At 53.1% G+C, this 230686-nt stretch carries 228 protein-coding genes, 5 pseudogenes and 1 other annotated feature (1 of these 234 cut by a window edge); of the genes and pseudogenes, 142 read left to right on the top strand and 91 right to left on the bottom strand.

What is annotated here, in order from left to right; genetic code table 11:
• From PGR09_RS08855 to PGR09_RS08825, 7 genes and pseudogenes are all read left to right on the top strand, one after another.
• Window positions 1-246: the 3' portion of a hypothetical protein gene (locus PGR09_RS08855; protein ID WP_430916050.1), read on the top strand. 1308 nt of this gene lie to the left of the window's left edge; the window shows 246 of its 1554 coding nt (coding positions 1309-1554); its start codon lies beyond the left edge, outside the window; it ends in the stop codon at window positions 244-246.
• Window positions 243-371 (top strand): hypothetical protein, encoded by a 129-nt coding sequence (locus PGR09_RS08850; RefSeq protein WP_015366119.1) that lies wholly within the window; start codon window positions 243-245, stop codon window positions 369-371. Before PGR09_RS08855 ends, PGR09_RS08850 begins: the two co-directional genes overlap by 4 nt.
• Before the next feature lie 10 nt (window positions 372-381).
• Window positions 382-4488: an RHS repeat-associated core domain-containing protein gene (locus PGR09_RS08845; protein WP_315710880.1), complete on the top strand. Its 4107-nt coding sequence runs from the start codon at window positions 382-384 to the stop codon at window positions 4486-4488.
• A 1-nt stretch (window position 4489) separates the two neighbouring features.
• A complete protein-coding gene (locus tag PGR09_RS08840; RefSeq protein WP_047045164.1) occupies window positions 4490-4957 on the top strand; it encodes a hypothetical protein in 468 nt (155 codons plus the stop codon).
• Window positions 4958-5084: 127 nt separating this feature from the next.
• A pseudogene (locus PGR09_RS08835) lies at window positions 5085-5168 on the top strand (RHS repeat-associated core domain-containing protein); the annotation flags it as partial.
• Complete coding sequence (locus PGR09_RS08830; RefSeq protein ID WP_072048046.1) at window positions 5154-5552, top strand: HNH endonuclease; 399 nt, start codon at window positions 5154-5156, stop codon at window positions 5550-5552. The pseudogene PGR09_RS08835 and the gene PGR09_RS08830, both read left to right, overlap by 15 nt.
• 16 nt (window positions 5553-5568) lie before the next feature.
• Window positions 5569-6090 (top strand): SMI1/KNR4 family protein, encoded by a 522-nt coding sequence (locus tag PGR09_RS08825; protein ID WP_063415159.1) that lies wholly within the window; start codon window positions 5569-5571, stop codon window positions 6088-6090.
• Between the two features lie 316 nt (window positions 6091-6406).
• On the opposite strand, the gene PGR09_RS08820 is transcribed toward PGR09_RS08825, so the two are convergent.
• On the bottom strand, window positions 6407-6715 hold the full coding sequence (locus tag PGR09_RS08820; protein ID WP_196796496.1) for a hypothetical protein: 309 nt from the start codon (window positions 6713-6715) through the stop codon (window positions 6407-6409).
• Here PGR09_RS08820 and PGR09_RS08815 point away from each other — a divergent pair.
• A pseudogene (locus tag PGR09_RS08815) lies at window positions 6716-6853 on the top strand (sugar-binding protein); the annotation flags it as partial.
• Between the two features lie 16 nt (window positions 6854-6869).
• On the opposite strand, the gene PGR09_RS08810 reads toward PGR09_RS08815, so the two are convergent.
• Window positions 6870-7898: a diguanylate cyclase domain-containing protein gene (locus PGR09_RS08810; protein WP_047077923.1), complete on the bottom strand. Its 1029-nt coding sequence runs from the start codon at window positions 7896-7898 to the stop codon at window positions 6870-6872.
• A gap of 215 nt (window positions 7899-8113) precedes the next feature.
• Here PGR09_RS08810 and PGR09_RS08805 point away from each other — a divergent pair, with 215 nt between their 5' ends.
• The gene (locus PGR09_RS08805) at window positions 8114-8524 is read left to right on the top strand and encodes a Spy/CpxP family protein refolding chaperone (protein WP_072251527.1); all 411 of its coding nucleotides are present in this window, start codon (window positions 8114-8116) and stop codon (window positions 8522-8524) included.
• Between the two features lie 75 nt (window positions 8525-8599).
• On the top strand, window positions 8600-9028 hold the full coding sequence (locus PGR09_RS08800) for a glycine zipper 2TM domain-containing protein (protein ID WP_047045152.1): 429 nt from the start codon (window positions 8600-8602) through the stop codon (window positions 9026-9028).
• Window positions 9029-9071: 43 nt separating this feature from the next.
• On the opposite strand, the gene PGR09_RS08795 is transcribed toward PGR09_RS08800, so the two are convergent.
• Both PGR09_RS08795 and PGR09_RS08790 read right to left on the bottom strand, forming a co-directional pair.
• On the bottom strand, window positions 9072-10856 hold the full coding sequence (locus PGR09_RS08795) for a diguanylate cyclase (protein WP_430916049.1): 1785 nt from the start codon (window positions 10854-10856) through the stop codon (window positions 9072-9074).
• Between the two features lie 74 nt (window positions 10857-10930).
• The gene (locus PGR09_RS08790) at window positions 10931-12118 is read right to left on the bottom strand and encodes an HD-GYP domain-containing protein (RefSeq protein ID WP_047045147.1); all 1188 of its coding nucleotides are present in this window, start codon (window positions 12116-12118) and stop codon (window positions 10931-10933) included.
• Window positions 12119-13042: 924 nt separating this feature from the next.
• Between PGR09_RS08790 and lpxP (PGR09_RS08785) the strand changes: the two genes are divergently transcribed.
• From lpxP (PGR09_RS08785) to PGR09_RS08775, 3 genes are all read left to right on the top strand, one after another.
• A complete protein-coding gene (gene lpxP, locus PGR09_RS08785; RefSeq protein WP_045397989.1) occupies window positions 13043-13957 on the top strand; it encodes a kdo(2)-lipid IV(A) palmitoleoyltransferase in 915 nt (304 codons plus the stop codon).
• 91 nt (window positions 13958-14048) lie between these two features.
• Window positions 14049-14687 (top strand): leucine efflux protein LeuE, encoded by a 639-nt coding sequence (gene leuE / locus PGR09_RS08780; protein ID WP_047045141.1) that lies wholly within the window; start codon window positions 14049-14051, stop codon window positions 14685-14687.
• Between the two features lie 114 nt (window positions 14688-14801).
• Window positions 14802-15065: a DUF2534 family protein gene (locus PGR09_RS08775; RefSeq protein WP_015366132.1), complete on the top strand. Its 264-nt coding sequence runs from the start codon at window positions 14802-14804 to the stop codon at window positions 15063-15065.
• 47 nt (window positions 15066-15112) lie between these two features.
• On the opposite strand, the gene PGR09_RS08770 is transcribed toward PGR09_RS08775, so the two are convergent.
• The 4 genes from PGR09_RS08770 to PGR09_RS08755 all read right to left on the bottom strand — a co-directional run bounded on the left by PGR09_RS08770 (window position 15113) and on the right by PGR09_RS08755 (window position 16610).
• Window positions 15113-15232 (bottom strand): hypothetical protein, encoded by a 120-nt coding sequence (locus PGR09_RS08770; protein ID WP_072201265.1) that lies wholly within the window; start codon window positions 15230-15232, stop codon window positions 15113-15115.
• Window positions 15233-15364: 132 nt separating this feature from the next.
• Window positions 15365-15439: a protein YoaJ gene (yoaJ, locus tag PGR09_RS08765; protein ID WP_100279139.1), complete on the bottom strand. Its 75-nt coding sequence runs from the start codon at window positions 15437-15439 to the stop codon at window positions 15365-15367.
• Window positions 15436-15540: a YoaK family small membrane protein gene (locus PGR09_RS08760; protein ID WP_045374857.1), complete on the bottom strand. Its 105-nt coding sequence runs from the start codon at window positions 15538-15540 to the stop codon at window positions 15436-15438. The genes yoaJ and PGR09_RS08760 overlap by 4 nt, the downstream gene beginning before the upstream one ends.
• Window positions 15541-15587: 47 nt before the next feature.
• Window positions 15588-16610 (bottom strand): sensor domain-containing diguanylate cyclase, encoded by a 1023-nt coding sequence (locus tag PGR09_RS08755; RefSeq protein WP_047077925.1) that lies wholly within the window; start codon window positions 16608-16610, stop codon window positions 15588-15590.
• A 292-nt stretch (window positions 16611-16902) separates the two neighbouring features.
• Between PGR09_RS08755 and PGR09_RS08750 the strand changes: the two genes are divergently transcribed.
• A complete protein-coding gene (locus PGR09_RS08750; RefSeq protein WP_045374851.1) occupies window positions 16903-17151 on the top strand; it encodes a putative hemolysin in 249 nt (82 codons plus the stop codon).
• Between the two features lie 10 nt (window positions 17152-17161).
• On the opposite strand, the gene PGR09_RS08745 is transcribed toward PGR09_RS08750, so the two are convergent.
• Window positions 17162-17509 (bottom strand): DUF488 domain-containing protein, encoded by a 348-nt coding sequence (locus PGR09_RS08745; RefSeq protein WP_047066951.1) that lies wholly within the window; start codon window positions 17507-17509, stop codon window positions 17162-17164.
• A gap of 140 nt (window positions 17510-17649) precedes the next feature.
• On the opposite strand from PGR09_RS08745, the gene PGR09_RS08740 reads away from it, so the two are divergent.
• Window positions 17650-18342 (top strand): CTP synthase C-terminal region-related (seleno)protein, encoded by a 693-nt coding sequence (locus tag PGR09_RS08740; RefSeq protein ID WP_430916048.1) that lies wholly within the window; start codon window positions 17650-17652, stop codon window positions 18340-18342.
• Window positions 18343-18375: 33 nt separating this feature from the next.
• Here the strand turns inward: PGR09_RS08740 and PGR09_RS08735 are convergent, their stop codons facing one another.
• On the bottom strand, window positions 18376-19557 hold the full coding sequence (locus tag PGR09_RS08735) for a CynX/NimT family MFS transporter (RefSeq protein WP_047077928.1): 1182 nt from the start codon (window positions 19555-19557) through the stop codon (window positions 18376-18378).
• A gap of 97 nt (window positions 19558-19654) precedes the next feature.
• On the opposite strand from PGR09_RS08735, the gene PGR09_RS08730 reads away from it, so the two are divergent.
• Entirely contained in the window at window positions 19655-20449 is a 795-nt protein-coding gene (locus tag PGR09_RS08730; protein ID WP_163351358.1) for an AraC family transcriptional regulator, read from the top strand.
• On the opposite strand, the gene PGR09_RS08725 is transcribed toward PGR09_RS08730, so the two are convergent.
• The 6 genes from PGR09_RS08725 to yeaG all read right to left on the bottom strand — a co-directional run bounded on the left by PGR09_RS08725 (window position 20433) and on the right by yeaG (window position 27465).
• A complete protein-coding gene (locus PGR09_RS08725; RefSeq protein WP_045393296.1) occupies window positions 20433-20879 on the bottom strand; it encodes a DUF441 domain-containing protein in 447 nt (148 codons plus the stop codon). The genes PGR09_RS08730 and PGR09_RS08725 overlap by 17 nt on opposite strands.
• Before the next feature lie 140 nt (window positions 20880-21019).
• The gene (locus tag PGR09_RS08720; protein ID WP_430916047.1) at window positions 21020-21520 is read right to left on the bottom strand and encodes a YbaK/prolyl-tRNA synthetase associated domain-containing protein; all 501 of its coding nucleotides are present in this window, start codon (window positions 21518-21520) and stop codon (window positions 21020-21022) included.
• A gap of 60 nt (window positions 21521-21580) precedes the next feature.
• On the bottom strand, window positions 21581-23071 hold the full coding sequence (gene dgcJ, locus PGR09_RS08715) for a diguanylate cyclase DgcJ (RefSeq protein ID WP_063415167.1): 1491 nt from the start codon (window positions 23069-23071) through the stop codon (window positions 21581-21583).
• A 205-nt stretch (window positions 23072-23276) separates the two neighbouring features.
• Window positions 23277-23492: a hypothetical protein gene (locus PGR09_RS08710; RefSeq protein WP_047077931.1), complete on the bottom strand. Its 216-nt coding sequence runs from the start codon at window positions 23490-23492 to the stop codon at window positions 23277-23279.
• 637 nt (window positions 23493-24129) lie between these two features.
• Window positions 24130-25413 carry a YeaH/YhbH family protein gene (locus PGR09_RS08705; RefSeq protein WP_015366144.1) on the bottom strand — a complete coding sequence of 428 codons (1284 nt, stop codon included), beginning with the start codon at window positions 25411-25413 and terminating at the stop codon, window positions 24130-24132.
• Window positions 25414-25530: 117 nt separating this feature from the next.
• Entirely contained in the window at window positions 25531-27465 is a 1935-nt protein-coding gene (gene yeaG, locus PGR09_RS08700; protein WP_015366145.1) for a protein kinase YeaG, read from the bottom strand.
• Between the two features lie 427 nt (window positions 27466-27892).
• Here yeaG and PGR09_RS08695 point away from each other — a divergent pair, with 427 nt between their 5' ends.
• Window positions 27893-28639: a MipA/OmpV family protein gene (locus PGR09_RS08695; RefSeq protein ID WP_047076760.1), complete on the top strand. Its 747-nt coding sequence runs from the start codon at window positions 27893-27895 to the stop codon at window positions 28637-28639.
• A gap of 332 nt (window positions 28640-28971) precedes the next feature.
• Here the strand turns inward: PGR09_RS08695 and PGR09_RS08690 are convergent, their stop codons facing one another.
• Complete coding sequence (locus PGR09_RS08690) at window positions 28972-29856, bottom strand: D-hexose-6-phosphate mutarotase (RefSeq protein ID WP_213797711.1); 885 nt, start codon at window positions 29854-29856, stop codon at window positions 28972-28974.
• Window positions 29857-29927: 71 nt separating this feature from the next.
• A complete protein-coding gene (gene gapA, locus PGR09_RS08685) occupies window positions 29928-30923 on the bottom strand; it encodes a glyceraldehyde-3-phosphate dehydrogenase (protein WP_004203784.1) in 996 nt (331 codons plus the stop codon).
• A 338-nt stretch (window positions 30924-31261) separates the two neighbouring features.
• Here gapA and msrB point away from each other — a divergent pair, with 338 nt between their 5' ends.
• Both msrB and PGR09_RS08675 read left to right on the top strand, forming a co-directional pair.
• Complete coding sequence (gene msrB, locus PGR09_RS08680; protein WP_045393286.1) at window positions 31262-31675, top strand: peptide-methionine (R)-S-oxide reductase MsrB; 414 nt, start codon at window positions 31262-31264, stop codon at window positions 31673-31675.
• Between the two features lie 41 nt (window positions 31676-31716).
• Entirely contained in the window at window positions 31717-31995 is a 279-nt protein-coding gene (locus PGR09_RS08675) for a YeaC family protein (RefSeq protein WP_015366149.1), read from the top strand.
• Window positions 31996-32074: 79 nt separating this feature from the next.
• Here the strand turns inward: PGR09_RS08675 and PGR09_RS08670 are convergent, their stop codons facing one another.
• The 4 genes from PGR09_RS08670 to sppA form a co-directional block, all read right to left on the bottom strand.
• Window positions 32075-33331: a glycoside hydrolase family 18 protein gene (locus PGR09_RS08670; RefSeq protein WP_380376201.1), complete on the bottom strand. Its 1257-nt coding sequence runs from the start codon at window positions 33329-33331 to the stop codon at window positions 32075-32077.
• Window positions 33332-33503: 172 nt separating this feature from the next.
• Window positions 33504-34145, bottom strand: a complete 642-nt coding sequence (pncA, locus tag PGR09_RS08665) for a bifunctional nicotinamidase/pyrazinamidase (protein ID WP_380376198.1) — start codon at window positions 34143-34145, stop codon at window positions 33504-33506.
• Between the two features lie 10 nt (window positions 34146-34155).
• Window positions 34156-35172, bottom strand: a complete 1017-nt coding sequence (ansA, locus tag PGR09_RS08660; RefSeq protein ID WP_045393280.1) for an asparaginase — start codon at window positions 35170-35172, stop codon at window positions 34156-34158.
• 140 nt (window positions 35173-35312) lie between these two features.
• Entirely contained in the window at window positions 35313-37166 is a 1854-nt protein-coding gene (gene sppA, locus PGR09_RS08655; RefSeq protein WP_430916046.1) for a signal peptide peptidase SppA, read from the bottom strand.
• A gap of 164 nt (window positions 37167-37330) precedes the next feature.
• On the opposite strand from sppA, the gene PGR09_RS08650 reads away from it, so the two are divergent.
• A complete protein-coding gene (locus PGR09_RS08650; protein WP_348876450.1) occupies window positions 37331-37882 on the top strand; it encodes an NAD(P)H nitroreductase in 552 nt (183 codons plus the stop codon).
• A 218-nt stretch (window positions 37883-38100) separates the two neighbouring features.
• On the opposite strand, the gene phoC is transcribed toward PGR09_RS08650, so the two are convergent.
• Window positions 38101-38847, bottom strand: a complete 747-nt coding sequence (phoC, locus tag PGR09_RS08645) for an acid phosphatase PhoC (protein ID WP_380376193.1) — start codon at window positions 38845-38847, stop codon at window positions 38101-38103.
• Window positions 38848-39073: 226 nt separating this feature from the next.
• Between phoC and selD the strand changes: the two genes are divergently transcribed.
• The 5 genes from selD (at window position 39074) to PGR09_RS08620 (ending at window position 44818) form a co-directional block, all read left to right on the top strand.
• A complete protein-coding gene (gene selD / locus PGR09_RS08640) occupies window positions 39074-40117 on the top strand; it encodes a selenide, water dikinase SelD (RefSeq protein ID WP_045360482.1) in 1044 nt (347 codons plus the stop codon).
• Window positions 40118-40121: 4 nt separating this feature from the next.
• Window positions 40122-42071 (top strand): DNA topoisomerase III, encoded by a 1950-nt coding sequence (locus tag PGR09_RS08635; RefSeq protein WP_015366158.1) that lies wholly within the window; start codon window positions 40122-40124, stop codon window positions 42069-42071.
• 139 nt (window positions 42072-42210) lie between these two features.
• The gene (locus tag PGR09_RS08630) at window positions 42211-42930 is read left to right on the top strand and encodes a PA1136 family autoinducer-binding transcriptional regulator (protein WP_064588709.1); all 720 of its coding nucleotides are present in this window, start codon (window positions 42211-42213) and stop codon (window positions 42928-42930) included.
• Between the two features lie 32 nt (window positions 42931-42962).
• Window positions 42963-43814: a glyoxalase III HchA gene (gene hchA, locus PGR09_RS08625; protein WP_430916045.1), complete on the top strand. Its 852-nt coding sequence runs from the start codon at window positions 42963-42965 to the stop codon at window positions 43812-43814.
• Between the two features lie 26 nt (window positions 43815-43840).
• Window positions 43841-44818, top strand: a complete 978-nt coding sequence (locus PGR09_RS08620; RefSeq protein ID WP_045393270.1) for an NAD(P)H-quinone oxidoreductase — start codon at window positions 43841-43843, stop codon at window positions 44816-44818.
• Between the two features lie 43 nt (window positions 44819-44861).
• On the opposite strand, the gene gdhA is transcribed toward PGR09_RS08620, so the two are convergent.
• Together gdhA and PGR09_RS08610 are read right to left on the bottom strand one after the other, a co-directional pair.
• On the bottom strand, window positions 44862-46205 hold the full coding sequence (gene gdhA / locus PGR09_RS08615; protein WP_015705776.1) for an NADP-specific glutamate dehydrogenase: 1344 nt from the start codon (window positions 46203-46205) through the stop codon (window positions 44862-44864).
• 193 nt (window positions 46206-46398) lie between these two features.
• Entirely contained in the window at window positions 46399-46797 is a 399-nt protein-coding gene (locus PGR09_RS08610; protein WP_047045100.1) for a pyrimidine (deoxy)nucleoside triphosphate diphosphatase, read from the bottom strand.
• A 100-nt stretch (window positions 46798-46897) separates the two neighbouring features.
• On the opposite strand from PGR09_RS08610, the gene PGR09_RS08605 reads away from it, so the two are divergent.
• Window positions 46898-47530 carry a CDP-alcohol phosphatidyltransferase family protein gene (locus PGR09_RS08605; protein ID WP_430916044.1) on the top strand — a complete coding sequence of 211 codons (633 nt, stop codon included), beginning with the start codon at window positions 46898-46900 and terminating at the stop codon, window positions 47528-47530.
• A gap of 5 nt (window positions 47531-47535) precedes the next feature.
• On the opposite strand, the gene PGR09_RS08600 is transcribed toward PGR09_RS08605, so the two are convergent.
• The 8 genes from PGR09_RS08600 to xthA all read right to left on the bottom strand — a co-directional run bounded on the left by PGR09_RS08600 (window position 47536) and on the right by xthA (window position 55179).
• Window positions 47536-48843 (bottom strand): rhodanese-like domain-containing protein, encoded by a 1308-nt coding sequence (locus PGR09_RS08600; protein ID WP_320482679.1) that lies wholly within the window; start codon window positions 48841-48843, stop codon window positions 47536-47538.
• A 75-nt stretch (window positions 48844-48918) separates the two neighbouring features.
• A complete protein-coding gene (locus tag PGR09_RS08595; RefSeq protein ID WP_047045092.1) occupies window positions 48919-49563 on the bottom strand; it encodes an ATP-binding cassette domain-containing protein in 645 nt (214 codons plus the stop codon).
• Window positions 49563-51095: a thiamine ABC transporter permease gene (locus tag PGR09_RS08590; protein ID WP_320482680.1), complete on the bottom strand. Its 1533-nt coding sequence runs from the start codon at window positions 51093-51095 to the stop codon at window positions 49563-49565. Before PGR09_RS08590 ends, PGR09_RS08595 begins: the two co-directional genes overlap by 1 nt.
• Window positions 51068-52246, bottom strand: a complete 1179-nt coding sequence (locus PGR09_RS08585) for an ABC transporter substrate-binding protein (RefSeq protein WP_315710844.1) — start codon at window positions 52244-52246, stop codon at window positions 51068-51070. Before PGR09_RS08585 ends, PGR09_RS08590 begins: the two co-directional genes overlap by 28 nt.
• Before the next feature lie 9 nt (window positions 52247-52255).
• Window positions 52256-52819 (bottom strand): carboxymuconolactone decarboxylase family protein, encoded by a 564-nt coding sequence (locus PGR09_RS08580; protein ID WP_015366168.1) that lies wholly within the window; start codon window positions 52817-52819, stop codon window positions 52256-52258.
• Window positions 52816-53520, bottom strand: a complete 705-nt coding sequence (locus PGR09_RS08575) for a TVP38/TMEM64 family protein (protein WP_063415179.1) — start codon at window positions 53518-53520, stop codon at window positions 52816-52818. Before PGR09_RS08575 ends, PGR09_RS08580 begins: the two co-directional genes overlap by 4 nt.
• Window positions 53513-54133, bottom strand: a complete 621-nt coding sequence (locus PGR09_RS08570) for a TVP38/TMEM64 family protein (RefSeq protein WP_161801924.1) — start codon at window positions 54131-54133, stop codon at window positions 53513-53515. Before PGR09_RS08570 ends, PGR09_RS08575 begins: the two co-directional genes overlap by 8 nt.
• A 239-nt stretch (window positions 54134-54372) precedes the next feature.
• The gene (xthA, locus tag PGR09_RS08565; RefSeq protein ID WP_315710841.1) at window positions 54373-55179 is read right to left on the bottom strand and encodes an exodeoxyribonuclease III; all 807 of its coding nucleotides are present in this window, start codon (window positions 55177-55179) and stop codon (window positions 54373-54375) included.
• Between the two features lie 446 nt (window positions 55180-55625).
• Here xthA and astC point away from each other — a divergent pair, with 446 nt between their 5' ends.
• The 4 genes from astC (at window position 55626) to astE (ending at window position 60385) form a co-directional block, all read left to right on the top strand.
• Window positions 55626-56846, top strand: a complete 1221-nt coding sequence (gene astC / locus PGR09_RS08560; protein ID WP_047045085.1) for a succinylornithine/acetylornithine transaminase — start codon at window positions 55626-55628, stop codon at window positions 56844-56846.
• Complete coding sequence (gene astA / locus PGR09_RS08555; protein ID WP_032711851.1) at window positions 56843-57877, top strand: arginine N-succinyltransferase; 1035 nt, start codon at window positions 56843-56845, stop codon at window positions 57875-57877. Before astC ends, astA begins: the two co-directional genes overlap by 4 nt.
• Window positions 57874-59349 (top strand): succinylglutamate-semialdehyde dehydrogenase, encoded by a 1476-nt coding sequence (astD, locus tag PGR09_RS08550; RefSeq protein ID WP_045393248.1) that lies wholly within the window; start codon window positions 57874-57876, stop codon window positions 59347-59349. Before astA ends, astD begins: the two co-directional genes overlap by 4 nt.
• 73 nt (window positions 59350-59422) lie before the next feature.
• Window positions 59423-60385 carry a succinylglutamate desuccinylase gene (gene astE, locus PGR09_RS08545; protein ID WP_047045078.1) on the top strand — a complete coding sequence of 321 codons (963 nt, stop codon included), beginning with the start codon at window positions 59423-59425 and terminating at the stop codon, window positions 60383-60385.
• A 9-nt stretch (window positions 60386-60394) separates the two neighbouring features.
• On the opposite strand, the gene PGR09_RS08540 is transcribed toward astE, so the two are convergent.
• Window positions 60395-60595 (bottom strand): hypothetical protein, encoded by a 201-nt coding sequence (locus PGR09_RS08540; RefSeq protein ID WP_155960284.1) that lies wholly within the window; start codon window positions 60593-60595, stop codon window positions 60395-60397.
• Between the two features lie 157 nt (window positions 60596-60752).
• On the opposite strand from PGR09_RS08540, the gene spy reads away from it, so the two are divergent.
• Complete coding sequence (spy, locus tag PGR09_RS08535) at window positions 60753-61235, top strand: ATP-independent periplasmic protein-refolding chaperone Spy (protein ID WP_045393240.1); 483 nt, start codon at window positions 60753-60755, stop codon at window positions 61233-61235.
• Window positions 61236-61327: 92 nt separating this feature from the next.
• Here spy and cho read toward each other — a convergent pair whose 3' ends face one another.
• Together cho and nadE are read right to left on the bottom strand one after the other, a co-directional pair.
• Complete coding sequence (gene cho, locus PGR09_RS08530; RefSeq protein WP_047077942.1) at window positions 61328-62191, bottom strand: excinuclease Cho; 864 nt, start codon at window positions 62189-62191, stop codon at window positions 61328-61330.
• A 101-nt stretch (window positions 62192-62292) separates the two neighbouring features.
• Complete coding sequence (gene nadE, locus PGR09_RS08525; RefSeq protein WP_045393234.1) at window positions 62293-63120, bottom strand: ammonia-dependent NAD(+) synthetase; 828 nt, start codon at window positions 63118-63120, stop codon at window positions 62293-62295.
• Window positions 63121-63415: 295 nt separating this feature from the next.
• Between nadE and osmE the strand changes: the two genes are divergently transcribed.
• The 8 genes and pseudogenes from osmE to chbG all read left to right on the top strand — a co-directional run bounded on the left by osmE (window position 63416) and on the right by chbG (window position 69327).
• On the top strand, window positions 63416-63754 hold the full coding sequence (osmE, locus tag PGR09_RS08520; RefSeq protein WP_396279605.1) for an osmotically-inducible lipoprotein OsmE: 339 nt from the start codon (window positions 63416-63418) through the stop codon (window positions 63752-63754).
• Window positions 63755-64029: 275 nt separating this feature from the next.
• Window positions 64030-64350 (top strand): PTS N,N'-diacetylchitobiose transporter subunit IIB, encoded by a 321-nt coding sequence (gene chbB / locus PGR09_RS08515; RefSeq protein ID WP_015366183.1) that lies wholly within the window; start codon window positions 64030-64032, stop codon window positions 64348-64350.
• Window positions 64351-64419: 69 nt separating this feature from the next.
• A pseudogene (locus PGR09_RS08510) lies at window positions 64420-64485 on the top strand (hypothetical protein); the annotation flags it as partial.
• 11 nt (window positions 64486-64496) lie between these two features.
• Window positions 64497-65855 (top strand): PTS N,N'-diacetylchitobiose transporter subunit IIC, encoded by a 1359-nt coding sequence (gene chbC, locus PGR09_RS08505; protein WP_015366184.1) that lies wholly within the window; start codon window positions 64497-64499, stop codon window positions 65853-65855.
• Window positions 65856-65907: 52 nt separating this feature from the next.
• Window positions 65908-66255 carry a PTS N,N'-diacetylchitobiose transporter subunit IIA gene (gene chbA / locus PGR09_RS08500; protein ID WP_015366185.1) on the top strand — a complete coding sequence of 116 codons (348 nt, stop codon included), beginning with the start codon at window positions 65908-65910 and terminating at the stop codon, window positions 66253-66255.
• A 12-nt stretch (window positions 66256-66267) separates the two neighbouring features.
• Window positions 66268-67107 carry a transcriptional regulator ChbR gene (chbR, locus tag PGR09_RS08495; RefSeq protein WP_045393229.1) on the top strand — a complete coding sequence of 280 codons (840 nt, stop codon included), beginning with the start codon at window positions 66268-66270 and terminating at the stop codon, window positions 67105-67107.
• A 102-nt stretch (window positions 67108-67209) separates the two neighbouring features.
• Window positions 67210-68556, top strand: a complete 1347-nt coding sequence (locus PGR09_RS08490; protein ID WP_045374759.1) for a 6-phospho-beta-glucosidase — start codon at window positions 67210-67212, stop codon at window positions 68554-68556.
• 12 nt (window positions 68557-68568) lie between these two features.
• Complete coding sequence (gene chbG, locus PGR09_RS08485) at window positions 68569-69327, top strand: chitin disaccharide deacetylase (RefSeq protein WP_047045065.1); 759 nt, start codon at window positions 68569-68571, stop codon at window positions 69325-69327.
• 41 nt (window positions 69328-69368) lie between these two features.
• Here the strand turns inward: chbG and katE are convergent, their stop codons facing one another.
• Window positions 69369-71627 (bottom strand): catalase HPII, encoded by a 2259-nt coding sequence (gene katE, locus PGR09_RS08480; RefSeq protein ID WP_289578395.1) that lies wholly within the window; start codon window positions 71625-71627, stop codon window positions 69369-69371.
• Window positions 71628-71799: 172 nt separating this feature from the next.
• Between katE and cedA the strand changes: the two genes are divergently transcribed.
• A complete protein-coding gene (gene cedA, locus PGR09_RS08475) occupies window positions 71800-72072 on the top strand; it encodes a cell division activator CedA (RefSeq protein ID WP_072047989.1) in 273 nt (90 codons plus the stop codon).
• Between the two features lie 59 nt (window positions 72073-72131).
• On the opposite strand, the gene PGR09_RS08470 is transcribed toward cedA, so the two are convergent.
• The 3 genes from PGR09_RS08470 to hxpB form a co-directional block, all read right to left on the bottom strand.
• Window positions 72132-73523 (bottom strand): L-cystine transporter, encoded by a 1392-nt coding sequence (locus tag PGR09_RS08470; protein ID WP_015366191.1) that lies wholly within the window; start codon window positions 73521-73523, stop codon window positions 72132-72134.
• Between the two features lie 133 nt (window positions 73524-73656).
• A complete protein-coding gene (locus PGR09_RS08465) occupies window positions 73657-74247 on the bottom strand; it encodes a metal-dependent hydrolase (RefSeq protein ID WP_289578394.1) in 591 nt (196 codons plus the stop codon).
• Window positions 74248-74374: 127 nt separating this feature from the next.
• On the bottom strand, window positions 74375-75043 hold the full coding sequence (gene hxpB, locus PGR09_RS08460) for a hexitol phosphatase HxpB (RefSeq protein ID WP_045393217.1): 669 nt from the start codon (window positions 75041-75043) through the stop codon (window positions 74375-74377).
• A gap of 151 nt (window positions 75044-75194) precedes the next feature.
• On the opposite strand from hxpB, the gene PGR09_RS08455 reads away from it, so the two are divergent.
• Entirely contained in the window at window positions 75195-75731 is a 537-nt protein-coding gene (locus PGR09_RS08455; protein WP_430916043.1) for a YniB family protein, read from the top strand.
• 33 nt (window positions 75732-75764) lie between these two features.
• Here the strand turns inward: PGR09_RS08455 and yciA are convergent, their stop codons facing one another.
• The 5 genes from yciA to PGR09_RS08430 form a co-directional block, all read right to left on the bottom strand.
• A complete protein-coding gene (yciA, locus tag PGR09_RS08450; RefSeq protein WP_015705756.1) occupies window positions 75765-76163 on the bottom strand; it encodes an acyl-CoA thioester hydrolase YciA in 399 nt (132 codons plus the stop codon).
• Between the two features lie 101 nt (window positions 76164-76264).
• Window positions 76265-78448: a TonB-dependent siderophore receptor gene (locus PGR09_RS08445; protein ID WP_430916042.1), complete on the bottom strand. Its 2184-nt coding sequence runs from the start codon at window positions 78446-78448 to the stop codon at window positions 76265-76267.
• Between the two features lie 286 nt (window positions 78449-78734).
• Window positions 78735-79274 (bottom strand): septation protein A, encoded by a 540-nt coding sequence (locus tag PGR09_RS08440; protein ID WP_015366196.1) that lies wholly within the window; start codon window positions 79272-79274, stop codon window positions 78735-78737.
• 51 nt (window positions 79275-79325) lie between these two features.
• Complete coding sequence (locus PGR09_RS08435; RefSeq protein ID WP_015366197.1) at window positions 79326-80069, bottom strand: YciC family protein; 744 nt, start codon at window positions 80067-80069, stop codon at window positions 79326-79328.
• Between the two features lie 27 nt (window positions 80070-80096).
• Window positions 80097-80510 (bottom strand): YkgJ family cysteine cluster protein, encoded by a 414-nt coding sequence (locus PGR09_RS08430; protein ID WP_015366198.1) that lies wholly within the window; start codon window positions 80508-80510, stop codon window positions 80097-80099.
• A 269-nt stretch (window positions 80511-80779) separates the two neighbouring features.
• Between PGR09_RS08430 and ompW the strand changes: the two genes are divergently transcribed.
• Window positions 80780-81418 (top strand): outer membrane protein OmpW, encoded by a 639-nt coding sequence (ompW, locus tag PGR09_RS08425; protein ID WP_015705753.1) that lies wholly within the window; start codon window positions 80780-80782, stop codon window positions 81416-81418.
• Window positions 81419-81460: 42 nt separating this feature from the next.
• Here the strand turns inward: ompW and PGR09_RS08420 are convergent, their stop codons facing one another.
• Window positions 81461-82396: a LysR family transcriptional regulator gene (locus PGR09_RS08420; protein WP_045393208.1), complete on the bottom strand. Its 936-nt coding sequence runs from the start codon at window positions 82394-82396 to the stop codon at window positions 81461-81463.
• A 138-nt stretch (window positions 82397-82534) separates the two neighbouring features.
• On the opposite strand from PGR09_RS08420, the gene PGR09_RS08415 reads away from it, so the two are divergent.
• Genes PGR09_RS08415 through PGR09_RS08405 form a run of 3 tightly spaced genes read left to right on the top strand, consistent with a single transcriptional unit; the run spans window position 82535 to window position 84332 of the window.
• A complete protein-coding gene (locus PGR09_RS08415; protein ID WP_047077948.1) occupies window positions 82535-82798 on the top strand; it encodes a hypothetical protein in 264 nt (87 codons plus the stop codon).
• Window positions 82799-82835: 37 nt separating this feature from the next.
• Window positions 82836-83186 carry a DUF3302 domain-containing protein gene (locus tag PGR09_RS08410; RefSeq protein WP_045393202.1) on the top strand — a complete coding sequence of 117 codons (351 nt, stop codon included), beginning with the start codon at window positions 82836-82838 and terminating at the stop codon, window positions 83184-83186.
• Window positions 83187-83195: 9 nt separating this feature from the next.
• On the top strand, window positions 83196-84332 hold the full coding sequence (locus PGR09_RS08405) for an HlyD family secretion protein (protein ID WP_045393199.1): 1137 nt from the start codon (window positions 83196-83198) through the stop codon (window positions 84330-84332).
• A 174-nt stretch (window positions 84333-84506) separates the two neighbouring features.
• On the opposite strand, the gene PGR09_RS08400 is transcribed toward PGR09_RS08405, so the two are convergent.
• Window positions 84507-85454: a quinone oxidoreductase family protein gene (locus PGR09_RS08400; RefSeq protein WP_348876442.1), complete on the bottom strand. Its 948-nt coding sequence runs from the start codon at window positions 85452-85454 to the stop codon at window positions 84507-84509.
• 75 nt (window positions 85455-85529) lie between these two features.
• Between PGR09_RS08400 and PGR09_RS08395 the strand changes: the two genes are divergently transcribed.
• Window positions 85530-85985 (top strand): MarR family winged helix-turn-helix transcriptional regulator, encoded by a 456-nt coding sequence (locus PGR09_RS08395; protein WP_348876440.1) that lies wholly within the window; start codon window positions 85530-85532, stop codon window positions 85983-85985.
• A gap of 30 nt (window positions 85986-86015) precedes the next feature.
• Here the strand turns inward: PGR09_RS08395 and trpA are convergent, their stop codons facing one another.
• The 5 genes from trpA to PGR09_RS08370 are packed head-to-tail and all read right to left on the bottom strand — an operon-like array spanning window position 86016 to window position 92552.
• Entirely contained in the window at window positions 86016-86825 is an 810-nt protein-coding gene (gene trpA, locus PGR09_RS08390) for a tryptophan synthase subunit alpha (protein ID WP_045374732.1), read from the bottom strand.
• Complete coding sequence (trpB, locus tag PGR09_RS08385) at window positions 86825-88018, bottom strand: tryptophan synthase subunit beta (protein WP_045393190.1); 1194 nt, start codon at window positions 88016-88018, stop codon at window positions 86825-86827. Before trpB ends, trpA begins: the two co-directional genes overlap by 1 nt.
• A gap of 14 nt (window positions 88019-88032) precedes the next feature.
• Window positions 88033-89391: a bifunctional indole-3-glycerol-phosphate synthase TrpC/phosphoribosylanthranilate isomerase TrpF gene (gene trpCF / locus PGR09_RS08380; protein ID WP_045393187.1), complete on the bottom strand. Its 1359-nt coding sequence runs from the start codon at window positions 89389-89391 to the stop codon at window positions 88033-88035.
• Between the two features lie 3 nt (window positions 89392-89394).
• Window positions 89395-90990, bottom strand: coding sequence for a bifunctional anthranilate synthase glutamate amidotransferase component TrpG/anthranilate phosphoribosyltransferase TrpD (gene trpD / locus PGR09_RS08375; RefSeq protein ID WP_047045032.1), 1596 nt, complete (start codon window positions 90988-90990; stop codon window positions 89395-89397).
• On the bottom strand, window positions 90990-92552 hold the full coding sequence (locus tag PGR09_RS08370) for an anthranilate synthase component 1 (protein ID WP_047045030.1): 1563 nt from the start codon (window positions 92550-92552) through the stop codon (window positions 90990-90992). Before PGR09_RS08370 ends, trpD begins: the two co-directional genes overlap by 1 nt.
• A gap of 35 nt (window positions 92553-92587) precedes the next feature.
• Window positions 92588-92683: a sequence feature (Trp leader region), on the bottom strand.
• 159 nt (window positions 92684-92842) lie between these two features.
• Here PGR09_RS08370 and rnm point away from each other — a divergent pair.
• From rnm to PGR09_RS08325, 9 genes are all read left to right on the top strand, one after another.
• Window positions 92843-93724 carry an RNase RNM gene (gene rnm, locus PGR09_RS08365; protein WP_047066979.1) on the top strand — a complete coding sequence of 294 codons (882 nt, stop codon included), beginning with the start codon at window positions 92843-92845 and terminating at the stop codon, window positions 93722-93724.
• On the top strand, window positions 93721-94341 hold the full coding sequence (locus PGR09_RS08360) for an L-threonylcarbamoyladenylate synthase (RefSeq protein ID WP_020078571.1): 621 nt from the start codon (window positions 93721-93723) through the stop codon (window positions 94339-94341). The genes rnm and PGR09_RS08360 overlap by 4 nt, the downstream gene beginning before the upstream one ends.
• 149 nt (window positions 94342-94490) lie before the next feature.
• Window positions 94491-95918 carry a diguanylate cyclase gene (locus tag PGR09_RS08355; protein WP_430916041.1) on the top strand — a complete coding sequence of 476 codons (1428 nt, stop codon included), beginning with the start codon at window positions 94491-94493 and terminating at the stop codon, window positions 95916-95918.
• A 672-nt stretch (window positions 95919-96590) separates the two neighbouring features.
• Window positions 96591-98465, top strand: a complete 1875-nt coding sequence (locus PGR09_RS08350) for an EAL domain-containing protein (protein ID WP_430916040.1) — start codon at window positions 96591-96593, stop codon at window positions 98463-98465.
• Window positions 98466-98492: 27 nt separating this feature from the next.
• The gene (locus tag PGR09_RS08345) at window positions 98493-101075 is read left to right on the top strand and encodes an EAL domain-containing protein (RefSeq protein ID WP_430916039.1); all 2583 of its coding nucleotides are present in this window, start codon (window positions 98493-98495) and stop codon (window positions 101073-101075) included.
• A gap of 207 nt (window positions 101076-101282) precedes the next feature.
• The gene (gene rluB / locus PGR09_RS08340; protein ID WP_045393170.1) at window positions 101283-102185 is read left to right on the top strand and encodes a 23S rRNA pseudouridine(2605) synthase RluB; all 903 of its coding nucleotides are present in this window, start codon (window positions 101283-101285) and stop codon (window positions 102183-102185) included.
• A gap of 178 nt (window positions 102186-102363) precedes the next feature.
• Complete coding sequence (locus PGR09_RS08335; protein ID WP_045393167.1) at window positions 102364-103725, top strand: MFS transporter; 1362 nt, start codon at window positions 102364-102366, stop codon at window positions 103723-103725.
• An 18-nt stretch (window positions 103726-103743) separates the two neighbouring features.
• Window positions 103744-106095: a beta-glucosidase family protein gene (locus tag PGR09_RS08330; RefSeq protein WP_430916038.1), complete on the top strand. Its 2352-nt coding sequence runs from the start codon at window positions 103744-103746 to the stop codon at window positions 106093-106095.
• 22 nt (window positions 106096-106117) lie between these two features.
• Complete coding sequence (locus PGR09_RS08325) at window positions 106118-107092, top strand: helix-turn-helix transcriptional regulator (protein WP_213797725.1); 975 nt, start codon at window positions 106118-106120, stop codon at window positions 107090-107092.
• On the opposite strand, the gene cobO is transcribed toward PGR09_RS08325, so the two are convergent.
• Complete coding sequence (gene cobO / locus PGR09_RS08320; protein ID WP_045393160.1) at window positions 107064-107654, bottom strand: cob(I)yrinic acid a,c-diamide adenosyltransferase; 591 nt, start codon at window positions 107652-107654, stop codon at window positions 107064-107066. The two genes, PGR09_RS08325 and cobO, sit on opposite strands and share 29 nt — an antisense overlap.
• On the bottom strand, window positions 107651-108412 hold the full coding sequence (locus PGR09_RS08315; RefSeq protein ID WP_015366220.1) for a YciK family oxidoreductase: 762 nt from the start codon (window positions 108410-108412) through the stop codon (window positions 107651-107653). The genes cobO and PGR09_RS08315 overlap by 4 nt, the downstream gene beginning before the upstream one ends.
• A 251-nt stretch (window positions 108413-108663) precedes the next feature.
• On the opposite strand from PGR09_RS08315, the gene sohB reads away from it, so the two are divergent.
• Entirely contained in the window at window positions 108664-109710 is a 1047-nt protein-coding gene (gene sohB / locus PGR09_RS08310; protein ID WP_047045013.1) for a protease SohB, read from the top strand.
• Window positions 109711-109792: 82 nt separating this feature from the next.
• On the opposite strand, the gene PGR09_RS08305 is transcribed toward sohB, so the two are convergent.
• Complete coding sequence (locus PGR09_RS08305) at window positions 109793-110044, bottom strand: YciN family protein (protein ID WP_015366222.1); 252 nt, start codon at window positions 110042-110044, stop codon at window positions 109793-109795.
• Window positions 110045-110454: 410 nt separating this feature from the next.
• Between PGR09_RS08305 and topA the strand changes: the two genes are divergently transcribed.
• The 4 genes from topA (at window position 110455) to acnA (ending at window position 117796) form a co-directional block, all read left to right on the top strand.
• Window positions 110455-113052: a type I DNA topoisomerase gene (gene topA, locus PGR09_RS08300; protein ID WP_430916037.1), complete on the top strand. Its 2598-nt coding sequence runs from the start codon at window positions 110455-110457 to the stop codon at window positions 113050-113052.
• Between the two features lie 312 nt (window positions 113053-113364).
• Window positions 113365-114339, top strand: a complete 975-nt coding sequence (gene cysB, locus PGR09_RS08295) for an HTH-type transcriptional regulator CysB (protein ID WP_015705738.1) — start codon at window positions 113365-113367, stop codon at window positions 114337-114339.
• 245 nt (window positions 114340-114584) lie between these two features.
• Window positions 114585-114743, top strand: a complete 159-nt coding sequence (locus tag PGR09_RS08290) for a YmiA family putative membrane protein (protein ID WP_072056445.1) — start codon at window positions 114585-114587, stop codon at window positions 114741-114743.
• 380 nt (window positions 114744-115123) lie between these two features.
• Window positions 115124-117796 (top strand): aconitate hydratase AcnA, encoded by a 2673-nt coding sequence (gene acnA / locus PGR09_RS08285; RefSeq protein WP_430916036.1) that lies wholly within the window; start codon window positions 115124-115126, stop codon window positions 117794-117796.
• 46 nt (window positions 117797-117842) lie between these two features.
• On the opposite strand, the gene ribA is transcribed toward acnA, so the two are convergent.
• On the bottom strand, window positions 117843-118433 hold the full coding sequence (gene ribA / locus PGR09_RS08280) for a GTP cyclohydrolase II (RefSeq protein ID WP_015366227.1): 591 nt from the start codon (window positions 118431-118433) through the stop codon (window positions 117843-117845).
• Between the two features lie 163 nt (window positions 118434-118596).
• On the opposite strand from ribA, the gene pgpB reads away from it, so the two are divergent.
• From pgpB to yciH, 5 genes are all read left to right on the top strand, one after another.
• Complete coding sequence (gene pgpB, locus PGR09_RS08275) at window positions 118597-119355, top strand: phosphatidylglycerophosphatase B (protein WP_045393152.1); 759 nt, start codon at window positions 118597-118599, stop codon at window positions 119353-119355.
• Window positions 119356-119497: 142 nt separating this feature from the next.
• The gene (locus tag PGR09_RS08270; RefSeq protein WP_045374686.1) at window positions 119498-119806 is read left to right on the top strand and encodes a LapA family protein; all 309 of its coding nucleotides are present in this window, start codon (window positions 119498-119500) and stop codon (window positions 119804-119806) included.
• 6 nt (window positions 119807-119812) lie between these two features.
• A complete protein-coding gene (gene lapB, locus PGR09_RS08265) occupies window positions 119813-120982 on the top strand; it encodes a lipopolysaccharide assembly protein LapB (RefSeq protein WP_045374683.1) in 1170 nt (389 codons plus the stop codon).
• A gap of 194 nt (window positions 120983-121176) precedes the next feature.
• Complete coding sequence (gene pyrF, locus PGR09_RS08260) at window positions 121177-121914, top strand: orotidine-5'-phosphate decarboxylase (RefSeq protein ID WP_045393148.1); 738 nt, start codon at window positions 121177-121179, stop codon at window positions 121912-121914.
• Window positions 121914-122240, top strand: coding sequence for a stress response translation initiation inhibitor YciH (gene yciH / locus PGR09_RS08255; protein WP_045393146.1), 327 nt, complete (start codon window positions 121914-121916; stop codon window positions 122238-122240). Before pyrF ends, yciH begins: the two co-directional genes overlap by 1 nt.
• A gap of 113 nt (window positions 122241-122353) precedes the next feature.
• Here the strand turns inward: yciH and osmB are convergent, their stop codons facing one another.
• The 7 genes from osmB to PGR09_RS08220 all read right to left on the bottom strand — a co-directional run bounded on the left by osmB (window position 122354) and on the right by PGR09_RS08220 (window position 128935).
• Window positions 122354-122572, bottom strand: a complete 219-nt coding sequence (gene osmB, locus PGR09_RS08250) for an osmotically-inducible lipoprotein OsmB (RefSeq protein WP_032688354.1) — start codon at window positions 122570-122572, stop codon at window positions 122354-122356.
• A 267-nt stretch (window positions 122573-122839) separates the two neighbouring features.
• The gene (locus PGR09_RS08245; protein WP_430916035.1) at window positions 122840-123589 is read right to left on the bottom strand and encodes a DNA-binding transcriptional regulator YciT; all 750 of its coding nucleotides are present in this window, start codon (window positions 123587-123589) and stop codon (window positions 122840-122842) included.
• A gap of 70 nt (window positions 123590-123659) precedes the next feature.
• Window positions 123660-123842 carry a hypothetical protein gene (locus PGR09_RS08240; protein WP_045393142.1) on the bottom strand — a complete coding sequence of 61 codons (183 nt, stop codon included), beginning with the start codon at window positions 123840-123842 and terminating at the stop codon, window positions 123660-123662.
• 149 nt (window positions 123843-123991) lie between these two features.
• Window positions 123992-125926, bottom strand: a complete 1935-nt coding sequence (locus PGR09_RS08235; RefSeq protein WP_430916034.1) for an exoribonuclease II — start codon at window positions 125924-125926, stop codon at window positions 123992-123994.
• Window positions 125927-126007: 81 nt separating this feature from the next.
• Window positions 126008-127168 carry a CMD domain-containing protein gene (locus PGR09_RS08230; RefSeq protein ID WP_213797728.1) on the bottom strand — a complete coding sequence of 387 codons (1161 nt, stop codon included), beginning with the start codon at window positions 127166-127168 and terminating at the stop codon, window positions 126008-126010.
• A 193-nt stretch (window positions 127169-127361) separates the two neighbouring features.
• The gene (gene fabI / locus PGR09_RS08225; protein ID WP_045393136.1) at window positions 127362-128150 is read right to left on the bottom strand and encodes an enoyl-ACP reductase FabI; all 789 of its coding nucleotides are present in this window, start codon (window positions 128148-128150) and stop codon (window positions 127362-127364) included.
• A gap of 242 nt (window positions 128151-128392) precedes the next feature.
• Window positions 128393-128935, bottom strand: coding sequence for a HutD/Ves family protein (locus PGR09_RS08220; protein WP_430916033.1), 543 nt, complete (start codon window positions 128933-128935; stop codon window positions 128393-128395).
• A gap of 199 nt (window positions 128936-129134) precedes the next feature.
• Here PGR09_RS08220 and PGR09_RS08215 point away from each other — a divergent pair, with 199 nt between their 5' ends.
• Window positions 129135-130574 carry a purine-cytosine permease family protein gene (locus tag PGR09_RS08215; protein WP_430916032.1) on the top strand — a complete coding sequence of 480 codons (1440 nt, stop codon included), beginning with the start codon at window positions 129135-129137 and terminating at the stop codon, window positions 130572-130574.
• Between the two features lie 42 nt (window positions 130575-130616).
• Here the strand turns inward: PGR09_RS08215 and sapF are convergent, their stop codons facing one another.
• From sapF to sapC, 3 genes are read right to left on the bottom strand one after another with little or no spacing between them, the layout of a single operon-like run.
• The gene (sapF, locus tag PGR09_RS08210) at window positions 130617-131426 is read right to left on the bottom strand and encodes a peptide ABC transporter ATP-binding protein SapF (RefSeq protein WP_015366242.1); all 810 of its coding nucleotides are present in this window, start codon (window positions 131424-131426) and stop codon (window positions 130617-130619) included.
• Between the two features lies 1 nt (window position 131427).
• Window positions 131428-132420 carry a putrescine export ABC transporter ATP-binding protein SapD gene (gene sapD / locus PGR09_RS08205; RefSeq protein ID WP_015366243.1) on the bottom strand — a complete coding sequence of 331 codons (993 nt, stop codon included), beginning with the start codon at window positions 132418-132420 and terminating at the stop codon, window positions 131428-131430.
• Window positions 132420-133310, bottom strand: a complete 891-nt coding sequence (gene sapC, locus PGR09_RS08200) for a putrescine export ABC transporter permease SapC (RefSeq protein ID WP_020078584.1) — start codon at window positions 133308-133310, stop codon at window positions 132420-132422. Before sapC ends, sapD begins: the two co-directional genes overlap by 1 nt.
• Before the next feature lie 146 nt (window positions 133311-133456).
• Between sapC and PGR09_RS08195 the strand changes: the two genes are divergently transcribed.
• Window positions 133457-134674 carry a tyrosine-type recombinase/integrase gene (locus PGR09_RS08195; protein ID WP_205460801.1) on the top strand — a complete coding sequence of 406 codons (1218 nt, stop codon included), beginning with the start codon at window positions 133457-133459 and terminating at the stop codon, window positions 134672-134674.
• A gap of 220 nt (window positions 134675-134894) precedes the next feature.
• Here the strand turns inward: PGR09_RS08195 and PGR09_RS08190 are convergent, their stop codons facing one another.
• The 6 genes and pseudogenes from PGR09_RS08190 to PGR09_RS08165 all read right to left on the bottom strand — a co-directional run bounded on the left by PGR09_RS08190 (window position 134895) and on the right by PGR09_RS08165 (window position 140584).
• Window positions 134895-135134: a DUF4060 family protein gene (locus PGR09_RS08190; protein ID WP_430916031.1), complete on the bottom strand. Its 240-nt coding sequence runs from the start codon at window positions 135132-135134 to the stop codon at window positions 134895-134897.
• A 40-nt stretch (window positions 135135-135174) separates the two neighbouring features.
• Window positions 135175-136331: pseudogene (locus PGR09_RS08185) on the bottom strand (RecT family recombinase).
• Window positions 136294-139281 carry a RecE family exodeoxyribonuclease gene (locus PGR09_RS08180; RefSeq protein WP_430916030.1) on the bottom strand — a complete coding sequence of 996 codons (2988 nt, stop codon included), beginning with the start codon at window positions 139279-139281 and terminating at the stop codon, window positions 136294-136296. Before PGR09_RS08180 ends, PGR09_RS08185 begins: the two are co-directional and overlap by 38 nt.
• Before the next feature lie 139 nt (window positions 139282-139420).
• Window positions 139421-139579, bottom strand: coding sequence for a YdaE family protein (locus PGR09_RS08175; protein WP_045419483.1), 159 nt, complete (start codon window positions 139577-139579; stop codon window positions 139421-139423).
• 8 nt (window positions 139580-139587) lie between these two features.
• Window positions 139588-139779 (bottom strand): DUF1482 family protein, encoded by a 192-nt coding sequence (locus PGR09_RS08170; RefSeq protein WP_047052302.1) that lies wholly within the window; start codon window positions 139777-139779, stop codon window positions 139588-139590.
• 391 nt (window positions 139780-140170) lie between these two features.
• The gene (locus PGR09_RS08165) at window positions 140171-140584 is read right to left on the bottom strand and encodes a helix-turn-helix domain-containing protein (RefSeq protein ID WP_032705521.1); all 414 of its coding nucleotides are present in this window, start codon (window positions 140582-140584) and stop codon (window positions 140171-140173) included.
• Between the two features lie 110 nt (window positions 140585-140694).
• Between PGR09_RS08165 and PGR09_RS08160 the strand changes: the two genes are divergently transcribed.
• The 50 genes from PGR09_RS08160 to PGR09_RS07915 all read left to right on the top strand — a co-directional run bounded on the left by PGR09_RS08160 (window position 140695) and on the right by PGR09_RS07915 (window position 178598).
• Window positions 140695-140925: a helix-turn-helix domain-containing protein gene (locus PGR09_RS08160; RefSeq protein WP_023341332.1), complete on the top strand. Its 231-nt coding sequence runs from the start codon at window positions 140695-140697 to the stop codon at window positions 140923-140925.
• Window positions 140926-140927: 2 nt separating this feature from the next.
• Entirely contained in the window at window positions 140928-141464 is a 537-nt protein-coding gene (locus PGR09_RS08155; protein ID WP_113373668.1) for a toxin YdaT domain-containing protein, read from the top strand.
• Window positions 141465-141812: 348 nt separating this feature from the next.
• On the top strand, window positions 141813-142733 hold the full coding sequence (locus PGR09_RS08150; protein ID WP_113373669.1) for a replication protein: 921 nt from the start codon (window positions 141813-141815) through the stop codon (window positions 142731-142733).
• A complete protein-coding gene (locus tag PGR09_RS08145; protein ID WP_113373670.1) occupies window positions 142730-143473 on the top strand; it encodes a replication protein P in 744 nt (247 codons plus the stop codon). The genes PGR09_RS08150 and PGR09_RS08145 overlap by 4 nt, the downstream gene beginning before the upstream one ends.
• On the top strand, window positions 143466-143834 hold the full coding sequence (locus PGR09_RS08140; RefSeq protein WP_113373671.1) for a DUF977 family protein: 369 nt from the start codon (window positions 143466-143468) through the stop codon (window positions 143832-143834). Before PGR09_RS08145 ends, PGR09_RS08140 begins: the two co-directional genes overlap by 8 nt.
• Window positions 143831-144034, top strand: a complete 204-nt coding sequence (locus PGR09_RS08135) for a hypothetical protein (protein ID WP_049056606.1) — start codon at window positions 143831-143833, stop codon at window positions 144032-144034. The genes PGR09_RS08140 and PGR09_RS08135 overlap by 4 nt, the downstream gene beginning before the upstream one ends.
• A complete protein-coding gene (locus tag PGR09_RS08130) occupies window positions 144027-144281 on the top strand; it encodes a hypothetical protein (protein WP_113373672.1) in 255 nt (84 codons plus the stop codon). The genes PGR09_RS08135 and PGR09_RS08130 overlap by 8 nt, the downstream gene beginning before the upstream one ends.
• Window positions 144278-144949 (top strand): hypothetical protein, encoded by a 672-nt coding sequence (locus tag PGR09_RS08125; protein WP_113373673.1) that lies wholly within the window; start codon window positions 144278-144280, stop codon window positions 144947-144949. The genes PGR09_RS08130 and PGR09_RS08125 overlap by 4 nt, the downstream gene beginning before the upstream one ends.
• Window positions 144950-145177: 228 nt before the next feature.
• Window positions 145178-145900, top strand: a complete 723-nt coding sequence (locus tag PGR09_RS08120; protein ID WP_430916029.1) for an ead/Ea22-like family protein — start codon at window positions 145178-145180, stop codon at window positions 145898-145900.
• 319 nt (window positions 145901-146219) lie between these two features.
• The gene (locus PGR09_RS08115) at window positions 146220-146477 is read left to right on the top strand and encodes a hypothetical protein (protein ID WP_113373675.1); all 258 of its coding nucleotides are present in this window, start codon (window positions 146220-146222) and stop codon (window positions 146475-146477) included.
• Window positions 146474-148426 (top strand): DNA cytosine methyltransferase, encoded by a 1953-nt coding sequence (locus PGR09_RS08110; RefSeq protein ID WP_228291791.1) that lies wholly within the window; start codon window positions 146474-146476, stop codon window positions 148424-148426. The genes PGR09_RS08115 and PGR09_RS08110 overlap by 4 nt, the downstream gene beginning before the upstream one ends.
• A 250-nt stretch (window positions 148427-148676) precedes the next feature.
• On the top strand, window positions 148677-148970 hold the full coding sequence (locus PGR09_RS08105) for a hypothetical protein (protein WP_113373676.1): 294 nt from the start codon (window positions 148677-148679) through the stop codon (window positions 148968-148970).
• 420 nt (window positions 148971-149390) lie between these two features.
• Complete coding sequence (locus PGR09_RS08100; RefSeq protein ID WP_113373677.1) at window positions 149391-149624, top strand: DinI-like family protein; 234 nt, start codon at window positions 149391-149393, stop codon at window positions 149622-149624.
• A gap of 412 nt (window positions 149625-150036) precedes the next feature.
• Window positions 150037-150633, top strand: coding sequence for a DUF1367 family protein (locus PGR09_RS08095; protein ID WP_395218190.1), 597 nt, complete (start codon window positions 150037-150039; stop codon window positions 150631-150633).
• A 4-nt stretch (window positions 150634-150637) separates the two neighbouring features.
• Entirely contained in the window at window positions 150638-150838 is a 201-nt protein-coding gene (locus PGR09_RS08090; protein ID WP_049056602.1) for a hypothetical protein, read from the top strand.
• 2 nt (window positions 150839-150840) lie between these two features.
• Window positions 150841-151422, top strand: a complete 582-nt coding sequence (locus PGR09_RS08085) for a recombination protein NinG (RefSeq protein ID WP_430916028.1) — start codon at window positions 150841-150843, stop codon at window positions 151420-151422.
• Window positions 151419-151559, top strand: a complete 141-nt coding sequence (locus PGR09_RS08080) for a YlcG family protein (protein WP_049056600.1) — start codon at window positions 151419-151421, stop codon at window positions 151557-151559. Before PGR09_RS08085 ends, PGR09_RS08080 begins: the two co-directional genes overlap by 4 nt.
• On the top strand, window positions 151556-152377 hold the full coding sequence (locus PGR09_RS08075; RefSeq protein WP_430916027.1) for an antitermination protein: 822 nt from the start codon (window positions 151556-151558) through the stop codon (window positions 152375-152377). The genes PGR09_RS08080 and PGR09_RS08075 overlap by 4 nt, the downstream gene beginning before the upstream one ends.
• A gap of 157 nt (window positions 152378-152534) precedes the next feature.
• A complete protein-coding gene (locus PGR09_RS08070; protein ID WP_047053468.1) occupies window positions 152535-152957 on the top strand; it encodes a hypothetical protein in 423 nt (140 codons plus the stop codon).
• A 180-nt stretch (window positions 152958-153137) separates the two neighbouring features.
• The gene (locus tag PGR09_RS08065; RefSeq protein ID WP_058675830.1) at window positions 153138-153437 is read left to right on the top strand and encodes a phage holin family protein; all 300 of its coding nucleotides are present in this window, start codon (window positions 153138-153140) and stop codon (window positions 153435-153437) included.
• Window positions 153434-153976, top strand: a complete 543-nt coding sequence (locus PGR09_RS08060; protein ID WP_058675829.1) for a glycoside hydrolase family 108 protein — start codon at window positions 153434-153436, stop codon at window positions 153974-153976. The genes PGR09_RS08065 and PGR09_RS08060 overlap by 4 nt, the downstream gene beginning before the upstream one ends.
• The gene (locus PGR09_RS08055) at window positions 153973-154320 is read left to right on the top strand and encodes a hypothetical protein (RefSeq protein ID WP_047077968.1); all 348 of its coding nucleotides are present in this window, start codon (window positions 153973-153975) and stop codon (window positions 154318-154320) included. The genes PGR09_RS08060 and PGR09_RS08055 overlap by 4 nt, the downstream gene beginning before the upstream one ends.
• Window positions 154317-154592, top strand: coding sequence for a hypothetical protein (locus PGR09_RS08050; RefSeq protein WP_047053462.1), 276 nt, complete (start codon window positions 154317-154319; stop codon window positions 154590-154592). Before PGR09_RS08055 ends, PGR09_RS08050 begins: the two co-directional genes overlap by 4 nt.
• Entirely contained in the window at window positions 154543-154737 is a 195-nt protein-coding gene (locus tag PGR09_RS08045) for a hypothetical protein (protein WP_047053461.1), read from the top strand. Before PGR09_RS08050 ends, PGR09_RS08045 begins: the two co-directional genes overlap by 50 nt.
• A 156-nt stretch (window positions 154738-154893) precedes the next feature.
• Window positions 154894-155091 carry a hypothetical protein gene (locus PGR09_RS08040; protein ID WP_162750169.1) on the top strand — a complete coding sequence of 66 codons (198 nt, stop codon included), beginning with the start codon at window positions 154894-154896 and terminating at the stop codon, window positions 155089-155091.
• Window positions 155092-155536: 445 nt separating this feature from the next.
• On the top strand, window positions 155537-155782 hold the full coding sequence (locus PGR09_RS08035; RefSeq protein ID WP_113373681.1) for a DUF2560 family protein: 246 nt from the start codon (window positions 155537-155539) through the stop codon (window positions 155780-155782).
• A gap of 200 nt (window positions 155783-155982) precedes the next feature.
• The gene (locus PGR09_RS08030) at window positions 155983-156975 is read left to right on the top strand and encodes a terminase small subunit (RefSeq protein ID WP_430916026.1); all 993 of its coding nucleotides are present in this window, start codon (window positions 155983-155985) and stop codon (window positions 156973-156975) included.
• On the top strand, window positions 156953-158257 hold the full coding sequence (locus PGR09_RS08025) for a terminase large subunit domain-containing protein (RefSeq protein ID WP_430916025.1): 1305 nt from the start codon (window positions 156953-156955) through the stop codon (window positions 158255-158257). The genes PGR09_RS08030 and PGR09_RS08025 overlap by 23 nt, the downstream gene beginning before the upstream one ends.
• A 4-nt stretch (window positions 158258-158261) precedes the next feature.
• Complete coding sequence (locus PGR09_RS08020) at window positions 158262-159686, top strand: DUF4055 domain-containing protein (protein ID WP_045419392.1); 1425 nt, start codon at window positions 158262-158264, stop codon at window positions 159684-159686.
• The gene (locus PGR09_RS08015) at window positions 159670-160782 is read left to right on the top strand and encodes a phage minor head protein (RefSeq protein ID WP_045419389.1); all 1113 of its coding nucleotides are present in this window, start codon (window positions 159670-159672) and stop codon (window positions 160780-160782) included. The genes PGR09_RS08020 and PGR09_RS08015 overlap by 17 nt, the downstream gene beginning before the upstream one ends.
• Before the next feature lie 105 nt (window positions 160783-160887).
• Window positions 160888-161652, top strand: a complete 765-nt coding sequence (locus PGR09_RS08010; RefSeq protein WP_045419387.1) for a DUF6651 domain-containing protein — start codon at window positions 160888-160890, stop codon at window positions 161650-161652.
• 87 nt (window positions 161653-161739) lie between these two features.
• Entirely contained in the window at window positions 161740-162876 is a 1137-nt protein-coding gene (locus PGR09_RS08005) for a P22 phage major capsid protein family protein (RefSeq protein ID WP_045419385.1), read from the top strand.
• A gap of 39 nt (window positions 162877-162915) precedes the next feature.
• A complete protein-coding gene (locus tag PGR09_RS08000; protein WP_205460629.1) occupies window positions 162916-163128 on the top strand; it encodes a hypothetical protein in 213 nt (70 codons plus the stop codon).
• A 3-nt stretch (window positions 163129-163131) separates the two neighbouring features.
• On the top strand, window positions 163132-163542 hold the full coding sequence (locus tag PGR09_RS07995) for a protein singed (RefSeq protein WP_205460628.1): 411 nt from the start codon (window positions 163132-163134) through the stop codon (window positions 163540-163542).
• Window position 163543: 1 nt separating this feature from the next.
• Window positions 163544-163777, top strand: coding sequence for a hypothetical protein (locus PGR09_RS07990; protein ID WP_047053445.1), 234 nt, complete (start codon window positions 163544-163546; stop codon window positions 163775-163777).
• The gene (locus PGR09_RS07985; protein ID WP_045419377.1) at window positions 163764-164147 is read left to right on the top strand and encodes a hypothetical protein; all 384 of its coding nucleotides are present in this window, start codon (window positions 163764-163766) and stop codon (window positions 164145-164147) included. The genes PGR09_RS07990 and PGR09_RS07985 overlap by 14 nt, the downstream gene beginning before the upstream one ends.
• A gap of 1 nt (window position 164148) precedes the next feature.
• Window positions 164149-164700, top strand: coding sequence for a hypothetical protein (locus PGR09_RS07980; RefSeq protein ID WP_045419374.1), 552 nt, complete (start codon window positions 164149-164151; stop codon window positions 164698-164700).
• On the top strand, window positions 164697-165089 hold the full coding sequence (locus tag PGR09_RS07975; protein WP_430916024.1) for a phage tail terminator-like protein: 393 nt from the start codon (window positions 164697-164699) through the stop codon (window positions 165087-165089). Before PGR09_RS07980 ends, PGR09_RS07975 begins: the two co-directional genes overlap by 4 nt.
• 23 nt (window positions 165090-165112) lie before the next feature.
• A complete protein-coding gene (locus PGR09_RS07970; protein ID WP_205460627.1) occupies window positions 165113-166285 on the top strand; it encodes a phage tail tube protein in 1173 nt (390 codons plus the stop codon).
• Window positions 166286-166339: 54 nt separating this feature from the next.
• Window positions 166340-166822, top strand: coding sequence for a hypothetical protein (locus tag PGR09_RS07965; RefSeq protein ID WP_113373694.1), 483 nt, complete (start codon window positions 166340-166342; stop codon window positions 166820-166822).
• A 167-nt stretch (window positions 166823-166989) separates the two neighbouring features.
• The gene (locus PGR09_RS07960) at window positions 166990-167157 is read left to right on the top strand and encodes a hypothetical protein (protein ID WP_074165318.1); all 168 of its coding nucleotides are present in this window, start codon (window positions 166990-166992) and stop codon (window positions 167155-167157) included.
• Between the two features lie 66 nt (window positions 167158-167223).
• Window positions 167224-167907, top strand: coding sequence for a hypothetical protein (locus PGR09_RS07955; RefSeq protein WP_047041417.1), 684 nt, complete (start codon window positions 167224-167226; stop codon window positions 167905-167907).
• Between the two features lie 359 nt (window positions 167908-168266).
• Window positions 168267-171200 carry a phage tail tape measure protein gene (locus tag PGR09_RS07950; RefSeq protein ID WP_224108413.1) on the top strand — a complete coding sequence of 978 codons (2934 nt, stop codon included), beginning with the start codon at window positions 168267-168269 and terminating at the stop codon, window positions 171198-171200.
• 1 nt (window position 171201) lies between these two features.
• Window positions 171202-171675, top strand: coding sequence for a hypothetical protein (locus PGR09_RS07945; RefSeq protein ID WP_224108414.1), 474 nt, complete (start codon window positions 171202-171204; stop codon window positions 171673-171675).
• Window positions 171662-172144: a DUF1833 family protein gene (locus PGR09_RS07940; RefSeq protein WP_430916023.1), complete on the top strand. Its 483-nt coding sequence runs from the start codon at window positions 171662-171664 to the stop codon at window positions 172142-172144. Before PGR09_RS07945 ends, PGR09_RS07940 begins: the two co-directional genes overlap by 14 nt.
• 9 nt (window positions 172145-172153) lie before the next feature.
• Complete coding sequence (locus tag PGR09_RS07935; protein WP_224108416.1) at window positions 172154-172534, top strand: nitrite transporter; 381 nt, start codon at window positions 172154-172156, stop codon at window positions 172532-172534.
• Window positions 172531-175578 (top strand): host specificity factor TipJ family phage tail protein, encoded by a 3048-nt coding sequence (locus PGR09_RS07930; RefSeq protein ID WP_430916022.1) that lies wholly within the window; start codon window positions 172531-172533, stop codon window positions 175576-175578. Before PGR09_RS07935 ends, PGR09_RS07930 begins: the two co-directional genes overlap by 4 nt.
• A 76-nt stretch (window positions 175579-175654) precedes the next feature.
• Complete coding sequence (locus tag PGR09_RS07925; RefSeq protein WP_430916021.1) at window positions 175655-177421, top strand: SGNH/GDSL hydrolase family protein; 1767 nt, start codon at window positions 175655-175657, stop codon at window positions 177419-177421.
• Entirely contained in the window at window positions 177418-178116 is a 699-nt protein-coding gene (locus PGR09_RS07920) for a LamG domain-containing protein (protein ID WP_224108421.1), read from the top strand. Before PGR09_RS07925 ends, PGR09_RS07920 begins: the two co-directional genes overlap by 4 nt.
• 251 nt (window positions 178117-178367) lie before the next feature.
• Window positions 178368-178598 carry a hypothetical protein gene (locus tag PGR09_RS07915; protein ID WP_430916020.1) on the top strand — a complete coding sequence of 77 codons (231 nt, stop codon included), beginning with the start codon at window positions 178368-178370 and terminating at the stop codon, window positions 178596-178598.
• A 523-nt stretch (window positions 178599-179121) separates the two neighbouring features.
• Here PGR09_RS07915 and PGR09_RS07910 read toward each other — a convergent pair.
• Both PGR09_RS07910 and PGR09_RS07905 read right to left on the bottom strand, forming a co-directional pair.
• Complete coding sequence (locus PGR09_RS07910; protein WP_224108419.1) at window positions 179122-180018, bottom strand: hypothetical protein; 897 nt, start codon at window positions 180016-180018, stop codon at window positions 179122-179124.
• A complete protein-coding gene (locus PGR09_RS07905; protein WP_430916019.1) occupies window positions 180018-182309 on the bottom strand; it encodes a hypothetical protein in 2292 nt (763 codons plus the stop codon). Before PGR09_RS07905 ends, PGR09_RS07910 begins: the two co-directional genes overlap by 1 nt.
• A gap of 91 nt (window positions 182310-182400) precedes the next feature.
• Here PGR09_RS07905 and PGR09_RS07900 point away from each other — a divergent pair, with 91 nt between their 5' ends.
• Entirely contained in the window at window positions 182401-182973 is a 573-nt protein-coding gene (locus PGR09_RS07900; RefSeq protein WP_224108436.1) for a recombinase family protein, read from the top strand.
• Window positions 182974-183404: 431 nt separating this feature from the next.
• Here the strand turns inward: PGR09_RS07900 and lpxP (PGR09_RS07895) are convergent, their stop codons facing one another.
• From lpxP (PGR09_RS07895) to PGR09_RS07885, 3 genes are all read right to left on the bottom strand, one after another.
• Window positions 183405-184313 (bottom strand): kdo(2)-lipid IV(A) palmitoleoyltransferase, encoded by a 909-nt coding sequence (gene lpxP / locus PGR09_RS07895; protein WP_047053427.1) that lies wholly within the window; start codon window positions 184311-184313, stop codon window positions 183405-183407.
• A gap of 200 nt (window positions 184314-184513) precedes the next feature.
• Window positions 184514-184786, bottom strand: coding sequence for a hypothetical protein (locus tag PGR09_RS07890; RefSeq protein ID WP_023279061.1), 273 nt, complete (start codon window positions 184784-184786; stop codon window positions 184514-184516).
• Window positions 184787-184865: 79 nt separating this feature from the next.
• Window positions 184866-185042, bottom strand: a complete 177-nt coding sequence (locus tag PGR09_RS07885; protein ID WP_430916018.1) for a YnfU family zinc-binding protein — start codon at window positions 185040-185042, stop codon at window positions 184866-184868.
• Window positions 185043-185195: 153 nt separating this feature from the next.
• Here PGR09_RS07885 and PGR09_RS07880 point away from each other — a divergent pair, with 153 nt between their 5' ends.
• Complete coding sequence (locus tag PGR09_RS07880; protein WP_004132711.1) at window positions 185196-185429, top strand: hypothetical protein; 234 nt, start codon at window positions 185196-185198, stop codon at window positions 185427-185429.
• Between the two features lie 19 nt (window positions 185430-185448).
• On the opposite strand, the gene PGR09_RS07875 is transcribed toward PGR09_RS07880, so the two are convergent.
• The 3 genes from PGR09_RS07875 to cspF all read right to left on the bottom strand — a co-directional run bounded on the left by PGR09_RS07875 (window position 185449) and on the right by cspF (window position 194646).
• Complete coding sequence (locus PGR09_RS07875) at window positions 185449-194031, bottom strand: GH36-type glycosyl hydrolase domain-containing protein (protein ID WP_430916017.1); 8583 nt, start codon at window positions 194029-194031, stop codon at window positions 185449-185451.
• Window positions 194032-194187: 156 nt separating this feature from the next.
• Window positions 194188-194352, bottom strand: a complete 165-nt coding sequence (locus tag PGR09_RS07870) for a YnfU family zinc-binding protein (protein WP_213191361.1) — start codon at window positions 194350-194352, stop codon at window positions 194188-194190.
• Window positions 194353-194433: 81 nt separating this feature from the next.
• Window positions 194434-194646: a cold shock-like protein CspF gene (cspF, locus tag PGR09_RS07865; protein ID WP_071787615.1), complete on the bottom strand. Its 213-nt coding sequence runs from the start codon at window positions 194644-194646 to the stop codon at window positions 194434-194436.
• Window positions 194647-194925: 279 nt separating this feature from the next.
• Here cspF and PGR09_RS07860 point away from each other — a divergent pair, with 279 nt between their 5' ends.
• Window positions 194926-195144 (top strand): cold shock domain-containing protein, encoded by a 219-nt coding sequence (locus PGR09_RS07860; protein ID WP_023279058.1) that lies wholly within the window; start codon window positions 194926-194928, stop codon window positions 195142-195144.
• A 404-nt stretch (window positions 195145-195548) separates the two neighbouring features.
• Window positions 195549-195776 (top strand): hypothetical protein, encoded by a 228-nt coding sequence (locus PGR09_RS07855; RefSeq protein ID WP_072051401.1) that lies wholly within the window; start codon window positions 195549-195551, stop codon window positions 195774-195776.
• A 433-nt stretch (window positions 195777-196209) separates the two neighbouring features.
• On the opposite strand, the pseudogene PGR09_RS07850 reads toward PGR09_RS07855, so the two are convergent.
• From PGR09_RS07850 to PGR09_RS07830, 5 genes and pseudogenes are all read right to left on the bottom strand, one after another.
• Window positions 196210-196867: pseudogene (locus PGR09_RS07850) on the bottom strand (SOS response-associated peptidase).
• Window positions 196868-197068: 201 nt separating this feature from the next.
• Window positions 197069-198034: a putrescine export ABC transporter permease SapB gene (sapB, locus tag PGR09_RS07845; RefSeq protein WP_430916016.1), complete on the bottom strand. Its 966-nt coding sequence runs from the start codon at window positions 198032-198034 to the stop codon at window positions 197069-197071.
• Window positions 198031-199683, bottom strand: coding sequence for an ABC transporter substrate-binding protein SapA (gene sapA / locus PGR09_RS07840; RefSeq protein ID WP_045393130.1), 1653 nt, complete (start codon window positions 199681-199683; stop codon window positions 198031-198033). The genes sapB and sapA overlap by 4 nt, the downstream gene beginning before the upstream one ends.
• Window positions 199684-199921: 238 nt before the next feature.
• Window positions 199922-200206 carry a hypothetical protein gene (locus PGR09_RS07835; RefSeq protein ID WP_047046407.1) on the bottom strand — a complete coding sequence of 95 codons (285 nt, stop codon included), beginning with the start codon at window positions 200204-200206 and terminating at the stop codon, window positions 199922-199924.
• 124 nt (window positions 200207-200330) lie between these two features.
• On the bottom strand, window positions 200331-202628 hold the full coding sequence (locus tag PGR09_RS07830; RefSeq protein ID WP_213797730.1) for a helix-turn-helix domain-containing protein: 2298 nt from the start codon (window positions 202626-202628) through the stop codon (window positions 200331-200333).
• A gap of 171 nt (window positions 202629-202799) precedes the next feature.
• Between PGR09_RS07830 and PGR09_RS07825 the strand changes: the two genes are divergently transcribed.
• Entirely contained in the window at window positions 202800-203969 is a 1170-nt protein-coding gene (locus tag PGR09_RS07825) for a M20 aminoacylase family protein (protein ID WP_045393123.1), read from the top strand.
• Window positions 203970-203994: 25 nt separating this feature from the next.
• A complete protein-coding gene (locus tag PGR09_RS07820; RefSeq protein ID WP_047047306.1) occupies window positions 203995-205386 on the top strand; it encodes an MFS transporter in 1392 nt (463 codons plus the stop codon).
• Here PGR09_RS07820 and pspF read toward each other — a convergent pair.
• Window positions 205377-206363: a phage shock protein operon transcriptional activator gene (gene pspF, locus PGR09_RS07815; protein WP_213797731.1), complete on the bottom strand. Its 987-nt coding sequence runs from the start codon at window positions 206361-206363 to the stop codon at window positions 205377-205379. The genes PGR09_RS07820 and pspF overlap by 10 nt on opposite strands.
• Before the next feature lie 152 nt (window positions 206364-206515).
• On the opposite strand from pspF, the gene pspA reads away from it, so the two are divergent.
• The 8 genes from pspA (at window position 206516) to PGR09_RS07775 (ending at window position 214363) form a co-directional block, all read left to right on the top strand.
• Entirely contained in the window at window positions 206516-207184 is a 669-nt protein-coding gene (pspA, locus tag PGR09_RS07810) for a phage shock protein PspA (RefSeq protein WP_015366272.1), read from the top strand.
• 55 nt (window positions 207185-207239) lie between these two features.
• Window positions 207240-207464 carry an envelope stress response membrane protein PspB gene (gene pspB / locus PGR09_RS07805; protein WP_045393114.1) on the top strand — a complete coding sequence of 75 codons (225 nt, stop codon included), beginning with the start codon at window positions 207240-207242 and terminating at the stop codon, window positions 207462-207464.
• Complete coding sequence (gene pspC, locus PGR09_RS07800; RefSeq protein ID WP_015366274.1) at window positions 207464-207823, top strand: envelope stress response membrane protein PspC; 360 nt, start codon at window positions 207464-207466, stop codon at window positions 207821-207823. The genes pspB and pspC overlap by 1 nt, the downstream gene beginning before the upstream one ends.
• Window positions 207824-207854: 31 nt before the next feature.
• Window positions 207855-208073 carry a phage shock protein PspD gene (gene pspD, locus PGR09_RS07795; protein WP_015366275.1) on the top strand — a complete coding sequence of 73 codons (219 nt, stop codon included), beginning with the start codon at window positions 207855-207857 and terminating at the stop codon, window positions 208071-208073.
• 105 nt (window positions 208074-208178) lie between these two features.
• Entirely contained in the window at window positions 208179-209576 is a 1398-nt protein-coding gene (locus PGR09_RS07790) for a YcjX family protein (RefSeq protein ID WP_430916015.1), read from the top strand.
• Window positions 209573-210634, top strand: a complete 1062-nt coding sequence (locus PGR09_RS07785; RefSeq protein ID WP_213797732.1) for a TIGR01620 family protein — start codon at window positions 209573-209575, stop codon at window positions 210632-210634. The genes PGR09_RS07790 and PGR09_RS07785 overlap by 4 nt, the downstream gene beginning before the upstream one ends.
• 1014 nt (window positions 210635-211648) lie before the next feature.
• Entirely contained in the window at window positions 211649-213190 is a 1542-nt protein-coding gene (gene tyrR / locus PGR09_RS07780; RefSeq protein ID WP_063416260.1) for a transcriptional regulator TyrR, read from the top strand.
• Window positions 213191-213325: 135 nt separating this feature from the next.
• Window positions 213326-214363 carry an AbrB family transcriptional regulator gene (locus tag PGR09_RS07775; protein ID WP_045393096.1) on the top strand — a complete coding sequence of 346 codons (1038 nt, stop codon included), beginning with the start codon at window positions 213326-213328 and terminating at the stop codon, window positions 214361-214363.
• Window positions 214364-214391: 28 nt separating this feature from the next.
• Here PGR09_RS07775 and tpx read toward each other — a convergent pair whose 3' ends face one another.
• A complete protein-coding gene (gene tpx / locus PGR09_RS07770) occupies window positions 214392-214898 on the bottom strand; it encodes a thiol peroxidase (protein ID WP_015366280.1) in 507 nt (168 codons plus the stop codon).
• A 102-nt stretch (window positions 214899-215000) separates the two neighbouring features.
• On the opposite strand from tpx, the gene ycjG reads away from it, so the two are divergent.
• Window positions 215001-215966, top strand: a complete 966-nt coding sequence (gene ycjG / locus PGR09_RS07765) for an L-Ala-D/L-Glu epimerase (RefSeq protein ID WP_045393093.1) — start codon at window positions 215001-215003, stop codon at window positions 215964-215966.
• Here ycjG and mpaA read toward each other — a convergent pair.
• Window positions 215957-216670: a murein tripeptide amidase MpaA gene (gene mpaA, locus PGR09_RS07760; RefSeq protein WP_430916014.1), complete on the bottom strand. Its 714-nt coding sequence runs from the start codon at window positions 216668-216670 to the stop codon at window positions 215957-215959. The two genes, ycjG and mpaA, sit on opposite strands and share 10 nt — an antisense overlap.
• Window positions 216671-216858: 188 nt before the next feature.
• Here mpaA and PGR09_RS07755 point away from each other — a divergent pair, with 188 nt between their 5' ends.
• Window positions 216859-218475, top strand: a complete 1617-nt coding sequence (locus tag PGR09_RS07755; RefSeq protein WP_063416258.1) for a peptide ABC transporter substrate-binding protein — start codon at window positions 216859-216861, stop codon at window positions 218473-218475.
• A 179-nt stretch (window positions 218476-218654) separates the two neighbouring features.
• On the opposite strand, the gene PGR09_RS07750 is transcribed toward PGR09_RS07755, so the two are convergent.
• The gene (locus PGR09_RS07750; RefSeq protein ID WP_072251429.1) at window positions 218655-219707 is read right to left on the bottom strand and encodes a LacI family DNA-binding transcriptional regulator; all 1053 of its coding nucleotides are present in this window, start codon (window positions 219705-219707) and stop codon (window positions 218655-218657) included.
• 222 nt (window positions 219708-219929) lie between these two features.
• Between PGR09_RS07750 and PGR09_RS07745 the strand changes: the two genes are divergently transcribed.
• The 8 genes from PGR09_RS07745 to PGR09_RS07710 all read left to right on the top strand — a co-directional run bounded on the left by PGR09_RS07745 (window position 219930) and on the right by PGR09_RS07710 (window position 226207).
• A complete protein-coding gene (locus PGR09_RS07745; protein WP_045393081.1) occupies window positions 219930-220370 on the top strand; it encodes a PTS sugar transporter subunit IIA in 441 nt (146 codons plus the stop codon).
• 10 nt (window positions 220371-220380) lie between these two features.
• Entirely contained in the window at window positions 220381-220647 is a 267-nt protein-coding gene (locus PGR09_RS07740; RefSeq protein WP_045393078.1) for a PTS sugar transporter subunit IIB, read from the top strand.
• 31 nt (window positions 220648-220678) lie between these two features.
• Window positions 220679-221941, top strand: a complete 1263-nt coding sequence (locus PGR09_RS07735) for a PTS ascorbate transporter subunit IIC (protein WP_015366288.1) — start codon at window positions 220679-220681, stop codon at window positions 221939-221941.
• A gap of 21 nt (window positions 221942-221962) precedes the next feature.
• The gene (alsE, locus tag PGR09_RS07730; RefSeq protein ID WP_032711805.1) at window positions 221963-222640 is read left to right on the top strand and encodes a D-allulose 6-phosphate 3-epimerase; all 678 of its coding nucleotides are present in this window, start codon (window positions 221963-221965) and stop codon (window positions 222638-222640) included.
• A gap of 279 nt (window positions 222641-222919) precedes the next feature.
• Complete coding sequence (locus PGR09_RS07725) at window positions 222920-223384, top strand: PTS sugar transporter subunit IIA (RefSeq protein ID WP_047078483.1); 465 nt, start codon at window positions 222920-222922, stop codon at window positions 223382-223384.
• Window positions 223385-223436: 52 nt separating this feature from the next.
• Window positions 223437-223748 (top strand): PTS fructose transporter subunit IIB, encoded by a 312-nt coding sequence (locus PGR09_RS07720; RefSeq protein WP_001028229.1) that lies wholly within the window; start codon window positions 223437-223439, stop codon window positions 223746-223748.
• A gap of 43 nt (window positions 223749-223791) precedes the next feature.
• Complete coding sequence (locus PGR09_RS07715) at window positions 223792-224898, top strand: PTS fructose transporter subunit IIC (protein ID WP_430916013.1); 1107 nt, start codon at window positions 223792-223794, stop codon at window positions 224896-224898.
• Window positions 224899-225340: 442 nt separating this feature from the next.
• On the top strand, window positions 225341-226207 hold the full coding sequence (locus tag PGR09_RS07710) for an aldo/keto reductase (protein ID WP_047047287.1): 867 nt from the start codon (window positions 225341-225343) through the stop codon (window positions 226205-226207).
• 125 nt (window positions 226208-226332) lie between these two features.
• On the opposite strand, the gene PGR09_RS07705 is transcribed toward PGR09_RS07710, so the two are convergent.
• Both PGR09_RS07705 and PGR09_RS07700 read right to left on the bottom strand, forming a co-directional pair.
• Window positions 226333-228012 (bottom strand): glycoside hydrolase family 43 protein, encoded by a 1680-nt coding sequence (locus PGR09_RS07705; protein ID WP_320482709.1) that lies wholly within the window; start codon window positions 228010-228012, stop codon window positions 226333-226335.
• Window positions 228013-228047: 35 nt separating this feature from the next.
• Window positions 228048-229487: an MFS transporter gene (locus PGR09_RS07700; RefSeq protein ID WP_161801886.1), complete on the bottom strand. Its 1440-nt coding sequence runs from the start codon at window positions 229485-229487 to the stop codon at window positions 228048-228050.
• Between the two features lie 594 nt (window positions 229488-230081).
• Between PGR09_RS07700 and PGR09_RS07695 the strand changes: the two genes are divergently transcribed.
• Window positions 230082-230686, top strand: a 605-nt coding sequence (locus PGR09_RS07695) for a carbohydrate porin (RefSeq protein ID WP_430916012.1), incomplete at its 3' end; no start/stop codon positions are given.

Genomic DNA, 230686 nt, shown 5'->3' with positions numbered 1-230686 from the left:
TTACAGCTACAGCTGGAAGCCGCGTTCGCGCTGATCCGCGAAGCGCGGGAAAAACTGATCCGCGGCGGCGATGACAGCTTTCGCCGCGTGATCCGTCTGGCGCGGGAGACGCTGCATCCGCACTGGAACGGCCTGCCGGAGATCGCCCACCCCTTTGATGCCCCGCCGGGTGAATGGCAAAGCCTGCCTGCCTGGGGAAATACCGATGCATCATCCACTGAAACTGCAGGGAGCAACCCGCTATGAAGACCCGGATTATTATTATTGTTGCCGTGACGCTGCTGGCAATCCTGTTTTTAAGCCTCTCGGACGGCGGTTTCGCCACCGAAGTGCGCACCTTCCTGCGCGCGCTGCTGCGCGCCATGTTCTGAGGCGCGTCTGATGCACTCCGGCGCTCACTTCGACCCGCAGCTTGGCCTGGATATCCATACTTATCCCTGGCCGCTGCCGACGCCGCATATCGGCATCGTTTTCGACGTGTTTGATTATCTGCCGCTGCTGGGCACTACCGTACACGTCAACGGCATCAAACGCGCCAGCGCGGGGACCGGCGGTATTGCGGTGCATATTCCGGTCGGCGGAGTGTGGGTACCGCCGCTGCGCGCGCCCGGCGGCCCGCAGATGGAAGACGAGCTGTTTATGGGCAGTAAAACCGTCGCCGTCGACGGTGAGCCGTTTTCCCGTATCGGCATGCCGGTGCTGAGCTGTAACATCCTCGGAATGGTGCCGCCGTTCCGCCTGAAGCGGCTGAGCAAACCAAAGCCGCTCTCGCTAACGCTGCCGCTGACGTTTAACCTCGCGATTCCCAACAATGTGATTGTCGGCGGGCCGCCAACCATCAACCTGATGGCGCTGCTGATGCGCGCCGGGTTAAGCGGGTTGGGCAAGGGGTTGAAGAAAGTTAAAAAAACGCCGCAGTGGCGACTGTTTATGCGGCGGTTTAAAAAGCTGCGCCAGAAGCTGTTTCGCAACATGGATCCCGGCGTCCTGAAATGCCGGGTGCTACGCGCCGAACCGGTTGATATCCGCGACGGTAGCGTGAGCCTGGAGCATGAGGATTTTTTGTTACCCGGCCGCCTGCCGCTGGCGTGGACGCGAAGCTACTCGTCGGCGGATCTCGATGAAGAAGGGCTGTGCGGTTACGGCTGGTCAACTCCGGCTGACACCCGCCTTGAAATACTGGCCGATGAAGGCGTCGCGGTGTTGACCCAGCCTGAAGGGATGACGCTGTTTGCGGCGCTGCCGCAGTCCGACGGCCGCGAGCAGGCTATTGTTGGCCTGCCGGACGGCAGCCGCCTGTGGCGGGAAACCCGTAATGGCGAATGCTTCTGGCATGTTGAGCAGGAAGGGAGCGCGCGGCTGCAATTTCGCGGTAAGCGCGGGCCGCTGGCGATTTACCGGCTGGCGGACCGTAACGGTAACGGCTGGCAGTTCGACTGGCAGGGGCGCGAACTTGAGCGCATCCGCGAGTTCAGCACGCGCGGCATGAGCGGCAGGGAGATCCTCGTCACCTGGCAGGATGGCCGCCTGCGGGCGCTACGCCTGCGCAACGCGCTGGATGACGAGATCACGCCGCTGACCCGCTATGAATACGATAGCGATAATCAGTTGAGCGCGGAGATCGATGCGCTTTCGCATCCGCGGCGCTTCTACTATCAACAGCGCCATATGACCAGCCATGTCGACCGTAACGGCCAGGGCTTCCACTACCAGTTCAATGACGAGTGGCGGGTGGTTCACGCCTGGGGCGACGGCGGCGTATGGGATTACCATTTCGCCTGGCACGACTTGCTCAACGAAGTGGAAATCACCGATTCCAACGGCCATGTAACGTCTGTCAGCTTTGATGATAACGGCCTGCCGGTTTCAGAGATCGATCCGATCGGCGGCAATACCGTCTTCCACTACGATGATTTTGGCCGTACCGTCGAACTCATTGAGCCGGACGGCAGCGCGCGTCGCTGGGAGTATGATGAACAGGGGCGAATGATCGCCGAACATCTGCCGGACGGTAGCCAGATTCAGGCGGCCTACAATGAAGACGGCGATGTGCTGACGTTGATTGATGAGAAAGGCGCGTGTTGGCGTTCGGACTATGACGAACGCGGCAACCTGCTGGCGGGAACGGACCCTACCGGCGTCACCACGCGCTATCAGTATGATGAGTACGGACAACTGAGCGCGGCGGACGTGCCGGGTTCCGGGCAGAGTCGTTATCACTATGATCGGTTTGGTTTTTTGCAGGCGCTGAGCCAGGCCGGCGCGGGAACCACTCAACTGCGGCATTCCGCGCGCGGCACGCTGCTGGAGCGTATTGACGCCAGTGGCGGTAGCAGCCGTTTCCACTGGGACAGCAAGGATAGGCTGGTGGCGATGGTCAATCCGCAGGGCGGCGAAATTCGCGTCGCTTACGACCGGGAAGATTCACCGCTTCACTTCACCGATGAAGCCGGCCAGATAACCCGTTTTCGTTATAACCGCACCGGAATGCTGGCCGCCTGCGAGACGCCGGATGGCGCGACGCTTGCCTATCAGTACGACCTGGAAGATCGCCTGCTGGCGGTGATCAACCAGAACGGTCAGCGCTGGCAGCTGACCCGCGACGCGCTGGGGCGCATCGCCGCGGAGACCGATTACTGGGGACAGGTGACCCGTTATGGCTGGGATAAAGGCAACCGGCTGATCGGCCGTGAGGATCCGCTGGGGCGGCTGGTGCGCTACGGTTACGACCGCGGTGGGCGGCTAAGCGAGCGGCGCAGCGGCGATACCCTGCAGGCGAAGTATCATTACGATCCCTGCGGGCGGATGGTGCTGTGTGAGAATCCGTGGCGGCGGCTGGCGTGGCGCTATGATGACGCCGGGCGGGTGCTGCTGGAGGAGCAGGACGGTTTTCAGCTGCATTATGGCTATAACGAGCGCGGCCTGCTGGTCTCCCGGCGCAGCGACAGCGGTCATCAGGTGCGTTACGCCATGGATGAGTATGACCGGTTGAGCCAGATCCAGCTGAATGACGATGCGCCGATCGTGCTGGGTTACGATGAGGCCGGGCGGCGGGTCAGCGAGCAGCTGTCGGCTGAAGTGACGCGTCATTTCACCTACGACCGGCTCGGCCAGCTGACGTCGCAGCAGGTGTTGCAGAATGATTTACCGCTGTTCACCAGCGGCTTCAGCTGGGATAGGCTGGGTAACCTGACCCGGCGCGATGACAGCCTGTGGGGCAGCGATCGTTACGCTTACGATCCGGTGGGGCGCTTGACGGCCCATACCGCGCCGGACGGTACGCTGCGGCAGTTTGTGCAGGATGCGGCAGGCAGCCACCTGCAGACGCAGACCCGGGCGGTGAATGAGAGCGCCGGAGGCTGGTTCCGCGAGGGGCAGCAGCGCGGGGTGCGTTATGTATTCGATCGCGCGGGCGAGCTGCGACAGCGGCGCGATGTCCGGCATAACGGCGAGAAAGAGGATTTTAGCTGGGACGATAACCGCCAGCTGGTGGCGGTGCGCAAGGGCGAGCGGCTGGTGCGCTACGGTTACGACGGGCTGGGGCGCCGGGTGTTCAAGCAGACGGCGGAAGAGACGCGCTGGTTCTACTGGCAGGGCGACGCGCTGGCGGGGGAAACGGTCACTATCACCCGCGAACCGCTGGCGGCACAGAACATTTTTGATACCGGCAGCCGGCTGCAGCGGCAGAAAGCGCAGGCCGCGCTGTTCAGCAGTATGCGCGAGTACGTGTACTATCCGGGAAGTTTTCAGCCGCTGGCGCTGCTGACGCAGGAAGCGGGCAGGAAGGAGAGCTGGCACTATCATTGTGACCCGAACGGCGCGCCGGTCCGCCTGACGTCATTACAGGGCGAGATAGTGTGGTCAGAGAAGACGGGCGTATGGGGAGAAAAAGGGGAGATCTACGCCGATCGTATCAGCAACCCGCTGCGTTTCCAGGGACAGTATTTTGACGCTGAAACGGGGCTGCACTATAATCGACATCGTTACTATGATCCTGAAATTGCGGGATTTATTAGTCAGGATCCGATTGGATTAGCCGGTGGGCTGAATGTTTATCAGTATGCGCCGAACCCATTAAGCTGGATCGATCCGCTGGGACTAAAATGTGGCTTCGCGGAAAAGGACAATATAACCCAAAGGTGGGTAAATAAATTAACAGGTAAAACTCCGGCTGAAATAGACTCCCTTTTAACATCTAAAGGTTGGACGAAGATCTATCCACAAGCTGGTAGGCCTGAGGCTATTCAACATATACAATATGTGAAAACGACAAAATCTGGTACAACATATAAATTAGATTATCATCCTGGTGGTAACGCAAAACAACAAAATATTCATGGAAATGATTACTGGAAGGTTTATAGGACTAATAGTGAAGGTGAGGATATCGTATATGGACGTATAGGTCATGGTGGTTTTGAAAATTATGATCTAATAAAGGACTCTCCTGTTTATGTCGACGGTGTATTAGTAAATGGTGGGATGTAAAATGTTTGATTTTTCTGCAGAAATAAAATCATTTCATTCGTTAGGCGATGTGCTGTTAAATACAAATATATCTGTCTATCTTGCTGAAATGTATGCTGACCATTGTGTTGAGTACAAAGAGTATCTTCTACCTGATGCGAGTAAGAGATTTGCCTATGTATTGGATGATACTTTAACTATATCAACCGAACCTGATGGAAATATATTTTCTATTGGATGCAATCAAAATTACAAAGGGTTATACAAAAACTTATTATATGCCGGTCAAGAATTTGGTGAGATAAAAAAACTCACTTATCGGCAAAGAATATTTAATGGTTCCATTATTATAGACGAGGATTTTGGCATTCAATTTATATTACCCTCACCATTTGATGAGATAGCTGACAGTATAGATAACATTCCGTCCGACTTGAAATTGAATGAAATATATATAGGGGATTTTTCATTTTGGAATCCATGTAAATAACAAAGCAAAGCCGGGTAATAAATTAACTCTTCCCGGCCTTTATAGCAACGCTGCGCTTTGGGAACTCTATCTTAGAGCTTAGATTGGTGCGGGTTGACGGTACGATTGGCCCAGGGGATAGGATTGTTCGTCTGATCCGATTGGATTAGCCGGTGGGCTGAATGTTTATCAGTATGCGCCGAACCCGCTGGGATGGGTGGATCCGTGGGGGCTGACTGGAAAACCGTTAAACTCACCTGATATAAGCAAGTGGCTTAATAAAGGGGGAACGGTTTGGCAAGAAGTTGAAAGCAAAGTTTGGGTATACCAAGATAGTGCTGGCAATGTTGTTCGCTATCCAGAAGGGTTTCCAGATTTTACACCATATGAAAGGCAGAGTGTTAATGTTCCAGACTTAAGGGGAGATCATAGTAAGTCACCTGGAGGAGATTTTGGTAAAGCAGATGCATTAGCGCCAAAAGGCCAGGCGAATTATGATCTTAATACGTGGCATCATCATCAAAATGGCATCACAATGCAGGAAGTTCCCAAAAATATTCATCGCCGGTTCACCCATAGAGGCGGTGTATCTAAAATAAAAAGCAACTGTCAATAATATCAGGAGTTATAGAATGCCTATTTTGACTGGATTAAGTATTGATAAACAAGATATTAGTTATCTGGAGGGACATTTCTCTGTTGCTTTTCCTGATGATTACAAAGATTTTTTAAAAAAATACAATGGATATAGAATCGTGGCACCTGACTATTGCGACCTACCATTCGACAAAGTTGATAATGATTTTATTTCATTCGATGTGCTTCTTGGTTATAAGACTAGTAATAGTAATTTTGATATAGTTGAAATTAATGAAGAGTTACTAGATGAAATATCGTTTATTGATGGTGCACTAATAATTGGCATGGATCCAAGTGACAATGGCTATGTCCTGATAACTAAAAATAATTTGGCCGGAGTTTATTACTGGGACCGGACTTGCCTACATGCTGAGGATAATAAACAAAGCTATGATATTAGTGATGATGATGATTTAAATCATCTTTATCTTATAAATAAAACCTTTTCAGATTTTTTTGGAAGTATAATTAATCTAACAGTCAATAAAGGAATGAAGTTGTCTACGGGATTGTAATGATACTCTTAATTTAAGGATGTACTTCTTTAATACCCTGTATGGTTAATTATCATGCAGGGTTCAATAATAAATTGGATTGCACATCTATAATGTCAAGTATTAAAAAGTAAGAAATGGAATCATAGGATTTAGGGAGCCTTGCTTCCTGATAGATATAAACATTTTGGAAATTTTAATGGTTCAGAAGAAAAATATCAGTATTTCCAGTAAAGGAGTATTGCTCTATGAAAGAACTCGAAAATACAAAAATTGAATCCTAAGTTAACTCCTTTGTTGAACAAGGAAATGAGTTACATAATGACAAAAAATATGCTCAGGCTTTAGAGCAATGTGAAAAGCCTGGAATATTTTGCCTGAACCAAAACCAGAATGGCAAGTTGCTAACTGGATTACCGCAAATATATTCAGCGCTTATTTTGACCTTGGTGATTACAATGAGGCAAAAAAAGGGGCGAAATGACGTTGCAAACGAGAGTAAGAAATATTTCTTTAAATGATAAAAATCCTCGCTACTGTGTGGGTTTTGCAATGCGAAAGCCCTTTGAGCAAATGGTATAATGCCGGGAAAAAGGATTCCAGCCGGCGGTACAGGCATTTTTTTGATTCCGGCAGCCGGCAGCATGCGCCGGTCCGCCTGACGTCATTGCAGGGCGAGATAGTGTGGTCTGAGAAGACGGGCGTATGGGGAGAAAAAGGGGAGGTCTACGCCGAACGTATCAGCAACCCGCTGCGTTTTCAGGGCCAGTATTTTGACGCTGAACGGCTGAATACCTTACTTACCTCTCTCGCGGCATCCCCTTCTTACTACTGTACATCGCTTTATCCGCACTGTTCAGCAATGTATCGGCATCCGCGGCATCGTGAGGGAAAAGCGCAATGCCGATGCTGCCGGAAATCGTAATAACATACTCGTGGATCAAAAATGACTGAGTCAGCGCATTGCTGATTTTTTCCGCCGTTTGTCGGGGGAGCGGATCGTTTACCTTTAATCCGGGGAGCAGGGCGATAAACTCGTCGCCGCCGAGGCGGGCTACCGTATCACCTTCTCGTAAAACGCTTTGTAGACGGAATGCTACCAGCCGCAGCAGTTCGTCACCCACGGCGTGGCCGTAAACATCATTCACCGGCTTAAAGCGGTCGAGATCGATAAAGAGCAGCGCCACCTCTGTCTCATTGGCGATAGCCTGAGTAATCGCCAGCTCCAGGCGATTAACCAACAGCCTGCGGTTTGGCAATCCGGTCAGCGCGTCGAAGTTGGCGTGCAGCCAGACCACCTGCTCCCGCTGTTTGCGGTCGGTGATATCGCGAATAAACGCGGAGAAAATCTGCTTGCCTGATTGTTGATGTGGCCAGATTGACAGCTCGATAGGAAACTTGCCTTTAGTGCGATGCAGGGCGGTAATTTCGATGGTGCGATTAAGGATATTCGACGGCTGAGCCGCCTGAAAGCGCATTAAACCACGTGCGTGCTGCTCGCGAAACTCTTCCGGCACGATCATCTCGCCCAGGTTGTTGCCGATAGCTTCCCCTGCGGACCAGCCGAACATTCTTTCCGCGGCCTGGTTCCAGTTAATCACTACGCCCGCATGATTGATGGTAATCACCGCATCCTGTGCGGTCTCAACCAGTTGTCGATGGTTCTCCTCGCTTTCTGCCAGCGCTCGCTGCATCGACTCAATCTCGCTGATACTCTCTTGCAGCTCACGATGCATTTCCGCAAGCGAAAGCGAGAAAAAGCGAATACGCTCTTCTACTGACATATTTTTCATTTCGGCGTAGAGATCGCTGGCGCTACGTGGTGGCATAAGGCGTTCCTGATGAATCGAAGAGAATATTCAACCAATATAACAATAAGTGTAGTTAAAAAAAGATCAGCTGCTGACATCTCCGCTATTTTATCTATTAAATAAAATCTATTGTAAATTTGTCCAGATTTAAATTTAACGCTTAGTTACAGATGGATCATATTCCGGAGGTAATAATCCGCACTCTTTATAAAGCGTATTAAGGACAATTTATCGTGAATACTTTCTTGCGTAACACCCTGGCCGCCGTGTTGATGACTGCGGGTCTTTCCGTTGCCGCTCAGGCCGCGACGACAACCGAAGTACCGCCGTTATCCCAGGACCCGGTGGTGCAACATCTCAAGCTGAGCAACGATCAGGTCAGCAAAATTCAGGCCCTGCGTCAGGAGCTGGAAACAAACCTCAAAAATATCAAAATTGGTGGTTACCAGGATGGGGCTCTGGTTGATGTGATTCAATCCGGCAAATGGGATGATGCGAAAGTAAAACAGCAGTTAGCCGCTTTTGCGCAATTGGATCAGCAAACGCGTTATTACCGAGTGAAATATTACTTCGGTATTAATCAGGTACTGACGGCTGAACAGCGCGAGCAGGTAAAAAAAGATCTGCAGCAGGCACTAAACTAAACAATGTACGCATGTTGCGCCCTTTGGCGGAACATGCGTAATGACTTTCCGCAATGAAAAGACAAGGGTGTCATCATGAAGAAGTTTCTCTTTATTGCGCTGGGAATGACCGCGTTGTTTAGCCAGGCTGGGGTCGCCGGGACTAAAACGTTGGTTGATTATGGCGTCGTACAGGAAAGCCATATTATTAGCAACCCGCATCAGCGCCAGCCACTTCGTACGCTGGCTGCGGGAACGCTGGGCGGCGTTGTCGGCCATCAATTCGGTAATGGTAAAGGGCAGACGGCGATGACCGCCGCAGGCGCCCTGGCCGGAGCTGGCGCTTCACGCTATCACCAGGATCGGCAGCAGGGCGCTCAGCAGGTTGAACTGCTAATCAAAACCAATAGTGGCCAGGTGATACAGGTGCTACAGGGTTACGACGGTCGGCTTATCTTCAACAAGGGAGATAAGGTGCGTATCCTGACGTCGGGAAATGATACCCGGGTGGATAAATCGGTGTAATGCGCCAAGCGGGAGCCAATATACTCCCGGTTGGCGTGACACGTTATGCTGATTTCAGCATATCAAAGCGGATAATCCGCGAACGTCCCAGCTCTTTCGCCCGATACAGCGCGGCATCTGCAGCACGTAGCAGGCTGTCGCTTTGCGCGTGTTGCGGATAGCTGGCGATACCGATAGAGACATTCACCTGGCCTATGTCCGTCAGCCCGCAGCGTAAAGTCATATTTCTCACGTTGTTGTAGATTTCAGTCGCGCAGGCTTCCGCTCTGGCCTCATCGCTGCCGGAAAGCAGCACCAAAAACTCTTCGCCGCCATAGCGGAATGCCATGCCAATATCGCGAACCACGCGCTGGATGATCGCTGCGACGTTTTTAATCACCAGATCGCCCGCTTCATGGCCGTAATTATCGTTAACCGCCTTAAAGTGATCGATATCAATCATCAGGCAGCTCAGCGGACTGTTGTTGCGCACCGCCAGATTCATCTGCGTATGCAGCGCTTCCTCAAGATGGTGGCGGTTTCGCAACCCGGTCAGAGAATCAAACAACGCTTTTTCCAGCAGCGCGTTGCGCAGACGCTGATTGGACAGCGCCAGGCCCAGCGCTTCCGCCATGAGTTCGAGATAGGCGCGGGAAGGGGCTGTCTCACTGGTGACATTACGAAAAGAGAGCAGGCCAATGGCTTCACCCTGGGCGATCAGTGGGACGCACAATGATTGCTCGTTACATTCTTGCGGCAGATGATAGCAGGCGATGTCCGGCTCGCCGTTAACCGGCGGATGGCTCAGACCGCGGCGTACTGCCCAGCAGTTATCAGGATAAAAGACTGCGGGCTCGTCAGGTGGCGAAAGCCACTGCGCGACGCAGCGCATTTGCCAGGGATCGGTATCCAGAATATACAGTCGGCCAGGAACGTCCGGCGCGATGTTGGGCGCGAAAAGTTCAGCGACCTTCACCACATCCTCGAATGACTCACATCCCTGCAAGCGTTGAGTCATTCGCGCCAGCAGTTCACGAACCGCCCAGTCGGCATCGCGTTGTTGTTCAAGGCGCTGGCGGGCAAGGCCATTTTCGCGAAAGATGCGGATTGCCTGCGCCATATCGCCGATTTCATCGATCTGTTTGAAGTGCGGTGGTTCGACGGCATAATCCTGTGATGCCAGACGTTGTACCACATCGCTGAGTCGTACCACTGGGGTGAGTACCCGGCGTTTGAGAATAAAACCGAGAACAAATAAAAACATTAAGGCGGTCAGGCCGACCATCGCTTCCGAAAGCGTCCGCCAGAGGCGCGATTTTTCAGTAGCTTGCTGCATGGCGTTGTTCGTTCGGCCTTCCAGCAGCAGGCGGAAATGATCGATCTGCGTTTGCACCCGATCCAACTCCTGCTCATAAGGCTTGCCGTAAACCTGCAAAATTGCCTCTTTCTCTTCGCCGCGAGCGACGCGATCGATGGCGGCCTGCTGTTCATCTTGTAATTCATCGACAATACGCAGGCCGTCGCGCAACAGCGCCAACTCCTGCTGGCTGGCGCCAATGTCTTTTAGTTTAAGCAACCGATCTTCAATTGATTTGAGAGCTTGGATCTGCTGACGATACTGTTGCAGGGTCTCTGGTTGTTTTTCGATGACGTACAGTCGCGTGAGGTCCGAAAGCTCCCACGCGTCGCTTTCTATCTCATCGGCAAGACGAACGAACGCATCCCGTTGTTGTACTGCCTGGCGTTCAGCGCGATCGGCGCCGGAAGCCATTAGCATCGCCATACCGGATGCAATGGTCAGGCCTACGGTGATCCCGTAGGCCCAGTTAGTCATGGTGGCGATTCTCACCGAATATTTCCTTGCAGGCAGATGAATGAGGCATTCGTCTTTTTATTATAGAACCCCGCAGCCAACCGGAAGATTCATAGGCGCGGTATGCGGGTGACGAGGTGGTGTAACTCCTCGGCATGCTGGCGCAAAACAAGATACACATCGTTATCCAGAGCGCCATTTATAACATCAGTTTCGATAAGATGTAACGCCTCTTGATACGGCATACCGAGCCGATAAGGGCGATCCTCAACGAGCGCGGTAAAGATATCCGCAACGGCGATAATTCTGTCTGGAAGGTGCAAATAACGATGATTCAAATGAAGTGGATAGCCGCTGCCATCGAGTTTTTCATGGTGATTAGCGGCCCAATCGATGATTTCCGCCAGATCGGTGAAATCTCGTAATATTTCACCGGTCATATAGCTGTGTTCGCGAATCAATTCGGCTTCGTCATCGCTAAGTTCAGCCTGTTTTTCGAGGATCGCCAGTGGAATATATATTTTGCCGATATCATGCAAATAGCCGGCAATTTCAATTTTACGGCACACCAGCGGCGGTAAATTCATATAGACGGCGAGGGCATAAGAAATTTCGCCAACCATGATGCTGTGGCTGGCGGTGAAACTACTGTAGGTATCAACAATTTTCGCGATCAGCAAACAAATATCTTTCAGACCATCGATGTCAATATATACGTCGTTAATCGGCCCCACAATTTCCAGCAACCGCTGAATATGCTCTGCTTGCATATGGCGCCAGAAGGTAGGGTGTTGCGCTAGTTCACGCAGAGTATCGCAAAGTGGTGGATCGATATCGCGATAGTCATCGACAAAGCGGGCGACGAGCGCCTTTTGTTGGTCCGGGGCAACGACGCCTTGCGTAGGAAGGAGACGCTCAAAGCAGTCCGCAAAATAGACGATATGCTGCTCCAGAGTGCCTTTGCGGGTTGGATCAAAGTGGTGATCGCCAATAATAGGGCGAATAAGGGTAAAAGTGTCCAGGCCGGCAAGCATCTGTACGCCGCGGATTTGGTGTGGGTCATAAAGGTTATCTATCGCATTCAGTGAGTCAATGCGCCGCTTATCACCCAGTACGCCGATATCATGCAGCAGCGCGGCCAGAAAGATGGTTTTTTGCTGCAGTGCTGGAAGCTCCAACGCCAGCGATAATTTGTAGCTTATCAGCGCCGTGCGCAGTAAATGCAGGTCCAACCTTGGGTTGATGGCGTTAATGACGCGCGTGACCAGCATTAAAGCCGACTTTAAGGCAATACGCATTTTTCTCTCCGTCCATGTAAACCGCTGTTGCCGTTAATCCTGTGGCATCCGAAAGCATGCTCAAATGCCTCCCGGACGCTGCATGAGTGAAGAGATGTATATCTGAGGCTTCATCCACGCTCCGTAAACAATTCATTTTAGCTCACATAGTCGCTTTCATTCTGCTAATCACTTGATGAATCCTTTCACAGTTTGATTCATATCTAGTTGCGATGAGGAGTGATTGCTTTTACATCACCTTTCAGGAGGCGATAGGCGCGGACTGACAAACCCAAATCAGCGATAATGTGTTGTCAGTCTCAATTTTGCGAGATGGCATCGGCAATGCGGTTTAATTGCCACGAGTGCAGCAAAGAGTAACAACCAGGGAATAGTTGAGAGTCCTGCGAACGCGACTATTAGTTAATTGCAATGTTATACTTTTGTCAGTATTTATCAGTAAGCATAAATAATCCTGTTCTTATTTATATTTATTAATAGCTAACATTTTTAATCGGCTAGCACGGTCGCAAATATTATTATCCACAGTGATTGTTTGCACTGACTATATTTGATGTATGTATGTTTTTGCCCGTGCGCGTTCAGGGCCTAATGTGCCGGAAGGCGGCGTCAACAGCGGCCTGCGTGATGTCATGCCTGTAAAATCGCCAGATAGCAGTTTAAGTCCATTCCTATATCAGAAAAAATCATTAGCGCGAAAATGATTATCAGCGTGAATATGAATGAACGGACTTCATTTTCGCTTTACAATTTGTAACATCTGTGAATCTATTATGTATTTTGGCATTAAGTGTAATTTTTTCTTGCTGCCGTGAATTTACCAGGATTACTATTGTCTGACTTGCTGTATCGCCTAATGACGGATGAAGGGACTCGTTTTTTCCTTAAGCGTTACCCTATATTTTAATGTTTACAGGAAAAACCATGTCTTGCGCCTTTAAAAAACATCTATTGCTTCCCCGCTATTGGGTGACCTGGTTTGGCCTGGCCATTCTTTGGTTAATCGTCCAACTCCCTTATCCCGTGTTACATACGCTCGGTACTAGCGCAGGGCGGTTATCACGTCGTTTTCTGAAACGTCGGGAACACATTGCCCGGCGTAACATTGAGCTGTGCTTTCCGGAGATGTCATGCGCTGCCCGCGAAAAGCTGCTGGAAGAGAACTTTATGTCTCTCGGCATGGGGCTTATCGAAACGGGTATGGCGTGGTTCTGGAGCGATGAACGCGTTAAAAAATGGTTTGACGTCGACGGTATCGCCAATCTGAACAATGCGCTCAGCGCCGATAAAGGCGTGATGGTTGTTGGCATTCACTTTATGTCACTGGAGCTGGGTGGCCGCGCAATGGGCTTGTGTCGTCCGATGATGGCGACGTATCGCCCGCACAATAGCCCGCTTATGGAGTGGGTGCAGACTCGCGCTCGTCTGCGCTCGAATAAAGCGATGATCGACCGTCGTAATCTCTCCGGTCTGGTACATGCGCTGAAATCCGGTGAGGCGGTGTGGTTTGCGCCGGATCAGGATTACGGCCCGAAGGGCAGCGTATTTGCGCCGTTCTTCTCGGTTCCACAGGCGGCGACGACTAATGGTACCTGGGTGCTGTCGCGCCTCTCCGGTTCAAAAATGCTGAGTATCAGTATGGTGCGCAAGCTGGATCGTAAAGGCTACAGCCTGCATATCAGTGAAGTCATGAATGATTATCCCGGCGAAGATAAACAGATTGCCGCCAGTTATATCAACAAGGTCATTGAACGCGAAATTCTGCGTGCGCCGGAGCAATACCTGTGGGTGCATCGCCGGTTCAAAACCCGCCCGCTTGGTGAAACTTCGGTATATTAGTACCACAGTTGCGCTCCACGCTTTCAAAATGACCGCAGTTGCGTTAACGTGAGCCGGATCATACTTTTTGTTGAAAGCGAAGGAGTGCAGCGTGTTCGCTGAGTTTGGTGTTTTGAATTATCTGACCTACCTGGTCGGGGCTATTTTTATCATTCTCGTACCAGGTCCCAATACTTTTTTTGTACTGAAAACCGGTATCGCGCACGGCGTTAAGAAAGGATACCTTGCCGCCGCTGGCGTATTTATCGGCGATGCGGTTCTGATGTTCCTGGCTTTTGCTGGCGTTGCGACGCTTATCAAAACGACCCCGGTGCTGTTTAATATTGTGCGCTATCTCGGCGCGATTTATCTGCTTTGGTTGGGCGCCAAAATGCTCTACTCGGTATTTAAACAGCGCGAGGGGCATGATGCCGCCGATGCTGAGCCGGGGAGCGCGATCCTCAAACGCTCGTTAACCCTGAGCCTGACCAACCCAAAAGCGATCCTTTTTTATGTCTCTTTTTTCGTCCAGTTCATTGACGTTAATGCGACATCGCCGGGCGTCGCGTTCTTTATCCTGGCGCTAACGCTGGAGATCATTAGTTTTATCTACATGAGCTTCCTTATCCTGTCTGGTTCGTTTGTGACGCGCTATGTGAAAACCAAAAAGAAACTGGCGAAATTGGGCAACAGCTTGATCGGTCTGGTCTTTGTCGGCTTTGCCGCACGCCTGGCGACGCTGCAGTCCTGATCCCGGAAACTATCTGCCAGCGATAATCGCTGTGTTGTAACAAAAACCCTTCAATTTTTATTGCATTGGTGTTACATATACAGCCGATTATCGCTCACAGAGAAGGGAACCCGGATGATTCTGCAAAAAATCCTCAGTAATAAAAACGGCAAGAAGTTTCTGTTGTCGATGGCGACGGTATTTGCTATTGCGCTTGCCGTCGTGGGCCGCGCAACGTTCGGTGGCGTGGTGAGCGAGTACAACATGCCGTACTCGGAGTGGACAACTTCAATGTTCTTCCTGCAAGGCGCGATGGTGATGGTTTACAGTACCGTGTTCACCGTGTTATTTGCTATCCCGCTGGGCTTTCTGTTTTTAGGTTCTGATCGTCAGGACTAAATGCAACAAGGCGAACTCTTGTTCGCCTTTTTGAATGATCCTATCTGTCACCAGCCACGGTCATGATGATGGTGGTGGTGTCGATGATGATAACCATCATCTACGATACATCCCGATAACAGCGTGCACAGCGCAATAATCAACGGTAACACCATCGGTTTTTTCATTACTCACTTCTCCAGTTAATGCCCGCTTTAGCAAATAAATACAGCGAAGCGGCTGATGAAGTGAGTGTATCGTCTTAACTTATTGAGTAGATAAGACAACTCTGCAATACCGGGCGGAGGGGAGAAATGAGATTACCACCAGCCCAATTCGGTACCGGCAACCACCACGATGGCGACGATAATCATAATAATGGTCGTCTTTTTCATGATGCCCCCCCTGGCGCCGCATAGCCGCCAACAAAAAACCAGCCCAGAAAGACCACGGCGACGATGAAAATCACCACCGGAAAAAGAATACCCAATTTCATGCTCAGTTCCTGTCTATTAACGTTATGTTATCTATCATACTGGAAAGTTATGCTTTTTGGTCAATATCGAACCGAGTCAGCATGCGGCGTGCGTTTTTGTCGTGGTACATAGCCTCATCCGCCGCGCGTAGCGCCTGCTCAACATCCATATTTCGCGGATCGACTTCGATCACCCCAAAGCTGGCGCCAGGATATTCTATACCGTGTCCGGCCAGGCGGTAACGTCCGGTAAGCTGCTGGCGTAAGTGGGCAATAAACGCCTCCTGCGCGGATGATTCAAGCGCCGGGCCGATGATTAAAAACTCATCGCCGCCGAGGCGGCCAACGGTATCTTCGTCACGCACGCTGGCACTTAATCGTTCGCCTATCTGGATGAGAAAACTGTCGCCGCAGGGGTGGCCCAGTTTATCGTTAATCGCTTTAAAATCATCGAGGTCGATGAAGATAAGCAGAAGTCTGCGTTGTTGGGCGCCAGCAGCGATAAACAGCGTCTTAAGATGTTTAAACAATGCGCGACGATTAGCTAAACCTGTCAACTCATCGGTGTAGGAGTGCATCTCCAGTGCCGCATTCGCGCTGCGCAGTTGCTGAACCAGCGTCTCTTTCTCCACGTAATGAGAGATCAGGCTGGCGAACAGGATCATGACCTGCTCGCCTTCCAGGTTAAAGGGCTGCTTGACGCGGCTGGTGGCGCACAACGTGCCATATAAGGAACCATCGGCAAGATGGACCGGGATACTGAAGAACGTAGCGATACCGAGCTCCTGCGCGGCAATACAGGAGCGCCAACGTTGGCCAACGTCGTTGCAAAATATACAGTTATCATCGATCGCGCGTTTGCAAAGCGACTCGTCCCAGGGAACGGAGAACCCTTCGGGGATCTGCATTTCGCTGCTGTTGTGGGCATACATGACGAGCTGGCGCTGGGCTTCGAAGTCAATGCGGGTGAGATAAGTTGACTCCATGCGGGTCACCAGCTCCAGCATTTCCAGCAATTGTCGCACCAACGTTTCGAGCGTTCGTTCGGTAGCAAGCGTCTGTGAGACGCGGGCAAGAATGAAGTCTGACATGAATGAAACGGCCCCCGGACGTTAGCGCAGTACTGCGAGCTTGCGCAGCGAACAGCTAATAACAAACATATTTATAACGAATGTATCACATTTGGCAGGGGGATATCTGCTATCGCGACGGTAAAAAAAAGCCCCATCGGGGGCGATGGGGCAAAACTCATTGATTATGGAATGATCTGTTCTCTGGTCAATTCGAGAACGAGCGCTACTCTAAAGGGCAAAAGTGTAGTTAAAATGGAGAAACCGTGGAGATTCAGGGCGAAAGGTCGCTTTGAATAAAACAGGAGCAATTATGAAGTGGATAGTAATGATGTTGCCGCTGGCGTTAGCGGGCTGCGCTCAGTCACAACAGCCTGATGCGCCGCCGCCGCCAAACTCGATCGGGATGGCCAATCCGGCCGCCGTCTATTGCGACCAGAAGGGCGGTAAGCAGGTTCCGGTCCAGACACCTCAGGGCGTGCGCACCGACTGTAAACTTCCCAGTGGCGAAACGCTCGATGAATGGGAACTGTGGCGGCGCGATCATCCGGCGAAAAAATAATTCGCCGCCGCTAAATTAAGCTCTTTAGCCACTCCGCCAGCACCAGCGCATGGTTTTGTTGCGTATCTTTTGCCGCATAGAGCAGGGTTAATGGTTGCTGGTTGGCCAATTTGGCGAGCCGTAGCCCTTCATCGCGATGGTTTTCCAGTTCTTCGCGGTACTGCTGGCGGAAGTGAGGGAAGTCAATCGCTTCTCCATGCAGAGCCTTGCGTAAATCGCTGGAAGGCGTCAGGGTTTTACACCACTCGTCATAATGCAAATCCTCTTTTTTTATCCCCCGTGGCCACAGGCGATCGACCAGCACGCGGTAACCGTCGCTGGCCTCTGTAGGGTCATAAACGCGTTTACATTGAATCATCATTATTCTCCCGTCGTTATGTCAATCTGGCGGCAAGCCCTTGCAGCACACCGATAAATAACCATTGTGTTCCGCGAATGATAACGCTAATCTGAGGTTCCTTGTGTTGCCCGATAATCCACAGACATAAGGATCCTGCTATGAACACCCCTTTGCGCATTGCCCTTGTTGGCGATTACAACCCTGACGTGATTGCCCATAAGGCGATTCCGCTGGCTATCGATGACGCTGCCGCGGTTCTGGAACAACCGGTGAGTTATGACTGGATAGCCACCAGCGAGATTACCAGCGCTGACCGGCTCACCGATTATGACGCTATCTGGGTGGTTCCCGCCAGCCCGTATAAAAACGCCGAAGGCGCATTTATCGCCATTCGTTACGCCCGTGAAAATGGTATTCCGTTCCTCGGCACCTGCGGCGGTTTCCAGCACGCGATTATCGAATACGCCCGTAATGTAATGGGATGGCAGGATGCGGCGCACGCCGAAACCGATAGCGAAGGGCGAATGGTCATTGCGCCGTTAAGCTGTTCGCTGGTGGAGAAATCAGACGCTATCGAGCTGCACGCGAACACGCTGATTGCTCGCGCTTATGGCCGGGACAGCATTGAAGAGGGATATCATTGTAACTACGGCATTGCCGAAAGCTTTGCCCATGAGCTGGAGCAGGGCGCGCTGCGGGTGACCGGTTGGGATGAGAACGGCGAGATCCGCGCCGTGGAGTTAACCACCCATCCGTTCTTCGTCGCCACGTTGTTCCAGCACGAGCGCAACGCGCTGGAAGGGCGTCCGGCGCCGCTGGTACAGGCTTTCCTGCACGCAACCCGACAATAAAAAATCGGCAGCCCCGGCTGCCGACCCTTGTTATTAATGAATTTCCCGCGCCCTTCCGGCAAGGGCGCCGAACAGCGCCATGACCACTGCGATGAGTGCGACGATGATTAACGGTATATGCCAATCGCCGTAAGCATCATGGATTTTACCGATGAGCGGCGGCCCGCAGGCGGCCAGCAGATAACCGATAGTCTGCGCCATGCCGGAGAGCGCCGCGGCCTGATGCGCTGAGCTGGCGCGCAGGCCAATAAACGTCAGGCCAAGGATCATGGTAGCGCCGGATCCGAAACCAAAAATCAATGTCCAGATCACCGCCTGACCGGGCAGTAACCACAGACCGAGCGTGCTGAACACGCACATTAAGGCGACCAGAACGGCGATGCCACGCTGATCTTTCAGGCGATGGAGTACTAGCGGGATGGCCAGGCCAGGCGCAGCGGTCGCCAGCTGCAACAGACCATGCAGAGAGCCAGCCTGCGCTTCGCTGTAGCCCATACTCTGCAGGATTGCGGGCAGCCAACCGACGATCACGTAATAGACCAGTGAATTAATGCCGAGGAACAGCGTTACCTGCCAGGCCAGCGCCGAACGCCAGATCCCCCGATTGTGCGCGGCGCCCGAACCGGTCATCGGCGTGGAAGCCTGGCGGCGGGCCTGCGGCAGCCAGAGAAAGAGCGCAAATAGGGGGAAAATCATCAGCAGCAGCAGCGCGCCGCGCCAGCCAAAACCCACTAGCGCCAGCGGCACCACCATTGCGGAACCTGCCGCCGCCGCCGCGCCCATGGTAATGGAGTAGGCGCCGGTCATACGGGCGACATGGCCGGAAAAATCACGCTTAATTAACCCAGGCAGCAGCACGTTACCCAGCGCGATTCCGCAGCCAATGAGCGCTGTACCGAGATATAGCCAGGCTGTTGAGGGGAGGGAACGTAATCCGATCCCGAGGCAAATAATCACCATCGCCAGCAGCAGGCTACGCTCAATGCCGAAACGGCGGGCGACGCCGGCCGCCAGCGGAGAGACCAGTCCGAAGGCCAGCAAAGGTAGTGTAGTGAGCAGCCCGGTTTGCGCCGTCGTCAGTTGGTATTCAGCGCGTATCGCATCCAGCAGTGGGGCGATACCGGTGAAAGTTACCCGTAGCGTGGCGGCGATAAATAAAATGCCGACAATCAGCAGCAGCTTGCTGCCGTCGGCAGAGGAAGAAACAGGACTCATAACGTTCTCAGACTAATAAACAGGGTCGTAACAATAGCCTGTTTAACCGCTGTTTGAATCAAGCTAAAATGACAGATTATCGCTAATATCGGACAATTTGATGATTGGACTGGGTTTAGACGGCTATGAACCAGACAGCGGCCATGAAGCGGCGCTGGCGTTTCGCATCCAGGTGGTGGACGACGAGCAGTTTATTCCGCGCCATCAGCACCGCAAAGGTCAACTGATCCTCGCGCTGCACGGCGCTTTAACCTGCGAAGTGGATAACGCTATGTGGATGGTGCCGCCGCTGTATGCGGTGTGGGTACCGGGTCAGCTTCCACACAGCAATCGTGCAACGCCAGGGGCGCAGGTGTGCTTTTTGTTCATCGAACCGGGGGCGGCGCCGATGCCTGAGCATTGCTGCACGTTAAAAATCTCACCCCTGGTGCGAGAGTTGATTATGACCCTTGCCGAACGCGGCAGGGAGGCGCTTGACGCGCCGCCTACGCAGCGCCTGGTGCAGGTATTATTTGATGAGCTACCGCAACAACCGCAGGAGCACCTGCAGTTGCCGGTTTCAGGACATCCGAAGATCCGCCGGATGGCCGACACCATGGCCCGCGATCCGGCGCACTGGCAGACGCTGTCGCAGTGGGCGGCGGCGTTCGCCATGAGCGAACGCAACCTGGCGCGGCTGGTGGTGCGGGAGACCGGGCTTAGCTTTCGCCGCTGGCGGCATCAGCTGCAGTTGATTCTGGCGCTGCAGATGCTGGTGCGCGGACAGACGGTACAGCAAACCGCCCAGACGCTTGGTTATGATTCAACAACCGCCTTTATCACCATGTTTAAAAAAGGATTAGGGCAAACGCCTGGCCGCTACCACGCCAGTTTATCTAAGCCTTTCCGATAAAAAGTGAAATAATGCCGGCGGCGATAAGCGGCCCGACCGGGACGCCGCGAAACAGCGCCACGCCCAACACGGTACCCACCAGCAGCCCGGCGACCAGTTGAGGCTGCGAACCCATGAGAGCGACTCCGCGTCCGCCAAGCCACGAGACGAACACGCCCACGGCAATCGCCAGCAGTGATTTCCAGTTCACAAAAGAGTGGATAAGCGTCGAGGGCGGTAACGTTCCGCTGGCGATGGGAGCCATCACGCCGATGGTCAGAATGATGATACCAATGGTCAGCCCCTGCTTTTCAATCCAGGGGAAGAAAACATTAAGCGGCGTCACCCGCACGATGATGAGCACCAGTATTGAGATAGCGACAGTGGTGTTATGGCTGATGAAGCCGAGCGCCGCCAGCCCCAGCAAAATAAACAGGGTTGTATCGAACATGCCAGAGATCCTTGCCAAAATAAAAAAAGAAAACCTGCTTACTCTACGCATAATCGCGTGAATAAACAGGCTTTTAATTTATTTGCTGCAAATAAGGCTACCAGCGCCGCCCGTGAACCTTGTCGCATACCGGCGATGCGTTAAATGACGCGACGGAACGCTACCAGCTCAGGACGGGCGATACGCAGATAATCGTCGGTATTCATAATGATCGATTTTTCCAGCAGGCCGGCATTAAAGGCTATCTCTGTAAAACGTTCGAACAGCAACGGGTCGGCGACCAGTTTTAGCTTAGGGTGGAAGCTAAACGGCGGAATGGCGCCGAATACGCAGGCGGTAAGGGCATCGACTTCTGCCGGGCTGGCGAGTGACGCTTTACTGCCGCCAATATGCTGCGCCAGGCGGGATAAATCGGCCTGCTGATCGGCGGCAAGGATAGCCAGCACGTGCTGGTTTATCCCATTACCTTTCACTTTACAGACCAGCGCTTTGGCGCCCTGTCCCAGCGCGGTACCGCGGATTGCAGATACGGCTTCACATTTACCAACGGCTTCATGTTCCATAACCCGGTAGCGAGCCTGTTGCCGATCAAGGAGGCTACATAACCGCTGGTGTATGTCTGCGGTCTCTGGCGATTGCATGTTGCGATAGTTCCTCTACAGAAAAGGCAAAGCTTAACCCCGCGCGATGGCAATGAAAACTTATCTGCGAAGGTCGGGGCTTTTTTTCTGCTTTTTGTTCATATACAGGCGCGCATCGGCAGCTTTCATTGCGTCGCTGAGTGATTGTTCTGGCGCGAGATGTTCCCCGCCCCAGGAAAAATCGACGCGCTGTTGATGGTCATGAATCGCCAGATATTGCCGGATCTTCGCCGGGATATTTTCCGCTTCATCGTGCGGATAATCGATCAGAATTAGAAAAAACTCATCGCCTCCTAAGCGCACGCCATAATCGCTGCTACGAATGGAAGCGGAAATAGCCCGTGCCAGAAGAATAATCGCTTCGTCGCCGGCGTTATGCCCCCAGGTATCGTTGATCTTTTTCAGTCCATCGCAGTCAAGCGCCACCGTTACCACATTAACCCCTTGCGCGGTAAGCCGTTGCAGGCGCGACTCCAGCATCGGAGTAAGGATCTTACGATTATAAAGGCCGGTCATGGTATCGCTGATATTCTCTTTCGATACCGAGTTATAAAGGCGGAAATGAACCCGCACCAGATGCAGTAACGCGGCGGTAGAGAGTAAATAAAACAGGAAGAGTTTCCACGAACTGAGCAGAAAATACATAATATCAAGAGATAAGCTTATCCGTAAGTTTTCTGCCACCTGATGGGTGTAATGGGCGTAATTCAACAGATGTGTTTTACTATGATGTACCTCAATGAGGGCGCCGGTATCGGAATCCTTCAAGGTAATATCCAGATAGCGCCACACTAAAGGCCGGTCGCTGGTATATAACAACGCCTCAATCTCTTGCGCGGTCACATCGACCATCACTACGCCTTTTAGCTTATCCTTGAAATACACCGGCGTTAAAAACGATAAAATATTCTTTCCCGTCATCGCATCAACATACACGGTTGAGATGAGCGAGCGACCCTGTTCTAAACCATCGAGGCTGGCCTGGCTAATACCCAGTTTACTGTCCTGAAGAAAATTCCAGTTCTGTATCGGATTGCTTTTAATTCTGACGGGTGCATAAAAATAGATATATTTATTTACCAGATCTATGTAATAGCGAAAGCGTTTTTCTGATTTGAGCGTCGCAGGAACCTCTGGCTGCCAGCTATCATTCCTGGCAACCGCGCGATCGAATGCCTGGAGCGCAGGAATATCGCCACGCCACTTGCCGCAGTCGGCATGCGCGGCGCTTAGCGTGCCATGCAGTTGGGGATAGGTATATCCGGCGATATTCAAACCACTGACATCCCCGTTGTGTTGTACGCTATTGCAGACCTGCTCTAGCTCCGTTTGATTTGGGGGAGTATCCAGTTTGCGCAGAAATTGAGAGATGATGAGTTGATTCTGATACTTATCATAGAGAAAGGTCGATTCTCCTTTTTCTATGATGTATCGCATATAGCCTGACATATCGCGATGGGTAGCGATTAATTCGTATACAAGAAATGAAGACGTCAACACCACAACGCCTGCGGAAATAACATGTCGCAGTAATTTATTCTGTAATTTCATGATGTTTGGATTCGTCTTACCCGTTTAGCTGATTTTATCATAGTGGATAAACAGGCTACCAGAGCGTGGGTGAACGAACGGCTGGTCAGATTAACTATGCTGACAGATAGTGTAGGTGTGGAGAACGAGGCAGGGCAGACTAACTAAAATGCGGCACTCTTCATGACGCGTGTCTGAAGAGTGCGCAGGACTGGCCAAAGGCCACTCATGAGGCGGCGGAGGCAAACATTTTGCTTCCGGCGACTTGTGACATGACAGGCTGATAAACATCGATAGATTCGATATTGTCAAAAGTCACCATGTCGGATTTGCAAAAAATGCATTTCGCGCCGAAGGGGTTTTTTTCGCTCACATCAAAATGTGAGGTTCTGTACTGTGACCCATGGCAGCACGGGCATCGGAAATGAATATTGTTAATCATAATTTTATCCTTTTATATTATTATGTTTTTTTACATTTTGTCACTGACCCACAGATGAATATGTAAATTTCTGATGGGCTGAACTGCAAAACGAAAATATCGTTTGCGTTACTACTAAAAATAGCATGCCTGACAAATTATGTTATCAATTTATGCCATTTTGTGTTGATTTGAATGAGATGCTTCTTATTTATCTACTCAGGTCAAGGCCGTCATCGTTATCGTAAATCAGAAGTTCGCATCAAATTCAGCCAGCGTTTAACCGTCTTACTAAGCCATTACTCTTATTAGTCATCTTCTATCCAGTTTTTAATGTATCAAAGCATACAGGATTTGATTTGCAGAAGAATCTTAATACTATTGGAGAGACTCAGGAAAGGTGGTATCAGCGATAGCGCCTGGAGGTGTGAGTAACTGCTTGGGTAATATCTTTCTGTCTTTCAAATCGACGTAACCATTAACGCATAGTAGAAAAAATAGTGCAACCTTTATTTTAGCCGTCCGGAGGCCCGATGCGTAAAGGATTAATTCGGCAATTATCAAAATGTAAATGTACGGAGCCAGAATCTGCCTGGCAATGTGTTTTCGTGACAGATAAATCAGCCAGAATGGGTATTTATCTGGCTGATTTATGAGACTAAGTATTACTGGTGGCGCCTTGTTTATGGAACAGCTCGCGGAAGACCGGGTAAATATCTTCCTGATCGCGAATATGCTGCATTGCAAAATTCTCAAACGTCGCCTGCAGATGCTCATACTCGCGCCACAGCGTCTGGTGGGCGCGGCGGGTGATTTCGATATAGCTGTAGTAACGAACCACCGGCAATATTTTCTTCGCCAGCAGTTCATGACACAGCGGCGAGTCGTCCGCCCAGTTATCGCCATCCGACGCCTGCGCGGCGTAAATATTCCACTGCGCTGGGTCATAGCGGGCTTTAACAACCTCATCCATCAGCTTTAAGGCGCTTGAAACGATCGTGCCGCCGGTCTCCTGGGAATAGAAAAACTCATGTTCATCCACCTCTTTCGCCTGGGTGTGGTGGCGAATATAGACCACCTCAACGTTTTTATAGGTCCGGCTGAGGAACAAATACAGCAGAATGTAAAAACGTTTCGCCATGTCTTTTGTGGACTGGTCCATTGAACCAGAAACATCCATCAGGCAGAACATCACCGCCTGGCTTGAAGGCTCCGGTCGTTTCTCATAGTTTTTATAGCGTAAATCAAAGGTGTCGATAAACGGCACGCGCTCAATTTTAGCCCGCAGTTCAGCAATCTCTTTACGTAGCCGCTCCTCTTCCAGCAACTGCGCTGGTTCGCTTTTGGCAATGGTATCGAGATCGTCTTCCAGCGCCCGCAGTTCGCGCCGTTTACCGGCGGTCATCGCGGTTCGCCGCGCCAGCGAATTCTGTAGCGAGCGCACCACGCTGATATTGGCCGGCACGCCGTTGGCGGTAAAACCCGCACGATGGGTTTTGAACTCGTTCAACTGGCGTTGCTGGTTTTTCTTCAGGTTGGGAAGGGCCAGATCTTCAAACAGCAGGTCAAGATATTCATCTTTGGAAATCTGAAAGACGAATTCATCCTGGCCCTCGCCATCGGCGCTGGCTTGCCCCTGACCACCGCCGCCTCCGCCGCCGCCGCCCTGAGGGCGTTCAATGCGGTCATTCTGCACAAAGTGATCGTTGCCGGGATGGACGCGATTACGTAGCCCGCCGCGCCCCTGATGAAACATCGGCTCGTTAATATCGTCCGTCGGAATAGAGACAGACTCACCGCTGTCGATATCGGTCACCGAACGTTTATTGATGGCTTCGGAGATCGACTGCTTTATCTGCGCCTTGTAACGGCGCAGAAAGCGCTGACGATTGACAGCGCTTTTGTTCTTCCCGTTCAGGCGTCGGTCTATGAACCAGGTCATATGCCCTCCTGTACTGCATTTGCCAACTGTACCCTGATGTTGATTAGGGTAGATGTCTTTCATTATACGAGCCGTGGTGCTGAAACCCGGCAGCCGCGGCTACCGGGTTTGTCGCTATCAGGACGATTTACGTACCCGCAGGTACCATTCGCACAGCAGGCGCACCTGTTTACGGGTATAGCCTTTTTCCATCATGCGATCGACAAAGTCGTCGTGTTTTTTCTGCTCGTCGGTAGACGTTTTGGCATTGAACGAAATGACCGGCAACAGCTCCTCGGTATTGGAGAACATTTTCTTCTCAATAACCGTGCGCAGTTTTTCATAGCTGGTCCAGTTCGGATTACGTCCGCTGTTATTCGCTCTGGCGCGCAGCACGAAGTTGACGATTTCATTACGGAAATCTTTCGGGTTGCTGATCCCCGCAGGCTTCTCGATTTTCTCCAGTTCCGAATTCAGCGATTCACGGTCGAACAATTGCCCGGTATCCGGATCGCGGTACTCCTGATCCTGAATCCAGAAATCCGCATAAGTGACATATCTGTCAAAAATGTTCTGTCCATATTCGGAATAAGACTCAAGATACGCCGTCTGGATCTCTTTGCCGATAAACTCGGCGTATTTCGGGATCAGATAGCCTTTGAGGAATTCCAGATAACGTTCGGCCTGCTCTTGCGGGAACTGTTCGCGTTCGATTTGCTGTTCCAGGACGTAGAACAGATGGACCGGGTTGGCCGCCACTTCGGCATGATCGAAGTTAAACACCCTTGAGAGAATTTTAAAGGCAAAACGGGTAGAGAGACCGTTCATCCCTTCGTCGACGCCGGCGTAATCACGATACTCCTGGTAGGATTTCGCTTTCGGGTCGGTATCTTTCAGGCTTTCGCCGTCATAGACGCGCATCTTCGAGTAGATGCTCGAGTTTTCCGGCTCTTTCAGGCGCGACAGAATAGAGAAGCGCGACAGCGTTTCAAGCGTTCCTGGGGCGCATGGCGCATGGGTCAGCTCACTGTTATTCAACAGTTTTTCATAAATACGGATCTCTTCCGAGATGCGCAGGCAATAAGGCACTTTGACGATATAGACACGGTCAAGGAACGCCTCGTTGTTTTTGTTATTACGGAAGGTTACCCACTCGGATTCGTTGGAGTGCGCGAGGATAATGCCGTTGAACGGCAGGGCGGAGATCCCCTCGGTACCGTTATAGTTGCCTTCCTGGGTCGCCGTCAGCAGTGGGTGCAGTACCTTAATCGGCGCTTTAAACATCTCGACGAATTCCATGATCCCCTGGTTGGCGCGGCACAGCGCGCCGGAGTAACCATAGGCATCCGGGTCGTTTTGCGCATAGTGTTCCAGTTTACGGATATCCACTTTCCCCACCAGCGCCGAAATATCCTGGTTATTTTCATCACCGGGTTCCGTTTTGGCGATGGCAATCTGTTCGAGGATTGACGGCCACACTTTCACGACGCGGAATTTAGTGATATCGCCGCCGAACTCGTGCAGGCGTTTCGCCGCCCAAGGCGACATGATTGTCCCGAGATAACGGTTAGGAATACCGTATTCTTTGTTGAGGATCTGCGCGTCCTCCTGCGGGTTAAACAGGCACAGCGGATGATCGTTGACCGGGCTGCGTTCGCCGTTGGCGCTCAGTACATAGATTGGCACTCGCTGCATCAGCGATTTCAGTCGTTCCGCCAGCGAGGACTTACCACCGCCGACCGGCCCCAGCAGATACAGAATCTGTTTTTTCTCTTCCAGACCCTGCGCAGCATGTTTCAGATAGGAAACAATCTGCTCGATGGCATCTTCCATACCATAAAACTCTTCAAACGCCGGATAGCGTGCAACAACCCGGTTTGAAAAGAGGCGGGACAGCCGCGGCTCCAGGGCCGTATCGACCATGACTGGTTCACCAATGGCCGTCAATAGCCGCTCAGCCGCGTTGGCATAAGCACTGCGATCTTGCCGGCAGATGGTAAGAAACTCCTGCAGTGTGAACTCTTCGTCCTTGGCAGCTTCATAGCGCTGGCGATAGTGATCGAATATATTCATGGCATGCCGTCCTTTCGTTTTTTAGCACAGGTTGAGAGCCGTTCATATGAATAGTAGGGGCCCCCGGAAGGAGCAGGCTGAACGACATCCTTCACTTCTCAGCAACCCTCGTGCCAGGTTACAGAAGCGATTTGGATAACGTGCTCTGCGACTACACCTTCTAAATTTAAGCGTAGATGCATTTAGAAAACTTGCATGCCGCTAAAACTCAATTTCAATGACATATCAATAACTCATCCGGAAACCAGGCTATTTTTCGCATATCTTGCCAAAGCCGTTCATCAATGCGTCATGAAGTTGCAAGAGGGCGGTCATCAAGCAGTGGGAAATTGTTCGGTTTAGTGTAAGAGCAAGTAAAGCATTTGAGGCATGACCTCTACGACGTTAAACTGCACGCGCTAATTATTTGACAACAGGAATATGGATCGTGACTAAAATCAAACTTCTGGCACTGGGTGTGTTCATCGCGACGTCAGCTAGCGCAGCGCACGCTGACGGGAAGTTAACGCTGGGGGCCGGCGTGGGCGTCGTCGAGCATCCTTATAAACAATATGATGCAGATGTTTACCCGGTACCTGTCATTAGTTATGAAAGTGATAATTTCTGGTTCCACGGTTTGGGTGGTGGTTACTACCTGTGGAATGATACCAACGACAAACTGTCCGTGACCGCTTACTGGTCGCCGATGTATTTCAAGCCGGGCGACAGCGACAATTCGCAGATGCGCAAGCTGGACCGCCGCAAATCCACCATGATGGCGGGTTTGAGCTACGTTCATAACACTCAGTACGGATTCCTGCGTACGACGCTTGCCGGTGATACGCTGGACAACAGCAACGGTATCACCTGGGATCTGGCCTGGCTGTACCGTTATACCAACGGCAACCTGACCCTGACGCCGGGTATTGGCGTGGAGTGGAACAGCGACAATCAAAACGAATACTACTACGGCGTCTCGAAGCATGAGTCTAATCGCAGCGGCATGCGCAGCTACGATCCTGACAGCAGCTGGAACCCGTATCTGGAGCTGGCGGCGAACTATCGTTTCCTCGGCGACTGGAGCGTTTACGGTATCGCCCGCTACACTCGTTTGTCTGACGAAATCACCGATAGCCCGATGGTGGACAAATCCTGGAGCGGCCTGATTTCGACCGGGATTACCTACACCTTCTAACAGCGCACTACGACAGACTTTTTTGTGCATCAAAACAGGGCGTTATGCCCTGTTTTGCTATACGGTGGCGCGAAAGTGGCGAACTCCCACGACAATTCGCGTTTATGCCGGGTGGCGGCTACGCCTTATCCGGCCTACGGTCCGTGCCATTGTGAGCTTAAATCTCTATCTCGTACCTATGGTTACTGACACTGCCGGTGTTGGTGGCGACTGGCCGCCCCCTGTCGCCCCATTAAAGTAGGCCTGATAAGCGAAGCGCCATCAGGCGCACATAGGCTACCCGCTCACGCCCGACGGTTATCGGGCGTTTTCGTACAGGGTTTGCGCGTTGATTAACGCTTCACGACGCGAATGGTCTGCGCCAGGCGGGTGGGTTTCTCTTCGCTGGCTTTCTGCGGCACGGTCACGCAGCAGGTTTCGACGCAAACGAAAGTTTTGTAGCCATCATCCGGCATATCGCCCATGCTGACGGAAAGCGCCGGGCCCGGGTTCCAGGCAACGACGTTACCGTGGTGGCGATGGACCACATCGATGTTGCGCTTCAGGACATCATCATGAATCACGCTGCAGGCTTCGGCGTTCAGATAAACGCGGTCGGTACGGTCAGGGAAGGTCTGGATGCCGTCTTTCAGCACGCCTTCTTCGGCATTCAGCACTTTATCAACATAGCGATCGCCAAGGCCGCTAACTTTCACCGCCGCGATATCGCCAACGTTGAAGTAGGTGTGCAGGGCAGAAGTGGTTTCAAACTCGCCGTGGGCTTCCAGTTCGATCTCGCAGGTCTTACCCAGCTTGAAGCGCGCATACAGCGTGAAGTCGTGCGGCCAGTATTTGCGGGTTTCGTCACTGCTCTGGAGCTCGAAGGTCAGCATCACGCCGTTTTCATCTTCGTCCTGGCATTTTAGCGCCCACGGCAGGTTACGTGCGAAACCGTGCGACGGCAGCCCCTGTTGCGCTGATGGGCCGAACCACGGCCAGCAGATGGGTACGCCACCGCGCAGGGCGACGCCGCTTTTAAATGGGGTATTGTTGCTCAACCACAAAACTTCTTCTTCACCGGCCGGTTGCCAGGAGAGCAGGTGAGCGCCCTGTAGGGCGACGGAAGCTTTTACCTGCGGGTGGTCAACGACGATAAGTTCAAGATCGTCCAGCTGGCGGCGGGATAAAGCAGGAGAAAGTTGTTCAATCACCGGGAGAGCAAAAATTTTATTAATCATTACGCCATCCTCTTTCAGGCAAAAAAAAGAGCGACCGAAGCCGCTCTTATTAATTACTTGTTCATCTCAACTTATTTGGAGATGTGAGCAATCAGGTCCAGAACTTTGTTGGAGTAACCAGTTTCGTTGTCGTACCAGGAAACCAGTTTCACGAAGTTGTCGTTCAGTGCGATACCAGCTTTAGCATCGAACACGGAAGTGCAAACTTCGCCGTTGAAATCGGTAGATACAACGTCGTCTTCGGTGTAACCCAGAACGCCTTTCATTGCGCCTTCAGAAGCCGCTTTGATTGCTTTCTTGATTTCTTCGTAGGACGCTGCTTTTTCCAGACGAACGGTCAGGTCAACAACGGATACGTTCGGAGTCGGAACGCGGAACGCCATACCGGTCAGTTTGCCGTTCAGTTCTGGCAGTACTTTACCTACAGCTTTAGCAGCGCCGGTAGAGGACGGGATGATGTTCTGAGCTGCGCCGCGGCCGCCGCGCCAGTCTTTGTGAGACGGGCCATCAACGGTTTTCTGAGTTGCGGTGGTAGCGTGAACGGTGGTCATCAGGCCTTCAACGATACCGAAGTTGTCGTTGATAACTTTAGCCAGCGGAGCCAGGCAGTTAGTGGTGCAGGATGCGTTAGAAACGATGTCCTGGCCTGCGTAAGTGTCGAAGTTAGCGCCGCGAACGAACATCGGAGTGTTGTCTTTGGACGGGCCAGTCAGAACGACTTTTTTCGCGCCAGCGGTGATGTGTTTACGAGCGGTTTCGTCGGTCAGGAAGATACCGGTTGCTTCAGCAACAACGTCAACACCAACTTCGTCCCATTTCAGGTTAGCCGGGTCACGTTCAGCGGTAACACGGATTTTTTTACCGTTAACGACCAGATGACCGTCTTTCACTTCAACGGTGCCGTCGAAACGACCGTGAGTGGAGTCATACTTCAGCATGTAAGCCATGTACTCTGCGTCTAACAGGTCGTTGATTGCAACGATCTCGATGTCAGAACGTTTCTGAGCAGCACGGAAAACAATGCGACCGATACGGCCAAAACCGTTGATACCTACTTTGATAGTCATATATTCCACCAGCTATTTGTTAGTGAATAAAAGGTTGCCTGTAAAATTACAAAAACCTTACGCAGCGTCAAGCGGAATCGTGTCAATCATTGCGACAAATCAATCCTGAGCAGACCTTTGCGCGATTGATTTGCCTCACTCTCCCTTTGAGCCCAATTCCATATGGGGACTGCGTCCGGAATTTTAAAGGTCATATAAGATAAAAATGTGATTAGTATCACAATTATCTGGCTGCCTGATGGCATCGGATAAGTTTAGAACAAAAGTACAGGTTTCATTGTTAATGTTTTGTTAGAATCAACGGGTAAAGTTGCCCTTTCAAAGCGAGAAGTAATCACATGGCTAATAAACCATCTCCTGACGAGCTCAAACAAGAATTGAGCGAGATGCAGTTTTATGTGACGCAGAATCACGGTACCGAACCGCCGTTTACCGGTCGGTTGCTGCATAACAAAAAAGACGGCATCTACCACTGCCTGGTCTGCGATGCGCCGCTGTTTCACTCACAATCCAAGTATGACTCCGGCTGTGGCTGGCCGAGCTTCTATGAGCCGGTGAGCGACGACGCGATTCGTTATCTCAATGATTACTCCCACGGTATGCAGCGTACGGAAATTCGCTGTGGCAATTGCGATGCACACCTGGGGCATGTCTTCCCGGATGGCCCGCAGCCGACCGGCGAGCGTTTTTGCGTCAATTCGGCCTCATTAAGCTTCACCGATGACCAAAACGGCGAGCGAACCAAAGGCTAAGAAACGATTCAGCAAATTATTCCAAGTCGGATGAGCAGAAGATGGATATCGAGCAAATTATTGCCAGTATGACGCCGGAACTGTACCAACGTTTAGCCACCGCGGTGGAGTTAGGAAAATGGCCGGACGGCGTTGCGCTGACCCCGGAACAAAAAGAAAACAGCATGCAGCTGGTGATGTTGTGGCAGGCGCGCAACAACACGGATGCGCAGCATATGACCATCGACACCAACGGTCAGATGGTGATGAAGAGCAAACAGCAATTGAAAGAGGATTTCGGAATCGTGCCGAAGCCGATTGCGACGTTCAAACCGCAGTAATCTGCTGCACTGAGCGCCCGGTTTAATCGGGCGGCTCTTTAAGTCACCCCGGTCGCGTCGTGCTTCCGGGGCTCGCGCTTTACTGCGTCTTGATACCTAGCGACTCGGCCAGCTGTCGGGCAAGCTGGTTTTTATCATCTGCGCCATATTCCCAGAACATGCCGCCCGCTAACCCTTTGCTCTTGATGTAATCGGCTTTGATCGCCACCGAACGAGGGTTCTCGTAGGACAGGGCGAATAGCGCTTTGCCATCGGCTGATTTTACCGATAACCACGGCACCTTCGCTTCGTCATCCCAATGTTCAGTAAAGCGTTTCTGCGGATCGTTTAGTAGTTTGGCGACAATATCGTTGTATTTCACATAGGTATCTTTGCTCAGGTCATAACCCAGCGATTTAAACAACTCGATTTGCTGCGCCCCGAAGTAAGGTTGGGTGGCCGGGTTTTTCTGCGCATCCGGCTTACTCCAGTCGATGCCTGGCTCGACGGCACGTTTCGGTACCCGGCCATAGAAACCAATACCGAGATTCATTTGACTGGGTTTGAGACCAGCAGCCAGATAGTTATTAACCACAAAATCGGCGCTGTATTTATCCGCTGCGGCCGCCGTCGGCCAGTGGCGGGAGTCATACAGATTGGAGTTGAAATATTGCGTGCCGTAGGCCATGTCGTAGGTCATCAGATTGATGTAATCCAGCTGCGGGGCGACCGCTTTCACGTCGACCCAGCTTTTTGGACTTTCAACATTAGCGCCCACGGCGATGGTCACCAGTTTCTTAGTGCCAACGGCGGCACGCAGTTCTTTAAGCAACGCGGTAAAGTTATCGCGATCCGCCGGTTGGCTAGCCACTAATCCCCAGGCGCCGTTAACCGGAAATTCCCAGTCAAGATCGATGCCATCAAGGCCATACTGGTTAATGACCTGCTGAACCGAACGAATAAACACCGCCCGGCTTTCCGGCGTGGCTGCCGCGCCGGAAAATCCACGCGCGCCCCAGCCGCCGACGGAGAGCAGGACTTTTAGATCCGGGTTTTGCTGACGTAGCGCCGGCAGTTTTTGTAAATCCGCCTGTACTTTCGGCGACAGCCAGATTTGATGGAGATGGTCAGGATCTTTCAGCGCGTCGTTGGTCTCGTCTTTTTCATCGTTGTAGATAAGGCCGAACGAGTAGTTAAGATGGGTTATTTGTCGGACATCAAGCTTGTCGATATCGCCGCCGGGGCCTGCGGTGACGTCGCCGCCGCCGTTAAAGTAGCCGACCGACATGTAAGATTGCGCGGAAACGACAGAGGCGCAGAGCAGGGGTAATGCTGCCAGCAAGGGCAAAAGTTTCATCGGAGTTCCTCTTTGACAATAATAAAAACGCACACGCCACGGAAATGGCGTGGCGAAAAAACAGCCTGCCCACAGTATCAGCCCTTATCCGGGGAAACTGCGAGACAGCTCAATTTATCGAGGTCAACGAGGCGGTAAATACCGCCCGGCGTGAGGTACGCCGGGCGCGACGTCAGGGCTGAGTTTCCAGCCAGTCATCGAGGGTGTAGAGCGTGGCTCCGGCGGCGGCCATGTCCATAAAGGCAACGGCGCTGTCCTGCGCCTGCAGGTTGACACCGCGACAGCCGTCGGTGATAACGTTAACGGTGTAGCCCAAATCCAGCGCATCGAGCACGGTAAATTTAACGCAGTAATCCGTCGCGAGGCCGAGAATGTTCAGCTCCGTCACGCCGTGCGCGCGTAGCCAGCCATCCAGCTCGGTTTTCTGCCGGTGACCGTTGTCGAAAAACGCGCTGTAGCTGTCGATTGCCGGGTTTTGCCCTTTATGAAACACGGCGTTGATGGCCTGCTGTTTCAGTAACGGGTGCAGCGCGGCGCCATCGCTATGCTGCACGCAGTGATCGGGCCAGAAAGTCTGCGGCAGGCCATCAAGCTCGCCCTGGGCATAGGGCTCTGCCTGATGCTGGCTGGCAAAGCTGCCGTGGTTGGCCGGATGCCAGTCCTGGCTTGCGATGATGGCGTCGCCGCGCGCCAGGCTCCAGTCGATCAGCTGATTTGCGATATCAATGGTGCTATCGCCTTCGGGGACGGCTAGCGCGCCGCCGGCGCAGAAATCGTTTTGCAGGTCGACCAATAGCAGTGCGCGGTGGCTCATAGCATGCTCCTTATTCATCGGGGGTCAGCTCGCCGCGCAGGTTTTGCTGCATGGCGTTTCGAATGGCCGCACCATCAAGGTTCTGACTGAGCAGATAGTGTAGCTTGGTCAGCGTCGCTTCCACGGTCATATCAAAACCGCTAATGACACCGGCCTGCGCCAGTGCGTTGCCGGTGGCGTAGCCGCCCATATTCACCTTACCCGACATGCATTGCGTCAGGTTCACCACCACAATGCCGCGCTGGCTGGCTTCCGCCAGGACCTGAATAAACTCGCCGTTCTGCGGCGCATTGCCTACCCCATAGGAGCGCAGGATCAGCGCTTTCACCGGCTGACGCAGGAAATTACGCACCACATCGGCAGAAATCCCCGGATAGATGGTGACCACGCCGATCGGCTGCGGCGTAATCGGGTGAACGATCAGCTCGCCATTTCCGTGCGGCGCCGGCGGGGTGCCGAGACGGCGGATATGGATACCGGCTTCCAGCAGCGGCGCGAGGTTTGGCGAAGCAAAGGCATCAAAACCGTCTGCGTGGGCCTTAGTCGTGCGGTTGCCGCGATACAAACGATTATTGAAGAACAGCGAAACTTCGTTGATGGGATAGTTGGCGGCGACGTACAGCGCATTGAGCAAATTGATTTGCCCATCGGAACGCAGCTCGGCTAGCGGGATTTGTGACCCTGTCACAATCACCGGCTTACCTAAGTTCTCCAGCATGAACGACAGCGCCGAAGCGGTGAAGGCCATGGTATCGGTGCCGTGCAGGATAACAAAGCCATCGTATTGGTCGTAGTGGTCGCGAATATCGTCAGCGATATGCTGCCAGTCTTCCGGCGTCATATCAGACGAATCCATCAACGGCGCATATTCATGAATAGTGAAGTCCGGCATCTCCGGGCGGTGGAACTCGGGCATCAGCGCCAGCTGGCGCTGCAGGTGGCCGGAAACGGGGATATAACCGTGATCGGAGCGCTGCATACCGATGGTCCCACCGGTGTAGGCAACGTAAATCGATTTCTTTTGCATAGCATCGCTTAGGTTGGATGTGAACAGGCGCAGTATAAAGTGGCAGGCAAAAAAATAAAGCGCTAACCCTGGGAGTTGCAGAGAAGCGCTTGAATTTAATGTCGTTGAAACGCTGCCCCACGGCGGGGGCAGACGGGGGATTAACGAATATTGGCGCAGGTCAGACAGAAGGCATAGCGATTCTGCGGATCGTTAAATGCCGCCAGTTTATCGCTTTCCGTTTTCACAACGTCCGCGGCTGCCGCAACCGGCGCAGGCAGGTATGCCTGGATGGCGGCCGGCAGAGCCGCGCGCACTGAACCGGTCAGGCTATCCATCACCATCGCGAAGAACGTTGGTTCTTCCTGGTACCAGGTGATATGCCACTGTTTCAGTTTCGCCAGCTCCGCGGCTTTCGCCACCGCGTCGTCGAAATCGCCGAGGCTATCCACCAGACCGTTGGCCTTGGCGTCTTCACCGGTCCAGACGTGGCCTTGCGCGATTTGGTCAATCTTCTCCGGCGTGCTCTTACGCGCGTTAGCCACCAGGGTGATAAAGCGCTTATAGCCGTTTTCGATGCTCAGCTGTATTAACTGCTGCACTTCCGGCGGCAGCGATTTGGTGGTTGAGACATCGGCCAACGGCGAGGTGGCGACGCCATCGGTATGGACGCCAATTGAAGCGAGCGTATTTTCCACCGTGTTAATCACGCCAAAGATACCGATGGAGCCGGTAAGGGTGCTCGGGTTCGCCACGATGTAATCCGCAGGGGTGGAGATCCAGTAACCGCCGGATGCCGCCATGCCGCCCATTGAGACCACCACCGGTTTACCCGCCGCTTTCGCCGCCGCCAGTTCTTCGCGGATGACCTCCGAGGCGCTGACGCTGCCGCCAGGACTGTTGACGCGCAGAACGATCGCTTTGACTTTCGGATCCAGGCGCGCGTCGCGGATTTGCGCCGCGGTGGTGTCGCCGCCGACGTTACCCGGCGTTTCTTCACCATCCATGATGGCGCCGTTCGCAAAGATAACCGCTACCGCTGAACCCTGTTCAGCAGGCGCTTTGACGTTGTAATCGTAGTAGCTGATGGCGCGATAGTTGTTATCCGCTTTGCTCCAGCCAAACTGCTTAGTCAGCGCCTTTTCCACTTCCGTCGAGGTGGCCAGCTCGTCGACCAGCTTGTTATCCAGCGCGTATTTCGCGGTATCGCCATCGACTTTACGCAGGCCGTCGATCACGCCCTGAGCGCCGGGGAACAGCTGCTGCGCGGTGATCTGGCGGTTAGCGGCAATAGTGTTGAGATAGTTCTGCCACAGTTCGCCGATCCAACGGCTGTCCGCTTCACGCGCAGCCGGCGACATGTCGTCGCGAATAAACGGCTCGACGGCGGATTTGTAGGTACCGACGCGGAAAACGTGGGTCGAGACTTTCAGTTTATCCAGCAGCGATTTGTAGTACAGACCGTTGGTGGCAAAGCCGTGCAGGTCGACTTCACCCTGCGGCGAGAGCCAAATTTTATTGGCGAAGCTCGCCAGGTAGTATTGCCCCTGGGTGTAGCTGCTGCCGACGGCATATACCGGTTTACCGCTGTCGCGGAACTCGCGTAGCGCTTTACCGATGTACTGCATCGAAGGCTGATCGCCGCCGACGAAGTTTTTCAGATCCAGTACGATACCGGTGATATTACGGTCGTCTTTCGCCTGGCGAATCGTCTGTACGATATCGAACAGTGAGTTCTCCTGCAGACGATCGGAACTGGCGCCGAACAGCTGGCGACCGATGACTCCCAGTTTGCTGCTGGCGGAAGGCTTATCAACTACCACGCCGGTGATGTTCATCAGCAGCGCGCCGCGTGCGGTATGTTCCGCGGTGCTGCTGCTAAACTGCGCCCAGATGCCGATGCAAATCAGCACCAGTGCCAGGAACACCAGGTTCAGCGCGAATTGGCGAATGAAATTGAGTATTCGCCATGTCCATTTAAAAAATCCGGCAAGAAATCGCCAAAGGGTTCGCATGTATTCTCCCTAATATTTTGATGATGGGTCAGCCGCAGGGGCTGCCGCGTCTGGCTATCCTAAAGAGAGTGCCGACGCTTGTCAGCAGGAATCACCCATCGGGCTGTAACAAAATCCATGCGCATGTTAATTTTATGCAAAATGACATCACAGGAGTTACACAGATGGATGCTCTCGAACTACTGGTAAATCGCCGCAGCGCGTCGCGCCTGACCGACCCGGCTCCGGCTGGCGAACAGCTGGAAAATATCCTTCATGCGGGGATGCGCGCGCCGGATCACGGTACGTTACAGCCGTGGCGGTTCTTTATTATTGCCGATGATGGTCGCGAACGCTTTAGTCAACTGCTGGAAAAAGGGGCGATGGCCGCCGGGCAGGATGAAAAAGCCATTGAAAAAGCACGCAATGCGCCGTTTCGCGCACCGTTGATTATCGCGGTGGTCGCGCGCTGCGAAGAGCATCCGAAGGTGCCGCAGTGGGAACAGGAGATGTCCGCCGGATGCGCGGTGATGGCGATGCAAATGGCCGCAGTGGCGCAGGGCTTTAACGGTATCTGGCGTAGCGGCGCGTTAACCGAGAGTCCGGTTGTCCGCGAAGGCTTTGGCTGCCGCGAGCGGGACAAAATTGTCGGTTTCCTTTACCTCGGCACGCCGCAGTTAAAAGCAGCAACCACGTTTGCGCGACCGGATACCGCGCCGTTCGTCACGCGCTTCTGAGTCAACGCTTGTTACGCCGGGTGGCGGCTGGCGCCTTACCCGGCCTACGGGGCGTGCGGCCTGCCTTTAATTTATTCACCATGCTGGCTGAAACTACTTATGCTGGCTATCTCAAAATCCCCGGTGGCGCTGCCGCTTACCGGGGCTACAGCGCTTTGCGATTTGGTAGCCCGGAGAAGGCGCAGCGCGCCGCCTCCGGGAATGCAAAGGCGATGACGTTACTTCTGCGTTTTGGCGAATTCATCTTTGGCTTTCTGCAACTGCTGCTGGAAAGCCGGATTGGTATGCAGGGTCGCCACTACCGCCGAGCCGACAATACGCGCCGCATCGACGTCGCTCTGCCAATGATAGCCGCAGATAACCCGGCTTTCGCCCAGCTCATAGCCGCGCTTGAGAATTTCGTTTTGTCGTTGCGGGTTGATCTCCGCCAGTACCAGCGCGGTTGCCCAACCGATTGAGGTGTGACCGGAAGGATAAGAGCCGTTTTTCGACAGCTTGTCCTGCTCGGTGGTGTTACAGGTTGAGACGCCGTAGAACGCAAACGGGCGAATGCGCATATATTTTTCTTTCGCGCTGCGGGTGGCCAGATCGCCGGCATCCTCAATCATATTCGTCAGCAGCTTATGCAGCTGCGGCGCGTCTTTTTCGGTGATGGGCGAACCAAAGGCGCTGGAGAAGGCATTCGCCACGCCGCCGGCGCTAAGGTTGGCATCTTCAGCCGCCAGTTTACCGCGTTCGGTATTGCGCAGCAGTCGTCCTTTCTCATACATCGCCTGATCGTTTAAAAATGCGATACTGCCAACTTCCGGCGGCGGCGGCAGCAGCGCCAGGCTATCGATGGCCTGGGCATTTTTCAGATAATAGAGATCGGGTTTGGTTGTCGCATCGTTGCCGGCAGGGACCAGTGCGAAAGCGTTAACGGAAAACAGGCTGGCGAAGCAGAGGGCGAGAACGCGCTTTTTCATCTACATTTCCTTACGGTGTTATATGTCCAGAACAATGGTTTTGTTTTTAGTCACATTTTTGTCATCTGTAAGTAAAAGTTAAAATCACATTGAAAAAATTGTTCGGTATCGCAAAAACGCATATTTGTCTGCTTAATGAGCAACCACTCGCGATTTCGGACTGTCGCACTTATCACCTTGCCGTTTGGACGCTACCATAGCGGGATTGCAATGACAGGAGATGTCCATGAGCGAGCAAGCTATTCGTTTAACGCAATACAGCCACGGAGCCGGTTGCGGTTGTAAAATTTCCCCCAAAGTGCTGGAAACCATTCTGCATAGCGAGCAGGCGAAGTTTGTCGACCCGAACCTGCTTGTCGGCAACGAAACCAGCGATGATGCGGCGGTCTACGATTTGGGTAACGGGACGTCGATCATCAGCACCACCGATTTTTTCATGCCGATCGTCGATAATCCTTTTGATTTTGGCCGTATTGCGGCGACTAACGCCATCAGCGACATTTTCGCCATGGGCGGCAAACCGATTATGGCGATTGCGATACTTGGCTGGCCAATCAACACGCTGGCGCCGGAGATTGCTCGCGAAGTGGTTGAAGGCGGGCGTTTTGCCTGCCAGCAGGCCGGAATTGCGCTGGCGGGCGGTCACTCCATCGATGCGCCGGAACCGATTTTCGGGCTCGCGGTGACCGGCGTGGTACCAACCGAACGTATCAAGAAAAATAGCACCGCGCAGGCGGGTTGTAAGCTGTATCTGACCAAACCACTGGGCATTGGCGTGCTGACTACCGCCGAGAAGAAATCGCTGCTGAAGCCGGAACATCAGGGGCTGGCGACGGAGACCATGTGCCAGATGAACCTTGCCGGCGCCGCATTTGCCAATATCGAAGGGGTAAAAGCGATGACGGACGTCACCGGTTTCGGTCTGCTGGGGCATCTCAGCGAAGTCTGCCGCGGCGCGGGCGTTCAGGCGCAGCTAAATTACGCCGATATCCCGAAACTACCGGGCGTTGAAGCCTATATCGCCGCCGGAGCGGTGCCGGGCGGCACCGGGCGCAACTTTGCCAGCTACGGTCATTTGATGGGCGAGATGCCGGCGGAATGGCGCGATCTGCTGTGCGATCCGCAAACTTCCGGCGGCCTGCTGCTGGCGGTAACGCCGGAAGCTGAAGCCGAAGTCCAGGCCGCTGCCGCGGAATTTGGCATTAAGCTTGCCGCCATTGGCGAGCTGGTAACCGCCCGTGGCGGGCGTCCAATGATCGAGATCCGTTGATTAGATGCGGTTGTTTATTGCAGAAAAACCGAGTCTCGGTCGCGCTATCGCCGATGTGTTGCCAAAACCGCATCGCAAAGGCGATGGTTTTATTGAGTGCGGCAATGGGCAGGTGGTCACCTGGTGTATCGGCCACCTGCTGGAGCAGGCGCAGCCGGATGTTTACGACGGCCGCTATGCGCGCTGGAATCTGCTCGACCTGCCCATCGTTCCGGAAAAGTGGCAACTACAACCAAAACCGTCGGTCACGAAACAGCTGAACGTTATCAAACGCTTGCTTGGCGAGGCGCAGGAAGTGGTTCATGCGGGTGACCCGGATAGAGAAGGGCAACTGCTGGTCGATGAAGTGCTGGACTACCTGCAACTGGCGCCGGAAAAGCGCCAGCAGGTGCAGCGTTGCCTGATTAACGACCTTAACCCACAGGCGGTTGAACGGGCGATTAACCGCCTGCGCGCGAATAGCGAGTTTGTCCCGCTGTGCGTGTCGGCGCTGGCCCGCGCTCGCGCCGACTGGCTGTATGGCATCAACATGACCCGCGCCTACACCATTCTCGGGCGTAATGCCGGCTATCAGGGAGTGTTGTCGGTTGGCCGCGTACAGACGCCGGTATTGGGGCTGGTAGTCCGTCGCGATGAAGAGATTGAAAACTTCGTCGCCAAAGATTTCTTTGACGTCAAAGCGCATATTGTCACGCCGCAAGACGAGCGGTTTATCGCCACCTGGGTGCCAAGCGAAGCCTGCGAACCCTATCAGGATGAAGAGGGGCGTTTACTGCATCGTCCGCTGGCCGAGCATGTCGTTAAACGCATAGAAGGGCAGCCGGCAATCGTAACCGGCTATAACGATAAACGCGATTCCGAACCGGCGCCGCTGCCGTTTTCGCTGTCGGCGTTGCAGATTGAGGCGGCGAAACGCTTCGGCTTCAGCGCGCAGAATGTGCTGGATATCTGCCAGAAGCTGTATGAGACCCATAAGCTAATTACCTATCCGCGTTCGGATAGCCGCTATCTGCCGGAAGAACACTTTGCTGGCCGCCATGCGGTACTGAACGCGATTAGCGTCCATGCGCCGGATCTACTACCGCAGCCGGTGATGGATCCGGAGATCCGCAACCGCTGCTGGGATGATAAAAAGGTCGATGCGCACCACGCGATTATCCCGACCGCGCGCAGCAGTCAGGTTAAACTCAACGATAACGAAGAGAAGGTGTACAACCTGATCGCTCGTCAGTATCTGATGCAGTTCTGCCCGGATGCGGTATTCCGCAAGTGCCAGATTGACCTTGATATTGCTAACGGCAAATTTGTCGCTAAGGCGCGCTTCCTCGCCGAAGCGGGCTGGCGCGCGCTGCTTGGCAACAAAGAGCGCGACGAAGAGAACGACGGTACGCCGCTGCCAGTGGTCGCCAAAGGCGATGAGCTATTGTGCGAAAAAGGTGAAGTGGTGGAGCGACAGACCCAGCCGCCGCGCCACTTTACCGACGCGACGCTACTGTCGGCGATGACCGGTATTGCTCGCTTTGTGCAGGATAAAGAACTGAAAAAGATCCTCCGCGCGACCGACGGTCTGGGGACGGAAGCGACCCGTGCAGGGATTATCGAGCTGCTGTTTAAGCGCGGTTTTCTGAATAAAAAGGGGCGCTATATCCACTCATCGGACGCCGGTCGGGCGCTAATCCATTCCCTGCCGGAAATGGCCGCACGCCCGGATATGACCGCCCATTGGGAGTCGGTGTTGACGCAAATCAGCGAAAAACAGTGCCGCTATCAGGACTTTATGCAGCCGTTGGTAGGGACGCTTTTCCAGCTTATCGATCAGGCGCGGAGCACGCCGGTGCGCCAGTTCCGCGGGCTGGTTGCGCCAGGCGGAGCGAAAAAATCGTTTAGTAAAGGGAAGGGTAAGCCGAAAGGCAAAAAGCCGGCGGCGGATATCGCGCCGGAAAGTCCGCAATAATGTCTCCGCCCCTCGCCACGGAGGGGCTTAGCTAAAACGCCCTTCCGCCTGAGGGCGCTTAACCCGGTTGAGGGTTTTCCCGCATATCATTTCCGCCTCCCTGCTCTAAAATAGGGTCATTGATGTTAAAGAAGGGATGATGATGGCAAACGATCCAATGGACAGTATCCTCAAAATCAGATCGGTCAGCACCATGGCTGAACTGCAACGACACGTCAGAAACGTGATGTCCGCTTTTGGCTATGACCGGATCGTACTATTTTCTATTTCCCCACTACGTACTCCCTATATTGAACGCATTTACTGGATTGAAGGGCACTGGTTTGACGATGAGATAGATGAACAAACCTACCTGCAGCGCTGTCCGGTCAACCAGCATTTCATCCATACCTCCCGGCCATTTTTGTGGCGAAAAACTGGTAGTGACACGGCCAGCAGTGAGTATCAAATTGTCGACGTTCCCTTGAAAGGCGCGCTTCATGGCATGCAGATCCCCATTTTCGGCCGCACGGGGATTGAAGGGGCGCTGAGCCTTGGCGGCATGGCCATCGACGCTTCTCCACGAGCCGAAATGCTGCTGATGTTACTGGGCATAGAGGCATTTCATTGCGCGCGGAGATTGTTGAGCTCTGTTGAGGAAGGTAACGCAACCGTACTGACCCGGAGAGAAATCGAAGTACTCACTCTGGTAGCCAAAGGGCTTAGGCAGGGAGACATTGCCGCCGTGCTGGGGATCTCTGAACGTACGGTGGAGAATCATTTGCGCCATGCGCGCGGTCGCCTGAGAGTGGTGACCACGGCGCAGGCCGTCCAGGTGGCGATGCTGAACGGTGAAATATCGCCGCCTCACAGTGAATAATCGCTATATCCGCAGATGAAAAGGAAAAGATGATGAGCGAACAAATCAGTAAACAACCGCAAGTGGACCATGCTGAAGAGAATGCTTTTTTTCCTTCGGCCTATTCTCTCAGCCAGTTTACCAGCCCGGTGTCTGACCTCAGCGGCGCTGATTACACGCGGCGCTATAATGGACGGCGGAAAGTGCTGGTTATCGCCGCCGATGAACGTTATCTGCCTACCGATAACGGCGCGCTCTTTTCGACCGGTAATCATCCGGTAGAGACGCTGCTGCCGATGTACCATCTGCACGCCGCAGGTTTCGATTTTGATATTGCGACGCTCTCCGGGCAAATGGTCAAGTTTGAATACTGGGCGATGCCGCGCGAAGACCAAAAGATTATGCCGTTCTTCGAGCGTTATCTTCCGCAGTTCCGCCAGCCCCTGGCCCTTTCTGACGTCGTAGCGCAGCTGGATGCTGATAGCGATTATGCGGCGGTATTTATTCCCGGCGGCCACGGTGCGCTTATCGGCCTGCCGGAGAGCGAAGCCATCGCCGAAACGCTGCGCTGGGCGCTACGACACGATCGGTTTGTGATTTCGCTCTGTCACGGCCCGGCGGCGTTCCTCGCGTTACGACAGGGGGAGAATCCGTTAAACGGTTATGCTATTTGCGCGTTTCCGGATGCCGCCGATAAACAAACGCCTGATATCGGCTATATGCCCGGTCACCTGACCTGGTATTTTGGCGAAGCGTTAAAAGCAATGGGGCTTGAGATCGTAAACAGCGATATTAAAGGTCGTGTACATCAGGACCGTAAATTGCTGACCGGGGACAGCCCTTTTGCGGCGAATGCGCTCGGTCAGTTGGCGGCAAAAGCGTTGCTCGACGAATATGCAAAGTAACATCAATCTGATGATGAGGGGGAGCAGTGAAGTATATCTCAATTAGTCAACCGGGCGGCCCGGAGGTTCTTCAGATTGGTGAAGGCGACATCCCCTCGGTCGGTGATAACGACGTCCTGATCCAGGTTAAAGCCGCTGGCGTCAATCGGCCGGATATCTTACAGCGACAGGGCGTTTATCCGATGCCGGAAGGGGTAACGCCGATACCCGGACTGGAAGTCGCTGGGGTGGTCGCGGCGGTAGGATCGCAGGTGACGGATTTTCATCCCGGCGATAAGGTTTGCGCCCTGACCAACGGCGGCGGCTATGCGGAGTATTGCGCGGTACCGGCGGGGCAAACGTTGCCAATACCGCCTGGGCTGAGTTTTAGCGAAGCGGCGGCGATACCTGAAACTTTCTTCACCGTGTGGGCGAACCTGTTTCAGATGGGCCGGGCGCAACCTCATGAAAGCGTCCTGATTCACGGCGGGGCCAGCGGCATCGGGACGACGGCGATCCTGTTGTGTCATGAGTTAGGTATGAAAGTCTATACCACCGTCGGGCAGGAAGAAAAAGTGGCGGCGCTGCGTCCTTATGCCACGGCCATCAATTATAAAACCGATGATTTCGCAGAGAAAATCACTCAGCTGACCGATGGTAAAGGCGTCGACGTTATTCTCGATATCGTGGGTGGACCCTATTTTAATCGTAACCTGGAACTGCTGAAACGAGACGGGCGGCTGGTTATTATCGGCTTTATGGGCGGGCGAATCGCCCATGATGTTGATATTCAAACCTTGATGCTCAAGCGCGCGACCGTGACCGGTTCAACGATGCGCGGCCGAAGCGCAGAAGAAAAAAGGCAGATCGCTCAGGCGCTGAAGGACCACGTCTGGCCGCTGCTGTCGCAGGGTAAATGTAAGCCGCTGATTTACGCTAGCTATCCGATGGCTGAAATCGCGCAGGCGCATGCCTGCCTCGATAGCGGTAATCATCTGGGGAAAGTGGTGATTACCATGGAGTAGAGTTGATATCCCCGACGCCGGGCGTCGGGGATAAAGACACAGATTAAATCACACCCTGCGCCAGCATGGCGTCAGCGACCTTGACGAAGCCGGCGATATTGGCGCCGCGAACGTAGTTGGTCTGTTTCTCTTCACCGCCGTACTCGACGCAGGCGTGGTGAATATCCAACATAATGTGATGCAGACGCGCATCCACTTTCTCCGCTTTCCAGCCCATACGCGCGGCGTTTTGCGCCATTTCAAGGCCGGATGTGGCAACGCCGCCGGCGTTGGCTGCTTTGCCCGGCGCGAACAGCACGCCAGCGTCGAGGAACAGATCGGTGGCGGCAATGGTGGTGGGCATGTTGGCGCCTTCGGCAACCGCTTTAACGCCATTGGCGATCAGCATTTGCGCGGCATCGACATCCAGTTCGTTCTGGGTCGCGCACGGCAGCGCGATATCTACCGGCACTGACCACGGCTGCTGGCCTTCGAGGTAGGTCAGACCGAATTCGCGCGCGTAGTCGGCGACGCGGCCGTGGCTACGCTCTTTAATATCGATCAGACGGGCCAGTTTCTCTTTAGTGAAGCCGGCTTCGTCTACCACCGTACCGTTGGAGTCGGAGGCGGTAATGACGCGCGCGCCGAATTCCATGGCTTTCTCAATGGCGAACTGCGCCACGTTGCCGGAGCCGGATACCGCGACGCGCATCCCTTCGAAGCCCAGACCGTGGCGCTTAAGCATCGCTTCCGTAAAGTAAACCAGACCGTAACCGGTGGCCTCCGGGCGGATGAGACTGCCGCCGAAGGAGAGACCCTTGCCGGTGAAGACGCAGGCGCTGTTGTTGGAAAGTTTGCGCATCATGCCGGCCATAAAGCCGACTTCGCGGCCGCCAACGCCGATATCGCCCGCCGGAACGTCGGTATCCGGGCCGAGGTGACGATACAGTTCCGTCATCAAAGCCTGGCAGAAGCGCATCACTTCGCCGTCGCTTTTACCTTTCGGGTCGAAATCGCTGCCGCCTTTACCGCCGCCCATCGGCAGCGTGGTGAGGGCGTTTTTGAAGGTCTGTTCGAAGCCCAGGAACTTAAGGATCGACAGGTTGACCGACGGATGGAAGCGCATACCACCTTTGTACGGGCCAATCGCGGAGTTGAACTGCACGCGCCAGGCGCGGTTAACCTGAACCTGATTGCGATCGTCAACCCAGACGACGCGGAACTGGATGACGCGCTCCGGTTCGACCAGGCGTTCCAGCAAATTGAGCTGACGATAGCGCGGATTCTGTTCAAGGAACGGCCACAGAGTGGTCATCACTTCGCGGACGGCCTGAGCGAATTCAGTTTGATGCGGGTCGCGCTGTTGAACGCGGGCGAGAAAACTTTCCAGAGTACACGCCTGATCCATAGATGTAATTTCCCCTTACGGTTGTGGTTGCTTGTTATTTTTTATACCCGGCCTTGAAAAAGCCGATTTTCCGACTATAACACCGGAAATAGTTAGGCTGACAAGGAAAAATTGAGCGCGGAGAAAAATTTATAATCCGACGAGGGTCATAACTAAAAACGATGACCCAGGCCGGAGATGAGGGGGAAAGATGCTAGCCTGCTTGTTGGTTTATAAAGGCATTCAGCAGAGGAATATCCGCTGGCGCCAGATCAAATTCTAATGCTTGCGACGGCGTACACCAGCGCAGTTCGCTATGGTAACGGGCGACCGGTTCACCGCTAAACTCGCCTACCCACCAGGCATGCAGGTGGATCAAACGTCCGGAAACTTCCCGCTGATGGCTGGCGATATAGCGGGTTGGCCTCGCGACGATAGCCAGCTCCTCTTCCAGCTCGCGCGCTAACGCCTGCGGCTGGCTTTCTCCGGGTTCGATTTTGCCGCCGGCGAACTCCCACAGCCCCGGCTGATCGGCATGCGGCGGGCGCTGCGCCAGGAGAATTTTGCCGTCGCGTTCGATAATCGCGGCGACAACATCAATGATTTTTTGCATAGTTGTCCTGAATCATTCAAATACCGGCCTTGCTTATAATGGCGTATTATCTCCGTCTTTCCCCTGTACCGACAACCTTTTAGCCTGATGGAGCGTCACCGTGCTTGATAGCCGCCTGCACCCCCGATTGAAGCCCGTACTGAATGCCATCGCCCGCGTGCTCGATCGCCCAGGGATCTCCCCTGACGGCCTGACGCTTTTCGGTTTTGCTATCGGCGTGCTGGCCCTGCCGTTTCTGGCGCTCGGCTGGCACGGCGCCGCGCTGGCGGCCATTTTGCTCAACCGGTTGCTGGATGGCCTGGATGGCGCGCTGGCGCGGCGGCGCGGCCTCAGCGATGCGGGCGGGTTTTTGGATATTTCGCTCGATTTTTTGTTTTACGCGCTGGTGCCGTTCGGTTTTATTGTCGCCGACCCGGCGCAAAATGCGCTGGCGGGCGGCTGGCTGCTGTTTGCGTTTATCGGCACCGGCAGCAGCTTCCTGGCGTTTGCGACCCTTGCGGCAAAGCATCAAATTGCCAATCCGGGCTATGCGCATAAATCATTTTATTATCTTGGCGGGTTGACGGAAGGAACGGAGACGATCCTGCTATTTGTACTGTGTTGCCTGTTTCCGGCGCACTTCACCTGGCTGGCGTGGTGCTTCGGCGCGTTATGCTGGCTGACGACCTTCACCCGTATCTGGAGCGGCTACCTGACGCTGAGGGAGGCGCAAAGCCAGAACCTCCCTCAGTAGTCAGATTATTTGCTGCTGTCCGGGCCGCGTTCGCCGGTGGCTACCGGATTTTGCGGATTACCGCTCCATTCATACCAGCCGCCGTCGTAAACGGAGACGTTTTTCCAGCCCATCGCTCTGGCGTACATGAAAGTCTCTGAGGCGCGCCAGCCTGTGCCACAGTAAAACGAGACCTGCTGGTTGGGCAGAATGTTCCACTGTTTCCACATCGCCGCGATATCGTCGGCGCTGCGCATCGTGCCGTCCGGATTATGGAAGTCTTCCATATGGGTGGAATCGCTGCCGGCATGGCCCCAGCGCGCGCCGGCAATATCGCCCTTCGGCTTGATGTAGCTGTAGCCGCTGGTGGTGCCGATAAATTCCGGCCACGAGCGGACGCTGACCAGCGAAGCATCCTGGCGGTGTAGTAACCCACGCGCCTGTTCGGTATTGAGCATTAACTGCGGCTGACCGGGGATCGGCGCGCCGAAATCCGTCACCGCTTTTTCTGCGGCTGGCATACCGCGTTCGACCGGCAGATTCGCGTCGGACCAGCTTTTCCAACCGCCGTCGAGCAAGCGTACATCTTTCACCCCGGCATACAGCATGATCTGCGCGACGCGCGCGGCGGCGTAGACGTCGCGGCCGTACAGAATCACCGTGGTGTCATGGCGAATACCGTGTTTAGCCAGCATCGCTTTTAGCTGTTCATCGGACACTTTGTTCCACAGCGGCTCGCTTTCCACTTCATTGGTATCGATATAACCGGCGCCGGGAATGTGATTCAGCAGATAAAATTTCGGCGCGCCCCAGGCCACTTCAAACAGTTTCCAGTCGCCTTGCGGGGCGGCGGTAACGGTTTTACCTTGCTGTAAATCGTGGATCCACTGCGGATACACCAGCTGCTCAAAGTGCGGCAGCTTCTGCAGGCGCTCGCTCTGACTGAAGGCGTCGCTAAGCGTGCTGAGCTTCGTGAATCCGGCTTCTTTCAGGCGCGCCGCAACTCTGGCGTTATCCTCGGCGCCGCCATATAACGCGATTGGCGTATCGGCCTGCAGCTGGTGCTGAGTAGCCCATGCGCGCAGTTGTTCGTCGCTCATTGCGCCAAGCCAGGTAGCGGAGAGGTTTAGCGCCTGAGGTTCATGGCCCTGTGGACCGTTGGCGCTTTGCGGCCAACCGTTATAGAAAGCGCTGAGGCGGGTGTCTATCGCCACGCCGTGCCGCTGTTGCAGCGTTGAAAAGTCCAGCGTTGGCATGGTATCAGCGGCGAAAGAAGAGGAAGCAGCAAGCCCCATGAGCAGGGCGAGTGCGGTCAATTGAGAAACACGTTTCATCGAAATGCCCGACGGTAGAAAGAGGAGGGCTCATTCTCTGCTCCTGATAAGGGAATTTCTTTGCGATAACGCAGGTTAGACGGAATTTGCCTGCCAGGCGGCGATATTAATATAGCGTCCGCCCGGCGGGAGATCCTGGCTGTCGTGAGTCACCAGCACCGCCGGGATTGCCAGCCGGTCAATTTCCGCAAATACCCACTGGCGAAAATCGGCGCGGCGTTCTGCGTCCAGGCGATTAAAAGGCTCATCCAGCAGCAGCGCTTGCGGCCTCGCCAGCAGGGCGCGCAGCAGGCTGACGCGCGCGCGCTGTCCGCCGGAGAGCGTGGCCGGATCGCGCGAGGCGAAGCCCGGCATACCGGCGCGCGCCAGCGCGTGCTCGACTTCGGCCCGCCGCGCCGCGCCGCGGATCTCCGCAGGCAGGGCGAGCTGTAAATTGTGCCCCACGCTGAAGTGGTCAAACAGTAGCGCATCCTGAAACAGGATGCCAATGCGCCGCGCTTCGGTGGCGAGCCCGTCGCAGCGGCGTTCGTTGAGCCATAATTCACCTTCAGCGCGAAAGGTGTCGGCAAGCGCGCCGATCATCCAGGCAAAAAGGGTTGATTTACCGCTGCCGGAAGGGCCCATCAGGGTCAACACTTCGCCGGGAGCGACAGAAAAATTGACTCCACACAACAGCGGTTGGCGGTGGAGGGTTAATGTCAGGTCGTTAACGGTTAGCATTAGCGTAATCCCCGGCGACGACGGCCCATAAACCAGGCCATCAGCGCAGTAACCATAAAGCAGATCGCCGGTAGCAGCAATTGCCACAGCGCTTGTGCGGCAAGCCGCGTGCTGTCGCCGCCGCTGCTCAGCGCTACCGCTTCGCTGGTCAACGTCGGCGTCCGTCCGCCGCCGAGCCACACGGTCGGCAGATACTGCGCGATACTCACCGAAAACCCGACCGCCAGCGCGGTGAGCAGCGGTCGCGCCATTGACGGCAGTTTGACCCACCAAAACAGGCGGCCGCGCCGCCAGCCAAGCGTACGGGCAATTAATAACAACCGTGGATCAAGATTGCGCCACGCCGGGGAGAGGATAAACAGCATCCATGGCACGACCCATAACAGATGCCCCCATAATACCGTCATCAATTGACCGTCGAGCCAGCCCACGAGTGCTAATTGATATTGACCATCGGCAAGCGGCAGCGTCGGGATGATTAATGGCAGCCAGAGTCCGTTATATCTGGCGGGACCGAACTCCAGCCACAGCAGACACAGCGCGGCTCCCAGTATCGCTGCGCCCAATGCCAGCCAGAGGCTGTTACCGATCGCCTCAGCCGTTGGCTGCGTCCATTGCGAAATGCCAGCCAATAACAATGCGCAAACCAGACCGCAGGCGGGTACCACCTGCGCCAGAATACGTCCGGTCGCAGCGTTGGCGGGGGCGGCGCGCTTGCCGCATAGTGCGGGAATAGTTTGCCGCCAACGGCGCCAGCCTATCGATGCTATGGCCGCGAAGATTAACGTGAACGCCAACAACAGCAGGCTGGCCAACGCGCCTTTCGCCTGTTGCAACGGATCGCCCTGATTAAGCCACTGCCACGCCAGTACCGCCAGCGTTGGCGGATTTCCCGGACCGATCACTAAAGCGACATCCACCGCCGACAGACTCCAGGCAACGGTGGCCAGCAGAACAAGGCTCATCGATGGCAGCAGCGCCGGCACAATAATCCACTGCAGACATTGCCAGCGGTTGTAGCCGAGGGTTTTCATGACTACGGTGTGGGCCGCCAGCTGTTTTTCACCCAGTACGCCATACGCCACCCACAGTAAAAAGGCGCTCTCTTTGACCGCCATCGTCAGGCCCAGACCGATACCGTAGCGATCGGCCGGTGGGCTCAACGCGGGAAACAGACGATACAGCCAGCCGCCTTCGGCAAATAGCAGCAGGGCGGCCGTGGCGAAAGCGACATGGGGTACCGCCAGCAGCAGCGGTAATCTTCTCGCAAGGCGCTGCCAGCCGGCGGCTGGCCATAACGCGCCAATCACCGTCAGGGTGATGAACAGCGCGCCGCCCACCGCCAGCAGCGTAGAAGCTAGCGTCGCCGCCAGCGCCTGCGGCAACTGCGGATCGCTTAATAGCGCCCGCCAGGCCGCGGCGTCGACGGCAGGTACCGCCATCAGCGCGGCGGCGGGAAGCAGAGGGAGATAGACAAGCGCTATCGCTCCCCACGTCAGCGCAATTAGTGGGTACCGTAGCGGCGCAACCATTCCTGCTCCAGCGCGTCAACCCAGGCGGCGTGCGGTTCAGCCAGCATCGGCGGCGTCGCTTTCGGTTGCACGGCGTACAATGCGGCGCGCTGGGCGTCGTTGAGTTTTTCGGGATCGAGTACGCTGGGATCGCCCCAGATTTGCGGATCGGCTTTGCGTAGCTGAGCCTGCGGCGATAGCAGGAAGTTGGCAACCACATGTGCGCCTGCCGTAGCGCGGGCGTTGGCGGGGATAGCGACAAAATGCACGTTGCCGAGCATCCCTTGTTTAAAACCGAAGCTATAACTGTCTTGCGGAAGTTCGCCGCTGGCGGCTTTTTGCTGCGCATGCAGCGGATTGAAAGTGAGTGATAGTTGTAGCGTGCCTTGCGACAGCATCGCGTCCATCCGCGCCGGTGACAGCGGAAAATCGCGACCCTGGCGCCAGAGCAGCGGGTGTAGCCTGGCGAGATAGTCCCATAGCGGCGCGGTCACCGCGGCGAAACTGGCCGCCTGCGGCGGCTGGCGCAGGGCATCCGGTCGATCGGTTAGCGAGATCAGCAACTGCTCAAGGAAAGCGGTGCCGGTAAAATCCGGCGGCCGCGGATAGGTGACGCTGCCTGGATGCGCTGTGGCGAACGCCAGTAGCGCCTGTGCGCTGTCCAGGGGGGCAGACAGCTGCGAGCGGCGAGCGATAAAGGTCAGCTGCGCGCCACCCCACGGGGACTCCGCGCCATCGGTGGCGAGGGAGAAATCTTCCCGAACCGGTTTTCGCGTATCGACGTAGCGCCAGTTAGGCAGCTTTTCAGCCCAGCCGCTGCGCAGTAAATTCGCCTGCTTCAACGTGCGGAAATTCTCGCCATTAACCCACAATAAATCGATTGAACCGCCGCGGGAACGACCGGCACGCGCCTCGGTCTGAATACGCTTAACCGCATCGGCGGCATCGGCGATATGTACAATACGCAGATCGACGGCGTAATCACGTTTAACCTCGGCGCTGACCCAGTCGAGGTAGCGGTTAACCGCCGGATCGCCGCCCCAGGCGTTGAACCACACCGTCTGGCCACGCGCCTGCTGGCTGATGCTCTGCCAGCTCTCGTCGGCGTTGGCGAGAGTCGGGGCCAGCAGCAGCGCGGCAAGCCAAATTAAACAATAACGCAGACTGCGCATATTGACTCCTTAGGGATGAGTGTCGGAAACATCGGGCTTCGGGATTTGGCACAGGCCCTGCGCCGGAATCGCCAGCGCGGAATTAAAGCGCGCGGATAAATTTTGCAGGCCGATCAGCGCGGTTAGCTCGGTTAACGCCTGAGCATCGAACTGCTGCGCCAGCCGGGCGCGCAGCGCGTCATCGACGGCGGGCGGCGTCATGCTCGCCGCTTCGGCATATTCCAGCGCCAACCGTTCGCTATCGCTGAATAATCCGCTATTGCGCCAGTCGTTAACCGCCAATAGTTTTTCGCTGCCGCCGGCGCGCTGCGCCAGTTTCATGCTGGTGATATCAATGCAAAATTCACAGTGACACAGTTGGGCGATACGGGCGCTCACCAACGAGCGTAGCAGCGGATCGAGCGGCGAGCGCCGGCGCTCCAGATATCCGACAAACATCGAAACCAGATAAAACGCCAGCGGGATGCGACCCCACCAGCGGATAGGGCTGAGCACCGCGCCATAATGGCGACGGTGTAGCCATGCCTGCGGGCGCAGGATCAATGGAATCGACGTTAACGGCGGTAGATTCATGGCGATTTCCTATTGTGATGCGCAACGTATTGCGCCCTGGCTATCGCGACTACGATAGCCAAAGCGAACAAAATAGATAAGCCGCTGAGCAGCCAGAACCGCCCCCCCGTCAGCAGGCTTCCGGCCCACGAGTAGACGATAGTCGCCGGTAATTGGCCGACGCCGGTGGCAAACATAAAATGGCGAAAGCGGATTGAGGTTAGCCCAGCGGCATAGCTCACCGGATCGAAAGGGACGAAGGGCAGCAGGCGGCAAACCAGGATGGTGTGCTTGCCGTAACGACTAAAAAAGCCATCTACGCTCTGTAATACCGCCTTGCCGGTCAGTTTTTCTACCACTTCACGGCCCAGTACGCGGGCAATAAAAAAGCACAGCGCCGCGCCAGCCATCGCGCTGACCCATGACAATACGCCGCCCCACAGTGCGCCGAACAGCGAAGCGTTGGCAAAAGTTATCAAAAACGCCGGCAGCGGCGCGACAATTGCCTGCAGGATCATCAGACCGAAAGAGACCAGGGCTGCCAGCGGACCATAAGCGTCAATAAAACGCTCCAGCGCCTGCTGATCGAGGGTGGCAAACGCGCTAAGGCTATGTTGCAGAAAGGAGCGTACGCCCGGTATTAACCACCAGCCGACGAGTGCTGCCAGCGCCAGCAGGACGATAGCGCCGCGTGAGAGCCACAGCCGTTTTCTGTTATCCATTTTCATCGCCTACCGCGGATGTTGCGACACTAATGCGTTTATAGCGGCCATAACGCCTGGCGGCCTGAGTTAATACAAATAGCGCCAGGCCGGCGATGCTGAGTTTGCCAATAAAGGCCGGGGTGATGCCATCGCGGGCCAGTTCGCTGGCCATAAAAGTATAAATAAACAATCCCGGCAGGGTGGCGATGGTGGAGATAAACGTAAAGGACCAGAAGGGGATCGCCGTCAGTCCATAGGCATAGTTCTGCAGATTATAAGGGAACAGCGGCACCAGCCTGGTGAAAATCAGAAAATCGCAGCCGCTGCGGGCAATACCGCGCTCGAACGCCTGAAAAACGGCATGGTGACCACAATAGCGCTGCAGCGCTTCGCGCCCCAGCCAGCGGGCCAGCAGGAACGACAGCGATGAGGCGACAGTCGCGGCGATAAGCGACAGTAACGTGCCCAACCAGGGGCCGAATATCATACCGCCGACGATGACCAACGCGCTGCCGGGCATCAGGCACAAGGTGGCGATGATAAACAGCAGGATATAAAGCGCATAACCTGCGCTACCGCTGTGCAGAATAAGTAATTGAAGATCGTGAAGGTGGCTGAACAGTCTCGTCAGCCCGGCGTGATGAACAAGCCATGCCAGCAGGGCAAACAGGAGTACGGCAAACAGCAGTTTATAGCGTGCCTGGTAACGGCTTCTTTTGCATGAGGGGTCTCCTGTCTTCGTTTTGCCCGGCAGGAAACGCCGGGTGCGCGCGACAGTATAGTAAATTGCCGTGAGCGACAATGTATACCGTTCACTTTATTGATTTTGCTCAGGATAGCGGGGCTCCGCGCCGGAGCCCCGGAGAAGAATTATGATTTAAAGGTTGCCCATACCGGCGCATGATCGGAGGGTTTTTCCATGCCGCGGATGTCGTAATCGATGCCGGTTTCGACGCAGCGCTGGGCCAGCGGCGAGCTTGCCAGAAGAAGGTCGATACGCAGACCGCGGTTGTCATCAAAACCTTTAGAGCGGTAATCGAACCATGAGAAGCGCTCATTATTATCCGGGTTGGCGTGACGCCAGGTATCGACCAGGCCCCAGCCCAGCAGACGATCCATCCATTCACGCTCTTCTGGCAGGAACGAACATTTACCCGTGCGCAGCCAGCGCTTGCGGTTCTCTTCGCCGATGCCGATATCAAGGTCGGTAGGGCTAATATTCATATCGCCCATGATAAGCACCGGATTTTCTTTGTTCAGCTCGGTATCGAGGTAGTTCTGCAGATTCTGATAAAACGCCGCCTTTGCCGGGAACTTGGTCTCGTGGTCGCGGCTTTCACCCTGCGGGAAATAGCCGTTAATTACCGTGACATTGCCAAACGGTGAGGGGATTTCCGCCATGATGATGCGACGCTGCGCATCTTCGCCGTCGCCCGGGAAGCCGCGACGCACGGCTATCGGAGTCTCTTTGGTCAGCAGCGCCACGCCGTAATGGCCTTTTTGCCCATGGTAAAAGACGTTGTAGCCCAGCTTCGCCACCTCTTCGAGAGGAAACATATCGTCGTGAACTTTGGTTTCCTGGAGACCGATAACATCGGGCTGATGTTTATCGACGATGGCGGCCAGTTGATGGGGGCGGGCACGCAGGCCGTTGATATTAAAAGAGATGAATTTCATAGTCGCTGCCACTGTGCAAGGTGAATAGTGCAAGGATGTTAGCAGAATTTCATCATAGTGGCTGCCGGCAGGTGGTTAATTCTACCGATTACTGCGGTTGGCGAGCGAATCGCACAAATTATGCACCGTTTTGGCGCATGTCGCGCCAAAAAAGCGCAGATATCTACGATAAATTTCGTAGAGGATCACAATTACAGAATTATATCTTATCGCTGCATAACTTATCGTCTTTTTCCACTATCCAGCGCCGTTTACCTGATAATTATTCACTAGATATGCATTTTTGTTGAATAATTAGTGCCTGTAACTCGTTGATATCACGTGATTGAGCTCAATTTATGCATTTTTGCCTCTGGCTGGCACGATGCGTGCAATCTACATTTACAGCGTAATAACTCATAAATTTTAACATTGTTCTTACTTTTAATTTACCGGAAGAGGTCGATATGTCTCAGTCAATTACGCGTAGCAATTTTGATCAATGGATGATGCCGGTATATGCGCCGGCGGCTTTTATTCCGGTACGCGGCGAAGGTTCACGGTTATGGGATCAGCAGGGGAAAGAGTATATCGATTTTGCCGGCGGTATCGCGGTGAATGCGCTGGGACACGCTAACCCACAGCTAGTAAAAGCGCTGACCGAGCAGGCGGGAAAATTCTGGCATACCGGTAACGGTTACACCAATGAACCGGCGCTGCGCCTTGCCAAACAGCTGATCGACGCCACCTTTGCCGACCGCGTTTTCTTCTGTAACTCCGGCGCCGAAGCCAACGAAGCGGCGCTGAAACTGGCGCGTAAATACGCCCACGATCATTACGGCAGCCACAAAAGCGGCATTGTCGCCTTCAAAAACGCTTTCCACGGGCGCACGTTGTTCACCGTCTCCGCCGGCGGTCAGCCTTCCTATTCGCAGGATTTTGCGCCGCTGCCGCCGCAGATCCAGCATGCTACCTATAACGACCTCGACTCGGCGCGCGCGCTGATTAATGACGACACCTGCGCGGTAATCGTCGAGCCGATGCAGGGCGAGGGCGGCGTGGTGCCGGCGAAAGCGGAATTTTTGCGCGGCCTGCGCGAATTGTGTGACCAGCACAACGCGCTGCTGATTTTTGATGAGGTACAAACCGGCGTCGGGCGTACCGGCGAATTGTATGCCTATATGCACTACGGGGTGACGCCGGATGTCCTGTCGACGGCGAAAGCGCTGGGCGGCGGCTTCCCAATCGGCGCGCTGTTGGCGACGGAGAAATGCGCCAGCGTGATGACCGTCGGCACTCATGGTACGACCTACGGCGGTAACCCACTCGCCACTGCTGTTGCCGGGGAACTGCTGTCTATCGTCAATACCCCGACGCTTTTGAACGGCGTTAAACAGCGTCATCAGTGGTTTAGCGAACGCCTGAGCGCGATTAACGCCAGATACGGCCTGTTCAAGGAAATTCGCGGACTGGGGCTGCTGATTGGCTGCGTACTGAACGACGAATATGCCGGAAAAGCAAAAGCCATTAGTACCCAGGCGGCGGAAGACGGGCTGATGGTATTGATAGCCGGGGCAAACGTCGTTCGCTTCGCCCCGGCCCTTAACGTGAGCGAGGAAGAGGTTAACACCGGTCTCGATCGCTTTGAGCTGGCCTGCCGTCACTTCCTTGCGGGAGTTTCATCATGATGGTGATCCGACCGGTTGAAAAAGCCGATTTGCCGGGGCTGATGGCCCTGGCGGGAGAAACCGGCGGCGGCCTGACGTCGCTGCCGGCGGACGAACCCACTCTGGCTGCCCGCATTGAACGCTCCCAGCGGACCTGGCGCGGCGAACTGCCGAAAAGCGAACAGGGCTATGTCTTTGTGCTGGAAGATAGCGTCAGCGGCGCGGTTGTTGGGATCTGCGCGATTGAAGTCGCCGTTGGCCTCAACGATCCCTGGTACAACTATCGGGTCGGCACCCAGGTACATGCTTCAAAAGAGCTCAATGTTTATCACGCGCTGCCGACGCTGTTCCTTAGCAACGATCACACCGGCTGTAGCGAACTCTGCACGCTGTTTCTCGATCCGGCATGGCGTAAAGAGGGCAACGGCTACCTGTTGTCGAAATCGCGACTGCTGTTTATGGCCGGTTTCCGCGACCACTTTAATGACAAAGTGGTCGCCGAGATGCGCGGCGTGATTGATGAGCATGGTTATTCGCCGTTCTGGGAAAGCCTTGGCAAGCGCTTCTTCGCGATAGAATTTTCCCGCGCCGACTATCTCTCCGGCACCGGTAAAAAAGCGTTTATCGCCGCATTAATGCCAAAACATCCGTTATATATCGACTTTCTCTCCGATGAAGCGCGGGCGGTCATCGGCCAGGTTCATCCGCAAACGGCGCCTGCGCGTGCGGTACTGGAAAAAGAAGGCTTCCGTTTTAACAACTACATCGACATTTTTGACGGCGGCCCGACGCTGGAGTGCGAAATTGACCGGGTGCGGGCGATACGCAAAAGCCGCCTGCTGACGGTGGAGGAAGGGCAACCTGCGCCGGGAGAGTGGCCGCAGTGTCTGGTCACCAACGAGCAGTATCAGCAGTTCCGCGCCATCCTGGTCCATGCCGACCCGGATAGCGAAACGTTGCTGCTGAGCGCGCGTGAGCTGGATACGCTGAAATGCCACCCAGGCGACCGCGTACGGATGGTCCGCCTGATCCCCGAGGAGAAAGCATCATGAGTTTATGGATTAACGGCGAATGGCAAAACGGGCGCGGCCCGCAGCGCAGTAAATATAACCCGGTCAACCAGGCGCTGCTGTGGCAGGGGAATGACGCCGACGCCGGGCAGGTCGCGCAGGCGGTTAGCGCCGCGCGTCAGGCTTTTCCCGCCTGGGCCCGCCTGCCATTTAGCGCGCGTCAGGCGATCGTCGAGAAGTTTGCGGCGCTGCTGGAAGCGAACAAAAGCCAGCTGACGGCGATTATTGCCGCCGAGACCGGTAAACCACGCTGGGAGGCGGCCACGGAAATTACCGCTATGATAAATAAGGTGGCGATCTCGGTGCGCGCCTATCATAGCCGCACCGGCGAGAGCGAGACGGCGATGGCCGACGGCGCCGCCACCCTGCGCCACCGTCCCCACGGGGTACTGGCAGTATTCGGGCCTTATAATTTCCCGGGCCATTTACCCAACGGACATATTGTACCGGCGCTACTAGCTGGTAATACCATCGTCTTTAAACCCAGCGAGCTTACGCCGCAAAGCGGCGAAGCGGTGGTTAAGCTGTGGGCGGAGGCGGGCTTACCCGCTGGAGTCGTGAATCTACTGCAGGGCGGCCGGGAGACCGGCGAGGCGCTGAGCGGGCAGGCGGATATCGACGGTCTCTTGTTCACCGGCAGTTCCGCGACCGGCTTCCAACTGCACCGTCAACTGGCCGGGCAGCCGCAAAAAATCCTCGCCCTCGAAATGGGCGGTAACAACCCGCTGATTGTTGACGAACCGCAGGATATTGACGCTGCGGTCCACCTGACAATTCAGTCGGCGTTTATCACCGCCGGGCAGCGCTGCACCTGCGCGCGCCGTCTGTTGGTGAAGCGCGGCGCGACGGGCGATGCGTTTTTACAGCGTTTAGTGACGGTGTCACAACGTCTTATTCCCGACGAGTGGGATGCGGAGCCGCAGCCGTTCCTGGGCGGACTGGTATCGCCGCAGGCCGCGCAAAAGGTGCATCAGGCCTGGCTTGGGCACGTGGCGAGCGGCGGACAGACGTTACTGGAGCCGCGCCTGCTGCGCGACGGTACCTCGCTGCTGACGCCGGGGATCATCGACATGAGCAACGTGCAGCAGGTGGCGGATGAAGAAGTTTTTGGCCCGCTGTTATGCGTGTGGCGCTATGACAATTTCGAGCAAGCGATCGCGATGGCTAACGCCACCCGGTTTGGTCTCTCCTGCGGGTTGATTTCCGCCGAGCGCGATAAGTTCGAGCGCCTGTTGCTGGAGGCCCGCGCCGGGATCGTCAACTGGAACAAGCCGCTCACCGGCGCTGCCAGTACCGCGCCGTTTGGCGGAACCGGCGCCTCGGGAAATCATCGTCCAGGCGCCTGGTACGCCGCCGATTATTGCGCCTGGCCGATGGCCAGCCTGGAATCCGCCGAACTGACGCTACCGGAGACGCTCAGTCCGGGGCTGGATTTTTCATCGCAGGCAAGTTGATGAAAGTTCGCGGGGCCGGGATGCTCGGCCCTGCGAGTTTTCCTCGATCCGTTTCAGTAATAAAGGAGGCGTCGTGGACGACTTTCTGGCACTAACTCTGGCGGGGCGCTGGCCGCATCATTTTCATGGCGAAACCGCCCATTTTCGTTGGCACTGGATCGATTGCGGCATCCTGCTGCTGACCCCGCATGCGCGCTGCGAACGTTCACTGGTACTCTCCTGCGGTATTCACGGCAATGAAACCGCGCCGGTGGAGATAGTCAACGCTTTGCTTCAGCAGTTGTTTAGCGGCGAACTCCCGCTGCGCTGGCGTGTGTTGGTGATATTCGGCAACCCGCCGGCGCTGCGGCAAAATAAACGCTATCTCGATAGCGATATGAACCGCATGTTCGGCGAACGCTGGCGCAAGTTCGCGCCCAGTGGTGAAACGGTGCGGGCGCGGCAGTTGGAAAGCGCTGTGACGCGTTTTTTTAGCGATAGCCATGGCGTGCGCTGGCACCTGGATATGCATACCGCTATTCGCGGCTCGCTGCATCCGCGCTTTGGCGTGTTGCCGGCACGCGAGGAGCCGTGGGGCGAAGATTTTCTCAGCTGGCTTGGCGCGGCCGGGCTGGAGGCGCTGGTGTTCCATCAACAACCGGCGGGAACCTTTACCCACTTTAGCTGCGAACGTTTTGCCGCGCTGGCCTGTACGCTGGAGTTGGGCAAAGCGCTGCCTTTTGGCGACAACGATTTAACCCAGTTCTCAGCGACGCAGCGGGCGTTAAGCAGGCTGTTGGTGGGCGATTTGGCGGTGGAAGAAACGACTGCCCCGCTGCGCTACCGGGTGGTGCAGCAGATCACGCGCCACAGCGACCAGTTCCAGTTGCATATGTCGGGGGAGACGCTCAATTTTACACCGTTCAGCGCCGGGACGCTGTTGGCTGAGGATGGCGAAACGCGCTATGTCGTCGAAAAGGCGCAGGAGTACGTGCTGTTTCCCAACCCCGGCGTGGCGCCAGGGCTACGGGCTGGGCTGATGCTGGAACGGTTGTAATTTCCTTTCTTAACTATTCACAGCCGTTGTTGTTCGCGGTTGTGAATATCGAGTGAAATATGGCTGCGCACCGATCTTATTTATTTGTGCCATTGGCATTGTTTGCGGATTATTCCTGGTTAAATGCTTTGTTTTTAATCTCCACTGTTTTATAATCTTCATAGTTTCTTTATAAAACAGCCTGTTATTTATTTTTTGTTGCATATCCATCCTCATTTTCCTTATTTTCTCCACAATTGGTGAGAAAATGTTTTTTACACTTTCATTGTTTTACGCTTGCACTGACTAATTGACGATAAAGCGCGTAAAGTTAATCTCGTCAACACGGCAATGCGCCGTCAGAATAACTGATAGTAAGGACATAACCATGAAGAAGATTACTGCTCTGTTTGTTGCCTCTACTCTGGCTCTGGGTGCTGCTAACCTGGCTCACGCGGCCGATACCACCGCTACCACCCAAACCGATAGCAAACCGATGATGCACCATAAAGGTATGCCGGGTCATCACGATATGATGTTCAAAGACCTGAACCTGACCGATGCGCAAAAACAGCAGGTTCGTGACATCATGAAAAGCCAACGCCAGAACATGAAACGTCCGTCACTTGACGAACGTCGCGCCATGCACGATCTGATCGCCAGCGATACTTTCGACAAAGCGAAAGCCAGCGCGCAGATCGACAAAATGGAAGCGCAGCATAAAGAGATGATGCTTTCCCGCATGGAAACCCAGAACAAGATTTACAACATCCTGACGCCGGAACAGAAAAAACAGTTCAATGCGAATTTTGAGAAGCATCTGACAGAACGTAAAGCGCCGGAAGGTAAAATGCCTGTACCTGCTGAGTAACTCAGCGCGAAGAATGAAGACCGCCGGTCTTGCCCAATCATTGCCAGTAAGGCTTTGGGCAGGGCCGGCGGTTTTTTACGTTTACGATATCATTAGCCAAGCGGGTGCAGCTGATACTCACCGCTGAGCAAAGGCTTACAAAGGATCTTGTAGCCATCGTGATCGAAACCGGCTGGCAGTGCGGTGAGTTCAGCAGCTTGCGCCAGCGAATCCACCGCGCCCAGCCACAGCCAGTTATGAATGATGTGGTACTGGACCATATCCGGACCGCGCTCCTCCAGCGCCACCGGACCCGCCCACGGCCAGCACACCAGCTGAAGCTTACTCATCTGCGCCAGCAGCCGCTGGTTATGATCTTCGACGCGCTCTCTACCGCAGCAGGCGCCGGCGCAGCGCCCCAGCGCGGAACGAAAACAGGCGCGCCCGCGACTCAGCGGTTCCAGCCCCAGAATGCCGTAACACAGACGGTGCTCATCGGCGATGGTTTGCAGCGCCTGTAATGCCGCGCGGCGGTTAGCGAACAGGCCGTACAGGTGCTGCTGATGGGAGAAATCGACTTCTCGCGCATACACAACTTGCGGTTTACCCGCCTCCAGCAGCCAGGAGCAGAGCTGCTTATTACGCCGCAGTCGTTTATTAAACAGCGGCTGCTGTTCTTTAATTAACCGCGCTTCAAGTAACAGCGCGCCTAATTCCCCGGCGGTCCGCTGCCAGCTGATGCGCCGCGCCTGGCGCAGCATGGAGGCTTCATCAGCGGTACGCAAATGCGACAGCACCCGGCTGCGGATATTCACGCTCTTACCGATATAAAGCGGCAGCGTCTCGCTTTCCCCATGGAACTGATACACCCCTGGCAGCTTTGGCAAGGCCTCAAGCCATGGACGTAAGTGTTCGGGGTACTCATAGATTGCCGCCGCTTCAAATTCCAGACGCGGGGCAGATTGTTTTCTGGCCACAACAACTCCTGATACTGTTTATGTATCCAGTATAGCAGGCGAGTTTTACGGCGAAAAGAACAAAAAATAACCCCGGCGCTGGCCGGGGTGCAGGGGAGTAGTTACTTCTTCCAGAAATCGTCGAAGACGGTAATCGGCGGGCGGCGCTTATGCTCGGTTTTCAGATACCAGCCTTCGATGGTTTTGGCGATGTTCTCGTCTAGGGTTTTACCCTCCAGATAGTCATCAATGTTTTCGTAGGTCACGCCCAGCGCGACTTCATCCGGCAGAGAAGGGCGGTCATCTTCGAGGTCGGCGGTCGGCTGCTTCATATAAAGGTGCTCAGGACAGCCCAACTGCGCCAGTAGCTGTTTGCCCTGACGTTTATTGAGACGGAAGATAGGATTAATGTCGGTACCGCCATCGCCGTATTTGGTAAAGAAGCCGGTGATCGCTTCTGCGGCATGATCTGTTCCCACGACCACGCCTTTGGTCATGCCGGCGATACTGTATTGGGCTTTCATTCGCTCACGGGCTTTCTCGTTGCCGCGAACAAAATCGCTCAGCTCAATACCCGCTTCTCGCAACGCCTGCTCGCTGGCCAGCACCGCGCCTTTAATATTGACGGTCAGCACGCGGTCGGGCTGGATAAATTCGATGGCATCCTGGCAATCCTGCTCATCGGCCTGGACGCCATAAGGCAGGCGCACGGCGATAAATTGCAGGCTGCGATCGCCGCTTTCGGCACGCAGCTCATCGATCGCCATCTGGCATAGTTTGCCGGTAAGGGTCGAATCCTGGCCGCCGCTAATGCCGAGCACCAGTGATTTAATGAACGGGTAGGTCTGCAGATAGGATTTCAGGAAATCCACGCTGCGGCGAATTTCGCCTTCGACATCAATCTGCGGCTTCGCGCCCAGCGCCTGAATAATTTGTTGTTGAAGCGTCATTACGCCCTCCGGAAAGTGAGCCTGTATGGCAACCAGCATGGTCTAAAACTACCTCTTTGCTGCTGAAACGACAAGGCTGGTACCGCTGACTGACGGAAAAGAAGGCAACCAATGGCATAGCATTTAATTATGGTGCGGAAGGTAGTTGGAAGTAGAGTGCGCTGCGCCGCTGTTTTTTTGCACATATCTGGTTACCAGAAAAGTTCTGAATTTACATGAATTCGACGTTTGGCTTGAAAAATAACGCTTTTTATTCCAGGCTTAAAACACGCCGATTACATAATGAGGACGGAATATGAACAAAAAATTAGCAGGATTGATGGGCGCAGCGGCAGTATTAACCATGCTGGCGGGGTGTACGGCCTATGACCGCACCAAAGACCAGTTCACACAGCCAGTTGTTAAGGATGTCAAAAAAGGCATGACCCGCAGCCAGGTTATGCAGATTGCCGGTAAACCGTCGTCTGAAGTCACCATGATCCACGCACGCGGAACTTGCCAGACTTATATCCTGGGTCAACGGGATGGTAAAATTGAAACCTACTTCGTCGCGCTGGACGACACCGGTCACGTGATGAACTCCGGCTACCAGACCTGCGCCGAGTACGACACCGATCCGCGTAACAGCAAATAACTACGCGTCACAAGCTGAGAGCTACGAAAGCCCGACCATTGGTCGGGCTTTTTTATGGCGGCTAATGCTTATTTAATTGCGCGAATTATTTGGGGGAAATGTGAGGGTAGTCAAAACGCGAGGTCAATGAGAGACAATTCTGTTCAACAGGGAATTATCCTGCCGCCAAATGTTGCCGTATACTCAATGCATAAACAAAACTAACCGAAAGTTACCAGTCTTACCGGCTCTCAGCCATTGCTGAGGCCCTGGTCCTACAAATTGAGGAAGCGTTCATGGAAAAGAAACATATCTATCTGTTCTGCTCGGCTGGCATGTCCACTTCATTGCTGGTCTCCAAAATGCGTGCCCAGGCAGAAAAATATGAAGTCCCGGTAATTATTGAAGCGTATCCTGAAACGCTGGCCGGTGAAAAAGGGCCGGAAGCTGATGTCGTATTATTAGGGCCACAAATTGCGTATATGCTGCCGGAAATCCAACGTTTGCTGCCCAACAAGCCGGTAGAGGTCATTGACTCCATTCTGTACGGTAAAGTTGATGGCTTAGGTGTATTGAAAGCGGCCGTCGCGGCCATTAAGAAAGCTGCTGCACAATAATTTTAATTTTAAACTCGCGATATTCTGGCGTCTGGTAGTTAATTAATACTAGCCGCCACTATATTCAACAGTTTATTTTCCCGTCAAAGAGTAATTTCATACATCATCGCCGTAATATTTTATTGCGGCTTTTAAGGGTATTGACTATGAGTAAAGTGATCGATTCGCTTGAAAAGGTACTCCTTCCTTTTGCTGTTAAAATAGGAAAGCAACCGCACATTAATGCGATTAAAAACGGCTTTATTAAATTAATGCCGCTGACCCTCGCCGGGGCCATGTTCGTATTAATCAACAACGTTTTTCTGAGCTTTGGTGAAGGTTCTTTCTTTTATTCAATGGGGATTCGCCTGGATGCCTCCACCATTGAAACCTTAAACGGCTTTAAAGCCATCGGCGGTAATGTCTATAACGGTACGTTGGGTATTATGTCGCTGATGGCGCCGTTCTTTATCGGCGCCGCGCTGGCCGAAGAGCGTAAAGTCGACCCCATGGCTGCCGGTCTGCTGGCGGTCGCCGCCTTTATGACCGTCACGCCTTATAGCGTAGGTGAAGCCTACGCCGTTGGCGCCAACTGGCTCGGCGGGCAGAACATTATCTCCGGGATGATTATCGGCCTGGTGGTGGCGGAACTGTTCACCTTTGTCATTCGTCGCAACTGGGTCATTAAACTGCCGGATAGCGTGCCGTCATCGGTATCGCGTTCCTTCTCGGCGCTGATCCCGGGCTTCCTGATTTTGTCGGTCTTCGGCATTATTTCGTGGATTCTGTCAAACTACGGCAGCAACTTCCATCAGATCATCATGGACTCCATCTCCACGCCGCTGGCGGCGATGGGCAGCGTCGTTGGCTGGGCGTACGTAATCTTTAACTCCCTGCTGTGGTTCTTCGGGGTGCACGGTTCGCTGGCGCTGACCGCGCTGGATAACGGCATTATGACGCCGTGGGCGCTGGAAAACATCGCGCTGTATAACCAGTATGGTTCTGTCGACGCGGCCATCGAAGCCGGCAAACAGTTCCACTTCTGGGCGAAGCCGATGCTCGACTCCTACATCCTGCTGGGTGGTTCCGGTGCGACGCTGGGTCTGATTATCGCCATCTTCATCGCTTCTCGCCGCGCCGATCATCGTCAGGTCGCTAAGCTGGCGCTGCCGTCAGGCATCTTCCAGATTAACGAACCGATTCTGTTCGGTCTGCCGATCATCATGAACCCGGTCATGTTCATCCCGTTCGTTCTGGTCCAACCGATTCTGGCCGCGATTACGCTGGCCGCTTATAGTCTGGGCATTATCCCACCGGTGACCAACCTGGCCCCGTGGACGATGCCAACCGGTTTGGGCGCTTTCTTTAACAGTAACGGTAGCGTTGCTGCCCTGCTGGTCGCGCTCTTCAACCTTTGTGTCGCTACTGCCGTGTACCTGCCGTTCGTCATCCTGTCGAACAAAGCGCAGAGCACCATCGAGCAGGAAGAAAGCGAAGAAGATATTGCTAACGCACTGAAATTCTGATGTCTAGCGGTACGGGCTCTTCCCGTACCGCCTGAGAAACGAGGGAAATATTATGTTTGATCTGGATAACATCGACGCGGTAGAAACCCCGGAAAATGACCTCGAAGAGGTGGTGATGGGGCTGATTATCAACTCCGGACAGGCGCGTAGCCTGGCCTATGCGGCGCTGAAGCAGGCGAAGCAGGGGGATTTTGCCGCCGCGAAATCGATGATGGAGCAATCGCGGATGGCGCTGAGCGAAGCGCATCGCGTCCAGACCCAGCTTATTGAAAGCGATGAAGGCGAGGGCAAGATGAAGGTGAGTCTGGTGCTGGTTCATGCGCAGGATCATCTGATGACCTCAATGCTGGCCCGTGAACTGGTGGCCGAATTGATCGAGCTGCACGAGAAGGTACAATAGGCTATCCGAACGATGAGGCAGCCGAAGATGATGACCACCGAGATCAGTACCGCCAGGGAACAACAGCTCTTCAACGGGAAAAACTTTCATGTGGTCATCTATAACAAAACGGAGAGTGTGAGCGGGCTTCACCAGCATGATTACTACGAGTTCACTATCGTTTTAACCGGGCGCTATTATCAGGAAATTAATGGCAAGCGGGTGTTGCTGGAGCGCGGGGACTTTGTCTTTATCCCAATGGGGTCGCACCATCAGAGCTTTTACGAGTTTGGTGCGACGCGCATTCTTAACGTTGGCATCAGCAGACGCTTCTTTGAGAAACATTATCTGCCGCTGCTGCCGTTCGGTCTGGTCGCCTCTCAGGTCTATGCGGTGCAAAGCGCCTTTCTCAGTTATATCGAGTCGGTTATTGCTTCACTGAATTTTCGCGAGACTGAATTTGACGAGTTTATTGAACTGGTCTCGTTTTACACCATTAACCGCTTACGTCATTATCGTGAAGAGCCCGTTGAAGATGTGATTCCTCACTGGCTGAAAAATACCGTAGAGGATATGCACGATAAAAACAAATTTGGCGAAAGCGCGCTGGAAAATATGGTGCAATTGTCCGGGAAAACGCAAGAATATTTAACCCGGGCGACCCAGCGCTATTATGGTAAGACGCCGATGCAGATCATTAATGATATCCGCATCAATTTCGCGAAAAAACAGCTGGAAATTACCAACTATTCGGTCACTGATATTGCGTATGAATCAGGATATAGCAGCCCAAGTCTGTTTATTAAAACATTCAAAAAGCTGACTTCCTTTACGCCAAGCAGTTATCGCAAACAGCTGACCAATATTAATTAACTCGCAGCGGAATTTACCGCGCGGTTTATTCATTCAAGTTAACTGTCCGCATTTATGCGGAGAGCGGTCTACGTCTACGCGTAGCGCCTAAGGGAGAAAGATATGAGCCAGAAATTAAAAGTCGTGACTATCGGCGGCGGCAGCAGCTATACCCCGGAATTACTGGAAGGTTTCCTCAAACGCTATCATGAGCTGCCGGTAACGGAACTGTGGCTGGTGGACGTGGAAGAAGGGCAGGAGAAGCTCGATATCATCCATGCGCTGTGCCAGCGGATGGTAGAAAAAGCCGGCGTGCCGATGAAAGTCTACAAAACGCTGGATCGCCGCGCGGCGCTGGAAGGGGCGGATTTCGTCACCACGCAGCTACGCGTTGGCCAGCTGAAAGCGCGTGAAAAAGATGAACGTATCCCGTTAAGCCATGGCTATCTTGGCCAGGAAACCAACGGTGCGGGCGGTCTGTTTAAAGGCCTGCGTACCATCCCGGTGATTTTCGATATTGTCAAAGATGTGCAGGAAATTTGCCCCGATGCGTGGATCATTAACTTTACCAACCCGGCGGGTATGGTCACCGAGGCGGTATATCGCCACACCAATTTCAAACGCTTTATCGGCGTGTGCAACATTCCAATCGGTATGAAGATGTTTATTACCGATGTGCTGCAGCTGAGCCCGAGCGATGAACTGAATATCGATCTGTTCGGCCTTAACCACCTGGTGTTCGTTCGCGATGTGCTGGTCAATGGCGTGTCGCGCTTCGATGAACTGCTGGACGGCGTGGCTTCTGGCCGCCTGACCGCGAACTCGGTGAAAAACATCTTCGACCTGCCGTTTAGCGAAGGGTTGATTCGCTCACTGCGCCTGATCCCCTGCTCGTATCTGCTTTATTACTTCAAGCCGAAAGAGATGCTGGCGATTGAGATGGGCGAGTACTACAAAGGCGGCGCGCGCGCTCAGGTCGTACAGAAGGTTGAAAAACAGCTGTTCGAACTGTACAAAAATCCGGATCTGAACATTAAGCCGAAGGAGCTTGAGCAGCGAGGCGGCGCTTACTACTCTGATGCCGCCTGCGAGGTGATTAACGCCATTTACAATGATAAGCAGGCCGAGCACTATGTGAATATTCCGCACCATGGCCACGTTGATAATATTCCGGCCGACTGGGCGGTAGAAATGACCTGTACGCTGGGCCGCGATGGCGCGAAACCCACGCCGCGAATCACGCATTTTGATGAAAAAGTGCTGGGGCTGATTTATACCATCAAAGGCTTTGAAGTGGCGGCCAGCCAGGCGGCAATAAGCGGCGAGCTCAATGATGTGCTGCTGGCGCTCAATTTAAGCCCGCTGATTCATTCGGATCGCGATGCCGAGCAGCTGGCGCGGGAGATGATCCTCGCCCATGAGAAGTGGCTGCCGAACTTTGCAGCCACTATCGAAAAACTGAAACAGTAACGGGAGCGGCCGATGGAACGCGTATTGATCGTTAACGCCGATGATTATGGCCTGAGCAAAGGGCAGAACTACGGTATTATCGAAGCCTGCAGGAACGGACTGGTGACGTCGACCACGGCGTTGGTCAACGGCGCGGCTATCGGCCACGCCGCCCAATTGAGTCGCAGCCTGCCCGAGCTGGCGGTGGGGATGCACTTTGTGTTGACGCTGGGCGAGCCATTATCGGCGATGCCGGGGTTAACCCGCGACGGGCGGTTGGGCAAATGGATTTGGCAGATGGCGGAAGAAGACAGCCTGCCGCTGGATGAGATCGCCCACGAACTGGAGTGTCAGTATCGGCGTTTTATCGAACTGTTTGGTTGCGAACCGACCCATATCGACAGCCACCACCACGTGCATATGATCGCGCAGATCTACCCCATCGTCGCCGCTTTTGCGCGCGAAAAGGGCGTTGCTTTGCGTATCGACCGCCAGGTGGCGGCGCTGAATGGCCTCGATCAGGATGCGGCTCGCAGTAGCGATGGCTTCAGCAGCGAATTTTACGGTGAAGCGGTTTCACAAGCGCTGTTCCTGCAGACGCTGGATGCCTCACTTGAACGGCAGGAAAACTCGCTGGAAGTGATGTGTCATCCGGCATTTGTCGATAACACCATTATGGGCAGCGCTTACTGCTATCCGCGGCTGACCGAACTGGACGTGCTGACGTCCGGCGAACTGAAGTACGCTATTGCGGAACGCGGCTACCGGCTCGGAAACTATCGCGACGTATAAAGAGAGGAAAGCCCGGCAGCCATGAACTGCCGGGCTTTTTGTTACGCGGGTATGGCCGCAACTTTACTGCTTCTTGACCAGACGCGATGCGCGGCCAGTAGCGTCAGCAGTTTATCGACGCTAAGCGTATTAATCGCGTCGCATTCGATAACCCCTTCTTCACCCGCAGCGGGCACCTGTAGCAGCGAACTAAACTGCCGCGCATCGCCCGCCAGTAAAATAGGCTTCAGATGCTTATAAGCTTCCAGCAGATAGTAGCGGGCATCTCCGTTATCGCTGATGCTGCTCAGATCGCCGCCGGGAACGATAACCGCATCAACCGTCAACGATGGCGAGCCGGCGAAGGTTCCGGCGATCGGTAGCTGCGATCCATCATCGGCGCTGACTTCGCCCATACGCGAATAGAGCAGTTTGCTGTGGACGCCTCTGGCCTGCAGCGCTTGCAACAGGTTGAGTACATCCTGCGCGCAGGTCTTCTCGTTGAGTAATACCGCGACAATTCGTCCTTTTACGTCGCCATCGCCATCAGCGTAAAGACTGAGGGTTGGATCTTTCTCCACGCCGTTAACCGGCGCTGGCGGGGCAATATTCCTCTGCTCATCGCTGAGTTCGATACCGAGATTGTTGGCTACCGCTTCCGCCAGCCCGATATCAATATGCGCCAGATGATCGACCACCCGCTCGCGGATCCAGACTCTGACCACTTTGCTCAGCTCAAAACTAAAGCCGCCGATAATGTGCTGCTGCTCAATCGGCGTCTGGCTGAGCCAGAACAGGCGAGGCTGGGCGTAGTACTCGCCGAAGGAGGGGCTACGGTTACGGATTTTCTCGCCATCAACGCGTTCCGCCAGTGATTCAAAGCCGCCGCGTTTCGGCGCCGGCGGCGTTTCGCGAGGCCAGTTATCGTTGATAGAGTTAGGCTCATAATTTGCTGGATTAGTATCAATCTCCATTCGGTGCATGCCGTCACGCTGGAAATTATGATACGGGCAGGTAGGGCGGTTAATCGGAATTTCGTGGAAATTTGGCCCGCCGAGGCGGCTAATTTGCGTATCGGTATAGGAGAAGAGTCGCCCTTGCAGCAGCGGGTCGTTACTAAAATCGATACCCGGCACGATATGACCCGGATGGAATGCCGCCTGTTCGTTCTCAGCGAAGAAGTTGTCGGGGTTACGGTTAAGCACCATTTTGCCGACTCGTTGCACGGGCACCAGCGCTTCCGGAATGAGTTTGGTCGGATCCAGCAGATCGAAGTCGAAATCGAACTCGTTTTCCTCTGGAATTAACTGCAGGCCGAGCTCAAACTCCGGATAATCGCCAGCCTCGATGGCTTCCCATAGGTCGCGGCGATGAAAATCCGGGTCGCGGCCGGTCAATTTCTGCGCCTCATCCCACACCAGGGATGCTTTACCGGCCACCGGCTTCCAGTGGAAGCGTACGAAGGTGGCTTTGCCTTCGGCGTTGATGAAACGGAAAGTATGTATGCCGAAACCTTCCATCGTGCGATAGCTGCGCGGCAAGCCGCGGTCGGACATGGCCCACATCACGTTATGCAATGTTTCCGGCTGCAGCGAAACATAGTCCCAGAAGGTGTCATGGGCGCTTTGTCCCTGCGGAATTGCCCAGTGCGGTTCGGGTTTCACCGCATGGACAAAGTCGGGAAATTTAATCGCATCCTGGATAAAGAAAATCGGCGTGTTGTTGCCCACCAGGTCGAAAATGCCCTCTTCGGTATAGAATTTGGTGGCAAAGCCGCGGATATCACGCACGGTATCGGCCGAGCCCGCGCCGCCCTGAACGGTGGAGAAGCGGACAAAAACAGGGGTGATTTTTTCCGGCGCGGACAGAAAATCGGCTTTGGTAATCTCTTTCAGGCTTTTGTAAGGCTGGAAATAGCCGTGCGCGGCGGAACCGCGAGCATGAACGATACGCTCGGGAATGCGTTCATGGTCAAAGTGGGTAATTTTCTCACGCAGGATAAAATCTTCCAGCAACGTTGGTCCGCGGTTGCCGGCGCGTAACGAGTTTTGATCGTCGGCGATGCGTACCCCCTGATTGGTGGTCAGCGGGAAGTTTTCGCCGCCTTTACGCTGCGGCTCAAGCGTATCTAATTTTATGCTGTGAGTATCCGGCGCTTTCAGGCTGCCGGGCGACGTCGGTTCCTCCCCGGGCGCGGTTGGCTGGGGAGTAGGGCGCCATTCGCGGTCTTCGGGCGCCAGCGAATCAAGGCCCGGTTTTGCTTCATCGCTATCGTGTACCGGTGCCTGTCGGCTGTGTGGGTCGTGGTGTTTTTCTGACATCTGCTCGTCTCCTGCTTTCATTGCTAAAAGTGGTCGTTGCTAAACCAAAACCCTTCTAACTATAGAACATTGTTCTGGGTTCGCCGGGCAGAAACGAATAGAGTTATCCTAAAATGCGCATTAGCGGAGGAGGGGCGACGAAAAGGGGGGCGATCGGCTATGATAGGGGTTTATGTTCCCGCTTTGCTTAGTGAATCCATCTGTTATGAAAACATTGCGCCAACAAAATCGCCCTGTCATTAGCTACGTGCCGCGCGTCGAGCCTGCGCCGCCGGATCATGCCGTTAAAATGGACCATTTTCGCGATGTCTGGATATTGCGGGGCAAATATGTCGCCTTTGTACTGATGGGCGAGCGTTTCCGCCGTTCACCGGCGTTCACCGTGCCGGAATCGGCGCAGCGTTGGGCTAATCAGATACGCCAGGAAGGTGAAATAGAGGCCTGACCTCGCGGGTAAAATAAAAAAGCCGCTGAAATTCAGCGGCTTTTTTGTGGCTGTTAACGTTAGCGATGCGCCAGTTCGGCGTCTTCTTCGCTATCGAGGATGGCTTTATCCGTCTGGCGCAGCCACTGGCTAGTCAGCGTGCCGGCGGTCATTGAACCGTTAACGTTAAGGGCGGTACGGCCCATATCAATCAGCGGCTCGACGGAAATCAGCAGCGCGACCAGCGTGACCGGCAGACCCATCGCCGGCAGCACGATCAAGGCTGCGAAGGTCGCGCCGCCGCCAACGCCGGCTACGCCCGCGGAGCTTACGGTGACGATACCCACGAGGGTGGCAATCCACATTGGATCCAGCGGGTTGATGCCAACGGTTGGCGCTACCATTACCGCCAGCATCGCCGGATAGATACCGGCGCAGCCGTTCTGACCAATCGTCGCGCCAAATGAGGCGGAGAAGCTGGCAATAGATTCCGGCACGCCCAGACGGCGCGTCTGCGCTTCCACGTTCAGCGGAATAGACGCCGCGCTTGAACGGCTGGTGAAGGCGAAGGTAATCACCGGCCAGACTTTACGGAAATATTTCAGCGGACTGACGCCATTGACGGCTAACAGCAGACCGTGTACCACAAACATGATCCCCAGCGCGATGTAAGAGGCCACCACGAAACCGCCGAGCTTGATGATGTCATGCAGGTTGGAACCGGCAACCACTTTGGTCATCAGCGCCAGTACGCCGTACGGGGTCAACTGCATCACCAGACGCACCAGCTTCATCACCCAGCCCTGCAGCGTGTCGATGGCGGTCAGGACGCGTTGGCCTTTCTCCACATCGTCTTTCAGCAGTTTCAGCGCCGCGACGCCAAGGAACGCCGAGAAGATAACGATGCTGATGATAGAAGTCGGGTTAGCGCCGGTCAGATCGGCAAACGGGTTTTTCGGCACAAACGACAGGATCAGCTGCGGAACGCTCAGATCTGATACTTTACCGACATAGTTGCTCTGGATGGCGTTCAGACGAGCGGTTTCCGCGCTGCCCTGCACCAGGCCTTCAGCGGTGAGGCCAAACAGGTTGGTCACCAGCACGCCGACCAGCGCGGCGATTAGGGTGGTGAACAGCAGCGTACCGATGCTCAGGAAACTGATTTTCCCCAGCTGTGATGCATTGTGCAGGCGCGCCACCGCGCTCAAAATGGAGGCGAAGACCAGCGGCATAACGATCATCTGCAGCAGTTGCACGTAGCCGTTACCGACGATATTGAACCACTGAATAGAATCTTTCAGAACCTGACTGTCGGAGCCGTAAACCAGCTGCAGGCCAAGACCAAAGATAACGCCGATAACGAGACCGACCAGTACTTTTTTAGCGAGGCTCCACTGTTTGTGGCGGGTTTGAGCCAGCGCAAACAGTAAAACCGCGAACACGACAACGTTCGCTATTAATGGAAAATTCATCCCCGTTCTCCTGATATCTTGTTACCTGGGTTGGTCTGAAACCAACTCTTATGGCGCCAAGAGTAGCAGAAGGCCTTATTGCTTTCTTATACTCAAATGGAATGGGTTATAACCAAAAAATTATTTAGCGTATTTATCGTTCAGCCTGATGGTTAATAAAACGATTAAAGGTTAATTGCAGCGAATTAATCATATTTGATGACCAGCGCACGGCGCTATTTTCGGCCATGCTTTGCGGCATCCAGACGGCGTAAATGAACAGCGCCATGCACAGCGCGCGCTCGAGCTGATTGCCTTTGCGCGGCGCGAGGATCGGCAGACGGAACCGCCAGCGACAAGGCCACAGCAGCGGTACGCCGGCCGGGGTGAGCATATCGGCGAGTATATGGCTGAGGTAGCCAAGCACTAAACCCTGCAGCGCATCGGCCGGGATTATCCAGCTCTCCGGCACTTTTAGATAGAACAGCGCCAGCGCGCCGAATACCGCCAGCAGGCTGTGGGTAAAGCCCCGGTGGCCAAAGGCGCGGGCTACCGGTTTTGAGACCCAGCTTAAACGCTGCCCGAGGAAAGATTTAGGATGGTCGATATCGGGCAGCAGGCAGGTCAGCACGGCGGAAGGAACGATATGCCACCAGTCCCCCTGCGCCAGCACGGGGGTTAATTCTGCATTTTTTGCAAATACCGCACAGGCGATAGAAAAGAAGAGGTGGCCTTCCGCCGTCATGATAAAAACCCTAAACTGTCAATTCATACAGTATAGGGTTTTTATACAGTATACGGAAGAGGTGACGGTGTAACTCTTTGTCACGAGGTTGACATATTTTGACGACATTAATGCCAGCGCAAGTCGTTTAGCCGCGCAGGTCTGCTACCGTCAGCTGCTGCAGAGACGCCAGTTTCACATCGGCCAGTACGAAGCGCGGATCGCGGCTGTTTTCTGCTTCCGGAACCACAATCGAGCGCATCCGCGCCGCTTTGCTGGCAATCATGCCGTTAACAGAATCCTCCAGCGCCACGCAGGACATTGGCGCGACGCCAAGCTTTGCGGCGCAATCAAGATAGACCTGGGGATGCGGTTTGCTGTAAGGCAGATGTTCGGCTGAGGCCAGCGCGTCGAACTGGTCGCGAAGTTCAAACATTTCCAGCACTTTTTCCAGCATATGCAGCGGCGACGCGGAGGCGAGGCCGATTTTTAGTCCTTCGGCCTTACACAACGCCACGGCTTCACGCACGCCGGGCAGTAGTGGCCGTGACTCCTCGACCAGCTGAATGGCCCGGCGGATAATGCTGGCGGTTACCTCCGCGCGGTCCGGGCCGCGCCAGGGCTGTTGCGCAAACCATAAATCGACCACCAGGTCGATGCGCAGCCCCAGCAGGTCAGGTAATTCATCACGGCGGCTAATATCCACTCCGAGGCTTTCCAGTACCTCCAGCTCTGCGCGGTCCCATAGCGGCTCTGAATCGATAAGCAGGCCATCCATATCGAAAATAGCGGCAAGAATCTGACGCTTTGCTGACATAAGTTCCTCTCCATTGGCGTAAGTAGATAACGAAATTGTCCATATGGTATATCATACCGCGCTGAAGCAGGCGAAATTCGCTGCGGAAGATAGACTTATACCTGACTCTATGTCGGCATGGAGAGTCTGGCGTTTTAAACAAGGGGAACTCATGACGTATCAACAAGCTGGACGCATTGCGGTCATTAAACGCATTTTGGGATGGGTCATCTTCATTCCAGTCGTGCTGTCTACGCTGATTTCCGTACTGAAGTTTATGTACGAGCATAGCGAAAAGAAACCGGGTATTGATGCGGTGATGATGGATTTCGCCCACCTGATGATTGAGATGGTGCGTTTCAATACGCCGTTCCTGAATTTCTTCTGGTACAACTCGCCGCTGCCGGAGTTCAAACATGCGTTGAACATCGGTTTCTGGATTATCTACGCGCTGGTGTTTGTCGGTATGGCGTTGCAGGCTTCCGGCGCGCGGATGGCCCGCCAGGCGAAGTTTCTACGCGAAGGGGTGGAAGATCAGTTGATTCTGGAACAGGCTAAAGGAGCGGAAGGCCTGTCTCGCGAACAGCTTGCCGAACGTATTGTCGTTCCGCGTCATACTATTCTGAAGCAGTATTTCACGCTTTACGTGCTGCCGATTGTGGTGATTGTGATCGGTTATATTTTCTTCTCGCTGCTTGGCTTTCTTTAAGCAGAAGATCTGCCCGGCAAGCCGGGCAATGTCTTACTCGGCAGGCAGCGCTCGCGGCTTGCCTTCATTGTCTACCGCCACATAAATAAACAGGGCTTCCGTCGCCTTATAACGCTGGCCCAGCGGTTCCGTCGATACTTTTTTCACCCATACCTCAATATTAATAGTGATTGAGGTGTTGCCGCGCTTTACGCAGCGGGCATAGCAGCACACAACATCGCCAACGGCGACCGGGCGTAAAAAAGTCATACCATCAACACGGACAGTCACAACGCGGCCGCGGGCAATCTCTTTGGCCATAATCGCGCCGCCGATATCCATCTGCGACATCAGCCAGCCGCCAAAAATATCGCCGTTCGCGTTGGTATCCGCCGGCATGGCCAGGGTGCGTAAAACCAATTCGCCCTTCGGGGCGAGATCTGTTGTTGTCATTCTATACTCTGTACTAGTCAAAGAAGATCAGGCGCGATGCTACTATGAAAACGGCGCAGAGAGAATAGGGGAATACGCCCGTCGGTACGGGCGTCGGCAGATTAGAAACTTAGGGTAACGCCAGCGTAATAGGCGCGCCCCGGCTCGTTGTAAGTTGAAGCACCGGAGTTCTCGCGATAAATCTGCTTATCAAACAGGTTGCTGATGCCGGCGTTCAGGCGAATATCTTTCATCAACTGATAGTTGCCGCCGATCCCTACTATTGAATAAGCGCCGACTTCATTGGTGGCGAGAACCCCGGTCTCGTTGCGAATTTCCGCGTACTGACGCGGCTTTTGACGGCCATACATTGTCCAGTTTATGTTAGCCGACAGTTTGCTGTTTACCTGCCAGTCAAGCATGGTATTGATAGTATATTTCGGGATCACCGACAGCGGATTGCCGGTATCTTTACTTTCCGATTTAATCATCCAGGTCGCGTTGGTGCGCCAGTTCAGGGTGTCGGCAATCAATGGGATCAGCACGGTCCCTTCCAGTCCTTCTACTACGGCTTTGCCGCCGTTCTGCCACTGTAGAATGTTGTTGCCGCTGGAAGTGTAGCCAAGTACCTCGGTGCCGGAGACGATTTTGTTTTTGTAATCATTACGGAACCAGGTGATCCCGGCGTTATAGCCTCCGGCGTTGAATTCCAGCCCAAGCTCTTTATTGATGCTGATTTCCGGATCCAGATCCGGGTTGCCGAGCAGATAGCAACTGCCTGTTGCAATGGCGTTCGGGCATCCGTTGCCGCGGGTGGAGAGCAGATAGCCTTCGCTGGATTGATATAAATTGGGTGCTTTAAATACCCGTGCAATACCGGCTTTGACTTTAAACCACTCACCTAATGCCTGCGCCAGGTTGAGGCTTGGGCTCCAGTTACTGCCGAACTGGTTGTGGTAATCGAAACGCAGGCCGGGAATGATGTTAGTTCCCGGCGTGGCCTCGATATTATCTTCCAGGTAGATCCCGGTTAACGTGGCGCTGTTTTTGCTACTACGATCGGCGGCATTGCCGCTGGTGCCGGCGATGGTTTCACCGCTCACGTCAGTGGCCTGCATCGACGCCGGATCGTTGAGTTCGTCGCGGTTCCACTCCATGCCAAGCGTCAACGTCTGATCCGCCAACCAGTAGAACGGAATGTTTAACTCGCCTGTGGAGCGCCATGATTCCAGACGGCTGGTGGCGTATTCATCGCTATTGATCATCCCCTCGACGCGGCCGGTTGATCCTTCCTGCAGGCGGGTATTATTGGTTTTTTCATAATAAACGCCGGCTTTTGACTGTCCCCAATCCCAAATTCCGTTATAGGTTAGCCCCCACGACTGGCGATACAGGCGGTTGGTCTCATGGCCGTAGAGTGAATCAACCAGGCCATTGGGGCTAAGGTTGCCGTTACTGTACTGGGTATCGCCGGCATAAATATTGCCCTGGCGGCTGTAGGCATAGTTGAAATCGAGGATCTGTTGTGGGGTCATTTTCCACGACAGCAGGGCGTTAATATCTTTATTACGCACGCCTTCGCGACCGGCGGCGTATGAGTCATTCTGCGCATGGTTGATATCCCAGGCGTCAGCATCGGTTTTATTGATGTTGCCGTACAAACGCATGGTGAGGGCATCGCCTGCCAGCGGCCCGCTGAGGTTAAAGTTGGCCCGGTTGGTGGCGCCTTCTTTGTTATTCTCCGGTTGATTGGTGAAGAACGACAGTGAGCCGTGCCAGTCGTTGGTTGGTCGTTTGGTAATGATATTCACCACGCCGCCGGCCGCGCCGGACCCATAGCGGGCCGCAGCGGGTCCGCGCAGGACTTCAATTCGTTCAACCATTTCAGCGGGTACCCAATTACTATCACCGCGGGTATCGCGTTCACCGCGCCAGCTGTAACGTACCGAATTTCGTGAGGTAACCGGTACGCCATCGATCAAAATCAGCGTGTTTTCGGGGCCCATCCCGCGAATGTCGATTTGACGGTTGTTACCGCGGCTACCGCTGGCGCTGTTGCCGGTCAGATTCACGCCGGGCATCTTACGGATGATTTCTGACAGGTCATTCACCGGCGGCTCTTTGGCAATATCGTCGGCAGTGATAATCGAAACGCCGGGCTGTTGTTTTAACGCTTCTTCGGCGGTGCTGTAGACCACCATGGTTTCAGTATCCTGTTCGGCTTCTTCGGCCAAACTCTCCGCTGAAAAGAAGCTGGCGATAATGAAGGTAAGGGGAGCGAGGGGGAATGCGGTGTTCGTTCTCATTGTAAATATCCGTATCAAAATAAAACAAGAACGTGAATATTAATAATAATCATTATCATTACAATCAGGCGAGACGAAACTTCATCAAATCCTCACAATTGGCGCAATTTTTCCTGTTTGATGAAGAAAGCGTGAAGGCGAGCCGTTGGGGAATGGCGTAATAAGAGGTGGCTTACCCACTCTTTCGGAAGTTAAATTTGAACTGAACGGGATAGGAGGTAGAGAAAAGAAATGAAAAGCACAAGGGAGACGGTACGCGCCGGCCAGCGCGTACCGTTGAGAGGCATTAGTGCTTATCGTCCTGCGGCATGTGGCGGTAGATATAGACGCCGCTCAACAGGGTGAAGACCAGGGTCAATGCCGTTAAACCGAAGACTTTGAAGTTGACCCAGATATTCTGCGGCAGCCAGAACGCGATGTAGATATTGGCCAGCCCGCAGAGAATAAAGAACAGCGCCCAGGCCAGATTCAGCCGTGACCACACCTGCTGCGGCAGCGTCAGCTCTTTGCCAAGCATGCGTTGGATCAGCGGTTTTTTCATTACCCACTGGCTGAACAGCAGGGCGCCAGCAAACAGGGCGTAGATGACGGTCACTTTCCACTTAATGAATTCATCGTTGTGGAAGAAGATAGTCAGACCGCCGAAGACGGCGACCAGCACAAAAGTGATCAGCGCCATCTTTTCAACTTTACGATAGCGCACCCAGCTATAAATGAGGACCACCGCGGTGGCGACGATCAGCGCGGTGGTTGCGGCGTAGATATCGTAAATCTTATAAAAAGCGAAGAAGACTACGAGCGGTAAAAAATCGAGAAACTGCTTCATACATCAATTCCGTCGTTCAGGAAGGGCCGGAATACCCGGCCCAGATTAAAGTTAGTTGCGAATAAGCATATACAAGCGGAACAAATAGATCAGCAACAGCGCAGAGAACAGATTGCTGATGGTATTAATGACCACGGCGGCGACGTTTGGCGACAGCGTTGCGAAGCTTGAAGCAAGCAGCAGCAGCGCCGTTTTTGCCAGCAGCCAGCCGAGTACCGCTGGCGCCACCAGACGCATATTAGCCCACGCCAGACGCATACTGCCGCGCATTGCGCTAAAGATGCCGATTTTATCCTGCACCAGCATCACCGGCGCGAACGCCAGGACAATCGCCAGCAGCACGCCCGGCACCAGCACCAGCATCATCCCCATCTGTACCACGAAGGTGGTGAACAGGATAAGCAGCAACAGCTTCGGCAGAACCGGCGCCGCGGCGCCGATCGCCCGCAGCGCGCTGACGCGATGCCCGGCGGAGATCAGCTGGATCAGCAACAGTACGCCGCCGACGAGGATGGCATTCCCCACCAGCCCCGAGAAGGTTGAGGCTGCCGACGCGCGCAGCAAGATCTGCTGCTGTTCCGGCGTCATGTTCTGCACCAGCTCAAACAAGCCGGCGCTGCCCGCCAGGTTATCGCCCTCGCTGAGGATCGATAACTGCTCGTCACTGGGCGAAAAGGCATGGCCAATGACTACCGTGATGAACGCGCATAACAACGCAATCAGCAGAATAGTAACGAACTGATTACGAAAAAAATTCCCCGTGTCACGGTAGACGGACTTCGCCGTGATAGACATGCATTCTCCTTGAGTCTTGCAGGTGTTTTAACTAGCCGGGGATTGTACCGCAAAACGTGGTTGGGTAGCAGTCTCTGCCGCTGTCACGGTAAGTATATCTTTGTAAAGAGTTCCCAGCGGCGGCAGGCCGTAGCGGGCACGGGCGCGATCGCACGCTTCGTTGAGTTCGCCGCCTTCGCCTGACATAGCAAACTCGCGGCAGGGGGAAGGCCGCTGATGATAGATGGTGCAGTGTACCGATTCGCCGATTTCGCCGCTTAAGGCTGTGCAGCGGCTTTGTCTCTGATTGGTGCCGCTCATGCAGCGCAGAAAAGGGGTAAGGGGTTCGGTGAGCTGCGTAGGTACCACGCCGCCGGCGTCGTCGGCTTCAGCCCAATAGAAGGAGACTCGAAAATACGCACAACAGGCACCGCACGTCATGCACGGGTTGATTTCACTCATAATTACACCTGAAAAAAACGCATCAACACAAATTGTCGGCAATTAAATTAGCTATCCGCACGATCGGCGACAAGAGGGGGACGCAAAAATTTTTCTCACGGGTAAAAATTGATGTAAGGACAAATCAGAACGTTACTGAGTGCTGCAAAAATTAATCTGGATCAATAAATGTTAAATCTAATGGCCTGGTGTGATCTAAAACAGATCAAAACTAACTCATTGTAGGTATATTTGCTGCCGCTGATAAAAACCATAATGGGGACATGGATATGAAGAAAATTGCAGCGGCGGCATTGATCTTAGGTACGCTTTCTGGTGGTAGCGCCTGGGCGCATGAAGCGGGGGAGTTTTTTATTCGCGCGGGTTCGGCGACGGTTCGCCCGACTGAGGGTTCTGACAACGTACTGGGTAGTCTCGGCGGTTTTAACGTCAGTAATAACACCCAGTTAGGTTTAACCTTTACCTATATGGCGACCGACAATATCGGTATCGAACTGCTGGCGGCAACGCCGTTCCGCCACAAGGTCGGTACCGGGCCGACCGGCACCATCGCTACCGTACACCAGTTGCCGCCGACGCTGATGGCGCAGTGGTACTTTGGCGATGCGCAAAGCAAAGTGCGCCCGTATGTCGGCGCCGGTATTAACTATACAACCTTCTTTAACAATGATTTCAACGATACCGGTAAGGACGCCGGGCTTTCCGACCTGAGCCTGAAGGATTCATGGGGCGCGGCAGGACAGGTTGGCCTGGATTATCTGATTGACCGCAATTGGCTGCTGAACATGTCAGTGTGGTACATGGATATCGACACCGACGTGAAATTTAAAGCTAACGGAGAGAATCAGACCGTCAGTACCCGTCTGGACCCGTGGGTGTTTATGTTCTCCGCGGGCTATCGATTCTAATGCTTTAAAAAAACTGGCCGCTTGCGGCCAGTTTTATCCTCTTCAGACCAGCCGATGAGCGTGCAGTTTGGCGCTTTCCATAATGCTATCCATTATCACCTGCACGCGATGCGGCAACACGCCTCGTTGACGATAAATCAACCACGCCTGCATATTCACGCCGCGTTCTCGTGGCAGACAGGGCTGTAGCGTACCCGCTTCTAATTCCGCCGCGACGGAGTAAAAAGGGGCATATACGATGCCCAGCCCCTGTTTGGCAAGCTCAATGGCCGGCAAAATGTTATCGCATACGCTGGAACCGTTGACCTCTACCTGAATACTCTCACCCGCGGCGTTATAGCAATGCCAACTGTTGCGGATCCCGCCCAACGTACGCAAAGTGATGCAGCGGTGCTGCGCAAGCTCATCAACATCGTGCAGAGGCGACTGCGTAATATAATCCGCGCAGGCAAACAGCCCCATGCGAAAGCGGGTGAGAGGCCTTGCGATCAGGCTTTCGTCCTGGGGCTGGAAAAAGCTAATCAGCAGATCGCAATCGCTATCGAAAAGCGTCCCGTGTTTCTGTTCGCGCTCGTCGGGATTGCGGGTGAGAAGGTTTACGGTTAATTCCGGCGCTGAGCGCAGCACCGGCGGCAAAAGATATCGGGCAAGGAAAGCCTGAATGCCGATTGGCGCGCCGAGCGTCACCATACCGTTGAGGCTGCGTTTCCAGGTACCGGACATATCAAGCAGGTCATTATGCTTATCCAGCAGAATGTCCGCCCGGCGCAGGAACTGCTCGCCAAACTCGCTCAGGATTAATGCCCGTGGGTGGCGGATAAAGATTTCCAGCCCCAGGCGCCGTTCCAGCGCATTCAGCGCCCGCGACACGTTCGACTGCGGCATATCCAGTAGCTGGGCGGCTTTGCTAACGCTTGCCGTTTCGGCAATCACGCGGACGATGCGGAGTTCGTCTATGCGCAGGTCTTTTTCTTTCACGAGGTCGCTTCTTTTGGTTTTGCTATATCAAAAATGATATACATCTTTGCTGTCATTGTCATATGACTTCTGGTTGGGAGCTGGGTATCATTTGCGTGGATTATTTGTTACAGCCGAAAAATACAGAGAAATAATTCGATGAAAATAACAAGAATGGCTGCGTTATCTGCAATGTTGCTGCTGGCTGCGTGCGCTTCCAGCGTAACCGAAAAAGAAAAATATATTGAATATGACGATATTATCAAGGGACTATCGGTTTCGGGGGAAGAGATATTATACCGGAAAGATAAAAGTACTGATTTTTACCGTTACCAATATTTGGTCTATCAGTCGGAAAATGATTATTCTCGGCACAGCCCCACGATTGCAGTGAGTGGCATTGCTAATTATAAAACAGCGTAGTTAGTACGGTTTACCTTTTTTATTACCAGGTGTTATTATGTTCCTTAACTACTTCGCCTTAGGCGTGTTAATTGCCGTGTTTTTGATTTTATTTTACGGCATTATTATTATTCATGATATTCCCTATTTATTAGCCAAAAAACGTCAGCATCCTCATCAGGATGCGATCCATGTGGCCGGCTGGGTGAGCCTGTTTACCCTGCATGCGATTTGGCCGCTGTTATGGATCTGGGCAACGCTGTATCGCCCCGAGCGCGGGTGGGGAATGGCGCATAAAGTCGAAGATAGCGCCGAAATGCATCAGCGAATCAGGCAACTTGAAAGCGAGCTAAAGCGTCTGCAGGAGCAACAGATAACTGTAACGACAAACTCGTCAAATAACCGCTAAGGCTAATATATGGATTTACTCATTATTCTTTGCTATGTGGCGTTGGCCTATGGCGTATTTAAAATTTTCCGTATCCCGGTAAATAAATGGACGGTACCGACGGCGGTCCTTGGTGGAGTGTTTATTGTCGGCGCGCTAATTCTGACTATGAATTATAATCACCCGTACACCGACCGGGCGCAAAAAATAGCTCTGTCGATCCCGATTGTGCCGCAGGTGTCGGGGGCCATCGTAGAAGTTACCGATAAAACGAATGTGTTATTACGCAAAGGCGAGGTACTGTTTCGTCTTGATGATAGCCGCTATCGCGCGCGACTGAATAAACTGGAGGCGGATCTCAGTGCCGCCGAAGCGGATATCAGAACCCGGAAAGCGGCATTAAGTGAATCCGCCGCTAACGTCCAGCGGATGACGGCGGAATATGAACGTGCCCGTCAGGATTATCAACGCTATGCGAAAGGCGCGGCCATGCCGGTTAACCCTTTTTCTGAGCAGGACGTGAATCACGCCGAGCAGCAATATCAGGCGCAATCCGCGGCCCTGCGGGCGGCTAAGGCACAGTATCAACAGGAGTTAGAAAGACTTTCTGCGCGTTTCAATGGCGAGGATGCGCAAATCGCCAGCCTGAAATCGCAGATTGCCGAGGCGCGTTATGACCTTGAACAGACGGTATTCCGCGCGCCCAGCGATGGTTATGTTACCCAGGTGCTGGCGCGACCGGGAACCACGGCAGTTCGTCTGCCGTTCAAACCGGTGATGATTTTTATTCCGCAGCAGAAACGGCAGGTGGTGGCGGTATTTCGCCAGAACGCTATCCTGCGCCTGGAGCAGGGGGACGAGGCAGAGGTGGTATTCAATGGTCTACCGGGGCAGGTGTATGCCGGCAAGGTCACAAAAGTATTGCCAACTATTCCCGACGGCAGCTACCAGGCCAGCGGCGCGTTACAGGGTTTAAGCGCCACGCCCGGTCGGGAAGGGGTTTATGTGATGATTGACCTCGCGGCGAGCCGCGATCTCGCCCATCTCCCTGATGGCGTCAGTGCCCAGGCGGCGGTGTATACCGACCATTTTGCCCACGTGTCGGTGATGCGTAAGGTGCTGTTACGGATGACCAGCTGGTTGCATTATCTGTATCTCGACCACTAAAAGCTGAAGTTGAGCGAAAAAAAGCCCGCGATAAACGCGGGCAAAAATACTGGAAGCAATGTGAGCAATGTCGTACCGAATACCTGAGTTGTTCACTCAACTATTCGGTAATGAGAAAGATAATATTTCTCATTTGAGATATCAACCCCAGATTTTGTGCGGAGGCGAATTTTTTTAATCAAGGGTGAAAACCGTACGTTTCTGGCTGTTATCACGCGGCCAGGCCGCAGCGACATCGCGGAGCGGCAGCGGCGTGGTGGCGATGGTAAACTGACCGGGAACCGCAGCCTGCAGCATCTCCCCGGTTGCCGCCAGCAGTTGCGGCATGGTCAGGCTGCCGATGCCGCTGCCCATAAGCTGTAGCGGCGCGGCGCGCAGCACGGCGCCATTTAACGCGATATCCGCCCCGGCAAGGGAACCCACCTGCACATAACGCACCGGCTTATCGCCGGGGGTATATTTCGCCAGCATGGGCAGCAGCAACTCTGCGCTGCGTCCCCACAAATAATCCACGATCGCATCAACTTGCCCGGCGCTGGCGGCGGCGAATTGTGCGCTAAGCGTCTGCTCATCGGCGGTTAAATCAATACACTCATCGGCTGCGAGGGCGGCCAGCGCTTGCGCATTGCGCCCGGTGGCAATGATTTTTTTCGCACCGAGGTAGCGGGCAATCTGCACCGCCAGCTGCCCGGCGCTGCCGGTGGCGCCGTTAATCAGTACCGTTTCGCCGGCCTGAAACTGCGCCCGCTTTACAAGCGCAGCCCAGGCAGACATGCCCGGATTGGCCATGGCCGCGGCGCTGATATCGTCAAGTTCATCCGGCAGCGGCAGGCAATTCTGCATTGCGACCGGCGCGCGTTGCGCCATACTGCCGAACGGGGCGCTGGGGAAAGCAAAATAGACGCGCTGGCCGTCATGGGTCATACCGACGCCATCGATACCGACGACAAACGGCAGAGTGCCGTCAAAACTATAATGATGTCCTGATGCCCGGCCCTTTACCACGTGGCTAATGGCGGCGGCGCGAACGTCGATCAGCGTGTGTCCGACGGCGGGCTGCGGTTCGCTAAAATCGGCCCATACCGGGCCTTCGCTTAGATCAAATACCACGGCGGCTTTCATAACATTATCTCCTGATGATAATTATGTGTAATATGCACATATTCTTCAGGAGCAATATACGCGGTTAACTAATATATGCAAGATGCACATAATAATTACGACATCACCGACTTTCACGGCGCGCTGCTGGATATCATTAGCGTGATGAATCAACCTTTGCGCGATGAGCAGATATTGCAGGCGGCAAGGGTGCAGCTTGAACAGATACTATTTCCGCTACTGGTGGCGGTAGGGCGCTATGGCCCGGTGGGGGTAGTTGAGCTGGCGGATCATTTAGGCCGCGATTACACCACCGTCAGTCGTCAGGTGAAAAAGCTGGAGGCTCAGGGGCTTGCCTGCAAGCAGGCCAATGCCAAAGACCGGCGGATTAGCGAGGTGACGCTCAGCGAAAAGGGGCAGCGGATGATTGACGCTATTGCCGTTGCGCGGCGGCAGTTAATGAATCAGGTGCTGGCTGGATGGTCAGAAGACGAGGTGCTGGCGCTGTTTCGCTTAACGCGAAAATACGCCAACAGCCTGCAGCGGAAATAGCCGCCCGGCGTGAGGCCGGGCGACAAAGGGTCAGGCGGTTTTGGTTGCCGCTTTCAGGCTCTGCACGAAGGTTTTTAGCTCTTCGAGCATTTTTTGCGGCTGTTCAAGGTTGCGCTCGATAATCTTGACGATGGCCGAGCCGGATATTGCCCCGGCGGCACCGGCGTCAATAGCGGCCGAAACCTGCTCCGGCGCCGAGATACCAAAGCCCTGCAGCGGCGGCGCGGCGTTATATTCCGCCAATTTTTCAATCAGATGATGCAGCGGCAGCGCGGCGCGGTTTTCCGCGCCTGTCACGCCAGCGCGCGATAGCAGGTAGGTATAGCCGCGGCCATAGGAGGCAATCTGGCGCAGTAAATCGTCATCGGCATTTGGCGGGCAGATGAAAATCGGCGCAATGTTATGGCGCAGCGCTGCCTGACGGAACGGGGCGGACTCTTCGACCGGCACGTCGGCGACCAGCACGGAATCCACGCCGACACGCGCGCATTCGGCGTAGAACTCATCAATCCCCGGGCTGAACACCAGGTTCGCGTACATCAACAGGCCGATTGGAATGGTCGGATGCTTGTGGCGGATCGCCGCCAGCATCTCGAAGCACTGCGCCGGGGTAACACCGGCGGCAAAAGCGCGCAATGTGGCGCCCTGAATCGTCGGGCCGTCGGCCAGCGGGTCGGAGAAGGGGATCCCCAATTCCAGCGCATCGGCGCCGGCTTCAATCAGCGCATCGATGATTTTCAGCGACTGTTCCGGCCCCGGATCGCCGAGGGTGACGAAGGGAACAAAGGCGCCTTCCTGGCGGTTTTTTAACTGTGCAAATAGCGTCTCGTAACGTTCCATCAGATTTCCCCTCGCGCTTTCAAAATGTCGTGTACGGTGAAGATGTCTTTATCGCCGCGGCCGGACAGGTTAACCACCAGCAGCTGCTCTTTATCCGGATTCTCGCGCATCATCTTCAGCGCGTGCGCCAGAGCGTGCGACGACTCCAGCGCCGGAATAATGCCTTCATGGCGGGAGAGCGCTTTAAAGGCATCCAGCGCTTCGTTGTCGGTAATTGACACATACTCAGCGCGCCCGGTGCTATTAAGGAACGCATGCTGAGGCCCCACTGACGGGAAATCCAGCCCGGCGGAGATAGAATAAGATTCTTCAATCTGCCCGTCGGAGGTTTGCATCATCGGCGACTTCATGCCGAAATAAATGCCGACGCGACCATGCTTCAGCGGCGCGCCGTGCTCGCCGGTTTCGATACCGTGGCCGGCAGGCTCGACGCCAATCAGGCCAACGCCGGATTCATCAATGAAATCAGCGAACATGCCGATGGCGTTAGAACCACCGCCAACGCAGGCGATCACCGCGTCCGGCAGGCGTCCTTCTTTCTCGAGGATCTGCGCTTTGGTTTCTTCGCCGATCATGCGCTGGAATTCACGCACGATAGTCGGGAATGGGTGCGGGCCAGCGGCGGTGCCGAGCATGTAGTGCGCCTTCTCGTAGCTGCCGGACCAGTCGCGCAGCGCTTCGTTACAGGCATCTTTCAGGGTGGCGGAACCGCTGTGCACTGGAATGACTTCCGCACCCATCAGGCGCATGCGGAACACGTTCGGCGACTGCCGCTCGACGTCTTTGGCGCCCATATAGATGCGGCATTTCAGACCGAGCAGGGCGCTGGCCAGCGCCGAGGCGACGCCGTGTTGGCCGGCGCCGGTTTCGGCGATAATTTCCGTTTTACCCATACGTTTGGCCAGTAGCGCCTGGCCCAGCACCTGGTTGGTTTTGTGCGCGCCGCCGTGGAGCAGATCTTCACGCTTGAGGTACAGCGTGGTGCGGGTGCCTTCGGTCAGATTGCGGCATTTGGTCAACGCCGTCGGGCGGCCCGCGTAGTTTTTCAGCAGGTCGGTGAATTCGGCCTGAAACTCAGGATCTTTTTGCGCGCTGACGAAAGCTTCTTCCAGCTGGCGCAGGGCGGGCATCAGGATCTGCGGAACGTACATACCGCCGAATTCGCCGAAATACGGGTTCAGTAAAGTGCTCATTATTGCATTGCTCCTTAATATGCGCGCAGCGTCTGGAAAACGGCAGCCACGAGGCTTGCCTCTTTTATTCCCGGCTGCGACTCTACGCCTGAGTTGAAATCGAGTCCGGCACAGCCGCTTTTCGCGGCTTCTACGCAGTTATCGGCGCTGAGGCCGCCTGCCAGCATCACGTTACGCAGGTCCTGGCCCTGCAGCAGCGACCAGTCGAAGCGTTGACCGCTACCGCCCTGACCGTTGTCAAAGACATATCTGTCCACATGATTGAGGTTACGCGGCGGCAGCGTTTCGCCGACGCTCAGCGCCTTCCAGATTTGGATCTGCTCCGGCAGCGCCGCGCGCAGGGCATCAATCCAGGCCTGGTCTTCGCTCCCATGAAGCTGGACCGCGGCGAGTTTCAAGTTGGTCGCACGGGTGACGACCTCTTCAATGGCTGCATCGCGGAATACGCCAACGTAGCTGAGCGGCGCGGCGGCCATTACCGCCTGTGCCTGCTGGTCGTCAACGGCGCGCGGCGAACTGGCGACGAAAATCAAGCCGCCGTAGATAGCGCCCGCCTCCCAGGCGACTTGCGCATCCTGCGGACGAGTCAGGCCGCAGACCTTGTTCTCACCTAACAGCACGCGCTTCACCGCAGCGCTGAGGTCCGGTTGCTCCATTAGCGCCGAGCCAATCAGGAAGCCGTTGGCGAAGTGGCTCAGTTCGCGGACTTCGCCGTAGGTATGGATTCCGGATTCGCTGATCACGGTGACATCCGGGCCGAGACGCGGCGCCAGTTGACGCGTGCGGTTCAGATCAATCGACATATCGCGCAGATCGCGGTTGTTAATGCCGACGACTTTGGCCTTCAGCGCAATCGCGCGCTCCAGCTCCTCTTCGTTGCTGACCTCGGTCAGAACGCCCATATTGAGGCTGTGGGCGACAGCGGCGAGCTGCCGATATTGGTCATCATCGAGCACCGAGAGCATCAGCAGGCAGGCATCGGCCTGGTAGTAACGCGCGAGGTAAATCTGGTAAGGATCGATGGTGAAGTCTTTACACAGAATCGGCTGCGGCGCGACCTTGCTGACGATCGGCAGAAAATCAAAGCTGCCCTGAAAATATTTCTCATCGCACAGTACTGAAATTGCCGAAGCGTAGTGCTTATAAACCCCGGCGATGGTCGCCGGGTCGAAATCTTCCCGAATCAGTCCCTTCGACGGCGACGCCTTTTTGCACTCAAGAATAAAGGCGGTGCGGGCGCCGGCCAGCGCATCGTAAAAATGGCGTTCGGACGGCACGATATCATTCTGAAAACTGGCTAACGGTTGTTGTTGTTTGCGGGCTTCTACCCAAATCGCTTTGTCGGCAACGATTTTTGCTAAAACGGTCTGCATTATTTACCCTCTTGCCGCTAATGCGGTCACTCTGTCATAGGCCGCTCCGCTGTGCAGCACATCCAGTACCTGCCGGGCGTTGGCTTTCAGGTCTTCATGCCCGTGTAAACGCATCAACATGGCGACGTTGGCGGCGACGGCGGCTTCGTGAGCGGCTTCACCTTTACCTTGTAGCAAGCGCGTGAGAATGTCACGGTTTTCTTCCGGCGTGCCGCCGGCCAGTTGCTCTTGATGATAAGGCGTCAGGCCGAAGTCGGCGGCGGTCAGCTGATAGCTCTGAATTTCGCCGTTATTGAGTTCGGCGACCACGGTCGGCGCATGCAACGAGACTTCGTCCATACCGCCGCTGTGTACCACGGCGGCGCGTTGATAGCCGAGTACGCGTAAGGTTTCGGCAATCGGCAACACCAGTTCCGGGCTATAGACGCCAATCAACGCCAGCGGCGGGTGCGCAGGGTTAATAAGCGGCCCCAATACATTAAACAGGGTGCGCGTTTTCAACTGCTGGCGGACCGGCATCGCATGGCGGAATCCGGTGTGGTATTTCGGCGCGAACAGGAAGCAGACGCCCAGTTCATCCAGCGCGGCGCGCGATTTATCGGCATTCATATCCAGATTAATACCAAACGCGGCCAGCAGGTCGGACGAACCGGATTTACTGGAGACGCTGCGGTTGCCGTGTTTCGCCACCTTTAAACCGCAGGCGGCGGCGACAAAGGCGCTGGCGGTTGAGATATTGATGCTGTTGCTGCCATCGCCGCCGGTGCCGACAATATCGGCAAACTGATAATCCGGACGCGGGAAGGGCGCGGCGTTTTCCAGCAGCGCGGTGGCAGCGCCGGCAATTTCCTGTGGTTGCTCGCCGCGCACTTTCATGCTTACCAGCGCCGCGGCCAGCTGTTCCGGCTTCACTTCGCCGCGCACGACGGCGGAAAACAGCACGTGGCTCTCCTGCTGGCTCAGCGTCTGTGCCTGGTACAATTTTTCCAGAATCGGTTGTACGACATTGGTCTGTTCCAGTTTCTGCAGCGCCCATGCCAGCGTTTGCTCCAGCAGCAGCGCCCCCTGGGTAGTCAGAATCGACTCCGGATGGAACTGGAAGCCGCAGACGCGATCGGCGTCGTGGCGAACCGCCATCACCATACCGTTGAAATTGGCGTTAATGGTGAGCCCGGCCGGAATATTGCTGCCGACCAGTGAATGGTAGCGGGCCACCGGCAGCGGGTTGGCAAGACCAGCGAACATCGCCTGGCCGTCATGCTCAATGCTGGAGGCTTTACCGTGAAGGATTTCTCCCGCCTGGCCGACATAGCCGCCGTAGGCTTCCACGATGGCCTGGTGGCCGAGGCAGATACCGATAATCGGTAACTTGCCGCGCAGGCGGGTCAGCAGCTCCGGCATGCAGCCGGCTTCGCTTGGGGTTCCCGGCCCCGGAGAGAGCATCAGCACCGGGTTATCCATGGTGCCGATACGTTCAATCAGCGATTGCGCCGGAACGGTATTGCGATAAATAACCACGTTGTGGCCATTAGCCCGCAGCTGGTCGGCGAGGTTATAGGTAAAGGAGTCGATATTATCGAGCAGCAGGATGTCGGCCATTAGAAAGTCTCCTTCGCGTGATGGGCCTGAGCAATGGCGCGCAGCACGGCGCGAGCTTTATTACGGGTTTCATCCGCCTCGGATTGCGGAACGGAATCGAGCACGATACCGGCGCCCGCCTGCACGGTGGCGATACCATCTTCAACGTAGGCTGAGCGGATCACGATGCAGGTATCGAGGTCGCCATGGGCGGTAAAGTAGCCGACCGCGCCGCCATAACTACCGCGCCGCTTGCCTTCTGCGGCGGCGATTAGCTGCATGGCGCGAACTTTCGGCGCGCCGCTAAGAGTGCCCATATTCATGCAGGCGCGGTAGGCGTGCAGGACGTCCAGGTCGCGGCGCAGTTCACCAACCACGCGGGAAACCAGATGCATCACAAAGGAGTAGCGATCGACTTTAGTCAAATCCGCCACGTAGCGGCTACCCGGCGTACAGATGCGGGCCAGGTCGTTACGGGCCAGGTCAACCAGCATCAGATGTTCGGAAAGCTCTTTGTGGTCGGTACGCATCTCCAGCTCAATACGGCTATCGAGATCGCGATCCAGCGAACCGTCGGCGCGGCGGCCGCGCGGACGGGTGCCGGCAATGGGGTAGATCTCAATCTGGCGGCTGACGGCGTCGTATTTCAGCGAGCTTTCCGGCGAGGCGCCGAACAGGGTGAAATCGTTATCCTGCATAAAGAACATATACGGGCTGGGATTGCTCTTTTTCAGCACATCGTACGAGGCCAGCGGCGACGGGCAGGGGAGGGAGAAACGGCGCGACGGCACGACCTGGAAAATTTCGCCCGCGCGAATGGCGCGCTGCATTTTGCGCACCACGGCGCCGTACTCTTCATCGCTCTGATCGACGTCGCAACGCATCTCGGCGACGGTAGTGACCGGCAGCGGCGCAGGCGGTTCATTTAACTGCTGGCGAAGCTGGGCGATACGTTGCAGAAGACGCTGTTTCTCATTCTCCAGCGGCGTGAACAGGCTCGCCTGAATGCGGGTGTTTTTGGTCTGATGATCGATGACCAGCAGCGTTTCCGCCAGGTAGAAACAGTAATCCGGGCAGGCGGTATCGGCGTCGAGCGGCGGTAAATCCTCGAAACCGGCCACCAGGTCGTAAGCGAACAGGCCGCCGAAGAACATCGCTTCGCGCTCGGCCTGCGGGACGCTGACCAAATCTTGTAGCAGACGAAACGCATCGAACACCGATAACGAACACAGGCGAGCGTCTTCATCCAGCAGGGCGCTAACCGGTGGGAAGGTGAGTACCCGGCTGTTCGGCTGGCGCAGATTCTCAATGCCGGACGGCAATGCGTTATCCAGCAGTTCAAGCAGCGCGGCGCCGTTCGCCGACAGCGCCTGGACCGTGACGGTATTGCCAAGCGCGGTAATGCGCAGGGCGCTATCGACCAGCAGCAGGCTTTTTAAGTCGTCTTTACTATCGATGTCGGCCGATTCCAGCAGCAGGGTTGCCGGGCGCGCGCCGCATAATTGATGGAATAACGCCGTCGGGTTTTCGCGATAGATGGCGTCGCTGGTGAGAAGCTCGAGCGCTGGTTTTGATGTTTGCATTATCATTCTCGCCTGTTCTGTTCATTATTTTGTTCAAAAAAAAGCCCGCTCAGTGGCGGGCCAGGTATCTGTTTGCTGAGTGCAAAACGCGATTACGCCGCCCGATTCCAGGAACGACGCCACCAGCTATGAAGAGTAATAATTTGCGTTTTCATCAGAGATACCCGTTTTGTGAACTTGCGTACTAGTTAACTGGTTCATGAAAATAAAGTCAACCCTTGTTTGCAGATTTTCTTTCTCAGTCGTTATCATAATGCGCTTATTTCAGTTCAGGTCCACCAGGAGCCATCTTGAGCGACACTAATTACGCGGTCATTTATGACCTGCACAGCCATACCGTTGCCTCCGATGGGCGATTGACTCCAGAAGAGTTGGTACACCGCGCGCATGAGATGCGGGTGGGTACGCTGGCTATCACCGATCACGATAGCGTGGCGGCCATACCGGCGGCACGTGCCGAAATTGCGCGGGCTGGACTGCCGCTCACGCTTATCACCGGGGTAGAAATTTCCACCCTATGGGAAAATCACGAAATTCATATCGTGGGACTGAATATTGATATCGACCATCCGGCGATGACGCAACTCCTTTGCGAACAGAAAGAGCGGCGCAACCAGCGCGGGCGGATGATTGCCGAACGGTTGGAGAAAGCGCGTATCCCCGGCGCCTGGGAAGGGGCGTTAAAGCTCGCCGATGGCGGCGCGGTCACCCGCGGCCATTTCGCGCGCTTTTTGGTTGAAGCGGGTTTCGCCGGCAATATCGCCGACGTATTCAAAAAATATCTCGCCCGCGGGAAAACCGGATACGTTCCGCCGCAGTGGTGTACAATAAAACAAGCGATTGATGTCATTCATCATTCTGGCGGCAAAGCGGTGATCGCCCATCCAGGGCGCTACGATCTTTCCGCCAAATGGTTGAAACGGCTGTTGGCCCATTTTAGCGAGCAGGGCGGCGACGCGATGGAGGTCGCCCAATGTCAGCAGGCGCCGCATGAGCGCGCGCAGCTGGCGAGCTACGCGAAACAGTTTGGTTTGATGGCGTCGCAGGGTTCAGATTTCCACCAGCCCTGCCCGTGGATTGAACTGGGGCGTAAACTTTGGCTACCCGCTGGCGTGGAAGGGATCTGGCGCAGTTGGGAAGTGGCCGCTGAACAAATTGAGAGGGAAGTATGAGCCAGTTTTTCTATATCCATCCCGATAATCCGCAGGCGCGGTTGATTAATCAGGCGGTGGAAATCGTGCGTAAGGGCGGGGTTATCGTTTATCCAACGGACTCTGGCTATGCCCTGGGTTGCAAAATCGAAGATAAAGGGGCGATGGAGCGGATCTGCCGTATCCGTCAGTTGCCGGATGGCCACAATTTCACCCTGATGTGCCGCGATCTCTCCGAGTTGTCGACCTACGCGTTTGTCGATAACGTGGCGTTTCGTCTAATCAAAAACAACACGCCGGGCAACTACACGTTCATTCTTAAGGGAACGAAAGAGGTGCCGCGACGCCTGTTGCAAGAAAAGCGTAAAACCATTGGTATGCGCGTGCCGGCGAACCCTATCGCCCAGATGCTGCTTGAAACGCTTGGCGAGCCGATGCTTTCGACATCATTAATGCTGCCAGGTAATGAATTCACGGAGTCCGATCCGGAAGAGATTAAAGACCGTCTGGAGAAGGTGGTCGATCTGATTATTCACGGCGGTTATCTCGGCCAGCAGCCGACGACGGTTATCGACCTGACCGAAGACGCTCCGGTGGTGCTGCGTGAAGGCGTCGGTGATATCAAACCCTTCCTGTGATGCTTCTCGCGGGCGGCGTTACACGCGCCGCCCGCGGCTTAAATTTAATTTAAAACACCTTTCATATTGAGTCATTTCTTCCCTGGTATATTATTAGCACGCTTACGATATCACTCATTGATATCGCTTCCAGAAAGAAACTCAACATTATGCATAAGCTGACTATTCAACCCTCTGATGTTATTAAGAGGGAGAAAGTGCTATTCAATTTTTTCATGCTTTCAAGCATTACCGTTACTTTATATCTGGTGGGAAAAGCTATACGCCATAGCGATATTGCTTTGTTCTGGCCACTGAATGCGGTCATTGTCGGATTATTTATCAGGAATAAGGCGTTGCGTTATAAAAAATACGCCGCAGTTGTTTTAGCCGCAATGCTATTATCAAGCTTTGCTACGGGTGAGCGAGGAGTCTATAGCATTCTGGTGGATTTCTCCGATGTGCTATTTATGTTAATAATGTACTGGCTGATAATCAGAGAAGAGAAGGCAGATGAAGATAATTTAAAAATAACCATCTTTCGAATTTACAGCTATTGTTTTATCTCCGCGTTAATATGTTCAGCCCTGGGGAGTTATATTTATTCCTGCGGTATTCACGCTGAATTCTGGCAAATCTATCCTGTTTGGTTTAGCGAGGAGTTTACCACTAGTGTGCTCATTCTACCTTTTACGCTGTTGTGTCAGAAAAAAGAGTTTTTTAGCGCATTGAATTTGCGGCGGTTAGTACCGGTTGGCATGTTAATGGCCTCGCTGCTGGTCTCTATTCTCAGCGGAGTGACGGGAAGTATGGGAACGCTGGCGATGATTCTTCCGGCGTTAATTTGGTGCGCGCTAAACTATTCATTATCAACAACCTGCTTGCTGACTTTGTGCTCCGGTATGGTGGAAATGATGCTGATCGATCGGCACGCTATTGAATCGAACATGACGTCGTTTCTGCCTATGATTATCTCCACGCGCCTTGGCATCGCATCTATTGCCATTAGTCCGGTTATCGTCGCGGTCAGCGTGGAGGCGGTCAACAAGATGGTGAAACAGCTATCGCGACAGGTTCGCTACGATTACCTGACCCGGGTTCATTCTCGTTTTGGTCTTTATGAACATCTGCGTGAACTGGAAGTAACGGACAATGAGACGTCGCTAAACGTGCTGGTGCTTGATATTGACCATTTTAAAAAAATTAACGACACCTGGGGCCATGATTGTGGCGATAATGTTTTGATGACTTTCGCCCGGCGGGTAAAAAACACTGTAGCCGATCGAGGGGTGATTGCCCGACTGGGCGGTGAAGAGTTTGCCGTGGTGATGACGGGCAAACCGGGTGAAGATGGCTATCGTTTAGCTGAAGATATTCGTCAGGCGATTGAAGAGATGAATATTGCCTGGCAAAGTGCGAATTTATCGCTAACCGTCAGTATTGGTCTTAGCTACGGGCAGGTGATGCGCTGGAATATTGTTGACAGCTTTGATCGGTTATTATCTGAGGCAGATAGCTATCTTTATCAGTCTAAAAAAACGGGGCGCAATCGTATCAGCGCCTCTCCTCTAATAAATAACAATGTTACCGGCTCATAGTCGAGATTTAAGCTGGTGAAACTCAATAATAATGACCTTTTACTTGTGATTGAATACAGTTAATTTATGCTCAAACTGACCCCAAATACTTATCCCATCACCCTGGTGAAAAGCGTGCTGGTTGTTTCACTGCTGGCGTTAATGCTGATTATTGTCAGCCTAACCGGCCTGTTTAACTATCAGTCGCGTCAGGTCAGTACCGCCATTGATAAAAAAATCATCGGAACTCAGTATGCGTTGATTCAGCATAAACTTGAGGATGCCGTTGACCGCCCGCGACAAATAACGAATCTATTTTTACAATATATTCAGGGGGAAGGTAACAATATCGATAAGGATGCTTTGGTTCCTGAAATGGTGTATTTGACCGCGAGCGCGTTTAAAACCATGCCTGCCTTTCAAAGCCTGTCGTGGTTTGCAGAAAATGGCGCCTGTATTGCTGTCATTCGCGACAATCACAGTAATCAAATTTATTTGCAGCGAACCCAGCGCGATAATCATCACTCCCTGGTAAAATACAGCGGTTTAAGCCCGCAGACCAATATTGTCAAAGTTAATAACGCCTTTAATGTCGCTGATTTTCCGCAGTTTCGCCGCGCACGCCAGCAAACGAGCGGTTTCTGGCAACGCTCCCTCTCTACCGGCAGCATCATCATGAGCTGGAACCAGCCGGTGTACGACAAGCAAGGTCGCTTTGTCGGGGCGATCGCCAGTGGCGCCACACCCGCAGATATGACCGCTTATTTACAGAGTCTCCTGCCGGACAAAAGCTATGCTCTCCTGCTTATTGATGACAACAATCGTATTGTCGCGCGTACCGGTAGCCAACAGATCTGGCAGCAGGATCGCCAACTGATAGAAAAACTGACTTCCGCGCCACCGTCGCCAACGTCATTTTCCTTACGTGCTGGGGAGAAGACTTTGCTGGCGACCGCCTTTAGCGTGCAGGACAGCCAACATCTGTTGAACTGGAAGGCGGTTCTTATCGCCCCGCAGCATGCGGAAATGGCTGAAATGAATAAGCAGCGTCTACTTTTGACCTTCACCACGACGCTGTTTATTTTTATTTTGATGTTGGTTCTACTGATGATTATTTCGCATTTTACCGGCGCCTTAAAGGATGTTGCAGATAAAGTGCGTCTCGGATTGATGCCGTGGAAGAAACAAACTAAACGAGTATTTCCGGAAATAGCGTCACTGGATACGGCCTTGAGCAATCTTTGTTCAATTATTCCTGATACGTTTGAATTGAAACGCCGGAAACTGGAAGAGGATAGCGAAACCGGCTTTTTAACCCGTAGTGGTCTACTGAATTGTGAATCTCTTTACTATCACCGCAATATGTTGGCGATGATTCACGTCAACAATTACAACTCGGTAAAGCATGTACTTGGTACCGCCCAGGCGCGGCAGTTTATTCATCAGTTTGCTTTACGCATTCGCAAAATGTTGCCTGCAGGGGCGCTATGTTGCCGCGACCGCGAAGACTTGTTCATCATTGCTTTTGACGGCATTTATGCCGAAAAAGATGTCGCCTGGTATAGTGCGCTAATTGCTTCCGTTTTTCGTATGTCTACTTCTGATATGCCGGGTGAATCGCATATATTTACAGGCCATATTGGCATGTTGATTGAGTCGCTCACGCCAGAGAATATCAGCGAATGTCTGATGAATGTTAGCCTGGCTTTACAGCATGCTCAAATGCAGCGTAGCGGCATGAGTAAACTTTTCACCGTCGCTATGCGTGAAGAGGAAGTCAATAATCTGCGTCTGCATCAGGCGTTATGCGATGATCTCCGTTCAGAAGGTTTTCATTTGGTTATGCAGCCGATCGTCGCATTTGAATCGCAGCGCCCTTGTAAAGAAGGTGAATGCCTGGTTCGCTGGCAATCCAATGTGCTTGGCTTCGTGCCGCCCGATAAATTCATTTCCCTCGCCGAGAACACCGGCATGATTGTGCCGTTAGGGAAATGGATAATTGAAACCGCCTGTCGTGAACTTGCCGCGTTTATCGCGCGCGGCGCGCCACGGGATTTTAAACTTCACGTCAATATCTCGCCAATTCAGCTTCAGCAACCTGATTTTGCTCAGCATCTGCTGGAATCAATTCACGCTTGCGATTTGATGAACAGTAATATTTGCCTTGAAATCACCGAAAGCGTCTTGCTACAAGACACGTGGCGAATTGTCGAGATACTGGCTTATTTACGCCGCCTTGGCGTTTGCGTCGCGATTGATGATTTTGGCTCCGGTTACTCCAGCCTTTCATATCTGCATTCACTGCCGTTTGATTGTTTGAAGATCGACCGTGGGTTTGTCAGCAATGTGCTTGACGACAAAAAAAATGAAGCGGTTATCGCCTCGGTGTTAATGCTGGCTCGAAGCTTTTCCGTGCCTCTGGTGGCCGAAGGCGTTGAAACGTGCGAAATGGCGGAAAAACTGCAGGAGATGGGCTGTGATTTGGCGCAGGGGTATTATTATTCCCGGCCGAAAACGTTTGATAGCTTTGAATTTACTAATGGTTTATTTGTTGTTGACCCCGAATGATGTGCTCGATAAACGGCGATAATAACGATGCAGATATTAAAAAAACAGCTTTCGGTCAACAGCTACCCGTTCACCTTAACGCAGGCCATCATATTTACCTTAGTTACGACAATTATCGTCGTGCTGCTGACGACATATGCTTTTCTCTACTACGAAGGTTATGCTTTTTTTGATGAGGTGAGTGCTGATATTCTGCGCGCGAAAAGAGTCAATATCGAGGAAGTTATCCACGATTATATTGATGTTCCCGTACAAGCGAATGCGATACTGGTCCATGCCATTGGGCGCCAATCCAGTGCGGCGATCCCGGTTCGCAGTTTGATTGGGGAAATGGTCAATACCACCAATAACGTATTCAGCAACAAACATTATCTCAATCTGGTTGAATTTGGCGCGGTGAACGGCGATTTCCTTCAGGCGGCACATGGTAAAGTCGCGTCGAATGATTATCTTGCGGTAAAAGATGCGCGAACAGCTCATCATCTGACGGTGTATAGTCATCTCACTGTGAATTCATTGGTAAAAGCGGTGCTACCGGATTATCAAATAACGCAGCGCGAATGGTATGCGGCGGTTGCTAAAGACCAGTGTTCTCACTGGACAAAACCTTTTCGCGATTATGAGTATGATAATGAAATTGGCGTCGCGTTTAGCTCGCCGGCATTCAATCGCACAGGGCAGTTTGTTGGCGTCGTCGCCAGCGAATTGCACCTCAACGAACTAAATAAAAGTCTGGAAAAATTTAAACCCCATCCTGAAAGTATCCTGCTGATTGTTAATGAAAAAGATGAACTAATCTCTTCATCCGTTCCCTCATTAACGCGGAGTATGTTGGCGGGGGAAAAACACTCGCAACTGAATTTGCAAACGCTGGAAAATACTCCTTTACCGGTTATTGTAGCCGCTAGTCGTACCTTAAAAGCGCATGACCACACGGGATTACAGTTTTTCAGTTCCGGCAATGAAGAATATTATGTTGATGCTTTTCCTGTTACCGACCGTGACGGCATACTGCACTGGACGGGGATTGTAATTAGTCCGGCGAGAATGATTACGCGCACCATAGTCAAATATATAGCCATTACCATGGGCGTGCTGTTTATCATTTTTGCTTTTGGCCTGTTGGTGGTTTTCTGCGGCCTGGCGAGGGTAGTCAAACCATTGCGGGATATTGTCCGTAAAGCGGATCAGCTTGCGACGCACCGCTGGACGCCGCCAGATAATAAGCGTCATTTCCCGGAAATCGCCTCTCTGGAAACCACTTTTATGGCGCTGTCACATAAACTGGCGGAAAGCTTCGACGTCCAGCGGCGCGAAATAGAAGAGGACAAAACCACCGGCTTATTCACGCGGACAGGGCTACTGCGGCAGACATCGCTATATCAGCGAAGAAACTTACTTGCGCTATTGCATATCAGTAACATGAACGCGATTATCAATTCATTAAGTACCGAATATGGTGAGAGATTTATTAGCGATTTTATTTTTCGTCTGCGTAATTTACTGCCGACGAATACGCTAATCGCTCGTGATAAAGTGGATCAGCTTATCGTGGTTTTTCCGGGGCATCACCAGCCAAAGGAGCGGCAGCAATATAGTGAACTACTTTCCTCACTATTTATCGATGTCGAATACGACTCCCATCTTGCGGCAAGCAAATATGTTTACACCGGAAATATTGGTGTGGTTACGGCTGATATTAGCGTTGAGAATATTGAGCAAACGTTGCGTGAGGCGTGGATTGCCCTACGTCATGCGCAGAAACAGGGGAATGGCGTCGCGACGTTTTTCAGCGGTGAGATGCATGAGGCCGAGCTTTATAATATCCAACTTCATGAGCATCTTCATGATGCCATCCAGCATCATGAATTTCGTCTGGTACTGCAGCCAATTGTGGATTTGCAGGATCAAACCATTTTTCGTGAAGGAGAGTGTCTGCTTCGCTGGCCGTCCGCAGTGGGTGGGGAGATCTCGCCTGAGCGTTTCATCCCACTGGCGGAAGAGAGTGGGATGATTATTCCACTGGGGCGGTGGATTATCGAGGAGGCTTGTCGGGAACTCGCCGGGATGATAAATCGCGGGGCGTCACCGCATTTCCTCCTGCACATAAATGTATCGGCGATTCAACTTCTGCAACAGGATTTTGCCTGGCATTTAATGGATGCTATCTATCGTAATGGCCTGGTCACGGGCAATATTTGCCTTGAGATAACCGAACGGCTATTGATGAATGATGCTACGCGAATGAGCAGAATGATTGCTTATTTACGCCGCCATGGTATTGCCGTAGCGCTGGATGATTTTGGCGTCAATTTATCCAGCCTGTCTTATTTACACTCGCTGTCATTTGATAGCATCAAAATTGACCGCCGGCTGATTTGCCAATTTGCCGATGAGGATAAAGCAGAATCGATGATTGCATCGTTGATTGTGCTGGCTCAGGGTTTTAAGGTGCCCGTTGTTGTTGAGGGTATTGAAGATGAGGCGATAAAAAACCAGTTACGCGACCTCGGCTGCCAGAAAGCGCAAGGTTATCTATTTGCTCATCCGGCGCCATTTGCCCACTTTCCCATCCAGGCAAGTTCGCTGACGGCGGATGATGAGCAATAGACGGAGAAATGTATCGCAGTGAAGCATTCATTTTGAAGTTAGTGTAGTATGTTCGCCCACGCAGGCGCGCGCGCTGTTTTACAGCGCTGACGAATGGCGCCTTAAATTGTGTAAAGTGTTTATATAACAACAGGTTGGTGTTTTTAATGACCTGTTGTCGCCAAAGCATATCAGACGCCTGGGAAGGCGACACCTAAAGGAAGCTCTATGAGCGAGAAATTACAGAAAGTGCTGGCTCGTGCTGGCCATGGCTCCCGCCGTGAAATTGAAACTATCATCGAAGCTGGCCGCGTCAGCGTGGATGGTAAGGTCGCAACCCTCGGCGATCGCGTAGAAATCGTACCTGGTTTGAAAATTCGTATCGACGGTCATCTTATTTCGGTAAAAGAATCTGCCGAGCAGATTTGCCGGGTATTGGCCTATTACAAACCAGAAGGCGAACTCTGCACCCGTAACGACCCGGAAGGGCGCCCGACGGTATTTGACCGTCTGCCAAAACTGCGCGGCGCGCGCTGGATCGCGGTAGGTCGCCTTGATGTGAACACCTGCGGCCTGCTGCTGTTTACCACCGATGGTGAACTGGCGAACCGTTTGATGCACCCAAGCCGCGAAGTCGAGCGTGAGTACGCCGTTCGCGTTTTCGGCCAGGTTGATGAAGACAAACTGCGCCAGCTGGCGCGTGGGGTACAGTTAGAAGATGGCCCTGCAGCATTTAAAACGATTAAGTTCACCGGCGGTGAAGGGATCAACCAATGGTATAACGTCACTCTGACCGAAGGCCGCAACCGCGAAGTGCGTCGCCTGTGGGAAGCGGTCGGCGTTCAGGTTAGCCGTCTTATCCGCGTACGCTACGGCGATATTCTGCTGCCGAAAGGCCTGCCGCGCGGCGGCTGGACGGAACTGGATTTGGCTCAGACCAACTATCTGCGTGAACTGGTGGAGCTGCCGGCTGAAACCGAAAGCAAAGTGGCGGTGGAGAAAGATCGCCGTCGCATGAAAGCGAATCAGATTCGCCGTGCCGTCAAGCGTCATAGCCAGACCAGCGGCAATCCGCGTCAGGGTAATAACGGTAACCGCCGTTCCAGCACCCGCAACAAGACTAACGGCTAATGCTGTCCGTTCCGGCGGTCTCCCGCCGGAACGCTCCTCCTTTATCCCTTCGCTTGTGACATTTTTCACACTTTTGCATAAAGACAAGAAACAGGAATTACGCAGACAAATAACGCAAAGTGATGTTATTAGCGTCGCCATATACTGTCGGCACTGATTACAAAACAGGTAGCCCGCAATGAGTACAACAACAAAGTTATCGGCAAGCTATGTGGTCATCGGCGTAAAAGAAAAGATAGGCTATGGCTTAGGTGATTTCGCCTCTAATTTATCGTTCGGTTTTGTCTCTTTATTCCTACTGTTTTTTTATACGAATATTTATGGCATCAGCGCGGTACAAGCGAGCCTGATCTTTGTGATTGCCCGGGTGATTGACGCAATATTTAATATCCTGATTGGCTTTGCAATTGATAAGACGCAGAGTAAATATGGCAAACTGCGTCCCTGGCTATTATATGGTGCGATACCGTTAGGTTTTTTAACCGTGCTGTGTTTTGTGCCGTTTGGCGGGGAGGCTAAATTTTATTTCGCGCTTGCTTCTTATACCATTTATTGTCTGGCCTATACGGCGGTTAACACGCCTTATTCGGCATTGACCAACCGCCTGACGCAGCATGAAGCCTCGCGCTCGTCGCTGTCGGTATACCGCTTTGTGTTGGCGATTGTCGGCTATCTGATTGTTTCCACGACCGCCGACTGGCTGATTTCGCCTTTTAACGACAAACAAATGGGCTATGTCTTTGCCGTTTCCTGTTTTGCGCTGTTAGCGACTTTTATGTTTCTTGCCTGTTTTGCCATGACCACGGAGCGAGTTGGCGAAGAGGATAAAATGAATGCGCCGACGCTTCGGGAAATGTTCCGTGCGGTATTAGGTAATGCGCCACTAATTCATCTGTCATTATTTACCGTGTTTTTCTATATCGCTTATACCGTATGGATGGCGATCGCCATTTACTTTATTAAATACATCATCGGCAGCGAAGGTTTCACCGCTACTTTCTTCATGGTTCAGTCAGGCGCTTATATCATTGGTACCATTGTTTCCGAGAAAGTGATTGCGCTAATGGGGAAAAAGAAAATGGCGCTACTGGCATTGTTAATTGGCGTGCTGGGAGTGCTGATGCAATATTTTATCGCCGGTAATAATCTGTGGCTGATAATGATTGGCGTGTGCCTTTACAGCATTACGCTAGGCATGGGCTTTGTCGCCATGTGGTCGATGATTGCCGACACCGTCGAATATGCTGAATGGCATCACGGCGTACGCTCTGAAGGCGCAATCTACGGTTTCTTTAACTTCATCACCAAAATTGCGATGGCGATTGGCGGCGGTTGCGCGGGCTGGATGCTGGATCTCTATCACTATGATGCGGGTAATGTGACCAGCGATGCAATTAATGGCATCAATATTCTGATGACGCTTTTCCCCGGCGCGATGTTCGCCATCAGCGCCATCTTCGTGGCCTGCTATTCGTTGGATGAAAAAACCTATCGCGATATTGTGCAAAAAATCAGCCTGCGTAAGCAAAATGCGCTTTAACCTCAAGGAGTCAGAGAGATGAATAACGATTTTAGTACCCTTATCGCCGCCATGACGGCAGAGGAAAAAGTGGCGCTGCTGACCGGCAGCGGCCTGTGGCGCACGGCTTCGTTGCCGCAGCATGGTATCCCCGATATCGTGATGACCGATGGTACCTACGGCGTGCGCTATAGCAGCGCGCAAATAGATGGTAATGAAAAGTGGAGCATGGATGACTTCATCTCGGTGATTACTCAAACCGCCGACCAGGCCAGCGCCGATGAGCCTGTCGCGAAGGGCGGCAGTGAAGCGTTGTTCAGCGCCTCGCTGCCGGCCACCTGTTTTCCGAATGGCTCCAGTCTGGCCTGTAGCTGGGATATTGAACTGGTACGGGAGATGGGGGAAGCGCTGGGTCGCGAATGCCAACAGATGGGGGTGGGCATTCTATTGGGGCCGGGAATTAACATTCGGCGCACCCCGCTGGCTGGACGCGGCTATGAATACTACTCTGAAGACCCGATCGTCAGCGGTGATATCGCCGCGGCGCTAATTAACGGCTTACAGGCCGAAGGCGTCGGCGCCAGCCTTAAACATTTTGCCGCCAATAACTCCGAGTATCGGCGTACCGAAATGGATTCGATTATTGAGGAGAGAGCGCTGCGTGAAATCTATCTCGCCGGATTTCAACGAGCGATTGCCAAATCCCGGCCGTGGACGGTGATGTCTTCTTATAACCGTCTTAATGGCGTCCAAACATCGCAGGATCCGTTCTTACTGACCCAGGTATTGCGTGATGAATGGGGATATGACGGTCTGGTGATGTCCGACTGGTACGGTATTAAAGACCGTCCGGCATCGCTGCTTGCCGGCAACGACCTGGCGATGCCGGAAACCCGCCGGGACAAACAAACCCTGCTGGCGGCCATCACCTGCGGCGAGGTACCGATGTCGGTGGTTGACCGGGCTTGTTTGCGGATGCTGGAGCTGGTCGATAAAGTACAACGACATCGCCGGCCGCGAATGCGCGCTGACTTTGCCGCACACCATGCGTTATCGCAGCGTTTAGCGGCAGAATCCATCGTATTGCTGAAAAATGAAGACAACCTGCTGCCGCTGAAACCACATAAAACCCCGCGCATCGCGGTGATCGGTAAGCCCGCACAGGAGCCGGTTATTCAGGGCTCAGGTTGTGCCACCACGGTTCCGTATTTGCTCGACCGTCCGCTGGATGAGATTTTCGATCTTGCCGGGGACGACTTTAAGGTTACGTGGTCGCCGGGCGCGCCAGACGACAACCAAAGCGACAAGCAGGTTCTGGCGCAGGCGCGCGATGTTGCCGGGGCCGCCGATGTGGCAGTGGTTTTTGTCAGCACGGCGGTTGGCGAAGATGGCGAAAATGGCGATCGCCAGGATCTGAATATTCTCCCCGCGCACGAACAGCTGATCCGCGAGGTCGCTGCGGTACAGCCGAACGTGGTGGTGGTGTTGGCCAACAGCGATGCGGTGGTGATGCCATGGCTTGGCGAATGCCGGGCGCTGCTGGAAACTTTCTTCGCCGGACAGGGGATGGGGCGCGCCGTTGCTGAAATTCTCTTCGGTAAGCGCAACCCCTGCGGTAAGCTGACCGTCACGGTGCCAAATACGCTCGAAGAGACGCCCGCCTGGCTGCAGTATCCTGGGGAAAACCTGCGCCATCATTATGGCGAAGGGCTATTTGTCGGCTATCGCTATTACGATAAGCGCAGTCTTACGCCTCTTTTCCCGTTTGGCTTTGGCCTGAGCTATACCCAATTCAGCTATGCCAATCTTTCGCTTTCCACAGCGCGGCTTGCCGAAGGCGACACCCTGTATGTAGCGTTTGATTTAACGAATACCGGCGATTATGAGGGCAAAGAGATTGTACAACTGTACGTTGCGGCCCCGAAGGGGGAGCTTATCCGTGAGGTTCGCGCGCTGAAAGCCTTTTGTAAAGTGTCGTTGCTGGCGGGAGAAACGCGTCGGGTCGAGCTCGCGCTGCCTGTCGCTGATTTAGCCTGCTATCATCCGGGGCTGGCGGATTGGCTGGTGACCCCTGGGCAGTGGCAAATCTACGTGGGCGCTTCGTCACGCGATCTTCCATTAACGGCAAGCGTTGAGATTGATTGCCCTGCGCGCTACGTACCGCTGCGCGACGACAATTCTCTCCAGCAGCTTATTCAACAGCCGGAAGCCTTTGCCCGCGTGGTGACGCTGATATCGGCGAAAAGCGGTGTAGCGCCAGACCTGGTACGGGAAAAGCTTATCCGCCTGGCCCCGGATCTGTTCTGTGGTTTGCTGATTGCATTGACTGAATTCCTGGCGCTGGATATCGATCGTGATGAACTCAATGCCGTGCTGGCGGGTCATCAATAAACAAAAGTTCAGGAGGTAATCCGTGTTCCCGTTTTCAGTGACGCATCCTCGTCAGGTAACGCAAAGCGGGCAGCCGGCGACCAATAGCGGCTACGAGCTGATCGCCTTCGACGCCGAGAAACTCAACGTCTTTGCCGCCGAGGTACGCTACTGCGAACCTCACTGGCACCCGGCGCCGGAGCTAATCACCGTCCTTCATGGCGGTTTTACGCTGGCCGTCGGTCAGCGGGAGTGGCTATTGCGCGAGGGCGATATGCTGTATATCAACGCGGAGGAAGTGCATTCACTCAGCGCGGAGATGGCCGGTAGCCAGCTGGTCACCGTGCAATTTTCGCCAGGTCTGTTTGATGAAATGCATCCCTCTCCGCGGCTGGAGTGGTGTACCGCCGGACGTATTGCGCAGAACGCGGATTGGCAGGTGCGCCAGCGGCTAACGGCGCTGCTGCAACAGCTCGTCGATAACCGTACGCCATTCCAGCGCATCGCGGCAATTTATTTACTGCTTGATGCGCTGGTGACGGCAGGGGAGCCGCAGGAGCGCGAAGAGAGCTCGCTACGCGAAGAGTCGATGATTAAAAAAGGCATTGATTATATTAATCTGCATTACGATCGGCCACTGACGTTGAGCGAAGTGGCCGAGCACAGCGGCATGAGCTATTCGTGGTTTTCCCGGCTGTTTAAGCGGGTGAGTCGTTACAACTTTAAAGAGTATCTGACTCTGGTACGGCTGAATAAGGCCCGTAATCTGCTGCGGGATACGCGTACGCCGATCACCGAAATCAGCCATAGCTGCGGTTTTCAGGAGCACAAATACCTGATCGCCGCCTTTAACAAATACTGCGGACTGACGCCGACCGAGTACCGTAAACGCTTTGTTTCGCGGCAAAACGTCCTCGACCAGCAGCTGGCGCTCGGCGAGGACTGTGTATGCCTGCCATTAAACGGCCAACTGCTGGCGCGGCTGGCGGTTAGTAATCAATCCCCATCTGCGCTTTAACCCCCGCGTCAAAGGCATGCTTTATCGGGCGTAGCTCGCTGACGGTATCGGCTAACTCGATAATTTCGCGATGGCAGCCGCGCCCGGTAATCATCACCGTTTGATGCGCAGGGCGGTTTCTCAGCGCCGTCAGCACCTCTTCCAGCGGCAGATAGTCATAGGCCACCATGTAGGTAAGTTCATCCAGTAGTACCAGATCCAGGCTGTCGTCGGCCAGCATGCGCCGCCCGTGCTGCCAGACATCGAGGCAGGCAGCGGTATCGCTTTCGCGATTTTGCGTATCCCAGGTAAATCCAGTGGCCATTACCTGAAACTCGACGCCGTGCGGCTCCAGTAAATTACGCTCGCCGTTAGGCCAGGTTCCTTTGATGAATTGCACCACGCCGGCTTTTTTGCCGTGTCCAACCGCGCGGGTGACGGTACCGAAGGCGGCGGTAGTTTTGCCTTTACCGTTTCCGGTAAATACCATGATCAGCCCGCGTTCTTGCTGGGCGGCGGCGACCCGCGCATCGACTTTGTCTTTTACCCGCTGCTGGCGCTCGCGGTAACGTTGATCGCTCATTGGGATATCCCTGGTTTACGCCCTGGCTGGGCATCAAAGGTCATACCGGTTTTACGTCGGCTATCGTCGCCCATCAGCCATAAATAGACCGGCATGATATCGGCAGGGGTTTTCAGCTTTTGCGGATCTTCGGTCGGGAAAGCGCTGGCGCGCATTTTGGTGCGCGTCCCGCCAGGATTAATACAATTTACCCGCAGATGACGGCTTTGGTACTCTTCGGCCAGTACCTGCATCATCCCTTCGGTGGCGAATTTCGAGGCCGCGTAAGCGCCCCAGTTGGCGCGGCCCTGGCGGCCAACGCTGGAAGAGGTAAACACCAGCGAACCGGAATCAGACTTGAGTAATAAAGGAAGAAGCGCCTGGGTGAGCATAAAAGTGCCATTAACGTTCACCTGCATCACCTGCTGCCATACCTCAGGATCCTGCTGGTCCATCGGACATACGTCGCCAAGCAGGCCCGCGTTGTGCAATACGCCGTCGAGACGCGGGTAGTGAATGGCGATTTTCTGCGCCAGTTGCTGGCACTCCTGCGGCGTGCAGGTCAACAGGTCGAGAGTGAACCAGCGTGCCGCAATACCGCCAGCCTGTTCAATTTCTTGCGCGACGCCGCGCAGCTTTTCTTCATTGCGGCCGACCAGTACCACGCTTGCGCTGTAGCGCGCATAGGTAAGGGCGGCTTCACGGCCGATGCCGTCGCTGGCGCCGGTGACCAGAATGATACGGTCTTTAAGTAGGTGATACTGCGGTTGATAGTGCACGGCGACTCCTCTGCTGGCCTGCTTATGGCCACATCTTATTCGGTATCTTACTTTTGCGCTTTATGCCTCAAACGATTGATGATTGCAATCAGTCAAAGGGAAACTCTTCGCAGAATTAATATCTTGCAACGATTTCATTGCGACAAAAAAAACGGGAATGCGCCTCGCAGCGCACGGAAAGCGCAGAGACTTGATGATAAAGGCTGATGTACACTGTGCGTCAACGTCAGTGCTTTACACAAGGTGAAAACGTGGAATTACTTGCTCAATACGGCTTATTTTTAGCCAAGGCTGCGACTATCGTCGTTGCCATTGCGGTTATCGCCGCCATTATCGTTAATCTGACACAGCGTAAGAAGCAGCGCGGCGAGCTGCGGGTGACGAATCTTAGCGAGCAATATAAGGAGATGAAAGAAGAGCTGGCGGTGGCGCTGCTAGATGGCCCGCAGCAAAAACTCTGGCATAAAGCGCAGAAGAAAAAGCATAAGCAGGAAGCCAAAGAGGCCAAAGCGCGGGCAAAATTGGGCGCCGCGGAGCCCAGCGGCAAGGCGCGTATCTGGGTGCTGGATTTTAAAGGCAGCATGGATGCCCACGAGGTAAGCGGCCTGCGCGAAGAAATTACGGCGGTGCTGGCTTCGGCGAAGGCGCGCGACCAGGTGGTGGTGCGTCTGGAAAGCCCCGGCGGGGTGGTTCACGGCTATGGCCTGGCTGCATCGCAGCTGCAGCGCTTACGTGATAAACAGATCCCACTGACGGTTGCGGTCGATAAGGTCGCTGCCAGCGGCGGCTATATGATGGCCTGCGTGGCGAACAAAATCGTCTGCGCGCCGTTTGCTATCCTTGGCTCGATTGGCGTAGTGGCGCAGATCCCCAACATCAATCGCTTCCTGAAAAACAAAGACATCGATATTGAACTCCATACCGCCGGGCAATATAAACGCACGTTAACCATGTTGGGTGAAAACACCGAGGAAGGCCGGCAGAAATTCCGCGAAGATCTCAATGAAACCCATCAGCTTTTTAAAGATTTCGTACATCAGATGCGCCCGTCGCTGGATATCGAAAAGGTAGCGACCGGCGAGCACTGGTACGGCGTGCAGGCGCTGGAAAAAGGGCTGGCGGATGCGGTACAGACCAGCGATGAACTCCTGTTGAGCATGATGGATAACCATGAAGTCATTAGCGTGCGTTATCAGCAGCGTAAGAAGTTGCTCGATCGCGTTACCGGTAGCGCGGCAGAAAGCGCGGACCGTCTATTACTTCGCTGGTGGCAGCGTGGGCAAAAGCCCTTAATGTAAGATAAAACAACGCGAGGCTGATACCTCGCGTTGCTGTTTCTGGCTGGCTTAAGCCGAGAGCCGGCCCATCAATGACTGGCTATTAATCAACCAGGTGATACTTATCTGACAACTCATGAGCGAGATACTTGAACATGTTAAATACCGCGGTGCTCTTCGCTGTCGGCAAACCTTGCTCATCAAGATAAAACTCGCCGCTGAACACCAAAACCCCGTTACGCTGAACGACGTTGGTGGCTTCAATTCCGGCTAACGTATCTTCATGATCGCGAATGAGTTGATTGGCAATTTCAAGTAACGCCTGGCGTTCGATGGGTTGGGTTGTACCTTGCATAACGGACTCCTGTAGTTCTTCGCCGGTAGTCTACGCCGCGAGAGGGCAACGGGCAAATTTTCCATTGATTGTGCAGGGGTAATTGCAACTGGCTAAGAAACATCACTTTACTGGCGGAGTTGGCTTTTGCATGCTAATAAAGTTGCGTAACGAATTTTATCAGGTACAGTGTGACGCTTTCAGCGATCTGGCAACAGATTTGCTTGACATTCGGCCAAAAATTCTTCGTGCTATGCAACCTGGCTCGCTAAAGCCAGCAAACTCAGCTATCTGGTTTTATGGATGTGAAACTGGGCGTGCAGAGGGTTGATATCCATCGACGTGGCCGCAACATATCAGGCACGTCGCTAGTGGATGGTGAATCAATGTGCGATGTATTCCTGGATGAATTAAATTAGGTAAAGGTGAATATGGGTAAAGCTCTCGTTATCGTTGAGTCCCCGGCAAAAGCCAAAACGATCAATAAGTATCTGGGTAATGACTACGTGGTGAAATCCAGCGTCGGTCATATCCGCGATTTGCCGACCAGTGGCTCAGCTTCCAAAAAGAGCGCCGACTCTACCTCCACCAAAGGGGCTAAAAAGCCTAAAAAGGATGAACGTGGCGCTCTGGTCAACCGCATGGGTGTAGACCCATGGCACGACTGGAATGCGCATTATGAAGTACTTCCGGGTAAAGAAAAGGTAGTTTCAGAACTCAAACAGTTGGCGGAAAAAGCCGACCACATCTATCTCGCAACCGACCTTGACCGCGAAGGGGAAGCCATTGCCTGGCACCTGCGGGAAGTTATCGGTGGTGATGAGCAACGGTACAGCCGCGTGGTGTTCAACGAAATCACCAAAAACGCGATTCGTCAGGCCTTTGAGAAGCCGGGCGAGCTGAATATCGATCGTGTTAATGCCCAGCAGGCGCGCCGCTTTATGGACCGCGTGGTGGGGTATATGGTTTCTCCACTGCTGTGGAAAAAAATTGCCCGCGGTCTGTCCGCTGGCCGCGTGCAGTCTGTCGCAGTCCGCCTGGTCGTTGAGCGCGAACGCGAAATTAAAGCCTTCGTTCCGGAAGAGTTCTGGGAGATCGACGCCAGTACTACCACGCCGGGCGGCGACGCGTTACCGTTGCAGGTGACTCACAAGAATGACAAGCCGTTCCGTCCGGTTAACCGTGACGAAACCATGGCGGCCGTCGCGCTGCTGGAAAAAGCGCGATATAGCGTGCTGGAGCGCGAAGATAAGCCGACCAGCAGCAAGCCGGGCGCGCCGTTTATCACCTCCACGCTGCAGCAGGCCGCCAGTACCCGTCTTGGCTTCGGCGTGAAGAAAACCATGATGATGGCCCAGCGTCTGTATGAGGCCGGCCATATTACCTACATGCGTACCGACTCTACCAATCTGAGTCAGGATGCGCTGAATATGGTACGCGGCTATATCGGCGATAACTTCGGCAAAAAATACCTGCCTGAAAGCGCGAATCAGTACGCCAGCAAAGAAAACTCGCAGGAAGCGCACGAAGCGATTCGTCCTTCTGACGTGAATGTGATGGCGGAATCGCTGAAAGACATGGAAGCCGATGCGCAGAAGTTATATCAACTGATTTGGCGTCAGTTCGTCGCCTGTCAGATGACGCCGGCAAAATACGACTCAACCACCCTGACGGTACAGGCTGGCGAGTTCAAACTAAAAGCCCGCGGTCGTACGCTGCGCTTTGACGGCTGGACGAAAGTGATGCCAGCGCTGCGTAAAGGCGATGAAGACCGGACGTTACCGGTGGTCAATCAGGGCGACAGCCTCAGCCTGGTGGAACTGACACCTGCGCAGCACTTCACCAAACCGCCTGCGCGTTTCAGCGAAGCCTCGCTGGTAAAAGAGCTGGAAAAACGCGGCATCGGTCGTCCGTCCACTTATGCGTCGATCATTTCGACTATCCAGGACCGCGGCTATGTACGCGCCGAGAACCGCCGCTTTTACGCTGAAAAAATGGGTGAAATCGTCACCGACCGTCTGGAAGAAAACTTCCGCGATCTGATGAACTACGATTTTACCGCACAGATGGAAGATCGCCTCGATCAGGTGGCCAATCATCAGGCCGAGTGGAAACAGGTACTGGATAACTTCTTTGGCGATTTCACTTCCCAGCTACAAACGGCTGAGAAGGATCCTGAAGAAGGCGGTATGCAGCCGAACCCAATGGTGCTGACCAGCATCGACTGTCCGACCTGCGGGCGTAAAATGGGCATTCGTACCGCCAGTACCGGGGTATTCCTCGGTTGCTCTGGCTACGCTTTGTCGCCGAAAGAGCGTTGCAAAACCACCATTAACCTGGTACCGGAAAACGAAGTTCTCAACGTGCTGGAAGGCGATGATGCCGAAACCAACGCGCTGCGCGCTAAACGTCGCTGTCAGAAATGCGGCACCGCGATGGACAGCTACCTTATCGATCCGAAGCGTAAACTGCATGTCTGCGGTAACAACCCGACCTGCGACGGCTACGAGATTGAAGAGGGCGAGTTCCGTATCAAAGGCTATGACGGCCCTATCGTGGAGTGTGAGAAATGTGGTTCCGAAATGCACCTCAAAATGGGGCGTTTTGGTAAGTACATGGCTTGCACCAATGACGAATGTAAAAATACGCGTAAGATCCTGCGTAATGGCGAAGTGGCTCCGCCGAAGGAAGATCCGGTGCCTTTACCGGAACTGCCCTGCGAGAAGTCCGACGCTTATTTCGTCCTGCGCGATGGCGCGGCGGGCGTTTTCCTGGCGGCAAACACCTTCCCGAAATCACGTGAAACACGTGCGCCGTTAGTGGAAGAGTTGTACCGCTTCCGCGATCGTCTGCCTGAAAAGCTGCGTTATCTGGCCGATGCGCCGCAGCAGGATCCTGAGGGCAATAAAACGCTGGTACGCTTTAGTCGTAAGACCAAGCAACAGTACGTCTCCTCCGAGAAAGAGGGTAAAGCGACCGGCTGGTCCGCCTTCTTTATCGACGGTAAATGGACTGAAGTGAAAAAGTAACCTTCTGAATGGGCCGCGATGCGGCCCATTCTTTCTTCGATTTTCCTCGCACTACCGCCTCGTCATTGTCGCTTTATAACCGACTTATTATTTTTTGTTACCATCTATACACTGTAGATATAAATGATATAGTGGTTATAGCGAATCACTTTTTTATTATTAAATCGTCTTATACACCATCGGTCTCAGCACGCGTAGTGGCGCAGGTTCGGCGTGCCGCAGGGCATCTCTGGCATTTTGCCGCCGGCAGGCAGCAGTCTGAACGTAATGGGTATTAAGCGGATTCATTTGACGCGTTTACGGATATCAGCCATGAAACTACAGCAACTCCGCTACATCGTTGAGGTTGTTAACCATAACCTGAATGTCTCCTCTACCGCCGAAGGCTTGTATACTTCACAGCCAGGCATCAGCAAGCAGGTACGCATGCTGGAAGATGAGTTGGGAATTCAGATATTTGCCCGCAGCGGTAAGCATTTAACTCAGGTCACTCCAGCCGGTCAGGAAATTATTCGCATCGCGCGTGAAGTGTTATCTAAAGTTGAGGCCATTAAATCCGTGGCAGGCGAGCACACCTGGCCGGATAAGGGCTCGTTGTACGTTGCCACCACCCATACGCAGGCGCGTTACGCGCTCCCTGGAGTGATTAAAGGCTTTATTGAGCGTTATCCTCGGGTCTCTTTGCATATGCATCAGGGGTCGCCGACGCAGATTGCAGAAGCGGTTTCGAAGGGTAATGCCGACTTTGCCATTGCTACCGAAGCGCTGCATCTGTACGACGATTTGGTGATGCTGCCGTGCTATCACTGGAACCGTTCAATTGTGGTGACGCCGGACCACCCGCTCGCTTCGAAAGGTTCGGTGACCATTGAAGAGCTGGCGCAGTATCCGCTGGTAACTTATACCTTCGGCTTCACCGGACGTTCTGAGTTGGATACCGCGTTTAATCGCGCCGGGCTGACTCCGCGTATCGTCTTCACGGCGACTGATGCCGATGTTATCAAAACCTATGTGCGCTTAGGGCTTGGCGTTGGAGTTATTGCCAGCATGGCGGTCGATCCCGTGTCCGATCCAGACCTGGTAAAACTCGATGCCAATGGTATTTTCAGCCACAGCACCACCAAGATAGGCTTCCGCCGAAGCACCTTCCTCAGAAGTTATATGTATGATTTTATTCAACGTTTTGCGCCGCATTTGACGCGAGATGTGGTCGATACGGCCGTGGCGCTACGTTCGAATGAGGATATAGAGGCCATGTTCAAAGATATTAAACTGCCGGAAAAATAATCGAATTGATAAATGGCATTTCCTCCGGGGTGTGCCATTTTCTATTATGGACCTTATCAGAACTTATAAACCTCGTTGTAATCACATTTCTACGGATTTTCACTTCGTTATTTCTCCAATATACCCGCTGCGATCAAAATAACGGTTAAAAGCCTTTTACCTGTTCCTGAATTAGCTGGATCTACTTTATATATCTTATTAAGATTTATCTGTACCTGATGATTTTAGCAATTGGTGGTGATGAAATGATAAACAATATCGATTATGCAAAGCTCGCGATGTCGTATGAACGTCACAAAGCGGAAATCGATCCAACGCTGCGCAGTCAGGTCTGGGGCTCACTACTGATGGGGCTTAGCGCTTTCTGGTGCATCGTTGCATTATTCATCTGGATTATTAGCTAAAGCAGTTTATCAGAGAAGGTTATATTTCACTTTTGTGACAAAAGGAGGTTGGTAAAATTAGCACCCGGAATTGTGGAACACGGTGGAAGAAATTATTTTCCGACTTATCAGCTTTAAATGTTAATCCATCCTGAGCTAATCATTGTCTATCCGTGATTAGCTCTTTTTCTTTTCCCGTTCAGTGAATAGGTTCGGAACTTACTCAACCTCATCAAATATCTCCGTGCTGTAACACTGTTATCTTCAAAATTTCTGAACTGTATGGTTTTGTCAATTTTAGCAATTTGAGTTGTTATCAAAGTGTTATGTCAAGTTTGTGTTATCTTTAATAAAGACCCTGAGGAGTTCAGGGCATGCATCCCTGTGATAAAGGAGGAGCTATGTCGTCAACACTACGAGCAGCCAGTAAGGATACGCTACAGGTCAAAGACAAAACCTACCATTACTACAGCCTGGCGCTGGCCGCTAAACAACTGGGCGATCTCACCCGACTGCCCAAATCCCTCAAAGTTCTGCTTGAAAACCTCCTGCGCTGGCAGGATGGCGAGTCGGTGACGGAACAAGATATTCAGGCGCTGGCCGGCTGGCTGCAGAAAGCGCATGCCGACCGCGAAATAGCCTATCGTCCGGCGCGCGTATTGATGCAGGATTTTACCGGCGTACCGGCGGTGGTCGATTTAGCCGCCATGCGTGAAGCGGTAAAACGGCTGGGCGGCGATACGGCAAAGGTGAATCCGCTCTCGCCGGTTGACCTGGTGATTGACCACTCGGTAACGGTGGACCGTTTTGGTAATGAAAACGCCTTTGAAGATAACGTGCGCCTTGAAATGGAGCGAAACCACGAACGTTATGCTTTCCTGCGCTGGGGGCAGCAGGCCTTCAGCCGCTTTAGCGTTGTGCCGCCGGGAACCGGGATCTGCCACCAGGTGAACCTTGAATATCTCGGCCGTGCCGTGTGGAGCGAACTACAGGATGGCGAATGGGTGGCTTACCCGGATACGCTGGTGGGTACCGATTCGCACACCACCATGATTAACGGTCTGGGCGTATTAGGGTGGGGCGTCGGCGGGATTGAAGCGGAAGCGGCGATGCTTGGGCAGCCGGTATCCATGCTTATACCTGATGTCGTCGGTTTCAAGCTGACCGGTAAACTGCGTGAGGGGATCACCGCGACTGACCTGGTGCTGACAGTGACCCAGATGCTGCGCAAACATGGTGTGGTTGGCAAGTTCGTAGAATTCTACGGCGACGGTCTCGACTCGTTACCGCTGGCCGACCGGGCCACCATTGCGAATATGTCGCCAGAATATGGCGCGACCTGCGGCTTCTTCCCGATCGATGCGGTAACCCTCAGCTATATGCGCCTGAGCGGGCGCAGCGAAGAGCAGGTGGCATTGGTTGAAGCTTATGCCAAAGCGCAGGGGATGTGGCGCCAGACGGGGGATGAGCCGGTATTCACCAGCACCCTGGCGCTGGATATGGGTACGGTTGAGGCCAGCCTCGCCGGGCCGAAACGGCCGCAGGACCGCGTCGCGTTGGGCGATGTGCCGAAAGCGTTTGCCGCCAGCAACGAACTGGAAGTGAATCAAACGCAAAAATCGCGTCAGCCGGTTGATTATACTCTCAATGAGCAACGCTATTCGCTGCCGGAAGGCGCGGTGGCGATTGCGGCAATCACCTCATGTACCAATACTTCCAACCCGAGCGTGTTAATGGCCGCCGGCCTGCTGGCGAAGAACGCCGTTGAGCGCGGCCTGAAACCGCAGCCGTGGGTGAAAGCCTCGCTGGCGCCGGGTTCGAAAGTGGTTTCTGATTATCTGGCGCATGCGGGGTTGACGCCTTATCTCGATGAATTGGGCTTTAACCTCGTAGGGTATGGTTGTACAACCTGTATCGGTAACTCCGGGCCGTTGCCGGAACCTATCGAAGAGGCAATTAAAAAGGGTGACCTGACCGTGGGGGCGGTGCTCTCCGGTAACCGCAACTTCGAAGGTCGTATCCATCCGCTGGTGAAAACCAACTGGCTGGCGTCGCCACCGCTGGTCGTGGCCTATGCGCTGGCTGGCAATATGAACATTGACCTGACCCGTGAACCGCTTGGGGTTGGTAAAGACGGTAAGCCGGTGTTCCTGAAAGATATCTGGCCGAGCGGCGAGGAGATTGCTCGCGCGGTGCAGCAGGTTTCCACCGAGATGTTCCGTAAAGAATATGCCGAAGTCTTCGAAGGTACCGAGGAGTGGAAAGCTATTCAGGTAGACCGTTCCGATACCTATCGCTGGCAGGATGACTCTACCTATATTCGCCTGTCGCCATTCTTTGATGAGATGGGCGTTGAGCCGAAACCGGTAGAAGATATTCACGGCGCGCGGCTCTTGGCGATGTTAGGCGATTCGGTGACTACCGACCATATCTCTCCGGCAGGAAGTATCAAGGCAGACAGCCCTGCAGGACGCTATTTGCAGGAGCACGGCGTGGCGCGCGCCGATTTCAACTCTTATGGTTCACGACGTGGCAACCATGAGGTGATGATGCGCGGTACCTTTGCCAATATTCGTATCCGTAACGAAATGGTGCCGGGCGTGGAAGGGGGGATGACGCGTCATTTACCAGACACGCAGCCTGTTGCCATCTACGATGCGGCTATGCTGTATAAAGCCGAGGGCACGCCTCTGGCGGTGATTGCCGGTAAAGAATATGGTTCAGGTTCCAGTCGCGACTGGGCGGCAAAAGGGCCGCGTCTGTTGGGCGTGCGGGTAGTGATTGCCGAGTCCTTCGAGCGTATTCACCGCTCCAACCTTATTGGCATGGGGATATTACCGTTGGAGTTTCCGCAAGGCGTGACGCGTAAAACGCTACAGCTGACCGGCGAAGAGCGGATCGATATCAGTAACCTGCAGGCGCTGCATCCTGCGGCAACGGTTCCAGTCACCATCACCCGCGCCGATGGACAGCAGGAGGTCATTCAGTGTCGCTGTCGTATCGATACCGCGACTGAACTTACCTACTATCAGAATGACGGCATTCTGCATTATGTGATTCGTAATATGCTGTAAAAGAAAGGGCCAGCGAATGCTGGCCCTGATTCATTCTGGAGCTGACTTATTTATTCAGCAGATGCCCCATCTTGGCCGCTTTGGTATCCAGGTAGTGTTCGTTTTTCGGGTTACGGCCGACGATGAGCGGAACGCGTTCGACGATATTGATTCCCGCCTCGGTCAGAATTTCGACTTTCTTCGGGTTGTTGGTCAACAGTCGAACCTGCTCAACGCCGAGCAGTTTGAACATATCGGCGCACAGCGTAAAATCGCGCTCATCGGCGGCAAAGCCTAGCTGGTGGTTGGCTTCGACGGTATCGTAACCTTGATCCTGAAGCGCGTAGGCGCGAATTTTATTCAGCAAACCGATATTTCGGCCTTCCTGACGATGATAAAGCAGGATCCCGCGCCCCTCTTCAGCGATGTGCGACAGCGCCGCTTCCAGCTGAAAACCGCAATCACAACGCAGACTAAAAAGGGCATCGCCCGTCAGACATTCTGAGTGTACGCGAGCCAGTACCGGGGCTTGCCCCGAAATATCGCCATACACCAGCGCGACATGATCCTGCCCGGTTGCCAGTTCTTCAAAGCCCACCATCAGGAAATCGCCCCAGGGGGTTGGCAGTTTGGCTTCTGCCACACGTTTAAGCTGCATGTGATTCTCCAGATTCTGACAGCACCTGAATGTGCTTTCTGTTTACTACTATTTTGCCACAACGCCGCGACGTTCTCCTAATTACCAACGACCGCCTGCGCGGAAAGCGCACAAACGATCTACTTTCCGTTATGATATTCAGAAGGAAAGAGAAGGAGATATGATGCTGTTGATTGCCAAAAGGACCGCCATCGGGGCGGCGCTATTGCTTGTTATGCCCGTTATAGTCTGGCTCTCCGGCTGGCAGTGGCAGCCGGGTCAAGCCCCGGCCATGTTGAAAATGTGGTACTGGGTGACTGAAACCGTCACCCAGCCGTGGGGAATAATTACTCATGTAGCGCTATTTGGCTGGTTTTTGTGGTGTTTACGGTTTCGTCTGCGCGAAGCGCTGGTGCTGTTTCTCATTCTCGGCGCCGCCATCCTGGCAGGTCAGGGGCTTAAATCCTGGATCAAAGAACGGGTGCAGGAACCACGGCCATTTGTGATTTGGTTAGAAAGAACCCAACAGGTACCGGTGGCGCAATTCTATGAGTTAAAACGTAAAGAACGCGCTAAACTGGTGCATGAGCAATTGGCTGAACAACAGACAATACCGGGATTCTTGCGTAAACACTGGCAAAAAGAGACCGGTTTTGCCTTTCCGTCCGGCCATACCATGTTTGCCGCCAGTTGGGCGCTGCTGGGGGTAGGACTGTTGTGGCCACGTCGGCGCTGGGTGACTATCGGCCTGCTGTTGGGATGGGCTACTGCGGTCATGGGCAGCCGTCTGGCGTTAGGCATGCACTGGCCGCAGGATCTTATCGTGGCGACCAGCCTTTCCTGGCTGCTGGTTACCGCGGCGACCTGGCTCACGCAGCGTTTTTGCGGCCCGTTAACCCCGCCTGTCGAAGAGGCGACGGATATCAAAAAACGCGCAACCTGACGCCGTTTATGTTGAATTTCGCGACACCTGGCCGCATATCATGACGGGTGTCATGCTTTTCCATTTCACCACTGCGGTGAAAATGATACTTTATAGGGCTTGAACGCGTTTTACTCGCGCAACCCACAGAACGGGAAGTCATGTGAAATATTTACTTATTTTCTTACTGGTGTTAGCTATCTTCGTCATTTCTGTGACGCTGGGTGCGCAAAACGACCAACTGGTCACGTTCAACTATTTGCTCGCGCAGGGTGAATTCCGCATCTCCACGTTGCTGGCGGTGTTATTCGCTGCCGGGTTTGCGATTGGCTGGCTGATTTGCGGCCTGTTCTGGCTGCGGGTTCGTGTATCGCTGGCGCGCGCCGAACGTAAAATTAAACGCCTGGAGCAGCAGATCGCGCCAGTGACCGTAGCGCCTGCTGATGCCGGCGTCCCTGCGGTCAAGGAATAACCTTCTATGCTGGAGTTGTTGTTTCTGCTTCTTCCCGTTGCCGCTGCCTATGGATGGTATATGGGGCGCAGGAGCGCACAACAGTCCAAACAGGACGATGCTAGTCGCCTGTCGCGTGATTACGTGGCCGGGGTCAACTTCCTGCTGAGCAATCAGCAGGACAAAGCCGTAGATCTGTTCCTCGATATGTTAAAAGAGGATACCGGCACCGTTGAAGCCCACTTGACCCTTGGCAACCTGTTTCGTTCGCGTGGTGAAGTCGACCGCGCCATCCGCATTCACCAAAGCCTGATGGAGAGCGCCTCTCTCACCTACGATCAGCGCCTGCTTGCCGTCCAACAGCTGGGGCGCGATTACATGGCCGCCGGCCTGTACGATCGCGCGGAAGATATGTTCAAGCAGCTGGTGGATGAAACCGACTTCCGCCTGGGCGCGCTACAGCAACTGCTACAAATCTACCAGCTAACCAGCGATTGGCAGTCCGCGATTGAAGTCGCCGAAAGGCTGGTAAAATTGGGCAAAGAGAAACATCGCAGCGATATCGCCAACTTCTGGTGTGAGCTGGCGCTGCAGCAGATGGCCAGTAACGATCTCGATAAAGCAATGACGCTGCTGAAAAAAGGCGCGTCAGCGGACCGTAACAGCGCCCGCGTCTCGATTATGATGGGGCGCGTGTGGATGGAAAAAGGCGACTACGCGAAAGCGGTAGAAAGCCTGGAACGGGTGATTGGCCAGGATAAAGAACTGGTTGGTGAAACCCTGGAAATGCTGCAAACCTGTTATCAGCAGTTGGGTAAGCATGAGGAGTGGGAAGCGTTCCTGCGCCGCTGTGTCGAAGAGAACACCGGGGCGACCGCGGAGCTTATGCTGGCGCAAATTATCGAGCAGCAGGAAGGCGCCGAGGCCGCACAGAGCTATGTGACTCGCCAGTTGGAACGCCACCCGACGATGCGCGTGTTCCATAAACTGATGGACTACCATCTTAATGAGGCGGAAGAAGGGCGCGCGAAGGCGAGCCTGGGGGTTCTGCGCAACATGGTTGGCGAGCAGGTGCGGAGCAAACCGCGTTACCGCTGCCAGAAGTGCGGTTTTACTTCCCACACCCTGTACTGGCACTGCCCGTCCTGCCGTTCGTGGGCGACTATCAAGCCGATTCGCGGCCTTGATGGCCAGTAACATCTAAAAAAAACCTGCCTTTAGTTACAACATACTTATCTGTATTTTACCGTATCCGCTTCTGTTGCCACGTGCCCGCTTTTGTCTGTAGCCGGGCAAAACCAGCCTGTCATTTTCCCTACTTCGCAGGTAGAATGCTGCCCGTTTACCTTTTTTGCGCCGTGCAGGCGCCCATCAACAATTAAGGTCCGGTCATGACGTCTACTGCTAGCTCTTCTCCTCGCGTTATCACATCTTCTCCCGTGGTTGTTGCGCTTGATTATGATAACCGCGATAAGGCGTTAGCCTTTGTTGATCGAATCGATCCGCGCGATTGCCGGTTGAAGGTAGGTAAGGAGATGTTCACGCTGCTGGGCCCGCAGTTTGTTCGCGACCTGCATCAGCGCGGCTTTGAAGTATTCCTCGACCTGAAGTTCCACGATATCCCGAACACCACCGCACGCGCGGTCGCCGCCGCCGCAGAGCTTGGCGTATGGATGGTAAACGTCCACGCTTCCGGCGGCGCGCGTATGATGACTGCCGCCCGCGAGGCGCTGCTGCCGTTTGGGAAAGAGGCGCCGTTACTGATAGCGGTCACCGTACTGACCAGCATGGAGGCCAGCGATTTACAGGATCTCGGTATTACGCTTTCTCCAGCCGATCATGCTGCTAAACTGGCGGCGCTAACCAAACGCTGTGGTCTCGACGGCGTCGTCTGCTCAGCGCAGGAAGCCGTCCGCTTTAAACAAGAGTTAGGACAAGAATTTAAGTTAGTTACCCCAGGGATCCGCCCCACAGGCAGTGATGCTGGCGACCAACGCCGGATTATGACTCCGGAACAGGCGCAGCAGGCAGGGGTTGATTATATGGTAATCGGCCGACCGGTTACCCAATCCGCCGATCCGGCTGCAACGCTTGCGGCTATCAACGCGTCGCTGAAATTGGAGGCGTAATGAGCGATTCTAACAGCCGCCTGGTTTACTCTACCGAGAGCGGACGTATCGAAGAGCCGAAAGCGGCGCCGCAAAGAGCGAAGGGCGATGGTATTGTGCGCATTCAACGCCAGACCAGTGGGCGCAAAGGGAAGGGCGTCTGCCTGATTACCGGTATCGATCTCGATGATGACGCGCTGGCGAAGTTGGCCGCTGAGCTGAAAAAGAAATGCGGCTGCGGCGGTTCACTCAAGGACGGAGTGATTGAAATTCAGGGTGATAAACGCGACTTGCTGAAATCACTGCTGGAAGCCAAAGGGATGAAAGTGAAATTAGCGGGTGGCTAAGATAATTTCTGCGAAATAAACAACAAGGCCACGGTATTTACCGTGGCCTTAATTATTTGTAGATGCGTGAGTCAGTAACTACGAAATTATTATTAATTTAATACGCGGGGTGGTTATTTACCAACCTGGTGGCCAATGATGCCGCCAACCGCTGCGCCGCCCAGGGTGCCCAGGGTGCTGCCGTCAGTTAATACCGCGCCGCCCAGTGCGCCGGCGCCTGCGCCGATTGCGGTGTTACGGTCGCGTTTAGACCAGTTAGAGCAAGCGCTCAGGGACATTACTACAGTAACCGCCAGTACGGCCGCAGCCATTTTTTTGCTCATCGAAGTCATCATTTTATTCTCCTGAATAATCTATTCATGGATACAACTTCCTTTTAAGCATAGCAACTGACTATGACTTAAGGGTTATTCCATGAAACTTAAGTTGCGCAGGTGTTGCTCTAATCACGCAGGTGATAGTCACTTCCTGTTATATCGCTAATAATAATTCTACTTATTTTAAAATTTAACGTCAGGTAAAAAATCTTAATTGCAGGTCAGAATACTCTCAGACACAGAGGGGCTGCCAACGCCATTCCAGGGCGCTGGCGGAAGCGATCAGGCGGGGTTGACAATATCGAGGGTTAAACCGCTTGCGCAGAGCTGCTGGCGAATAGTTTCGCTCAGGTTATTGTCGGTGATGACGCGATTGAAACGGGCAATCGGGCCCAGTGGATAAGGATGCACGACGCTGAATTTCGAACTGTCGCTGAGCACAATAGCTTCGCACTGTTTTTCCAGCACTGCGTTAACCACATCGGCGCGCATCATGTCGCGGCCGGTAAAACCAGTTTCACTCTGCCAGCCGTCAACGCCGATAAATGCCTTGCTGAAGTGCACCTGCTGGATGCATTGACGGGTTAACGGGCCAACCATGCTTTCACTGCGTTTCTGATAAATGCCGCCCAGCAGAATGACCTCACCCGGCGTTTCCTTGAGTAAATGCGCGATATAGCTGCTAACGGTGATGATCGTGATATCGCCGCGTTCCGCCAGCGTGCGGGCCAGCAGGGCGTTTGAACTGCCATTTTCGATGAACACCGTCTCTCCGCCTGCCACCAGCGACGCAGCGCGCGCGGCGAGTTCACGCTTAATGGCAAAGTTGGTCATCATGCGGGTTTCGACGTCTTCGCTATCAAGCGGTACGGCAAAGCCGTGGGTGCGGCGCAGATAGCTTTGCTTTTCCAGCGAATTCAGATCCTGGCGAATAGTGACTTCGGAGACACCGGTCATCCTGGCCAGATCGGTAACGCTCATGCGGCCTTTATCGATGACCATTTGTAAAATACTTTGTTGTCGGGCGTTCATAGCTACATCACAGTTAGAGGTCTATACGGCGCCCAGCAGGCCTTCGGGCGTGCTGGGGGACAGGAATGAATCAGATTTCCCACGGCGCTTTCGTTTGCCCTGAGTCCTTCTCTGGCTCGTCGTGAGACAACGCCTGCAGCTCGGCTTTGAGGATCTCCAGGTTATGGATAGCCGAGTGATAATCTCCGGCAACCAGAATATCCAGCACGGTATCGATACGTTGGGCGAGCAGGCGGGCATTCAGATCAGACATAGCATTATCCTGGTTACAAAAATGAATGAAATCAATGATGCAAAAAACGACTGCAAAAGAGAAGCGAAAAAAACGCACATCCTTACGCAGCTGGCGATATTCACTCAAAACGAGAAATGTATGGCCCCTGGGCAGGGGCCATAAAAGCGTTACGCCGCCGGACGGGCGATGACGCTGCGGGTTTCCATACGGACTTCAGCGATAGTCACGTCGATAACATCGGTGACTTTATAAACGACTTCACCTTTAATCTGTACGGTTCCGTTCTCCTGGCTGCAAACCAGTTCATCGCGTACCGCGTGCAGGAAAGGTGCCGGGATAAAGGCGACAGCGCCGTTATCAACCAGGCGTACGCGCATGCCGCCGCGGCTGACATCAATGATTTCTGCCGCATAACGGGTATCGGTTCCGGCTTTATCGTTGAGGAAGCGAGCGTACAGCCAATCTGCGACGTCGCGTTCCGCCATACGGTTCAGACGACGACGTTCCGCCATCTGCACGGTGACATCATCCTGCGGGCGGCCAATGGTCTCGCCTTTAATGATGGCCTTTAACAGACGGTGGTTGATCATATCGCCGTATTTACGGATTGGCGAAGTCCAGGTCGCGTAAGCTTCCAGCCCAAGGCCGAAGTGTGGGCCCGGCTCGGTGCTAATCTCAGCGAACGACTGGAAGCGGCGGATGCGGCTATCAAGGAAACCTGAAGGCTGGGCATCCAGTTCGCGGCGTAGTTTACAGAAACCTTCGAGCGTCAGGACTTCCTGCGGATCAACGTGTACATCGTGCGTTTTTAGCAGCGCGGCCAGTTGCTCGGTGTTAGCCGGGTCGAAACCGGTATGCACGTTATATACGCCGAAGCCGAGGTTATCGCGCAGCACGCGTGCCGCGCAGATATTAGCGGCAATCATTGACTCTTCAACAATGCGGTTGGCGATGCGGCGAGGTTCGGCAACGATATCCAGTACTTCACCTTTCTCACCCAACACGAAGCGATAATCAGGGCGGTCTTTGAACACCAGGGCGTGGGTTTGACGCCATTCGCTGCGGCGTTGGCAGTCTTCCTGCAGCAGTTTGATTTGCTGCGCGATAGCGTCATCGGCAGGTTGCCAGGCGCCGATATTTTCCAGCCAGTTGGAGACGTCGTCATAAGCCAGTTTGGCTTTTGATTCGATGGTCGCGGCGAAGAATTCGATATTATCTTCAATGGCGCCGTCGGCTGCCAGGGTCATGCGGCAGGCGAGCACCGGGCGCACTTCGTTGGCGCGCAGCGAGCACAAATCATCAGACAGTTCGCGCGGCAGCATCGGGATATTAAAGCCCGGCAGATAGTTGGTGAAGGCGCGGATTTTCGCCGCGTTGTCCAGTTTGCTGCCCTCGGCAATCCACGCCGTCGGATCGGCGATAGCGACGGTCAACTGCAGTTTACCGTCGTCGGCGCGCTCGACATATAGCGCATCGTCCATATCTTCGGTGCTGGCGCTGTCGATGGTCACGAACGTAAGCGCCGTCAGATCGCGACGTTCCAGTCCTTCATCGAGCATCTCGGTAGCAACGCCATTCGGCGCTTCTTTTTCCAGGTTATGACGCGCGAGCGTCACCCACCATGGCACGAAATGATCGTCGCTGAAGGTGATGAATTGCGTTAATTCAGCATAGAATCCGCGGTCGCCTTTCAGCGGATGGCGACGCATTTCAGCCACCGCCCAGTCACCCTGTTTGAAGTCGTGTTCAACGCCACGCGTGGCGCGGCAAGGGATGGCGTCTTTCAGCAGCGGATGATCAGGAACAATAGACAGGCGATCGTCTTTTTTCTGCACTTTACCGACAAAACGGGTCAGGAAAGGCTCAACCAGCTCTTCCGGCTCGGCGCTTTCACGTTCTTTTTCCGTATGGACCACGGCGATAATACGATCGCCATGCATCACTTTTTTCATTTGCGGCGGCGGAATGAAGTAGCTTTTCTGCGAGTCGACTTCGAGGAAGCCAAAACCTTTTTCCGTACCTTTAACGACCCCTTCAACGCGCGGAGTCTGGGAATGCAATTGCTGTTTAAGCTGCGCTAGCAGCGGGTTGTCCTGAAACATAATTAGGTTTTTTCGTGGCTAAAAGAGCGGCTGACATTTTTACGCGAATATGCCTGCCTCAGCAAGCGCTGTTTCAGCATTTTACGTCGCTTGACGTACCTCGCCGAGGGCGATTTTAAGCCGGTTCAGCCAGCCGCAGAGGCCGCACCACGCCAGCAGATTGATAGCCTCAACGCGGGAAAGCCCATATTCAGTGAGGGGAGTTAGCTGTGCGGCGCTAAAACGGTCCGGCGCACGGGTCAATAGCTGCGCCGCCTGCAGGAAAACGTGTTCCAAAGAATGGCTTTGCGCCCAGCGCTGAATCGTTCGTTCATCGCCGCGCAATGCTTGCAACAATCCGTTATCAGCTGTCCAGCGTGCTGCCCAGGCGTTAAAACAGCTGACGCTACCGTTGATTCGCGCCGCCAGCAACGCCGCCATTGTGCTTAAGGGCTGCGCAGAGTTATCCAGTTCAGTTAGCAGTTGATGCAGCAGCGCTAACGCCCCTTCATCCGTTGCCAGAATAGGGGCGAGAGGCTGTAGGCCGGGATGACGGTGCCATGCGGCGAGCCTTGCTTGCCTATCGTCATTGGCGTAACGCAGGTCGGCATCATCGATATCCGCAGACCACTCTCCTGTCACGTCCGTGAAGCGTTCTGACGGGGCATCTTCCTGCTGCGGCATACCCGGAAGCCAGCGTACCGGTTGTCCGAGCGCGGCCTGAAAGGCAGCTACCGCGCGGGCCTGAAAGCCCACGAAACCAATAATCTGGTTAATTAACACAATATCGCGGCTGGTCAGTCCGACCTCATCAAGCTGGCGGCGGGAGACCTCGTTGATAACCGAAGGGGAACTGGCTAACTGGCGTGCGTACTGGGTAATCTGCGCCAGTCGGCGATTACTCTCTCGTGAGGAGTCAGGGCCCGGCAACGGCGCCAGACGCGCGGCATAGTGGTTACATAAGCGCTGTACGCCGTAGACCTGAGCGACGGTCAGGGCGGTGCTGAGACGGTCGTAGGCGCTGAAGGTTTGTAATCGGGTTACCGTGACGCTGTCCGGGAAAAGTACCTTTGCCAATTGACGCGCGGGCGCCAGCCAGCCTTCATGTGGGTGGCTGACATCGGCTGCAAGCGACAGATCGAGCAAAAAACGGTCATCAACGTCAGCGGCTTCTGGCACCAGAGGAAGAACCTCGACCGGGCTGTTGGTTGACTGGGTCTCGTGATACCAGTGGTTTTTGCCATACACGCGGCGTTGCTCCATGGGCGTTCCTTGTTCGGTAGGTGGCGAACCGCCGTTTCGCGGTACCTCTATGCACAACTATCCTGGCGTAACCCTGAAGCAGGAGAAAATATTGATACGTACTAATAAATAGCAGATTGGAATAACAGAGGAAAAGCGTAGGTAGAGAGGGGGAGGAGAGATCCTCCTCACCGGGGTGAGGAGGATAAGGAACTTATTTCAGTTCCAGTTCGTTCATCGCAGCGATGTTAAAGCCGCCGTCAACGTGAACGACTTCGCCGGAGATACCCGCAGACAGGTTAGAGCACAGGAAAGCTGCGCTGTTGCCGACGTCTTCGATGGTGACGGTGCGACGGATCGGGGTAACCGCTTCGCAATGCGCCAGCATTTTACGGAAATCTTTGATACCGGATGCCGCCAGAGTACGGATCGGACCAGCGGAGATGGCGTTAACACGAATACCTTCCGGACCCATCGCGTTCGCCATATAGCGGACGTTGGCTTCCAGAGACGCTTTCGCCAGACCCATAACGTTATAGTTCGGGATCGCGCGCTCAGCGCCCAGATAGGAGAGGGTCAGCAGCGCGGAGTTCGGGTTCAGCATCGCGCGGCAGGCTTTCGCCATCGCCACGAAGCTGTAGGCGCTGATGTCGTGGGCGATTTTGAAACCTTCGCGAGTTACGACATTGACATAGTCGCCATCTAACTGGTCAGCCGGCGCATAACCGATAGAGTGCACGAAACCATCAAATTTCGGCCATACTTTCTCAAGCTCAGTGAACAGCGCGGTGATGCTTTCGTCTTCAGCCACATCGCACGGCAGCACAATGTTGGAACCCAGCGCAGCAGCAAACTCTTCTACGCGGCCTTTCAGTTTTTCGTTCTGATAGGTGAATGCCAGTTCAGCCCCTTCACGGTGCATTGCTTGCGCAATACCGTAGGCGATGGACAGTTTACTGGCCACGCCAGTGATCAGAATGCGCTTACCGGAAAGAAAACCCATAGCTTTAATCCTTATCGTTATTGCTTATTTTTACTCTAACAATCAAAAGGTTAACGTTGTTATTTCAAAATAACTCAAATTTAGCCGGGAATTATATCCCACTGAAGACCCCTTGTGTCACGATTTTTTGTGTCGCCTGTCGCAAGGCAGCGCGTAATGATAAATGCGCTCGCTCCAGTATATCACCGGATAATCACTGTGTTTTAGCGACAGATCCCAACGCGTTGCCGAAATTTCTGCGGTTAACGGCGCACGATCGTGGTGAGTAAAAGCAGGGCGTCCGTCGTTAGCGGCGCGAGTTCGCCCGGCGCTTGTTGGCGCCAGAAAATACCCGATTGCGCTTCATATTGCCGTTCACCAAGTTGCCAGCGCCCCTGTAATACCCACGCGACGCCTTCGTCGCCGGGGGTCTGTACATCGTCCACGACGCGTACCTCGGCGGCGGCGCGACTGCGCTGGGTCATGATATTAAAGTCGAGACCGCGCTCGCGGATCCCTTCGCTACGCAGCGGCCACTCGCCGGCAAAAGCCCAGGGTTGCCACAACGCTAAACGGTGATCGATAGCTTCACCTTTCAGGCGGAGCGGTTGCCCGGTCAGCAGGGTAATGACCCGATCGACGCCGGGAAAGCAGGAAAACGGACCATCATTTTGCAGAGTGGCAATGCTGGCTCGCCATAAAAAAGGGGCATCAGGTGAAGGCACACAGACTATCTCACGGGTCTCGCCTGCGCCATTTTTCCAGGGTGTGACGGGCAGAGTGGATAGTTGGACGGGAACGATCATGAGCGGTACACCTCGGTTAAGCGCTGCCTGCGCAGGCGTTAATCAACGTTATTGTTATGGTTTTGTTACTTTTTGCAATACAAAGAATTTACATATTCATCACAAAAATAGGATGCGTGCGGTGCGGGCAGTTGTCAATGCTTGTATATACAGGATCGGTCAGATGGGGAGTGAGTGAAATAATAATAGCGAGGTACCTATGTCTTCTTTTTCGTCTACAGACGGGCAATCAAAAAATAATGAGGCAGGATTAAAGGAAACGCGGTCGATTGATTACATCCCCGAGCGCGAAAGGCATGGGCATCCCTTTAGCCAGTTTACCCTATGGTTTGGCGGCAACCTGCAAATTACCGCTATTGTCACCGGCGCTTTAGCCGTAGTGCTGGGTGGTGACGTGGTGTGGTCGCTGATAGGTCTTCTTCTTGGACAGGTGCTGGGGGCGGCGGTGATGTCGCTGCATGCGCTGCAGGGACCACGGCTGGGTTTGCCGCAGATGATAATAAGCCGCGCCCAGTTTGGCGTCTTTGGCGCGGTAGTGCCGTTGGTACTGGTCTGCATTATGTATGTCGGTTTCTCCGCGAGCGGTACCGTACTGGCGGGGCAGGCGATGGCAAAACTGTTGAGTATCAGCAATGTAGCTGGAATGCTGCTATTCAGTGCAATTATTATTGTTATTGCGGTGCTGGGTTATAAGGTGATTCATAAGCTGGGTAAACTGGCGAGCATTATCGGCATTATCGGCATTCTGGCCTTCGTCTATATGTTCGTTACCCTGCTGATGTCGGCGGATCTCACGGCCCTGGCGCAAAATAACCATTTCTCCCTGCCGATGTTCCTGCTGGCGGTGTCTCTATCCTCGTCGTGGCAAATCGCTTTCTGCCCGTATGTGTCCGACTATTCGCGCTACCTGCCACGCAATGTATCGGCAACGAAAACGTTCTGCTCGGTGTTTTTCGGAACCATATTGGGAACCCAGACATCCATGACGCTGGGTGTGTTTACCGCCGCGATTGCCGGCAGCGCATTCCCCGGTCATGAAGTGAGTTATCTGGTGGGATTAGGTAAAAGCCAGGTGATGGCGATGGTTATCTATTTTGCTATCTGCTTTGGCAAAATCACCTTCACGACGCTCAACGCTTACGGCAGTTTTATGTCTCTGACTACCATTGTTTCCGGTTTTCGTCGTCAGACCGCGTTGTCGCAGCAATGCCGGGTTGCTTTCGTCGTCATGATGGTGGCGGCTTCATGTATTATCGCGCTGCTCAGCGAACCGGCTTTCTTAAAGCACTTTACCCATTTCCTGTTATTCCTGCTGGCCTTTTTCGTTCCCTGGAGCGCCATCAGCCTGACGGATTACTACATTATCTCTAAAGGCGCGGTCGATATTCCGGCGCTTAGCGACCCGCATCAGCGCTATGGTTTCTGGAATTGGTATGCCATTACCATTTATATCATTGGCGTGCTGATTCAACTGCCGTTTATTGAGAACCCGCTGTTCCATGGTTCGCTGACGTGGATATTCGCCGGCAATGATGTGTCATGGATTATCGGCTGGGTAGGTACCGGATGGTTGTATTTTGCGCAGCGCCGCTTCGACCGCCGTCCATTACCGGCGCAGAGCGTGTTCCCGCAGTCATAAACAGCAGGGCGGCTATTGTGCCGCCCCTGAAGGAGTTTAACGTTATTTGCCATCTTTTCGCCAGGCGTCGGCAGTTAGCGCCTCGCCGAAATGGCCAGCGATCAGCCGTTTGGTCAGTTCATGGAGCGGCGAGGCCAACACATCGGCGGTGCTTCCGCGTTCAACCACTTCGCCCTCATGCATCACCAGCACCTGATCGCTGATATGCTTCATCATCCCCAGATGCTGGGTCACGTAGATGTAGGATATTCCCTGTTTCTCCTGCAGCTCCAGCATCAGGTTGATTAGCTGCGAACGCATCGACATATCCAACGAGGCCAGCGCCTCATCGCAGATAATGACTTTCGGGCGCAGGATCAAGGCGCGAGCAAGCCCCAGGCGCTGCTTTTGCCCCGGCGCCAGCATATGCGGATAGTAGCTGACGTGGTCCGGTAGCAGGCCCACCATGCGCATGGTTTCGATAATCTGCTTTTCCCGGGCTTCCGGTTCGAGATCGGTATTGAGACGCAGCGGGAAATCGAGGATCTGCGAAATACGCTGACGCGGGTTGAGCGAGGTCGAGGGATCCTGAAAAATCATACGAATACGCTGGCTACGGAATGAGTAATCGCCAAACTCCAGCGGATGGTCGTCAATCAACAGTTCGCCGGTGGTCGGCTCGACCATGCCGGCCAGCATTTTGGCCAGCGTGGATTTCCCGGAGCCGTTTTCACCAATAATTGCCAGCGTCTGCCGCTCGCGCAGGGTAAAGCTGAGCGGCTTCACCGCCTCTACCGTCTGGCGATGGAACCAGCCGGTGCGGTAGCGAAAGGTCTTACTCAGATTGCGAACTTCCAGCAATGTTTCGACCATTTCACTCTTTCTCCATGTTCAGCGGGAAATGACAGGCGTACAGATGATTACGCGCGCCGGTCAAACGCGGCGTGACGATACACTCGCGTTGCGCATAGGGACAGCGCGGCCCCAGCCGACAACCGATGGGCAGCTGTTCCAGCAGCGGAATGGCGCCGGGCAGGGTATTCAGCCGGCTTTTATGCGGCATAGAGCTGCCGAAGTCCGGGATCGCGCGAATCAGCGCCTGCGTGTAGGGGTGATGAGGGATGGTCACCAGCTCTTCGCTCGGGGCGGTTTCCACCGTCTGCCCGCAATACATGACGTTAATTTTATCCGCCCATTTGCTGAGCATCTGCATATCGTGACTGATCAGCAAAATAGTGGTGTTGTTATTCTGGTTGAGCCGGGTCAGCAGGCGAATAATCTGCGCCTGAGTCGTCGGTTCCATGGCGTTAGTGGGTTCATCAGCAATCAGCAGCCGCGGCTGGTTGGCAAGCGCGATGGCGATCATGACCTTCTGACACTCGCCGTCGGTCAGCTCGTAGGGGAAGCTGCGCATAATATCTTTGTGATCTTTAATCCCCACCCGGTGCAGCAGTTCGATAGCGCGGCGCTTGCGCCAGCCAAAGCGTTGCCACCAGTGGCCTTTAAAGGTCCAGCCGGGGATATTTTGCATCAACTGCAGACCGATACGCTCGGAAGGGTCGAGGCAGGATTGCGGCTCCTGGAAAATCATTGATACGTTGTGGCCAATCAGTTTGCGGCGCTCGCGGTTAGAGAGGCGCAGCAGATCGATATCATCAAAACGCATACGGTCGGCGGTGACCCGCCAGTTATCTTTGGTGACGCCGCAAATTGCCTTGGCGATTAAGCTTTTGCCGGAACCTGATTCCCCCACCAGACCACGGACTTCACCTTCAGCCAGCGTCAGGCTGACCCGGTCGACGGCCTTTACCCAACCCTCGTTGGTTTTAAACTCAATGGTAAGATTACGAATATCCAGTAACGGCATTATTGAACCCCGGCAATAATTGCGCGGCGAATACCGTCGCCCAGCAGATTGATGAGCAGTACGCTTATCATGATGGCCGCGCCCGGCAGCATAACCGTCCAGGGAGCGACGTAAATCAGTTCCAGCGCATCGCCGAGCATGGCGCCCCATTCCGGAGACGGTAGCTGGGCGCCGAGGTCGAGAAAACCGAGTGCGGCAATGTCGAGGATCGCCATTGACAGCGCGCGGGTAATTTCGGTGACCAGCCCGGCGGTAATATTAGGCAGAACCGCAAACCAGAGAATATTGAGCGTGGAAGCGCCGTCGAGGCGAGCAGCGATAACATACTCTTTTTCCAGTTCATCGTGCACCATGCTATAGACCGAACGCACCATGCGTGGCAGCAGCGCCAGCCAGACGGCGAACATTGCATGGCTCAGATGCGGCCCGGCGAAAGCGACGACGATAATCGCCAATAGCAGCGAGGGGATCGACAGCAGGGTGTCGAGGATGTGGTTCATTATCGCTGAACGCAAACCATGGGTGGAGCCGGCAATGACGCCAAGCACCAGGCCGAACAGCGCGGCGCCGAGCGTGACCACAAAGGCGCCGCCAACGGTCGGTGCCGCGCCGCTGAGCAAGCGGCTCAGAACGTCGCGGCCGAGATCGTCGGTACCGAGGAAGAACGACACTTCGCCGTAGCGCGACCACGAGGGCGGCAGCAGCTGGTAGCCGAGGAACTGCTGATCGATGCCATAAGGCGCGAACCAGCCGCCGAATACGCACAGCAGCACCAGCGCGCCGCAGCCGTATAAACCAATCATCGCGGTGGTATCGCCGTAGAATTTACGCCATACGGTGCGCAATGCGCCGGGCGGGCGCTTTTCAAGATAGACGCTATCGTAGGGCATATGAATCCGTTTTAAGTTTGTTAGTCATGCTTTATTTCTTTTCAAGAATCCCGCTATTATCAACGCCTTGCCAGTATGTAACGCTTTATTTTTGTGTGTTCTTCATAGATTTGAAGGTTATCAATTTACGCATAATGTGTACACTGATGTGTATATCTTCTTCCGGAGTGTACACATTGCTTACCGACACAAAATTAAGAAAAGCTCTTGGCAAAAAAAGAGACCAAATCGAGGTCATTTCAGACGCACATGGTCTGAATGTCAGGTTGTCTACATCCGGCAGTATAACATTCTTTTACCGCTACAGATGGAACGGGAAAGCCGCTCAACTAACGATTGGTGATTATCCAACCACCTCATTAGCTCATGCGCGAGAACGTAGGCAGCAGTTCAGGGCTTGGCTAGCGGAAGGGCTTGATCCTAGACGGCAAGTAGTACTTGAGAAACAGAAAAAAGTAGAAGCGCTTACAGTGAAAGAAGCATTCGATTACTGGGAGAAGTACTACTGCATCCCGGAAGGTCTGGTAAAAATCAAAGTTAACCGCCGCGACTTCAATAATCATATAGCCCCAGTGCTAGGAAATATGATTGTAGATCAGACAACTAAAGCTCACTGGCTAAATCTTTTTGACGGTATGGGGCGAAGAGTGGTTACAGGGCAAATGCTGGGTTTGATGCAGCGCACATTTCGTTTCTGTTCCAACCGTGGGGTAATTAACGTGAACCCTATTGAAAGCCTTAGACGATCAGATGTAGGGCTCACAGCAGCTGTAAAAGATCGCAGGTTAAGTGATGATGAAATCATTACAGTTTGGAATGCCCTGCCTGAGATGAAATATAGGCAGCAATTGATGATGAAGTTTCTCATTATGACTGGGTGTCGAAGTACAGAGATCAGAACAGCGAAATGGGAATGGTTTGATTTCAAGGAACAAACATGGACTATCCCGGCAAGTGACTATAAAACTGGGAAGTCGGTGAGAAGGGCGCTTCCTGAGGCTGTAATACAGATGATGGTAGCTGAAAAAGAAACATCAGTTTCAAAACATGTTGTGACGTTGTCACGATACAGGGGGCCAGAAGATGACAGGCCGCCACTTCAACCAAACGTGGCTCTGTTCTCTGCGCAGATTATTGCAAAAACAGGGATGAAACCTTGGTCGCTTCATGATCTGAGAAGAACAGTGGCGACGCGCCTTTCTGAATTAGGTGCGCCACCACATGTTGTGGAAAAGCTACTAGGGCATCATATGTCTGGAGTCATGGCGCGGTATAACCTCCACGATTATTTGGATGATCAACGTCATTGGCTTGCTGTTTGGCAGCGTCATCTTGAGAAGTTGATTGGCCAGCCTCTGGTTTGATACTCATGTTGTCTTCCCAGGCAAGAAGGTCTGACAAACGCCATCTTTTAGGGCTGCCATTTATTTTTGGCTTCGGAAACGGCTGAGAAAAGTATGATGGCATCCGGGATGGTGTGCTCCAGAAATACAGTGTGCTGCGCGAAATTTTGTATCTGGACAGAATGTCACTGGTTACCAATATTTCATCTTGGAAATGAGATGCGTTATTCATAAAAGCCCCTTAGTTACATTGTCCAGGAAGATGCTGCAGCCTACGGGCGCAGTTCATGGCCGTCGCCACATAACTGCATTTTCTGTTTACAACTTCTACAGTGATCTTTGAGCCTTGAACCACCTCCGTATAAGTCCTCTTCGTTTTCTGTCGCCCGTAGGAGCCATAAAGCTCAACGTGTTTCGCCAGTGCCGCATCGCACGCCTGGCGGCCCAGAGGAGAGTGTCTGCTTCGGTTAATCAATCGCATATACATTCCTTTATCGGGAGAGTTGCCCCTCCCAATCTGGTTAGCCAACGTATTCCGGTTTCATGTCGTCCAGTGTGATGCGGAACTGGTCATACAGTTCATCACCGAGGTGTCGGCGCGATGAGGTCAGGGTATTTTCTGCCTTCGCGAATAATGCTTCGGCTTCCGGATCTCCCGGGTTAGGAAGTGAATTTATGACAGCCTCAACTTTGTTTCTTGCATCAACCATGAAGTAGCGCTGCACCGCTTTACCTTTCAGTTCGGTGAAGAGAACAGTACCCAGCACAGCTTTCTCTTTATCCAGATCAGCTCTGATGGCTTTTGCCGCATCAACAGATTCGGCGCGTTCTATGCGATCACGGAAATCATCAGCAAGTGAATCAATGCTGATGCCTGTTCCCTGTTCGCTGGTGGTGTCTGAGCCGCTGGTAATCTCGGCTACTGACATTCTTTGCACCTGAGCCGGATTGATTTCTCGTTCTGTTCGTTGCTCAACTTCATCCGGGCTATAAACACCCAGAATCACTTCAGGGCAGTACAGGCGAGCCCAGTATTTCACGCCCAGATAAGCGATCTGCTGCTTCGGGTTAGAAACCCACAATGGGGAATTACGAGTTACAACACCCGAGAGATAAAGCGGCTCACCCCAGGTGATTTCTGACTCACCGCGAAGGATCGCGCCGACCTGAACAAACAGCCCGATTTCGTCTTCATCAGTCCAGCCTCGCACCCGTTCGGTAACGTTGTATCTCCCATTTTTACCGTGTTTTTCCCTGGTAATTTCCTGAGTCCTTGTGCAACGCTCCCAGTCCCCGCCGTAGCGGTAATGAAATCGACCGTTGATAGCACTGGAACTGGCTATTACCGCGTTGACGAGCTGGGCTTCATATCCGAGCACGCCGTTTACCAGATGCGTTTTTTGCGCGACTGCATAGGGATTCATGCCCCACTGCATAGCCTGCATAACGATGGCCATACAATCGGCAGGCTTACCTGCAAGGTGAGCTGGCACTGTCACTTGCGAATCAGCCATAAGGTTTGCGAAAGCAGTTAACTGACCGAGAGCCTGAACGTTAAAGATCGCGTTGCTAGCTGAAATGGTGTTTGGTGCCTGCTGTTCAGCTGTAACAATGTTGGTGTTTTCCATGACTGTTCCCCCTTATGCCTGTAGGCGCAGCGCTTCGAGACGGCGCACATCAAAATCGTTAAGTTCTTCGGTGTAGTCTTCGGTGATTGGCGCCGGCCATTCGCCAGTATCAAAACCGTTCGCGATGGCTCGCATTGCTTTGCGGTATTCCAGCATGCCGAGTTCCAGTAGTTCTTCGGATGCCTCGATAATGGCGATCCAGTGGTAGTTCTCGTCTTTGTTGACGAAAATCCAGAAGAACTGATCCAGAGCCGCGGTTTCGCAGTACATAGCCGCGCTGAGGTGGTAATCGCGCTCAATGATTTCCCTGTGCAACTTCGCGCGCAGGCCTTCCTGCTTGATGTTCCACATGCTGATGGTCTTCAGGTCCGCACCAATGCGCAGGCCGCTCATGTCTATCTCAAGGTCAGGGCGCACGCGAACTTCCAGCCCGGTTTCCTCATCAATACCGAAATAGCTCACCTCAACGGCTCGGCTCGGGTGCTGGAGCAACTTACCGGCAGTAGGGTGATTCAACAGTGCTTTCTGAATATCCAGTGCAGTGCTCATCTGCTGGCGGGTAACCAGTATTTTTCCTTCCGGGTTTTCGCGCCATGCATCCAGTAGTTCGTCGGCAAACACTGCATCCGGTTTAACCGATTTCACGGCCTGAATCAGATCCGCTTTAGTGCCTGATACTTTCAGAGACTGCGCCTTCTGGGCCTCCTGAGCGACCATGTCAGGATTGATAATCGCCATTTGTTCTAATAGGGCATCACGGCTGCCGCTGGTTTTTACCTGGGCGGGCAGGGTGGCGTTATATTCTTTGATGCAAGCCTTCATTGCGGCCGCGGTTTGCTTCTGACCGTCTTCGATGCGCTGGAACTCAGCAGGCAATGACATATAGCTCTGCCCGGTTTCTTCAACTGATGCCCCTAACGCAATTGGAGCGGGCAGTGTGGCGTTGTGCGCCTCCAGCAGCGCCTTGATGTCGTCAGCACTCAACAGCGGCGGAAGCCCGGCGTTGTACTCGTCGATAAACGCGCGGATCGTCGCAGTCGTGGTGAAGGCACCTTCAGGAATTTCCGGTTCGATACTGAATTCTTTTTCCAGCTGCTCTGGTTGCAGCGCCAGCGCATGCACCAGATTGCCCATATCCAGAACTGGGGAACGAGCCTTCTGGATGGTTTTGGATACGTGGCGCGCCTCGAAATACATCAGCGATACCCGTGCATCTTTAACCATCGTGGAACTGACACCGTTCGCCGCGTGGTAAACATCGTTCGGAACACCTTCATATCGACCGGGCTCGAAGAATTCAGGCCATTTTGTTGCTTCCGGCTCTGGCTCATGCTCTTCTTCTGCAGTTGCTGATTGCTGGTCCTTCAATACTGCCGCGGTAAGGTCAGGGCAGCGCTCAGCAAGAATGTCGCGCATGTTCACGGCATCTGCTTGCGGAGCAGTTGCATCAGTGCCTTCGCTTGCTGATACCGCATTATCATTTTCGTCTTTGACTGGCTGAGCCGTTTCCATCTGCACATCGCTGGTGGTTTCCCAGGAATTAGCTGGATGTAATTTTTCTTCTGCAGCGCGCTGGCGCGCCTGGTCCACGATAGAAAGTGCTGGTGATGATGCTGGCTGGCTATCCATCAGACCATCAATCGAAAAAACACCATTGCCCATGTTTGAAACTTCAGGCTGTTTGGGTTTGGTCAGGTCTTCCGTTACCCAGTTCGGTGCATCTGGATCGCTTACCCCTTCGATATATTCACCGCGCTCATCTGCGAGAATCTTATCCACGGCTGACCGTTCAGCGACGGCGGCAGATGACACATGCCCGGCTTTCTCAAGCGTTTCAGCAGAAGGCGCGTCATGCTTATGCTCTGTCAGGTTCGCATTGATATAGGTCTGCAGACTTACCGGGAAATGATGAATATCGCTGGTGGCGCCACGAATGAGGGCAAAAATGGCAGCGCGTGAATAATCCAGGATGCCTGCGGTTTTACGCAGCGCAGCAGACCATTCTTTGAACGGGCTTTCTTTTTTCTGGACGATTTCTTTAGCCCGGCGATGAATGGATGCCGGGAAATTGTAGATATCGAAATCCATCGGCATTGTGGCCAGCGCAATCTCAACATCAAGCGTATCAAGGGTATGGGTGTAGTCAGGGTTGCGATCGGTTTTATTACCGCTGCCAGCATTCGTGCCGGTGTCCGTTTTCTGAACGGAAGAAATGTAATTTCCGGCAGACCATTCGCGAACGAGTTTGCCGCGGTCAATGTGCGGAGTTTCAAACCACAGTTTTGCAAACTGGATACGCTTGCCCAGTTCGTGGCGCTTACCTTCAGGAAATACAGCTTTGTTGGCGCTGGTAAATTTCCACAGGGTAGGCATGTCGGCATCCTTTAACCCCTGGACGTTCTCAGCGGCGAGAATCAGATCCTGCACTGCGGAGTTATCGGTATCCATTTCCAGAACGGCGAGCTCTTTACGGTGCGGAATACTGATTTGATAGACGTGGTTATCATTCGCCATGTACTGCGCCAGCAGCTTAATGCGGAACGGCTGCTCAGCGATATTGAACAGGGCGTTTTTATCGTTTTCGTATTCAGCATTACCGAACGACTCCACGGTATCGACATCACCGGCATCGTCACCACTATTGTCATCAACCAACTCGCCAGTGACAGGCTCAGAGGATACTTCAGCATCATCGGTGTGATGAACGTCTGCAGGTTCCTGTCCTGGCTTCAGTGCCCAGGTGCGACCATCGTCGGCGAGCTGGTAGCGTTCACACCATGAGTAATCGAGAACACCTTCAGCCGGAAGATCGTTAAATACCGGGAAATCGGTACGGATTGGCTTTTGATAGTCTTTGCCGCGGCCTGTTTCGATCTCAGCATCTTCCAGGTCGACGTCCAGCTGCAGCAGCGCGCGGGATTCGGTTTTTGCAGACCGCCAGATTACAGCATCGGCTTTACCCGATTTTTGAGTCGCTTTTATCAGATAAAAATATTCCATGTGATAGCCTCAATTTTGGATGTAGAATCCCTCGGGCCATTGATAGCGCCCATTCAGGGTGTTCATTGGTTTTTGGTAATTTCCGGTGGAACTTTGGTCGGTGTCACCGGACGTACAGCCCGCTTCGGCGGGTTTTACGTTAGGCCTCGTTGGCCATCTGGTCGTATTGACCGCACTTCGTAGAGCAATAGGTTCTTTCCCGTGGCGCCAGTTGCGAACCGTGAATGATGAGGATGGTCATTTTTACTTCCTTGCCTTCCTCAATCGGCTTGCGGCAATAAGCGCATTTCTTCTGCATAACTCCCCCTACATCTGCGCCGTAAATGCGGCTGGGTTTTCTGCTAATACTCCCTTAAGCGGGTAACAGTTTTCTTCAATTCCCTGCTCAACAGCTGCTTTCTTACAATCCGACTCGCTGTCATACACACCGAGAAGAACGTCCTGATTTCCGCCAGTCAGCATGCCGACAGTGAGAACCAGTGCGAACATCGTGTTCATGAAGGGTCACCTTTTTGTGCGAGCATGTAACACACCCGACGAATGAATGCTGACAGAGGGCTTAACCGAATAGCCTGCTGACGAGCGGGTTTACGTGCAAAATCGACCATTGATATAACTCCCACAGTGCGCTGATTAGCGCCGTCCAGATGAAGAGCCCGATAACTGCCGAAATGATCAGGGCTCTGATGCCTTGCTTACTCATTTCAACCTCTGCCTTGTCGCCGGCCAGCGGAACATTTACCACCTGACAGCAATGCGTTTGCTGTCGATGTGATTAATCATGCAACATTAAGTTTCGGTTGTAAAGTGAGCGCGAAAGTATTTATTTCGTTTGAGGGCAAAAAAAATGACACCGCATGGGTGCCATTGGTTGGACGAGTTTATGTATTTATTTTTTCTGATTGTTTATGAGGTCGTAAACATCGTTCTTAAGCAATTCGATATCGTGAAGTACACCCTTAGTGTGAAGGATAAGACGCAACTTCTCTGACTCAGGAAGCTGGTTAAAGAGCGAGAGTATCATTAGCTCCTTTTCATCCAGCTCACGATTTGATGAAAACGTCTGACCAGATTCATCTTCATTTTCATCTGAGGGTAGAAAGAACCAGTGCTCTGGTTTTCCTGTTGCTGCAGCAAGCCGCTTTAACCTCTCACCGCTCGCAACACTTTTCCCTTTAGCCCAATTTTGCACAGCAGTGTGCGAGAGCATGACCTTCTTGGCTAGATCGGATTTATTCCAGCCATTTTCAGTCATGACTTGTTGAATTCTTTTGGCAAAAACTGGGTAAGTAATCTCATTCATAAGTGCATTTTACAACCTAAGGTTTCACTCAGCACTAAAACAATATCTTTCGTTTGTTGAAACATAAACTTTCGTCATGTATGCTTCATCCATCAAACCAAGGAGAGCACATGAACAAAGAGACACAACAAAAAATCAGTAAGGCAGCATCTCGTGCCTGTATCGGAAAACACTTTGGCATCAGCGGTCAGGCTGTCGGCAAGTGGATTTACGAGAATGGCGTGCCTCAAAAACGCATCGTTCCACTATGCCGTTTTCTTAACTGGGAAGTAACACCTCATGAAATTGATCCTGAGGCGTACCCAAACCCCACCGACGGTCTGCCGAAACAGGAAGGCTGACCATGCAAATACTCTCCTTTCAACAAAATACCGGATTCAAGACCGGCACTTTGATAAAGCGAAATCAGCTGAGAGAGTCAGATCACGACGCTATTCGCTCCGCCGTTCGCGCCTGGGCTGCAGCTGAAGGGCAGGATGTTGTGTCGGCACACATCATCGATGAGTGGCGACAGCAGGGCGGCGAGGAGATCGCGTTTCCTGATGATATCAGCCGTGCCCGCCAGAAGCTTTTTCGCTACCTGGACAACCCGGCCGAGTCTGAGCGCTATCGCGAGTATGTTCGCCTTCTTACACCGGCGATCATGGCCGTTCTTCCGCTGGAATACCGCCACCGCCTATTGCCCGAAGAGAGTTTTATGTCCCGACTGGCTCGTCTGGAGAAAGAAACCAGCGAAGCGAAGGTTGCCGTTGCTATGGGGGCACCACGCCATCAGAAGCTGAAAGAGCTGAGTGAGGGCATTGTCGAGATGTTCCGGGTTGACCCAGAGCTAACGGGGCCGCTAATGGCAATCGTCACCTCAATGCTCGGCACGTTGTAGCTGGAGGTTTACGTGAACCATATCGAATTCATTGAGAAAAACGTCCGCGAAGAGCTTATCCGGCAGGGATTTACCCAGTCAGTGGCTCAGGGGGGCATTTCAGGCTGTCGATATGTACAAGCGCATGTCACAGGCCAGTCGTAAGGGAGGCATTTTTGATGATGTTATGCGCCACGCCAGGCTGTGGGCTGAGAAGCAAACCAGCGCTGCAGAAAAGCGAGAAGCAAAGAAATCAATCCGTAAGGGGAATAGCCAGGTTGGGTTGTTCTGAGTGGGTGAAGACTGTTGTGCGCCAACACAGCCAGTCTTCGGGATGTGAAAAAAGGGCTCTTAGTTCACGGAGTGAGTATGTCAAATACCGCTGAAGTTATCAATTTTCCGATTAAAACCGAGCGTTCGGGAGGTCAAATGGCCGACCTGGCTAACGGGTATACCAAGATCGCAAACGAGATACAGAAGCTCAAGCCACGTCTGCGGATGTCTGGTCGTGAGTGGCAGTGTCTTGAGGCTGTTATCTGGCTTACCTATGGATGGAACAAGAAGCAGGACCGAGTAACAAACACGGTGATTGCTGAGCTTACAGACCTCGGAGAGTCGCATATTTCCGACACAATCAAATCTCTCGCGGAGCGGAAAATTATCTTCGCTCATAAGCAGGGAGTGATGAAAATTGTCGGTATAAATACTGAGCTATCTGAGTGGATTTTAGACAAACCGAAAACGGGAAAACTCTTCCCGGAAACGGGAAAAGTGTTACCGAAAACGGGAAAACCTTTCCCGGAAACGGGAGACACCCAATACAAGAACAAGAACAATAGTAAAAGATCTTCTTCGTCTCGGAATTCTAAAGAATCCCGAAACGAGGAAACTTTGAAGTTTCTCTCTCGTCATCCAGAAGCGGTCGATGGGATTTATACCCCTGCGGGAAAATCCTGGGGAACAGCTGACGACCTCAAAGCCGCGCGATGGATTTTCGATAAAGCCCTCACCGTGAATGCCTCACTCTCAGACCCGAACTGGGTTGAATGGGCAAACACCATCCGTCTGATGCGCATGCAGGACAAGCGCAGCCATTACGAAATCTGCGAATTGTTCAAGTGGGCCAACGAAGACAGCTTCTGGCAGAACAACATTCTGAGCCCCACCAGCCTGCGAAAACAGTGGGATAAGCTCACGACTAAACGCCAGCGCAACCCAAACCCACAACACGCGAAATCCTGTGCAGCTGCGCTGGACAATACCGACTGGATCAAGGGGGTACTTGAATGAAATCTCTCGCAGAAAGCATGCATAACTTTGACCGGAAGAACTTCCAGCGTATCGCCGCCGGCATGCCTGAAATGCAGGATGCGCATAGCTTTGCACATCAGGCGACAAAAACGGCTGAGATATTCAACGAGCTGTTTCGCCAGCTGCTCGCCGTATTCCCGGCACTGGCCAGCAAGTCTGCTGAAGACCTCAACGAGATGCGCCGGCAATGGCTTCTGGCATTCAAAGAGAACGGGATCACCACCATGGAGCAGATTAACGCCGGAATGCGTGTTGCCCGCAAGCAGGAAAAACCGTTCATGCCGTCGCCGGGACAGTTCGTCGCCTGGTGCCGTTCTGAACAGGCTGTTTCTGCTGGACTGCCAGATGCGAATGAACTGGTTGATATGGTCTACCAGTATTGCCGTACTCGCGGACAGTACCCCGATGCAGAGTCATATCCTTGGCCTGAGCACAAAGTCATCCCGGCCACGCTGAAGCACAAAGCCTGCTACTGGATGGTCACGGGACTGTACTCCGATATGCGCGCAAATGGCCTCAGCGATTCAGAACTGCGTCGTAAAGCATCGGATGAACTGTTGCGTATGGTTCGTCGCTTGAACGCCGGAGAAACGATTCCAGAACCGGTTAAGCAGATCCCAAAACTCGGCGGACGTCCGCTAAGCAACGAGCAGGGGTTAAACAAAATTGCTGAGATTCGCGCGAAGTTCGGTTTGGGAAGAGGGCGGAATCATGGCTAGAGCATTTTCAACTGCTGAGCGCCGGGAGTATGTCCGCGCAGTGATTCGTATCACGAAACATCAGGGGCGCCTGACCACCAGCGATGCAATGAAAAAACTGGGGTTAAGCCGCGATACCGTCCTGAAATATTTCCGCGAGGCGGAAGCCACTGGAGAAGTAGTTCGTCATGGCCGATCCGGTTTATTCCGCGACCAGCGCGCCGTTATCGATTTTGACATGAAACGATTTGGTCTGGTGCCGAAAGCAGCTGTTGGGATGAATTACAGCTTGCTGGGGAGTCCTGTATTCCAACGGGTCCTGGATGTTCAGGAAGCCATTTATGCCAGCAGGCCATGCCCTTCGTACCGGGAGGGCATATGACAATTGTGAAAACTCATACCGGGATCGTAATAACCAAAGACGGTCCGAAACGGAAAAAGCTGCATGCAACGGAAAGGATGTGGGTAGTCAGCAAGAACGAGTTTTACCACAAAGAGACCGGACGACGTCATTTTGCTGAAAATACGCGCCGCCGGCTGTTGTTGGAAACGATTGAGGCGATAGGTGGTTCACATGACTGAGCACGTCGAAAAATACACAAACAAGGCCATAGAAATCATTGCCGACTATATCCAGCGCACTAACAAGAAAAACGAGCAGTTGCAGGAAGCGAAGGTGCGCCTGGATAAGAAAATCGCTCTTTTTGCGGACGATGAGAACTGCAACGCAAACAGGCTGATGGCCGTATTTTTACCAGCAATGACCAGCCATACCCGAGATGGCTTTTTCGAAGAGATAGCAGCGGCGTTAGAAGGGGCGCAGGCATGAATAACGAAAACGAACTCACAGCAGCACTGTTAACTATCGAGAAATGCCGCGAGTTGACCAACTGCCCGGCTGACGTCGACCTGCAGGACTGGGTGAAGCATCTGGCGGCGGAGAGTCTGGTGCTAAAGGCTGGAGCATCGTATTTCTCTTACGGCTCTGAACACAATTTCGAATGGCACAAAACTGCTAAGGAAGCGGTCGAGTCGGCTGAGGCTGCAATTGACGACTACCGAGGGGATGCTTGCGATGGATGGAGTGAAGAGGTCGATAGCATCTGCTGGGGAATCATCATGCAATCATCCACGAAGGTTGGCGAACGCCCACGCAATGAAGATGACCGTTGCGATCCCGCAATCGATACAGTTTGCGACTATGCGCTTTTGCCGAATATCGAAACCCCCGCCACCGATCGCATCGTAGCCGGGATTAAGGCTGATGGTCGTGCAGAAGGTATCAACTTTGCTGTAAGCCGTCTTGCTGCTGCTTTCAATCACGGACACGTTGATAAACCAATGGCTGAGGTTGGCGACGTAGTGCGCATGATACTCACCGCAAAAGAGGATTTGGCGAATGACCCAGCGCTTCCGGCTGATGGTCTGTCTGGTGAGTATGCAGAAAAATCCCTGGCTGAATGGGAAGCCGCACTGCGCGAGGGGGCCGACAAATGAGCATTAGAACAGAACATGGGTACGGGCCATTAACGGTAACTGTCGGCTGGCTTGATAACTGCCCAAAATGCAACAACGACAAAGCCAGTGTGACTGGATGGTCTGTGTCTCCGGATACTCTTTGGGCTGGCGACGAAGCCGTATGCACGAAATGCGGACACAAAGGCGAAATTGATGCAGACGGTGAAAACGCTTGGGTTGAATGGGATGGCGTGAAGGAGACCAGCCATGACTGATATCAACAGGCTGTTAGCCAGCCTCAAGCGCCGCTCAGCCCATGCAAAAGAGTTCGGTCACGACGTCCTGTTCGTAAAGCTCGAAGACCTCGACGCGCTGGTAGAGGCGCTGGAGAAGGCGCAGCAGCACATTGCGCGCCATGAGCAAATTCTCCTGAATCAGGATGAGTCTCTGTCTATTCGTCGCGGTGAACTGGAGGCGGCGCAGCAGGAGCGGGACAACTGGCGTACCAGCTTTGATAACGAGCGGTTCCGCGCTGATAAGCTCAAAGCGCATATCGACGATATTGAACCTGTTCGTGCAGCAGCCGAGAACTTAGTCCGCTGCAAAGGTCGCTATCACAGCGAGCAGAACTTTCGCGCACTGGCTGCGCTGTTTGGCGTGACATCTCCAGACCTGCCGCCGCTTGAGCATGAGAACGTCCATTATGCCGACGCTGCAGAAATGGAGATTGCAGCACTGCGCCAGCGCATCGCCGAGCTGGAAGAAGCAGAGCAACAACTCTGTGCCGCTAACGTGACGCTTGATGCTCGCGAGGAATTGGCTGAGCGCCAGTTAGCAAAGATGGAGTCCCGCGCCGCCACCGTTAAGCTGCTGAAAGACCATGTTGACGAGGCCGACCTCTTTGGCTGGGGAGTTGTTGTTGTTCCACTGGAAGCTCTCAAAGAAGCCTGTGCTGATGCTGGCGTCAAAGTGGAGGTAATGGGTGGATAAATCATCACGCCTGTGGGAGCGTTTCGAAGATGCTGCCCACGATAACGGTCAGCAGATGACCAGTATTGCTAATGATGCAATTACAGCACTGGAGGCCGCAGAGAGCCGCATTGTCGAACTTGAGCGTAAACAGGAAACTCTTCGCCCGGTCGGCGTAATGAGCGAGAAAGCATTTCACCGTCTTGAAAACAGAGAATCCCGCTTTATTGCACTCTGGCCTCGCCCCGAGATCTATTTACCGCGTAAGCGCCCTGATGATGGCGTCATTGTTTATGCACGAACCGTGGCCCCCCTCAATCAACAAAAGGGAGGGATGAGTATGGACCCTTCACTGGAATACGCCTGCAAGCGCGTGCAGGAACTGGAAAGCCTGCTGCTGGTGGATATACCGGAAACAGTATGGCCAGCGGAAGTCGGCATGGTCTTCGCTCAGATTGAAAACGCCGGGACACTCCCGCTACACCACCAGCGTCGACTGCAGCACCATATCAACCGCATGTGGCTGGAAAGAATGCCGATACCCTCAATTATTGCCGCGGCAGGTTCACTGGCCAGCGCTATGGAGAAATACGCGTGAGAGAAATCATCGTTGATAACTTTGCTGGTGGCGGCGGCGCCTCGACAGGCATCGAGCTGGCGATTGGGCGTAGTGTGGACATCGCGATAAACCACGACCCGAACGCGGTAGCGATGCATACCACCAATCACCCGGACACGCTGCACTATTGCGAGTCTGTTTATTCAGTTCGCCCGAAAGTTGCGACTGCCGGCCGCCGCGTTGGTTTGGCATGGTTCTCGCCGGACTGCCGCCACTTTTCCAAAGCGAAAGGGGCTAAACCAGTTGAAAAAGCAATTCGTGGGCTGGCGTGGATCGTTATCCGCTGGGCGCTGGATGTTGGCCCGCGGGTAATGATGCTGGAGAACGTGGAAGAGTTTAAAACTTGGGGACCGCTGCTGGCGGCAGAAATGCGTCCGGATCCAGAGCGCGTCGGCGAAACATTCCGGGCATTTGTTGGCATGCTGACAACGGGTATCCCGGTGAACCATCCGGCGCTGGCAGAATGCTGCGAGTTTCTGGAGTTATCGCCGGATAGCGACCAGGCAAAGCGTTTGACTGGCGGGTTGGGCTATGACGTCGATTATCGCGAACTGCGCGCCTGCGACTACGGCGCGCCAACTATCCGAAAACGTTTCTTCATGGTTATGCGCCGGGACGGGCAGCCGATAGTCTGGCCGGCAGCTACTCACGGGGATCCGAAATCGCCGTCGGTGATTTCTGGCAAACTCGCACCATGGCGCACAGCTGCAGAATGCATCGACTGGTCAATCCCGGCGCCGTCGATTTTTGGCCGCAAAAAGCCGCTGGCGGAAAATACGCTCCGACGCATTGCCCGGGGCATCCAGCGATTTGTTATCGACAGTGCCGAGCCGTTCATCGTCAAGTGCAACCACACTACGACAAAAGGGCAATACGATTGTTTTCGTGGTCAAGAGTTAGGCGCGCCACTTCAGACCATAACAAAAAAACTCGGCTACGCGCTCGCCGTCCCGACGTTAGCACCGTTTATGGCTGGGAATGGCGGCAGCGAATATCAGGCGAAACCACGTCCGCTCGATAAACCCGCTCACACCATCCTGAAAGAGTCCCGTGCCTGCGTCGTCGCTCCGGTTATTGCCCGGCAGTTTGGCGCCAGCATCGGCCACCGGGCGGACGTGCCGAACGCGACTATCACGGCGGGCGGTGGAGGAAAATCGCAGTTGGTGACGCCGACGCTGATTCAGATGGGATATGGCGAGCGCCCAGGTCAGGAGCCGCGCGTGCTGCAACTGGACAAGCCGCTGGGTACTGTTACCGCCGGCGGAAACAAATTCGCGACGGTGAGCGCGTTCCTGGCGAAGCACTACGGCGGAAATTACACCGGGCCCGGTGTTGGGTTGGATGAACCGACACATGCAGTGACGACAGTTGACCATCATGCGGTAGTTGCGGCGCATCTTATGGTGAACAATACCGGGCATCCTGGCGGTTCCGTGGAATCTCCTGCGCATACGGTTACGACTGGCAATCACCACGCTGTTGTAGCCTCCCACCTGGTCAAATTGCGCGGTACCTGCCGTGACGGACAACTTACTGATGCGCCGATGCCGACTATTACCGCTGGTGGTCAGCACGTCGGGGAAGTTGAGACCACGCTCGCTGTTGAGCATTACGACGAGCAGCGCGCGCAGCAGGTGCTGGCGTTCCTGCAGGAATACTGCGGGGAGGATAGCACCGGACTGGTGGAAATCGCCGGGGTGACATATCGCATTGTCGACATTGGAATGCGCATGCTACAGCCGCATGAGCTTTACCGGGCGCAGGGCTTCCCGGAGTGGTACATCATTGACCAGGATTACCACGGCGTGAAATACGCAAAGGACAAACAGATCGCACGCTGCGGTAACGCTGTCCCGCCGCCTTTTGCTGAGGCATTGGTGAGGGCTAATTTACCTGAATTATGTCAAAAGAAGGACGTAGCCGCCTGATGTATTATAAAGCTGAGAATGCGACTGTGTTTGAAATTTGTCGTATGAAATTATTGAATTAAATTCACGTGGTGCGCTTATTAATATGTGTTTTAGTTTAAATGATTTGGAAAATTCTCAATTTGAAAATAGTTGAATCTTTACTTCATTAAAGCTGCTATTGTCTCCTGTAAAATGGAACCATCAAGTACCGGAGCCTTCTCTTACTTGATTTTTAAGTCTTTTACATAGGGATGACTGAGGATTTATCATGGCAAATGATTCACGAGGAAATGAGGTGGTTTTCAACCGCGCATATCTAAACTTGTGCTCTAAGAATAAGAATTTAAGTACATTGGTTATAGCCAGAGAGTTTAAGGATGATAATATTGTCGGGTGTTTTTCTTTTGGCCTTAAAAAACTAATCGATATTGAGTCAAAGTGTTTGTTTTTGCGCTATAAGTACCCATGGCCAGATTTTGAAATTGAACTGGTTAAAAATAAAGGCGGTGATTACGAGTTCATGCTTATTCATAATGATTTTCTTAAAGGTAGTGAGGTTTAAGTTAGTTATAACGATTTTTTTAATCAAATCGGATTTAATTTAATTGTTTATGTTAGACATTTTTTACCTTGAGCTTGTCTAAGGATAACATTCGAAGAGTGTCGCACGATTGCCCGACTACTTTAATCGAACAGTTTTGATGTCACTGCTCGATTAAATTTGGCCATTACGTAATCATATAAGGTCTCGTCAATATGACTTGTTTTACCACTCATGAGTTGGGCGATTTTTGTTTACTGTGACCTAAGACTCTGTCTCTCTTTAGAGAACATGACTAAAAAAACCCATAGATTCAACCCGCTACGGTGGGTTTTGTTTTCCCATGACTGATAAAAATTAACGTTTTGTGCTCTTAAGATATTGCTCATTCAGTGAGTTAGGTGTACTGTGTATTTATACAGTATTTAGGTAGGTGATACTATGAAAATCGAAGTAACCATCGACAAAACCAAAAAATTGCCTAACGGTGCTGAGCCAGCGTTAGAGGCCGAATTCCTACGGCGATTAAATCAAAAATATGATGACCGCAAATTATCTATTCGTCGCGCTGGTGCTGATGGACTCAGTGTTTTCGGCGGCATAGATGGCGATAAAGAAACCATTGCAGAAATTCTCCAAGAGACCTGGGAAAGCGCCGACGACTGGTTTTATTAGTAATTTTTTATTGGTGGCGGCCTTTATCCCAGAGCATCGCGTTTGCGTTACCCTTGATGCTGCTGCCCGTTTTCATGAGTGCGTCAGTATGTCGCTCAGGGGGTAATGTGACTGATGGTATCGAACCAATGCGAAGAGGGGCCTTTTGGGCCACCGTCACAGATGAGTCCGGAAAAGTGGTGTGCTCATTTCGATTGGGTCAGAATGACAGACATCTGCTGTCTAATCTTGATGGTGAGATCGCCGCAAGAAAAATAGCAAAAGATGAGCACCTTTGGTCAAGAGCATCCCTGACTGAAATAATCCAGGAAATGAGCTCAAAAAATTGACGACCATTAACTAGCTAATTCATACTTGCTGCGCTGGCCTGAACAACCAGCCACCTGACAGTAATGCGCCTTCGGAGTATATGATGGCGCAACTTCATTTAGTTAAACAGTCTCAAGGAATCTTGATCCCTGCAACGCAGGAGACCAGCGATTTCCTGCAATCAAAATGCAAGCTCGGCGCTGTTCTTGAGGCCGACTATAAGCTTGTCCGCAATCCGGCGTTTCATCGCCGCTATTTTGCTTTACTCAATCTTGGCTTTGAATACTGGGAACCTACCGGCGGAGCGATCTCGTCTAACGAGCGCAGGCTTATCACAGGTTACGCCAAATACCTGGCGGCATATGGCGGGAGTGAATCGGCATTGCTTGATGCCGCCGAGCAATACCTCGAACGTATAGCCGAAAAGCGCGCCGGCAGTATCAGCCTCTGCAAATCTTTCGATGCCTACCGGGCGTGGGTCATTGTCGAAGCTGGCCACTATGACGCCATACAGCTGCCGGACGGCACGCTGAAAAAACACCCTCGCAGCATTTCTTTCGCCAGCATGGACGAATGCGAATTTCAGGAATTGTACAAAGCATCGCTTGATGTTCTCTGGCGGTGGATCCTCTCCCGTTCATTCAACAGCCCGCTGGAAGTCGAGAACGCCGCAAATCAGCTTTTAAGCTTTGCGGGGTGAATCGATGAAATATTCATGGTTTCACCATCACGACTGCACGACCGAGCAGGCCGATGAACTGATAGATAATTACCGCAAACGCGGGGTAAAGGTCGAACGTAGTTTAAACCAGGACTTTACGACCTGGACCGTCAGCGCTCAGCTGGTGGAAGACAAGAATCCACCGCGCCCTGATTCCCGCTGGCGCAACCGGATGTGGGGTTGAATATGGTAAAGAGACCCCAACGACGCTGCAAAATCTGCCGGGCGAAATTCACTCCAGCTTTCGAGAACCACCGCTGGTGCTCTCCTGAGCATGGCGCTGAATTTGCCATGCAGGAATTGGAGAAGAAGCGCGAAAAACAGGCGCATGCGAAAGCGAAGAAAGAGCGCGCCGAATGGCGTAAACGCAAAGCCTCGGTGAAGCCCCTCAGGCACTGGGAAGATATGACCCAGCGTGTCGTTAACGACTATATCCGCGAACGAGACTACGACTTGCCATGCATCAGCTGCGGCACTTTTGACACGGTTCAGTGGGAGGCTGGTCATTACCGTTCCCGCGGTAAAGCATCGCACCTGCGTTACAACGAGGACAACATTCACAAGCAGTGCCATCACTGCAACGTGCAGATGTCAGGAAACCAGCAGCAGTACCGCATTGGCCTGGTAGAGAAAATCGGCGCTGAGCGCGTCGAGGCGCTGGAAAACAACAACACCCCTCACCGATACACCATCGAAGAACTGGAAGGCATCAGACGCCATTACAGCGCGCTACGCCGTGCGCTAATAAAACAACGGGAGGCCGCATGAGCCGTGACGGTATCGAACGTATCCGCGAACGCTGGCAAAAGCTCCGCCTCTGCCGGCACCGCGGAACAGTAATGACCGATTATCGAATTTTGAAAAACTTTGTCCGCATTTATCAGTATCTGGGAGAAATAGCATGAACCTCGAAAATACAGTGAAATACCACTTCGCGAAGTCCACTATGATTAGCGATTCTCCACGAGCGACGACATCAGACTCATTAACCGGCACTGACATTATGGCTGCAATGGGCATGACACAGGAACGTGCTGCTATGGGGTATAGCGCTTTTCTGGGCAAGATGGGCATTAGCAACAATGATCGAGAACGAGCTATCGGTCTATTAGCTGAATATGCGCTGACAAAATGCGATAAAGTTACCGCGCTGCGCAAGCTCGCGACGAACGTAAAACCTCAGGTTATTCAGATCCTCGCAACGTTCGCCTTTGAGGACTATTCGCGAAGCGCTTCCAGCAAAAAAAAATGTGACTGCTGCTGCGGTTCCGGATTCATCGACGTAGAGGTCTTCACCAACAAAGTATCGTATCCGGACGGCAAACCGCCGAAGTGGGTCAAAGTTACAAAGGGGATCTATCCATCATACTGGGAGGAGGTGAAGTCGGTCCGGGAGCAGGTCCGGGTGCTTTGCCAAAAGTGCAAGGGAAAAGGGACTGTTAGCGCTGCCTGTAACGACTGCCACGGTCGGGGGAAGGTAGTGAACCAGGATGAGACGGAGAAGCAGGGAGTGCCTGTCATGGGCAACTGCAAGCGCTGTGGTGGTCGTGGGTATGAGCGAATCCTCTCCACTGCTGTGCACAGTGCCATTTGCCAGGTAACGGATGCCATCACCCTGGATACATGGAAGAAGACGGTTAAACCATTTTTTGACGAACTGATCACTAAATTCGATATAGAAGAGGCATGGGCGGAGGGACAGCTCAAACAAATAACGCGCTGAGATATTTACTTTTCCCGAATTCGTGTTAATTTGTTCTAACGATGGGCATTGTCTGTTCACCGTTGATCAACCCGCCAGCGAGCGGGTTTTTTTATGGACATAAATTACCATTGCCATTCGCATGTGTATAATTCCCTGCTTTGCATCAGGCGATATTATGAGAAAGATTATTTTCCCAGCATTGTTTTTAGTGGCTTCCGCGCATGCCACTAACCAGCCAACGATGATGGTTTTCAAATGCTCTCCAGAACATTCTAAAAACAACACTATTGTTACTTGGCAAGATGTGAAGAAACAAGATGGCTGGCATCGTTATGCTAGCTGGAAAGATAAGGAGGGAGAGCATTATGGCATTGAGCTGTATTTCAATGGTTCATCGCCTAATAAGGATGGACAGATTGAGGATATATATGTGTTTGGCAATATGGATAGCCAGAAAAAAATATCAGGACCCGCAATCTCTATGATTCTCAATAAAAAGGCAAAGTTGCTAACTTACAGTATTACGAACGACTTGGTAGGGTCGGACGTGCACAACCCTCTGGAGAAAGGGACGTGCACCTTAAGCGATAAAGGTTAAATCTACTATCGAGCCACATCAGTATAACAACTTCATTAAAGCTGCCTTTTGGCGGCTTTTTTTATATCAGGCTCACGGGAATCATCTGCGACGAGCTTGGTTGATAAATCAGCCCAACGGTCCTGACCCTTTCAAACACACACAGCACCCCGTTTTTTCGGAGGTGATATGGCTAAACGTATGCAAGATAAAGAAAGCATTGCCGGAGTCTCATGGCTGATTGTCCTTGCTCTGTCATGCTGGGGCGGTCTTGTCCGATACCTGATTGACGTTAAGCAAAACAAAGCTACCTGGAGCTGGATTAACGCTCTCGCGCAAATCGTGGTTTCAGGATTCACCGGTGTCATCGGTGGGCTTGTCAGCATAGAAGGCGGCCTAAGTATTTACATGATTCTGGCCACTGCCGGTATCAGTGGGACTATGGGTTCTGTAGCGCTCACGTATTTCTGGGAGCGAATCACCGGAGTGAGAGCACAATGACAGCAGACAAGATTATCGAGGGTATCCTCGGCAAAGAGGGTGGTTATGTCGATCACCCCTCTGATAAAGGCGGCCCTACTCGCTGGGGTATCACGCAGAACACAGCGCGTGCATACGGTTACAAAGGCGATATGAAAGAGCTCCCTCGGGAAACTGCGAAAGAAATCTATATGCAGCAGTATTGGCTGGAGCCCAAATTTGACAAGATCGCCGAATTGTCACCATCAATCGCAGAAGAGTTATGCGATACCGGCGTCAACATGGGGCCGCGTGTTTCCACAACGTTCCTTCAGCGTTGGCTGACGGCACTGAACCAACGCGGCAAACTATATCCCGACCTGAAACCGGATGGCGTCATTGGGAACATCACGATCGCCGCGCTGCGCAGTTACCTAGCCGTACGGGGTAGCGCAGGGGTCACGGTGATACAGAAAGGGTTGAACTGCAGTCAGGGCGCACGGTATCTCGAACTTGCGGAAGCGCGGGAAGCCAATGAAGAATTTCTCTTCGGGTGGGTGAAGGAGAGAGTAAACCTATGAAGCTAATTATCTTCTTTCTGCTTGCGCTGGTGGTTGTTTTAACGTTGTTGCTGTTAAGAAAGTATACCCGGATTGAGTTTGTGGGACATGCTCGCCTGTTACTTAGAACTTGGTCTGTTCGTCTGGGGACTGCTGGCGCGCTGGTCGGTGTATGGGCGCAGTCATTCCCGGATGCCGCGCTTCATGCTTGGGCAATGCTGCCGCCGGATATCAAAAACATCCTTCCGCCAAATATCGTTGCACTAATTAGCCCTGCGCTGGTAGTGCTGGCGGTGCTCTCACAATATGTACGGCAGCCGGCATTGAAAGATAAGGCCGACAAACAGAAGGAGCCGAAGCAATGAGTTTTGAAATTATTGCTGAGCTGGTGGTCCTTATCCTGGGTGCTATCGCTGGTGCATTCGGTATTGGCCATGCTCGCGGTACCAGCAAGGCAGAAGCCAAATCAGCACAAACGCGTACTGAAGAGAAAGCCGCTGCTAGCGTCGCCGCGTCTGAACGGAAAGAGGAAGCCACAAGAGAGGCCTGCAATGTACAGCAGACAGTTAGCCATATGCCTGATGACGATGTTGATCGGGAGCTGCGCGAAAAGTTTACCCGCCCCGGTGGTGGTTGATACGGCCTGCAACTGGGTACGAATCATCTACCTGACCGACCACGATATCAATGTGCTGGATAAGCAGACCAAGCGCGACATTCTGGCGCACAACAAATCAGTGCTGGCCAATTGCTCGCAAATTACAGAGAAGGGTGCTAAGTAATACAGGGAAGGTCTAACTTATTGATATATATACTGCCACATTAGTAAAAATCTGAAAGCGAGACAATAGAGCGGTAAACAATGAAAAGTTTGTATCTAATTCATGGGCGCTAATGCACTATTGATTTTTAAATTCCTTCAATCTAAGAAGCTGCCCATGACGAAAAATTCACTTCCTAAACTTCCCCACGATTATCGTTACGGAGACGAACACTCAATCCAGCCTCATTCTGATGGGGAATATTTTGCGCCACAGGGGGGTGTTATCAAGTCTGTTGATCTTTCTAACGGAGTGGTTATCTATGTTCCTATCCAGCGCTACATTGAGCATTTAAATATATGGGTCACTGTCTAAGGAACCCTCGAGTAATTTGTTAGCAACCCACTTGGTTGGAGCGAATTGATCATTGGTATCAAAAGAACAGCATATACATCTTTTGTTCTGGTTCAATGTTCTGGATAGTAGTGAATAATTAATATAAAGGGCTTTTTCAGTAATTAAATGATATCGATAGCCAAAATGAAGCTATCATCTCGTAACTACTGCCAGCTAACACCGAAATGGCAGAGGTCAGTTATTAAGCAGAAAAGTCTCACCCGGGTGGCTCCTTAGAGATTTTAGTTTTCTAACTGGTATTAACCAAAGGTCGCATCTTTATGCGGCCTTTTTTATTGTGCGCAACAAGTATCCTGTAGGTAACCGCTCTGCTTGTATACGTGGCAAGGATAAATGCGAATGCATCACAGAGGCCATTCTCAGAGTGACCTCGATAATGCCCCACATCGCACAGAGGTAAGACATGTCAGAGATCACCGCATCCGAACAAATCCGCCTAGATATCATCAAGAAAGTTAACTACGACACTGCCGCGGCTAAGCTGGCCATTGATTGGGTTGGCGATAGCTATCTCAAAGCAGAGCTCTTTGCAGACTCTTTCGATCGTGTTTACACGGAAAGTGAGATTGTCTCGAAAACCCGAAAGGCGATTCAGGAAGCAACCGAAGAGCTGGCACTGTTTGATACAGTCACGGAGCAGTCCAGTTAAGTCGTTACAGCAGGTATTCTATGAGTGCATGTGATAATGACGATTTGTGGTGTACTTGTTAATCGTCAAAGAAGCAGGAGATAGAACGCAACTATCACGATGGCTACCCTACAGAGAGAGGCACACCCGAGCCAATATGTACACCACAACCCACACAGGCCACAGGCGTTCGCTGGTGGCTTTTTTTATTGGAGTAATCCATGGCAAAGCCGGACTGGGGCGAGCTTCAGCAACGGTTCCTGTCCGATCATGCCGCAACCGGCGTATCACCGAAGGATTGGTGTGAAGCGCAGGGACTGAATTACGCTACTGCCCGCCGATATATCAAGAAACCCACTGCCCAAACTGCGCAAAAACCTGCGCAGAAGAAATTGCGCACTGCGCAAAAGGAAAAGTGCGCAGAAGAGCTGGTGGATAGCAAACTGAGTCCAAAGGTAAAGCGCTTCATTGCCGAATACCTCAAGGACAATAACGCCACTGCCGCCGCAGAGCGAGCGGGTTATAGCGACCCAAACTATGGCCGTCAGCTTCTAACGAATCCTAACGTTACGCAGGCCATTGCGCAGCAGCAGAAAGCATCCATTGCGCGCACGCTGGGAAGTGCTGATGAAGTGCTTGAGCAGATGTGGCGGCTGGCAACTTTCGACGCCAACCAGCTTTCTCAGTATCGCCGCGGTAGCTGCCGTTACTGCTGGGGCTTCGGTCATCAGTATCAGTGGCGCGATGCCGTAGAGTACGAAGAGAAGCGCCTCGAAGCACTTGAGCGTAAACGTCGGGAACCTTTGGATGATGGGGGATACGGCTACGACCACACTAGCGCACCTAACCCGGAATGTCCTCGCTGCAATGGGGATGGTATCGGCCAGCCTTTCTTCGCTGATACGCGCAAGCTGGCGCCTGATGCAGCGCTTGCCTATTCCGGCGTGAAGCTCGGAAAGAACGGTGTGGAGATATCCGCTATCAGCCGCGAGCGAATGTTCGAGGCGGTGATGAAGCGTCTCGGCCTGGCTGATAGTGAATTCGCCCAGCGCCTGCAGCAGATAGAAATTGAGCGCCGGCAGCTGAAGATCGACAAACTTCGCAAAGAACTGGCCGCTGACCCGGAAGATGACGAACCAACGCCAGTTGCGATCAATATCAACGTAGTCGATGCGCGAGTGAGGGAAGAGGATGGCGATAGCACCGACGCTTAACGTTCCTCAGGCCAAATTCCTTGCGATGCAGTACAAGTTTAAGGCCTATGTCGCCGGCTTTGGTTCTGGCAAAACATGGGTCGGTTGCGGCGGCATCTGCAAAGGAATGTGGGAACACCCAAAAATCAACCAGGGTTACTTTGCCCCTACGTATCCGCAGATCCGTGACATCTTTTATCCCACCGTTGAGGAAGTAGCCAATGACTGGGGGCTGAATGTCAAAATCAACGAGGGGAACAAAGAGGTTCACTTCTACGCCGGGCGCCAGTATCGCGGAACCACGATCTGCCGCTCGATGGAGAAACCACAAACCATCGTTGGTTTTAAAATTGGTAACGCGCTGATTGATGAGCTGGACGTGATGCCCGCGCAAAAGGCGCAATTAGCCTGGCGAAAAATCATCGCGCGTATGCGTTACAAGGTGCCCGGCCTGCGTAACGGAATAGACGTCACCACGACGCCGGAAGGGTTTAAATTCGTTTATCAGCAGTTCGCAAAGGCTGTGCGTGATAAATCCTCTCTCTCAACGCTGTACGGACTGGTTCAGGCCTCGACGTTCGACAACGAAAAGAACTTGCCGGCGGACTACATCCCGTCATTGATGGAGTCATACCCGCCGGAACTGATAAAGGCTTATCTGCGTGGCCAGTTCACCAACCTGACCAGCGGGACGATTTACCATCAGTTCGATCGTAAGCTGAATAACTGCCGGGAAGAGGAGCAGCCCGGCGAGCCTCTGTATATTGGTATGGACTTTAACGTCGGGAAGATGGCCGGGATTGTTCACGTGTTACGTCTGGGGCTTCCGTTTGCGGTGAATGAAATCGTGAAGGCTTACGATACCCCTGACATGATTCGCATCATCAAAGAACGGTTCTGGCTGTACGACGGCAAAGATTATCGCAAGGTGCGTGAAATCTATATCTATCCGGATGCTTCCGGTGATTCTCGTAAATCCAGCAATGCCAGCGCCACTGATATCGCCCAGCTTAAGCAGGCTGGCTTCAATGTGGTTGTTAATGCATCAAACCCACCAGTGAAAGACCGCATCAACTCGATGAATGCCATGTTCTGCAATGGCAACGGCGAACGTCGCTACAAGGTGAACGTACAGCGCTGCCCGGTGTACGCAGAATCGCTCGAACAACAGGTCTGGGCCGAGAACGGTGAGCCGGATAAAACGGCGGATAACGATCACCCTAACGATGCCGGCGGGTATTTCATTGTGAAGCAATTCCCGATCATCAAACCAACCGGAAAAGTCACCCAACTGCGGATGTAAAAACATGCCTGATATTTCAACGCCCAACCTCGACTATAACGATATGGTTGAGGCATGGGATATTAATGATGCGCTGATGGGCGGCACGCTGGAAATGCGCCGGCAGGGCAAGAAGTATCTCCCGAAATGGCCGAACGAAGATCCTGAAAGCTATAAGGAGCGTTTAGCTTCGGCAACGTTACTACCTGCCTATGAAGAGGCCATTAAACAAAACATCGGGCGAGTGTTTGCTGAGCCGACGGTATTGAGTGAGGACTCTCCTGAACAAATACGAGAGTTGTCGCCAGATATTGATATGGAAGGAAACCGGCTCGATGTCTGGGCACAGCAATTTTTCAGCATCGGATTCCAGTATGGTCTGGTACATGCGCTGGTGGACTTCCCGAAAATTGACCCGGAGGCAGTAAAAACTAAAGCCGACGAAAAAGCCGCGGGATCCCGCCCGTATGCCACGATGTTAAATCCTCGCCAGGTCATCGGCTGGAAATCGAAAGTGGTTAAAGGGAAAGTGGTGCTGACCGATCTGCGTATCAGAGAGGTCATCATTATTGATGGCGATGATTACGGGCAAACGAAAGTTGAGCAAATACGCCATATCATGCCGGGTAAGGTTGAAATTTATCGCCGAAATAAAGGTGAAAATGGTGAAAGCCAGTGGCAGATTCACGACGAGTGGGAAACCAGTCGCGATGATATTCCCCTGGTGACGCTTTACACGAAGCGAACAGGCTTTATGCGCGGTTCACCGCCACTGCTTAATCTCGCTTTACTGAATATCAAGCACTGGCAGAGTCAGAGTGAACAGGACAACATCCTGCATGTCGCTCGTGTGCCGTTGCTGGTGGCTTACGGTCTGGCTGATGGCGAAACGTTGACGATAGGTTCTTCCTCTGCGACTCGTTTCGATGACCGCCAGCGGCAGGGACTGGAATATGTCGAGCATACCGGGGCTGCGATTGAAGCCGGTAAGATTTCCCTTGAGGATCTGGAAAACCAGATGCGTCAGGCCGGCGCAAAATTGCTGCGCGCGGAAAACACATCGACTAAATCCTTAGACCAGACTCACGAAGAGCGGATGCAGGAGAATTCACCTCTCTACACCATGGCAAGCTCGCTTGAGGATGCGCTCGATAATATCCTGCAGATTATGGCGGAATGGCTGGGCGAGAAAGAAGGCGGCAATGTCGATGTACGCACCGAACTGGACGTTTCAGCCCAGACGTTTGATGCCGCAGCTGCAACGGCTGTTCAGTCGCTCCGTCAGGGGGGGGATATACGTCAGGTTGATGCTGTTCGCGTTTTGCAGGCCCTCAAATTTATCGATCCGGACGCGAAGCCCGAAGAGGTAATCGACGAGTTGCGGAATCAGCAGGTCACGCTTGCCGGCGGGCTGAGTAACCAGGGGGGGGCAAATGGCAACGGCGAATGACAAGCTTCAGGATGAATCGATAGCGCATGCGATATGGGTAGCGCGTTACAGCACCAGCGTTGCAAACAGAATGATAAAAATCCTGAATGACAGCGATGCGGAACTGACAGCCAGATTGCTGGTGGCGATGGATAGCCTGGATGCTGAAAGCTTTACCGTGTCGCGACTGGAAGCGCTGCTCGTTAGTGTCAGAGCTCTCAATCGCGAGGCTGTGCAGTCAATGTACGCGGGACTATCTGATGAGCTGCAGCAACTCGCTCAGTACGAAGCAGGCTTTCAGCTGAGCCTGTTCCAGTTTGCGATCCCCGATGATGTTCTATCGCTTCATCCACTGGTGGGCATTTCACCGGATGCCGTTTATGCAACTGCGATGGCACAGCCGTTTCAGGGGCGCCTGCTTTCGGAGTGGGCAGATAACCTTGAAGCTGACAGGATGGCAAGAATATCCAATACAGTGCGGCAGGGTTTTCTCCTGGGCGATACGCATGAGCAAATCGTCAGAAAGGTCCGTGGTCATGCTAACCGTGGCTATCAGGATGGCGCGCTGCAGATGAGCCGCTCCAATGCCGGCAGTATTGTAAAAACGGCTGTGGGGCATCTTGCTTCGACGGCCAGGAAAAGCTTTGCAGATGCGAACGATGACATTTTGAAGGGTAAACAGTGGTTATCCACTTTGGATAACCGTACATCAAAAGACTGTCGGATTCGCGACCGCCTCAAGTACACACTGGATAACAAGCCGATCGGCCATAAGGTGCCGTATCTGCAGGGACCCGGGAAAATCCATTTCTGCTGTCGCAGCGTCGAAACCTACATCCTGAAATCGTCTGATGAGCTGGGTATTGCTGTAGGGCAAATATCCGATAGCTCACGTGCCAGCATGGACGGGCAGGTGCCTTCGGATACCGATTATCAGGGCTGGTTCTCGCGCCAGTCGTTCACTCGCCAGTCCCAGATCGTTGGCGTAACTCGGGCCCGACTGATTCGTGACGGCGGCATGTCGCCCGATGACTTCTACAACGACAAGGGCGAATGGCTGACTCTGGAGCAACTGCGTAACCTGGATGCTCAGGCGTTCAGCAACGCCAGACTTTAAAGCTTTTTAAGTCTTCAATCAGGCTGCCTCCGGGCGGCCTTTTTTATTGCCGTGATCCGGATGGTGAGCGGTGCAACGGTCGGATGACCCCGAAAAGGTAACCACATGAAACTGAAAACAGTCGAAGTTAACGGCAAAAGTTATGCAGAAGTCGATGCGAGCGGTTTACCCGTCTATGTCCACGATGACGGCCAGGAAGTTGGTTTTGATGCTGTGCAGGCCGTTGGGAAAATCTCCTCTCTGAATGGCGAGGCGAAATCTCATCGTGAAGCCAAAGAAGCAGCTGAAGCCAGTCTGGCTAAGTTTGCCAAAATCGGTGATCCGGCGAAAGCACTCGAAGCGCTGGAGATGATGACTAAAATAGACCAGAAAAAACTGATCGACGCGGGTGCCGTTGATCAAGTTAAAGCGGATATCACCAAATCCTTCCAGTCCCAGCTTGATGAAGCTACTCAGCGTGCGACGACCCTTGAAGGCCAGCTTTATAAGGAAATGATCGGCAGCCGGTTCTCTGGCTCGAAATTCATCGCAGATAAAGTGGCAATCCCAGCAGATATGCTTCAGGCGCGTTTCGGTCAGTCCTTCAAAGTCGAGGATGGTAAAGTCGTTGCCTATGACGGTTCAGGCAACAAAATTTATTCACGCTCAAAGCCGGGCGAACTGGCGGCCTTCGATGAGGCGCTGGAATTCCTGGTGGAGCAATACCCTCAGAAAGACCACATTCTGAAGGCCAGCGGCAACCAGGGCGGCGGCTCTCGCCAGTCTCAGCATTCACTCGGGCAGAAAACGATGAAACGCGATGCGTTTACCAGTTTGAGCCCGACAGATCAGCAATCAACTCTCAAAGACGGTATCACCATCGTCGATTAATTCTTTGCCAGCCGCCGGATGGCAGCTGGTGCCGGAGCTGGATAGCTCAACCAACCCTATATTTTAATCTCCAAGGAATCCAAACACATGGCTAATACGCTTACCGGGTTGATCCCGACTATCTTTACGGCTCTGGATACCGTATCCCGCGAACAGGTCGGTTTTATCCCGGCTGTATCGCGCAATGCGAAAGCTGATGCGGCGGCGAAGGATCAGACTGTTACTGCGCCAGTTGCTCCACCGGCAACCACAGTTGATATTACGCCGGGGGCTACTGCACCAAATGATGGCGACCAGACGATCGGTACCGTTGATGTCAAAATCACCAAATCCAAAATGGCCCCGGTCAAATGGAACGGCGAAGAGCAGTTGGCCCTTGGTCCGGCCGGTACTTACAACACCATCCTGGCGGATCAGTTCAAGCAAGCGTTCCGTGCGCTGGCAAATGAGATGGACTCGGATCTCGCGGCTTTGTATTTCGCTTCCTCCCGCGCTGTCGGTACGGCTGGTACTACTCCATTCGGGATTGCTGGCGATCTGTCGGATGCGGCAAATGCGCGCCAGGTATTGTCCGATAACGGCTCCCCGACTACCGATTTGCAGATGGTCCTTGGTTCCTCTGCGATTGCTAACCTCCGTGGTAAACAGTCAGTTCTGTTCAAGGTGAACGAGTCTGGTACCGATGCGCTGCTGCGTGAGGGTATCGTGGGGCGACTGGAAGGATTCAACATCCATGAATCCGCGCATGTTAAGAAACGCGCGGCATCGGCTGCCACTGATTATCTGGTAAATGGTGCAAAATCGGAGGGTGATATCCTGATCGCGATTGATACCGGCACGGGTTCTTTCACGGCAGGTGATATTGTGACGTTTGATGGTGATAGCAACAAATACCTCGTTGCTGCAGCTACTGCTACCACTATTACCCTGGCAGCACCGGGCTTGCGTCAGGCGCTGGCGGATAACTCCGCGATTACTACCGTAGGTGGATATACCGCAAACATGGCATTCGACCGTAACGCGTTCCTGCTGGCTGCGCGTACCCCGGCAATGCCGCAGGGCGGTGATACTGCGGATGACGTCATGAACGTTACTGACCCGGTGTCAGGCATCACTTATCAGGTGGCGCTGTACCGTCAATACCGTCAGGTGCGCTACGAAGTTGGCCTGTCTTGGGGCGTAGCGGCAGTGAAAACTGAGCACTCGGTTCTGCTGTTGGGTTAATTATCGGGGGCTTCGGCCCCTTTTTTTAGTGGAGGGCTTATGGCCGGATTAGCCAAAGAGCAGCGTGCTGAACGTGCTGCAGCAAAACTTGCGACCGTGCAGGTTGACGCCAATACTCCTGCACAGCAGGAACTGCAGCTGGTGGCGATGATTACCGATTTCCCGGCATTCCCCGGCGCTCCTAATACAGCCAACGTTCACCCTGATGAAGTGGAGAACTGGAAGGCGCACGGCTGGAAAGAAATGGAGTGATGCATGATCACTTTCGTCACCGTTGAAAATGTCAATTCGATACTCGGTGCCACCTGGGCGGATGAAAGCAAAAAAGCCAAATCTGTGCTGATGGCTAATACCTGGATGAATGGACTTAACCTGAAAATGCCGTGCGATAAGGCAACTCACGAAACCATCATTCCTGACGATGTAAAACAGGCTGGCGCCTATGCGGCGCTGGCGGCGGCAAATGGCGGGCTGTATCAGCAGAAAACTGACTCGGGGGTATTGCTGAGTAAGGCCGTTGACGCTGACGACGTTTCTGTTTCCAAAACCTTCTCAGAACTTGATACCAACAGCTCTGCATTGCTTGATTCTGACCTGCAGCTGGCTCTGGCCATGCTTAAGCCATACGGTGTTAATCAGTCGCAGGTGCGGCTGGTGAGGGGGTAACATGCAAAATCCGGATGTGCATTATGCCGGTGACGGGTTCGGTCCTCGCGATGTGTTTGTGAATGGAAACCCGATCAGACATGTCGTTTACGCAAACCCGGCAAAGGGCGTTGTTGAGTTTGCTCCGCTCCCGCTGCGGGTTAAGCGCAGCGGCGCAATTTATACCCGAAAACTCCACGGTACGGTGATCGTTAAACCTCAGCAGCGTAGTGGTGGGTGCAATGGGAATTCGTGACGAACTGCAAACCGAAGTCGCTGCGGCATTCGATACCGACCTGAAGGATGCTGTTAAGGATTTCACTGGAACATACACCGTACGAGGTGACTGGGACCCGGTTACGGAAACCGGCACTGAAACGCAGGTGACTTACTCGGGGCGCGGAGTGCTGGCGCGCTATAAACTCCGCCGCATCGATGGTGTTAACATCCTTCATGGTGATGTGAAACTCACAGCCCTCGTTAATGAGGTCACCGACAAGCCAGAGGTTGAGCACATCATCACGGCACCTGACCCGATCACTGGCGTACTCCAGCGCTACGAGGTCATTACCGCTTCTGCAGACTCTGCTGGTGCTGCGTACTCCATTCAACTGCGGAGGGCGTGATATGGCTAAGGGCTGGAACATTGACCCGGCGGCATTCGCCGGGCTGGTGGAGGACGACGTCAGGTTACGGCAAAGAACCATCGCCATTCAGCTGCTGAATGAAATCGTCCAGCGATCGCCTGTAGGTAACCCGGAGTTATGGGCTATCAACGCCACTGCGGTGCAGTACAACAAAGCGGTAGGTGAGTGGAACGAATCTCTTTATGCCGATCCTGCCAACCTGACAAAGACAGGCCGTCTCAGAAAGAAAGCACGTGTTAACGATGGCATGGATATCCGGCGTCCGGCTGAGTATCGCGCAGGAACTTTCCGGGCGTCACACTTTGTCAGTATTGGAGAACCAGATCATTCAATACCATCAGAGCCTGACCCGCGGGGAACGATGACATTCCTCAACGGGAAAAATATCATCAATCAGGCGCCGGCCTACTCGGTGATTTACATTCAGTCAAACCTCCCTTACTCCGTACCGCTGGAGAATGGCCACTCTACGCAAGCGCCGACAGGCGTCTATGCCGTCTCCTTTAATGGTGTGATTCAGGCCTACAAATGACCCTCACAGAAATAAGAAACGTTGTCATCAGACGAATGACGACGCAGACCGCTATTGCCCAGGATGCGATGGACTACCCAAACGGTCCTGTATTCGATCCCAGCGGTCGAAAAATCTGGGCTCGTCTTACTGACATACCCGGGCAAGCAGGTGCTAACGAAATTGGAGCGGGGCCGACTGTCCACCGAACAGGGGTTCTCATCATCCAGCTTTTCGTCCCCGTTGGTTCAGGCACTCTGCAGCTGACTCAGGCCGCCGACAAATTAACGCAGCTCTTCGAGTTTCAGGACGACGGAGCACTGAGTTACTTCGCCGTATCCGCCATCCCGGCAGGTGAAACCGATGGCTGGTCTCAGCTCAATCTTCAAATCCCTTATCGCGCTCTGTAGCGCACAATCAACAGGAGGCTCCTGTGAGTTCAGGCGCAAAAGTAGTAACCGCGTTTATTCGCGAAACCACACCGGGAGAGACACCCTCTGCTGGTGTCTGGAACCTGTTACGCCGTTCGTCGTTCGGGCTGATGCCAACGCAGAACACCAACGATAACGATGAAATCGGCGGTGACCGTATGGCGCAGGGCGTTTCCCGTGGCACGATTGATGTCGGCGGTGATGTCGGCACCAAATTTCGCTGGAATCAGCATGATGATTTTCTGGCGAGCTGTTTCGGAGCGGATTGGCTCGATAATGTGCTGACGATGGGCAACAACCGCATTACTTTTTCAGTTTCTTCATACGCTGATGATGTAGGGATCGCACAGATTGCCCGCGGTTGCCAGGTTGCCACTTTCCAGATTGAAATCCCGAATGATGGCGACATCACTGCGACCATTACCTTCGCCGGGCTTGACTGGGAAACCAAAGCCGACGATACCAGCTATTTCACTAATCCGGTGGATGGTGCAGGCGCGCTGCGCTATTCGTTTAAGGAAGTGACAGGCCTGAGTCTGAACGGGGTGGCGGGTGGTGCCGGCTTCTGTGTGGATACGTTTAATTTCCAGTTTGATAACAATATGCAGACTCAGCGTTGTATCGGTACCGGCTCAGCATTTGCTGGCGCAAACATTCCGACGACCTTTACACCGTCAGGCCAGATCACGCTGTCATGGTCCAAGGCGGCCTGGGAGATTTATAAAAAAACCTTCACCGGCGAAACGGTGCCGTTTACCTTCACGCTGGAGAACGCCGAAGGCGCTTATACCTTCAGTTTCCCTGAAGTGCAGATTTCTGGCGACTGGCCGGACGCCGGGAATACTGACATCGTACAGGTTCAACTCGATATCACGGCCGCCAATACGCCGCCAACCATTACCCGCGCGCCAAAAGTACCGGCGACGGCAATCAGTGTTGCGCCAGCCACTTCAAACGGCGCAGTCGGCTCTACGGTGACATTAACCGCCACGCTTACGCCTGCTGATTCAACAGATATCGTCCAGTGGACGTCATCTGCTCCTGCGATTGCCAGCGTAGTTTCTACCGGGCAAAAAACGGCGAAAGTGACCCGCAATGCTGCCGGGAACGCCACGATCACCGGGAAGGCTCGCACCTTTACGGCAACCTCTGAAATCACTGTCACCGCACCTTAATTTCCCTGACCCGTTCCGCAGAACATCGCGGTTCGGGCTTTTTATGGAGTCTGTATGCTGATTATTTCGTCTCGACTTGATCTGAGTGGCGAGCGTTGGTTTTTCCCTTTTAAAAAGCCTGATGGCCGTAAAAAGAAATTCACACCTGAAGAAGAAGCACTGTTTAAACTCCGCCTGCTGGTGGCCAGCAGCGAGAATCCACAATACCGCTCACGCAATGCGCTGGTGCGGCGCCATATCGACAAAATGGACGCGAGCTATCAGGTCGGTACCGACGCGTTCGATCTCGCCAGCGTGGGTGAAATTGACTCAATTGATGATCTGCTCATCGATAACTGCGCGCGCTTTCTTTTGAAAGACTGGGAGGGAGTAGGTGAGCTGGTGGATGGTATTGAGACGGCGGTTGCGTATACGCCTGAACTTGGCGTCGCGTTACTGAAGCAGAATCCCTCGTTGTATTGGCTGATTCTGGCAGAGGCTGCGAACATAGCTCAGGGTAAGGAGCAGCAGACTCAGGAAACCGTAAAAAAGCCCTAGAGGCGCAGGCGTGGCTAAAGGAGTTCGGGGGCGAAAGGGGAGATAAGGCTAAATGGCGCCGGGAGCAACTGAACCTTCCGCCGATTCCTGAGCCAGAAATTGATGCAGTAACAGGGGAGATCCTCAATGCCTATGCCATGATATCGCGCAGCAGGAAATATGCTGGCATGGCCGGAGTACCGCTCCCATTATCCCTGAATGATATTGAGCTATATCTGGCATCGCGCACCATCCTGATTGACCGCACCGAGTTTGACGCCGCTATCCTGGCGCTCGACGATGCGTGGCGTGACGAGTGGGCAGCGGAGCAGAAAAGACAGGCAAAAGTGAAGTAGTCATATCATTGTCTGTCAGTATTCATGTGTTAGGATGTTTCCGATTGCAATCAAAGGAAACATGGCATGAGAAAGATACTGGCAGTAGCATTGGGGGCAGTGATTTTAACAGGATGCACAACGCCGGCGCGTAATTATGTGCCTCAAACAAGGCAAATTAGTATCCCGCCGCTTAATACTATAACAACGACCTATGTCGGTGAGGACATGGTTAGACAGGGAATTGACGCAAGCATTGATGCAATTCATTTCAATCAAGCTGTGGTTATCGGTTCAATCGGTGTCTATACGATCCCGGCAGGGGATTACGTTAAGATTGGAGAGGATTCAAAATCAGAATTTTTCTCCAATGTAGAAAGAACTTCAGGTGCAGTAGTTCCCAACCGTTTCATGGTTAACGATCCAACGCAAAGCATACAACTCATGAAGAACGGCGAAATTTGTATTGTTACGATCTATGGTGGAACTAAGTGTGATACAGGCAAGCCATTTACGAAAGTAAAATTCCAGACCGAGCAACAATCCTCTTTCCAGCAAACCCTAATCTACAATGGAAAGGTAGGTAACAAAATTAATATTGGCTATAGAGAGTTCCAAGGGGGCATGGCTCGAGCCGCCTTCTCTAATGAGGTCGAGTACGATCTTTCTGAGTCCAAAACGATACGTTATAAAGGAGCTGTGCTGGATATTATGGAAGCAAATAATCAGTCAATTACCTTTAAGCTCACGAGAAACTTTAATACAAATTAGTAACTCTGAATCATGATTTGGGCTTTTTTCTATGGGGTAGGGGCGTGAATAAGGTTTTTCTGGTTGTGCTTGGAATTTTGACATTGCTTGGATGCGGTAATTCGCCTGAAGCTAAAGAAAAAACGAGCAAAAGGGATGGGATTGACTACTGATGCTCAACTTACAAGGAAAAATCAAACGCCGATGATGAATAATGCTTCATAGGTAGAGCTTGTGTAAAAATGGAAGGTGATTTTAGAGCTAAATATGGAGTTAACCCATAAGAATAAAGCCCGCCATCCGGCGGGTTTCTGCTTTCTGGAACCAACAAAACCAAACCTCGCTCCCGCGGGGTTTTTTTATTGCCCGGAGTAAGGTAAATGACTGAACAAACATCTCGCCTGGCCATTATCATTGATAGCTCCGGGGCAGAAAAACAAGCTGATAATCTCGCAACTGCACTGGTAAAAATGACTCAGGCCGGAGACCGTGCTACTTCGAGCGCTGGCAAGGTTACTAAAGCTACGGATGAAGAAAAGCTGGCTCTTTCTGAACTTCTCGATCGTATTGACCCGGTGAATGCAGCTCTGAATAAGTTGGACAAACAACAACAGGATTTGGCGAAATTCAAATCCAAAGGGATGGTAGATACAGATACATTTGAACTTTATTCAAAGCGAATCGAAGAGACTCGTAACAAATTAACCGGCTTTCGTGACGACTTGAGAAAAACCGGGCAGTCCGCCGCCCAGACAGCTTTTGCAATGCGCATGATCCCCGCTCAGATGACGGATATCGTAGTCGGACTTTCTACAGGCCAATCCCCTTTTATGGTGCTTATGCAGCAGGGTGGGCAGTTAAAAGATATGTTTGGCGGTATTGGGCCAGCTATTAAGGGAGTTGGTACCTATGTTATGGGGTTGGTTAACCCTTTTACGATTACTGCCGCAGCTGTTGGTGTTCTTGGTCTTGCTTACTATAAAGGCGCTCAAGAGCAGGACGAGTTTTATAAATCCCTCGTATTAACTGGTAATCAGGTAGGGAAAACATCCGGACAACTTGCTGATATGGCTGCTCGCGCAGGAGCTGTTGCTGATTCAACTACCGGGAAAGCCGCTTCAACGCTAAATCAGTTAGTTGCATCGGGAAAAGTCGCTGGCGATTCACTGGAGCGTGTCACTACTGCAGTCATTAAAATCAGTGATGCGACAGGAATAGCCACTGAAAAGCTTGTGAGTGACTTCAACGATATTGCATCTAATCCGGTTACGGCCATTACTAAGCTAAACGACCAATACCATTTTTTAACTCTGGCAACCTACAATCAGATTAAGGCCTTGCAGGATGAAGGGAATCAGCAAGAGGCGGCACGCGTAGCGACTGATGCGTACGCCAATACCATGCAGCAGCGTGCGAATGAAATACATCAGAATCTAGGCCTTCTTGAAAGCGCATGGGACTCGTTGGGGAAAACAGCCAAAGGTGCATGGGATGCGATGCTCAACATTGGGCGCGTGCAGACCTTACAAGACAAGCTAAGTACCTTAAATGAAAACATTGCCGAGGCCCAGAAAGGTCAGGCGGAAGGCGGGTTTTGGAACGGGTTAAATGCTCGGTTTAGTAACCTTCCGGAGATGCTCAAACAACGGGATTCTATTCAGTCGCAAATTACAGCGGAAGATACGCTAAATGACATTTTGTCAGATCATGACAAAGCAGAACAAAAGCGCATTAAAACACAGCAGGAAGCGGATCGAGTTAATCTGCAATACTTGAGCAATGCTGATAAGCGTAACAAAGCTATTAAGCTGCAGAGTGAGTTCTTGAAGGCTGGAGCTATAACTGCAGACCAGTACGCTAAAAATGTGTCTCGTATTAACGAGATGTACAAAGATGCAAAAGCACCAAAGATCCCGAAAACACCTCAAGGTAAGGCCTACACTGAGGATGCCGCGACCCGACTTCTTGACCAGATACACCAACAGACTGCCGCCATGCAGTCCCAACTGGATGCCAGCGATAAGCTAAGTAGCGCAACCCAGGCGCGGGTTAAGTTCGAACAGCAGATCGCTGACCTTAAGTCTAAAACACAGCTAACCGCCGACCAGAAGTCGATTCTTTCCCGTTCTGACGAAATATTGCAGGCTTATAAGCAGCAGGAGGCTTTGCAGAGTTCAGTTAAGACACTGGATGACTACAGGGAAATGCAGGAGCAAATTGCACCAAAGGAATTGCGCCAAAATGAAACGCTGCAAAAACGTCTAGAAATTCTTCAAAAGATGGTTGAGCTGAAGAAACTGACGCCGGAGGCTGCAGGGAAGCAGGCGAGCGACCTGATTGGTAAATCAGTGCTGCCTGATTCCGTTATATCAGGCGTGAACAAGGCCGGTGGTACGCTGACGTCTGGAGCAACCAATAGCGACCTGTCAGGGCAGGGATTGAACATGATAGGGCTGCAAATCGATCCGCAGCTTGAGATTATCGAAAAGCTGAAACAAGCCCAGATTGATTATGCTACCTGGCTGAACCAACAACAGCAGGCGATCACACAAAATACTTTACTGAATGAGCAGCAGAAGCAGCAGCAACTGCTGGCACTCCAGCAGCAAGGACAACAGAACCAACTGGCACTAAGCACCGCAGTTAATGCCGCACAGATGCAATCAGCGCAAAACTCTTTCTCTGGTATCACCGATGCAATGGGGACCATGTTTGGTGAGCAATCCGTGATGTATAAAGCGGCATTTGTTACGCAGAAAGCTTTTGCACTTGCTCAGGCAGCTGTTCAATTGCCAATGGCAATGGCCCAGGCGCTTTCAAGCCAGCCATTTCCATACAACTTAGCAGCGATGGCTACTGTTGCAGGCCTCATGGCTACCATAACGTCCAGCATCTCCAGTGCTGCACTAACAGGCATGGCTCACAATGGCATTGATTCTGTTCCGTCCACGGGGACATGGTTGCTGGAAAAAGGAGAACGGGTCATGACAGCAGATACATCGGCAAGGCTGGACTCAACACTTGAGAACCTGCGTAAAAATGGACTGGACGCCACCCTCAGTAAGCCTGGGTTTGGGACTGGCGTTCAGAACGTTAGCAGCGACAACAGCCGGCGAACCACTGTTCATGCGCCGATTACCCAAGAGTTTAACCTGCAAGGGGTCACGCCTGAGCAACTTAATTCTACGCTCATCCAGAATAACAGACAGCTTTCCAGGCAGTTGAAAGGGGAGCTTACGAAGGAGGTCATGATGCCGCAGGGCGATTTTGGCCGCGCTTTAAAAAGTCGCTACGTGAGGGGGTATAAGGAATAACATGGCAGATATCCTCTACCCACACGACTATCTCCCAATGCCACTGCAGGAAGGCTATGGGTTCCAGCCAGTCAGTCCTTTGAAACGAACTCAACTCACTACTGGCCGCGCGCGACAACGCAGGGCGTATACCTCGACTCCTACGGAAGCGACTGTATCCTGGTTTATGGAGAGTGATGTTCAGGGGCTCACGTTTGAATCGTGGTACCGCGATGCACTCTCTGATGGTGTAGCCTGGTTCATGATGAAGTTGCAAACCCCCGCAGGCATAAAATTCTACAAATGTCGTTTTACGGATATCTATCAGGGGCCAGTGCTGGTGGCTCCTATCTACTGGCGGTATTCGGCGACGCTGGAGTTATGGGAACGTCCACTATTGCCTCCGCCATGGGGCAACTACCCCGAGTGGATTGCAGGTAGTTCACTGCTTGATATCGCATTAAACAGGGAGTGGCCAAAGCATGACGGTGCTTAACCGGCTTTATGCCAGTAGCGGATCGGAGGTCATTATTGAAACGCTACAAATCAATATCGGTTCGACGGTGCATTATTTCTGCAAGGGCTACGACGATATTACAGCTACGACCGAAAATGGCGCTGTTATAACCTTTTCAGCCGCAGCTATCGATATCGCCATCCCGGCCAGAAACAGTGACGGTACACAGGATTTGCAGTTCGCTATCAGCAACATAAAGGGGGAGGCGAGTACGGCGATTCGCGATGCCCTGGCAGCGAGACAAGATGGCTCTATGACCTACAGGCAATATGTCTCAACAGATTTGAATGCCCCGGCTTCTGTGCCGTATGCGCTCGCTATCAAGTCGGGCTCATGGACGGCGCTGCAGGCACAAATTACCGCTGGCTATATGAACGTTCTCGATACGGCCTGGCCACGCTATCGCTACACACTTAATGATTTTCCTGCTCTTCGCTACATGAATTGAGGTTTCTCCATGTTCAATCCTGATAAATACCTTTCGGTCACCTGGCTGAAGGGCGGTCGCTCTTTTCCCAAACTCGACTGTTTTGGCATTGTAAATGAGATACGCCGTGACCTTGGCCTACCTGAATGGCCTGACTTTGCTGGTGTGACCAAAGACGGCGGCGGCCTTGATAAAGAGGCCAGAAAACTGATGTTAAAGCTTGAGCGTTGTGAGCCATGCGTCGGCGCTGGCGTGGCGTGTTATTCGGGAACCATGGTGACCCATGTGGGGATTGTTGTTGAGCTGAATGGGTTGCTGCAGGTGGCGGAATGTAACCCCGGATCGAACGTTTCGTTTATGCCGGTCTGGAAATTTAAACGGCGATTTATCAAGGTGGAATTCTGGCGATGACGATCCGTATTTATCCCTCCCGACTCCCCGGCGAACCGCTGGAAACCCATCAGCACGCGCGAACGGCCCTGCATGAATGGATGAAGACCAACGTAGAGCATTACTCTCTTGAGCAACAGCATCCAGTTACGGTTGAAATTAATGGCTCTCCAGTTCCACCAGAGGAATGGCCTTATCACCCATTAACGCCGGATAGTGATGTCAGAATATATCCAACTCCCTACGGCACTGGCGCTGAAATAGCTGCCTGGGCGGCGATATCTGTCGCTGTAGCGTCTGCTGCCTATTCCGTATATATGATGTCCACAATGGATAAAGGCGGCGGATATTCATCCTCAAATGGGCTAGGGCTCGATTTAAACCCGGCAAAAGCGAACACGGCAAAACTTGGCGATCCTATCCGGGAGTTGTTCGGACGTGCGCGGGTTTATCCGGATTATGTTGTTCAGCCGGTCAGTCGTTTTAACCCTGATGATCCAACCAGAATGACGGTTGAAATGATGATTTGTGTGAGCCGAGGGAATGTTGCTTTTACAAACGGTGATATCAGGATCGGCTCAACGCCTGTTTCGGCTCTTGGCGGTTTATTTTCTTATACGCTTTATCCGCCAGGAGCTAATGTTGCTGGTGATAGTCGCAGCGAAAACTGGTTTAACTCCACCGAGGTGGGCGGAACGACCAGCGGCAGTGGCCTTGATATGGCGCAGACGGCGCCGGACTCATCCGATATTACCGCCGACAGCATGACCGTTTCAGGATCGTCGGTTTCATTCACCGGGCTGAGTGATGGTGATGATGATAATTCACTGCCTGAGTCCTGGGTGGAGGGGGCGCTGGTGACTATCATCGCGCCGACCAATTACCTGATCTCTTCTTCATCGGGTTACAGCGTTCTGTTCAGTGACACGCTGACTGAGATTAATCCCTATGCCGGCATGCCCGTTACGCTGGAAATTAACGGGGCGGAATATAATCTCTTTATCGCTACGTTCACGCCCAAACAGGATGCTGTTCCAGGTGTGGGGGGATCGGCTGCTTCATTGCGCGGCAGTGCAGCCCCAACAACCTATGATTTTTCGGCTAACAGCCAGACGTTTAACCTGACCTGGCAGGCGACAACTTATACCGTTTCGCTTATTGCCAACTACGGCAATATGTCTGGCCTGCTGGCGGCAATCAATGAAGCGATCGCCGGGTCTAACCTGGTCGCGCAGGATGATGGCGGGGTTGTTCGCATCGTTGAGAAGTCCAGTCCGTGGCTGGGCGGCAGTATTACCGCCTCATCACTCCCGGCTTCTGTATTCGGGGATAACCCGACGTTTACAGATGGAACCGCATCCAGCGGCGGCAGCCCGGCGATCACCGCCAATGTCACCCTTGCGTATGGCAGCGGCACCGGCGCGGCATTCTCCGGCGTTCCTGAAGGAACTCAACGATTATCACTTGCGCACCGCGGTAATGAATACCGTATCGCCTCAGCAGACGGTACGACCGCAACGGTTCAGTGCATGGTGAATGGCGCCATTGATGCAACCTGGCCTGGCTTTTCACCCAGGACAATGATCGATTACCAGGCGACAGGGATTAACGACAGCAATACGTGGATGGGGCCATTCCTGGCTTGTCCTGATAATGAGGTGGTTGATGCCTTTGAGGTCAATGTTTCTTTCCCTAGTGGGTTATGTGGATTTGATAACAAAGGGAAAAAACGCGTCCGTCATACCGGGGTGGATATTCAGTACCGGACATATGGAAGTGGCGGCGGCTGGCAGACTGCATCATTCCAGTATGAAAACAAAAACGTTAATGCCCTGGGTTATACGCACAGAATCACGCTAAGCACTCCTGCGCTGGTTGAAGTCAGGATGCGCCGCCAGAACGAGCAGGGCAGCAATAATGCGCGTGATTCGATGTACTGGCAGTCGTTGCGTGGCCGTTTGCTTAACCGTCCTGCCTCTTACGCCGGCGTTACGCTAATGGGTGTGACGGTCGAGACCGGGGGCAAACTGGCGGCGCAGTCTGATCGGCGCGTAAACGTTGTGGCCACGCGTATTTATGATACCGGCGCTCCGCGGCGAATCTCCAGCGCGCTGTTTCATGTCGGTAATTCTCTTGGCCTGGCGATGGATACCGAAGCCATTAATACCCTTGAGGCAACCTACTGGACCCCGAAAAATGAGTATTTCGACTTCGCGACAGGCGATAGTGTCTCCGCGCTGGAAATGCTGCAGAAGATCACAACGGCGGGGAAATCTTACTTCCTGCTGAGTGACGGGCTCGCATCTGTAGGCAGGGAAGGGATTAAGAACTGGTCCGGCATTATCAGCCCGCATGAAATGACCGAAGAGTTACAGACCACCTTCTCGGCGCCGTCCGCCGATGATTACGATGGTGTGGATGTCACTTATATCAATGGCACGACGTGGTCAGAAGAAACGGTGCAATGCCGGACTCCGGATAACCCCACACCGAGGAAAATTGAGAGTTATACCCTCGATGGGGTGCTTGACCCGAACCGTGCCTATCAAATCGGCATGCGCCGCCTGATGAAATACCTCTATCAGCGGCTGGGCCATAACACGACAACAGAACTGGATGCGCTGATATATCAATATGGCGATCGCATTCTGCTGACGGATGACATTCCGGGAAATAAAACGGTAAGTAACCTGGTTATGGATATGGCCACATCTGGCGGACAGACAGTATTTACCGTCTCCGAGCCGCTGGACTGGTCCTTTGAAAACCCGCGCGCAATTCTGCGTTACCAGGATGGTTCTGCCTCCGGGCTGCAGGTGGCCACCTTTGTCGGGGATTATCAGTTGTCCGTTCCGTGGCAGGCTGCTTTTGATGAAATTATTCTGAACGATCCGAGCATTGAGCCACCGCGGCTGGTGTTCTGCAGCTCAACGCGAAGTGTCTACGATGCCATTTTTGAGGAGATAGCCCCGCAGGCCGACGGAACCTGCCAGGTAACAACAAGACAATACAGCGACGTTTTCTACCAGTACGACGACGCCATCTACCCCGGCAACGTCTCTTAAAACCAAAAATTTCCCCGATTAACTTTCTTTCGCTCAAACCCTCGTTTGGGCGAAGCCTCTTTTTGGAGCAAAAAACATGGCCTTTAATCCGCCGCTGGGGGATACCTCTCCCGCTGTGTTGCTCGATAACGCCACGCGCCTGGATAAACTGGTCAACGGACAGCCGACGACCGTCCCCGACCGCGCCGGTGATCCGCTTTATTCGTGGCGGGGTATCCATCAGAACCTGATCCCACTGAGCCGCCAGTACATGACGATTGAGGCTGCGCAGGCTGATATTGCAAACATTATGCAGGGAAGCACAACGTTCATACGTAGCCAGGATAATGATTATCTGGCCTATGAAGTCATGAACGTTAACGGCATCCTGCAACCGACAGGGCGGAAACAGGCCTCTCAGGAATTCATTGAGATGGTCCATAACTTTGCGCGCGCGACCGATATGCGAACGCACGGAATAAACACTGTCAGTCGTAAAAAAAGGCCACTGGATATTCTGACCCGGCAAGGCCGGCGGCTATTCTCAATCAATGAAAATGGTGAGAAAGAGTTACCAGGTAAATCCTTTGCTGATTATCTGAATGTCTTGCGATCTCTTCTCATCGGAACCTCATCAATTCGTCGGGCCAGAGCAGGCTATTTATTTAATCTGGTGATTGGAGGATTCAGGGTTCTAGCTGTTCGCGACGACGGCAACGCCACGCTTGAGTATCGAGGAATCCCGCTGGAAACCCACCAGGGGCTTTTGCAAAACACGTTCGGCGGGTTCGGGGATTCATTAACGGCGAATGGGCTGGACGGTAATGCTTATAACGCCAGGTCATGGCAGATATGGGCTTCATTGTTCAGCAACGGTCAGCTGCAGTATGTTGGCCAGTGGGCTACCGGCGGCTATACCACTGCCGATATGATCCGCGTCCACTTACAGCCAGCCATTGAAGCAAAGCCCAGATTCATTACCTTTCTTGGTGGTCGTAACGATGTCATTCAGAAAGATAGTGCCGGGAACTTTAAATTCACCATTGCAACGGTCACCAGCAATATTCGGTACATCCTCACCCAGTTCCGCAAGAATGGCATTATCCCGGTGGTGTGTAGCATGGCAGCCCAGAACAACAGCGATCCGGCGCTGAAAGCCAGAGAAAACGCGATAAACGCTTTTACCCGCGCGTATGCAATTGAGCAGGGATTTCCGTTCGTTGATATGAGGTCAGTCACTGTTGATCCTGAAACCGACGGCTGGAAGGCGGGCTATAACGGCAAACTTCAGGATGGCTCACCTGATCCATCACACCCTGCGCCACTCGGTGCTTTTCATATGGGTAAAGCACTGGCGGAAGCGCTGGCACCTTTCATGATGCCAGTTTATCCGCAGATGGCCATCTCCAACCCGGTCACGTCAGGAGGACCGAATGCCATTATCAACCCACTCTTTCTCGATACCGTGAATGGTCTGCCGTCAGGATGGGTTATTGAAAGCGGAACCGTGTCATTAACCACTGATCCTGATGTCGTTGGTAATGTTCTGGTGGTGACTGGCGCCGGGAATAGCAGCGCGCGCGTATCACAGACTATCCCGGTTACCCCCGGTGAACGCAGGAAATTCAGTTTCAGAGTGAAATTTGATGTGGATGAAAACGCGGCAACCGCCTGCTTTCTCGAAGCCAATGGAGCCAATATTGCCGGAATTCGCCCCTGGAACCAGTCGACGGACGGATTCAGGACGTTCAGTTATGACGTGGTGATCCCGGAGGGGATGACCGAAATGAAATTGACCATTGTCGCGAATGGAGCCACTACCAGCGTGGGCCAGATGGGATTATTAAAACTGGAGGAAGTATGATTCTTGTATGTGATGGCGTGGTAAATGCCGACGATCTGGAACTGGCCGAACCTGAAATGATTCTCAACGAGAGCGCCAGTATTGCGACTTACGGTATGCAGGACCAGTATGATTCAAGCGGCAACGGGTATGATCTGGTTACCGGCAATGAGTTTACTGAGCTGGGGATGCGTACCGTCGCAGACAGTGCGCACGGTGCTAATACGGGGATCATTGAATCCGATGAAATGACGTTTGCGCTGTGTATCAATATGAATCAGCCCACCGTGTCGGGCCGTCTGTTCTCCAACTTATTTCCCGGTATCGCCCCGTTTGGTGGTCTGCAGCTGCGAATTGAAGCCGCGGGCACGCTCATTTTACAGGTGGCTACGGGGAATAGTGTTGAGTCAACTGTTCAGGTGAGCCACGGTGGCGCCGTAGGTGGATGGACCCGCTTTACCGTTGCGGTATCAAATACAGAAGCGTCTATCACCCGGGCAAGTGGAGAAAAACGTTCTTCTGCTATCACAGTTAGAAAGAAATCGACACTTCCGCTGATCCTGAATGGTGCCCAGAGCCCGGAACAGAACATGGGGCTTCCAGGCATAATGGGGATATTCGCTGTCTACAATCGTGTGTTGACCGATGCTGAGCAGACAGAAGTGCGTGACAAACTGAAAAGTATCATGGCGATGCGAGGCGTGGTGGTGAACTGAATTATTAAAAAACTTCGCTAAAGACTACTTTATTTGGCAGGGATGCTAAATAAAAACAGTCTAAAAAACTTAATTTTATGTGAGTGGTAGTGTTTTTGGATTGTAAACCCATTATTTTAAAATAATTATGCTGAGCGTAATGGTCTTAAATGGCAGCGAACTTGGTATTACATTGCAAATAATTTAAATTGAGCTAAAAACACCTCATCAGTTATAAAGCAAAAAGTATTTCCCCCAAGGAATTTATGGTTATGGATGTAAATTTTAAGGCTATCGGTATCTCTCATTTCGACAGAGAGGAATACAACCGGAATGCAATCCGCGCACTTGGCGAATGTCTTGTGTTGCTGATATCAAGCGGGAAGACAATTAATAAAGATAACATATTGAAAACTATAATTTCTGAAATGGATAAACAACCCGACGACGCTCACAAAGCCTACCGTCTTGCCCTTGAGGTTGTTGGATTACATGGCCGATAGACAATATCATCATAATGCTGGAGATATAGTGTTAAAAATTAGCAATAAACAACTCTGACCAGATATATTTTTATCGCGAAGAAATTATCTTTTGATGTATACAGTTATTGTGCAAAGCTGCACACAGCAATAATGTCATGAAGTTCTTTCCCCCGGGGTGTGCCTGCCTGGGGGGATTTTTTATGAACCAATTGAGCATTATTGCATGGTCATTTCGCACCTCGCCATGTAACAGTATGCAAGAGGTATCGGGTGGATTTTACCTACTGAGCGCAGGCCCAGATATAAAATGGAAACAAACAATTGTACGCCATATACTGCCGCCCCCACTGGTCCCAGTGGATGTTATCTCTGCGCGTTTCCACGTAACTTCCCGTCAACACATCCCGCGTGATATTAGTGCCATCACTACTCCTGGCATGAACATTTGCAATTACCCACCCGGTAACTCCTATATATGGCTACCGGATGGGTTTCATCTTGAGTACATCCACAAATATAAAATGAAAGCGAATTTCTTTCTTTACATTCCAATTCTAGAGGTCAGTACCCCATCAGCTTCAGAAGCCGTATGCAGTTGAAGTACATCTCTGAACGTTCCTTCACATCCGACACTTCCGCTTCCTACGATACCTATAACAAGCTGGAACTGACGTCCTCTCAGGTCCGCAAGCGATCCCGTGACGGAACTGGCAGTCATGGAAAGTTTACCTCTCTCGTAACCTTCAACTTTGCCGGCAGCAACTTTAAATAACCCGGCGGCGGGTACGTAATCCTCATAGTGATTTGAATTAACCAGTACAGCACCGCCATTTCCTGCAGGCCAGCCTGAATCACGGGTACCAAAACGCCAGGATTCTGCAGTCGTTTCATTGTTGATTATCATTGTCCGCATATAAGCCATTGCCAGACCATTTACAGCATAACCAAGCGTTAAACCATTGCCGTCCGTTCTGTTGGTATCGCTCATACATCCAGCGATAAGGTAGCTTGATGATTTTTGTACCGTGATTTGCCCGCGGCTCAGTAGCCTGTTCCCACCGGCAGAGGAGATACGAACGTTAACCGAGCGTGATGTCGGGTCGTATAACATCTGTTCAGGCGGTACGCCATTAGCAGCCGCAAGAAGATCGCCATTTTCCCCGGTCAGGTTATAGATTGTCTGCACATTTCCACTTCCATCGGTTTTGATACCAAAAGCGGGAGTGACAGAAACGGCTGTTCGCTCATACATGCCATTCAGTAATAAAAAGCGAAAACGTTCAAGACAGCCAGCCTCGTCAGGAATATGACCACCGTCAGCAGTTATGCGTGTTTTATAGTTTTGAAAAAGAACTACGGGATCAAGAATTGAGGAAGAAAGGTCAAGAGCGGCTCGCGCGCCGGAATAGACTTTACCTGTATTAATTGCAGCAACCATTATATTTCTCCAGTGAGGGGAAGACGATCCAGACATAACCAGTTATACAGAGGGAAAGGTGCGCCATTGAGCGTCACCCAACGTGACACGGTCTGTGAAGAATCCCTGAAACAGGTCAGCGGATACAGATTTCCATTGGTATGTGGTGTGGTATTAGTAAATCCGATTAACAGGACGTCATCAGGTGCGGGAGGCTGGTTCAGTTCAACGCGAATTGTGTTCCCATTGATAACAGAAACAGCCTGTACCGTGGCTGAGTTTTTCTCCAGGCTTATCCCGTAGTTCGGACAGTTGGCAATAAAATCTGTATCGATGATCAGTGGCGGAAAGGGAACATCACAGGCAAGCTCTAAAAGGTTTCCTGTTAATGTAATATCCCTGACTTTACATCCCGTCCATGTTCCTTTCTTTTCGGTATCGTACAGATGCCAGTAGATTGCCTGCGCGGTATATTCACCCTGTAACACCTTGCCTTTTGCATTGATGTGGCTGAGTGACCCGTCGCTATATAGCCAGTTAAGCGGGTATTTTGGCCCGCACATGATTGCCGTATCCGGATTCTGACGGACATAAGTCAGCTGATCCACCGCGGGGATAGAGTAAGGCTGAACGATTACCGGGTCACCCTGGGCATTACCGACTTCATCCACTGGCTGTGACCTTGTATAAAATCGGCTTCCCACCTGACCGATGATGACAGCGAAATCAGTCGTCTGTCCGGAAATAGCCTTGAAATCAGACTGGAGACCGGAGAAATAGGTGTTTGCTTTGGTAAGGTAATCACCAGGTAAAAGATTGTCGCCATTATCGGAGTCTGTTTCACCGTGCTCAAACGTCAGAAACCGGAATGTATACGGCTTACCAACACCATCAGCGGCATCTTTACCCATCTGCACAAATTTCTGTCCGTTCTGATATGGGATTGTCCCTTTGCTGATTTGTTTAAATGAACGACCACCTGCTGCAAAAGGCGCATGTATAAATATGGTATTTCCTACCCCCTTATCCATCAGGACATCGTACATAGGTAAAATATTACCCTGCCGGTATGATGGATAATTCATATCGTTCAATGTGGATACGTCATCCTCATTCACCGCCTGTATATTTTTACCTTCAGGCCGTCCGTTCATCCCGGCCAATAACCGCCCGCGATAAATGGGATTACGATTAACAATATTCTGTCCGACATGATCCGCTTCCATGTTCAGAGACTGTCCACTTGAACCGCCCCCCTGAATTTCAGGTGCATCAAGCGGCATTTCACGTATTGACGGTACATACATCACCCCGGAACCAGATACTGCCTCTCCGCCAGGTAGATAACTGAAAACGAAACCGGAAGGCGTCAGTTTTTGCGTAGTCAGTACGGGACGTTCTGACCAGACCACCTCACCGCGCCATGCTGCTGCAGGTACACCGCCAACGGTTTTAATGGTCGCCAGTGATTCGCCAAGATTGTCCTGTAACGGGCCATCGATACCGGGAATATGGACCCCGCCATCATCATCTATTGCAAAAATGGCGGTTTTTAAATCGGCTGCAAAAACGACATGCTGGAAGCCAATAATGGTGCGGGAAAAGTTAGTGGAACATAGCGCGTTAAGCCTGTCCTGAAGAACATCATCAGTGCCGACAATACGTACATCACCATTGTCATTAATAGTCAGAAGACCATCAACGCCGTTTTGAGCCACAATGACATGTTGTAATCCCTGATAAAGATTTGCCAGTTGTTTGGGGATTAGCTGCTCTACATAATCCTGCAATGATGATTTAAGACCTGCCAGCCATAGCCCGAAATCGTTATCCAGTGCAAGCGCTGTTGCCGATGGCCCCTGCAACCCGGTTAAAATCCATTGCCACTCATCTGAGCTGTATTGTGACAGCATTGCTGTTTTTAGCTGAAGAGAAGCGATTTGTGCAGAAAGCTCTGCGGTAAATTGATCGATACCTGCAACGAATGCCTGTGAAGGCATCCTACGCCCGGTGGCATAAAGCATCCCGGCATTGTTGATCACCTCGACAGCCAGTGCGCTATCATCCGGGCTGCGGTAATACGTGGTCGAGCCTTCGGGTATATTTGCAATATCCGCCTGAGCATCAGCCAGCGTCATATACTGCTTGCTCAGCGGAATAAGGTTCTGGTGGATACCCCGCCATGAATAAAGCGGATCACCGGCGCGGTCGGGAACGGTCGTCGGCTGTCCGTTGACCAGCTTATCCAGGCGCGTGGCGTTATCGAGCAACACAGCGGGAGAGGTATCCCCCAGCGGCGGATTAAAGGCCATGTTTTTTGCTCCAAAAAGAGGCTTCGCCCAAACGAGGGTTTGAGCGAAAGCCCTGAGCTTTTTACAATCAGCTATTTCAAAGGGTTATATGATGCTGATTGGTTACGCCAGGGTGTCTACCGGGGATCAGAACCTCGATTTACAGAAAAACGCACTGATTCGAGCAGAATGTGAGCTGGTTTTTGAAGATATGGCCAGCGGGAAAAATGCCCGGCGACCTGGTTTAAAGCGTGCGTTACGCAGGCTCAAACCGGGTGATGTGCTGGTGGTCTGGAAACTGGATCGGCTCGGGCGCAGCGTGCGCGACCTGATCACACTGGTATCGGAGCTGCAGGCGCGCGGAGTGAATTTCCGCAGCCTGACTGACTCGATCGACACGTCGACGCCTGCCGGCCGTTTCTTCTTTCATGTCATGAGTGCGTTGGCTGAAATGGAGCGAGAATTGATCGTCGAGCGCACACGCGCAGGTTTAGCTGCGGCGAGGGAGCAGGGAAGAGTTGGCGGACGTCGCCGGATAATGACTAGCGACGCTGTGGAGCATTGTCGTCGAATGCTCGCAAACGGAGCTACCCGACAGCAGGCCGCAGATGTGATTGGGGTTGGGGTAAAGACGATTTACAAATATTTCCCTGTAGCTGGCGTAGGGAATTTTGAGAATCAGTAATCGTCAGGGATGTTGGAGATACCGCCCCACACGATAATCAGGCCAAGTATAGTCATGGCAAATAAGGTTACAGATACGCCTGAGATGATTAAAAATGTCATATAGTTCCTTGAGGTGTGTGTTGTCATTCATTAGACAGCAGGAACTGTAGAAGGTTGTGAGCTTTACAAATTTCTGGCAATCGTTTTTTGGTTAAGTAAACGGCCAATGGCTATATGTAAGAGTTAGTTGGGAACCACCAAGTACTTACTCGGGAACCTCTTGGTAAAGAATTGCAGGGATAATCGGAGATAGTTTGAAGACTACTAAGATATTTCCCCGGAAAACATTGCCTCATCCTTATAAACTTAAGGATTTCAACGTGGTAAAGCCTGCTGCTATTACAAAGTAGTCAGCAAGATAGATTCATGGTACATGACAAGTAGAATGGTTCATTTATATAAAGAGGCTTCTCCTTCAGGACGCGTTTTGAATCTGCGATGCATCCACAGGTATTGCTCAGGGGCTCGGAGAATTTCATGCTCGATGATCTTATTCATATAACCCGCTGCGGCGACCTTGTCTTCCCCTGGATAGCCTGACAACGGATTGCTGATATACATGCGATAACCTTTTTTATCGCTACGTCGAATCATGCTAAGTGTGATCAGTTGTGCACCTGCGAGTTTTGACAGAGCATATGTTCCGTTCGTTGAGGCTGCTTTTTTTACCGAGAAAAAAGGTGCAAAAACGCTTCCCTTAGGCCCATAATCCTGATCTGGTGCAAACCACACGGCTTCACCAGCTTTCAATGCATGAACAAAACCAGATAAATTACGCCTATTAATCATCGCCTTATTTGAACGCATACGACCTTTTGTCTGTACCCATTCCATTAATAGATTATTGTGTGGGCGATACGTAGCCATCATAGGATGGCATAAACCCATTACTCTTCCACACAACTCAAGGGACATAAAATGAATCCCGACAACCATTACCCCTCTGGTCGCACCGGTCAGGTTTTCAAGCCCTTCGACATCAAACCATTTTTTGACTCTCGCATCACTCCAGAACCAGGCCATTCCTGTTTCCATCAGTCCCAGTCCGAGAGAAACAAAGTTTTTCTTGACCATCTGGTTTCGGGCAAACGGTGTCATTCCTGGAAAGCAGAGTTCGATATTTCTAATCGCAATTCCTTCCCGACGTTTCAGAAAGGGTCTGGATATTTTTCCAAGACCAGAGCCCAGAATATGTAAAACCGGGTAAGGAAGCTGAACGAGAAGCCACAGCAGACCCAAACCAGTCCAGGTAAGCCAGTAGCGGGGATGGAGTAAATTATAAGTAAAAGTCTGTGACATAAATTTCCTTAATGCTAATGGAGTTATAACGCAAAAGGGAAATGCTGAGAAAATTCGTCTTTAGCGATACTCATTCTTTTAGACAGTTTGAATTCGTATAAATTCAGAAGAAACAATTTCAATTACTGGCAACAGTTTTTGAATAGTCAGGGATACATTGTAAATCAGCAAAGTTATGCTGTTATAACTTCATGGGTTTTTCATTGATATTCAAGAAATTGTCTTCTGGATTCATCATCATCAAGGTACTCAAAAGAAAGAAGGCGAATTTTGGTAAGTTTATAAAACCACTCACAATCGTTTCGTTGAATAATTTCGCCTGGTTTGAAACATATCCCGGATGCCACCCGGATAATGGCATATTTACCATTACTAAACCTGACCCGGTGAATACAGAAAGGTTGGCCAGCCTGCCCGTGACAGCTGTTCGACAGGATACGTCCTTCAATAAAAACAGATTTTTTAGATTTCATTATCATACCCTCGACAACTGCAGTACAGGAGGAACGTTGTCATTTTCCGACATCACTGACGTTAAGTGGCAGAAGCTGATCAGCCGCCGATACACCAGCATTCTGAAGGTCTGAACAACAGTCCGCAGGCAGGGCACTCAAGAACCGCATCTTTTCTTAGCTTACCTGCTTTCTGATCAGCTCTGTGTGCGCATACCGGGCAGGCAACATGAACCGGTCTTTCTTTAAAATATCTGAGCCTTTTTGTATAAGACATAAATGATTCTCTGAGGAATACAGTAATTATTATACGCTTTGATATAAAAATAACTGGCATAAGTTATGTTAAGTTGTGTCTGAATCAGGATGTAAGATATTGAAAATTGAACGTCTGATTTATGATACACTATCCTTCCGTGAGAAATTTATGATGAAATCAGAAGACACCCTTGACTGGTATCCGGCACAACTACCGCCTGTGAAAATTATTCTTGGTGAAGCCGTGCTGGCTGTGGGTAAACAGGGCAGACCGATTAATACCCGCACCTTGCTGGAATACCTTCAGGTCATGCAGGACAAACAAAAAAGGCGGGATGACAAAATCGCCATGCAGACTGCGATTGATGTTCTCAGGGATAATCAGCGCATTAACGGCAGACGTTAATGCACCTCCGGGATCAGTGTCAGTTCTGAATGATCTCAACCGTATGGTTTTGTCCATCATCCTTCAGCGGTATTCTGTCATCAGGGAGGAGAACACCATCCAGCGTCACGGAATATTCTGCATCGCCGCGTGAGACACTAATCTGATAGTGGCTTTCACCATACTGATAAGCAATAGAAAAAGACGGCCACGCATCCGGTAATAGGGCATGAACACTAAAGTCAGTGCCGGTGCGTTTTATCCCCAGTAATTCCTCGGTAAGTAAACGCCAGGCCCAGCCTGCAGAACCGGTGTACCAGCTCCAGCCTGCACGACCAGTATGGGGAGCTACGCTGTAGACATCAGCACTCATGACATAAGGTTCAGCTTTATAAATCCCGACAGAGCCCGCATTGAGAGTATGATTTACAGGGTTGAGCATTGACCAGAGTTGCCAGGCACGTTTGGCATTCCCCATCCGGGCAAATGCCATCACGGCCCAGATGGCGCCATGAGTATACTGCCCTCCGTTTTCCCGCACACCGGGCAGGTACCCCTGTATGTAGCCCGGATTTGGACCGTGTCCGTCGAAAGGAGGCGTTAACAGTTTGATCAGCCCGCCTTTGTTATCCACAAGGTGCTTATCCAGCGCCTGCAGGGCCTTTGCGCACCGTCCCGGGCTTGCGGCGCCGGACAATACAGACCAGCTCTGAGCAATCGCATCAATCCGGCAGTCCTGTGAGGTTTTCGATCCCAGGGGAGTACCATCGTCAAAATACCCGCGCCGGTACCATTCCCCATCCCAGGCGTGGGCTTCGAGATTGCTTTGCAGGCGCAGAGCCTGTGAATGGCACATCGCGGCGACGCTTTCATCCAGCCTGCGCTCCGCCAGCGCTGCAAACCGCTGCAAAATGTCGTACAGGAAGAAGCCCAGCCAGACGCTTTCACCTTTGCCTTCGATACCCACCCGGTTCATCCCGTCATTCCAGTCACCAGCCCCCATCAGCGGCAGGCCATGCTCCCCGAAGCGAAGTCCATAGTGAATAGCTTTGACGCAGTGTAACCAGAGTGTCTCTTCGGTGCCGCTGATGACCGGCGTGTCATAGACAGACTCTTCACCAGGCTGAAGCGAGCGTCCCTCCAGATAAGGAATGCGTATTTCCAGTGCATCCATATCCCCCGTCGTTTCAACATAGTGGCAAACAGCAAGCGGCAGCCAAAGATAGTCATCGGAACAGCGGGTACGCACACCGTTGCCGTGTGGCGGGTGCCACCAGTGCTGCACATCCCCCTCGATAAACTGCCGTGATGCACAGAGTATTATCTGTTCACGCATCCGGTCCGGAGCAGCGTGGCTCAGAGCCAGCGTATCCTGCAGCTGATCGCGAAAACCAAATGCACCGCCAGACTGATAGTAGCCACTCCGGGCCATAAGACGGCAGGCGACTGTCTGATACAACAGCCAGCCATTAACCAGTAAATTTACGGACGTGTCGGGGGTGTTAACTACGATTTTATCGAGAACATTGTGCCAGTGATTATGAATCCGGTTCAGCTCCTGGCGGACCGTATCCTCGTTCATGTAGCGGGCCAGCGTCTCCTGAGCACAAACATCATTCTCCTCTGCGCCGAGGATAAAAATAAACGTCCTCTGGTCCCCGTCAATTAATGTAACCGCCGATTGCACCGCTCCGCAGGGATCCAGACCGGCCCCCGTCTTACCAGAAAGCTTTTGCAGTTTCATAGCCGAAGGGGCGTGAAGGGAACCATTACGGCCAATAAACTCCCGGCGGTCCCCTGTCAGAGAACAGTCATTACCGCTGACGGCAAAAAATGTAGTTCGGCCGCCACCATTATCACCATAAAAGTTATTCGCAAGTATCCCGCAGCCGCCGGGCGTTCTGGCCACATGTGTCACAATGTGAGGGGCTGAGCGCGTTCGTGTTTCTCCGAGCGTCCACTCTACATAGCCTGTGACGGAAAGTTGACGTGTCCGTCCCGAAGAGTTACTGAGCGTCAGGAGCACCAGTTTAACCGGATCTTCTTCAGCAACCAGGACCGTCAACTCGCTGTCTATACCACTCTCACGATGGGCAAAAACGCTGTAGCCAAAACCATGGCGGGTCAGGTAATCACCGTGTCCGCGAACAGGTAAAGCCGTCGGCGACCAGCACTCCCCGCTCTCTTCATCGCGCAGGTAAAATGCCTCGCCGCTGCGATCGCTCACCGGATCGTTCTCCCACGGCGTCAACCGGTATTCATGGGCATTCTCATACCAGGTATAGGCCTGCCCTGCCTCTGAGATCACACTGCCAAAACGAGAATTTGCCAGTATGTTCGACCAGGGAGCCGGTGTAAGCGCATTTTCCCGAAGGACGATCTGATACTCCCGCCCATCCTGAGAAAATCCACCGTACCCATTGAAATGGCATAACTGACTGGTATCAGGGCTCCAGTCCGTATGTTGATTACGCTCGCGCACAGCACGCGGAATGAATGCCCTTGCCGGCGATTTCAGGGTATGAATACGCTGGTTAAGCTGCTCATTAATCCCCCCTGCGCGGTCATCAAGATAAAGACAGGCCACGCTCATCAAAAGCAACTTATCCTCAGCGGAGAGATGCTCACCGTTGCGGACAAAAAGCCCGCCCTTTTTATCCAGCAGACTGGCTTCAGACCCGGCATAAATTAACTCCATAATCTGATTTTGTAATCCCTGCTGGTAGCCGCCGGGGCTGTTATTCAGGATAACTAAATCAACATCCAGCCCTTTCTGTCTCCAGTAACGGTGTGCCTGAATCAGTGTGGTCACTGAGGTGATACCTTCCTCGCTGGTTATACTCAGCAGCACTATCGGCAGATCCCCTGAAATTGCCCAGCCCCACAGTCCGGACTGGCCACGCCGGTTGCGGCCGATCGCCTGGCCTTCGGCGCGCAGCTCCTGGACAGGGTAAAGCACAGCGCTGGCGAGACTATTGAACAACGTGGCATCATCTTCACTGGCGTTCATCTGGCGCAATACCACCAGACTGTGAGACCAGGCCAGTTCAAAGACGCGATCGGCGATAGGGTAATCGCGATATTTCTCCAGCAACGCCAGGCTCTGCTGACGGGTCTCGCTGATGCCATAAATGATATCAATCGTAACCGGCTGCCCCGGCTGCAGAATAATGGCGTTGCGAATTGCCAGTATCGGATCCAGCACCGAGCCCGACGTGTTGCCTAGCATCCCTCCCGTCTCTATTGCCTGTGCATTCGCAGGGTTTCTGCCACGTCCAATAAACCTTGCCCTGTCCGTTTCAAACGACACGTTATGTCGGTTATCGCCGTGCACCACCATCATGTGAAACAGGCAAGGGCCCGGTTCATCCGGTGAGCGCGGGCGTCGGTGGCAAAGAATAGCGTCACGCTCAGGAGCCAGCTCAGTCTGAATAAACAAATTGCTGAATGCCGGGTGTGCCAGATCGCTGGCATCAGGTGCCAGTACCACTTCAGCATAGGTCGTCAGCTCCAGAGAGCGAGGCTTGCGACCACGATGAATCAGTGTGAGCCGTCGCAATTCAACATCATCCTCCGGAGAGATCACCACCTGAGTTTTGACGCTGAGTCCCCCTAAGCTGCGTCTGAATTCTGCCCCCGCATCGGTGAACAACACTTCCTCGTCTTGTCCGCTGGTGTAGCCTGTTGGTTGCCAGGTATTGCTCCACACATCTCCCGTCTGGGTATCGCGGATGTAGCAGAAAGCTCCCCAGTTATCACGGGTGGTATCACTGCGCCAGCGCGTTAGTGCAATATCATTCCAGCGACTGTAACCGCCGCCGCCCGCGGTCAACATCAGATGATAATGGCCGTTGGACAGGAGTTGAATATCCGGGGCGGGGGTATCCACGCTATAGAAAATACGGGGTTCATAGCGAACGGGTTTGACCATGCCCTCATGAGATTCAAAATGACGGCGCGGACTGTACAGATCGACCGCATCCGGCACGCGCTCCTGTAACAGCAGACTCGCTGACCGGAATACCGTACTGGACATAAAGCGTTCAGTCATGGGGGCATCAAGCAGCACATGAGCCAGCGCCTGAAATGCCATACCCTGGTGATGCGCCATCCAGGACTGTACCACCGCATAGAGCTGACCGGTTGCAAGACGTGAGGGGGTATAGTCCAGCGCTTCATAAAAACCGTATTCTCCGCATGCACCATTTTTTTGCAGCCTGAACAGGTTCTCACAAGCTTTCTGCGGGGAAACCATCAGCGCCAGCAGCGTGGCGTAAGGAGCGACAACCATGTCATCGGCAAGTCCCCTGCGTAGACCGAGCCCCGGTACGCCAAATGCCTGATACTGATAATTATGCTGAACATCAAAAGCATGATAGCCAGACTCTGAAACACCCCATGGTACCCCGCGTTCTTTCCCCCAGTGAATCTGGCGCATAACCGCCGACTGACTCATTTCATCGAGCAGGCTGCCGGGCCAGGTGGGCATCACCAGATTCGGCATCAGATATTCAAACATGGATCCGCTCCATGACATCAGGGCCGTTTCATTATCAATCGTGGTAAACAATCGACCCAGTGCGTACCAGCTTTTAAGAGGTAGCTGATTAGTCGCAATGGCAAGAAAACTGGTCAGGCGGATTTCAGACGGCAGGAGATCGTAGTGGCTCTTGTCAGGCGTATTCGTGTCACAGTTATAACCGACGCTGAGCAGACTGGTTGCTTCACTGTACAGAAAGGCGAAATCCATCCGGGCATGCTCATCCAGCCGCTGTTCCAGCTCGGTGATAATATTGAGTCGCATTCGGGCCTGCTCCGCCACTGACGCCGGAGGCGTTTCTGTACCGGTTAATGTCGGACGGGCAAGCTCGCTCAGCGTCGGCAGCGTCTGCTCATTCCAGGATACAGGTAACCAGCCAAGCAACAGAGACCACTCATGGCAAAGCTGAACCAGTTGATGCTCCAGATGTCCTGCCCAGCGCATCTGAAGAGGTGACCCCTGATGGCATAACATGGTCAGATGGTTGCACTGGGTGCGCATGTTTTTCAGTTCGCTGATAAACGCCTGCGGAGAGAGCGACACCGCATTCAGGCAATGCTTGCGCAGCAGTCTCAGGCTGTCAGGTGGGTTCTTACCCCACTGTTTTTCCAGAATATCCAGCGTATCGTTCAGTCCTGCCAGTATCTGTTGGCTGCTTAAAACAGGCTGATGACGCATGGCGGACAGCCCTGCACGCAGCGTCAACAAATGCCCGGCCATGTTGCCGCTGTCGACGCTGGAGATATAGCGTGGACTGAGGGGGGCCAGCGTACGGGTGTCATACCAGTTGTACAGATGGCCCCGGTAGTGCTCCATTTTATCCAGCGTGTCGAGTGTGAGCGACACGCGCCGGAGCACCTCTCCGCCGGGCAGGTAGCCAAAGTCCCATGCCGTCAGGTTAGCCATTAGTGAAAGACCAATATTGGTAGGAGAAGTTCGGTGTGCCACCGTCGGTTGTGGTATTTCCTGATAATTATCAGGCGGAAGCCAGTTCTCTTTTTCTGTGGCAAAGGTTTCAAAAAATGCCCAGATTTCACGGCTTGTCTGGCGTAACAGCTGTTTTTGTTCCTGACCTGGCGAAAAAACCTTACGCACGGGCTGACGACTCAGCCAGCTCATCAGCAACGGCGCCACACACCATACCAAACCGATCGGTAACACAATCCCCAGCAGCTGGGGGGCCAATTTTCCGGTCAGAATTATCAGCGTCACGCCACCGGCAACATTCAGCCACATCGCCTGATAAAAACGTGCAACAGTGGATCTGGCCTGATTGCTGTCCTGGCTGTGGCTGACCCACTGGCTGAGGTGACGCCTGCTTATCCCCAGTCGCCATAGCGTCACGGCGATCGCTTTCAGCGAATATCCGGCTTCGTGTGGCAGTATCGCAAAATTAAGACCGATACCTGACAGACGCTTCAGCGCGCCCGCCATTACAAGTAACAGATGCGGCTTCAGGCGACGGCGCAGAGGTTTATTGAGAAGGTCATGGGTGATGCAGAGGAGGGCTGGCAACAGCCAAATCAGTGACAGTATGCACAGCCAGTAAACCGGATTGGGAACCCAAAGCAGGGTGAAGTAGAGCAATACCACTAAAGAGGGGGCGACCAGGCTGCGACGCAGATTGTCGAGTAATTTCCAGTAAGAAAGCGCGGTCAGTGGATTCCGGGTACGGGTTCCATCGGCTTTTCTGACGTGTGGTTTCAGCCAGTTAAGCAGTTGCCAGTCACCCCGGATCCAGCGTGAACGGCGTGCAACGTCCGACAGATAATTATTAGGGTACTGTTCGTAGAGTAACACCTCACTCAGCAGACCCGAGCGCGCATAGCACCCTTCGAGGAGATCATGGCTGAGAACCAGATTTTCCGGGCAGGTATTGGCAGTGGCCTGCATAAAAATGTCAACATCGTAAATCCCTTTGCCCACGAACGACCCTTCCCCAAAGAGATCCTGATAGATATCCGAAGACATCATAGAATAGGGGTTATTACCCGGTATGCTGCTGCGCAGGGCGGCGTAACGCCCCTGACCGTTACGTGGTATCTCCTCAGCAAGACCGGGTTGTAAAATACCAAATCCTTTGACCACCCTCTGGCGTACCGGATCATACTCTGGCGTATTCAACGGATGGGCCATCGCCGCGACCAGTTTGTGAGCCGTATCGCGCGGTAACACCGTATCACTGTCCAGGGTAATGACGTATTTTATGTGACCCGGTAAAAGGTGGGCAGGCATGTCTGCAACGCTGACGAATTGCGTTCCGGGATGGCGCAACCAGCTGTTCAGTAACGCCAGTTTTCCCCGCTTGCGTTCATAGCCCATCCACGCTCCTTCCGAGGGGTTCCATTCAGGCTGACGATGTAACAGATAAAAACGTGGTCGGCCGGAGGGGTAGCGGCGATTCAGCACCTGCGTATCAGCGATAGCCTGTCTGAGCAGCGCGTGACTTTCCGGCGAGGGTTCATTTTCAGAATCTGCAAAATCAGTGAGCAGCGCGAACCTGAGATTTTCGTTTTCATTCCCCAACCAACAGACTTCAAGACAGGAGAGGAGCTGGCTGAAACTTTCGTGGCTGGTCAGCATGCAGGGGATGACGATCATGGTGGCACTGTCAGCGGGAATGCCGGTTGAAAAATCCATCCCCGGCAAGGGGCGAGGAACGCGAAAACGGGTGGTTGCGTCACTGAGTAAATCACTCATTAACTGAGTTAAAGCGATAACCAGAGGTAATATCACCGCGATTAACAACCAACCTGCGCCCTGCATGGCAGTTTCGTGCAATATTGCCGCGGTCGCTGCGGTTGTCAACAACGCCAGGCTACCAAGCCATGACAGCAGGGTTATTCTGTTGAAACTGTGCCGCAAGCGTATGAGTCTTGAGGTGTCTGCCAGGAGATGTATATCCAGTGCCTGTCGACCTTCGCCGGCGAGATAATAACCAACATGATGTTCCGGTGTATTGGGGGCTTTTTCCTCTGAAAGCGCCAGCACCCTGTCAGCAACCTCAGGCTCGCTGAGCCCACTGTCTCTGGCCAGGACCTCAACTACGTGCCGGTAATGATCCCGGGTATTGAAGTGCATCCGGGGATAGATACCGGCAGGATCATTGCTTAATACCTGTTCGACGACGCTTATCGTTTCGGCGAAATCAGCCCAGTCCGTTTCACCCAGTAATCGCAGACCTGCGATGCTGTTACTGACAGACAGCTGGCTGGCGGCAAGCTGTTGATTGAAGTTATTTATGAGAATGTCAGTGGTGACTCCCTGTTCCCGAAGGCACTGATCAACCCAGGTAAGAGGTAACGACAGCGCGTTGCCGTGACCCTGCAGACGCCGCACCAGTTCTGCGACAAACGCGCTGGATAACGGAGGACGGGAGCGCGCCAAATCGGCAACCACCATAATTAAATCACCAGGCGCACTCTCTGCACATTCGAAAATCCTGGTTATCCACGTATCTGCCAGGTTTCTGTCCTGTTGCGCTTTTATCACTTCCATACTGATACGACGAAGATTTTCAATCAGCGCCAGTCGAAGCATTCCCGGTAATGCCCAGACTTCACCCAGCGTCAGCGGCGTCACCTGTTGATAGGCAGCGAGATAGCTGGTCAGACTGGTGGCATCCCAGCGGCCATCACCGTGAGCAATGGCCTCTGATGCGATATGATAAATTCTTGGGCAATTCAGCGGCGACATCAGCGACGGGAGACCTTTACCAAAACTTTTCGGCAAGTGCTGGCGGACGGTACGGATTTGTTCCTCAATCAGATAATAATTGTCCAGCAACCACTCCCCGGCGGGCATGATACTGGTCTTTTTACCTGCATTAAGCTCATAGCAGTTTTGGGTGATAACGGCCTCATTGTCGCCAAGCCGTTTCAGAAGATAATAGGGATGTTTATCCGGTGATACTTTATGGGTCCGCGCCAGCTTCTGACCATAGCGTTCCATCTGGGCAGTCGAAAAGAGTTCTGACCGCGGAGTGTTTTCGCTTGCAGGATCGTTCGCCGAAAACGTTACGTTTTCGGCAGCATTCACCGGAATACGGGAGCGGTTAAACCACGCTCTGGGGTTCATTTTCATAGCATTGCTCTGATGCGACATTAGCGCGCAGGAGCAGTTGCGAAATCAGTTCAGAAACGTTCTCTCAGGATGGGCGTAAGGCATCAGGGATTTAACAGCTGCTGGGATTTAACTTAAGTATAGAAGATGGTTCTGTCCACGGCGGATCAGTTGATACTAGCGCCGTGAGATAAACAGGGCTTTACACCGAGGGCAAAGCATGGCCTGATTGCGCCGGATTTTTGCCATCGGTTGAACTGATTTGAAACCACAAACAGTGCAGACAACAGTGGCAGTAGATGCACCGCTGAAGAATTTCATTGCGTAATTGATAATAGACATAACCATTAACCTTTCAATGAATGAACTTCACCGTATCACATGTGGTTAAGTTTTGATCTGTTTATTTTGTGACCCTGAAATTCAGGAGAGGTAAATGTTCGCAGCCACAGGCCCTCTGGGACCATTGATCCGACAGAATTCTATGCGGCTTCCTGGGATGAGTAATTCTGATTCGCGGGAGTTAACGGCTGAAATGTGAAGCAGAACATCTTTTCGCCCATCTGAAGGGATGATGAGGCCTTTACCACTGAGAATGTCAAAGCTTTTGACAATGCCTGTCATTTTATGGGACAAGTCGATTCCTTATTAAAAAAACGTAAAGACTATACATTCAAAATAGTATATTGCCACACTTAATTTTCCTGCAGGACTTCTGGATGGCTAAAAAATAATTTGCGTATTAGTATCTCCCGTGTCTTAATGAATCCTGTTAGTTCAATGTACAAACGAACGTTAAACATTTTCTGGTCAGTTCTCATTACCAGGCGCTATCGCTGATATCCCCTCCTTTTGAGTCATACCTTTAATACTATACGTTTACTATTAATACTATCATGTATAACGGGAGTCAGTATGTCCACAAGAATTAAAGGTTTGGTAAAATGGTTTAACGAAGATAAAGGTTTTGGTTTCATTTCACCTCTTGACGGAAGCAAGGATGTCTTCGTCCATTTTTCCGCACTCCATGGTGAGAATTTCAATACCTTATTTGAAGGGCAGAAAGTTGAGTTCGCCATGCAGAGTGGTGAAAAAGGGCCTGCTGCTACAAACGTAATACTTTGCGATAAATGAAGATTTGCGGGCCCGCGACAACGATGAAGGATTATTCCTGAGTAGACAGGTCCATAAATTAAATCAGAGAAAGTCGGTTGTTTTTTTAATATCAGGTCAACATGTTTTTCGCAATTATGAGTGTGCTGACCGATGTGATGAAGTGCAGGACTGCTGCCTGAAAGCCTGAAAGCCTGAAAGCCTGAAAGCCTGAAAGCCTGAAAGCCTGAAAGCCTGAAAGCCTGAAAGCCTGAAAGCCTGAAAGCCTGAAAGCAGAAGCTAACTGCTTGTTAAATAATAAAGTGCGTAAGAGACGAGACTGCCTTCGAAAGCATCACGTCCCTGATTGTATTTTAATGGCATCGGCATTTAACATCACTGATAGAAGAGAGTGACGGGAAAGACTAACAGAATTATGGTGGCATATGATAAAAGTACTCGTTTTCTTTAATACCGAATCCTGTAAAGTCATGACCGTTCCGGAGGGTACATCCTCAATCAGACAGGAATACCCAAACGGTGAAGAAATACATCTACAGATTATGTCTGCAGGCTTTCCTTCATTAACCGGTGATCATGATGTTATTTACGTGGCCTCTGACAGACAGTTAATGTCACAGGAAATACTCGATGCGTTCCGGAAATATTTATAGCATTTTCGTTATCTTCTCTGCTTCAAATTGAATTGCGTATTTACCCTATTTATCAGAAGCGAACAAAAAATGAGTTAAAATCTTTGTGGCTTGCTAATAGCAGGCCTTTTTTTTACATGTTCATTTTTAATAATCGTTCTCATATAAGGAAGTCACTCTTTGTGTACTGACAAAATGCAGATATCTTTCTAACCTGATGACTTTGCTGCTGGAATGTTCATCATGCACGACTGAAGCCGCGAGTCATGGGGGGATACCTAAATATTTACCGGGAGGAACCCGGCATCATATTGATACATCCAGACAATGCAACAAGGGCTTTTTCACCGGATATTCCGTTTTCTGACCCAGTAAGTTATTATCGAAAAATTATTATTTATTTCCGCTTTTGGCATTAGGCGTACGTCTGGCTATGTGCATTTGATTGCCTCAATCAATTATTCCCCTGATTTTTCACATTTCTTACGGCGCGCGTCACTGCATGCCAGATAAATTTGTCTGCGGGCACGGTGCCATTCGCAGCTAACTCCTCTGACTCTTTCCCTCCAATGTCCTGTCTCATCCATTATCTTGCTGCTTCTGGCGACAGTACCAGAGGCTGGTGGTCGTGGATATCTATTAGACCTTTTTCTGTTGCTGCGGTGACGATCAGAAAGCCTTCTGTTTCGTCTCCACGTTCAAATGGTGTGCTTCCGATTGCAGCCATGAATATCGGCTGGCCATCGGCGCGATGGATAAAGTAGAGTGGGTTGCTTCTTGTCACCTTCTTTCTTCCATCCGAAGCCCCCATCAGTAAAGCAGATCGCCCGGCCATGTTGCCATAGCGCCTTAAACATCCTGCAGGTGGCCACAGTTTCAACACGCGCGTTAATCAGTGGAGCCTTATCCCACCACCCGGGTGCATAACCCCAGAAGACAGGATCGATATGCAGTTGTTCGTCGCGTTCGCTCAGGAGCAAAACTTTTGTACCTGGCGACACGTTGTACCGGCCGATTGGTTCGGGGTCATAAGCGATATCCCGCTCAGCTTCTTCAGCCAAATAAGCCAGGTACTCTTCACGGGTTTGTGATTGAGCAAAGCGTCCGCACATGGTTACCTCCCGTTTGCAGACTGAAAGTATAGAATGTGTGGAGGAGTAGGAAGAGAACTCCGACAGCAATCAAACTGATGACTGTCGGAGCTAACGTTAAAAACAATGTGTACAAAATTGTGTATTAAAGACAGGAATATCGAACAATTTTAAAATTTAACTCATTGTTTTTAATTGATAAAGGTTTTTGCTTTGTAGGTGCTATCGTAGGGCATACCATTCCTTATGTTTCAGTGGGTTAGCCATGGCTCCTAAAATATCCGAGATGACGTTGACGATAATGACCAGCGCGCCGATTATCATCACTCCGGCGGAAATCGCCGCGTAATCCTGTTGGCGGATGGCGTTGATCAGCCAGCGCCCCAGCCCCGGCCAGCTGAAGACCATTTCGGTAATCATCGCCAGCGTTAGCATGGTGGAAAACTGCAGCCCCAGGCGTGGGATCACCGGCGGCAGGGCATTGTGTAACACGTGACGATGGAGGATTGTCCGTCGGGTGACGCCGCGTGTCGCCGCCGCTTTAACATAGTTAGTATCGTAGACTTCGCTGGTGCTGATGCGCATCAGGCGGATCACTTCGGTGGTCGGCGCGACGGCCAGGGTCAACACCGGCAGCACCATATGCCGCGCGGCGCTGACGATCATCTCATGGCGCCACGGCGAATCAGAGAGCCAGGCATCGATGAGCGCGAAGCCGGTCACCGTCTTCACTTCGTATAATAAGTCAAAGCGACCGGATACCGGGAACCAACCCAGCGTCAGCGAGAAGAACAGGGTAAACAGTAATGCCAGCCAGAATACCGGAATAGAGAACCCCACCAGTGCCAGGGCGCTAATGAGCGTGTCCGGCCACTTATTACGCATGATCCCGGCAATCATCCCCACGGGAATGCCGACCAATAACGCAAAACCAAATGCCAGAATGCACAGCTCCATTGTGGCCGGGAAGACCACTTTCAGCTGTTCGGAAATCAGTTGGCCATTGATGCTGGAGACGCCAAAGTCCCAGTGCAGCACCCCTTTGAACCAAAACAGCCAGGCATTCCACAGCGATGCACCCTGCAGCGGCGCGTGCGGCGTGAAATAGCTGAGGCTAAAGCCGATAAAGGTGAGGAAAAACAGCGTCACAAGTAACAGCAGCAGGCGGCGCAGGGTAAAAATAATCATGGTTTTTTCACCTCTTCTTTTTCGCGCGACACGCCTGCGAAGGAGGCGTTGCCAAACGGACTCAGCACCAGTCCTTTCATATCATAACGATAAGCCTGCAGCCGCAGCGAAGAGGCCAGCGGCAGCACCGGCAGTTCGCGGGCGAGAATATGCTGTGCCTCTTTATAGGCTTCGATGCGCGAGGCCAGCTGCTGAGAAATCAGCGCTTTTTGTAACACCTCATCAAACTCTCGGTTGCACCAGTGGGCGAGGTTGGTCTGCGAACCAATCGCCGCGCAGCTCAACAGCGGGCGGAAGAAACTGTCCGGATCATTACTGTCGGTGGCCCAGCCGGAAAGCGTCAAATCGTGGCTCATGTCCATCAAACGCGCCTCCTGGAAGCGGCCTTCAACAGGAATAATAATCACTTTTACACCCACCTGCGCCATATCCGCCTGTATCAACTCGGCGGTTTTCAATGGGCTGGGGTTCCACGCCTGAGAACTGGTCGGCACCCACAGTTTTAAGGTCAAATTACTCAAGCCCAGCGCCTGCAGGCGACGACGCGCCTCCGCGGGGTTGTATTCGGTGATTTTAGCGTCGTTGTCGTAGGCCCACGAGGCGCGCGGCAGCATTGAAGCCGCGGTTTCCGCGGTGCCGTAGTAGATCGATTGCATCAGCCGCTGGTTGTTGATCGCCAGCGCCAGCGCGTGGCGAACTTCCGGGTTATCCAGCGGCGGTTTGGCGGTGTTGAAAGCCAGCCAGGCGATATTCATACCCGGGCGCAGCGTCAGACGCAGGCGCGGATCGTCGCGCAGGATGGTGAGCTGGCTGGCGGCCGGCCAGGCGAGCACATCGCATTCGCCGGTCAGCAGTTTTGACAGCCGGCCGGTGCCGCCGGAACCGAGATCCACCACCACCTGCGGCATCAATGGCTTGCCGCGCCAGTAGGCCGCGTGGCGCTGCAGGCGGATGTACTGCCCGGTACGATACTCTTCTAGCTTGAACGGACCGGTACCGACGGGCTGGCGGTCGAGTTGTTCTTCGCGATCGCTTTTGGTCAGCTGCGCGGCATACTCTGCGGACATGACCGAAGCATAGTGCGTCGCCAGGTGCCACAGGAAAGAGGCGTCGGGACGTTTCAGGCGAAACTCGACGGTATGGTTATCCAGTTTCCGAACGCTTTCTACGGTGTCGGCGAACTGCAGACTATCGAAATAGGGGAAGCTACTGCCGTTGACGCTGTGCCACGGGTCGTCACGGTTAAAGATGCGCCCGAAGGTGAATATGACATCATCAGCGTTAAAAGCGCGGGTCGGTTTAAACCAGTCGGTGGTCTGGAACTGGACCTTATCGCGCAGATGGAAGCGGTAGGTGGCGCCGTTATCAAGCACTTCCCAGCTTTCCGCCAGTTCAGGCACCAGACGGTAGGTATAAGGGTCGACGTCGAGCAGGCGATCGTAGATCTGGGCGGCGAGGGTGTCGACAATCAGGCCGCTGCTGACTTTTTGCGGGTTAAAGGTATTTACCTGCCCGCTGACGCAATAGACAAATCCGCTATCGCGGATATCGGCATTAGCTGGCAGCGCCGGAGTCGGGGCCGGTGCGGCAAAAGCCTGCCCGCACAGCATCGAGGCTGCCGCTAAAAGAGAGGACAATTTCAGGCGCATATTTTCTTTTTGATCATAGAGCAGAGCTCTATCTTATTAATATTAAATGACATTTACCACCACCTTTACGACATCGAGGGGGATAATGCGGTCACCGGCAGCGCATGTTGTCCAGCCAGTTGGTCAAAATAGTGTCGGAACTAAACCAGTATTATCAAACATGGTATCTTTTTATTGCCAATTTCTCCAGTTAGCCATCTGCAGGCGTTCTGGTATCGGCGCGGGTGGGCTGTGGGGATCAGATCGGAAGGAGCTGATTATAGCGGGCAATATAATCTTTTGGCGTGATCTCCAGTTCTCCGCCATCGCGATGGATGGCGACGAAAGTACGCAGCACCAGTCCGCTTTTACGCTCTGATATTTCCCAGCCTTGTTCATTGTAGGCATCACGGGTGGAACGCACGCAGAGATCCGAGAAAATCATCATTAATGAGAGGGCTGGCGCATGATGATTTTTCATGGTGTGGATCAAACTGGCATGGGCGGCATAGCGGGTGAGCGTATGAGAATTAACCGGAATCACGTGAATTTTCAATCCATTGAATGATATTGCCGTCGATGATAATTCACATTAAGACATCTTACCAGTTACATATTATTAACTCTCCGCGTTTTCATATGTGAATTAATAGTGACGTTGTCACTTTTCAATCCTCCAGCGGTGTGAATTCATATAACGCCAGCGCATTGCTCTGCAGTGAATCCACCCGTAGCCAGCCATCATCCAGTTGTTCCTCATGCACGCTCAGCGCCGGACGGGCGTGGTGCTGGAGCCAGCGATAATCTTCTTCGTCAGGGCCGCTGCGGCTACGAAATGCCTCAAATAGCGGGAATAGCGCGCCATGGTGCTGATCGAACAGATGCTGTTTGATGCGCCAGCGTCCCTTCAGCCCTGCAAGCCGCAGGGTATAGGGCTGGCGAAAACGCTGAGTAAAGGCCTCTTCGCTCGACAGCCAGGGGTTGAAAATCACCGTATTGCGCAGTAGCAACTGGTAGTGTCCGTTATGGCGCAATAACAACAGGTTTTTGTCATTGATTAAGACTTCGCCGCGTAGACGCCGCCACAGCCATAATACCCAGTACACCGGGCGCGGCAGACCATGCAGGTAGTGCAGCGCCAGGCTGGAGGTGTCGAGTTTACCGTTGTCCCGCGCTTCCCCCTGAAGACCTGAATTAAGCCAGAAGCCGGCCAGCCACACCCGATCGGCAATGCCCAACAGGTTATCCATCAACAGCGCGCCGCGGAAAAAACGCCCGTTGGTATCGCGGGTATCGCCGGTTAGGGTATTCCACGATAGCAGCCACAGCGGTAACGAGAGCTGCCGTTGCCGTAGGGCATGATGGATTTGGCGTAATTTTTGTCGTGGATAGTCTTCGCTGGCGGATAGTTTGCTGCTATCGGCCTGCGCCAGGTCAAGCAGTTCGTTGGCATCCGCCTGGCAGGCGAGAAAGTCGGCCTCGCTGAGCAGCGGGGAAGACAGGAGCGGATCGTCGCCAATACCGCTTTGCGGGAAACGATGCCAGATACCCATTTGCGGTTGTTGCAAGGTGGACGCGAGCACTTCTCGCTGTTGTCGCCAGGCCAGCTGTCGCGCCGCTTCACCGGCCTGCGGCGACCAGTGCCAGACAAAGCGCCAGCTCGCGAGCGTCGCGGGTGGGAAGTGATTGGCGGCGAGTTGCAGAAAACGTTGTAATAAATCGCAGCGGGTGGTTAAGCCGGTATGTAGCAGCACCGTCCAGCCTTTCTGCGCCAGCCAGCTAAACAGCTGCTGAAGATTGTACCAACAGGCATAGCCTGCGAGCGTCGGGTCGTCCCAGCCCTCGCCAAACAAGCGACTGCTGAGAAACGGATCGTGAATATCGATGCCGTAAACGGGTAGCGTTTGCTGCAGTTGCTCCAGCTCGCGTCGCACATCTTCGCGGAGTAAATCATCGAGTTCACGGACGGTAACGATGGTACGGGTATGGCGCAATACCGGCGCGCGCGCTGGCAGCTGGCGGATATCCACCAGCCGTGTCTGACGCGGGTTGAGCAGCAGCGGCGGCGTATCATCGCTGCTTTTTTCCGCCTCGTTAAGACGGGCGTAAAGCCTCTCGACCGCGACCGGGCGCCAGATTTCTCTGGCGTTCGCTCGTGGACGAGCGCTGAACTGCGGCTGCTGCTGGCGAAATTGTCGCGGCGTGACGCCGTGCTGGCGCTTAAACAAATCGCTCATGATGCGGGTACTGGCGAAGCCATTATCCTGCGCCACCTGCTGAACCGAGCGGCGGGTAGTCAGCAGTTGCTCGGCGGCTTTGCCGAGACGCAGGGCGGTAATGTACTGAACGAAGCTAATGCCGACCTCTTTATGGAACAGGCGCGAAAGCCAGGCCTCAGAGACAAATTCGGCAGCAGCCAGTTCCTGCAGCGAGATCCGCCGCTGATAGTTGGCTTCGATGCGCGCTACCACGTTGGTAATTCGTCGGCTCCAGTTCTCGGCGCCGCGGCGCAGGCTGGGCACGATAGGTTGGGTAAAACGGGTTGCCAGCAGCAGGGCAATTTCACTCAGCCAACGGTTCGCCTCCAGCCGATAGCGCGACTGATGATTGACCAGCCCGGCTACCAGCAACTGGCGCATCAGCTGGCGTAGATTATCTGTGGCATCCCTGGTTTCGCTGCTAACCCGATAATCACTGGCAAAAAAATCGCTATCAAGGCGGGTGAGCCAACCGGCGGCAAGGTTGAGGATCATGACCGCATTGGCCTCTTCGCCGGTAATCTGCCAGCGCTGGCGGCGGTTAATAATCGCCAGTTCATCAACCCGCATCGGTTGCGACGATTCGCCGAGTTGCAACGTTGCACTACCTTCCAGCAGCCATAGCAGCGTTAATCCGTCGTTTTCCGGCGGGCTGAAATGGCGAATATCGCGAACCGTGAGGCTGAAATCGCCGAGATGATGTTCCATGCGCCGCTCCTTAAAAGACAAAAAATAGCAGGCTGTTTTTTGTCATAACAGAATTGTATAGAAAATAGTCATTGATATTTCGTCAATATAAAACAAAAAAAGACATTTTAAAGCCAGGTGGGGCGCATAAACTCGAAAGTGTCGTGCAAACACAACACAGGAATAATAAAAATGACACATCCATTGATTGAATCCTTGCAAGTTAATGAAGCGCAGTTTGTGGCGTTACGTCGCCGCTTCCACCAACAGCCCGAGATTGGCTTTGAAGAACATAAAACCAGCGATGAAGTCGCCCGGCTGCTTACTGAGTGGGGGTATGAAGTGCATCGCGGCCTCGCCGGTACCGGCGTGGTCGGGACGCTGAAAGTCGGCAGCGGCGAAAAACGTCTGGGATTGCGCGCGGATATGGATGCGCTGCCGATGCAGGAAATGAGCGGTAAAGCATGGGCAAGCCAGGTCGACGGGCGTTTTCACGGCTGCGGCCATGACGGTCACACCACCACGCTACTGTATGCCGCGGAATATCTGGCGCGCACGCGTCAGTTTAACGGTACGCTGCATTTAATTTTCCAACCGGCGGAAGAGCTGCTGTACGGCGGACGGGTGATGGTCGAAGATGGCCTGTTCACGAAATTCCCCTGTGACGCCATCTTTGGCCTGCATAACATGCCGGGCCAGAAACTGGGCAAAATCGGCCTGCGCGACGGCGCGATGATGGCCTCTTCCGATACGCTGCATATCGAGGTGAAGGGCATTGGCGGCCATGGCGCGGTGCCGGAACATACCGTCGATGCGACGCTGGTGGCCTGCCACATTACTCTCGCGCTGCAATCAATCGTTTCACGCAACATCACGCCATTTGAACCCGCGGTAGTCACCGTCGGCAGCATTCAGGCGGGCCATGCGCCGAACATCATCAACGATAAGGTATTGATGAAGCTAACCGTACGTACCCTTAACCAGCAGGTGCGCGAGACGGTGCTGCAGCGTATTCACGACATCGCGGTCGCTCAGGCGGAAAGTTTTAACGCCAGCGCTACCTTAACCCACGTCAACGGCAGCCCGGTATTGCGTAACGATCCGGCGGCTAATGAGCTGGTCCGTGAAGTGGCGACCACGCTGTTTGGCAAAGAACAGGTTGGTACCGTGAATCCATTTATGGGCAGCGAAGATTTCGCCTTCATGCTGGAGAGCAATCCCAACGGCTGCTATTTCACTATCGGCGCGGGTGATGAAGCCGACCGTTGCATGGTGCATAACCCAGGGTACGATTTTAACGATCAAATCCTGCTTACCGGCGCGGCGCTGTGGTGCGGCCTGACGGAACGCTATCTGCGTTAACCTATCGCGACGGGGGGACCCGATTATGAGTTCTGTATCGTTAAGCGAATCTCAGTTCGTCGGTAGCGATCGCCTGCTGGCGGGTATTGTGCTCAGCGTGCTGACGTTCTGGCTGTTTGCGCAATCGGTTATCAATGTTGTTCCGGCGATGAAAAGCAGCCTCGATATTTCACTGGAGACGCTAACCCTGGCGGTGAGTCTTAGCGCCTTATTCAGCGGCTGTTTTGTGGTGGCCAGCGGCGGGCTGGCGGATAAATTCGGCAGAGTGCGGATGACCTATCTCGGCCTGGCGCTGAGTATTATCGGTAGCGCATTTCTGGCGGCGTCGCAGGGGCCGGGGCTATTTATCACCGGCCGTATCCTGCAAGGGCTCTCGGCGGCCTGCATTATGCCGGCGACGCTGGCGCTGATTAAAACCTGGTATGAAGGCAAAGCGCGGCAGCGGGCGGTGAGTTTCTGGGTGATTGGTTCCTGGGGCGGCAGCGGGCTTTGCTCGTTTGTCGGCGGTGCGATTGCCACCGGTCTTGGCTGGCGGTGGATCTTCGTGTTCTCGATTGCGGTGGCGCTGCTGGCGTTGCTGCTGCTGCGCGGCACCCCGGAGAGCCGCAGCGCCAGCGCCGATCGGCATAAGCTGGATGTGGGCGGATTATTAAGCCTGATCGCGTCGCTGGTGCTGCTTAATCTGTTTATCAGCAAGGGTCATCAATGGGGCTGGAGTAGTGGTTTATCGCTGTCGATGCTGTGTGGCGCGGTGCTGGCGGCAGCAGTATTTATCCGCAGCGGCCTGCGTAAAGGTGAAGCGGCGCTGATCGACTTCGCTTTATTTCGTAACCGAGCCTACGGCGCGGCGGTGCTATCGAACTTTATGCTTAATGGCGCTATCGGCACCATGATGATCACCAGCATCTGGCTGCAGCAGGGGCATCATCTTACCCCGCTGGAAACCGGCATGATGACGCTGGGCTATCTGGTGACGGTACTGGCGATGATCCGCGTCGGGGAAAAGCTGCTCCAGCGCTACGGCGCACGGCTGCCGATGATGACCGGGCCGGTCTTTACCGCCATCGGCATTTTGCTGATCTCCTGTACCTTCCTCGATAAGTCGCTCTATATCGGGACCGTCTTCTTCAGCAATATCCTGTTTGGCCTCGGGCTCGGTTGTTACGCCACGCCATCGACCGACACCGCCGTCGCCAATGCGCCGGAGAATAAAATTGGCGTCGCGTCAGGGGTGTATAAGATGGGAAGCTCGCTTGGCGGCGCGATGGGTATTGCCGTGACGGCGTCACTTTTTGCGCTATTCCTGCCGTTGGGGATGGCCAGCGCCGCGCAGTACGCGCTGTGGTTTAACGCCGCGCTGTGTTTAGGCTCAATGCTGGTCAGCGCGGCGATGCTGCCGCGCGTCGCTCATAGCTGATGCTTCTTCAGTAATGCGCGTAGCTGGTGGTAGGTAAGCCCCAGCAGCTCCGCCGCCTGCTTTTGATTGTACTTCGCCTGCTGCAGGCTTGACTGCAGCAGGCTTTTTTCTTGCTCCAGCTGAAAGGCGCGCAGGTCCAGTGGTAGTTTGGGAAGCGCAGATTCATCGCCTGGAGCAGGCGCTGGGGCCGCGCGGCGAAATGGGTTGATAATGATATTATCCAGCTCGCTATCACTGCTGCCGTGGCGGTAAACCGAACGTTCAACCACGTTTTTCAGCTCACGAATATTGCCCGGCCAGCGGTATGCGAGCAGCGTGTCGACGGCTCGCTCGCTAAAGCCGGGAAACAGAGGAAGCCCCAGTTCGCGGCACATCTGAATGGCAAACTGGTTGGCAAGCAGCATGATGTCGCTCTGGCGCTCGCGCAATGGCGGTAGTTGCACGACGTCAAACGCCAGCCGGTCGAGCAGGTCGGCGCGAAAATGGCCTTCTTCCACCATTTTAGGTAAATCCGCGTTGGTGGCGCACACCAGCCGTACGTTAACCTGCAGCGGTTGACTGCCGCCGACGCGTTCCAGTTCGCCGTATTCAATTACCCGCAGCAATTTTTCCTGCACCAGCATCGGAGCGGTGGCCAGCTCATCGAGAAACAGCGTGCCGCCGTCGGCACGTTCAAAGCGCCCCGGATGCCGTTTGCTGGCGCCGGTAAAGGCGCCGGCTTCATGACCAAACAATTCGGAATCGAGAAGGTTTTCATTCAGCGCCGCGCAGTTGAGCGAAATAAACGGCCCCTGCCAGCGCGAAGAGAGAAAGTGCAGTCGGTTGGCAATAAGTTCTTTCCCGGTGCCGCGCTCGCCGATCACCAGCACCGGTTTATCCAGCGGCGCCAGCTGCGAGACCTGCTCGAGCACCTCCAGAAAGCTGTTGGCCTCGCCAAGCAGGTTATCCTTGTATTCCGCCATGATGAATTTCGCCATTAAATAGTGTGATTCGCCAACTCACTGTAGCAAGCAGGCGGCCATTCCTCAACCACCTTGTTTAAAATCAACAAGATAAAAAGTTGGCACGACATTTGTATTAACTACTGCACAGGCCGCTGCCTGCTATCAGAACTATGAGGATTGAAATTATGGGTATTTTTTCTCGCTTTGCCGACATCGTGAACGCCAATATCAACTCCCTGCTGGAGAAAGCGGAGGATCCGCAGAAGCTGGTCCGTCTGATGATTCAGGAGATGGAAGACACGCTGGTTGAAGTGCGTTCGACCTCCGCCCGCGCGCTGGCGGAAAAGAAACAGCTGACCCGCCGTATCGAACAGGCGCAGGCGCAGCAGGTGGAATGGCAAGAAAAGGCCGAGCTGGCCCTGCGTAAAGAGAAAGAAGATCTGGCGCGTGCGGCGCTGATCGAAAAACAGAAGCTGACCGACCTTATCGGCAGCCTGGAACACGAAGCGCAACTGGTGGATGAAACCCTGGCGCGGATGAAAAAAGAGATTGGCGAGCTGGAGAATAAGCTCAGCGAAACCCGCGCTCGTCAGCAGGCGCTGATGCTGCGTCATCAGGCTGCCAGCTCTTCGCGTGATGTCCGCCGCCAGCTGGATAGCGGTAAAATGGATGAAGCGATGGCGCGTTTTGAGTCTTTCGAACGCCGTATTGACCAAATGGAAGCCGAGGCGGAGAGCCATCGTTTTGGCAAACAACAATCGCTGGATCAGCAGTTTGCCGAACTGAAAGCGGATGATGAAATCAGCGAGCAACTGGCGGCGCTGAAAGCCAAAATGAATCAGAATAACCAGTAATGCATATTGCGCGGCGCGGTGTTGCGCCGCGGCTCACCACCTGTAAGGAGTACACATGAGCATGCTTTTTCTTGCCATCCCGCTCACGCTATTTGTGCTGTTCGTGTTGCCGGTCTGGTTATGGCTGCACTACAACAATCGCTCGGCGGACGGGGCATTAACCCAGAATGAACAGCAGCGCCTGCTGCAGCTGACCGATGAGGCGAAACGGATGCGCGAGCGTATTCAGGCGCTGGAAGCGATCCTTGATGCGGAACATCCGAACTGGAGAGACAAATAATGGCCGGATTGGATTTTAATAAAAAACTGTGGCGCATTCCGCAGCGCGGCATGGTGAAAGGGGTCTGCGCCGGTATCGCGCAGCACCTGGATGTGCCGGTGAAGCTGGTGCGTTTGATAACCGTACTGGCGATGATTTTTGGCCTGTTCTTTTTTGTGCTGGTGGCCTACATCATTCTGACTTTCGCGCTGGATCCGATACCGGATAGCGAACTGTACGGCGAGAAAGGGCCGAGCAATGGCGATTTACTGGCCGCCGTGGATGCCGAACTGGCTTCCGGCGAACAGCGCCTGCGTGATATGGAGCGTTATATCACCTCCGATACCTTCACGCTGCGCAGCCGTTTTCGTCAACTGTAAAACTTTTTCCATATAACCCATGAGGCAACGCATGAATATGAAATGGCAACAGGCAGGGCAAAAAGTGAAACCGGGTCTTAAGATCGCCGGTAAGCTGGTGCTACTGACCGCGCTGCGATACGGCCCGGCGGGCGTTGCCGGTTGGGCGGTGAAATCGGTGGCGCGTCGGCCGCTGAAAATGTTGCTGGCGGTAGCGCTTGAGCCGCTGCTCAGTCGGCTGGCCAATCGTTTTGCCCGCGGCATGAAATAATTCCTCAGGGGGAGGAATACCGGCGCGCTTTATATTGGCCCTGATTATCCCCATCTATTTAGCTTATCATTAAACGACATTCCTTCTGGGCATAACGGACTGGCGATGAAGCGACTCAAAACTGAATTCAATGCGCTGGTCAACCGCGGGGTTGACCGGCATTTACGTCTTGCCGTGACCGGACTAAGCCGCAGCGGTAAAACGGCTTTTATCACCGCGATGGTCAATCAACTGCTGAATATCCACGCCGGGGCGCGGTTGCCGTTGCTGAGCGCGGCGCGTGAAGAACGTCTGTTGGGCGTGAAACGGGTTCCGCAGCGTGATTTCGGTATTCCGCGTTTTACCTATGATGAAGGCCTGGCGCAGCTTTATGGCCAGCCCCCGGCCTGGCCAACGCCGACCCGTGGGGTGAGCGAAATTCGTCTCGCGCTGCGCTATCGCTCTAACGATTCTCTGCTACGTCATTTCAAAGACACTTCAACGCTGTATCTGGAAATCGTGGATTATCCGGGTGAATGGCTGCTCGACCTGCCGATGCTGGCGCAAGATTATTTAAGCTGGTCGCGGCAGATGACCGGGCTATTACAGGGGCAACGCGGGGAATGGTCTGCCCGCTGGCGACAGCTGTGTGATGGGCTCGATCCGCTGGCGCCCGCCGACGAAACCCGTCTGGCGGAGATCGCCGCCGCCTGGACCGATTATCTGCACGCCTGCAAGCGCGAGGGGTTGCACTTTATTCAGCCGGGGCGGTTTGTGCTTCCCGGCGACATGGCGGGCGCGCCGGCGCTGCAGTTCTTCCCCTGGCCGGCTGTCGATGCGATTGGCGAAGCCAGACTGGCGCAGGCTGATAAACACACCAATGCCGGGATGCTGCGCGAGCGTTTCAAATACTACTGCGAGAAAGTGGTGAAAGGCTTTTATAAAGATCACTTCCTGCGCTTTGACCGCCAGATTGTACTGGTGGACTGTCTGCAGCCATTAAACAGCGGGCCGCAGGCGTTTAACGATATGCGCCTGGCGCTGACCCAGTTGATGCAAAGCTTCCATTACGGCCAGCGAACGCTGTTCCGCCGCCTGTTTTCACCGGTTATCGACAAGCTACTGTTTGCCGCCACCAAAGCCGATCACGTGACCGTCGATCAGCATGGCAACATGGTGTCGCTACTTCAGCAACTGATTCAGGACGCCTGGCAGAATGCCGCCTTTGAGGGCATCAGCATGGATTGTCTGGGGCTGGCGTCAATTCAGGCCACCCAGGGCGGGCTTATCGAGGTTAACGGCGAGAAGATCCCGGCGCTGCGCGGCGATCGTCTGAGCGATGGGCAGCCGCTCACCATTTTCCCGGGCGAGGTGCCGGCGCGGCTGCCGGGTCAGGCCTTCTGGGAACAGCAGGGCTTCCAGTTTGAGAACTTCCGCCCGAGAGCGATGGATGTCGATAAACCGCTGCCGCATATTCGCCTCGACGCGGCGCTGGAATTTTTGATTGGAGATAAATTGCGATGAGCGAGCCGATAAAACCGCGGATCGATTTCGATGGCCCTTTGGAAACGGAAAAGAGCCAGACCTTAAAATCGGCCCGCGCCTTTGACGCGGCCGATGCGCAAACCTTCTCTCCGATGCTGCCTGAAAGGGTGGCTGAAGAGGAGGGGGCCGCCGAAGCGGTGGTGGAATCGGTACTGCGCCCGAAACGCAGCCTGTGGCGGCGGATGGTTAGCGCCGGTCTGGCGATTTTTGGCATTAGCGTGGTGGCGCAGGGCGTACAGTGGACGGCGACGGCCTGGCAGACCCAGGACTGGATTGCGCTCGGCGGCTGTGCGGCCGGGGCGTTGATTGTCGGCGCGGGCGTGGGCTCGGTGGCGACCGAATGGCGTCGCCTGTGGCGTTTGCGCCAGCGCGCGCACGAACGCGATGAAGCGCGGGATCTGATGCATAGCCACGCGGTGGGCAAAGGGCGCGCATTCTGTGAGAAGCTGGCGCAGCAGGCCGGGCTCGATCAATCGCATCCGGCGCTGCAGCGCTGGTATGCGGCCATCCATGAAACGCAAAACGATCGCGAAGTGGTGAGCCTGTACGCGCAACTGGTACAGCCGGTGCTGGACGCGCAGGCGCGGCGGGAAATCAGCCGCTCGGCGGCGGAATCGACGCTGATGATCGCCGTCAGCCCGCTGGCGCTGGTCGATATGGCGTTTATCGCCTGGCGTAACCTGCGGCTGATTAACCGTATCGCCACCCTCTACGGTATTGAACTCGGCTATTATAGCCGCCTGCGTTTATTCCGCCTGGTGTTGTTGAATATCGCCTTTGCCGGCGCCAGCGAACTGGTGCGTGAAGTCGGAATGGACTGGATGTCGCAGGATCTGGCGGCCCGCTTGTCGGCGCGCGCCGCCCAGGGTATCGGTGCCGGCTTGTTGACCGCCCGTCTGGGGATTAAGGCGATGGAGCTGTGCCGTCCGCTGCCGTGGATCGCGGATGATAAACCGCGGCTCGGCGATTTCCGCCGCGAGCTGATCGGCCAGTTGAAAGAGACGCTGCAGAAAAGCAAAACCGGCGCGGAGAAATAACGCCGGCAAGCGTAATTGCCGGGTGGCGGCTGCGCCTTACCCGGCCTACGGTTCGTGCGGCCTGCCGTTAATTTATTCACCACGCTGGATCCCCCGGTGGCGCTGCCGCTTACCGGGGGATCCAGCGCTTTGCGATTTGGTAGCCCGGAGAAGGCGCAACGCGCCGCCTCCGGGAAAACCCCTTAAAAAAGTGGTAAACCGATAACAGTATCTACGGTCCGTGCGGCCTGCCTTTAATTTATTCACCATGCTGACTGAAACTGCCGGTGTTGGTGGCCTCAAAATCGCTGAGACGTTCCCGGCAGGCCGGGGCAGCCCGCATGGATGCGGGCTGAGGGCCGTGATTTGCAAGGACGCTGCCTCGGCCCGACCCGAAGCCTGCCGGGATAAGTCGAAGGTACCACGAAGTGGCGATTTTGGCGGCCAGAGCCCGGGAGTACAGAGGGCGGCGGCGACTGGCCGCCCTCTGTGCGCTCCCTGCGCCACGGAAAACATGTCGCAGAAAAATTAACCAGGAGCGCAAGATACTCTGGAGCGAAACGAGATAAACGCTTTTCTCAAGCTAAAAGGTTGCAAACCGATAACAGTATCTACGGTTCGTGCGACCTGCCGTTAATTTATTCACCACGCTGGATCCCCCGGTGGCGCTGCCGCTTACCGGGGCTACAGCGCTTTGCGATTTGGTAGCCCGGAGAAGGCGCAACGCGCCGCCTCCGGGAAAAAACCTAGCGACCAGCGCCCTCTGTGCCATGAGAGCCATAACGCAGAAGAAATATCGGGAGCGCAATGTGCTCTGAATTAACACAACGCATATGCTTTCCTGGACCAAACGATACGCTGCGTCTGCTGTAATTGATGAAATCCTTTAAACAGTTTACTGTTGCCCGCATAACTTTACGGCATAAAGCCCATTTTTCCGCCATACTGTCAATAATTGTTGACAGCTATCTTCACGTAAGCCCATATCTGTCCTATCATTCATCCGTCATTGGCCTTTTTAGGGTGAAAACTCCTATGCGTCTGGAAGTCTTTTGTCAGGACCGTCTTGGTCTGACCCGTGAATTACTCGATTTGCTGGTGCTGCGCGGTATTGACCTGCGCGGTATCGATATCGACCCGATTGGCCGAATCTACCTTAATTTCGCCGAGCTGGAGTTCGCCAGTTTCAGCAGTTTAATGGCGGAAATCCGCCGTATCTCCGGCGTAACCGATGTACGTACCGTGGCGTGGATGCCGTCAGAACGGGAACATCTGGCGCTGAGCGCGCTGCTGGTGGCAATGCCGGAACCGGTGCTGTCGCTGGATGCCAAAGGCAAAGTAGAGCTTGCCAACCCGGCCAGCTGCCAGCTGTTTGGTCAAACCCAGGCCCGCTTACGCAGCCATCCGGTGGCGCAACTCATTACTGATTTCAACCTGCAGCGCTGGCTGGAAGGCAATCCGCTGGAGTCGCATACCGAGCATGTGGTCGTTAATGGCCAAAACTTTATGCTGGAAGTAACGCCGGTGTATCTGGAAGGTGAACACGCCGAACGTGTGCTAACCGGCGCCGTGGTGATGTTGCGCTCCACCGTACGTATGGGGCGTCAACTGCAAACGCTGACGACCCAGGATACCAGCGCCTTTAGCCAGATCCTCGCCGTTGGGCCGAAAATGCGCCACGTCGTCGAACAGGCCCGCAAGCTGGCGATGCTTAGCGCCCCGTTGCTGATTGTCGGCGATACCGGTACCGGTAAAGATTTGCTGGCCCATGCCTGCCATCTGGCCAGCCCGCGCGCGAACAAACCGTATCTGGCGTTGAACTGCGGTTCGATTCCGGAAAACGCGGTGGAGAGCGAGCTGTTCGGCGATGCGTCGCAGGGGAAGAAAGGTTTCTTTGAGCAGGCCAACGGCGGCTCTGTGCTGCTGGATGAGATCGGCGAAATGTCGCCGGCCATGCAAACGAAGCTGTTGCGCTTTCTCAACGATGGCACTTTCCGTCGCGTCGGTGAAGATCACGAAGTGCATGTCGATGTCCGGGTTATCTGCGCGACGCAAAAAAATCTCGTCGAACTGGTGCAGAAAGGGCTGTTCCGCGAAGATCTTTATTATCGTCTGAATGTGTTGACGCTGAACCTGCCGCCGCTGCGCGATTGTCCGCAGGACATCATGCCGCTCACCGAACTGTTCGTCGCGCGCTTTGCCGATGAGCAGGGCATCCCGCGGCCCAAACTCTCTGCCGACCTTAATACCGTGTTGACCCGCTATAGCTGGCCGGGCAACGTGCGTCAGTTGAAAAACGCAGTGTACCGGGCGTTAACCCAGCTTGATGGCTTCGAACTGCGCCCGCAGGATATCCTGTTGCCAGATCACGATGTGTCGTCGCTGCCGGTTGGCGAAGAGGCGATGGAAGGATCGCTCGACGATATTACCCGCCGCTTTGAGCGTTCGGTATTGACGCAGTTGTATCGCAGTTTCCCCAGCACGCGTAAATTAGCCAAACGTCTCGGCGTTTCGCATACCGCGATTGCTAACAAGCTGCGCGAGTATGGTCTGAGCCAGAAGAAGGGCGACGAGTAAGTCACAGGTTGCGGCCGGCTCGGCGCGGCCGCAATTAACTGCGTTTTTTTAGCGATATTTCTGTATATACTTATTTTATTATTCTTTTTTCCGGGAAGGTGACGGTTGGTGCTGCAACGGGATTGGCCTCAGTGGATGATATTACTGGTACTCTCCGCCGTGCTCTCCTTTGTGCTGTTCCGCTTTCATCTCCCTGCCGCGCCGCTGCTTGGCCCACTGATCGCCGGAATAATCCTCAGCCTGCGCGGCGCCACGATTCGTCTCCCTCGTCCCTTCTTTATCGCCGCTCAGGCTATCATCGGCTGCATGATCGCCCGTGCGCTCACGCCGTCTATTTTCGGCGTTCTGGCCGCCAACTGGGCGCTGGTGTTGATTATCCTCTTTTCCACGCTAGCCATCAGCGCGCTGACCGGCTGGCTGCTGGTGCGCTACAGTTCGCTACCCGGAGCAACCGGCGCGTGGGGAAGCTCGCCGGGTGGCGCATCGGCGATGGTGGTGATGGCGCAGGAGTATGGAGCCGATGTTCGGCTGGTGGCTCTGATGCAGTATCTGCGGGTGCTCTTTGTGGTCGGCGCGGCGGTGATGGTGGTGCGTTTGGCGCTTGGCGGCGAGGCGCAGGAGATGACCCAGCATATCGTCTGGTTCCCGCCACTGACTTTTAATCTACCCTTAACGCTGCTATTGACCGCGGTCGCCGGTTGGTTGGGGTTACGTTTACGCATCCCGTCCGGGGCAATGTTATTACCGATGCTGGCCGGCGCGTTGGCGCAGGGCGAGGGCGTGCTGTTGCTGGAGCTACCGGAATGGTTACTGGTGCTGGCGTATACCGCGCTCGGCTGGACGGTTGGCCTGCAGTTTAATCGAGAGATTTTTCTGCTGGCGTTGAAGACGCTACCGCAAATCATCGCCGCCATCGTTGGCTTGATCGCGCTGTGCGCGCTGATGGCTTTAGCGTTAACGCACCTGCTGCCGCTGGATTTTCTCACCGCCTATCTGGCGACCAGCCCCGGCGGCCTGGATACGGTAGCGATAATCGCCGTCGGGACCCGGGCGGATATGTCTTTTATCATGGCGATGCAAACGCTGCGCCTGTTTACCATATTGCTCACCGGCCCGGCCACCGCGCGGTTGATTTCGCGCTATGCGCCGCGCAAAGAAAAAAGCCTCCGTTGAAGGAGGCTTGATAACAGAAGGAGGGCGATTACGCTTTCAGCGCAGCCAGCGCCGCATCGTAATCCGGCTCTTCGGTGATTTCGTTAACCAGTTGGCTGTAAACCACCTGGTCGTTTTCATCGATAACGACGACTGCACGTGCTGCCAGACCAGCCAGCGGGCCTGCGGAGATAGCAACGCCATAATCTGCCAGGAACTGCGGCGCGCGCAGGGTGGACAGGGTGACCACATTGCTCAGGCCTTCTGCGCCGCAGAAACGGGACTGCGCGAACGGCAGGTCAGCGGAGATGCACAGCACCACGGTGTTGTTCAGCTCAGAAGCCAGTTGGTTGAATTTGCGAACCGATGCCGCGCAGACGCCGGTATCGATGCTTGGGAAAATATTCAGTACTTTACGTTTACCAGCGTATTGGCTCAGCGTGACGTCAGAGAGATCTTTGGCGACCAGCGTAAACGGCTGCGCCTTCGCGCCAGCCTGCGGAATGGAGCCCTGAACGGACACTGGGTTACCCTGGAAATGTACGGTTTGCGACATGGTTATCTTCCTGTTTACATATAGTTAACGTCGTAGTTAGTGTATGACATCAGCCAGCAACACGGCAAACTCTATTTAACATTTACCTAAGAGGCCCAGGGAATGCGCAACCTTCGAGTTTTTGAAGAATCATGGCCGCTACACACGCCGTTTGTTATTTCTCGCGGCAGCCGCAGCGAGGCCAAAGTTGTCGTGGTGGAAATAGAAGAGGATGGGGTAAAAGGGGCCGGAGAATGTACGCCTTATCCGCGCTACGGTGAGAGCATCGCCTCGGTGATGGCGCAGATTATGGCAATCGGCGAGCAGCTTGAGCGCGGCGCTACCCGCGAGCAGGTGCAACAGCTACTGCCGGCAGGAGCCGCGCGCAACGCCGTCGACTGTGCGCTGTGGGATCTGGAGGCGCGCCGCGCGGGGAAAACGTTGCCGCAGCTGCTTGGCGTCAATCTGCCGCGCGAAGTGGTGACGGCGCAAACCGTGGTAATCGGCACGCCGGAACAGATGGCGGCCAGCGCCGCCGCGCTGTGGGAGAAAGGCGCGCGGCTGCTGAAGGTCAAGCTCGACGATCATTTGATTAGCGAGCGGCTGGTTGCTATTCGCGACGCGGTGCCGCAGGCGACCTTGATCGTGGATGCTAACGAAGCGTGGCGTGGCGAGGGTCTGGCGGCTCGCTGCCAGCTGCTGGCCGATCTTGGCGTGGCGATGCTGGAACAGCCGTTGCCGGCCGGCGCGGATGAGGCGTTGGAAAACTTTATTCATCCGCTGCCGATCTGCGCCGATGAGAGCTGTCATACGCGGGAAAGCCTGCCGGCGCTGGCGGGCCGCTACGAAATGGTCAACATTAAGTTGGATAAAACCGGTGGTTTGACCGAGGCATTGCTATTGGCGCAGGAGGCTGAACGGCTGGGCTATACGCGGATGCTGGGCTGTATGCTTTGTACTTCACGGGCCATTTCCGCCGCGCTGCCGCTGGCGCCGTTGGCCCGTTTCGCGGACCTTGATGGACCGACCTGGCTGGCGGTGGATGTCGAGCCGGCGCTGCAGTTCAGCACCGGCCTGCTTCATCTGTGAGTGTGCCAGTGCAGTAAATCGGTCATCGCCGCGAGGTACTTTTCTGTGGCTTCGTCGGCGGAGACCGGCGGGAATTCGGCGGTAATGCACGGCAGGCCGATATTGGCGCACCAGCTGCCGAAAGAGCCTGGCGTTTCGTAACCGACGCTGCCCACCAGCGGTAAATTAAAGGCCCCGGCAAGCCATTGTCCAAGCTCGCTGTGGCCGGGGTCTTCAATGCAGGCTAGCGGATCGTGGAAGGAGACCACCCACGCCGGGTGGATCTGGTGGATCAGCTGGCACAGCGCCTGGGTTTCGGGTTCCGAACCTGGCTTTTCACCGGTCAGCAGCACTACATCGCGCTCTTCCGCGGCGCTATTCCAGCGATACACCGTTTCTCCCGCCTTCCAGTTAGCGGCCGGAAAGTTACGGTTGAGATCGATGCCGCGGGCGTTGGCGCGTAGCCCTAACTGACAGCCATCGGGGTTGACTGTGAGAACGACGTGATGGCGACGTAGCTCCGGTTTCAGCGTGCGCAACGCGCAGGAGAGGGTGACGATCGACGAGTTTTCGTCGCCGTGCGTGCCGGCGATAATCAGACCGCTGCGGCTATCGGCCAGCGGAGCGGGGAACCACAGCAGCGGCGCGCCGAGATGCGACTGGCCGTAGCGTTGCGTGCCTGGCGGGAAAGCGCCGCGCAAGGGGCGAGGGCGTGAAACGGGCATAGGGTATCCTGTCATCAGGTTATTGTTAGCAGTGTTGTAGAAAAGCGCCCCGGAATCAAATAGTTTCCATGGCTGGCGAAAAAACTCGTCATGTCAATTTTCTATCATAAGCCGTTTGCAATTTCAGCTGGGGAAACAAATAATTATCGCTCTGCCAGCACTGGTTTGTTCATTTAAAAGGGGATCTCATGAAGTATCCTGTCACATTGACATGCGGCGCGCTGTGGTTAGCCAGCGTTTCTTCTCTTGCCTGGGCGGCTGACGTGCCTCCGGGAACCGTATTAGCTGAAAAACAGCAGCTGGTACGCCATATCAAAGACGAGCCCGCTTCATTAGATCCCGCTAAAGCCGTCGGCCTGCCGGAAATTCAGGTTATCCGCGATCTGTTCGAAGGGCTGGTGAACCAGGATGCGAAGGGCAATATCATCCCTGGTGTGGCGACCCGCTGGCAGAGCAACGATAACCGCGTCTGGACCTTTACCCTGCGCGATAATGCGCGCTGGTCCGACGGCACTCCGGTGACGGCGCAGGATTTCGTCTATAGCTGGCAGCGGCTGGTCGATCCGAAAACCACCTCGCCATTTGCCTGGTTTGCCGCCTTAGCGGGTATCAGTAATGCGCAAAATATTATTGATGGTAAAGCGGCGCCAGACACCCTCGGGGTGACGGCGGTAGATGCCCACACGCTGCGCGTGCAGTTGGATAAACCGCTGCCGTGGTTCAGCAACCTGACCGCCAGCTTTGCGTTCTACCCGGTGCAGAAAGCCAACGTTGAAAGCGGCGCTAGCTGGACGCGCCCGGGCAGCCTTATCGGCAACGGCGCCTATGTGCTGAAAGACCGGGTGGTGAATGAGAAACTGGTTGTCGTGCCGAATACACAGTACTGGGATAACGCCAAAACGGTGATTAAGCAGGTGACTTTCGTGCCGATTAACCAGGAATCCTCGGCGACCAAACGCTATCTGGCGGGGGATATTGATATCACCGAATCCTTCCCGAAAAATATGTATCAGAAGCTGCTGAAGGATATTCCCGGACAGGTCTACACGCCGCCGCAGTTAGGTACCTATTATTACGCCTTCAATACGCAGAAAGGGCCAACCGCCGATGAGCGCGTGCGCCTGGCGTTAAGCATGACCATCGACCGGCGGATTATGGCGGAGAAGATCCTCGGCACCGGCGAGAAACCGGCCTGGCGATTCACCCCTGATGTCACCGCAGGCTTTACTCCGCAGCCTTCGCAGTTTGAAAGTATGAGCCAGGCCGAGCTTAATGCCCAGGCTAAAGCGCTGCTATCGGCGGCAGGATATGGCCCGGACCGTCCGCTGAAGCTGACGCTGCTGTACAACACGTCGGAAAATCACCAAAAGATCGCCATCGCCGTGGCGTCAATGTGGAAGAAAAACCTCGGTGTCGACGTGAAACTGCAAAACCAGGAGTGGAAGACCTACATCGATAGTCGTAATACCGGTAATTTCGACGTTATCCGCGCGTCGTGGGTAGGGGACTACAACGAGCCGTCGACCTTCCTGTCGCTACTCACTTCTACTCATAGCGGTAATATCTCGCGGTTTAACGATCCGGCATACGATAAGATCCTCGCTCAGGCGGCGCAGGAAACCTCGGAAAAAGCGCGTAACGATGATTACAATGCGGCAGAGAAAATCATCATGGCCAAAGCGCCTATTGCGCCGATTTATCAGTATACCAATGGCCGCCTGATCAAGCCGTGGTTAAAAGGATACCCGATCACCAATCCGGAAGACGTGGCCTACAGCCGCACGATGTATATTGTGAAGCATTAATCAGTACCGGTTGCCTGATGGCGTCAGGCAACCATCGCTAACCCCAGAACTGGCGCGGCTTGCAGCGCCAGTCTCTCTTTCTGACCATTTCCCGCCGCAGATGAAAACATCACTTTTCTGACTCATAGTTATCCTGCCGTATTTGGCGGGATAACAAATCAATAAATATGTCACTAAAACTACGGCTTTCTGGTGCTGGCGCGAACTTGTAACGCTGAAGGTAATTCAATGAATTTATCTGTCGAATTACCCGCCAGGAGCTCCAGCAATGTCTGTCCTGCGAGGGTTCCCGTTTCACTCCAGGGAAATTCGACGGCAGTCAGCGCCGGTGAACAAACGGCGGCAAGAGTCCCTCCGCTCAGGCTTGCCAGTGCCAGAGAGTCGGGCACTTTTTGCCCCGCGCCATGGCAGGCCATAATGCAACCGCAGGCGATTTCATCGGATGTGCAAATCAGCGCATCCAGTTCGGGCCAGGTGATACGAATATCACCGAGCAGGTTCAGGCCGGTCGTAATACCTGCCGCCAGGTGAGAGGTCACCACGCGATGCGGAGAGTGGTTAACGGAGAGCATCGCGCTGTTCCAGCCGCTCAGGACCTGGCGAAACATAATGTTATTGGAAGCCGTGCAAAGCAGGCCGATATTTTTGTATCCGGCCTGTACAAGCGAGGTGACCAACTTTTTGATGGCTGCAGCATAGTCAACACCAATGCTAACCCAGCTCGCATCACGATTGATGGCGCCAATCTCAACCACCGGCACGCCGGTATTACTTATCATTTGCGAACAACTGCTGATGTTATCAATATTGAATTGAACAATCGCAGCCGGGTTGTAAGCGAGCATTTGCGCAAAAGCTTTTTCTTCACTCTGTCCACCCTGGCCGGATTCGATAAACATCATGCTATAGCCCTGGGTCGCGAGCACGGTCTGCAGTGTTTCGGAGACGGCAAGAAAGCCCGGGGAGGAAAAAGAGGGAACCACGCCCATCACCAGGCTAGAGTCAGCGGAGGCAAGGTTGCGGGCCTGCAGATTTGGCACATAGCCCAGTTCGCTTACCGCTGCTTCTATGCGTGTGCGCAGTTCAGGGTTCACTTTTTCAGGCATCCGTAACGCGCGAGACACGGTCATTGTGCTAACGCCAACCAGTTTTGCTACTTCAGCGAGCGTAATTTTACCGGTATTTTTTCTGCGTTTTTCTCTCGCGCCATCGTCCGCTTCTAACGTCTGCACTGATTTCCTCCTTTCGCCTGACTGGGCAGCCATTGTAAATGATATTTAGCGCTTTGCGCATTGCCCAACAGCAAAGTAATGATAAGTATGGTTTATCAAGTTAGCGGTAACAATAATTTTAACACAGCTACCATGTTAGCGCTAACTTTGCGAGGGAGATCACGGTAAGCCGTAAAGGCATTCCACTATAGTAGGCGCACCTTAAACGCCATCGGGGTATTTATGATTACGACCTGGCTACCCACGGAAAATATCCAGATTGTAGATTCAATTAGTGACTGGAAACAGGCAATTACATTATCGGCCCAACCCTTATTGGCGAAAGAGGCGATTACTGAAAATTATATTCAGGCCATTTTTAACAGCCACCAAAAACTTGGTCCTTATTATGTTTTAGCGCCTGGTCTGGCGATGCCACATGCTCGCCCGGAGCAAGGGGCTATTAAAAACGGGCTATCGCTATTACATATTAAAAAAGGCGTTTCTTTTGATTCGGAAGATAATGACCCTATTTACGTCGTGATTATGCTGTGTGCGCTTTCGGGAGATGAACACATCAATATGATTACAGCACTGGCGGACATTTTTAGCGATGATGAACGACTCTCAGCACTGCTGAAAGCATCATCAATGAAAACAATTCAAGCCGTTATCAATGGATAATGAGGTAGAGATGAAAAAGATTCTGATTGTTTGTGGTAACGGTTTAGGTAGTAGCTTTATCGTTGAAATGAACGTAAAAAAAATCATTACAGAGTTGAATAAAGAAGCAGAGGTTTCCCATACCGATCTGACTTCAGCAAAAAGCGAAACTGCCGATATTATTCTTAGCGCCAGGGATATAGCTGAACATCTGTCCAGCCATTCTGCACAGGTTTTTGGTTTATCTAACCTGCTGGATAACAATAAAATCAAAGAAATTCTTTCCGAGAATCTCTGATTAATTATTTGCGGCCTTACGGAGTCATTCTATGCTGCAGTTTATTATTCATGATGTGTTGGGCACACCAGCAATACTGGTCGGTCTGTTTTCCCTGATCGGCTTATTATTGCAGAAAAAAGCAGTTTCCGACGTTATTTCCGGAACCCTCAAAACCATTATGGGGTTTGTGATATTAACATCCGGGGCGGCGATTGTCGCCACGACGTTAACGACGTTTAGCCAGCTGTTTGAGCACTCCTTCCATATTCAGGGGGTTGTACCCAATACTGACGCCATGGCGGCGCTGGCGCAGAAAAACTACGGTACTGCGACAGCCATGATCATGGTGCTGGGGATGTTGTTTAACATCGTCCTTGCCCGTATTACGCCGCTGAAATACATCTTCCTGACCGGCCACCACACGCTGTATATGTCGGCGATGCTGGCTGTCATTCTTTCTGTCGGCGGTCTGTCGCCGTTCTGGGTGGTACTGGTGGGGGCGGTAATCCTCGGTATCATGATGGTGGTCTCTCCGGCTATTCTGCAGCCATTTACCCGCAAAATTACAGGCACTGATGACCTGGCGCTGGGCCACTTTGGTTCAACCGGGTATCTGCTGTCGGCGCTGGTGGGGAAGGCGATCGGTAAAGGCAGCCCGTCGATTGAAGAGCTGAAAGTGCCGAAAACGCTGAACTTCCTGCGTGACTCCTCGGTAGCCATCTCGCTGACGATGATGATTCTGTTCCTGATTCTGGTACTGGTCGCAGGTAAAGAGTTTGTTGAGACCAGCATCAGTGGTGGTCAGAACTTTATCATCTTCGCCATTATCCAATCGCTGACCTTCGCGGCGGGCGTGTGGATCATCCTTGCGGGTGTTCGCATGATTATTGCCGAAATTGTTCCGGCCTTTAAAGGCATCGCCGACAAGCTGGTGAAAGACGCGAAACCGGCGCTCGACTGTCCAACCGTCTTTCCGTTCGCCCCGAACGCGGTGATCGTCGGCTTCCTGTCAAGTTTTGCCGCTGGTCTGGTGAGTATGTTCCTGTGTCCGCTGCTTGGCCTGAGCGTCATTGTTCCCGGCCTGGTGCCACACTTTTTCTGCGGCGCGACGGCGGGCGTTTACGGCAACATCTGCGGCGGTCGTCGCGGCGCGGTGGTGGGGGCATTCGCCCACGGTCTGTTGATTTCTTTTTTGCCCGCGATTTTGCTGCCCCTGATGGGCGACCTTGGCTTTGCATCCACCACCTTTGGCGATGCGGACTTTGGCGTTGTTGGCATCATTCTTGGGCATGTCGTGTCACTGTTTAACTAACTAATTTTAAAGAGGTGAGGTATGGCAGCTAAATTTTCGCCCTCGTTAATGTGTATGGATTTAACGCAATTCAGAGAGCAAATTACGGCAATGAACGGTCGGGCTGATTTTTATCACGTCGATATTATGGACGGTAACTATGTGAAGAATATTACGCTATCACCGTTTTTTATCGAAAACCTGAAAAAAATTACCGATGTGCCGATCGACGTACATCTAATGGTGAATCACCCGGAAGATATAATTCCAATGTGTATTGATGCCGGGGCCGATATTATCAGCTTCCACCCTGAGACGGCGAATAACAAAATATTCCGTCTGTTGAACCAGATTAAAGACGCTGGTCGTCGCTGCGGCGTGGTGTTGAACCCTGCTACACCGGCGGATGCTATTAAAGAGTACGCGCACCTGCTGGATAAAGTGACCGTCATGTCAGTTGACCCAGGCTACGCAGGTCAGAAGTTTATCCCGGAGTCGCTCAATAAAATTAAACAGCTGATCGCGATGCGCGAAGCGCATGGGTACCACTATCTGACCGAAATTGACGGCTCCTGTAACGAGAAAACTTTTAATGTTATCTCCCAATCGGGCGTTGACGTCTTTATTGTGGGAACCTCGGGCCTGTTCTCCCTGGCGGATAATGTCAGCGATGCATGGGATAAAATGGTCGATATCTATCAACGCGAAATCGCTGCCTGAAAATTGCAGCGCGCTCAGCCGTATTGAGCCATTGTGCGGTGCAAAGAGTCTATTTAACCGGTCTGTCTTTTTGCCTTCGCGTTAGATTTATATGGTTGAGAGCGCTGTAACCCTTTTTATATCTGGAGTTCGCGTGCGGCGCCTCGTCGCACGCTTGCGGATGCTATCTATTGATGCTGTCCGGCCACCGAGGCGCCCCGACAGGTTTGGCAGACTGCATGGTGGCAGAAGCTGGTATCGCTGATTAATAATGATTATTTATATTAACGAAGGTAACTTATGGACATTTCGAGTGTACTGAACGTAAAAAATATCAAATTGAACATGATGGCTAAGAGTAAAGAAGAAGCAATTGAAGAATTAGCTGACTTATTAGTACGTGATGGAGCAGTTATTAATAAAGATATTTTTCTGAAAGATGTTTGGTTACGTGAAGAACAGGGCTCCACTGGATTCGAAAATCATATAGCGATCCCGCATGGTAAATCCTCAGGCGTAGCCCGTACGGCATTGGCCATTGGACGAACCCAACATCATATCCCCTGGGAAACGATGGATGGTAGTGACGTTCGTTGTATTATTTTATTTGCTGTATGCCTGGTGGATCAAAATACTACCCACATCCGATTATTATCCCAGGTTTCAGGTTCACTTGCCGATGAAGAGATAGTAGAAAAATTGCTGATGGAAGATTCCCCTCAAAAAATTATTGATCTTTTAAATGCTGAAGGTGCCAGCGCTTAAATTAATTGTCAGATCTGCCATAGTATCTAAAAAACCATTCTGGAGAATAGTTATGAATATTGTTGGAATTACAGCCTGCACTGTAGGTATTGCACACACCTATATTGCGCAAAAGAAAATTGAAATAGCTGCAAAAAAGGCCGGTCACAATGTCAAAATCGAAACGCAAGGCACTATAGGTATTGAGAATGCCTTGACCGCTGAAGAAATTGCACAAGCCGACATTGTTCTGTTAGCCGCCGATGTTAAAGTTTCCGGTGAAGAAAGGTTTGCCGGAAAGAAAGTCGTCAAAGTACCAACGGAAATGGCAGTTAAATCACCAAATAAGCTTATTGAAAAGCTTGGTGAATTAGTCAATTCATAACCCCTACTTATGCGTATCCTATATAAAATAAAGGGCGTAATTTATGAATATAAAAGAAATATGGAAAGCAGCAAACCCTAAAGGTCATCTGCTGACTGCCATCTCATTCTTGATTCCGATTGTCTGTGGCGCTGGGTTTATTATTGCCATCGGTATGGGTTTTGGCGGGACGGTTCAGGACACTTTAGTATCGGGTCAATTTGATCTGTGGCAGGCTTTCGCTACCATGGGAGCTAAGGCACTCGGACTATTACCCGTCGTTATTGCTATCGGAATTTCCGGTTCGATCGCAGGTAAGCCCGGTATTGCCCCTGGTTTTGTTGTCGGTCTGGCCGCTAATGCTATTGGTGCGGGTTTTATCGGGGGAATGATCGGCGGCTACATTTCCGGGTATATTGCTCTTGCTATCATTAAAAATGTGAAGGTTCCTGGCTGGGCTCGGGGTTTAATGCCGACATTGATTGTGCCATTTTTTGCATCCATTTTCAGTGCTCTGCTCATGGTCTATATCATCGGCACGCCTATTGGTATTTTTACCGATGCACTCACATCGTTCCTGAGAAGTATGGGAACTTCATCTAATTTAGTGTTAGGTGCTGTTATTGGGGCGTTGTGTATCGTTGACTTTGGTGGGCCGATCAATAAAACGTGCTTTGCATTCGTCTTAACCCTCCAGGCACAGGGTATAAATGAGCCAGTTACGGCCCTTCAGTTAGTCAACACGGCAACACCTATCGGTTTTGGGCTTGCATTTTTTATCGCTAAGCTGCTTCGCAAAAATATCTATAATAACGAAGAAATCGAAATGTTGAAGTCGGCGGTTCCTATGGGGGTAGTGAATATTGTTGAAGGATCTATCCCTATAGTGATGAATGATATCGTTCGCGGTATTGCAGCCGCGGCAATCGGCGGTGCTTGTGGTGGTGCAATCACCATGGTTTATGGTGCGGATGCAACTGTACCTTTTGGCGGGGTATTAATGCTCCCAACAATGTCAAATCCTATGGCAGGTATTATGGCATTAATAGTTAATATTTTAGTAACAGCAACCATCTATGCTGTCATCAAAAAAGATGTTCCTCGCGATGTTGTTATTAATAACAATCAAGAAGAGGAAGATATCAACTTCGATGATATTAAGATTAGTTAGATATATGCATAATGGCATGCCGTAACTTGATGTCGCGTTCACAATACAATGTGATAATAGAATGTTATTGTTTTTGCGACATATATTATTTCTGCATTCTGTTCTAATCGCCACGAGTAAAAAATGGGTCGCCAGGGTGGCCCATTTTTTACAGGCATGTTATCAGAGTTACTTAAAAAGACTATCTAATAATCAATTGCGGCCCTGACGATTAACGTTGGGTGAAGAGCATGAGGGTAAATAGCAGCAATATTTTGTGGTTCAGTCTTAATCATCGTTTCATATCCGGCATTAATTCAATACGTTCTCCGCTCTGTAGCGTTGCGCCAATCAACCTACCTGTATTTATGAATTCAATGCATAGGTCAAATCAGAAATGACAGACTAATCATGCTGGCATTCCGGTCCTAAAATGATGTTTTCACATGACGGGAGCCTTTTCATGGAATACGCAGTTTTAAGTAACAACCTCAACATGCCGATGGTCGGTTTTGGCGTGTTTAAGGTTACCGATAAAGAAGAGTGTAAGCAGTCGGTATTAAGCGCTATTCGTACCGGTTATCGCCTGATTGATACCGCTGCCGTCTATGACAATGAAGACGCCGTGGGCGAGGCAGTTCGTGAAGCTATCGCCGAAGGGCTGTGTACCCGTGAGGAATTATTTATTACCTCAAAACTGTGGGTTCAGGACATGGCCAATGGCGATATGGCCAAAGCCGGTATCGAGGCGTCACTGAAAAAATCGGGCCTGGATTACTTCGATCTCTATTTATTGCATCAGGCCATGGGCGATTATTTCAGCGCCTGGCGCGCGTTGGAACAGGCTTATGAAGCCGGTAAATTGAAAGCCATTGGCGTGTCCAACTTCTATGCGCATGTCTTGGCCAACTTTTGCGAAACCGTCAGAATTAAACCTATGGTCAATCAAGTCGAACTGCATCCTTACTTTGCGCAACCCGCAGCGCTGGAAACCATGAAGCATTATAACGTTCAGCCTGAAGCCTGGGCGCCGTTAGGCGGTGGCAGATATAAACCTTATGAAGATGCAATGCTTCAGGGGATTGCCGCTGCTCATCAAAAAACCATTGCTCAGGTTGTCCTGCGCTGGAACGTGCAGCGCGGTGTCACGGTGATTCCTAAATCCACTCGGCAGGAACGGATTGCAGAGAACTTTGCAATCTGGGATTTCTCACTGACTGACAGCGAAATGGCGCAAATCAGCGCACTGGATTTAGGCTATGTGGGTGAAGCGGTGAAACACTTTAATCCTGAATTTGTTCGCGGTTGTCTGGGGGTTAAAAAGCAGTAGAAAAGTCATAATGAGACGGTGGGGGAACCCACCGTCCTGATATAAACATTGCCAATCCACAGATCTTCGCTTTCATCTTACCGGGTTAATCTGCGCCAGGTTGACTATAAAAGATGTTCATCAAACTAACCAGCACGTAGCTCGCCAGCCTCCCAGCTATAAACATCATCGCCAATTAATGAGTCGCCCAGTTCCTGATAATCGAAATGGTAAAACTCGGCGCTGACGTCATAACCGGAGTAGTCTACTGCAGCAAGACCTACAAATGCCCCAGTAAAGAAACCGCCATAGCTCTGCAGGACATAGTCATCAGAAAGAACAGCGGCATCTAATATCACCGGGATTTCAATAAACGCGATGCCGTCAAAACTATACTCATAGCTATAGGTCTGCTTCCTGACTTTCGTCCGTAACCATACGTATTCGACGTTTTCAGGAACCTTAATCGCATTATCTTTCAAATATGAAGTATATTTTCCACGGTTGTTTTCGGCGACCTCAATGACTCTGCCGTTAATTTCATTCCAGGTGATAAAAGCAAAACTCCAGTGGCGATCGTTGTAGTAATTTGTTAACCCGGCCATTTGTTGGTAACTAAAGGGATTAAAGACTACTTTAACTTCAGCATTAAAGTAAAAGGCTTGCCAGCGGCGGGCAATCAACGACAGGTCATGGGTGTTCGCTAATGACCCCTGGCCGATTAAGGTTAGCTTTCCGTTGCCTGTGCTACCCATTTTTTCGCTAAAAGGTACCCGAAGGGTATTCCAGTTGAGATTGAGCGCTGGTGTTGTAAATTCATCATGTTGGCTGTTGTCTTTCGTGCTTTCGGTATAAATGGCGTCTTTTGGTCCCTCGACAAACGTTCTACCGCCGTGACCGCCTTCCACTCGTGGCCAGCCATCGTCATCCCAGTACACCTTTTGGATAGCCGTTTCCCGGCCAAGCGTGGACCAACCGCGTGGATCATAAATTGACTCACCAGGGCGATTCCATGGACGAGCGCACAGCGAAGCATAATACCACTCGCCTTCGGGCGTCGAAACCAAAGCCCCGTGTCCTTGTTTCTGGATATAGCTGTCAGGGGTATCAACGTTAGTTAAAAATACCTCCCCAGGCTCAGTTTCAAAGCTATCGGCGTTTAATGTCGTGGAACGCGCCACCACCTCCTGATGAGTAAATACCGTTCCCCCCTGAGCGGCAAAGAGATAGTAATAGCCGTGCAGTTTATAGAGATGCGGCCCCTCAACGAGCGCCACTGCGGTACCGCGATAAATGGTTCTTGCTGTTTCGGGCATCAGTTTTAGCGTTTTAGTATCGAGTTCAGTCAAGGTAATGCCGTCAAAAGGATGATTGTACTCTCGATGGTCCCACGTTTGCTGCACGATATATTTACGGCCATCATCATCATGAAAAAGTGAAGCATCAAAACCTACGCCATTAAGTTTGACCGGCGAACTCCACGGGCCGCGAATATCAGTTGCGGTGGTCAGGTAGTTTGTCATGTCTTTAAAGGCACCCTCGGTGACTTTCACATCGGTATACACTAACCAGAATTTGCCATCCGCATAAGAGAGCGCCGGAGCCCAGATGCCGCCTGAAGACGGATTGCCTTTCATATCTAAAAGAGTAGTGGTCGACAATGGTGACGGCAGCAGATTCCAGTGCTGCAAATCCTTTGACTCATGCAAACGGACGCCGGGAAACCATTCAAACGTCGAGTTGGCTATATAGTAGGTGTCCTCAACACGGATAATGCTGGGGTCGGCATTAAAGCCACGCAAAATAGGGTTTTGGATAAGAGACATATCATTATACCTTTATAAATTTAATCGTATTGGTTTTACACCCGAATCTCATCAAGTTGGCGGTTAATGTCGCTGACGTGTTTGTCTGAGATAGGATAAATTTGCATGATGATCATCGAGACAATCGCTAAGGCGATGGGGATCCAGACCGCTGTCATCATGATCCCGTCGATAGCGCTCGCGCTTTGTTGCGCGCCGGTTTCATTAAAACCATAGACGGCCAGCAACCACAGAGGAATAGCGCCCCCGATGGTAAAGCCAATCTTGAAAAAGAGTCCCATAATCGCGTTGATGATTGCCGCATTTCGCTTACCAGACTTTAATTCGCCATAGGCAATCACTTCAGGTACCAGTGCCCACATAAATCCGGTGGCTGAGGTTAAGCCCCACTGTTTAATAAATGTGGCGATATAAGCAAGCCACAGCGCATCGTGCATACCTTCCCGTGACCAGACATACGTTAATAACTCACCGACAATAAACATCCCCAGGAAAATGTGGAAGAAGCCTTTCTTACCAAAAATTTTCTTAAGTTTTGGCCAAAAAATAGGGAACGCAATACCCGGTATTGAGGCGACCAGACCGACGGCGCCCATCCACTCAGAGTGACCAACCACATACTGATTGAAAAAGCCATTTACCGTGTTCATAAAGAACATAAAGGTAAAGGCCAGCATGAAAAATAGTCCAAGAATGACAAGAGGACGGTTATTTTTGAGCTCAAGGAACAGATCGGTTGTTTTGACATTCGCCGTCTGTTCTGCGGTTGCAACGACGCGTTCTTTGGTGAATTTATAACAAATAAAAAGTGCCACCGCGCCTAATAACATATAAACGGAGTAGACGCCAAACCAGGCGTAATTCGCTGATGGGTCGGTATAGTTACCAAGGTTGAGTTCAATGCCAAAAAAACCAGTATCCTTGAGGCTACGATCTTTTGGTGAAGCCATTTGTACGAACATCGGAAACAGGGTATAGACCAAAAGGTTGGCGCTATTAGCCAGCATCATTCGCGTACTGGTTAATTTATCAATGGATTCGGGATCTCTGGTTAGCGAGGCATTAAGAGAACCGTAAGGAATATTGACCAGGGAATAGACCAAATCCAGCGCTAAATAGATGATAAAAGCAAACGGTACGGAGCCTCTGACGCCCGGAATGGGGGCAAAAAGCAAAGCGGAAAGGATCACTAGCGGCACTCCGGCTCTTAATAGCCAGGGACGATATTTCCCTGCCGCGGAGGTCCTTTTGTCCACATAGGTTCCAACCATCGGATCCCAAAAAACATTGATGATTCGGACAAAAAGAAAAATGAACCCCGCAGTGGCTGTACTGATCGTATTTACCGTCAACATATGTAGAGCAAGAAAGCCGCCGATCGTGCCGAAAACCAGGTTTTGCGCAAAATCGCCCATACCGTAGCCAATACGTTCCCCGCGAGTTAATTTATGATATTCATCATTGCGATTTTGCATTATGTTTTTACTCATTCTGAGCAGACTCCGGTTTGTTGTGTGAATGTGAAACACTTTCTGACACAAAAGATCGCGAAGAATCTATTACGTTTTTAAATTAATTAATTATGTTTTTTTACTTCTGTGATCCTCAAAGCAAAGGCCGTTTGGCATTATCTCTGTACTCTATATGGATTTTATGATGTTGAATATATGAAAGTGATATTTGCGAGATGGCTCACATTTGAGTGTTTTCTCAATCGCTGAGTGAAATAACGTAATTGAGCAACCGGTTTATAGAATACAGGATGTGTCATAGTTGTTACATTTCTTACATCCACCAATATTGGAGTGTTCATGCAATCTTAGGTCAAGTGCAGCGCGATTAATGGTTTTGTTCACCATACAATGAAATTCATCTGGCAAGTCTCTGCGGCGTTGCTTGTTTTAGCGCTAATCATTAATTTAATTGTGGGAAAGGAGAACGTTATTCGTATAAAACCTCTGTAGTCGAACAAAATAAAAATTAAATTGTTCTCACAGTAGCAACATATTCTGCGTGGCCAGAGTCAGATTGTTATTGCCTGAATAAAATTAACCTCTATTGAGATAATGATGACAATGATAAGAAAGCTTCCATTAACTATGGCGGTCATCGCCGTGTTTTCTCCGCTTACCTCTGTAACAGCCCAAGAATTTACCCAGGAGCAGATCGACGCCATCGTCGCGAAAGCTGTCGATAAAGCGCTGGCCGACCGCCAGGCCAAAATCGACGCCGCGGCTAATAAGAAGGTCGATGTTATAACCAACCCGCAAACCACCGCGGCTTCGCCGGATCTGGCGATCCCTTTCGGCCTGAAATTTAGCGGTTACGCCCGCTATGGCGCCCACTTCCAGACCGGCGACCAGAAATATGTCGGCGTCGACGGCTCCTATAACGGCGCCTCAGCGATCGGTCGTCTCGGTAACGAAAGCAACGGCGGCGAATTCCAGATCAGCAAAGCGTTCAAAAGCGCGCAGGGGGCCATCTGGGATCTCAACGTCATGTTTGACCACTGGAGCGACGAGGTTAACCTGAAAAAAGCCTACGTCGGCGTCACCAACGTCCTCGAATCTAACCCCAACGCCTATATCTGGGCCGGCCGCGACTTCCACCAGCGCCCGCAACAGGGGATCAACGACTACTTCTGGATGAACCACGACGGCCAGGGCGCCGGGGT

Source organism: Klebsiella sp. 141251 (genome assembly GCF_050600725.1).
In the GTDB taxonomy this organism is placed as follows: domain Bacteria; phylum Pseudomonadota; class Gammaproteobacteria; order Enterobacterales; family Enterobacteriaceae; genus Klebsiella; species Klebsiella aerogenes.
The sequence above is the reverse complement of the archived record's forward strand: the minus strand, read 5'-3'. Positions and strand labels throughout refer to the sequence as shown.

Coding starts and splice junctions, on each gene's coding strand:
- PGR09_RS07855 (WP_072051401.1), top strand. CDS start 195,549: ATGATAAAAGTACTCGTTTTCTTTAATACCGAATCCTGTAAAGTCATG.
- PGR09_RS07705 (WP_320482709.1), bottom strand. CDS start 228,012: ATGTCTCTTATCCAAAACCCTATTTTGCGTGGCTTTAATGCCGACCCC.
- ribA (WP_015366227.1), bottom strand. CDS start 118,433: ATGCAGCTTAAACGTGTGGCAGAAGCCAAACTGCCAACCCCCTGGGGC.
- PGR09_RS08070 (WP_047053468.1), top strand. CDS start 152,535: ATGAGAAAGATTATTTTCCCAGCATTGTTTTTAGTGGCTTCCGCGCAT.
- rluB (WP_045393170.1), top strand. CDS start 101,283: ATGAGCGAGAAATTACAGAAAGTGCTGGCTCGTGCTGGCCATGGCTCC.
- osmB (WP_032688354.1), bottom strand. CDS start 122,572: ATGACTTCGATGAGCAAAAAAATGGCTGCGGCCGTACTGGCGGTTACT.
- trpD (WP_047045032.1), bottom strand. CDS start 90,990: ATGGCCGACATCCTGCTGCTCGATAATATCGACTCCTTTACCTATAAC.
- PGR09_RS08455 (WP_430916043.1), top strand. CDS start 75,195: ATGACGTATCAACAAGCTGGACGCATTGCGGTCATTAAACGCATTTTG.
- PGR09_RS07885 (WP_430916018.1), bottom strand. CDS start 185,042: ATGTCTTATACAAAAAGGCTCAGATATTTTAAAGAAAGACCGGTTCAT.
- PGR09_RS08305 (WP_015366222.1), bottom strand. CDS start 110,044: ATGCAAGGTACAACCCAACCCATCGAACGCCAGGCGTTACTTGAAATT.
- PGR09_RS08125 (WP_113373673.1), top strand. CDS start 144,278: ATGAATAACGAAAACGAACTCACAGCAGCACTGTTAACTATCGAGAAA.
- sppA (WP_430916046.1), bottom strand. CDS start 37,166: ATGCGAACCCTTTGGCGATTTCTTGCCGGATTTTTTAAATGGACATGG.
- PGR09_RS07930 (WP_430916022.1), top strand. CDS start 172,531: ATGACGATCCGTATTTATCCCTCCCGACTCCCCGGCGAACCGCTGGAA.
- PGR09_RS08810 (WP_047077923.1), bottom strand. CDS start 7,898: ATGCCACCACGTAGCGCCAGCGATCTCTACGCCGAAATGAAAAATATG.
- PGR09_RS07990 (WP_047053445.1), top strand. CDS start 163,544: ATGCAAAATCCGGATGTGCATTATGCCGGTGACGGGTTCGGTCCTCGC.
- PGR09_RS08825 (WP_063415159.1), top strand. CDS start 5,569: ATGCCTATTTTGACTGGATTAAGTATTGATAAACAAGATATTAGTTAT.
- PGR09_RS08015 (WP_045419389.1), top strand. CDS start 159,670: ATGGCAACGGCGAATGACAAGCTTCAGGATGAATCGATAGCGCATGCG.
- PGR09_RS08540 (WP_155960284.1), bottom strand. CDS start 60,595: ATGGATATGCAACAAAAAATAAATAACAGGCTGTTTTATAAAGAAACT.
- PGR09_RS08010 (WP_045419387.1), top strand. CDS start 160,888: ATGAAACTGAAAACAGTCGAAGTTAACGGCAAAAGTTATGCAGAAGTC.
- ansA (WP_045393280.1), bottom strand. CDS start 35,172: ATGCAAAAGAAATCGATTTACGTTGCCTACACCGGTGGGACCATCGGT.
- PGR09_RS08400 (WP_348876442.1), bottom strand. CDS start 85,454: ATGAAAGCCGCCGTGGTATTTGATCTAAGCGAAGGCCCGGTATGGGCC.
- dgcJ (WP_063415167.1), bottom strand. CDS start 23,071: ATGAAATTACAGAATAAATTACTGCGACATGTTATTTCCGCAGGCGTT.
- PGR09_RS08020 (WP_045419392.1), top strand. CDS start 158,262: ATGCCTGATATTTCAACGCCCAACCTCGACTATAACGATATGGTTGAG.
- PGR09_RS08130 (WP_113373672.1), top strand. CDS start 144,027: ATGACTGAGCACGTCGAAAAATACACAAACAAGGCCATAGAAATCATT.
- PGR09_RS08345 (WP_430916039.1), top strand. CDS start 98,493: ATGCAGATATTAAAAAAACAGCTTTCGGTCAACAGCTACCCGTTCACC.
- PGR09_RS08000 (WP_205460629.1), top strand. CDS start 162,916: ATGGCCGGATTAGCCAAAGAGCAGCGTGCTGAACGTGCTGCAGCAAAA.
- PGR09_RS08045 (WP_047053461.1), top strand. CDS start 154,543: ATGTTGATCGGGAGCTGCGCGAAAAGTTTACCCGCCCCGGTGGTGGTT.
- PGR09_RS08490 (WP_045374759.1), top strand. CDS start 67,210: ATGAGCCAGAAATTAAAAGTCGTGACTATCGGCGGCGGCAGCAGCTAT.
- pspA (WP_015366272.1), top strand. CDS start 206,516: ATGGGTATTTTTTCTCGCTTTGCCGACATCGTGAACGCCAATATCAAC.
- PGR09_RS08845 (WP_315710880.1), top strand. CDS start 382: ATGCACTCCGGCGCTCACTTCGACCCGCAGCTTGGCCTGGATATCCAT.
- PGR09_RS07890 (WP_023279061.1), bottom strand. CDS start 184,786: ATGAAATCTAAAAAATCTGTTTTTATTGAAGGACGTATCCTGTCGAAC.
- PGR09_RS07965 (WP_113373694.1), top strand. CDS start 166,340: ATGCTGATTATTTCGTCTCGACTTGATCTGAGTGGCGAGCGTTGGTTT.
- PGR09_RS08770 (WP_072201265.1), bottom strand. CDS start 15,232: ATGAAAAAACCGATGGTGTTACCGTTGATTATTGCGCTGTGCACGCTG.
- pspF (WP_213797731.1), bottom strand. CDS start 206,363: ATGGCGAAATTCATCATGGCGGAATACAAGGATAACCTGCTTGGCGAG.
- PGR09_RS08575 (WP_063415179.1), bottom strand. CDS start 53,520: ATGGATAACAGAAAACGGCTGTGGCTCTCACGCGGCGCTATCGTCCTG.
- PGR09_RS08220 (WP_430916033.1), bottom strand. CDS start 128,935: ATGATCGTTCCCGTCCAACTATCCACTCTGCCCGTCACACCCTGGAAA.
- astC (WP_047045085.1), top strand. CDS start 55,626: ATGTCTCAGTCAATTACGCGTAGCAATTTTGATCAATGGATGATGCCG.
- PGR09_RS08335 (WP_045393167.1), top strand. CDS start 102,364: ATGAGTACAACAACAAAGTTATCGGCAAGCTATGTGGTCATCGGCGTA.
- PGR09_RS08005 (WP_045419385.1), top strand. CDS start 161,740: ATGGCTAATACGCTTACCGGGTTGATCCCGACTATCTTTACGGCTCTG.
- PGR09_RS08030 (WP_430916026.1), top strand. CDS start 155,983: ATGGCAAAGCCGGACTGGGGCGAGCTTCAGCAACGGTTCCTGTCCGAT.
- PGR09_RS08330 (WP_430916038.1), top strand. CDS start 103,744: ATGAATAACGATTTTAGTACCCTTATCGCCGCCATGACGGCAGAGGAA.
- chbC (WP_015366184.1), top strand. CDS start 64,497: ATGAGTAAAGTGATCGATTCGCTTGAAAAGGTACTCCTTCCTTTTGCT.
- PGR09_RS07825 (WP_045393123.1), top strand. CDS start 202,800: ATGACACATCCATTGATTGAATCCTTGCAAGTTAATGAAGCGCAGTTT.
- sapF (WP_015366242.1), bottom strand. CDS start 131,426: ATGGTCGAAACATTGCTGGAAGTTCGCAATCTGAGTAAGACCTTTCGC.
- tyrR (WP_063416260.1), top strand. CDS start 211,649: ATGCGTCTGGAAGTCTTTTGTCAGGACCGTCTTGGTCTGACCCGTGAA.
- PGR09_RS08600 (WP_320482679.1), bottom strand. CDS start 48,843: ATGAAACGTGTTTCTCAATTGACCGCACTCGCCCTGCTCATGGGGCTT.
- PGR09_RS07860 (WP_023279058.1), top strand. CDS start 194,926: ATGTCCACAAGAATTAAAGGTTTGGTAAAATGGTTTAACGAAGATAAA.
- phoC (WP_380376193.1), bottom strand. CDS start 38,847: ATGAAAAAGCGCGTTCTCGCCCTCTGCTTCGCCAGCCTGTTTTCCGTT.
- acnA (WP_430916036.1), top strand. CDS start 115,124: ATGTCGTCAACACTACGAGCAGCCAGTAAGGATACGCTACAGGTCAAA.
- PGR09_RS08090 (WP_049056602.1), top strand. CDS start 150,638: ATGAAATATTCATGGTTTCACCATCACGACTGCACGACCGAGCAGGCC.
- PGR09_RS07820 (WP_047047306.1), top strand. CDS start 203,995: ATGAGTTCTGTATCGTTAAGCGAATCTCAGTTCGTCGGTAGCGATCGC.
- PGR09_RS08115 (WP_113373675.1), top strand. CDS start 146,220: ATGGACCCTTCACTGGAATACGCCTGCAAGCGCGTGCAGGAACTGGAA.
- pyrF (WP_045393148.1), top strand. CDS start 121,177: ATGACGTCTACTGCTAGCTCTTCTCCTCGCGTTATCACATCTTCTCCC.
- PGR09_RS08175 (WP_045419483.1), bottom strand. CDS start 139,579: ATGCAGAAGAAATGCGCTTATTGCCGCAAGCCGATTGAGGAAGGCAAG.
- PGR09_RS08180 (WP_430916030.1), bottom strand. CDS start 139,281: ATGGAATATTTTTATCTGATAAAAGCGACTCAAAAATCGGGTAAAGCC.
- PGR09_RS08595 (WP_047045092.1), bottom strand. CDS start 49,563: ATGCTAACCGTTAACGACCTGACATTAACCCTCCACCGCCAACCGCTG.
- PGR09_RS07745 (WP_045393081.1), top strand. CDS start 219,930: ATGATTACGACCTGGCTACCCACGGAAAATATCCAGATTGTAGATTCA.
- PGR09_RS08650 (WP_348876450.1), top strand. CDS start 37,331: ATGGATGCTCTCGAACTACTGGTAAATCGCCGCAGCGCGTCGCGCCTG.
- PGR09_RS08415 (WP_047077948.1), top strand. CDS start 82,535: ATGAAAATAACAAGAATGGCTGCGTTATCTGCAATGTTGCTGCTGGCT.
- PGR09_RS08135 (WP_049056606.1), top strand. CDS start 143,831: ATGACAATTGTGAAAACTCATACCGGGATCGTAATAACCAAAGACGGT.
- PGR09_RS08080 (WP_049056600.1), top strand. CDS start 151,419: ATGAGCCGTGACGGTATCGAACGTATCCGCGAACGCTGGCAAAAGCTC.
- topA (WP_430916037.1), top strand. CDS start 110,455: ATGGGTAAAGCTCTCGTTATCGTTGAGTCCCCGGCAAAAGCCAAAACG.
- PGR09_RS07945 (WP_224108414.1), top strand. CDS start 171,202: ATGGCAGATATCCTCTACCCACACGACTATCTCCCAATGCCACTGCAG.
- PGR09_RS07875 (WP_430916017.1), bottom strand. CDS start 194,031: ATGAAAATGAACCCCAGAGCGTGGTTTAACCGCTCCCGTATTCCGGTG.
- PGR09_RS08800 (WP_047045152.1), top strand. CDS start 8,600: ATGAAGAAGTTTCTCTTTATTGCGCTGGGAATGACCGCGTTGTTTAGC.
- PGR09_RS07790 (WP_430916015.1), top strand. CDS start 208,179: ATGAAGCGACTCAAAACTGAATTCAATGCGCTGGTCAACCGCGGGGTT.
- PGR09_RS08040 (WP_162750169.1), top strand. CDS start 154,894: ATGACGAAAAATTCACTTCCTAAACTTCCCCACGATTATCGTTACGGA.
- yeaG (WP_015366145.1), bottom strand. CDS start 27,465: ATGAATATATTCGATCACTATCGCCAGCGCTATGAAGCTGCCAAGGAC.
- PGR09_RS07980 (WP_045419374.1), top strand. CDS start 164,149: ATGGCTAAGGGCTGGAACATTGACCCGGCGGCATTCGCCGGGCTGGTG.
- PGR09_RS08095 (WP_395218190.1), top strand. CDS start 150,037: ATGGCGCAACTTCATTTAGTTAAACAGTCTCAAGGAATCTTGATCCCT.
- PGR09_RS08705 (WP_015366144.1), bottom strand. CDS start 25,413: ATGACCTGGTTCATAGACCGACGCCTGAACGGGAAGAACAAAAGCGCT.
- cobO (WP_045393160.1), bottom strand. CDS start 107,654: ATGAGCGATCAACGTTACCGCGAGCGCCAGCAGCGGGTAAAAGACAAA.
- PGR09_RS08630 (WP_064588709.1), top strand. CDS start 42,211: ATGATGGCAAACGATCCAATGGACAGTATCCTCAAAATCAGATCGGTC.
- chbB (WP_015366183.1), top strand. CDS start 64,030: ATGGAAAAGAAACATATCTATCTGTTCTGCTCGGCTGGCATGTCCACT.
- PGR09_RS08165 (WP_032705521.1), bottom strand. CDS start 140,584: ATGAATGAGATTACTTACCCAGTTTTTGCCAAAAGAATTCAACAAGTC.
- cedA (WP_072047989.1), top strand. CDS start 71,800: ATGTTCCCGCTTTGCTTAGTGAATCCATCTGTTATGAAAACATTGCGC.
- sapA (WP_045393130.1), bottom strand. CDS start 199,683: ATGCGCCTGAAATTGTCCTCTCTTTTAGCGGCAGCCTCGATGCTGTGC.
- osmE (WP_396279605.1), top strand. CDS start 63,416: ATGAACAAAAAATTAGCAGGATTGATGGGCGCAGCGGCAGTATTAACC.
- astD (WP_045393248.1), top strand. CDS start 57,874: ATGAGTTTATGGATTAACGGCGAATGGCAAAACGGGCGCGGCCCGCAG.
- chbG (WP_047045065.1), top strand. CDS start 68,569: ATGGAACGCGTATTGATCGTTAACGCCGATGATTATGGCCTGAGCAAA.
- PGR09_RS08690 (WP_213797711.1), bottom strand. CDS start 29,856: ATGATTAATAAAATTTTTGCTCTCCCGGTGATTGAACAACTTTCTCCT.
- PGR09_RS07915 (WP_430916020.1), top strand. CDS start 178,368: ATGGATGTAAATTTTAAGGCTATCGGTATCTCTCATTTCGACAGAGAG.
- PGR09_RS08370 (WP_047045030.1), bottom strand. CDS start 92,552: ATGCAAACATCAAAACCAGCGCTCGAGCTTCTCACCAGCGACGCCATC.
- PGR09_RS08085 (WP_430916028.1), top strand. CDS start 150,841: ATGGTAAAGAGACCCCAACGACGCTGCAAAATCTGCCGGGCGAAATTC.
- PGR09_RS07715 (WP_430916013.1), top strand. CDS start 223,792: ATGAATATAAAAGAAATATGGAAAGCAGCAAACCCTAAAGGTCATCTG.
- PGR09_RS07720 (WP_001028229.1), top strand. CDS start 223,437: ATGAATATTGTTGGAATTACAGCCTGCACTGTAGGTATTGCACACACC.
- PGR09_RS07995 (WP_205460628.1), top strand. CDS start 163,132: ATGATCACTTTCGTCACCGTTGAAAATGTCAATTCGATACTCGGTGCC.
- trpA (WP_045374732.1), bottom strand. CDS start 86,825: ATGGAACGTTACGAGACGCTATTTGCACAGTTAAAAAACCGCCAGGAA.
- PGR09_RS08725 (WP_045393296.1), bottom strand. CDS start 20,879: ATGTTCGATACAACCCTGTTTATTTTGCTGGGGCTGGCGGCGCTCGGC.
- PGR09_RS08055 (WP_047077968.1), top strand. CDS start 153,973: ATGAAGCTAATTATCTTCTTTCTGCTTGCGCTGGTGGTTGTTTTAACG.
- PGR09_RS08290 (WP_072056445.1), top strand. CDS start 114,585: ATGATAAACAATATCGATTATGCAAAGCTCGCGATGTCGTATGAACGT.
- ompW (WP_015705753.1), top strand. CDS start 80,780: ATGAAGAAAATTGCAGCGGCGGCATTGATCTTAGGTACGCTTTCTGGT.
- fabI (WP_045393136.1), bottom strand. CDS start 128,150: ATGGGTTTTCTTTCCGGTAAGCGCATTCTGATCACTGGCGTGGCCAGT.
- PGR09_RS08430 (WP_015366198.1), bottom strand. CDS start 80,510: ATGAGTGAAATCAACCCGTGCATGACGTGCGGTGCCTGTTGTGCGTAT.
- PGR09_RS07775 (WP_045393096.1), top strand. CDS start 213,326: ATGATATTACTGGTACTCTCCGCCGTGCTCTCCTTTGTGCTGTTCCGC.
- PGR09_RS07735 (WP_015366288.1), top strand. CDS start 220,679: ATGCTGCAGTTTATTATTCATGATGTGTTGGGCACACCAGCAATACTG.
- sapC (WP_020078584.1), bottom strand. CDS start 133,310: ATGCCCTACGATAGCGTCTATCTTGAAAAGCGCCCGCCCGGCGCATTG.
- xthA (WP_315710841.1), bottom strand. CDS start 55,179: ATGAAATTCATCTCTTTTAATATCAACGGCCTGCGTGCCCGCCCCCAT.
- PGR09_RS08735 (WP_047077928.1), bottom strand. CDS start 19,557: ATGAGTCCTGTTTCTTCCTCTGCCGACGGCAGCAAGCTGCTGCTGATT.
- mpaA (WP_430916014.1), bottom strand. CDS start 216,670: ATGCCCGTTTCACGCCCTCGCCCCTTGCGCGGCGCTTTCCCGCCAGGC.
- PGR09_RS08035 (WP_113373681.1), top strand. CDS start 155,537: ATGTCAGAGATCACCGCATCCGAACAAATCCGCCTAGATATCATCAAG.
- pspC (WP_015366274.1), top strand. CDS start 207,464: ATGGCCGGATTGGATTTTAATAAAAAACTGTGGCGCATTCCGCAGCGC.
- PGR09_RS08075 (WP_430916027.1), top strand. CDS start 151,556: ATGAACCTCGAAAATACAGTGAAATACCACTTCGCGAAGTCCACTATG.
- PGR09_RS08580 (WP_015366168.1), bottom strand. CDS start 52,819: ATGAATCTACCGCCGTTAACGTCGATTCCATTGATCCTGCGCCCGCAG.
- PGR09_RS07870 (WP_213191361.1), bottom strand. CDS start 194,352: ATGTCTATTATCAATTACGCAATGAAATTCTTCAGCGGTGCATCTACT.
- cysB (WP_015705738.1), top strand. CDS start 113,365: ATGAAACTACAGCAACTCCGCTACATCGTTGAGGTTGTTAACCATAAC.
- PGR09_RS07910 (WP_224108419.1), bottom strand. CDS start 180,018: ATGGTTGCTGCAATTAATACAGGTAAAGTCTATTCCGGCGCGCGAGCC.
- PGR09_RS08850 (WP_015366119.1), top strand. CDS start 243: ATGAAGACCCGGATTATTATTATTGTTGCCGTGACGCTGCTGGCAATC.
- PGR09_RS08840 (WP_047045164.1), top strand. CDS start 4,490: ATGTTTGATTTTTCTGCAGAAATAAAATCATTTCATTCGTTAGGCGAT.
- PGR09_RS08445 (WP_430916042.1), bottom strand. CDS start 78,448: ATGAGAACGAACACCGCATTCCCCCTCGCTCCCCTTACCTTCATTATC.
- katE (WP_289578395.1), bottom strand. CDS start 71,627: ATGTCAGAAAAACACCACGACCCACACAGCCGACAGGCACCGGTACAC.
- PGR09_RS07710 (WP_047047287.1), top strand. CDS start 225,341: ATGGAATACGCAGTTTTAAGTAACAACCTCAACATGCCGATGGTCGGT.
- PGR09_RS08820 (WP_196796496.1), bottom strand. CDS start 6,715: ATGCTGCCGGCTGCCGGAATCAAAAAAATGCCTGTACCGCCGGCTGGA.
- PGR09_RS07755 (WP_063416258.1), top strand. CDS start 216,859: ATGAAGTATCCTGTCACATTGACATGCGGCGCGCTGTGGTTAGCCAGC.
- chbA (WP_015366185.1), top strand. CDS start 65,908: ATGTTTGATCTGGATAACATCGACGCGGTAGAAACCCCGGAAAATGAC.
- PGR09_RS08405 (WP_045393199.1), top strand. CDS start 83,196: ATGGATTTACTCATTATTCTTTGCTATGTGGCGTTGGCCTATGGCGTA.
- PGR09_RS08720 (WP_430916047.1), bottom strand. CDS start 21,520: ATGCAATCGCCAGAGACCGCAGACATACACCAGCGGTTATGTAGCCTC.
- PGR09_RS08590 (WP_320482680.1), bottom strand. CDS start 51,095: ATGGTTGCGCCGCTACGGTACCCACTAATTGCGCTGACGTGGGGAGCG.
- msrB (WP_045393286.1), top strand. CDS start 31,262: ATGGCTAATAAACCATCTCCTGACGAGCTCAAACAAGAATTGAGCGAG.
- PGR09_RS08775 (WP_015366132.1), top strand. CDS start 14,802: ATGATTCTGCAAAAAATCCTCAGTAATAAAAACGGCAAGAAGTTTCTG.
- PGR09_RS07700 (WP_161801886.1), bottom strand. CDS start 229,487: ATGCAAAATCGCAATGATGAATATCATAAATTAACTCGCGGGGAACGT.
- lpxP (WP_045397989.1), top strand. CDS start 13,043: ATGTCTTGCGCCTTTAAAAAACATCTATTGCTTCCCCGCTATTGGGTG.
- PGR09_RS07950 (WP_224108413.1), top strand. CDS start 168,267: ATGACTGAACAAACATCTCGCCTGGCCATTATCATTGATAGCTCCGGG.
- PGR09_RS08140 (WP_113373671.1), top strand. CDS start 143,466: ATGGCTAGAGCATTTTCAACTGCTGAGCGCCGGGAGTATGTCCGCGCA.
- PGR09_RS07975 (WP_430916024.1), top strand. CDS start 164,697: ATGACCCTCACAGAAATAAGAAACGTTGTCATCAGACGAATGACGACG.
- sapD (WP_015366243.1), bottom strand. CDS start 132,420: ATGCCGTTACTGGATATTCGTAATCTTACCATTGAGTTTAAAACCAAC.
- PGR09_RS07905 (WP_430916019.1), bottom strand. CDS start 182,309: ATGGCCTTTAATCCGCCGCTGGGGGATACCTCTCCCGCTGTGTTGCTC.
- PGR09_RS08150 (WP_113373669.1), top strand. CDS start 141,813: ATGTCAAATACCGCTGAAGTTATCAATTTTCCGATTAAAACCGAGCGT.
- PGR09_RS08105 (WP_113373676.1), top strand. CDS start 148,677: ATGGCAAATGATTCACGAGGAAATGAGGTGGTTTTCAACCGCGCATAT.
- PGR09_RS07785 (WP_213797732.1), top strand. CDS start 209,573: ATGAGCGAGCCGATAAAACCGCGGATCGATTTCGATGGCCCTTTGGAA.
- PGR09_RS08610 (WP_047045100.1), bottom strand. CDS start 46,797: ATGCAAAAAATCATTGATGTTGTCGCCGCGATTATCGAACGCGACGGC.
- sapB (WP_430916016.1), bottom strand. CDS start 198,034: ATGATTATTTTTACCCTGCGCCGCCTGCTGCTGTTACTTGTGACGCTG.
- PGR09_RS08195 (WP_205460801.1), top strand. CDS start 133,457: ATGTGTATATCTTCTTCCGGAGTGTACACATTGCTTACCGACACAAAA.
- PGR09_RS08100 (WP_113373677.1), top strand. CDS start 149,391: ATGAAAATCGAAGTAACCATCGACAAAACCAAAAAATTGCCTAACGGT.
- pspB (WP_045393114.1), top strand. CDS start 207,240: ATGAGCATGCTTTTTCTTGCCATCCCGCTCACGCTATTTGTGCTGTTC.
- PGR09_RS07900 (WP_224108436.1), top strand. CDS start 182,401: ATGCTGATTGGTTACGCCAGGGTGTCTACCGGGGATCAGAACCTCGAT.
- PGR09_RS08465 (WP_289578394.1), bottom strand. CDS start 74,247: ATGACGGCGGAAGGCCACCTCTTCTTTTCTATCGCCTGTGCGGTATTT.
- spy (WP_045393240.1), top strand. CDS start 60,753: ATGAAGAAGATTACTGCTCTGTTTGTTGCCTCTACTCTGGCTCTGGGT.
- PGR09_RS08745 (WP_047066951.1), bottom strand. CDS start 17,509: ATGATTCAATGTAAACGCGTTTATGACCCTACAGAGGCCAGCGACGGT.
- PGR09_RS07920 (WP_224108421.1), top strand. CDS start 177,418: ATGATTCTTGTATGTGATGGCGTGGTAAATGCCGACGATCTGGAACTG.
- PGR09_RS07955 (WP_047041417.1), top strand. CDS start 167,224: ATGAGAAAGATACTGGCAGTAGCATTGGGGGCAGTGATTTTAACAGGA.
- tpx (WP_015366280.1), bottom strand. CDS start 214,898: ATGTCGCAAACCGTACATTTCCAGGGTAACCCAGTGTCCGTTCAGGGC.
- PGR09_RS07960 (WP_074165318.1), top strand. CDS start 166,990: ATGGCCGGAGTACCGCTCCCATTATCCCTGAATGATATTGAGCTATAT.
- PGR09_RS08670 (WP_380376201.1), bottom strand. CDS start 33,331: ATGAAACTTTTGCCCTTGCTGGCAGCATTACCCCTGCTCTGCGCCTCT.
- yciA (WP_015705756.1), bottom strand. CDS start 76,163: ATGACAACAACAGATCTCGCCCCGAAGGGCGAATTGGTTTTACGCACC.
- trpB (WP_045393190.1), bottom strand. CDS start 88,018: ATGAGCACTTTACTGAACCCGTATTTCGGCGAATTCGGCGGTATGTAC.
- PGR09_RS07935 (WP_224108416.1), top strand. CDS start 172,154: ATGTTCAATCCTGATAAATACCTTTCGGTCACCTGGCTGAAGGGCGGT.
- PGR09_RS08050 (WP_047053462.1), top strand. CDS start 154,317: ATGAGTTTTGAAATTATTGCTGAGCTGGTGGTCCTTATCCTGGGTGCT.
- PGR09_RS08235 (WP_430916034.1), bottom strand. CDS start 125,926: ATGTTTCAGGACAACCCGCTGCTAGCGCAGCTTAAACAGCAATTGCAT.
- PGR09_RS08215 (WP_430916032.1), top strand. CDS start 129,135: ATGTCTTCTTTTTCGTCTACAGACGGGCAATCAAAAAATAATGAGGCA.
- PGR09_RS08190 (WP_430916031.1), bottom strand. CDS start 135,134: ATGCGATTGATTAACCGAAGCAGACACTCTCCTCTGGGCCGCCAGGCG.
- PGR09_RS08245 (WP_430916035.1), bottom strand. CDS start 123,589: ATGAACGCCCGACAACAAAGTATTTTACAAATGGTCATCGATAAAGGC.
- yciH (WP_045393146.1), top strand. CDS start 121,914: ATGAGCGATTCTAACAGCCGCCTGGTTTACTCTACCGAGAGCGGACGT.
- PGR09_RS08160 (WP_023341332.1), top strand. CDS start 140,695: ATGAACAAAGAGACACAACAAAAAATCAGTAAGGCAGCATCTCGTGCC.
- PGR09_RS08470 (WP_015366191.1), bottom strand. CDS start 73,523: ATGAATTTTCCATTAATAGCGAACGTTGTCGTGTTCGCGGTTTTACTG.
- lapB (WP_045374683.1), top strand. CDS start 119,813: ATGCTGGAGTTGTTGTTTCTGCTTCTTCCCGTTGCCGCTGCCTATGGA.
- pgpB (WP_045393152.1), top strand. CDS start 118,597: ATGCTGTTGATTGCCAAAAGGACCGCCATCGGGGCGGCGCTATTGCTT.
- pncA (WP_380376198.1), bottom strand. CDS start 34,145: ATGAGCCACCGCGCACTGCTATTGGTCGACCTGCAAAACGATTTCTGC.
- PGR09_RS08060 (WP_058675829.1), top strand. CDS start 153,434: ATGACAGCAGACAAGATTATCGAGGGTATCCTCGGCAAAGAGGGTGGT.
- ycjG (WP_045393093.1), top strand. CDS start 215,001: ATGCGCAACCTTCGAGTTTTTGAAGAATCATGGCCGCTACACACGCCG.
- PGR09_RS08170 (WP_047052302.1), bottom strand. CDS start 139,779: ATGAACACGATGTTCGCACTGGTTCTCACTGTCGGCATGCTGACTGGC.
- PGR09_RS08585 (WP_315710844.1), bottom strand. CDS start 52,246: ATGCGCAGTCTGCGTTATTGTTTAATTTGGCTTGCCGCGCTGCTGCTG.
- chbR (WP_045393229.1), top strand. CDS start 66,268: ATGAGGCAGCCGAAGATGATGACCACCGAGATCAGTACCGCCAGGGAA.
- hchA (WP_430916045.1), top strand. CDS start 42,963: ATGAGCGAACAAATCAGTAAACAACCGCAAGTGGACCATGCTGAAGAG.
- PGR09_RS07925 (WP_430916021.1), top strand. CDS start 175,655: ATGGCCTTTAATCCGCCGCTGGGGGATACCTCTCCCGCTGTGTTGCTC.
- PGR09_RS07985 (WP_045419377.1), top strand. CDS start 163,764: ATGGGAATTCGTGACGAACTGCAAACCGAAGTCGCTGCGGCATTCGAT.
- gdhA (WP_015705776.1), bottom strand. CDS start 46,205: ATGGATCAGGCGTGTACTCTGGAAAGTTTTCTCGCCCGCGTTCAACAG.
- trpCF (WP_045393187.1), bottom strand. CDS start 89,391: ATGCAGACCGTTTTAGCAAAAATCGTTGCCGACAAAGCGATTTGGGTA.
- nadE (WP_045393234.1), bottom strand. CDS start 63,120: ATGACGCTTCAACAACAAATTATTCAGGCGCTGGGCGCGAAGCCGCAG.
- PGR09_RS08790 (WP_047045147.1), bottom strand. CDS start 12,118: ATGCGTATTGCCTTAAAGTCGGCTTTAATGCTGGTCACGCGCGTCATT.
- PGR09_RS07830 (WP_213797730.1), bottom strand. CDS start 202,628: ATGGAACATCATCTCGGCGATTTCAGCCTCACGGTTCGCGATATTCGC.
- PGR09_RS08635 (WP_015366158.1), top strand. CDS start 40,122: ATGCGGTTGTTTATTGCAGAAAAACCGAGTCTCGGTCGCGCTATCGCC.
- PGR09_RS08240 (WP_045393142.1), bottom strand. CDS start 123,842: ATGTCTGATCTGAATGCCCGCCTGCTCGCCCAACGTATCGATACCGTG.
- PGR09_RS07740 (WP_045393078.1), top strand. CDS start 220,381: ATGAAAAAGATTCTGATTGTTTGTGGTAACGGTTTAGGTAGTAGCTTT.
- PGR09_RS08435 (WP_015366197.1), bottom strand. CDS start 80,069: ATGTCTATCACGGCGAAGTCCGTCTACCGTGACACGGGGAATTTTTTT.
- lpxP (WP_047053427.1), bottom strand. CDS start 184,313: ATGTCACAGACTTTTACTTATAATTTACTCCATCCCCGCTACTGGCTT.
- PGR09_RS08120 (WP_430916029.1), top strand. CDS start 145,178: ATGACTGATATCAACAGGCTGTTAGCCAGCCTCAAGCGCCGCTCAGCC.
- PGR09_RS08755 (WP_047077925.1), bottom strand. CDS start 16,610: ATGTCAGACTTCATTCTTGCCCGCGTCTCACAGACGCTTGCTACCGAA.
- pspD (WP_015366275.1), top strand. CDS start 207,855: ATGAATATGAAATGGCAACAGGCAGGGCAAAAAGTGAAACCGGGTCTT.
- PGR09_RS08740 (WP_430916048.1), top strand. CDS start 17,650: ATGAACACCCCTTTGCGCATTGCCCTTGTTGGCGATTACAACCCTGAC.
- PGR09_RS08230 (WP_213797728.1), bottom strand. CDS start 127,168: ATGGAGCAACGCCGCGTGTATGGCAAAAACCACTGGTATCACGAGACC.
- PGR09_RS08155 (WP_113373668.1), top strand. CDS start 140,928: ATGCAAATACTCTCCTTTCAACAAAATACCGGATTCAAGACCGGCACT.
- gapA (WP_004203784.1), bottom strand. CDS start 30,923: ATGACTATCAAAGTAGGTATCAACGGTTTTGGCCGTATCGGTCGCATT.
- PGR09_RS08065 (WP_058675830.1), top strand. CDS start 153,138: ATGCAAGATAAAGAAAGCATTGCCGGAGTCTCATGGCTGATTGTCCTT.
- alsE (WP_032711805.1), top strand. CDS start 221,963: ATGGCAGCTAAATTTTCGCCCTCGTTAATGTGTATGGATTTAACGCAA.
- PGR09_RS08395 (WP_348876440.1), top strand. CDS start 85,530: ATGCAAGATGCACATAATAATTACGACATCACCGACTTTCACGGCGCG.
- PGR09_RS08145 (WP_113373670.1), top strand. CDS start 142,730: ATGAAATCTCTCGCAGAAAGCATGCATAACTTTGACCGGAAGAACTTC.
- PGR09_RS08675 (WP_015366149.1), top strand. CDS start 31,717: ATGGATATCGAGCAAATTATTGCCAGTATGACGCCGGAACTGTACCAA.
- PGR09_RS08710 (WP_047077931.1), bottom strand. CDS start 23,492: ATGATTAACAATATTCATTTCCGATGCCCGTGCTGCCATGGGTCACAG.
- PGR09_RS08360 (WP_020078571.1), top strand. CDS start 93,721: ATGAGCCAGTTTTTCTATATCCATCCCGATAATCCGCAGGCGCGGTTG.
- astA (WP_032711851.1), top strand. CDS start 56,843: ATGATGGTGATCCGACCGGTTGAAAAAGCCGATTTGCCGGGGCTGATG.
- PGR09_RS08750 (WP_045374851.1), top strand. CDS start 16,903: ATGAAGTGGATAGTAATGATGTTGCCGCTGGCGTTAGCGGGCTGCGCT.
- PGR09_RS08410 (WP_045393202.1), top strand. CDS start 82,836: ATGTTCCTTAACTACTTCGCCTTAGGCGTGTTAATTGCCGTGTTTTTG.
- PGR09_RS07725 (WP_047078483.1), top strand. CDS start 222,920: ATGGACATTTCGAGTGTACTGAACGTAAAAAATATCAAATTGAACATG.
- PGR09_RS08355 (WP_430916041.1), top strand. CDS start 94,491: ATGCATAAGCTGACTATTCAACCCTCTGATGTTATTAAGAGGGAGAAA.
- hxpB (WP_045393217.1), bottom strand. CDS start 75,043: ATGTCAGCAAAGCGTCAGATTCTTGCCGCTATTTTCGATATGGATGGC.
- PGR09_RS07940 (WP_430916023.1), top strand. CDS start 171,662: ATGACGGTGCTTAACCGGCTTTATGCCAGTAGCGGATCGGAGGTCATT.
- PGR09_RS08760 (WP_045374857.1), bottom strand. CDS start 15,540: ATGAAATTGGGTATTCTTTTTCCGGTGGTGATTTTCATCGTCGCCGTG.
- PGR09_RS07880 (WP_004132711.1), top strand. CDS start 185,196: ATGAAATCAGAAGACACCCTTGACTGGTATCCGGCACAACTACCGCCT.
- PGR09_RS08440 (WP_015366196.1), bottom strand. CDS start 79,274: ATGAAGCAGTTTCTCGATTTTTTACCGCTCGTAGTCTTCTTCGCTTTT.
- PGR09_RS08025 (WP_430916025.1), top strand. CDS start 156,953: ATGGCGATAGCACCGACGCTTAACGTTCCTCAGGCCAAATTCCTTGCG.
- selD (WP_045360482.1), top strand. CDS start 39,074: ATGAGCGAGCAAGCTATTCGTTTAACGCAATACAGCCACGGAGCCGGT.